Below are 230,686 nucleotides of genomic sequence, written 5' to 3'. Positions count from 1 at the left end.
ACCTCCGCGAAGTGGTATCCGGTCTCGAGAAAGATCACGGGAACCTCTGGTAGATGCCGCCGCACCATGTGCAACGCAACCATGTCTTCCGTCTGGAAACTCGAAGTCAGGCACACCGAACCCTTCGCCGCGGCCTCGGCGATCTGCGCCACCAGTTCCTCAGCAGCCAACGCTTCATACTCTGCCGTCGCTTCGATCACGCTCATACCTGCACTCCCGCTAATCGCAGAATCTCGTCTTCGTCCAATCCCTCGCCAACAACGACCGCGCCCTCGGCGAACTTCTCGGTAGCACGCACTACGTTGCCAAGCGCTTCGGCAGAAAGCTCGCGTGCCGTGATCGAAGTCACTCCGGCTATCTCGAGCGCCCGTACGACGGCAACCAACGCATCATCCGGAATCAGAACATCGTCAATCACGACAGCCCGTTGACCGCGAGCTTCCATCGCGTCGCGCACACGCTCTGCCTGCTCCGGCCGCCCCGCCACCAGCACCAAAGCCGCCCGCGAATCCTGCTCGCCCTCGCTCTCCGCCGCACCCACAATCATCGCCGCGCCTACGGTCGCGTTCGTCAACCCATCGATCAGGATCATCGAGCCCGTCGTCCTGCTCTCCGCATACGCGTCGAAGAACAAGGGAAGATTCGTCTCCAGCTCCACCTCGGCGATCTCATTCATTGCCAGGTGATCGGCCTCCGCGTGCACCAGCGAACCCACATCCACGCGATATCGAATTGCCTTCACGGTCGCTCGCACCGTCCGTGTCGTGTGCTTGGCAACATAGGTCCGCCCCACCACCAGCGGTTCCTCATGCATCCAAACCACCATCGCACGCAACCGCCGCGTAATCTGCGGCAGACTCTGCTGACCGTCCGTCCCGGCGGCAACCAGCATCTCGCCGCGGCTAAGGTCAATCTCGTCTTCCAGCTCCACCGTCACGCTCTGAGGATAGGCTACCGCGGGGAGATCTCCATCCCAGGTGACAATTCGACGCACCGCTGTCTCCCGTCGTGAAGGCAGTGCCATCACACGATCTCCGGCGCGCAGCACACCACGAGCCACCTGCCCCGCAAAGCCGCGAAAGTTCGCATCCGGTCGTTGAACGAGTTGCACGGGGAACCGCAGCGGTCCGTCGTTGTCTCCAACGGCAAGCGGAACCGTCTCCAGAAACTCCAGCAGCGTCGGCCCGTCATACCACCGCATCGCCGTGCTTGGAGCCACCACGTTATCGCCCTCAAGCGCACTCACCGGAATTACCGTTACGCTCTTCAGACCCAGTTGCGATGCAAACTCCACAAACTCTGCTCGGATCGCGTTAAACGTCTCTTCCGCGTATCCCACCAGGTCCATCTTGTTCACGGCTGCAACCACATGCGGGATGCCCAGAAGCGATGCGATATAGGTATGTCTACGCGACTGCGGAAGCAGCTTGCCCTCGCGCAGATAGGCCTTCGCATCGATCAGCACCACCGCCACATCTGCGGTCGAGGCGCCCGTAGCCATGTTGCGCGTGTACTGCTCGTGTCCCGGCGTGTCGGCGATAATGAACTTCCGTCGCGACGTCGAAAAGTACCGGTAAGCCACGTCGATCGTGATGCCCTGCTCGCGCTCCGCCTTCAACCCGTCCGTCAGCAACGAAAGATCCACATGACCGTTCGCTGCCCGATTCACGCGGCTCTTCTTCACCGCTGCAAGCTGGTCTTCGTAAACACTCTTGGTGTCGTGGAGCAGCCGGCCGATCAGCGTGCTTTTGCCGTCGTCCACACTTCCCGCAGTCGTAAATCGCAGCATCTCCTGCCCCAGATGCGCCTCAAGAAACTCTTCAAATCCAGCCGTCGTAATCGCACTCATCAGAAGTAGCCCTCCCGCTTCTTCACTTCCATCGACCCTTCTTCGTCGTGGTCGATCGCGCGATTCTCGCGCTCACTTCTCCTGAAGGTCAGCAGCTCTTCAATAATCTTCGGCAGTGTGTCCGCTTCGCTCCGCATAGCGCCCGTGCATGGCAGGCAGCCCAGCGAGCGCATTCGGACCTTCTCGTTTCGCACCTCTTCGCCCGGTAGCAGCTTCATTCCATCGCGGTACAGAGTCATCTGCCCGCCTCGCACAATCAGCGGTCTTTCCTGGGCAAAGTACAGCGGCACAATCGGAATCTTCTCGGCATACAGGTAGAGCCAGATATCCAGCTCGGTCCAGTTCGACAGCGGAAACACCCTTATGCTCTCGCCCTTCCGCAATCGCGAGTTGTACATACTCCAAAGCTCTGGCCGCTGATTCTTCGGATCCCACTGTCCTGCCGCATCGCGGAAGCTGTACACCCGCTCCTTTGCGCGGCTCTTCTCTTCGTCGCGCCTCGCACCGCCAAACGCTGCATCGAACCCGCCCTCTGCCAGCGCATCCAGCAGGCTCCGCGTCTTCAACAGACCGCAGCAGTTCTGCGTTCCCAGCGTGTAAGGATTCGCCCCCGCCGCAATCGCCTCCTCGTTCCTGTGAACGATCAGCTCTGCCCCGATCTCCTTCGCATAAGCATCACGAAAGGCAATCATCTCGGGAAACTTATAGCTCGTATCCACATGCAGCAACGGAAACGGAATCTTGCCCGGATAGAAAGCCTTCTGCGCCAGCCGCAGCATCACGCTCGAATCCTTGCCGATCGAGTACAGCATCACCGGCCGAGCAAACTCCGCCACCGCCTCGCGTAAAATTGCGATGCTCTCGGCTTCGAGCGCCTGCAGGTGATTCAGCTTCGCTGGCAGAAGAGCGGTGTCCGGGTCAAGAGCAATGGTCTGGGTCATAAAGGGAGATCACCTTTCGAATCGCTCCAGAGGAAGAGCACCTGGGAATTCGATCTTGAAAATCAAGGACGTCGATCAATCTGGTCGACAGCAGTTCGTTGTAGGAGGAGAGTGACGGCGGTTGTGTCTACCGACAACAGCGCGCGCACGGACACGGGAGCATCCGGCAACAACAACAGGCGCGCTGAACAGACTTAACCATCCTCATCAGTATAGAAGCCTCACCGACCCCCCGCAACCTACCCAGAAAGTCTGGTAGACTAAATCAGTCGGAAACAGCGCTCCAGCAGGAGAGTCCACGGCGATCCCGAACTTCGCCCGGCCCTTGAGCATCGCGGAACGCACCCTTCTCCGGCCAATCATCGCAGCACAGAGTCGGGGCGTAGCGCAGCCTGGTAGCGCACCTGCTTCGGGAGCAGGGGGTCGGAGGTTCGAATCCTCTCGCCCCGACCATTTAGAAATCGAACAACTTACGGGGATGTCTCTCTTGCGGAAAATTCTAAGGCAGGGGGTCAGCCAGTGCAAGGAATTCAGGCCCACGATGACTCACAAAGTTGTTACGTCATGCCCACGAACTCCGCCGAATTCGACCATGCGTAAAACAATTCTTGGCTGTCTGGATCACGAAACCATGTCTCCCGCCACGTCTTACCAAGGTTCCATTCCCAGCTCACTTTCGTCCCAACAAACATCTGCCTTGTAGTGGGGTGAATCTGCGTCGAGGCGGATGGCCGACCATGCTGGTCTCTCGCGCGCAATACGACGCCCTTGGCATCAGGTACAACAACTTTTCCGTCAGGGTCGGAATAAAGAGTGACGTCTGTCCGAACGACCTCATATGAGCTGCGGTGAATTGACCGTAGCATGGTTAGCAGGACCAAACCCTGACTAAGAGCTTCGGTGGTCAACGCTGGATCTGCGTCAGTGTGGACGATCATGGTTCTTATCGTCATAAATTTGTCGAGAGATTCGGCCAGTGCGGCGGGCATAAGCTCCCTTTCTCGCAGCAACTTTAGGCCCTGTTGAGGAGATGTATAACTAGAAAGCAATCCCGAACTCGCAACAATTTCTTTTATCTCTCGTTCGATATAGACCGAAGTAAGGAGCACGCCTGCTTCTGGGGAAACGACCGCCCTCTCTCTGATTCGAGCCACTGGATCGTCTTCAATCTGTGGTTCACGCAGCTGCTTATGTTCCTTGGATGTAACGCTTGTTTGAATACTAAGAACTTGCGATTGCGCTTCCGAGCTGGTTTCGCGCAGTTCAGCGAGTTCCAGTTTTATCCCCAAGACATCCGCGCCTCTGACTCGATTCAATGCACCGGGCAGAACACCAAGCAAGGTTCTTAACTCCGACCTAAACGTCAGCGTCAGATAAAAGATTAGAGCGGGCCACGCAAACAGAGCTACAGCCTTAGTTATTTCGATCATCAGACCTACGTTCATTCCACAAATCCTATCAGCGGTTAGTCAGCCTCCTAACGATGCGCTAGTACACCGGACGCGATATGCGGATGCTGCGTAAGCTCCGCTTATGCATCTGCTCGGGTCGGTTGATGGCTATGACTCCCGGCTCGTTCTGGAACAGTGACGTGATGGTGTCTCGATGGAAAACCCCTCATCGCGGCGACTTCATCGCAGGTAAATGCCATCTTGTTTATAGTACGTCCCGTTATCTCGTCCACTTAGCCCATCCACGTAAACATATTTATATCAATAGTTTAGATGACGCATAGGGGGTATTGTGTTCTAAGCCTCTGCGCCCCAAACTGGACCATATTTTTTGGCGTTTATAAATGTTCGCCCCATCTACAACGTGAGCACTATCGACCGCAAAGATATGCGTGAAGCGCTTTAGAAGCAAAGCACACGGACACGCTGCAAAAGCACTTCGAGAAATCACTGAGGAAGATGAACCGATAAGCGAACACAAAGCGAACAAACGCTAAACGAATTTATGTCGCCTATTTTCAATAAGATGACCCATTCTAGTGCATTTAATAGAGGGACTTTTTATGACAATCGATGCAATTGATGAGTTAGTAGCGCGATCCAAACCGCACCACGAACTAGCAAGATTCCACCGCTTCCACCGGGAACATCCCGAAGTGCTCGACTTCCTCGTGTCGGAGATCCGGCTCCGCATCGAGCGAGGCTTTGGTGCGTTCTCGTTCGCTAGCTTGTGGCATTACTCGCGGTGGAAGTTGGAGATGAAGTCCGGCCCTACTACCACGTACCTTATGAACGATCACGCTACCCCCTACTATGCGAGGGCCATTCTAATTCTGCACCCGGAGTTTAACGGGCGAGCTGAATTGCGAACGGCGACACCCGACAGAGTCTTCGGCACCGAACTTGAACCACTGCCGAAGAAGCGACAGAAGGGCTATGCAAGGCGGCTCCGATGGGCCGATGGTACGCCAATTGAGCTTGGGTGGAGGCCCACACAACCGCATGTTGTCGCGTACGCCCCGGCTACCAGGGCCGACATCCATCCGAGGGAGATTGTGTAATGGGGACTCTAAGGTGGACAGATGGCCACGGGAAAGAAGTGAGCCGTCAAACAAATCTCACAATCAATATTGAGGACTTCAAAGGCACGCCCGGCTATCCGTGGCTCGTTATCGCGGCTAACCGGCACCTCTCCGTCGATGTCTTGGAGATGTGGCTTAGGGTAGAGGGCGAGAACTACGAGCGAAGCCGAAGTTGGATAGCTCGGCGTCGTTGGATGTTTGAGGACCCGAACAACGTCAACAAGCCGGGGAGCAAACCGAATGCGGACGGCAAAGACGCCCGTGCAATCGCGATCATGCGTGAGAACCCGAAAATGTCGGTCCGAGCATTAGCTCGACTGCTGTCTAAGAGCGGAATTAGGCGGGGAAAGGATTGGGTCTTGAGGCATCGGTGCGACTAGGTCGCGGCATGTCTGATGACCACCCATATAAAGAGATACAGAGATACCGGACACCACCCACGCCCCCAACCCCCGTCCCCCCCAGTCCGACTCCCTTGAGGGTCGTCTGACAGGGTGGACAGGGATCGGGATTTGGAATTTATATAAACGATGGGTAACGATGATTAATTAGTGACTTGCTATGGAACGCCCCAATTTTGTGGAAACAGTCAGGGCGTCCCTGTGTTATGGTTCCGCTGTGACTTGGATTACTTGCGCTTGTAGGTTTCCGTCTCAGTCGTCTTCGGGTGGCTCTTCGCGTACGTCTCGGTCACGAACTTTCCGGACACTGCGCTGCGGTTTACTTCGATTTTCTTGCTCATAAACTATTGCTCCTGTGATTAGGGTTAGTGTGAGTGAGGTCTCCTCGGCGGGGTTACAGCCCCGCTGGGGAGCGATAGCCTTGACGCATCTTGCTGCAAACTATCGCCTTTTCTTCGATAGTCAATGGTGAGGATATACAACTTTCGCGGTATGTCAAGCATAAGGCACAACATCTTGTGTAAATCGAGTGCCTAATGGACAGCTATTGGGTGCTGTGCGCAGACGTCGGCAGGTCCGCCCGGGTGGTGGGGGGTGGGTCAAATCTTGAGGGACATCCCCTTAAAAGAGCGCCGCAATTCCCAAATTTACATACACAAGAATATATTCGATAAACCAACAGCTGTTGCCTAAGTTCAATGAATCGTTCTAATTTTCGCTAATTATTCGTATACGGGAGTTTGTGAGCGGCGGAGGGCTTTTAAGGGGAGGTCCCCAAGATTTCGACCCGCCCTCCCAAGCTTAATCAGGCAGGATTCGAAAGTCATTCATACCGCTGAAGATACTAAAGGTATGTTTTAGCAGCGTTTCTCCAGTCCGGGACTCGATCACCTTTACAGTAATCGTGACATTTCCATCAAATGTGTACACCTTTTCTTTGAGAGCCGGTAAAACTCGGCTGCGCTCGATGGCGGCCTGACGTTGCGGCGTTCGTTCGTTCTCAAATAAATGCCAATGAAGAGCGGGCATTGTCCCAATAAGAATCCCTTTCTCAGCCTCAATGGCGACATTCACATTGCATAATTTTTCTTCCATCCAATAAGCTTTCGATATGTGGGCTTCAACCTGCCCGTTTCCACTAGAAAATTCAATTGACGCATAGACAAACTCAGCGACAGCGCCCTTTTCACCGTGGTCTGCCGCTTGGTTTTTCAAATAGAGAACGATTGCGCTAGCTCCCAGAGAATCAATATCCCACCTGCCAAAAGGACTGTAGCTTACTCCCATTTTTTGGACACGCGAACACCGCAGTTTTGGACGCGGGCGGTTTTGTTCCGCCGTCGAATTTGTTGTTTCTTTGCGCTCTCCCACTATTGCGTGTTCCGTTTGATTGTTAAATACGGGAGCAAAAGTCAGTGCCCCTATTGAGGGTGAGGCCGAAGAAAGCGTAGCTGTAGGTGGCTCATGATAGACACCAAATAGTCGCTGCACAAACGGCCACTGCATCGCAGCGAATAAGCAGGAAACGCCAGCCATCACGTAGAACGCCGCAGCTAGACGCGGGTGCAGATTACCCCATGTTGGATTGGTCTGCAGATATAACCCGATTGCAATGCTAATAATCGTACCGGCAGACCCGCTGATTTTTCTTTGGGCGCTTTCTTGCATGGACCCATTTTCAGCTGGTTGTCTCTGACCGTAAAGTGATTGATTCAGTTCGCGATGGATACTCCCGTAAAGGGCGGTTAGCGGTCACAGTACGGACCGCTAACCGCCCTTGGCTATACCCCAGCTACGGTTTTGAAAGCAGGCTCACCCGCTCGTGTACGGCCTGAAGATCGGTCGTAACGAGATTGGCGTACATTCGAGTCATATCGAGGCTGCTGTGACCGAGGACTTTTGCAGATGGAATACGGAGCCACCGCGACGAAGGTAGTTCACCGCGAACGTATGCCGGAACGCATGGAGGGTTCGAACAGGCGGGATAACCCCTTGTCGCTCGCAGTGGATCTTTATGTCTCGAAGCATGTCCCTGCGACCTAACGGCGTATGCATTCGGCTGGCGAATAGCGGATGGTCCGGCGAGTGGTTCGACTCTTTGCAGTACAGGAACAACGCCCGCCGCAGTTCGAAGCTAAAGGGGACGACACGCTGCTTTCGCCCTTTGCCGTCGAGCGTCACTAACAGATTGTCGAAGTCGATGTCTCGCACTCTCACGCCAAGGGCTTCACTAATCCTCGCGCCGGTGTCCAGGAGGAATAGCGCGAGCAGATGTGTGCGTCGTTGATACTTCCCTTTCGGCTTCGCCGCGACGAGCCGTTTAATTTGCGCCTCGGAGAACGTGGGAAGCACCTCTTGCGGCTCTTTCAGCTCTTGTATTCGTGGGTGTTCGCATCCCGATCCGCATTTGCGCTTCGTCCCACTGTTCCAATGCATATAAGAGTTGATTGCCCTAATCGCTACGTTGCAGCCCGTGGCCTTGCGGCCTCGCTCACGCATCTTGATTACGGTTTCGATGAGTTGCTCTTGCGAGGGCGACTCGCAGGGCAACAAACAAAGGCTCTCGCGATACCACTGTATGGTTGCGGACGAGACATTGTGAAGGTATTGACGTTCACGCAGGAATTGCTCAAAACGTGGTTCCATGTTTCCTCACTCAGGGATGCAAAGTGAGAGACAAACCATGTAAGTCGTTATTAATTAGCAACTTGAAGTCTTTCCTGCTTCGGGAGCAGGGGGTCGGAGGTTCGAATCCTCTCGCCCCGACCATTTAGAAATCGAACAACTTACGAGCGAACTCGCAAATCCGCGGTTCAGGCATGACGCAGGAATCGCCGAATGGATATCATCCGGCTGGAACCGCGCATTTGACCACCGTCGCTCTTGAACTGGCTTCGAGCCGTCCCGTCGAGCGCCCCGCCCCTAATAAGATGCATGCATCACAATTGCCCTCCCAAACATCTACTGAGTAACCCACACCATGGGTTCAAAGGGGGCACCTATGGCCACCTTGCCCACTGCCGTTCAGACTCGCCGCACCATCCCACCGAGCATCCACTCCTCCTGTGAATTCGTTCAGGTCCTCATGAAGCTGCAACGGGCCGCGAATCTGATTACCTCCACGCTCGACCTCGATGCCCTGCTCGATCGCGTCGTCAATGACATCTCCTCCTCCATTGGAAATGTGGAGGTTGCGGTATGGCTCCGTGCAGGCGATACAGACGATATGGTTTTGCAGGGAGTGCGCGGCTGCACAAAGCACAAGAAAGGTCAGCGGCTGCAAATTGGGCGACAGGGAATGGTCGGCCACGTCGCAGCCACGGGCAAGATGTACTATGCGCGTGACGTCCGCCAGGACCCTTACTATATCGCCTGCGAGCCCGCCACCCGCTCTGAAGTCAGCATTCCCCTGAAGGCCGCCGGTATGGTCATCGGCGTCTTGTCCGTCGACCATCGCCAGATCGACGCGTTCTCCGATGACCAACTCACGGTGCTTCAGGCGCTTGCTGGCCACATCGCCATAGCCATTGAGAACGCCCGGCTCTTCCGGGTGGAGCGCCTTCAGCGCGAACGCATGCAGCAGGAGTCCGACGAGGCCCGCGCCATCCAGCAAGCGCTCTTTCTGAAGCCCGTGCCGCTCATCCCAGGCTTCGCCTTTGAGACAGCCTGGCATCCTGCGGGAGCTGTTGCAGGCGACTGGTTCGACTTCATCGATCTCGGGGATCAACGCTACGGTATCGCCCTGGCGGATGTCTCAGGAAAGGGTATGTCCGCCGCCCTCCTCATGTCCGCGACCCGGGCCATCCTGCGCTCGATCGCGCCTCTCTACTCCTCGCCGGAGAAGACCCTCGAACACCTCAACCGGACACTCATGGAAGATTTTCCAGCAGGAAAGTTCGTCACCATGGTCTACGGCGTGCTCGATGCCGGTTCTCGCGAGCTTACGCTGGCCAGCGCCGGACATCTTCGTCCCCTGCTCATCAATCATGATTGTTCGTTTCTGGAATTGGATACCGGCCTGCCGCTTGGCCTCGGAGTGTCCTCGTACCCACAGTGCATCCTTACGCTCAACCCCGGCACCCAACTGCTGCTTTATACCGACGGCATCACGGAAGCCATGGATAAAACAGAGGAAGAGTACGGTCCGGCTCGCCTCATCGAGCACTTTCTGCGGCCCGAGGCCTGCGTCGACGGCCTTATCGCGGAAGTTCAGCGCTTCGGCGCTGGATCGGATCGAACCGACGATGCAACAGCCGTCCTCATCCGCAGCCGCTAAACAGCAGACGAAAATAAGATCTCCCAATGCACGGGGGGACCGCTAACAACCGGAAGCGGTCATAGCTGAATCGTGAGCTAAACTTCTTTTTAACTTCCGTAGCGGTACTATCCTTGACAGGATGCCGGAAGCCGCCCAATCCACGTCTGAGACCTTCACCCTCTCCGGCGCCGTCCACGTCCTGCTCCAATTCGACGTCTGCGAAGAGATCCGCCTCGACCGCCTCCGAGATCTCCTCAGCGCACCCACCGTTCAGCAACCCGCTCTCAAACATCCCGCCCCCGGCTACGTCCGTTACAAACGCCCCCCGGTCGTCGAGCCCACCGAGCCTTTTCTCCTCGATACCGGCGAGCGTCTCCTTGGCGAAATCAAGTACTACGACTATGGAGTCGTTAGCGTCGTCCTCCAGCTTCCCTTCTCCGGCCCATGGGAGACCCTCATCGCCCTCGCCGGTCGCTGGGCATGGGAGATTGACTTCGCCGCCCACGCCTCGCAAATCGTTCGCCTGCGCCTCCAGGCCGCCGCCCCCGCGCTTATCAAGCCCTACGCCGACTGGCTCTCCGAGGACTACCTCATCGTCCACGTCCGCCACATCACCGGTTCCCCCGCCGCCGCCGATCTCATCGCCGCCCACGGCTCCCGCATCGCACAGGTCGTTCGCGGAGACACCCTCCCGCTCTCTACCCAGGAGTGCCACGAGGTCCTCCAGTCCAGCATCTCCTACTACCCGACCGATCTCACCGTCATCGGATGGAACGCCGCCTTCCTCTACGACACTCCAGCCGGCGCCGAAGCCGCCATCCAGTTGCTCGAATATGCCAACTCCCAGCTCCTCGAATTCCGCCACTACGACGAGCTTCTCACCCAGGTTCTCGATACCGTCTACGATTCCTTCGAGCAGCCCTCCAACGTCTTCACGCGCTGGCGCCGCGCCGGTTCAGCGAATCGTCTCCACACCGTTCTCCTCGAGGTCATGGAGCTCACCGAACACGCCGACAACGCCATCAAGTTCCTCAGCGACATGTTCGCCGCGCGTCTTTACCGCCTGGCCGCAGCCAAGGTCGGCGTTCCCGACTACAAAGACCTCGTCAAGCAGAAGATAAACACCGCCGAAGACCTCTATCGCTTCATGGTCGATCAGTTCAACCAGAGCCGCGCCTTCTTCCTCGAGTCCGCCGTCGTCATCATCCTCGTCATCGAGCTCATCTACCTCTTCCGCGGCAAAGGCCTCTAAAAGTTCAGATAGACCGGATTCCCCAGCACCAGCAGTCGCCCATTCTCTCCACGAACATTCACGCGAACCCAATGCCGCTCGCCATCCGAAGGCTCATCGAACTCCCGCGTCTCCCGTGCATTCTTCGCCACCTCGCCAAGCGGCTTCACCACACCATCTCGAACCACCTCGGCATGTGCTCCGGCAAGATTCAGCATCGTCAGAACAAAGTGCACATTCGTTCCGCTGGAAGCCTTCAGCGCATCTCCCATCACCGCGCTCTGAGATCCCGCTGTCGCCGTAAACTCGATCGCGCCATCCCCTGATCCCTGCAGATCGACGAATACATGGCCTGCGCGGATTCCTTCAAGCACCGCTCGCTCTGAAAGATTCGCAGCGTACACCACCGTCGTTGGCTTCCCTATCGCCGACTGATAGGACGCGTTATGATTGTCGCTTCCGCCAATCGCAGTCACCCGAAATCCATCGTTCAGACGCTTCTGCCAGAACGGAACTCCCGACTGCGGTCCATCCATCGACCCGCCATTGATCGCCTCAATCACATGCACGCGGCTGAAGTCCGTATCCTTCACCGACCAGCCGCAGCCCATGCATGCTGCACCCGTAGGCGATCCCGGATGATTGATCGAGAGCAGCGCGTGCTTCTTCTCCACATCGTTCAGCAGATCGTTGAACGTTGGAACATACTTGCTCTTCAGCCGGAAGTCGATAAACTCCGTCGTGCCGAAAACATTCGCGTGTCCATCGAAGGTCGTAATCTCTCGCCCCGGAATCAGTAACATCTTGTCGAAGTAAGGAGCCAGCTCCCGCATCGCGTCAAAGTGCGAGACTGTGTTGTGATCCGTGATCGCGATAAAGTCCAGCCCTCGCGCGCGTGCCGCTTCCACTGTCTTGAACAACGGACAAGGCACCTTCTTCCCTGCCTCACTCACGCAGCTTCCGTCGCTGTGAGCGTCATGCAGGTGCAGGTCGCCACGAAACCATCCCGGACCTTCGCGCACCGGCTCCGGAACAGATGCCGCGCCAAACCCCGACGCTCCAATCGTCTCTCCCTCACGCCCGAAGTACACGTTCGCCACGTACTCGGACTGCACCCCGTCTGGCATGCTCGGCACGCCAAGCAGCAGCTTCCAGACTCCTGGCCTCACCGGCCCCGGCAGATACGAAGGCGTCGCATCCGACTCCGAGACCGTGAACGCGCTCTTGTTTCCTCCGCTCCATCCGCGAAACCTCTCGTTGTCCAGCAGCCCCAGGTCGATCGTCGCCTTCTTCTCGTGACCGGTATAGTGGAACTCCACACTCACCCGCATAACGCCTGCAGGCACCGTGAACGGAACCTCGACATAGGTCTCACGCTGCGCCTCAGTAATCGTCCCCTTCAACACCAGATCAGGCTTTCTCTCCTGCGCAGCAGCTTCTACCCACCCCATTGCCACCACCGCAAACACCCAGAGACAGACAACTGACCTTCGCGAAAGCCATCGACTCACCGTATCCTCCATCGCTTGCGCGGCCACAAAACTCCGCTGCGCAGCAGCACCATTAAACACAATCAACGTAATCCTGAAATCAACAAAGTCAGACAATACGCGTGGAGACCGGATGATCCCCTACTTTGCCAAGAACCCCGCTCACGGCATGGAGGACGGTTGGGGGCAGTTGAAGAAACTCTCGAGAGGGCCCGGGATAAGCCGCGCCTCTCTCTTCGATCCAATTCATGTCTTCAAAAACTTCAACAGCGCTCTGAAATAGTTCTGCTGGTCGTCATACATCGCAAAGTGACTTCCCGTCTCGGAGTTCCACGACGTCCCTTTCGGCATCAGCGTTGCCATCCTGCGCATATCCTCAGGATCCATCTCGTCGTACCGAGCGCCCATGGTTAGGGCACGCACTTTAATCTTCGGAAGATCTGCCCAGCGGTCCCATCCCTTGAGCACCCCGGTCACTTCGAACTCACTTCGCCCCTGCATCGCGTTATAGACATGCTGGTTCAGGCCATCGAAACTTCGCAGAACCGGATCGGGCCAGGGGTCCAATCGGCAGATAAAAACTTTATAGAGCTTCTCAATGAGAAGCTTCTGATAGGCAGGGTCTTCCGTAGTTCCGGCCTTCTCATACCGTTCCAACTCCATTCGAACCGCTTCAGGCAATTCTGCCCGAATCTTCGACACGTGCCTCAGATAGGAATCACAGCTCGCAGCCATATTCGAGATCACAATGCCCTTCAGGTGCTGCTGATACTTCAGTGCATACTCAATCGCCAGAATGCCTCCCCAGGAATGGCCCAGCACATAGAACTGGTCCAGCCCCAGCCCTTTCCGCACCGCCTCTACTTCGTCTGTGTATCTTTCAACAGTCCACAACTTCGGATCGTTCGGCTTGTCGGAATTGGTAGAGTCAAGCTGGTCGTAGTAATAGAACTCGATATCGTTCTGCGGCAGGAAGTCTTCGAAGCACTCGAAGTAGCGATGATCTGCGCCCGGACCTCCATGCAGCAACAACACCTTCGTGCTTCCGTTCCCAACTTTTTTCGTCCAGACCCAGTGGCCGCCGCCAATCTCAATACGCCGGGACCCGCCAACATGCACCATGTTGGCAGCAGGCATCTTCAACTCTTGCGCCGCCGGTGTAGCGGACACCTGCGTGGCAGCAGCAGCCGTTGCGGCCATAGCACTCAAGGAGAGAAAACTTCTTCTTTTCATCCTTTCAATCGTAATTCCTGCGAACAGCAACAATGTCTCCAGATTGTCGCTACAGACCCGACTGGACGGAGACAAACGCGCTGCAGTTTCGTTACCGAACTCGCTCCGCTACGTGCATTTCGTTCTTGGCACGCCCCCTCCATTTACGTCTCAGGCATATCACGTGGTAAACATGTTGACGGCCCGGAGCATTCCCTGCTCTTCGCAGTAGAACAAGGATTCGCATGATACGGTTCTTCCTCACCGCCGCCCTTTGCAACGTGCTCGCCGCTGGGCCGGCGCTCTGCCTCGCTCAATCCAGCTCTCAACGCGATCGTCCTCAGGAGGGTGGCCAGCCTCCCGCCTCGGGCGGCGTCAACACCGGCGGAGCGCACTCGGCAGTCTACGATCAGCAGCATCGCCCCATCACGGCCGGTGGCTTTGTCAAGAACGGCCCCGTCGTCTTCGAGGACATCACCGCGAAATCTGGCCTCGCTACGTGGACCCACACCATGGGAACACACGAGAAGCGATTCATTCTCGAGGCCAATGGCTCCGGCGTCGCCCTCATCGACTACGACAACGACGGCTGGCTCGACATCTATCTGGTCAACGGCTCTACCTACGATGCGCTCGACGGGAAAGCCCCCGCGCCTATGGCCGCACTCTTCCACAACAATCACGATGGAACTTTCACCAACGTCGCCAGCGAAGCCGGGGTAACGAACCAGCGCTGGGGATTCGGTGCAGCCATCGCCGACTACGACAACGACGGCTGGCCCGACATCTACGTCTCCAATTTCGGCAAGAATCGTCTCTACCACAACAACCACAATGGAACCTTTACCGACGTCGCAGAAAAAGCCGGCGTAACTCTCGGCAACTGGTCAACGGGAGCCACCTGGGGCGACTACGACGGCGACGGCAAGCTTGACCTCTTCGTCCCGGGCTACATTCACTACGAGGTCGCCACCGCGCCCGCGCCCGACAAAAAAGATACCTCCAACAGCTTTTGCCAGTTTCGCGGCGAAGACGTCATGTGCGGCCCACGCGGACTCAAGGGCGAATCGGACCATCTCTTTCACAACAATGGAGATGGCACCTTCACCGACGTCAGCGACAAAGCCGGCGTTGCCGACAAGAGTGCCTATTACGGGCTCGCCTCCGTCTTCGTCGACATCAACAACGATGGCAAGGTCGACCTTCTCGTCGCCGACGATTCCACCCCAAACTATCTTTATCTCAATAAAGGCGATGGCACCTTCGAAGATGTAAGCTACGCCTCCGGCTACGCCCTCAACGAAAGCGGCCGCGAAACCGCATCCATGGGAATCGCGATAGGAGACTATCGGAATACCGGTCTCGTCGATCTCTACAACACCACCTTCTCCGACGACTACAATCCGCTCTACCGCAACGACGGCAACGCCAACTTTACCGACATCAGCTATCAGCTCGGCCTCGCTGAACCGACGATTCCCTTCCTCGGCTGGGGAGATGCATTCCTCGATTTCGACAATGACGGATGGAAGGACCTGATCCTCGCCAACGGTCATGTCTATCCGATCGTCGATCGCATGCCCTGGGGAACAACCTACGCACAACGTCCGTTGCTCTTCCGCAACCTCGAGGGCAAAAAGTTTGAACTTGTTCCCGCTGTAGAAGGCTCGGGGCTTGCGCGTGTCGTCGCAGGGCACGGACTCGCCGTGGGCGATCTGTTCAACGATGGAAAACTCGACGCAGTCATCAACGTGATCGACTCACATCCGCTGCTGCTTCATAACGTCTCCCCGGATAAGCATCATTGGATCGAATTGAAACTGGTCGGTGGAGCGAAGAGTCCGCGCGATGCCGTCGGGGCCACCGTTTATCTCGCTGCAGACGGGAAAAAGCAGCGCGGCGATATCATCTCCGGCGGCAGCTATGCCTCCACCCACGATCCTCGCCTCCACTTTGGACTGGGAAATGCCACCGCGATTGACTCCATCGAGGTCCACTGGCCCAGCGGAACGGTGGAAAAATTCCCCCAGATCAAACCAGATCAGATCGTCACCCTGACCGAGGGCAAAGGCGCGCAACCTTAACCCCGCCTCAACCTTTTGATGGATAGCCAACTCCCTCTCCGGTTGAATAGAATCGGCGGGCGATGAAACTCAGTTTTATGTCCCGGCGAGTCGGGCGAGTCCTGATCGGGGCTCTTACAGGCGCGAGCGCGGTGTGCTTCCTCATCGGTGCGCGCACCCCCACGGCGTATGCCAATAACGATCCCGCCCAGCCCTCGCAGCGAAAAATCTACTCGCAATCCGTCACCGAAAATTACAACTACCGCTTCGGTGCGGATCATCCCTTCCTTCCATCGCTGGCCGCGACCGATACCGGCGAGTTCATCAACCCCAAAGCCTTCCCCACCGCCAAATACTGCGGGCACTGCCATCAGGAGGCCCACGCCGAGTGGCGCCAGTCAGCCCACGCAAACTCTTTTCGCACCCCCTGGTACACGCGCAATGTAAACCTGCTGACCGAGGAGAAGGGCGTTGAATTCACACGCCACTGTGAGGGGTGCCACAATCCGACCGCACTGACCTCCGGCGCGTTGACGAAGGGCTCCCCCGTCAACCGGAAGTTCGACGAAGATGGCGTCACCTGCTCGGTCTGTCACGCCATTCAAAAGGTCGATACCCGCGGCACCGGAAGCTACGTCCTCGCGCAACCTGCCGTAATGGTCGATGAACAGGGCACTCCCATCTACGGCGAAGTCTCTGACAAACAGATTCTCACTCATCTCGACCTTCATTCGAAGGCCGTGATGAAGGATTTCTACCGCACCAGCGAGTACTGTTCCGCCTGCCACAAAGCCGCCCTGCCGAAGCAGCTCAACGACTACAAATGGCAACGCGCCATCTTCCTCTACGATGAGTGGCAGCAGTCCAGCTTCGCCAAACAGTCGCCGCTCCCCTTCTACACCAAGGACGCCGTCTCCAACTGCCAGACCTGCCACATGCCGCGCGAAGAGCTCACACTCTCCGATTCGGGAGCCAAGGATGGCAAGCTCGCCAGCCACCGCTGGTTAGGCGCGAACACCATCATGTCGAAGTTCTACAACTACGACGTGCAGATGGAAAAGACCGTAGCCTTCCTGCGCAATAACGTCTTCAACATCGACCTTTTTGGCCTCGAGAAGAACGGCGGCGCCATGACAGCACCTGTAGGCACCGAACCCATCTCCATCGCGGCAGGCGACACCGTCACCGTCTCCGTCATCATCCAGAACAAGGGCATCGCCCACAGTCACGTTCCGGAGCAACGCGACATGTATGAGAGCTGGGTCGAATTCGAGGCCAAAGATTCCTCGGGACGCATCCTCTCTCACTCCGGCGGTCTTGAAGCCAATGGCGATCTCGATCCCCGCGCCCACAGCTTCACCAATCGCCTGATCAACGCGAAGGGCGAGATCAATGCTCTCCACCAGGTCTGGGACAATCGCGTCGTCGCCTACAACAACACCATCGCCTCCGGGCGCTCCCAGATCGTGCGCTATCAGTTCCGTATCCCCCCGAATGCCAAAAGCCCCATCTCCGTCACGGCACGCGTAAACTACCGGCGCTTCGATCAGCACTTCATGGACTTCGCCATGCAGACGCAGCACTATCCCCAGCCAATCGTGGACATGGCCTCTCGCACCCGCACCTTCCAGTTGGGCGCAAATCCAGCCACGCCGCCGGATCCTGCGGATAACCCCCTGTGGATGCGCTGGAACAACTACGGCATCGCCATGCTCGACGCGCAACAGTATGCCGAGAGCGTGCGCGCCTTCGAGCAGGTGGCGAAGCTGCGACCGGACTACACCGACGCATACACCAACATCGCCATCGCCAGCTTCCAGTGGCAGCGTTACGACGATTCGCGCACCAACCTGGACAAAGCCCTGAAACTCAGCCCGCACAACGCTCGCGCGCTTTATTACCTCGCCCTCGTCGAGCGCAACCAGGGCAACCTGGACTCCGCTATCTCCGATCTTCGTGAGGTGATCACCCAGTTTCCGCGCTCACGCGACGCTCACCGCGAGCTCGGCTTCTCTCTCTACCAGCAACACAAATACGATGAGGCCCGCGCAGAGTACGAGACGCTCCAGACCATCGACCCCGACGATCTCGCAGCGCACTACATCCTCTCCATCGTCTATCGTCGCCTCGGCATGACCGAGAAAGCCTCCTACGAATCCGCAATGTTCGCCGACCAGAAGGACGATCCTACCGCCAGCACCTATGCGCTCGAGTTTCTGCGCCGTCACACCGACGTCGCCAACGAGACCGTCCCCTGGCATACTCATTCCGATCTCACGCCTGAATCTTCGCAACCGAAGCAAGGGGGAATGGCGGCCCAATGAATCCTCATCCTCTGCCTCTGCTCCTTCTCCTCTGCACCCCCGCCGCCTTCTGCCAACAGGACCCACCCGCCACCAATTCCACGAAGGCGACCAGTGACCCCCGTCTCCGCGGCGCCCTGGCCTTTACTGACAATGGCTGTCCTCAGTGCCACACCATCCGTCATCAAGGTGGCACCAAGGGCCCGGATCTCTCCGACGTCGGGCGTCGCCTCAATTCGGAACAGATTCGCACTCAGATACTCAAGGGTGGTAAGCAGATGCCCTCCTTCGCTCAGGTTATCCAAACCGCGGAAGCCGACGATCTGGTCGCCTATCTACACTCATTGCGTGAAGACGAGAAATCGGAGAAGAAGCAATAACAGCAGAAATCAGAAGACCCTGGCAGACAAACGCACTACCATGCATTCAGTCCTACACATGAGGTCTTCTCTCCATTGCGCACTTCCACGGCTGCACCTTTTGTTGCTGGTAGCCGTTTCGGTTCACCTGTCTGCACAATCTCCATCAAATTTCAGTCATCAATCCTGGACTACCGAAAGCGGTCTACCGCAGAACAGCGTCCACGCAATCTTTCAATCGAGAGATGGCTACTTATGGATAGCCACCGAATCCGGCATCGCACGCTTCAACAGTATCGATTTCAAAATCTTCCAGCACGAAACTGTCCCTGCCATTACAAGCGACGACATCTCCTGCTTCGCCCAGGGAGCGGACAACGACGAAGTCTGGATCGGAACCGCCGACGGTGTATTGCGCTACAACCACGGCTCGTTCCAGCACTACACCCAGGGCCTTCCATCTCCCAACGTTCTCTCCCTGGCCTCCAGAAACGGATCGACCTATGCCCTTACCGGCGGCGGGCTCGCGCGTTTCGACGGCAGCGGCTTCTCTCAAATTCCCACACCCTCTATCCCCACTGCGATCTCTTTCTCCGGTGACACCCTTCTGATCGCGACCCAATCCGGTCTCCTGCAATATCGCGGAACCACGGTTACACATTCCTATCAGCAGCTCATGCCTTCGAGCCAGGCCATTCGCGCCTTCGGCTACATGCCTGACCACACTTTCTGGCAACGCACCGCAAACGACCTCTCTTTTACAGCGAATGGCAACCCTCGGACGATTGGCCCTCAGGCGCTCAACCATTCCCGGGTAGAATCTTTCCTTCCTGGCGCTCGCGGCGGTTTCTGGATCGGGACCAGCAAAGGCCTCTATCATCTCGACACGCCCCTCTCGTCCCCGCTTCTTCAAAGCGATCTCGGCACAGACAGCATTCTTTCGTTGCGGGAAGATGCGGAGGGGGATCTGTGGATAGGCACCGAGACCAGTGGTCTCCACGTCCTGCGTCATCGCAACTTTCGTTCGCTCCCCGGTCTGAACGCCCGAATGGTCACCGCTCTTACTCAAACCGGCGACGGAGCTATGTGGATCGGTTCCAATGGCGACGGCCTCGATCGCTGGCTTGCCGGAGCCATACATTCTCTTTCCAGCCGCGATGGCCTTCTCAGTGACATCGTTCTCTCCCTCGCGCCCGGTCCCGGCGAAGACCTCTGGGTAGGCACCCCCGATGGACTCAACCATGTTCAGGGAGATCGCATCCGATCCTTCACCTCCGCCGATGGCTTGCCCGATGACTTCATTCGCTCTCTGCTTCTCGACAATGACGGAACTCTCTGGATCGGTACACGCCGCGGCCTCGCACATCTGGACGGACAAAGGATCACCACCCTCACCCATGCGGACGGTCTCGGCAGCGATCTTATCGGCGCACTGGTACGCCCCTCCGGATCCAGCGATCTATGGATCGCTACGCTCAACGGCTTGTCGTTACTTAACAATGGCACGATCAAAACCTTCACTACGAAAGATGGTCTCTCCGGAGACATCATCACGGCTCTGTATCCGGACACCCAGGGCAATCTCTGGATAGGAACGCGCGGAAACGGCCTCACCGTTCGGACCGCGAATGGCCGCTTTATCGCCTTTCGTCGCGACGATCTTCCGAATACGGTGGATTCCATCCTTGGAGATAACTTCGGCTCGCTCTGGCTCGGCTCAGCCCACGGAGTGTTTCGTGCGAAGCTCTTCGAGCTTATCGCCTGCGCCTCGGCTTCAAGCTGCACGCTGCACATCAACCACTATGGAACCCCGGATGGCATGCCCACAGAAGAAGTCTCCGCGATTGGCCATCCCTCCGCATGGAAAGCGGCCGAAGGATCCCTCTGGTTTGCGACCAGAAAAGGAGTCGCGATCATCGATCCTTCGCATCTGTTTCTCAACCGTGTCGCTCCCCCGGTTGTAATCGAGCGTTTCACGGTCGACGACGCGGAGCGATCCGGCGGCGCGAGCATTCCCCCGGGCCACAGTCGACTGGCCTTCGAATACATCGGCCTCAGCTTCGTTGCTCCCTCCCGCGTCCGTTATCGCTATCGGCTTGAAGGATTCGATAAACAATGGACTGAGGCGGGCTCGCGCCGCACCGCCTTCTACACCAACCTGCCTGCCGGAAAGTATCGTTTCCTGGTTCAGGCGGCAAACAACGACGGTCTCTGGAACGAACGTGGCGCAGAGCTCTCCTTTTCGATTCGCCCCCCGTTCTATCGCACGCCATGGTTCCTTCTTTTAGCCATCGCACTTCTGGCTGGACTTATCGTTCTGATATACCGTCTCCGTCTCCGTCGCGTCCGTTCGCAGTTCACCGCCGTGCTCGCAGAGCGAACCCGCGTCGCCCGCGAGATTCACGACACACTCGCCCAGAGCTTCGTTGGCGTATCTGTCCAGCTCGAGCTCACCACCCAGCTTCTTGCCCACCAGCAGAACGAGGCCGCTCGCAAGCAACTTGACCAAACCCGCGCGTACGTTCGCGAGGGCATCGCAGAAGCCCGACGCAGCATCTGGGACCTGCGCGCTGCAACCGCGCAAAATACACTGCCCACGCGTCTCTCCCAACTTGCCGAATCGTTTGAATCCAAGAGTCTCAAGCTTCCTATCCAGATCGGGGGAACCTATCGACCGCTCGATCCAGCCATGGAAAACGAGATCCTGCGCATCGCTCAGGAGGCTCTCACCAACGTCAGCCGGCACGCACAAGCCACCTCGGTTACCGTAAGCCTCAACTACGAACCAGATAGACTCACTCTTGTTATCGTCGACAACGGCCTTGGCTTCTCTCCTCAGGACGCAGAGAGGTTTTCCGCACATGGGCACTTTGGCCTGCAGGGAATGCGCGAGCGTGCTCAGCATATCGGAGCGCAGCTCGCCGTGATCAGTTGCCCAGGCGAGGGAACACAGATCAAGCTAACTCTTTCGCTCGATAATCAGAAAGGGGGATCCGCACATGTCTAAACCAATCCGCATTCTTGTCGTCGACGACCATCACGTCGTTCGCCAGGGCCTGGTTGCGCTTCTCAACATCATGCCCGAGATTGAGGTGGTAGGTCAGGCCGCCGATGGCGCTGAAGCCATCAATCTCCACCGCGCTTTGAACCCCGATATCACTCTCATGGATCTGCAGCTCCCCGGCATCTCCGGCGTCGAAGCCATTCGGCGCATTCGCAACGAAGATCCCGCCGCACGATTCATCGTGCTCACTACCTTCGACGGCGACGAAGATATCTACCGCGCTCTTGAGGCCGGCGCTCGAGCCTACCTTCTCAAGGGCATGACCGTCGACGAACTCGCCTCGGCCATCAAGGCCGTACACGCCGGAAAGACGCGCATCTCCCCCGCCATAGCGGAAAAGCTTGCCGGCAGAATGAGCGGACAGACACTCACGGCGCGGGAACTGAACGTTCTGGAACGCATCGTCGCGGGCCGCTCCAACAAGGAGATCGCCTCCGATCTCAATATCTCCGAAGCCACCGTGAAGACCCACATCAACAGCCTGCTTGGAAAGCTCGGCGTCGGCGATCGTACTCATGCCGCCACCGTCGCCATCCAGCGCGGCATCGTTCACCTCAGATAACTCAGGCAATCATCATGCGCCCACACAAACTCTTCGCCTCTCTGCTCGGACTCTCGATTACGTTGTCATCTCCGCTCTGCGCGCAGTCCAAATCCTCATGGCGCGCCGCTACCACGGGAGAGCTAACCGCCGCCCTTCCCGCACGCGCGCCCGTCGAGAGAGAGCGGATCGAAACCGAGATGCGCACGGCCTCGGGAATCATCGATACACACGGAAGACTGATTGCAGGAGTTGTACTCATTACGGCGGGATACTCAGCCGAGGGCAAGTATTCGCACTATCTCCTCGTGCAGGCCCCCATCTCTTTCGAGAACGTGGCTCTATCACCAGGTTCTTACGTCATCGGATGGACTCGCAAGGAAGACTCGCTCTCCGTAGCCTTCTACGATGCGGCCACAGGAGTGAAGCGCGGCACTGCATCCGCTCATCACCTCGAAATCGGTTCCCGCGTCGAAAGCTTCCGTCTCTGGCCGCCCGCCGATCACACCTTCCTGCAGATCGGCCGCTTCGCTATCCCGTACACCCTTCAGGAATAAAACCTGGTCAATTTCCGGACGCGGGTTTCTGTTCAGTGGCTGTCTGTCCCTTGCGAATCTCCTCGCCCAGCAGAATTGCCTCGGCGATCTCGAGCATCGACTTTCTACGCTGGCGGCTCTCGCGCTGCATCATCCGATAGGCTTCCTCTTCTCCCACCCGCATATCGCGCTGTAAAATTCCCTTCGCCCGTTCTACCGCCTTGCGAGCCTCCAGCCTCCCGGCCAGTTGCGCATTCTCATTCTCCAACCGCGCTCGCTCCACCTCAGCTCCCACCAGGTAGCCAATCGTCGACAACAGGCGGACCTCATTGGTCGTGTGCTGATACGAAAGCCGATGCTGAAGATTGATGACACCCACAACCTTACTCGCGCACAGAATCGGCGTGGACAACATCGCTTCGAAGCGATCTTCCGGAAGATTTTTGAAAGGCTTGAAGCGAGGATCTTCGGACGCATTCGACGCCAGCGCCACCGGTTCGCGATGCTCGGCCACCCATCCCGTAATGCCCTGCCCCATCTTGATGCCCAGATGATCGACCACATCCGCGTGCGGATTCTTCGAAGCCCGCAGCGTCAGCTTCTCCCCCTCCAGCACATAGATAAAACACGAGTCGCAGGGAATCACCGTCGTGACAAAATCAACGATCCGCCCCAACACCTTGTGGAACGAGTCGGCAGAAGCGATGCGGCTCGTAATCTCATGAAGAAAATCGATCGGGGCGATCGCATGATTATCCAGACGAGACTCTGCCGGCTGGGTCACGCCATTTGCTGCCTGCGGAATAGCGACCAGAAGTCCCGCCTCCCGCGTCGCCAGGCTGCGAGCCCCATTGTTCTTCTTCTCCTCCACCAGCTTGCCGGCCAATTGCGCCGCCTCGTTCACCAGGAACCCCATCTTTGGATGCGAAGGCTCAAAATCCGGTGTAATCCCATACTGATGAAGAGCCTCGGTCGTCGTCGGCCCGATGGAAGCGATGACCACGGATCGAAGTCCCGTTCGCAGCTCATCGGCCGATTCCATCTGCGCAGCCACCTGGAACAGGTGAATCACCTGCACAGACGTGGTGAACAACACAACATCCACGCCACCGCTCGCCACACTCAGAACAGCTTCGCGCAGGGGGCGTAGATCCTCAGGCAGCGCCCACTGATACACCGGAACCTTGGTCACAGATGCGCTCTTTTCAGCCAGCGTCTCCAGCAGCTCGGGGTTCGAAGTGCCGTATTCCTGCACGGCAACCCGGAATCCCGTCAGCGCTTCTCCAAACTCTTCCTCGAGCGCGGCGACCATCTCGTGCCATGTATTGGGCTCGGGAGCGACGACCGCAATCGGAATCCCAAACTCCTTTAGAGCTGCAACTGGCTTCGGTCCACGTGCGGCGACGCGGGTCTTCTTCAGCGCCTTCAGAAACGTCTCGCGCTTGCCCGCCTCCTCCACAATATTCACCAGGAATCGCATACCCACGCCGGTAAGGAAGATCACAAGGTCAAAATCCCCGGCAATCAGCCTGTCGGCAAAATCCAGCGCCAGCCGGTTCGACTCCAGGGACACCTCGCGCATCGCCGGGACCACAAACGGCTCCCCCCCGTACGTCCGAATCAGCTTCGTCATCTCACTCGACCGTCGCGACTCGAGTGAGAGAATCCTCAATCCATCAAAGCTTGCAGGTGCCATCACGAACTCCCAAAAGCCACGAAAGCGGCGGGTTGCATTACTACAAGGTAAATTTCGGCTTAAGCACGGGTTCTGTTGCTCATCATTTTACAGAGAGCTTACAAATCGGCCAGCGCTTTCTCGCTGCACCCGTCCCTATCGGCGTAAATCGGCGCAGAAACGTTCTCCCGTCCCTTCCGGGCCTGCATCGCCTACCTGGCAGCTGCCGCTTTTTCTCCAGGCACCACACCTTCAGCTGCCGCCAACGGTTTCGACCGCATCAGCAGGCTTGTTTGGTCATTCAAAGCATCGCTCGCTGTCACGCTGTCGAAAAGATGCAGAAAGCGGGCAATCAGGCCTGTCCACCCGGTCTGATGACTCGCCCCGATCCCGGCGCCGTTGTCGCCGTGAAAGTATTCATAAAACAACAGGTAGTTCTTCCAGTGCGGATCGCTCTGAAACTTCTCCGTATCCCCATACACCGGCCTCTTTCCCTCTTCATTCACGCGGAAAGTGTTTGCCAGCCGTTCGCCGATCTCGTGGGCCACCTCGAAGAGATTCTTCTCCACCCCCGAGCCCGTCGGACACTCCACCTTGAAGGAGTCGCCGTAGTACTGGAACATCAGCAGGAGCGCTCGGATCAGCAGACCATTCACCGGCATCCAGATCGGTCCACGCCAGTTGGAGTTCCCTCCAAACAGTCTCGTCGTCGACTCAGCCGGCTCATACTGCACCGTATGCCGTGTGCCCTGTACATCAAAGACATAGGGATGATCCAAATGCTCCCGCGAGATCGAGCGAATCCCGTTTGGTGCCAGAAACTGCTCTTCGTCCAGCATCCGTTCCAACACTCGCTTCAGGTTGTCGCGGTTCAGGACCGACAACATCAACCTGCCATACTCCCCGGGAACGCCCGGCTCGTGCAGATTCGCCGCCAGCTCCGGTCTCCGCTCGAAGAAGTTCTTCACTCGCTCCATCAGCCTGGGATACTTCCGCACCAGTTCTGACGGCAGAATCGAGACCGCCACCAGGGGCAGCAGTCCCACCATCGACTTCATCCGTAGTCTGCAGCCCGTCCCATCCGGCATATAGAGCACGTCATAGAAAAATGCGTCCTCATGGTCCCATAGCTCGTTTGCGCTATCCCCCTGCGGATTCATCGCCCCCGAAATCCACAGGAAGTGCTCCAGAAACTTCACCGCGACGTCTTCATAGCTCTCGTCTACAGAGGCCAATTCCAGAGCGATAGTCAACATGTTCTGCGAAAACATCGCCATCCATGCCGTTCCATCCGCCTGCTCCAGGTAACCCCCATCAGGAAGCGTAGCGCTCCTGTCGAAGACGCCGATATTGTCCAGTCCCAGGAAACCACCCTCAAAGATATTGTGCCCGGAGCGATCTTTCCGATTCACCCACCAGGTAAAGTTCAGCAGCAGCTTCCTAAAGCTGCTCTTCAAAAACTCAACGTCGCCCTCTCCCCCACGCAGGCTCATCTCCGTCAGGTACACATACATCACGGCCCACGCGTGCACCGGAGGGTTCACGTCGCCAAAGTTCCACTCATAAGCCGGAAGCTGTCCATTGGGATGAAGATAGGTCTCGCTCACCATCAGTTCCAACTGCTCTTTGGCGAATTCCACATCTACCATCGCTAATGCCACCGTATGAAACGCCAGATCCCACGCCGCGTACCACGGGTACTCCCACTTGTCCGGCATCGAGATAATGTCCGCGTTCAGCATGTGGAACCATGGGGCATTTCTCATCGTCAGCCTGCGGCCCGGCCCCGTCGGGCTGTATCCATGCTCGCGAAGCCAGAGGTCGAGATCGAAGTAGTAAAACTGCTTCGACCACAGCATCCCCGCCAGAGCCTGTCGAATAATCATCTGATCGCCCGACTCGCACGATGGAGGACACACCGCCTTATAAAATTCGTCCGCCTCCTCGATTCTCTCCGTAAATGCTCCATCGAACCCGGCACCGAAAGGAGCCACCATCTCCGCACTCCGTGACAGCCGCAACTTCACAACCATCTCACCGCCGGCCGGAACCTCCATCTCGTACAACGCGGCGGCCTTCGTTCCGGTCTGCTCAGGATTCACCGCATCCTTTACGCCATGAATCAGATATTCATGGAAAGCATCCTTCACAAACGGGGTTGAATTCACCGCCCCCGATAATCGCTTCTGGTTCGACTCGTTCTCCGTGAACAACAGCTCCGGAGCCCCTTCGCAATGCAGAAAGTACTCTCCCAGCCGGCCATAGCTGGCCCCAACGACCCTGCCGCTCCTTGCCTGGATCTGTGGCCTCGGCTGATCCTTTCCCTGCCACCACGTATTGCGAAACCATAACGTCGGCAAAAGGTGCAGCGTGGCTGCTTTCTTGCCACGATTCACCGCTGTAATCCTTATCAGAATCTCGTCCGCGTCAGCCTTCGCATATTCGACAAACACATCGAAGTAGCGGTCCTCCTCGAAGATCCCCGTGTCGAGCAGCTCATACTCACGCTCGAACTTCGTCCGCTTCGCATTCGTCGCTACCAGATCGTCGTAAGGAAACGCCTCCTGCGGATACTTGTACAGATACTTCATGTACGAATGCGTCGGCGTCGAATCCAGGTAGAAGTAGTACTCCTTCACATCCTCCCCATGATTCCCCTCGGAGTTCGTCAGCCCGAACAGCCGCTCCTTCAGAATCGGATCTTTTCCGTTCCACAATGCCAGCGCGAAGCACAGGTGCTGGTGATCGTCCGAGATCCCCGCGATCCCGTCCTCTCCCCACTTGTAGGCTCTCGATCGTGCCTGGTCGTGCGTGAAGTAGTTCCACGCATCCCCATTGGGGGAGTAGTCCTCACGCACCGTTCCCCATTGACGCTCGCTCAGGTAGGGCCCCCACAGCTTCCACGCCTTAGTCCCGCTCTTCGCTTCCTGTAGACGAACCTGTTCCACGCCAGCCATCCGTCACCTCATCGAACGCACTTTGACCCGAAAACAAATACCTACAGACACTAGGGCCGTCCCATTCAGCCGTCAACCGCCTCGAACCCAACAGCCCATACTGCTCGAAAAATTAATCTCCGTCTCCCAACCACCCCAATCCTTCCCACCCTTCCTCTCCAGGTAAACCGCGTACAATCACATCCGACGCTACATACGAGGTTTCAGTGATCGATACTCCCGTGCTACTCGTTATTGTCATCGTTGTCCTTTACCTCATCAGCTCCATCAAGATCCTCAAGGAGTACGAGCGCGGCGTAATCTTCCGCCTTGGCCGCATCTCTCCCTCCAAGGGCCCCGGCGTCATCCTCGTCTTTCGACCCCTCGATCAGATCGTTCGTGTCTCCCTCCGTCAGGAGGCGATGGAGGTCCCCCCGCAGGACATCATCACCCGCGACAACGTCACCCTCAAGGTCAACGCCGTCATCACCCTCCGCGTCATCGACCCCACCAAGGCCGTCATCGAGGTCGCCAACTACATCTACCAGACCAGCCAGTTCTCCCAGACCACCCTCCGCTCCGTCCTCGGCGAGGTCGACCTCGACGAGCTCCTCGCCCACCGCGACCGTCTCAACCAGCGCATCCAGACCATCCTCGACGGCCACACCGCCCCCTTCGGAGTCAAAGTCGTCTCCGTCGAGGTCAAGCAGGTCGACATGCCCGAATCCATGCTCCGCGCCATGGCCAAGCAGGCCGAAGCCGAGCGCGAGCGCCGCGCCAAAATCATCCACGCCGAGGGCGAATTCAATGCCGCCCAGAAGCTCGTCGACGCCGCTGCACTCATGGCCACTCAACCCATGACCCTGCAACTCCGCTATCTTCAAACCCTTACCGAGATAGGTGTCGAGAAGAATACGACCATCGTTTTTCCGCTTCCCATGGAGCTGATGAACCTGTTGAATAAAACAGTCCAGACCGCGGACGCTGCGAAGACTTCCTTCGGGCATCAGGGCGGGCCCGGCGTCCCGCAGGCTCCTGTCCCACCGCCCACGAGAACCTCGCCAGCCGAACCCATCGAGTAGGCGCCCTCACGACGGCTCCTGCCCAACTGAAGGATCCGACCGTGAACTCCTCCCGCTACCTCGAAGACGACGACCTCGACACCGCCTCCACCGCCCGCGAGATCTCCCTCAGTCCCTCCACGATCCTCGGCATCTTCTTCCTGCTCGCCATCCTCTGCGCCGTCTTCTTCGGCTTCGGCTACAGCATGGGCCACCGCTCCGCAACCGCTACAGCCACCTCCGCCGATAACACCGAAGCCTCCCCTCTCAAGACCACCGGCGACTCGAAGCCCGCCCCAGGCCAGGCCAATGAATCTGCCGATCTCACCCCCGCGGACGCCGCCGCCGCTGAAGCTCCCGAACCCGAAAAGGCTGATGCCACCTCTTCAGCCAGCACTCCCGAAGCCCCGGCGCCACGGCCCCATCTTGAGCGTGCTGCGGTAGCTCCCCCCACTCCAGCCCCGCAGCTGAAGCCCGCTGTCGTGGTCAAGGCTCCGGCTGCGGCAGCAACAGCGCCCGTACTCCGCCCAGCTACCGCCGGCGCCCCGGCGCTCGTCCAGATCGCGGCCGTCTCCCATCAGGAAGACGCCGAAATTCTCGTCAACGCCCTCAAGCGGCGTGGCTACACCGTAGCCGTCCGTCACGAGCCCCAGGACAAGCTCCTCCACATCCAGCTGGGCCCCTTCCCCACCCGCAAGGACGCGGACGCCATGCGCGTTCGTCTCACCGCCGACGGCTACAACGCCATCGTCAAATAGACCAACTCGTCCCAAATCATTGGGGCTAGCAGAAAATTCAATTGAAGTATCGCGGATCGCGCCTATACTGTCTCCGCCACGGAGACCCACACCCATGCGCTCTGCATCCGCGATGCTCCTCGCCTCAGTCCTCCTTGCACCTCTCCTTGCAGCCCAGAATCCTCCGCCGCATAACAATAACGTCTATGTGCTCCGCGACGGTGGAACCACCGGGAGGATGGAGAGCATCACCATCCCGCCCATAGTCGGCGCCCCCTTCAGCCTCACCCTCATCACCGAATGGTCCCGCTCTCTCTCAGGCAGCGGAACCATGACCCTCACCAACCAGCGCCCCATCATGCGCGACGGCAAGGGACGAATCTACCAGGAGCGCTGGTTCCTCGTACCCAAGGGAGGCACCCAGAAATCCGAGGTGGAGATCGTCCAGATCATGGACCCTGTCCAGCACACCTGGTACAACTGCGCCGTTCGGTCGAAGATCTGTGAGCTGCTCAACTTCAACATGCGCACCGATACGGTCTACAAGCCCTCCATGGGCGTCTCCGGACCTCTTCCCGATGGAAAGGGCTATCGTCAGCACGAGGAGCTTGGAACCAGCAACACCAGCGGCGAAGACGTCACCGGCTACCGCGACATCCTCACCCTCAATCCCGGCGTCATGGGCAACGATCAACCCCTCGTCAGCACCCGCGAGTTCTGGTACTCCTCCCACCTCGGCATCAACCTCATCTCCAAGGTGGATAGTCCAACAAGCGGCAAACAGGTCTTCACCGTCGACAGACTCACCACCTCCGAACCCGATCCAAAGTTCTTCGAGATTCCCGAGGGTTACAGAATCGTCGACCACCGCAAACCGGAAAGCAGCGGCTCTAACTAGTCTGTCCATCTCCGCAACAAAGCCACACCTGCACTCGAAAGATGAACTAACCTTGGCCTCTCTGCGCAATGCTTCTTTGAGCATCACGATTCCCGCCTTTCTCTCGTGCCTTCTTTTCTCCACCGGTTGCGTCCATCGAACGCCCGTCTCCGGCGAGACCTACACACTCGAGAAAAACTCCGGATACTCCCTGCTCGTGCCCTCCCTGTCCACGCAGGCCAGCGATCAGGACTTCCAGACCAGCACCCTCACCCTGCCAGACAGCGCGCCAACAAACGATGCCCCTGCCCAACACTGCGTCATCGGCGGCTCTATCTTCTCCCTCGCCCCCGACAGCACAGGCAAGCCAAACCAATGGGCCGTCAAAGGACTCAGCCCGCTAGGCTGGCAGAAGCGCGCAGGCGATCTCGACGTTCACGCCGAGTGGAACCGTTTCCTTGGCGACCTTCTGGAGCTTGAGCGCCTATCCTGCTTCCCCCGCAACCAGAGCTTCTACACCCTGCGCCGGGCGATCGCTGAAAGAATTCCCCTGCCGGCAAACGAAGCCGCCTTCTTCGCCTACTCCTTCGGTGGACGTGGATTCGTCGACCTCGCGCCCGGAATGCAGATCAAGATCGAACGGCCCTTGATTCAAGACGCGACTCCGACCACTCGCGCAAGCTACAAAGGCTCTCTCGAGGCCGACTATCGCGTCATCTCGCCCTCTACCACCGGGGTCGAGCTTCTTCTCTCCCACACCTCAAATCGGCGAGCCGGGCAGTCGCTCGGAGCAGACGGAGACCTCCCCTTCGAGCTCTCGGGCCGTTTCGCGTCCAGGCCCCTGCTCAGGATTTTCCTGCAATCCATCGGCGACGGCAAAGCGCAACCGACCGCCATCCTCCTCGGAGCCAGCAGCGTTCACGATCTCGACGAAACGACCCACAGGATCGAAGAAAACGGACGCACCAGCTGTCCGCCCAGCTCATTTCCCACCTTCGAGTGCATCTCCTTCGGAACCGAGACCGCCGTAAGCCTGCTCTCTTCCGTCAGGATCAACGGCAAGACAGAGCTTCGCCCCTTCGGTACAACCATGGGATACCTGATTGACGTAGCCTCCTCAGGCGCTGGCCGCAGCAACATCGCCGCACTGACCCAGACACTCCAGACAGCCTCGTTGAGTCGGCCCCTGGCAGGAGGAGGTTACGCAGAGGTGACGTTCCCGAAGACCATCGACTCCGTGAGCCAGATCGTCCTGCTTCCCGGCGACCATCTCGCCTGGAAACACTGATCCTTGCGGACTCGTGGTTCACTCATATCCCGTCCATTCGTCCAAATCGTATTCCCATCTGGACGAATGGACGGGGTCAGGTCAGGTGAGCCACTTTGCTACTTGTCCGCGGGCCGCTTAGTTTTGAAGGGAGAGCAGAAACATTCGGGAGGGAACATCGTAAGGGTCAGGAAGGTGAATTTGGAGGGTAGGGATCAGCTATCGGTAGCAAGTCTTTCCCATAACTACACCCTTTGTACTTCCAGAAACAACTGTAGTTGAATGCAGTGTACTTCTTCCAATCCTCTAGCAGTGATTTAGATCTAGGCGAGATGGCAACTCGAAAGGCATCAATAGCGATTTTCCCATTCTTGTCATACCATATCTCCCACCCTTTGCTAACTGGTGGTTCTACAAAATCGGTAGGTTTTTCATGGGACATTTCTTGAAGTTCGTGTTGGTTTTCTTTCGGCCATTTGAACTGGCTTTCTGTTTGAGAAACATACACTCTAGGAGGGCCAAGAAAAGTTTTATAAGGACCTACTCCAATGCTATATTCAACAGCTTTATCTGTGACGATAGAGTCCTTCACTGTAAAGGCAATCGCAAAGGTTCCACCCTTGCCCCTGTACCATTGAGGTAGTAGAGCGTTATCGGTAAATTTGTACCATTGACATTCTGCGTGAGTGCACTTAGCAAATGGCGCTTCCTGTGCTCCTATCTTCTTTGCAAATTTCTGAGCATCATCAAATGTAGAATGATTTAGTTGAAGATCCTTGAGTTCATACAGTAAGTATCGAGCATGAAGTGACGGATACAACAAGGTAGCCCAACAAACAAGAAATCCGATGATTGGCAGTGGAACTAACCAGAAGAATATTCGCTTAGACAACATTTCCTAAACCCTCTCTCGAGGAAAAGCTACCTTTTCTAATTTTTGTTGACTACCACTATCTACAAGAATTAGGAACGCTTGCTAAAGTATCACTGTTTTAGTTTGGAACTGAGTCCCACATGCGATCCGGACAGTCGCTTGGAGCGGACGGAGACCTCCCCTTCGAGCTATCGCGCCATTTCGCGTCCAGTCCCTGCTGAGGCTCTTCCTGCAATCCCTCGGCGACGGCAAAGCGCAGCCGACCGCCATCGTCCTCGGAGCGAGCAGCGTTCACGATGCGGACTCGTGGTTCAATCGAGCGGCTTCATCTCCTCCGGAAGCGCCGCCGCAATCTCTTCCCGAACCGCCCGCAGAAGATCCTCCCGCGTCTCAAAATCCTTCGGCTCAATCACTGGCAGCAAACGAACCCGCGCTACTCCCGGCGTAATTGCAGCACTTCCCTTCCGCATCATCTTCTCGGTTCCGGAGACAGCCACGGGAACCACCGGGGCCAGCGTCTCCATCGCCAGGAAGAATGGTCCCTTTTTGAACGTCGATAGATGCCCATCCTTCGACCGGGTGCCCTCCGGGAAGACCAGAATGTTCAAACCATCCCCGAGCGCCTTGCCAGCGGCAACCACGCTCGCCTGCGCGGCGTCCCGCTTCCCTCCCCGCTCCACAGGAACGAAGTCCCCCATCCGCATCGCGCGCCCCAGGATTGGGATACTCATCAACTCCTTCTTCAGCAGCACCGAACACTGTCCCGGAAGCACGGGGAGCACGACCGGAGGATCAAGATTCGACACGTGATTGCACATGTAGATACAAGGTCTTCCCGCCGGGACATTTTCAAGTCCCGAGACCTCGATCCGGATTCCCGCTGCACGAACCCCGGCGTTGGCAATCCACATGGCAATTCGATACAGCCGTTTGACGTTACCCACCAGGAACGAATAAGGAATCCCGATAATCCCAGCCGGAACTCCAAGGGTCAGATAGACAAGTAACAACTTCAAAGTCGCAAACATTCCACTTCGCAGAATATCCCACCCACTTTGGACTGACGATTCGTTCTTCCTCCCACTCTTGACACTGTCAAGTCCCAATCTCACCTAAATCATTCAAAATAAGGAGATTATCCAGTGCCGATTAGTTCTGTCCGCTTTTCTATAATTGAAACAGGATCGAACGAAAGGCTCCAGAGTGATCGAGCTTGTCGCTGGCGTCACACACATAAGCCGTTTAGATTCAATATTTTAGTAGATAAAGCATCTGGAATCAATATTCTACAAACACGGCCCCAGGATAAACCTAACATAATCAATATTTTAGAAGAAATGGGTGGGGAGGGTGTTCAACTGAATCGGACCGCTACCCTGCCTGCGACCGCAGCTTCCGTGATCGCCCGAGGAAGCTTCTGATAGATCCCCCCGAAGCCGCCGTTGGAAAGAATCACAACAACGTCCCCGCTCCGCAGCTCCGGAGTCAGCGCAACAACGATCGCGTCCGCATCCTGGTGCACCGCGGCTGGGATACCGCGCTCCAGCAGCCCTTGAACCACACGTTCTGGGTCGAGCCTCTCGGCCACGGGAATGTTCTCGGACTTGAAGACCCCGGCCAACGCCACCCGGTCAGCCAGAGCGAGGCTGTCGATCAACGCACTCTCAAAGACGTTCCGGCGCAACGTGTTCGATCGCGGCTCCAGCACGGCGATCAGCCTCTGGCCCGGACGACTCTCCCGCAGCGCCCGCAGCGTCTCGCGGATCGCCGTCGGGTGATGTGCGAAGTCATCGATGATCGTTACGCCTTCCGCAACCGCCTTGACCTCAAGCCTGCGCTTCACGCTGTGAAACGTTCGCAGCGCCTCGACGATCGCATCGACCGGAACTCCCTGTCCGGAGGCCAGCGCGGCGGCCGCGGTAGCATTCAGAGCATTGTGCTCGCCGGCCATCGGCAAAGACAACTCCGCGAACTTCTCGCCGGCGCGCCACAGCGTCCACCGCGTCACCGGTCCATCATGACCGAGATCGGAGAGCCGCCAGTAAGAGCCTTCCTCGAAACCATAGCGCTCCACCGTACAGAACGCCTTCGCCACGCACTCGCTGACGTTCTCGCTGGCATCGTAGGCCACCACGCGGCCGCGGCGAGGAACAAGGTTTACAAACCGCTTGAAGGCCGTCTTCACCGCATCGAGATCGGAATAGATATCCGCGTGATCGAACTCCACATGGGTCAGAATCGCAGCGTCCGGGAAGTAATGAAGAAACTTCGGCCCCTTGTCGAAGAAAGCCGTGTCGTACTCGTCACCCTCGAGGATGAAGGGCCTGGTCGGGCGGACCATGAAGCTTGTGCCGAAGTTCTCCGGCACCCCGCCGATCAGGAACGAAGGCGCAAACTTCGGATCGCGTCCCGAGGCGGTCTCGTAGATCCACGCCAGCATGCTCGTCGTCGTTGTCTTCCCGTGTGTTCCCGCTACAACGAGGGACTCGCGGCCTTTTAGAAACTCGTCATGCAGGATCGACGCCATCGAGCAGAATGGAATCCCCTCGTCCATGACGCGCTCCAGCTCTACATTCCCGCGCGAGATCGCATTACCCACTATCACAAGATCCGGCCGGCGGTCGAGGTTCCGCTCAGCATAAGGCTCGTGCACGGTTATGCCAAGCTCTCGCAGCAGATCGCTCATCGGCGGGTAAGCCGCCGCATCCGAGCCGGTCACCTCGTGACCCTGCTGCTTCAGCATTCCGGCAAGCGAAGCCATCGCTGTGCCGCAGATTCCTATGAGGTAGATATGTTTCTGCATTGCGCCAAAGAGAAGACTAACCCGAAACCGCAGCCTCGAGAAAGGTCAATCTCGGATTCTTCCCATCCGTCAGATCGAGCTGCACCTGAACTCCCAGCGGAAGTGTCCGGTTCGCTCCATCCACATGGCCGCAACGCAACCCGATCGCGACCGGTCCCTGAAATCCCCGTAAACCGTGCAGGATTGCGCGTTCCAGCAGATCCTGCTCCTCCAGGTCAGCGCACTGTGTCATATCGCCGAAGACAATTCCACGAACATCCTCGAGCCTGCCTGAATAGCGAAGATGCAGCAGCATTCTGTCCCACTGGTAGGGCTTCGTTCCGATATCTTCAAGAAAAAGCACGCTTCCCGTCAGCCTGGGAGCAAACGGGGTTCCTAGCCCAGCTGCCAGAATCGAGATACAGCCGCCAAGGAGACGGCCGTCCGCCACTCCGGGCTGAAGCACACGTAAACCGTCTTCAGAATCCAGCGACCATCCGCTCGCGCCCTCGAACGTATTGCGCCAACTAGCTGGATCGACCCCTCCTTCGCGCGCAAAATCCGCAGCGACCATGGGACCATAGAAGCTTGTCAGGTTTGCCTCATTCTGCAACCAGCAATGCAAGGAACTGTGGTCGCTGTATCCGATGAAAGCCTTGGGATTGGAGCGAATCAGATCCGCATTCAGATGCGGGAGAAGCTCGGCCGATCCCCATCCGCCCCGCGTACAGATGATTCCGTCCACGCTGTCATCGGCAAACGCCGCATGGATATCCTCCAGCCGCTCGGCCCAAGTTCCCGCGTAGTACAACGGACCTCCACCGAAGGCGTATTTGCCAAGCCTGGTCCGATAGCCTGCTGCTTCCAGCTCTGCAATGCCGCGCTCGACCAACTCCCGTTTCGGGGTACTCGCCGGTGAGATTACTGCGAGAGTCGCTCCAGAGCGCAGAGCGCGCGGCTTGATAAACGTCTGCTCAAACACACTCACAGGCCTGCAACCTCACCGCGGCAGATAATCTCGGCAGGACCGGTCAACCGCATAATCTGGTCGTTGGCCAGCCAGACGGTGCGCTGGGCACCACCTTCGGCAACGGCTTTCAATTCACGATCCACTCCACGCAGCGCCATCGCAGCCGCGGAGGAGGCGCAGGTGCCCGTTCCGGACGAGGTCGTCGGCCCACAGCCGCGCTCAAAGATGCGAAATGCAATCTCACCCTTCGACAGAACCTTTACAAACTCCACATTGGTTCCGTGCGGAAACAATGGACTCACGCTGATCTGCCCTCCCAGAGCCTGCCAGGAGAGTCCATGAGAACCGAAGTCCTCGGAATCGACAAAGATCACGAAATGAGGATTTCCCACATTGACCATCGCTCCAGCAACGTTGCCGATGCCGGGAAGCTCGATCGTACGCTCCATCACGCGCGGAACTCCCATCTCGCTTTCGATCAGATACAGCGGATCGGCGTCCTCGACGACGTGGCAGCTTCTCGGCCCACCGTGCGTTCCGAGCACCACTTCATCGAGCCCCTCGGAACTGGCTAGCCACGCGGCCACACAACGGGTTCCGTTACCGGATAACTCGGCCTCGCTTCCATCGGCATTGAACAGCCGCAGAAAGAACTCTCCGTTCGACCTGCGCTCCAGAAACTCGATACCGTCAGCGCCGATGCTGGTGTTGCGGCTGCATAGCTTTCGCGCCAGCGCAGCATGTTGCCGCATCGCGACCGTCTCTTCAAGAATCAGAAAATCGTTACCGCACGCATGCGCTTTTACAAAGGGGATCATTTGCTCTTATTCTTCCTCAACTTCGTTGAAGACGACAACCTGATTGGTCTCAAAAATTCGAAGACCGATATACGCGCGCGCAGGATTGGCCGGTGGTACACAACACAACTAACTCCGTCAGGCCCTGTGGATGTGCAGCGACCGCAGCAGAGACCGGGTCACCCGCAATCGCAACCACATAGGCGGCATGCTTCGCGGGATCCGCCAGGGCAGCCTTCCAGCTGTCATAGTCCGTCTCGCTCAAGGTCTGCTTCAACGGGATACCAGCGCGTTGCAACGCACCGACGTGGTCGGAGTTGTACATCAGGATCGGTACACCGGATGGGAATGTCTTCAACTCGTTCGCAATCGCCTGCTCGAATGCGATGCGTGTCGTGGAATTCACCATCGCTTCCTTAAGGACTAGCGGAACTCGATACATCATTGCAACCGCATTGATTGCGATGAGCAGCAACGCAACGGGCGGCATCAAGCGCACCAGCAAGGGCTGCGAAGCTGCCCAGCGCTGCTGCAGCCATCCCAGAGCCACGCAGGCGAAGATGGCGAATGCGGGCAGCATCTCCATTCCATATCGCGAGTTGTAGTACGAATGCGGGAACAGCGGAGGGATAAAGATCGGAATTGACCCATACGAGATGGAATAGATGTAGAAGGGGAGCGGGATCCAGAGGAGTGTAGAGATCAGGTCCAGCCGGCGTCGGACCACGATGAAGAGACCAGCCAACACCAGCGCTAGAACGGCAAAACCTGTCTGCCATGCCGCGGCATCCAGTTGCGACGTTCGCAGATAGAGCACTGCAGCCCACACCGGATTGTGCCATCCCGGATGAGGAGAGCCCGAGGTTGCAGTTCGGCGCTCGATCGCTAAGGCCGAGTATGGTCCCCGCATAAAGTCCAGCGGATCGTGAAAGAAATGCTGGTTATAAGCAAGCCACGCAACGGGGCCGGCAATCGAAAGAAAAGTAAAAATGGCAAAGCATACAGTGACACGAGGCCGAACTCTTTCCGCACGAAAGAGCTTCCACGCCACGACACTCCACACCGCCGCACCGAAGATCCAGCCATCGTATCGGGTGAGGACGGCTGCAAGAATCAGCACGCCGAGACCGATCAGCCGGCCATTCACTGCAGTCACCCGGGCATCTCGGATGGCGGCTAGGCACTCCATCGCCAGCAAGGTCGTCCAGATAACGATCGCCAGAAACAGCGGCTCCGTCATCGCCGTGGTCGACAAGTACAGAAGATTGGGATTGAGAGCATAGAAGGCGGTCGCCACCAAAGCCCATTGCGGCGCTACCATCCGTCTCGCCAGCCGATACAAACCAGCGGCACTCAGCACATACGACAACAACGACGGCCATGCCCCGGCAAGCCCGTTCTGCCACCACTCCATCTTCTGGACGAACGGAAGCATCAGCAGATGCGGCAGCGGGAGCCACACTCCTCCAAGCTGGATCAGCCCTGGATTTCGCGTGTCGAAAATTCGGCGAGCGATGCCCAGGTGAGCCACCGCATCGCCATAGAGCAGAAGATAGTTGCGGCCCATGCAAACGATCAGGGCGATAAACGCAAACGCTACCGCAGCGATGGCGACCGGCATGGTCTCTTCGCGCTTGGCAGGACGCACCTCGAAGCTCAGCGCCGCTGGGCGTTCTGCCGTTTGTCCGCGAAGATTCCGCTTACGAGCTCGAGTACTCAAGGTGCGAGATCTCCTTGAACAGCTTGAATCGCTCGTCGATCTCCTCGCGGGTTACATCCTGCAGGCGCTCCGTTCCAAAGCGCTCTACCGCGAAGGATCCCATGACGCCGCCGTAGAACATCGCCGCGCGGAAGACCGCCGGCGTCAGTTCCGGCTGCGAAGCGAGATATCCATAAAACCCTCCGGCGAAGGAATCGCCAGCACCGGTCGGATCGACGACCTCAGCGAGTGGAAGCGCAGGCGCACGGAAGGGATGGACTGCCCTGATTCCAGAACCAAACGAGCGGTCGCCGAAAAAGGCTGTGGCTCCATATTCGCCATGCTTGACGATCAACGTCTTCGGGCCCATCGTCAGCACCTTGTTCGCCGCAACGACGAGATTCCGATCTCCAGCCAGCATGCGCACTTCGCCGTCGTTGATCAGCAACACATCCAGTTCGCGCAATACCTTTGCCAGGTTCGCTGCATGGTCTGCGATCCAGTAATTCATCGTGTCGCCGCAGACCATCCGCACGTTCGACATCTGGCTACGGACGCGGCCCTGGAGCACCGGATCGATGTTCGCTAGAAACAGGTACTCGCTGTCTTTGTAGGACTCGGGAATCTTCGGCTCGAACGTTTGAAAAACATTCAGATCCGTTCCCAGGGTCTGGGCCTCGTTCAGATTGTTCACGTACGATCCGGTCCAGTGAAAGCTCAGACCATCCGCGTGCTCGATGCCGCGCGTATCAATGCCGCGCCGTGTGAATACAGCCTCATGCTCTTCGGTAAAGTCTTTGCCAACGACCGCGATCACACGAACATCGGTGAAATAGCTGGCAGCAAGGGCGAAGTGGGTCGCAGCACCTCCGAGGCAGTTCTCTACCGAGCCACTGGGAGTCTGAATGCTGTCAAACGCGACCGAACCTACGACAAGTATGGACATTAATCCTCTTTCTCAACCAAGGTGAAACAAAGTGTGCACATGTTCCCTACAGATATTTATCCAGCAGCAGCGCCAGCTTCTGCCGTGTCTCAGCAGGAATCGCTTTGCGATCCGTCAGAATCGCATACTTGAGCGCATTGCCACATGCGCAGGCCTTCTCCGTCGGCATCGCCGCAATCGCTACGCGAACAACTTTCTCGGCGTTCGACGAATTCTGATGCATGACGGCGACGATCTGATCGACGGTCACATCATCGTGGCCCTCGCGCCAGCAATCGTAATCGGTGACCATCGCCATGGTCGCATAGCAGATCTCCGCCTCGCGAGCCAGCTTGGCCTCCTGCAGGTTCGTCATTCCGATCACATCGGCCCCCCAGCTGCGATAGAGGTTCGATTCCGCACGAGTCGAAAACTGCGGTCCCTCCATGCACACATAGGTCCCGCCGCTTTTCCCTACAACGCCGACCGTGTCGCACGCCTTCTGAAAGGTAGAAGAAATCGTGGCACAAACCGGATCGCCGAAGGCGACATGCGCGACAATGCCCTCACCGAAGAAGGTCGACTCGCGCGCAAAGGTGCGGTCGATAAATTGGTCCGGCATCACGAAATCCGTAGGCTTGTGCTCTTCCTTGAGCGAGCCCACCGCTGAAACCGAAAGAATTCGCTCCACTCCGAGCATCTTCATCGCGTAGATATTGGCGCGAAAGTTCAACTCGGTGGGCAGCAGGCGATGTCCACGTCCATGTCGAGCGAGAAACGCCACCTTGCGCCCTTCCAGTTCTCCCAGAACGAAGGCATCCGACGGATCGCCGAACGGAGTCGTCACCCTCTCTTCACGAACATCCGTCAGACCCGGCATAGCGTATAGTCCGCTGCCGCCAATGATTCCAATCTCAGCCTTCTTCAATTACCGTCTCCTGTGTCAGTGCGCGGGCTTGAATTGAGAGTGCCCTTCGGAAGTATACCGGTCGAAGAGGGCTGGCTTCACTACGCCGTACGATCCCAGCAGACGCGACAGCGAGAGCGCAGGCTCATTACTCACTCCCTGGGCCAGGCGCACAGGCCCGTTCGCCTGCACATCCGCAATGCTGTCCCGAAGCTTGCGTGCCAGCGCCAAGTCGAATCCCTCGCTTACGAAGACGCTGGAGTCGGAGATCGAGAGCAGGACATCGCCCTCGCTGGTCGAATAGACCTGCTCCCCGTCTCCAACTTCGTCCTTCTGCCGCCGAACCACGTTCGAGTACTTCCTCGCAATCTGTGCGCTGTAGATTCGCAGAAACGTGCTCGCTGAATCGGTATTTTTCCAGCGCGAGTAGTACAGCAGACCGAGCGAAGCCGTCGTCTCCTTCTCCGCTGGCGTCGCGGCCTTTCGCTGCGCCGCATAATAGATGCCGCCGTTCCACGCGGGTGTGAGGCCTTCGGAGAGCTCGCGGCCGCCGAAAAGCTCCGCCAGGATTCGCACATCCAGCTCACCTATCACCCCCAGGTCATACGGCTCCCATGCGGCGTCCAGCAGAGGATGAATATCCGGCATCCGCAGGACTGGTACCGGAGTATGAGCCATGTATTGATCCGGATGCAGAATCTCGGAGCTGGACGAGGGAGGATTTGCGAGCACACCGGCGAAGGCTGCGTCCCTGCCGCCCTTCACCAGCACGGCATGCTCGAAGTTCAGCCCATCGCTATAAGGAAACAGAAGCGACTCCTGCAGCAGGAGAGGGGCTCGCGCCAGCACAGGTGAGCCGGTTGTGTCGCTCACCAAGCCCTTCAGCCGGGACATCATCTCCGCCGGGGCATCCGCCAGCGTTTTGCCGGAAGGTTGCAGCGTGTAGTCGATAAACGTTGCCATCGCCTGGCCCTCGGCAATCGCCTCACGAGCGGTATCTGCCTCGTCGACCTGTAGATGACGATTGTCGTCCTGCACAGTGCGGGAGACGCCTTCGAGGCTCACATCCGACCACTTCGTCAGGTCTACCTTCTGGTCCTGCAAGGCATGTGTCAGCTCATGGGCCAACACAGGTTTCTGCTCGTCCGGCTCAATCCAATCCAACAGATTCACCGTCTTGGTTTTGTTGTCATAGAAGCCCGCAATCTGCTCCGTCAGCAGCGAAAGCAGGAACGGCCGCAGATGGAAGTCGCGATCCAGCAGCCCGAACTTCTTCAGCACCAGCTCCGATCGCTGCATCCTTCGCGTGCTCTCGTCTTCATCGAACTTCTTCTTCAGGTACTTGTTGACTTCTTCGCGAGAGATCAGTTTGCGCTTTACGCTGTGTTGAACTGGAAGCCCCGTATCTGAGCTGACGAACTTCAAAATCTGATCGACCGAGCGAAACAGCTCCTTCGCCTGCTCTTTCGTCATGGGAGCGGGTGGTTTGTCAGCCTCCCCGTTGTTCTGCGCTGGTACCTGAGACCAGCCGGCCACCGTGCAGCCCGCCAGCAAAACAGCGCCTGCCACCCACCGCTCTATTCTCCCCACCCTCGTCACATCCATCCTTCGCTGCAAACCCTGCCTCTCCATCCGACCGCTATAATCAAGTGTACGCAGAGTTCGCTCGCGTCGTCGTCCGATGAAGCTTATGACACCGGCAGCCACCTCCAACCCGCCTTCAGCTGTTCCCCCCGGCGTCCCGGCCTCCGGCTCCCATCCGCAGCTCAATGCCCTCTTGTCCGGGGTAGGCATCACCCCCCTCGAAAAGACGGGTTGGATTCGCGTTACGGGATCAGATCGCGTTCGCTGGCTCAACGGCATGGCCACCAACTCCGTTCAGGATTTAGCGGTAGGCTCCGGAGCCTACAACTTCTTCCTCAATGCCCAGGGCAGGATTCAGGGCGATGGCAATATCTTTGCCTCGTCTGACGCCCTTCTCATCGAAACCAGCCGCCCGCAGACCGCAACCCTGATACCCTACCTCGACCACTACATCATCATGGATGACGTTGAACTCGCCGACATCAGCGACTCACGCTACGGTTTGAGCGTCATCGGTCCTGAAGCTCCATCGCTGCTCGCCAAACTCGGCCTGCCTGCGGAGGCACTGAAGGAGTTCGAGACACGCGAGGAATTGTGGAACTCCGCACCCGTAATGATCCTTCGCGCCCATAGCCCTCTCGTTCCGCGCTACGAGCTCTGGGCGGAACGAGCTGATACGGTCGAGGCCGTTCGAAAGGCCCTCGAAGATCTGGGCGCAACGGCCTGCGATCTCACTACGCTCGACTGGCTTCGCATTCTGGAAGGAACGCCTCTCTTCGGCACCGACATTCGCGACCGCGATCTCCCACAGGAGACGAATCAAGCTCGCGCCATGCACTTCAACAAAGGCTGCTATCTCGGCCAGGAGATCGTCGAGCGCATCCGCTCCCGCGGCAGCGTTCACCGCACGTTCACCGCCTTTGTCCTGGAGGGTACTCTCCCTGAATCCAGCGCGCCTGTGGAATCGGGAGGAAAACAGGTCGGCGAGCTCACCAGCGCCGCGGCTATCCCCATCTCCGGCAGCCATGGATCCAGCCTTCAACTTGCTCTCGGCTACGTCCGCCGCGAGGCGCTCGATCGCAACGATCGCCTGCAATTCCCGGGCGGAATCGCCCATCCCATCTCATCCCCTTTTTTCGCGACGGCGACCGAGTTGCCGTCCCCCGCACCTGATTCTTCAAAGAGAGACTAATCATGTCCGAACAAAATAAGCCCTTCGTCGTCACGGATCGCCGGAAGTTCAACCTTGATGGGGAGCTTCGCCCTGATGCGGACCCCTCGCCGGAGACCGACGAGCGCGAGACGGCTCAGACAGCGGAGCCCGTAGAGGTCCAGTCCAGCGTAGCCAAAGCCGCCACCGACGCGACGTCCGAGGACGAGTTGCGGGACGACGACCTCCTGCCTGGGCCGACCCCTGAACAGATCGAGCAGTCCCGCGCCGCCTACGAGGCCACCTCCGAGCGTCTCGATACCGCCATCCGTGCCGCAAATCCCGGCGCCGATCATCCGCCGGCGATGAACTTCGAGACGCTCGTGCAATCCATCTACATGACGACCATCGTTCAGCTCGGCGGTGCAACCCCTGAAGGCCAGCAGCCCCAGGTCGACCTGATGGGCGCGCGTCAGAGCATCGATATGCTCGGCATTCTCGCCGAAAAGACAAAGGGGAACCTCACGCCCTCGGAGCAACGCCTTCTCGAAAGCGCGCTCTTTGAGGTGCGCATGGGATTCCTCGAGATCACGCAGGCACTGGCCCGTTCCGCAGCAGCCAAGAGCGGCCCGAACCCCACTCCCAGAAAGCCGAGCATCGTCCGTTAACGAATGGAGGCGACACTCACCTTCCTCGGTACCGGCACGTCAATGGGCGTCCCGACGCTGGGGTGCGACTGCGCCGTTTGCGTCTCTGCGGTTTCGCCTGACGGCGATGCCCGTAACCGGCGTACGCGGCCATCGCTGCGCCTCGCGTACAACCATCATCTCGTTCTTGTCGATACCGGTCCGGACTTTCACGCCCAGGCAATTCGCGAAAACATCCGCCACGCCGATGCTGTGCTCTACACCCATGGCCACGCCGATCACATCCTTGGCTTCGACGATCTGCGCCCCCTCAGTTTTCAGCTTCCCGGCGGCCTTCCTCTTTACGCCGACGACGAGACTGCGAGCACTATCGAGCGCATCTTCGATTACACGTTCCGCTCCAAAGATCGCTATCCCACCAGTGCTCGGGTCCAAATCCATCGCATCGATGAAGCTCCTGGCGCGGGCTTCGATCTCTTCGGCGCCTGCTTTCAGAGAATTCCCGTCACTCACGGAATCGAGACCATCACTGGCTATCGCTTCGGCTCCGCCGCCTATCTCACCGATATGAGCGACATCCCAGCCGAAAGCATCCCCCTCCTGCAGAACCTAGACATCCTCATCCTCGATGCACTACGCCGTCAGCCACACCCCAGCCACTCTCATCTTGAGCGTTCCCTCGCCTTTGTCGAGCAGCTGAAGCCGCGCCGGGCGTTTTTCACCCACATCAGCCACGACCTCGAGCACGCTGCGACAGAGGCTGAGCTCCCGTCCCATGTCCGTCTCGCCTACGATGGTCTTAAACTCACCTTCGAGATCGCCTGATGCCGAGTATGACCATGAGACGCATGCAGATCTTCCGTTCTCTTTCTGAACTTCCAGCTTCCTTCCGCCCCACCGTTGCCACGATCGGCAACTTCGATGGAGTTCATCGCGGTCACCAGTGGGTCATCCATGAGGTCATCGCCCGCGCCCGCGCGCTTGGTGCCCGATCGCTCGCCATTACCTTCGACCCACATCCCGCCCACGTGCTTCGGCCCGAGACCGGACTGCCCCTCATTACTCCTCTCTCACAAAAACTCGAGCTCATCTCCGCCACCGGCATCGATGCCACGCTCGTTCTTCCCTTTACGAGGGAGCTGTCCCACACCAGTGCCCGAGCCTTCGCGACGGATGTTCTCAAGGAACGACTTTCCGTCATCGAGCTGCACGAAGGAGAGAACTTTCGTTTCGGCTACCGTGCCGAAGCCGGGGTCGAATCGCTCGAAGCCCTCGGACACGAACTCGGCTTCCGTGTCTCCATCTACTCGCCTCGCGCGCTGCGCGGAAATGCTGTCTCCTCCAGCCGCATCCGTCAGCTCATCGCTGCAGGCAACGTGAGCCACGCGCGCGCTCTTCTCGGCCGACCTTTTTCCATCACCAGCACGCCAGCCCCGGGCCGTGGCTACGGCACTCGCTACACCGTTCCCACGATCAACCTTGCTCCCTACCCGCAGCTCATTCCTGCCGTAGGCGTCTACATCACGACCCTTACCGTCGCCGGCGAGCGATTCAATGCCGTCACCAACGTCGGCAATCGTCCTACCTTTGGAGAAGACTCCTTCACCATCGAGTCTCACCTGCTCAACTTCCACCCCATCGAATTGACGGAGCAGACGCCTTTACAACTCGCCTTCCTCAAACGTCTGCGCGACGAAATCCGCTGGCCCTCTCCCGAGGCCCTGCGCGAACAGATTGGACGCGATGTACACAAGGCCCAGCGCTACTTCAGCCTGTGTCAGGCCTTGGCAACATAGACGGAAAAAAATCACCGCATGAAGGCGGCGTCAGTGCGGCGAGGAGCCTCCGGCAGTCTCACGATCACCCTCATCGTCAGATACCTTGGACTCAACCGGCTTCATCTGTGCCGCCGGCTTGTTCACTGCAACATTCAATGTCTTCTTCGGAGCTCCCTCGGCGGGAAATACCTCGTTGGGCTTATTCGCAATCTCGGCACGCATAAAGTCCATCCAGATTGGAAGTGCCGCTCGCGCACCGGTCTCCTTCTCTCCAAGCGACTGCCGATTGTCGTATCCAATCCAGGTGCCGCACGTCACCGATGGCGAAAACCCGATGAACCACGCATCGGTGTAGTTGTTCGTCGTACCGGTTTTTCCTCCCAGGGGATGATTCAATTGCGAGGCCCTGGCTCCGGTTCCCATATGGACAACCGCCTGCAGCAGCTCCATCATCGTCCGCGCCGTCTCCACCGAAATCACCTCGCGTACATCCGTCGGCTTCTCGTCAAGCGGAAGGCCGTCGGCTTGCGTGACCTTGCGGATGTAATGCGGTGCAATGCGGATCCCATCGTTCGGAAAGACGCTGAAAGCTCCAACCTGCTCGTAGAGCGTGATGTCGGCGGAGCCAAGCGCTACCGGCAGAAACGGTGGAATCTCGCTCGTGATTCCGAAGCGGTGTGCCGTCTCGATCACCTTGCGGATACCCGCGTGCGATGCCAGCTTCAATGCAGGTATGTTTCGTGATTCCGCAAACGCATACAGCAACGACATCGGCCCCTTGTAATTGCCTTCGTAGTTACGAGGCGTATAGGGCCCGTTGGGGGTGGGGAACGTCGTTGGTCCGTCGACGATAATGTCCGTTGGCTTAGCGCCGGCTTCGATCGCGGTCGTGTACACGTAAGGCTTGAACGACGAGCCAACCTGGCGCTTCGCCTGGGTAGCGCGATTGAACTGGGACAACGCGAAATCGCGTCCCCCAACCATTGCTACAACCTCTCCGCTCGCGTTGTCTACTGCCATCAGTGCTGCCTGCGCGCCAGAATCCTGCTGGAGTGACGCCTTCCAGGTTCCCCCCAATCCTGGCCCCTCGATCTTCAGATAAACCAGGTCGCCGTTGCGGAGAAAACTGTCGGCCTCCGCATATGTCGTCCACTGCCAGTCCTCGGGAGTCATGATGGCAATCTGCGTGCCCAGCTTTACCGTCACCCGTCTGGGTTCAACCGCAGTCACCACACCGTGGATATACGTATCCTTGGTGATCGGCTGGGTCGAGTCCGGGTGCTTGTAACTCTCTACATCCTGCCCGGAGAGCACGACGTTCGGTAGATTTCCCTTCCATCCCTCACGCCGTTCGTAGGCTGCAGCTCCGTCCAGAACCGCTTTATTCGCGACCGCCTGCGCGTCAAGGTCAAGTGTGGTGTACACCCGTAACCCTGCTCCGTGGACCTCTTCGACGCCGTACTCCTTCTCGAGCTGTCGCCTTACCTCTTCTACAAAGTAGGGTGCCACACTGTTTGCTGGCGGCTCGACGTGCAGGCCCAACGGAGCCGCCCTGGCCTTCTCCTCCTGCTCCCGAGTTATCATGCCGTCCTGCATCATCTCGTTCAGCACGAGGTTGCGCCGTCTCAGAGCACGCTCCGGGTAGCGCACGGGCGAGTAGTACTCCGGGCCCTTGGGCAGGCCAGCCAGCATGGCCGCTTCCGGCAGGGTCAGATCCCGCACATGTTTGTTGAAGTAATACTCCGAACCCGCTTCGAAGCCATAGGTTCCACGCCCGAGGTAAATCTGGTTGGCATACAGCTCGAAGATCTGGTTCTTCGTGAATCTCCTCTCGATCTGCATCGAAAGGATGACCTCCTGGAACTTTCGGCCATAGGTCTTCTCGCTCGACAGGAAGAGGTTTCGGGCCAGTTGCATCGTAAGCGTCGACGCCCCCTGCGCCTTGCCCTGCGAGTGAAGATCCCGGTAGGCCGCGCCCAACGCCCGCACAAGATTCACGCCCCAGTTCCGCTCGAAGCTCTTGTCCTCGATCGAAAGGATCGCCTCTTTCAACACCGGCGGAAACTCAGAATATGGCACCGCGACTCGCCGTTCCAGCGCGAAAGATCCAAACGGACGGCCATGCACATCCAGCAGCTCCGTCGTCGTATTTGGTCTGTATCGGGTGAGGTCGTTCACCTCTGGCAGGTCAATCGAGTAGACCAGCATCAGCCCACACATCGCACCGAAGACGGCGGAGAGTCCCAGAAGAACGTAGAAGGTGACAAGGCGGGCTCGTCTGCGGCTCGGATACTCAGGCCACCGGAAAAGCCTATGCCATGGCTCCGGGGACGTAACCTTCGCGACCTCATCTTCGCGTCTGAATAAGCTCGGCACTGCCCTTCACCATAGCATGATCGACACGCGGGGCCGAGAACCCAGGTTCGAAGACAGAGATCGAATCGCCACAACTTTCAGTCGGAAAAAGCCTCAGGCCGCTTTGCTCTTGAGCAGGTCCAGTGCCTTATTTAACTGCTCGTCTATCGACACACTGGGTTTCTTCGTCTCAGGCTGCGGCGATTCCGGTGTTGCTGCATCCTCATCTACAGGCGCATTGTCGTCGATATTGGAAGCAACCATCACCCCGGGCGTTACGCCCTCATCCTCGAGTTTCTTACCCGAAGGCGACCCATACTTTGCCACCGACAGGATCAGAGCAGCACCGTCCGGCAACTCGAAGGTCTTCTGCTGCGATCCCTCGCCAAATGTCTTCTCGCCAACCAGGTCGGCCCGCTTGTTATCCATCAAGGCTGCCGCAACAATCTCTGCCGGACCGGCCGTTCCACGGTTTATGAGCACCACCACAGGCGAGGTCGTGTTGATTGCCTTCGACGATTCGGCGGTGAATGTCTGCTTCTCTACCTTCTGGCCTTCGAGCGTAGCGATGGTTCCCGTCTTCAACAGGAAATTCGCCATCCGCATTGCCTCAACATTGTCGCCCGCAGCGACATCGCGCAGATCCAGAAGAATCTTCTTGTTGCCTGCCTTCTGCATCGACTTCAACCTGCTCTCCACCTGCTGGACGTGTTCATGATCCAACACACCCGGCTTCAGGTAGAGAATCGAGGAGTTCTCGTACATCGTCTCACCCACAGGTGGCATATTCGTCACCACGCGTGTCATGGTTATCTTCTCCGGGGCAGCCTTTCGCGGACGAACAACGGAGATTGCCAATTCGCTTCCCGGCGCTCCCTCCATCATCATCCGGATCATCGCCACCGACATATCGCGGGTGTCCTGTGTCCCGATCGCCTCGATAATATCTCCGTCACTCAGGTTCGCTTTGTCGGCCGGGCTTCCTGGAACGATCGAAACGACCGTCGCATATCCCCACCGTTTGGAGACATTGATTCCCACCTGGGCCTTGCCGCCCTTATCTGCCTTGAAGGTCTTGTAATCCTCTGGCGTAAGGTAGCTCGAGTCCGAATCGAGCGACTCCAGCAACCCGCGCAAAGCGCCGTTCGTTACCGTGGGAATGTTCGGCTCTTCCACGTAGTCCGTCTGAATATGCCGCAGCACTTCGCTGTACACGTTGATCTGGCGATAAGCACCGTCCTGATCCTCGGTTGCCGCGCTCACGCCGCTCGAGTTCATGCCCAGGAACACGGTCAGAACCAGGACCACCGAAACAGAAAGCAGAAGGATCTTCGAAATCTTCGGCATAGATAGAAAACTCTCCGGGCGATGAGGATCACCCATCAGGCGTTAGACGAAACACACTAATGAAATGATACTCTCGTATGGAGATTCCGCGATATAGGTCAGGAACTTCTTGGTGGCGGTGGACAGAATCGAACTGTCGACCTACGGGTTATGAGTCCGTCGCTCTAACCATCTGAGCTACACCGCCGATGCATGAAGACCGCGCCCACCAAAATCATCGCAACTCGAGGAGAATCGCCGCGGCACAGCCAGGTTCCATCATACTTGATTCCACCCAGGCTGGAAAGTCCAGCCAGGACCATCCCTTACGGGTCGTCGGGGTCATCCCTGCCCGCCTCGCCTCCACGCGCCTGCCGCGCAAGATCCTGCGCTCCATCGCTGGCCGGCCTATGCTCGCGTGGGTCTGGGATGCCGCTCGCGCCTGCCCCCAGCTCGACGATCTTCTCGTCGCTACCGATTCCGAAGAGATCGCAGAGCTCTGCCGCGAGAACCACTGGCCATGTCAGCTCACCTCGCCCACCCTGCCCAGCGGAACCGACCGCGTCCATGCCATCTCCCAGGTTGTGGACGCCGATATCTACGTCAACATCCAGGGCGACGAGCCCCTTCTCAAACCCGAGCACCTCACCGCCCTGCTGCAGCCCTTCGTCAAACCTCAGGTCGAGGTCTCTACTCTCAAGGTCCTCTGCACGCCCGAGAACATTCACAACCCCAATGCCGTCAAGGTAGTCACCGCCGCAGACGGCCGCGCGCTTTACTTCTCCCGAGCCACCATCCCCTACAATCGCGACGGCAACCCCGCCCAGTACTGGAAGCACATCGGCCTCTATGCCTATCGCAGGGCTGCACTGCAGCGCTTCCCTGCGCTGCCAGCCAGTACGCTCGAACACACAGAGCGCCTCGAGCAGCTGCGATTCCTCGAAAACGGAGTCAGCCTCTATGTTGAGCCAACTCCGTTCGACACGATCGGTGTCGATACCGAAGAAGATCTTCGCCTGGTGGAGTCCCTGCTGTCGCGCTAGCGCTTCTCTGCACCAAAACGCAGCTCCAGGCCATGATCGTGCGCAGTTGCAGCAACTCCCTCCAGCGACCGCACCACCCAGTCCGCGTCGTGTAGCTGCGCCAGCGTGTGCGTTCCAATCACGCCTAACACTTGAGATCCAGCCGCCTTGCCCGCCCCCACGCCAGACGGTGCATCCTCCACCACAACACACTCCTCCGCCCGGCAACCCAGCAGCGCTGCGCCACGACGATAAGGCTCTGGGTCGGGTTTCCCCCGCTCCACATCGTCGGCGCTGATAATCCGTTCAGGAGCAGGCAGACCAGCGACTTCGAGCCGTCCCAGCATCAGCCGCCGTGTCGCCGACGTTACGATCGCCCATCGCTCTGGCGGAAGACTCTCCAGCAACTCCTTGGCTCCTGGAAGCACCCTCAGGTCCGAGGTGTCTGCGATCTCCAGGTCTTCAATCTCGCGAAGGCCTTCCAGCGGATCGATATCCGGCCGAAGACTCCGGATGATATCGATCGCTCGCATCCCATGTGGAACTTCGTAGGTCTCAGCATTCGGCACATCGTACCTCTTCGCCCAGATCCTCCAGCACCGCACCACGGAACCGATCGAGCTCACCAACACCCCATCCATATCGAAGAGCAGGCCCCTCGTCTCCACACGAACTGCTTCGCTCAAACTCCAGCTCCCTTCAGCACAAACGATTGCGCAGCTTCAAGCACCTTTGCCACCGACTCCGTAGAGCAGCTCTCGCAGTACACGCGAAGCAGAGGCTCCGTGCCCGATGTCCGCAGCAGCAGCCACGTCTCCGCAGCCTTGGGTTTGCCTGCACACTCTGAGTTCTCGAGGAAAAACTTGATTCCATCGAGCGTCTCCATGCGCAGCACCTTCATCCCGGCCAGCTCCGTGAGGCCGCCCTTCGCCCGCGCAATCGCCGACTGTTTGATCTCTTCATCAATGAGCATGTCCACCCGGCCATACTCGTGCACGCCGAACTCCGCCTGCAGCATCGCTACCAGCTCACCCAGCGTCTTCTTCTCATCGGCCATCACGTTAGCCAGCAGCAGGGAGTTCAATAGACCATCGCGCTCCGGAAGATGCCGGCTGATTCCTACACCGCCCGATTCTTCGCCGCCAATCAGAATCTCTTTTTCGAGCATAAGGTCTACGACATACTTGAACCCGATCCCATGCTCGTTCAGCGCGCGGCCATACTTCGCGGCGATGCGATCGATCATCTTCGTTGTGTTGAAGGCACGCGTCACCTCGCCCGGCCACTTCTTGCGCTCCAGCAGCCACCACAGCAGGATGGAAAAAATCCGGTGCGCATCAACCACGTTGCCATGCTCATCGACAGCGCCGATGCGGTCCGCATCGCCATCCGTAATCAACCCCGCATCGCACTTCTCCGCGACCACCGCAGCCTGTGTAGCCTTGATATGCGGCAGAATCGGCTCCGGGTTGATTCCCGGAAACGCAGGGTTGATCTCGTTGCGGATCTCGACAAACGGAATCCCCGCCCGGGAGAAGATCCCCGCGATAACGCCGCGTCCCGCGCCGTACATCACATCAATCAGGAACTTGTATCCACTTGCCTCGATCGCCTTCAGGTCGACAAACTTTTCCAGCGCCGCAAGATAGTCTGGCCCAAAGTCAACCTCTTCGATGGGCGCGGGCTTCCCGTCCTGCGGAACCGGCTCCAGGAGATAGCTCTCGATCGACGCCATGATCGAAGGCTTTCCCGACCCGCCATAGCTCGCCTTGTACTTCACGCCGTTCCACTCCGCGGGATTATGGCTCGACGTGATCATGACCCCGCCCGCAGCCTTTCTCTCCCGTACAGCAAAGGACAAGGCTGGCGTCGCGGTAATCCCGCTTGCCATCTGCACAGGAACTCCGGCCTTCGCGAGCACCTCGGCCACCACCCTGGCAAACGATCGAGAGCCGAACCTTGTGTCCCACCCGATGCAGACACCGGCCTTCGCGTTCTCCTGTTCGAGGACATAGTTCGCAATCGCTGCTGCGGCTACACGAACATTGGCATAGGTAAAATCATCGGCGATCACACCGCGCCAGCCATCCGTTCCAAACTTCACAACTGTTTTTGTCTCTGTCATAGAAATCCGTTACGACGAGCTCCTGATTCCAAAACATCGTAAATTCGTCTTCGCAACTTTCCCATTGGAACGCGCAGTGACGCTATGCCTGCCGTTCCTGGTCGTAGCCACTACACCAGATCCTCGCGCCCGGCCTGCTTCAGTTCGGCCACCACCTTGCCGACATCCTGCGAACGCTCGCGTGTCGTGATCAGCAGTGCATCCTCGGTCTCGACCACCACCAGATCGTTCACGCCAACAAGCGCAACCGCCTTGCCGGGAGCGTAGATGTAGTTACCATGGGAATCGATGTCGATGCAGGCCTGGTTCGTCTTGTCGAAGATATTCTTCTTTGCCAGATCTTCCGGACCGCAATCCGCCACATGCTCATGCAGTGCGGACCAGCATCCAAGATCGTTCCAGCAGAAATCTCCAGGGAGGCAGTAGATCTCCGAGGCCTCTTCGCCTTTGGCCGACCTGGGTTCCAGGACCGCATAGTCGATCGAGATGTTCTCGCACAGTGGGTAAACCTCTGCAAAAACCTGTTCAAACTCCGGCTTCCCATAAGCCGCTGCGATCTTCTCCATCTGCACCGCAATCGATGGGCTATGTTCCCGAATCGCGCCCACCAGTGTCTTTACGCTCCACAGAAACATGCCGCTGTTCCATGCATAGTTTCCCGACACCACGAACGCCTCAGCCAGCGCCTTGTGCGGCTTCTCCGTAAATCTCTTTACCCTGCGCACGTCGATACCGTTGACCTTCTCGACGACATTTCCGTACTCAATGTACCCATATCCCGTCTCGGCCTTCGTAGCGGAAACCCCAAGGACGACAATCTTCTCGCCGCTCGATGCCAGCTTCACGCCGGCTTTTACAATCTCCGCAAACCTCTTTCCGTCTTTCACGACATGATCCGACGGGAAGATGCCAAGGACCGTCTCCGGTTCGGTCCTCTCCAGCAGAAAGGCCGCAAGCGCACACGCCGGTGCGGTATTCCTTGCCGCGGGCTCACTCAAGATATGCTCACAAACGACAGCGGGAAGCTGATGGACGATCTCCTCTTTCAGCAGATCGTTCGTAATCACCCACACGTCGCCCGCTGACGCGACAGGCAGCAGACGATCGACGGTCTGCTGGATCATCGTCCGCTCACCATCGAGAGCAAGCACCTGCTTGGCATGCGACCGACGACTTCGCGGCCAAAACCGAGTTCCGCTTCCACCTGCAAGAATCACCGGAGCAAATCGAATCTCCGCTTCCTCAGCCCGATCGCCAGCAAGACCCATTCTTTCCTCATTTCAATGGAAAGGACCGCACGGGATTCTCCCGATGCGGCCCTTCTCCTGAAACTACCCTTTACCCCAGCGACGCAAAGTACTCCCGCATGCGCTTCACACCCTCATCCACGACATCATGCGAAACCGCATAGGACAAACGGATGTGCTCCTTCGTCCCGAACGCTTCGCCCGGAACCACAACAACGTGCGCCTCGCTCAGCAGCTTCGCCGCAAGATCGGTAGCCGACGTCGCCCCGCCCTTGCCCAGGAAGTTCCTCACATTCGGGTACACATAGAACGCGCCCTCGGGAACCGTACACGTCAGCCCCGGGATCGTCTTGAAGCCCTCCAGGACGCGGTCGCGCAGCTTGATGTAGTCGGCGCGCATCTCCGCCACGCACTCCTGCGATCCGCTCACCGCGGCGATCGATGCCCGCTGCACCATGCTGGCCGTGTTCGATGTGCTCTGCGACTGCAGCTTGCTCATCGCGGCGATAATCGCCTTGGGCCCAAGAGCAAAACCTGCGCGCCATCCCGTCATCGCGTAGGTCTTCGACAGCGAACCCAGAACGACCACGTGCTCCTTGCAGTCCTTGAAGCTGCCACCGCTGACGATGTTGCCCGTAAAGTTCAGGTAGACGTAGCACTCATCCAGCAGAACGAAGATATCGCGCTGATGCGCCAGCCGGACGATCGCCTCCAGGTCCTCTGGCGAAACCACCGCTCCCGACGGGTTCGACGGGGTGTTCAGAATAATCGCCTTGGTCTTCGGCGTAATCGCCGCCTCGATCATCTTGGCGGTCAGGCGGAAGTTCTCCGCCTCGTTGGTCTCGACGGGAACCACCACGCCGCCCGCGTACTGAATGATGTCCTTGAATGAAACCCAGTACGGTACCGGAAGAATCACCTCATCGCCATGATCGACCAGCACCTGGATCGCATTGAACAGCGCCAGCTTTCCGCCCGTTGTGAAGACGCACTCCTCCGGCGTGTAGGCCGAACCAAAATCGGCAGTGTGCCGGTCGACGATCGCCTTTCGGATCTCCGGAATTCCAGCGACGTTCGTATAACGCGTAAAGTTCTTTTCGATCGCATCGATCGCAGCATCTTTAATGTGCCGCGGAGTCGAAAAGTGCGGTTCGCCCGCGCCAAAATCCGCCAGGTTCACACCCTCGGACTTCAACTTCAGGGCCGCCGCGGTAATCGCCATGGTTGCCGAAACTTCGATGCGGCCGATGCGGTCCGCAAAGATCTTGGTTGCCGTCGCTGTACTCATGCCTCTAGTGTGGCAGATTTGCTCACCGAGATAAAGCAGGGAGAACGGAATGAGGCTTAGCAGCAGGTCCTGGTTTGATTCTGTTACGATTGCCGCCGAAGCAAACAGCACCTGAATCGCTTCGCCACGACGGCTATAGCCGACGTCGGCCGTTCGCTCCGTTTCACATTCCAAAAGAAAGAGTTAGGTGGGACATGATTCGTCTTGCATTCTCCGTGCACAAAAGCTCCTTTTATCGCATTGCAATTGCCTCTCTTGCCTGCAGCATTCCCCTCGCCTCGCACGCGCAGCAACCCCTAAAGACTCTCCTGGTAGGCGTCGATCATCGCACCGTAACCTCCTTGAACGGAGACTGGCACTACCTCGTGGACCAGCCGCCAGCGAGGGGACTCTACACCCTGGAAGGCAAGGTTCGGGACAACGGCTACGGCCTGAATACTCACCCGAACATCAGCAGCGGCCCCCACAACGAAGAGTACGACTTCGCAACCGCACCGACGATGAAGATTCCGGGAGACTGGAACACCCAGGACCCCACCTTGTTTCGCTACGAGGGCGTCGTCTGGTTTCAGCGGGACTTCGACTTTCAGCCAAAGCCCGGCACGCGAACCTTTCTCCACATCGGCGCAGCGAACTATAAGTCATTCGTCTGGGTGAACCAGAAACGTATCTGCGATCACGAGGGCGGATTCACCCCTTTCGATTGCGAGGTTACCGCCGCCCTCAAACCGGGCAGTAATTTTGTCGTCATCGCGGTGGATTCAACCCGCCACATCGACGACATTCCCGGCATCGGCATCGACTGGTTCAACTACGGGGGACTCCATCGTGACGTCTCGCTGGTGACGGTGCCCACGCAGTTTATAGATGACTACGACGTCCACCTCCGGCACGACACCACATTCTCGCCCGCAGCGGCGGATACCCTCACCGGATACGTCCATGTCGAAGGCGCTCCTGCGGGAACCGCCGTCACCGTCAGGGTGAGCGAAGCTGGCGTCGATACTACGGCAAAGACCGACGCCAACGGCCGCGCAGCCTTCGAAGTAAAAGCCAGTCACCTCAGCCTTTGGTCGCCCGAGACACCCAAGCTCTACAAGGTGCAGCTCTCCTCGGGGCAGGACTCGCTGACCGACGACATCGGTTTTCGCGATATCCGCGTCGATGGCACTCGAATCCTTTTGAACGGCAAGTCCGTCTTTCTGCAGGGCGCCAACATGCACGCCGAAGCCCCCTACCGCACGGGCCGCGTGAACAACGATGAAGATGTGAAGAATATCTTCGGCTTCCTGAAAGATCTCAACGCCAACTTCGTGCGGCTGTGCCACTATCCTCACGACGAGCGCATGGAACGGATGGCCGATCGCGAAGGCGTCATGATCTGGTCGGAGATCCCTATCTGGCAACGCATCTCCTACGACAAGCCCGAGGTCTATGCCAAAGCGGTCAACATGCTCAACGAGATGATCCGGCGCGACCGCAACAAGGCGTCCGTGATCCTCTGGTCGGTATCGAACGAGACGCCTAACAACCCGACACGCACAAAGTTCCTGACGGATCTTGCGAACGAAGCGCGGCGGCTTGACGCCACCCGCCCCATCACATCGGCCCTCATCGGACCCCATCCGAAGGGCAACCAGATGGTTCAGGATGATCCCCTGACCAACGCGCTCGATGTAATCGGCCAGAACGAGTACATCGGCTGGTACGAAGGCCGCCCCGAGGATGCGGACACGATGACGTGGACCTTCCCGCAAAAGCCCGTTCTGTTCTCAGAGTTCGGCGCCGAAGCAAAATTTGGCGTCCACGGCGGCAAGAACGAACGCTGGGCCGAGGAGCAGCAGGTCAACGTCTACGAACATCAGTTCGTCATGATCAACAAGATCCCACAGGTACGCGGTCTGATTCCCTGGGTTCTGATGGACTTCCGCTCACCCGTCCGCAACATCCCGAAGCTGCAGGACGGCTTCAACCGCAAGGGCCTCATCTCCGAAGATGGCAAGCAAAAGCAAGCCTTCCTCCTCTTCCAGAAGACCTACAAGGATCGCTCCGTGGGCAAGGCCGAATAGCTGCGCAGCAAGCAACACAAAGAGGAGCAGCCCAAAGGCTGCTCCTCTTTGTTTGACCGGATATTTTGCTCTTCTAGAACAGCACCTTGATTCCCAGCTGCAACTGCCGCGGGGGGAAGGAGGAGGAGATTGTACCGAAGTTAGCGTTAGTGGTCGTCAGGTTGAGGCCGTTGAAGTTCGTCCGGTTGAGGACATTGAAGGCGTCTGCCTGAAACTTGACGCGAACACGTTCCGTGATCGGAAAGAACTTCGACAGAGTAGCGTCGGTCTGCGCCAGTCCTGGTGCCTGTATGGCGGCGTAGGGAGCATTGCCATAGTTGGCGCCCGTAGGAACAGTAAACGGATTCGGGCAACCCGACCTCGCCGCACCGCAGATGTAGCCGTTGATCCCGGCGTGGTTATTGGCAAGGATCTTGGCTCCTGGAGTGTAGTTCGGACGAACGTTACCCACGCCCAGGGCAGAGACGGCCTGGACATTGGTATAGGGTCCGCTCTGGAGACGGGCAACTCCGCTTAGCTGCCATCCTCCGATCGTCTGACGTACAACGAAGTTATGCCCATTGAACGCCGGTCCCTGAATGACGAATGTGGCGACAAAGGCGTGCCGACGATCGTTCGAGAGAGAACCGTAGTTGTAGCCGAGATTGCTCCAGTTCTCAAGCGTCGCGTTGTTGCCATTTGAGTCGCCTAGAGCTTTCGAGAAAGTATAGGCGAGGGTGGTCGTGACAACGCCTGCACGCTTCGATGCAAAGATCTGAAGCGAGTTGTAGTTGAGGTTGGAGGCGAACCGGTTCATGGCAATGGAAGTAAAGCCCTTGTAGGGATTGGAGTAGTTGGTGTTGGTGATTCCGGCCACTCTGTTCGCAGCGACAACTCCCAGGTTGGGGAAGTTGATATTTGGGGCGGTTCCGGCCAGCTGGCGGTGTGCCACATTGCCTACATAGTTGATTTCCAGTAGCACGTTGCGTGTCACCTGGCGCTGCACGCCGAGGCTGTACTGGTACGTATAAGGGTTGTGTGCAAGGGGGTCTATAGCGTTGATGCCTCCCTGCGTAGTTGCAGCAGCGGCTCCACTGTTCAAGGTTGCGAGATTCCCGAAGTCCAGGTTGGTGTTAGACAGGAACGGCGCAATGTTGAGTTGGCTGAAGATCAAATTGCCCTGGGCACGATAGAAGAACATACCGATACCTCCGCGAATGACAGTCTTTTCATCCGCAGAGTAGGCGAACCCGAAACGAGGCCCGAATGCGCCGTGCATGTTGTAGAAGCCACGGGGTGCACCAGCAGGAATGAGAGGAAAGAGAGCTGTGTTGACGTTGGGTACGCGAATCTGCTGGTCAGCAGGAACTCCATCACCCGCACGCACAAGTCCGGCATAGGGGTTTCCACCCTTTGTCGTGTCGATTCTGCCATTGGGCAGAAGCGTAACTGGAGTCGAAGCCGCGTAGACGGCTGGATCGAAGTTCGAGATGTTATTGCCCTGCGTATACCAGGGGAAGATACCCTGCCAGCGAAGTCCTAACTCAAGGCTGAGTCTCCGGGTGGCTTTCCACGAGTCCTGTGCAAAGGCCTCAGGCTGAGTGAAGCGGAAGTGCCCCATTGGGTCTGCACTGGCCTCGGAGTAGCTGTTGAAGTTTCCGAGGAAAGAATCGGCAAGGGGATAGCAGGTCGTGTTGGCATTGGAAGCTCTGCCACCAGTGCAGGTGGCAGGCTGGAAGTTCGCGGTGCCGGTGTAGTTGGCACGACCGTTCTGGTCAACACGGTCACGGATGACGACAGCGCCAGCCTTGATGGTGTGATTGCCCTTGACCCAGGTGATGGTATCGGCCACCTGAATATCCGTTGAAGGTGACAGCAAGGCAAAATTAGGACCCTGCATGCCAGCGTATCCGGTGATGTTGACCTGCGGAATGCCGTTGGGATACGTGCCAACGTTCGGATAAATCTTCGCATACTCGAAGCCAAAGGTCTCACGCTTCCAGTTGTCGCCTGTAGGCGGGATGCGCTGCGCAGCCCAGCTGGCATTCACCTGGGCCTGATTGATGAAATTGGAGCTGACGGCCCAGGTGTACGAGAGCAGGTAGCTCTGTCCGGGACGGTTACGGATCGTCGGCGTCGTATTCAGGATACCGGCGTTTGAGAAGGTGCCAAATGGATCGGTAAGCGTGTTCTGATCGTGGATCCAACGACCATAGAGGGAGTGATGCTGATTGATGACCCAGTCGATGCGGATCAGATCCTGATGAAAGTTCAGGGGGTTCGGCGGAGCCAGAGTAAGGTTGTTGCTGGGAATGCCACCATCACGGAAGCTGAGACCCGCAGCGGAGATAGTCTTGTAGACATTGGCGATAGCACGACCGTCCGGAGTGATGAGCGATGAGACGTTGTTGTTCGGAACAGGCGTCGCGGTTCCCGGATAGTAGAGCTGATTCGGGCTGAAGGTCTGACCCGCAGCGGGTGTGCAAACGCCGCTGGGGTTAAATCCCGTTGTGCAGATGGCGGAAAAGTCTCCGTTCAACATCGCGGTGGTCGGCACAGTAAAGTTGGCGGCAGTTAGCTGCTGGCGAAGACGCTTCCACTCTTCACCGACGAAGAAGAACAGCTTGTCCTTGATGATGGGTCCGCCGACAAAAAACCCGAAGTCGTTGAAGATCAGCTGGGTCTTCTGTTTGGCAATGTAGTTCGTGGCATCAAGGTAGTTGTTGCGGAGGATCTCAAACGCCCCACCGTGAAATGCGTTGGTGCCGGACTTGGTGACGATGTTGAACGACGGGCCCGAGGTACGACCGAACTCCGCCGAAGCATTGGAGGTGTCGATCTTCACTTCCTGGATGAAATCAGGACCCACATTGTTCATCAGAGAGCCATTGGAACCGGCCACCTGGTTATACGCGCCATCAACGGTCAAGTTGCCCGTATCGGATCGGTTGCCATTGATCGTCTGGTTGGTCGAAGCCAGCGAGGTCGTCACCGCAAAGATGTCGGGATTCGTCACCACCGCACCCGGAACCAGGGTTAGAAGCTGCGTATAGTTGCGACCGTTCAAGGCAAGATTCTCAACCTGCTTGGAGTCGATCACGCGAGCCACTTCACCTGAGGTCGTATTCAGTGACTCGATCGCTCCACCCTGAACCTCGACCGTCTCGGTAGCCTGCCCCACGGGAAGCGTGAAATTCGATGTCACCTTCGCGTCCGCGCTGATGGAAACATCGGACTGTTTCGCTGTCTGAAACCCGGCCTTCGTTACGGAGATCGAGTAAACGCCAATCGGCAGGTTCGTCGCGATGAAGTTTCCGTCCTGATCGGAATTGACGGTACGCTTCGCCTGCGTATTCATCGAGGTGATGGTGACCGCCGCATCGGGAACGGACGCGCCTGTCGGATCGACAATCGTCCCCGAGATCTGCCCGAAGCTGCTCTGCGCGTGTGCCGGCAGACTAGAGAAAGCGAGCCCAACCGCAAGCAGTAGAATGCTCCAAATTTTGCAAAATCTGTATTGCATCTCTCAACCTCCCAAAGTTATCGAACCATTTGCATCTCATAAGAGCTGCCTTGTACCGGCAGTCCCCTTGAAGCTCTCTTGCCTTCCCCCGGTCGCAACAGCTACCGGGCTTCGCAAAGATGATTTTGATTGCGAGCGCCATTAACTCGTCTTAAGAGCACCCTTGTCAAGCGGTTCTCTGTTTGCGATTGAGGTACGAAATTCCAGAATTGTTACGTTTTAGTCATTCCGCTCCTATCGAAAGACACACCATGCCATCCGAAAGATCGACTTCTCCTTCCGCACAATGGGGGATGCCCTCCGGGCGTTACGCCGTATCTCGTGACTCACCGTTCGTTGTGGTCTTGAATCGATCTGAAGTATGGTGGCAATGTTCGCAACAGGGATGGATTCCACTTTGACCACCTCGCACGAAAACGCTTCCTCCTCGAGACGTCACTTCCTCAAAGGCGCTCTTGCCGTTGGCGCTGCCTCCGCTGTCCCGGCTTCCGCCTCCGCGGCCCAGGCGGCCCCAGTCGTTCCCGCTGACCGCCATTACTGGATCGACGTCGTGCGTCGCGTCTCTCATCCCGTCCTCGAGGCTGTCAGCAAGGCGCAGCTTCGCGCAACCATGCCGGTTGAAGCCGCTCGAGGTCTCCAGCAGGACCGCGGCAAATCCACTCACCTCGAGGCATTTGGACGGCTCCTCAGCGGCCTCGCCCCCTGGCTCGAGAGCACCGTCGAAGACAAATCCGAAGCTGCGCTGCAGGCAAGTTATCGCGAATGGGCCCGCGCCGGCCTGCGCAACGGTACCGATCCAGCCTCGCCCGACTATATGAACTTCGGAATGACTCCTCAATCCGTCGTCGACGCCGCATTTCTGGTCCTGGGCATCCTCCGCGCGCCAAAGCAGCTCTGGGAGCCTCTCGACCGCACTACCCGTGCCAATCTCGTCAAAGCCCTGCAGGCTACCCGCCAGGTCCTGCCCGGCCAATCCAACTGGCTCCTCTTCTCCGCCATGGTCGAAGCGGGCCTATGCTTCATGGGTGAGTGGTGGGACGCCCTCCGCGTCGACTACGCCATCCAGATGCACAAGGAATGGTTCGTCGGCGATGGAACCTATGGCGACGGCGCACACTTCCATTGGGACTACTACAACAGCTTCGTCATTCAACCCATGCTCCTGCAGATACTTGAAACCGTCCCTGCCAAATCCGCCATGTGGAGCGCCTTCAAACCCGTCGTGCTCGAGCGCGCACGTCGCTACGCCGCCATCCAGGAGAGAATGATCAGCCCCGAGGCCACCTTTCCCGCCATTGGCCGATCCCTCACCTACCGATTCGGCGCCTTCCACCTTCTCAGCGACATCAGCCTCCGCAGGCAGCTGCCGGACGCCGTCTCTCCTGAACAGGTTCGCTGTGCCCTCACTGCGGTCATGCGCCGCATGATCGAACGGCCCGGAACCTTCGACGCGAAGGGCTGGCTTACCATCGGCTTCTCCGGCCATCAGCCTGCGATGGGCGAGACCTACATCTCCACCGGAAGCCTGTACCTCTGCGCCGCCGCATGGCTGCCCCTCGGCCTCCCCTCAAGCGACGTCTTCTGGTCAGGACCGGCAAAGCCTTGGACCGAGGCAAAGATATGGGGCGGCGAAGACGTCCCTGCCGATCACGCATCTTCCGCATAAGAATCCATTCCTTCTGCCCGGTATCATGTCGCCGATGAGGAAATTCAGGTTCTTCGCATCCATTCCACTCCTGCTGGCCCTCCGCGCCGCCCCGCAGGATGCAGCTCACGCAAACTGGCCCAACATCGGAGCCTCTCCCGGTAACTCCCACTACTCCACGCTCCAGCAGATCAACCGCTCCAACGTCTCGCGGCTCAAGGTCGCATGGACCTTCCAGACCAACGAATCCGGCGGCCTCGAAACCACGCCGATCGTCGTGGACGGCATCCTCTACGCCTACACGCCCAGCCAGAAGGTCATCGCCCTCGACGCCGCCACCGGCAACCTGCGCTGGAAGTTCGACGCCGGCGTCAAAGCCACCGGCCCCAATCGCGGCATCACTCTCTGGAGCGGAGGGAGATCCGGCAACGACAAACGTCTCCTCGCAGGAATCGCAAACTTTCTCTATGCCCTCGACCCTGCCACCGGCAGACCCATCCCCACCTTTGGGCACGATGGCCGCATCGACCTGCGCGAAGGCCTTGGACGCGACCCTCAACTCCAGTCCATTGCCCTCACGACTCCCGGCGTGCTCTACAAAGACCTCATCATCGTCGGGGGCCGCACTCCCGAAACCCTGCCCGCCCCGCCCGGCGATATCCGCGCCTTCGACGTCCACACCGGCGCGCTCCGCTGGTCCTTCCACACCATCCCTCATCCCGGAGAACCCGGCTACGAGACCTGGCCCCCTGACGCCTGGAAGACTGCAGGCTCCGCCAACAACTGGGCCGGAATGGCGGTCGACGCCGAGCGGGGCATCGTCTATGTCCCCACCGGCTCCGCCGTGCCCGACTTCTACGGAGTCTCCCGCCTCGGCGATAACCTCTACGCCAACACGCTCCTCGCGCTCGATGCCGCCACCGGCAAACGCCTCTGGCACTTCCAGGGAGTCCATCACGATCTCTGGGACCGCGACTTCCCCGCCGCCCCTATCCTCGTCTCCATCAAACGCGGCGGTAAGCTCGTCCCCGCCATCGCCCAGACCACCAAGCAGGGCACGCTCTACCTCTTCGACCGCACTACCGGCAAGTCACTCTTCCCCATCGAAGAACGTCCAGCTCTCACCAGCCCCACGCCCGGCGAGATCGCCGCAAAGACCCAGCCCTACCCGCTCCAGCCCGAACCCTTCGCCCCCCAGGCCGTCACCGAGGACACCCTCACCCAGCGCACACCCGAGGCACACGCCTGGGCCGTGAACCGCCTTCGCGAGATGCGCAACGACGGCCAGTTCGTTCCTCTCAGCGTCGGCAAAGACACTCTCGTCACCCCCAGCTTCGAGGGTGGCGCCGAGTGGGGAGGTCCCGCCCTCGATCCCCAAACCGGCATCCTCTACATCAACGCCAACAACTACGCCTCCATGGGAGCCCTCGCAGTCCACACCGGCGACTCGCCCGGACGCGCAACCTATCTCTCCCAGTGCAGCGTCTGCCACGGCGACCACCGCCAGGGCTCGGCTCCGGCCTTCCCTTCGCTGCTCGGCATCACCCAGCGCCTCACCTCCGCCGAGATCACCGCCGCCATCCACGACGGCCGCGGACGCATGCCAGCCATCCCCCTTCAGGGCAAGCCCCTCACCGAGCTCCTCACCTACCTCGCCACCCCGACCGACCCTCCCCCCACCCCAGAGGAACAGTCCGCCACCGCACCACCCGCCGGGTCCAAAACCCACGACTCCGCCGCGCAATACACCATGACTGGCTATCGTCGCTTCAACGACCCCGACGGCTATCCCGCCACCGCCACGCCATGGGGAACCCTCAACGCTCTCGACCTGGTCACCGGAATATATCTATGGAAGATTCCCCTCGGCCAATATCCCGAGCTCGCCGCCCAGGGCCTTCCCGACACCGGAAGCGAGAACTACGGAGGTCCCACCGTCACCGCCGGCGGCCTGCTCTTCATCGCGGCTACCAACTTCGACCACAAGATCCGCGCCTTCGACAAGACCACCGGCAAACTGCTCTGGGAAGCCACCCTCCCCTTCGCCGGCAACGCCACGCCCATCACCTATCAGGTCAACGGCCGCCAGTATCTCGTCATCGCCGCCGGAGGCTCCAGCCTGAACCCACGCGGCGCCATCGGAGGAGTCTATGTCGCCTTCGCGCTACCCGAGTGAGCAGGACAATGCTTCCTCATGCGTGTTGACGGAAGCAGGGAAAGCCGCAGACCTGCGCATTCGGGAATCTGTCATAGCCTTCCATCTCCATGTCATCGATAGCGAACGCCATCCTCATCGCCCTGCAACCTTAGCCTTCAGCCGCTCCACTACAAGAGGAGGCACCAGCGACGAAACATCGCCCCCCAGCTCAAATACGCCCTTGATCAGCCGCGAACTCACATACGTGTACTTCTCTGCCGGCATCATGAACAGTGTCTCCAGCTCCGGGTCCAGCTTGCGATTCATCATCGCCATCTGAAACTCGTACTCGTAGTCGGAGATCGCCCGGATCCCCCGCAGCACCGCCTTCGCCCCCTGCTGCCTGCAAAAATCCACCAGCAGCCCATCAAAGGTCGCCACCGAGACATTCCCCACACCCCGGGTCGTCTCCGTAATCATCTCCACCCGCTCCGAAACCGTGAACAGGGGGGTATCCTTCTCCGAGTTGCGCAGAATCGCCACCACCAGGTGGTCCACAATCTTCGCCCCTCGCGCGATCAGGTCGAGGTGGCCGTTCGTCAGCGGGTCGAACGTGCCCGGATAGATAGCCTTTACCGTATGCATTCCAAAGCAGCATATCCTGTCCCGGCGAAAAATATCTGGTCTGGATGTAGTCCTTACCCGCCAGGTCCCGTCTGTTCTGGTATCCAGGCGAAAGCGTCTTCGCTCCAGCCTGCGGTCAACGCATGTCCACCAAAGCTCTAGCCACGGACCTCGTCTCCGAAGCCTCCCAGGCCGCCGTCCTCTCCACGCCCTTCGACGACCTCGCCGCCGTCATCGAAATCCATCGCCCCCGCGTCTTCCGCTTCCTCCTCGCTTCGCTCCGCGATGCCGATCTCGCCGAGACCTTCACCCAGGAGACCTTTCTCCGCGCCTGGAACTCCCGCTCCACCTTCCGCGGCGACTGCTCCATCGCCACCTGGCTCACCCGCATCGCCCTCAACCTCGTCCGCGATCACACCCGGACCGATCGCTTCCGCTTCTGGCGCCGCGTCTCCGCCCAGACCATCGATCCAGCCGACATCGCCGCCTTCCTCCCCCACCCCGACTCCCCCGCCGAGTCCCGCCTCATCGCTACCGAGCAGGTCGCCATCCTCTGGCAGACCGTCTCTACCCTCTCTTCCCGCCAGCGCACCATCTTCCTCCTCCGCTTCGTCGAGGAGATGGAGCTGTCCGAGATCGTCTCCGTCACCGGCATCCCCCTCAGCACCGTCAAAAGCCATCTCTATCGTGCGCTGACCCGCATCCGTGAACGCCACGCAGAACTCTCAAGGAAACCCCGATGAGCCTCCATACCCAGATGAGCCCTCATATCCACCTGACCCATCAACAGCTCTGCGATCTCCTGATCGCTACGCCCGAGGAGACCTCGCCCCAGCTTGAGCGTCTCCGCGAACACCTTCGCGACTGCCCAGCCTGCGCCGACGAGTTCGCCTCCATCCGCCAGCCCCTTGCACGCTTCCATTCCGCCACCACGGCCTGGGCCGGCCATAACGCGGCCAGCCGTTCCTGGACGCTGCCCCCCCTTCCGGCCTCTTTCCCTTTTGCTCCCTTTCGTCGGAGAGCTGGGTGGCTTCTTGCGACCGCTGCGCTTCTTCTTGCAGCCGCAATCCCTTTTGCGATTCGCGACCATTCGTCCTCGAACCCAGCCCATCCCGTCACTGCAGCAACCTCGCAGCCATCCAATCCCATCGGGGATGAAGCCCTCCTGGAGGAGGTCAATCAGACTCTCTCCTCCTCCATCCCTTCGCCCATGCAGCCGCTCGCCGACCCCACCGCCGGCCGCTTCAACCAGACCGACTCCATCTCAAGGAAGAACTAATATGACCCGCAATCAAATCTTTGCCTCTGCCTCTCTTGCACTTCTCTGTGGCCTTCCCGCCCGCTCCCAGCAGCCGCAGCCACCCCCCCCTGCCGCACCGCCCGCCGATGTCGTAAGGACGGCGCCGCGCGCCAGGACTCGCGACTTCAACTATCGCGTCGTCGGTCCAGGGGAGCCCGGAATGCGTCCCGAACTGCGCATCGCTCCTCCCGGCATCTGGTGGAAGAATCCCGACATCGCCCAGAAGATCTCCCTCACCTCCGACCAGCAGAAGCGCATGGACGACATCTTCCAGCAGAGCCGGCTCCAGCTCATCGACCTCAAGGCCAACGTCGAAAAACAGGAGGTCATGCTCGAACCCATGCTCTCCGCCAATCCTCCCGACACCAACAAGGTTCTTTCCCAGATCGACCGCGTCGCCAGCGCCCGCGCCGAACTAGAAAAAGCCAACGCTCGCATGCTCCTCGGCATCCGCGGCGTCCTCTCCGCCGACCAGTGGACCAAGTTGCAGGCTGAGCTGCGCGACAACCAGCGCTTCATGTTCCACTTCCAAGGCAGACCCGAGGGTCCGGGCTTTGGCCCTAAGGGCCCCGGCCCCGCAACTCTCAAGGTCAACCCCGGCGGTCCGCTCAGCCTGCTCAATCTTCCTCCCCTTCCCGATCCCGGCCCGGAGGTTGGAATTGTCATCGGCGGCATACCCCAGGACGGCCCGGAGCTTGACCTCCAGATACCCTCGCCCGATGTCGATCTTGACCGTTGAGAGCCGAAACCCCATCGCCTCTTCTGCTCGACAACGAAGACTTGAAGCAGAAAAAAGAAGGCCCTCGCCGTAGCGAAGGCCTTCTTTTTAAACTTGTAGCTAGCGACTGAATCTAGGATCGCTTGCCCTTCACCACTTCGGTTGCGGCGGCCGCGCCATTCACCGGAACAGCCGGAACTTCGACCTCTCCGCTTATCGCGGAGATGCCCAGTTTCTTGCGAACCTCAGCATCGATGCGGCCAAAAACATCCTTATTTTCCTTCAGGAAGCCGCGAACATTCTCGCGTCCCTGTCCGATGCGCTCGCCAGAGTAGCTGTACCATGCGCCGCTCTTCTCGACGACGTTGTGAAGCACTGCCAGGTCCAGCACGTCACCCTCCCGCGAGATACCTTCGCCGTACAGAATGTCGAACTCGGCATCACGGAACGGAGCCGCAACCTTGTTCTTGACGATCTTGACCTTGGTGCGCGACCCGGTAATGACATCGCCCTCCTTCACCGCTCCGATGCGGCGAATGTCGATGCGAACCGAGGAGTAGAACTTCAGCGCGCGGCCTCCGGTCGTCGTCTCGGGGTTTCCGAACATCACGCCGATCTTGTCGCGGATCTGGTTGATGAAGATCAGGCAGGTTCGGGACTTCGCGACGGTTCCGGTCAGTTTCCGCAGGGCCTGGCTCATCAGTCTTGCCTGAAGTCCCATGTGCGAATCGCCCATCTCGCCGTCGAGTTCAGCCTTCGGCACCAATGCCGCCACCGAGTCGACCACAAGCACATCGATCGCTCCCGAGCGCACCAGCGCCTCCACGATCTCAAGAGCCTGCTCGCCGTAGTCCGGCTGGCTCACCAGCAGATTGTCCGTGTCTACACCCAGTTTTTTGGCATAGGCCGGGTCAAGCGCATGCTCGGCATCCACAAAGGCCGCGAGGCCACCGGCCTTCTGGGCCTCGGCGATGATCTGCAACGTGATCGTTGTTTTGCCCGACGACTCAGGGCCGAAGATCTCCACAACGCGCCCACGCGGAACGCCGCCTACTCCAAGCGCCGCATCGAACGAGATCGAACCGGTGGAGATGACCGAGATCGGGACAATCGCCTCCTTGGCTCCGAGCCTCATAATCGAGCCCTTGCCAAACTGCTTTTCAAGCTGTGAAAGCGCTGTCTCTATTGCCTTGTTGCGGTCATCTGCCACGTGATTTCTCCTCGGGATAACATCAAAACGGATTCTAGCATTTAAAGACGGAGAGGCAAATAAAAAGCGAATAGACTTGGTGTCATCTTCGATGGTCTGGGGTCAAGTTCCTGCGATGCTTATAGACTGAGCGCCAGTTTACGGTGGAAGACAGAGAGCATCATGCTTTTGAGCTGGTGTTCGAGCTCAGGGTCGTAGCGGTAGCCTTCGTCGCGCATGAAGGCATGGGCGCCGTTGACCTCGATCCACTGGTAATTGGCTTGCACTTCGTCGAGGCGCGCAAGCAGCTTGCGTCGGCCTTCGAGGGGAACGTGTGGATCCTGGCGCCCCCAGATGTGGAGCAGCTCGCCCTTGATCTCGGAGGCGCGGGCGAGCGAATCGTCCTTCTTGCCGGCGCCGAGCGTACCCGAGTGGATGTCGGTCGCGTAGAAACAGACTGCGGCGCGCACCTCGGGATTCATTGCAGCGCGAAAGGCGATATGGCCTCCGAGACAGATGCCGACCACGCCCAGCCGCCCGTTGCACTGCGGCATCGTGGCCATGTGACCGAGCAGCGAGCGCGCGTCGTCGTCGTAGGCAGACAGATCCTTCGCGTATTTGTCATAGTTGCCCTTGTCGGAGCCGGCTTGATCATAGGCGAGTACCGTGCCAGCAGGCTCAAGCTCGTGGTAGACCTCGGGCACCGCAACCAGATAGCCATGCCCCGCGAGGAACGTGGCGAAGCGGCGAATAGGGCCGGTCATCTGAAAGATCTCCGAATAAAGAATGATGCCGGGGAACTGCGCGCCTTCAACAGCGGGGTGGAAGAAATACGTCCGCATCGGGCCGTTGGCGGTGGGAATGTCCTGTACGAGGTCGTCTTTGAGGACCATGTGACTCCTTTTGCAAACTCCGTGTGCTGATAAATCAGCTTGTGATGGGTGACAGCTTATTGCGCACTAACATCCCAACGATCCATGGCTTTCTCACCTATCGTCTCAGCAGGTCCACCGGCTCGTTCACATCCTCGATCCGGAAATGGCTCGCCAGCGCCGGATGTCGGGCCTCAACCGCCTTGTACATCTCCCACGCCACGCGCCGGTAGCTGAAGTGCCCCGCGACCCCCGAGCGCAGCTCCGAGATATACAGTGCCTCCGCAAAGTCCATCTTGAACATCGCACGGCATCGCGTCCCCAGCGGAAGGCAATACTGAGCCGACTGCGCTGCCTCAGTCACTCCCGAATCCCGCAGCGCGCGATACGCCGCAAACGCCGCATCCATCGCCGCCTTGTATTCGGCCTCAAGCCCAGCCTCGGCCAAGGTTGGCTGACCGGGGCAGACCGGCTCCTCGTAGCCATGCGCATCCGTAAACGGCTGCAGCAACTGCACACAGCGCCGATGCCGGTGCATGTCGCGGAAGCCTCCTATATCCATCAGAATGTCGAAGCGGAATCCCCGTCCCGCGCTGAACGCGCGCAGCAGCTCATCATGTCTGCCACGATGCTTCGTTCCCAGCGCAATCAGCTCGTCACGCCGCTGCCCCGTCAGCGCAGCCACATTCGAACGCAACTGCCGATAGGAGTAGTGGCAATTGGAATAGAGCAGCGAGGTCGCAAGCTCAACCTCCAGCGGCTCCTCGTCATCCAGCAGATCGACCACAGGCGCAAGCTCAATCGGCTGGCTCCCCATCAACTCCGCCGCCGCTGCGGCAAGTTCCCTTCGGCTCTGATCGAGATACGGGTTCGGATTCGCGTACTTCACCAGCGTCGGCGCCGTCTTTACCTGCCGCATCAGGAACCCCTTTGCCCGCGCGCCACACTCACCGTCGACCGAGCCGATCTCCTCGCACAGCACTTCGGCGTCGCCGTGATTGACATTCCACGCGGGCTCAGTCGCCGCCTTGCGCAGCTTCTCCCCGATCTGCCTCACCTCCGCAAACGGGCTGGTCAGTAGCCGCGACACCTGCGTCTCCAACGTGCGCGCATTGACGATCTGGCCCAGCGACGTATTCGTCGCCAACGGCAAAAGGTAGCGAGCCACATCGAACGCCCGAGCCTTCAGCGTGCGCTCATACGCCTCGGCCTTCATCTCCTCCGGCCGCGAAATCGCCCCTTTCAGAGCCTCCAGCATCCCCGCCCCCACCTGCTGGTAGGCCTTGAACATCGCCTCGATCGCCGCGGTAAAGACCGGCGTCTTTTCCCCCAGCTCGGGGGTGTACCATCCCGAGCGCCGAAAATCCTGGTAGCGCGTGGACCGCTCCTGTCCATCCCATCGCTGCTCATCGACCAGCTCGATCGCCGCAAGCAGGCTCAGCCTCTCGATGGCAAACGGAATGTGCGCAAGATCGGCGATCGAGCGATGGCCATATTGAAAGTAGAAGGTGTTCAAAAACTGTTCGGCGCGCTGCGCGCTGATCTCGACCAGCGACTCCTTCATGCTCAATGCGGAGCGTGAATACTTCGCCATAGCATAAGCGAGAACCTCGGGATCCGCTCCATGGATCGCGTAGACGTCGGTTTCGCCAGGTGCCGCTGCAGGGTTAGGGGAGGAAAGATTCTTCTCGTCGCCAGACATGATGAACCTCAGAATACGTTATGGGAACCGAGCCCGTAACGCACCCCGTGCGCTCGTATAATGCGGTCTGTACGTCTTAACGGAGGTTCATGAGCACTCTCGGCAATCGCATCGCATTGGTTACAGGAGCTTCGCAGGGAATCGGGCGAGCTGTAGCCCTCGAACTGGCTCGGCGAGGAGCGCACGTCGCTCTCGCAGCAAGGAACATTGAAAAGCTGTCCGCAGTCGAAGCTGAGATTACCTCCGCCGGTGGAACCGCAAAGGCCTTTGGGCTCGACGTCGCCAGCGAGGAATCCATCAAGAGCGGCGCCAAAGCCATTATCGGACACTTCGGCAAGGTCGAGATCCTCGTCAACAATGCCGGCATCACCCGCGACATGCTCTCCTTGCGCCTGAAGCGCGCCGACTGGGACGACGTCCTCACCACCAACCTCACCGGAGCCTTCCTGCTCTCGCAGGCCGTCATGTCCTCGATGGTCAAGAACCGCTGGGGAAGGATCATCAACATCACCTCGGTCGTAGGACAGATGGGGCAGGCAGGACAGGCCAACTACGCCGCCTCGAAGGCCGGCCTCATCGGCATGACCAAGTCTCTTGCCCGCGAGCTGGCCAGCCGCACCATCACCGTTAATGCCGTTGCGCCCGGCTACATCGAAACCGCGATGACCGCCGTCCTCACCGAAGAACAGAAGAAGATGAACGCTCAGTACATCCCGCTCGGCCGCGTCGGAACCGACGCCGAGGTCGCCTACGCCGTCGCGTTTCTCGCCTCGGACGAGGCCGCCTACATCACCGGTCACACCCTCGACGTGAACGGTGGAATGCACATGGGCTGAGAGCCCCAGGATTCAAAATGCCGACCATCGCGCTCAAAGAGGCCCGCAGCGAGGAAGACATCCTCGCTGTGCGCCGCCTGATGCGGGAATACGGCGACTATCTCGCCAACAGTCCCTCCGGAGCCGCAAGCATCTGTCTCACCGGCTATGAGCAGGAGCTCCAGAACCTCCCCGAAGGCTACACTGCAATCCTTCTGGCCGAAGTCGACGGCATCCCCGCCGGGTGCGTCGCCCTCAGGGAGATCGTCCAGGATCACCGAGCCTGCGAGATGAAGCGTCTCTGGGTCGCCTCCGGCTTCCGTGGCCTCCGTCTCGGTCGGCGACTCGTCGAGCAGGCCATAGCCTGGGCCACGATTCAGGGATTTCAGTCCATCTATCTCGATACCGTGCCGGCAGCCATGCCGGAGGCAGGCCGCTTGTACGCCAGCCTCGGCTTCGTGCCCATCGAACGCTACAACCAGAATCCCCTCCCGGGTGTGGAGTTCTTCCACCGCCCCCTCGGTAACGTCCGATAACCAGAAAAAGTCTGTTGCCGAAATAGATTCCTCCAGAGCCTGGGGTTCAAGTAAAACTTCAGGTCATCGCTCCATCTCCATGCAGACGAACCTCCGCTGGTACAAGTACCGACAGGACTGAAAGATAGGGATTGACCACCGCTCCCAGGGTGTTTACTTTGTGGCTAATGGCCACCATGCAAACACTTTCTGCCGAGTTAGAAAATGAGCCCACCGAGGCTCTTTCCATTGCATTGAATATCGGGAATACGATCCGAAGCTACCGGCTCCAAAAAGGGATGTCGCAGGGCGACATCGAAAAACGGACCGGACTTCTGCGCTGCTATCTGTCGCGCGTGGAAAACGGCCACACCGTCCCTTCCCTAGAGACCTTGCAGAAGATCGCCCGCGCGCTCGACCTGCAACTGGCCGAGTTCTTTGCCGAGGAGATCGTCAGCAAGGAGATGTCGTCGCTCCACCTCAACGAGGACGAGATCCGCTTCCTCACTCAGGTGCAGCGTTATTCGGCAAACCTGGGAGAGAGTGATCGCCGGCTGCTGCTGGCGATGGTCCGAAAGTTCTCCCAGACCGCCCTCACCTAATCAAGAATCTGCTTTCGTGATCTCGGATCTGACTACGTTTGTTTACCGCAGGTTGGCGATCCAGTGGCCGAAGAGCGCGAGCATCAGCGCTGCAACCGCGAAAGTAAGTTTCTGTCGCGTCAGATAGCGTGCCCGGCCGCTGGTCATCCTCGGAACAAGGGGGACGCCCAGCGCGAGGCCCGAGAGAAACCCGCCAACGTGCGCCGAGTTGTCGATGCGGATCAGCGGCAGCACAACCGTCGCCAGCCCGATCACAAGATTGAGCCCCGCAAACTGGATCACGGAGCGGCGAAGGCGATGCAGTTCGAGGGTGGGAATGGGAAGCTTGCGATTGGAGAGCAGGACAATCAGGATTCCCGCGATCCCGAAGACGGCTCCCGAGGCTCCCGCTCCCACCGAGACGAAGTCGCGCATCACGATGTTGACCAGCAGGCTCAGAAGATTGCCCGCCACACCGGTCAGCATGTAGACCGCGATCATGCCCCACGGCCCCAGCAGCGGCTCTCCCAGCAGCCCCAGATTCCACAGGCACCACATGTTCGTGAGCAGATGGATAAGCCCCACATGCACAAAGGTGGCGCTCAGCAGCCGATACCACTGCCCATGCAGCACCAGTGCAGGCACATTGCCTCCAAAGTGAATCAGCTGTGCCGGGGTCGGCGAAGCCGGGTCGACTCCATGAAGAATCATCCACAGAAAAACGGCGCAGTTGATTCCGAGCAGAACATAGGTTCCCGGTGCTGACAGGATGCTGCGCGTGCGGCGGCGCGGAGCCGGAATATCTTCCGCGATATAAGCGCCCGGCGGATCGCCAGACGGAAGGATCTCGCCTTCAGGCTGATGTGAGGAGGACATGAGGTCGTTCCTTCAGGTTACCAAATGCCGAGCCGCGGCGAAGAGAAGCGCAATAGGAAAGGAGGGCTCGATTGGCCCTCCTTCCTTGGATTCCCGCAAAGGTCAGGCTGCCTTGGTAAAGCGGTTGCGAAGATCGGATGGGATCCGCTGCTGAACGATTTCGCCCAGGAATCCCGGAAGCGGGGTGGCGACAGCGACCAGAACCCACAGAAGCGTAGAGAGCACCAGTCCGGTGACCGCAACCGCCTCGAGCGAAATCGCCACGGCGTGCGCCTGGTAAAGGTGAAGCTCAACCTTGCCGATATGGGTGATGAGCTCAACCCGGTGGATAATCACCGCGGCAAGAAGGAAGGCAACAATCGACAGCGTGCTGACCGAGATCAGCAGAACATCGATCGTCCGAGCCACCCTCTGACGGTGTCTGCAATGGCTGCACTCGGCAAAATGTTGTTCATAGTCCGTTCGCATAGCCGGCGAAAGACCGGAGATATCGTAACGCCAGCCGGAGAGAATCGCGCCCACAACCTGATCGTTGCAGCGGGCGGAGCGATCGTGACGGCCATCTCCTGATTTTGAGGCAAATCTTTTCATCATCTTTTCAGACTTCATTCTACCGTGTTTGATAGCCGGGAGCAGCGAAAAGATTTGATCCAGAGGTAGCTGCCCCGCCAACACTGCGCTTCACTGATTGCAAAATCTCCTTTATCTACAAAGAGATCGGGGCCAGCGGAGCGGTCTGCTCCGCCAGCAAAATGCGGTTTCCAAGCAACGTCGGATGGTTCATCAGCGCCTGTTCGGCCGAAAGCCGGGCCAGCTCCGGTGCATTATTCGACTCCGACAGATGTCCCAGCACGATGTAGGCTGCCGCGCCGTCGTAGTCCCGCTCCAGAAACTCGGCCGTGGCCAGATTGGAGAGATGGCCCACGCGCGAGAGCACGCGCTGCTTGACGCTCCACGGATAAGGACCGTCCTTCAGCATCTCCAGATCGTGGTTGGACTCCAGCAGCAGAACGTCGATCCGCTTCAGCGCGGTCTTGACGTTCGGCGGCATATAGCCAAGATCGGTCGCCACCGCCATGCGGACTCCCTCCGACGCGAAGACGAAGCCGCACGGATCGGCTGCGTCGTGCGGAATGGTGAAGGGAGTGATTTCGATATCGCCGATCGAGAACTGGCTGCCCGAGCGAAAATACTCCACGGCAGGAAGATAGGTCGGGTCGGCCTTCGCGGAGGGCTTCTGCGCCGCCTCCAGCTCCTGCTCCTCCGGCTCTGCGGAGTCTGGGCTGCTCGAGGAAGACTCGACTGCCGCCGACATGCTGTCACAGAGTCCCGGCTCGGCGTCGGCAGAGACGGCTGACGCGGCATGGGCCCGTGCTTCCTTCTCCCGCTGCACATGGTCGAGCCACTGCGCATACGACATCGTCGTGCGCGGCGTCAGCATGCGAACCCAGGCGCGATGCGTCGGCTCCGTAAGGTAGACCGGAACTCCAAGCTTTCGTGCCAGGACTCCAAGCCCCGCCACGTGGTCCTGATGCTCATGCGTGATCAGGATCGCGTCGAGTGCCGCCGGATCCTCCCCCGCCAGCACCATGCGCTTCATCAGCTCGCGGCAGGAAAGTCCCGCATCCACCAGAACCCGCGTTCTTGAAGAAGAGATGACCGCGCTGTTCCCCTTGGACCCGGAAGCTAGCACCGTCATACGCATCATGGCTCTACGATACGCCCGATCGTTGTGAGTTTTCGGGCAGGGTTACTCCTTTGGTTCCGGAAATTGGGGCGACAACTCGATGCGCTCGATATCGGAGAGCAGGATCGAGTGACCGGCCGTTCCCTTCTGCGCCCACGTACCGTCAGGCCCAGGAACCACCTCGAGACAGAAGAGGTCGGGCGTCTCTCCTTCGTCGAAGACAAAGAGAATCTGCGCGAGCAAGCGGTGGCCCTGAATCGTCTCCAGGACGACCACCTTGTCGATCAGCGTCGGAAGAAGGGCGCGTTCCGCTTCGGTCACTTTTGCACAGAATGGCGCAGCGGCGCGAGAAAGTTCACCGTCGAGCGAAGAACCACCTCGTTGCGCTGGTTGTAGGCGAGCGTGCGTGTGCGCACCACGCCATAATCCGGACGGGAGTTGGAGTGGCGCACACCGACTACCTCGATCTCGGTGCGGATAGCGTCGCCAGGGCGCACCGGCTGCGTCCAACGCATCTCCTCGACGCCGGCGCCGATCATGCCGCCAAAGACTGGAACCGACTGCACCCGCAACCGCATCACGATCGCCGCCGTCAGCCATCCCGAGGCCGCCAGGCCTTTGAAGAAAGAGCCTTCGCCAGCCGCTTCATCCAGGTGGAACGGCTGGGGGTCGTACTTCTGGCCAAACTCCTTGATCTCCTCGGCCGTCACCTTCGCGCTGCCCACCGAGTTCATCTTCTGGCCGACATAAAAGTCTTCAAAGAACATCTCTTTCGGCATGGAATCTCCTGGAAGGTAGTTTACCTCCCGCAGTTTCAGTACACCGCGACTAGGTGTAGGTATAAAATCCGCGTCCGGATTTGCGACCGAGCCAGCCTGCATCCACCATGCGGATCAGCAAAGGACAGGGACGATACTTCGGGTCACCGATTCCCTGCTCCAGCACGCGCATGATATCCAGGCACACATCGAGCCCGATGAAGTCGGCCAGCGCCAAAGGCCCCATCGGATGGGCCATGCCAAGCTGAAAGATCTTGTCCACGGCTTCAGGAGTGGCCACCCCCTCCATCACCGCGAAGACGGCCTCGTTGATCATCGGCATCAGGACCCGGTTCGAGATGAAGCCCGCGGCATCGTTTACCTCGACCGGCGTCTTGCCCAGCGCTACCGCGAGCGTCTGCACCGTCTCAAAGGTCTCCTGCGACGTCTCCAGCCCGCGAATCACCTCGACCAGCTGCATCACCGGCACGGGATTGAAAAAGTGCATCCCGATCACCTGTCTCGGACGCGAGGTCTGGGCCCCTAGCTTCGTGATCGAGATCGAGCTGGTGTTGCTGGCAAGGATCACTTCCGCACGCAGGATGCGGTCGAGGTCGCGAAAGATCTCCGCCTTCACCTCCAGTCTCTCCGTCGTTGCTTCGACGGCAAAGTCGCAGCCTCCAAGCGCCTCGCGATCCAGCGCAGGGACGATGGCCGCCCGGGCCTCTTCCGCCTGCCGTTGCGTAATCTTCGCCTTCGATACCTCGCGGGCAAGATTCTTCTCGATGGTCGCTATGCCACGGTCCAGCAGATTTTGAGCAACATCGCAAAGCAGAACGCGGTAGCCCGACCGCGCAGCCACGTGGGCGATGCCATTGCCCATGGTTCCGGCACCGAGTACAGCGATCGTTTTGATCTCGTTCATAGCAATGGTTGAATGCGACCCGCAGTGTAGCAGCTTCGCGAGCTAAGTCCGCTTCAGGGACACCAGGAGCACGGTGATGTTGTCACCGCCTCCTCTCTCATTCGCCGCCTCGACGAGCTCTCTGCAGGTCGAGTGCAATACCGCCTGCGTCACGACCGGTGGAACCCGGCACAGGATCGTGGCAATCTCGTCATCGGTCAGGTCGCGCGTCAGTCCGTCTGACGCAAGCAGGTAAAGATCGCCCGGACGCGGATCGAAATCGTGAATCTCCGGCTCCACCGTTGCCTGGGAGCCCACGGCACGGGTGATGAGATTCCGCATCGGAGACTCCATCGCCTGGGCCTCCGTAATCTGCCCCGCCCGCACCTGCTCCTCCACCAGGGAGTGGTCCTCCGTAAGTCGCTCGAGATTCCGGTCGCGCCACAGATAACAGCGGCTGTCCCCGACGTGGACCAGCCACAGGGCGGCAGCATCGTCGTTCTCGCGCACCGCAGCAGCGTGCACCAGTCCCACCAGCGTAGTACCCATGCCGGTCAACTGAGGGGTGCGCTGTGCCTGCTGAAAGACGGCACGATTCGCCGCCTGGACCGCCGCACCGATCCGTGCCTCGACCTGCGCAGGCCGCGTCCCGTTTCGCCCAAGATGCGATAGAAAGGTCTCGGCCGCAAGATGGCTGGCGACCTCGCCCCCCGCTGCCCCGCCCATGCCATCGCAGACGACAAACACTCCCGACAGCGGAGAGGCCGCACACGTATCCTCATTGCCTCGCCGTATCCGGCCGCGATCCGACAACATAGCGAAGATGAGGTCCCTGGATGCCACTCGAAAAAATCTGATCCGCAGAAAACGATACACTCTGGCCGGAAGAAGGCCAAGACTACGGTAGTGTTAGGAGGAAACGAAAGGAACCGGAATGGGGAAGAGCGGTAACCGCATCCAACTGGCAGATAACCTGTTGGCGTTGCGGAAGATGAAGACTGAATCGGTGGAACTGATCTACATCGACCCGCCCTTCAACACCGGCCGCAAGCAAAACCGGCCCCAACTCCGAACCATCCGCGACGAAAACGGCGACCGCACCGGCTTCGGGGGCCGTCGTTACCGCACCGAACGGGTAACCGGTGAAGGTGCGGGAGCCGGTTACCTTGACCAGTTCGACGACTTCCTCGGCTTCCTCCGGCCGCGCATGGTGGAGGCCTACCGCATCCTCACCCCCACGGGCTCGCTCTTCTTCCACATCGACTACCGCGAGGTGCACTACTGCAAAGTCATGCTCGATGAGATCTTCAGCACCGAAGGTGCTATGTCAGGCCGCGACTGCTTCCAGAACGAGATCATCTGGGCCTACGACTACGGCGCGCGCTCCAAGAAAAAGTGGCCCGCCAAGCACGACAACATCCTCTGGTACACCAAGGACCCAAAGCGCTACACCTTCCACCTCGACGAATGCGACCGGATCCCCTACATGGCTCCCGGCCTGGTCGGCGCAGTGAAGGCCGCCCGCGGCAAGACCCCCACGGATGTCTGGTGGCACACCATCGTCTCGCCCACCGGCAAGGAGAAGACGGGCTACGCCACCCAGAAGCCCCTCGGCGTCCTCGAGCGCATCGTGAAGGTCCACACCAGTCCCGGCGAGACCGTACTCGACTTCTTCGCAGGCAGCGGAACCGCGGGTGAGGCAGCCGCCAAAAACGGCCGAAAGTTCGTGCTCGTCGACGAGAGTGCGGAGGCGGTGAAGATCATGAAGCGTCGGCTCGCAGCCTACCTGCCGAAAAAAAGTTAGGTGTTGTGCGGATCGACGGACTTGAAGCCGTAGGTCTCGTAGCGCGTGGTCAGCCTGCCGTTGGCGACGGTCACCACGGTAAAGCCCTCGGGAGTTCCCATGCGTACGCCCTGCCACCAGTTGCCGGAGACGGCTCCGCTGGTGATGTAGGGAATACCATGCCACTCCACCCGTTCGTTGATGTGCGTATGTCCCTGCAGCACGCCAAGCACGTTGTGCCCCTCGAACAGAGGCAGAACCTCATTGGCATTCGCAATTGTCAGGCCATGGTGAGCCTCCGGCTGGGTCGGCAGGGGAACATATGACGAGAAGGCCGAGACCAGCGGGATATGCACCGAGACGATCACCGGCGTTCCCTTCGGAAGCGCGGCCAGGTCCCGCGAGATCCACTGAATCTGCTCCGCGTCGATGCGGCCCTCGTAGGCCCGGTCCGAGGTCACCCCGATCGAATCCAGCACCATGAAGTGGTGCCCCTTGTGATCGAACGAGTAATACACCTTGCCGAACCGGTCCTCGAACAGCTTCTTTCCGTAAAGCGGGTCGGTCGGTGCCACACCGCTCTTGGGATAGATTCCGACGACATCGTGATTCCCGATCGTGTGATAGACCTTCATCCCCAGGTCCTGCTCGGTCTTTCCGTAGAGATCGAAGAGCGAGAGAGCGCGTTCCTTCGGGACCGCCAGCGAATCAAACACATGATCTCCGCCCTGAATGGCAAAGTCGGCCTTGATGCCACGCGCCTTCCTGAAGGCCATCTCCGTTCCCTTGGCCGCATCCAGCTCCGGCTGGATATGGGTATCGGTGACAAAGAGAAAGCTGAACGACTCGGCGGCTGGAGCGGCGAGAAGCGAAGAAGGCGCAGCAGCAGCAGCACCGGCTGCTCCGATAAGAGTGAGGAATTCGCGGCGGGTAGTCACGCGCTCATTTTAAGGCGAGTTTGTAACAGCACGAAGAACACCTTTTACGAGGAATCGATTCTGCTCCTCCGCCAAGAGGACGATAGAATTCGAAAGATGAAGTATCTGGTGGCTTTACTGGCAGTTGCAGGCATCGTCGTCTCGGCCATGGCACTCCGTGTGCACTACATGGACCCCTCCCAGGCTCCACCCTGCGCCGTCACGGAAAAATTCGACTGTGGTGCCGTAAACCATAGCCGGTTTGCGGTCTTTCCTCCGCGCACCTTCGACGAACCCGCGACCGGGGGGCATCACATTCCCATCGCAACCATCGGCATCGTCGGCTATGTGATGATTGCTGCCTTAGCTCTGGCCGGATGGTGGTGGCTGGCATTTCAGGCATCGCTCGTTGGTTTTATGTGCGCGTGTTTTTTGAGCTACCTTGAGGCCTTCATCCTCGAGAAATGGTGCATCTACTGCTTATGGTCGCAGTGCATAATCACGGTGATCCTGCTGGCGACCGGAATCACGCTTCTCCTGCGGACCATGCGTACACGGCACCTCACGCCGATGGAAAGGTAGGACTCAACCGAATGTGGCCCAGGGTACTCATGCAGCTCGTCGAACTATTACCCCACGTAAGCCGTCTCCTACCGATCGCCGACCGCTACCTCTCGTCGAAGGCCGCGGGCGAGCGAGCCAGCGAGGCTACCCTGGCCGTCATGGCCGAAGGGGTCCAGGCAGATCTCGGCCAGGTCGCCAAGGCTCATGCCAGCCTCTATCGTCAGCTTCAGGAGCAGGGAATCCAGCTCGCCGCCGTCGGCGAGGATGTCCGCCACCTCCGCACGTCGCTCGATCAGTCCGAGCGCCGCGTGGTCACTCTGGAGCAGCGGGTCCGCACGCTCAACCTCTGGATCAAAATTGGCGTCAGCCTTACCACCGTTCTGCTGCTCGTCATCCTTGGACTCCTGCTCAGAAAGTAGTGATCCCCTCTGGCAAAGCGTAAAATGACCTCATGGGAATCAGCCGCGAACAAGCCTTGGACTGCTTCAGAAGCGACGACCTGATCGGTATCGGCATGGAAGCCGATGCGATCCGCCGCCGCCTGCATCCAGAGGGCGTGGTCAGCTACATCATCGACCGCAACATCAACTACACGAACTTCTGCACCGAGTACTGCACGTTTTGTGCTTTTTATCGTCCGCTGAAGGGGAAGATGGCCTCCGAGGGCTACATCCTCGACTTCGAGACCATCTACCAGAAGATCGCCGAGACCGTCGAGATGGGCGGAACCGGCGTGCTCATGCAGGGCGGCCTGCACCCTGACCTCAAGATCGACTGGTTCGAGCGCCTCTTCCGCGGCATCAAGGAACGATTCCCCTCTATCTGGCTGCACTGCCTCTCCGCCAGCGAGATCCTCGCCATCGCCGAGTACTCCGAGCTCTCGCTCCGCGACACCATCATGCGCCTTCGCGACGCCGGTCTACAGTCGATCCCCGGCGGCGGCGCCGAGATCCTCGACGACGAGGTGCGCCACCGCATCGCGCGCCTGAAGTGCAAGACGCAGGACTGGGTAGATGTCCACCGCACTGCACACGAGCTCGGCATGCGAACCACCGCGACCATGATGTTTGGCGTCGGCGAGACCTTCGAGCAGCGCGTCAACCACTTCGAGGTCGTCCGCAAGCTGCAGGAAGAGACAGGAGGCTTCACCGCCTTCATCCCCTGGAGCTTCCAGCCCAACAACACCGCCCTCGGCGGTCGCGGATGGGACGAGGCCACCTCGGTCGAGTACCTCAAGACACTCGCCATCTCGCGTATGTATCTCGACAACATCGAGAACGTGCAATCGAGCTGGGTAACACAGGGCCTCAAAGTCCTGCAGATGGGCCTGCGCTTCGGCGGCAACGACGTCGGCTCGGTCATGCTCGAAGAAAACGTCGTGAAGGCTGCCGGAACCTCCAACTGCACCACCGAAGAGGAGTTGCGCCGCATCATCCGCGACGCAGGCTTCAAGCCCGTACAGCGCGACACGCTCTACCGGACCATGTTCCTGAACTGATTCGTACCAGGGCCAATGTGTCCGAGAGATAGTCGTGGTCATTCTGTATGACAGATAGTTGGGGTCATTCTGTACGAGAAATCGTCGGAGCATTCCACAGGAAACCCCTGGGCAGGAACCCCCTCGGCTCAATCAAAAAGTGTCATCCTTCGACTGCGCCTCTCGCAGTCTCATCGCGAGAGGCGCAGTCGAAGGATCTGCGGTTTCCCCCCCGATCCCCCGCCATCCACGCCGATAACCCGGAAGGCCGCTTCACGTAAAATCGGGTTCAATTAGAATTAAGCTTTCGCCGGAGCAGTGTCCTGTCCTTTTCGCTTCCATCCATAATCTCGACCATCGGGCTGTTCGTGGCCCCGCACGGGTTCAGCCACTATTGGAAGTCGCACTACCTCGACCAGACCTTCAAGGGACTCTACCGCTGGAACGCCTTCGACACCTGGCTGCTGATTCCCTACTTCATCGTCATGGTGATCCTGGCGTTCTACGGCATCCACCGCTACCAGCTCGTCTGGCTCTATTACAAGAACCGCAAGAACGCCGCCAAGTGGGACGAGCCGCCTGCGCGCTGGCCTGAGGGCGAGCTTCCCTTCGTCACCATTCAGCTTCCCATCTACAACGAGCAGTTCGTCATCGACCGCCTCATCGACGCCTGCTGCCGCCTGAACTATCCCCGCGACCGCTTCGAGATTCAGCTCCTCGACGACTCCACCGACGAGACCATTACCGTCGCCCAACAGATCGTCGAGCGCTACGCCACCGGCTTCGCCGGCATGGACCCGCAGCCCATCACCTACATCCATCGCACCAACCGCCACGGCTACAAGGCAGGCGCGCTCGATGCGGGACTTAAGGTAGCTCGCGGCGAGTTCGTCGCCATCTTCGACGCCGACTTCGTTCCCCCGGGCGAGTGGATCATGCAGGTCATCCATCACTTCGCCGAGCCCGAGATCGGCATGGTGCAGACCCGCTGGACGCATCTGAACCGCGACTACAGCTTCCTCACCCAGGTCGAGGCCATCATGCTCGATGGCCACTTCGTGCTCGAACACGGCGGCCGCTCCCGAGCCGGAGTCTTCTTCAACTTCAACGGCACCGCCGGCATGTGGCGCCGTGAGACCATCGGCAGCGCCGGAGGCTGGCAGCACGACACCCTCACCGAAGACACCGACCTCAGCTATCGCGCCCAGATGGTCGGCTGGCGCTTCAAATACCTGCAGGACGTCGAGTGCCCCGCCGAGCTTCCCATCGAGATGACCGCCTTCAAGACCCAGCAGGCACGCTGGGCCAAGGGACTCATCCAGACCGGAAAGAAGATCCTTCCCCGCGTCATGAAGAGCGACCAGCCCTGGCACACCAAGCTCGAGGCCTGGTATCACCTCACCGCCAACCTCAGCTATCCGCTGATGATCGTGCTCAGCGTACTCCTGATGCCCGCCATGATCATCCGCAGCTGGCAGGGTCTTCTGCAGATGCTGCTGATCGACCTTCCGCTCTTCATGGCCAGCACCATGTCCGTCTCCAGCTTCTACCTCGTCAGCCAGAAGGAGCTCTTTCCGAAAAGCTGGGGCAGAACCTTTCTGTATCTTCCCTTCCTCATGGCACTCGGCGTGGGGCTGACCATCACCAACACCAAGGCCGTCCTCGAGGCGCTGTTCGGCGTGCAGTCCGCCTTTGCCCGCACACCGAAGTATCGCGTCAACAAAAAAGGCGAAAAGAGCCAGGCAAAGAAATATCGCAAACGCCTCGGCATCATCCCCTGGATCGAGCTCGCCATCGGATGCTACTTCGCCGCCACCGTCTGGTACGCCTTCTCCACCGAGAACTACTTCACCATGCCGTTCCTCGTCCTCTTCGTCTTCGGCTACTGGTACACCGGCCTGCTCAGCCTGCTGCAGGGACGCTTCGAGCGCTTCGGCACAGCCGGGCAGGAGTTCCACGAGAAGCCGTACCCGATGGGCATCTAGTCTTCGAATCTGATCTTGGAATTTAGCTTCTAACCAAAAAGATCATCAGGGTTGCCCCTGTGCACCTGCGCCAGCAGGTCACCTCCATGAAGCTACGATCGGAATCCAGCCTCATAAAATCTAAGATTCGTGCCACGGATGTGTCATCCTGAGCGGAGCGCAGCGCAGTCGAAGGACCTGCGGTTAGAGCAATGCAGGATCGCCCGGCTTTAGGCTCAGCACAGTAACAGCAAGGAGCACCGCTCAAGATGAACGTACGACCATGGATCGCAGTAACCCTTCTTACCTTGTCCTGTAGTTCTTCGCACGCCCTCGACTCCGTCCCCAAACCCGAGTACCGCCAGCGCCGCGTTGCTCTCGCGGAGAAGATCAAAACCGGCGTGGCCATTCTCTTCGCCAACGAGGAGCCCACGCTCGAGTATCAGGACTATCGGCAGGACGAGGATTTCTACTACCTCACCGGATGGAACGAGCCCGGCGCCGCCATGGTCGTGATTCCCGCCGCCGCAGCAGCACCCGAGACTCCCGGTACCGGAGGACTCGGTGGCCGTGCCGCACAGCCCTACCGCGAGATCCTCTTCCTCCCCTCGCGCAATCCCCGCACGGAGAAATACACCGGCCCCAAGATGGACGCCGCGACGCCCGGAGCCGCCGCCACCACCGGCTTCGACGAGGTGCTGCCCATGACCGAGCTGCCCTCCGTGCTCAACAAGCTCGCCCTGGCCGACCGCACCCGCATGCGCAACGTCTGGGCCGAAAAGAACTCCGCGCAGACCAATGCCCTGCTGGGATTCGTCGCTTCCACGCTGGCCCTTCCCTCCATCGATCCGGCAGCCGACCTCTCGCAGCCTCTTACAGAGTTGCGCGCCTTCAAATCGCACGCCGAAATCGAACTGATCCGCAGGGCCTCCGACGCCTCCATCGCCGCTCAGCTCGCAGGCATGCGGGCCATCAAGCCCGGCGTTCGCGAGCGTACCGTAGCCGGCATCGAGATTGAAAAGATGATGCAGGAGGGCTGCGAGCGTCCCAGCTATCCTCCCATCGTCGGCTCCGGGCCGAACTCGACCACGCTGCACTACAGCGAAAACTTTCGCACCATGCAGTCCGGCGACCTCGTCGTCATCGACGAAGCCGGCGAGTACAGCATGTACGCCTCCGACATCACTCGCACCATGCCGGTCAACGGCCACTTCACCGCCCGTCAACGAGAGATCTATGACCTCGTCCTCGGCGCGCAGCGAGCCGCAGCAGCGGCCTTCGTCGCCGGCAAATCGAAGATCAACGACCCGGAGCACAAGCATCCCGACTCACTCGATACCGTCGCCTTCAACTACATCAACGAGCATGGCAAAGACCTCCACGGCCAGCCCCTCGGCCAGTACATGGTTCACGGCATCGGTCATCTCGTCGGCATCGACGTGCACGACCCCTGGGACTACTCGAAGCCCCTCGAGAAGGGCATGGTCTTCACCATCGAACCCGGCATCTATCTCCCCGAGGAGAACATCGGCGTTCGCATCGAAGACGTTGTCTACGTCGACGCCAACGGCAAGCTCGTCAATCTCATCGCGAACCTTCCCCATGAGGCCTCCGAGATCGAATCCGCCATGCGGAAATAAACTCCTCTACAAAATCCTCCACAAAAAACAGAAAAGCCCGGCGATAAGCCGGGCCTCTCTGTTTCCACCCACGAAACTTACCAGCGAATTCCAACCGTCACCGGGAAGTACCCTGTGCGCTTGTTGTTCTCCGGGTAGTACGACGCAACCGAATTTGTGCTCGGCTGGTTGTCCACCCAGGCATAGCGCGCTTCGGCATACAGCTTCTGGGAAGCGAAGCGGGAGAGTCGATATGTAAAGCCGACTCCTCCACTGACGCCACCCGCATTGTTCGAATAGTGATCGAAGGTCTGATTCTGCGTGAACTGGTAGCAGAAACCGAAGAAGTCGCAGTACACGCCCGTGGACGGCAGCGTGAAGTTCGTCAGCTTCCTGTAGAAGCCGCCGCCACCGATGACGTACGCTCCCATCTTGTCACCCTGGTAGTAGGTGTACATCGGGTTCAGCGTAATCGACCACATGTGCGCATTTCCATCGAGACCCGCAAAACTGACCGGGGTGCCCGTGTCATCCACCAGCCCCAGGCTGTTATAGCGAACGAACTGCCGGTCCAGGTTGCCGCCGGTAAGTCCAAACCTGTCGTAGTCGTACTGCAGCAGCACGGCAAACTTCTTGTTGAAGTTGTAGCCTCCAGCCACCTGAACCTTCCAGTTCAGATCGAGTTCCTTGCCGGATGAACCTGTCGGCAGGCCGAACCCGCCTCCAGCGGCGAACGTATATTTATTTGAACCATCCGCGTGATGCCAGCGATCGCTGTAGTTGGTACGCCGGCCATATCGCCGTCGCGGCGGAGGCTGGTCCTCGCTCGTTCCAACATTGAAGTTCTCCGCCGAAGCCGTCTCTTCCACTCCGACGCTCGAGCTGTAGCTCAGATCCGCAGGCTTCGTCAGATCGATTGGAGCCATCAGGCTCTTCTTCAGATCGACAGCCGTTCCCGCAGGTGCGGAGTTCGTCTGCGCAGATACACACAGGCTCGTCGCGGCGCTCAAAAAGGTGATAGCAGCTGCACGGGAAATCACCCTCGAGAGACGGTTCTTTTTAATTGTCAGGTACATCCTCAAGCTCCCCTAAGAAGAATTACTGATCCCGTATAACCCCAACTCGATGTGCTTGTTGTGTAGGACGCGCAAAAAGCGGTTTTGGATGACAAGCTCCTGTGGAGTTTTGTGACGAGCCCAAACTGGAAGGGGCATCCCGGCAGGAATGCCCCTCTCTAGTCTCTAGTGAATATCGAACTGTTCGGGATGGAGGCTCGGATCCGACTTCACCAGGATCGTCTTTCCAACCATCTCTTCCATCTCCTGCAGCCACTTCGTCGACGACTTCAACTGCTTCACCACATCGGGATGAACGCGCAACATCACGTCTCCGCGATCCAGGTGCCTGGACATCTTCCGCATCTCGACGTAAATGTCGTTGCACACCGTCACCGGCGACTTCACCATGCCGGTTCCCGTGCAGATGTTGCATTGCGTCGAAAGTGTCCGTTCCAGCGACTGCTTCACCCGCTTGCGTGTAATCGCCACCAGGCCAAAATCGTTGAACTGCAGAATCTTCGATGGCGCCCGATCATGCTTCAGCTCCTCTTCGAGAGCAGCCATCACACGGTTGCGGTTCTTGCGCTCATCCATGTCGATGAAGTCGATGATGATGATGCCGCCCAGGTCTCGCAGACGAATCTGGCGCACAATCTCAGGAATCGCGTCCAGGTTCGTCTTCACGATCGTATCCTCGAGCCGAGCCGTCTTTCCGACATACTTGCCCGTATTGATGTCGATCGCCACCAGCGCCTCGGTCTGGTTGATCACAATCGATCCGCCCGACTTCAGCCACACCTTCGAGCGCAGCGCCTTGTTAATCTCCTCGGTGATGCCGAACTGCTCGAACAGCGGCGTCTCCTTGGTATAAAGCTTCACGCGGCGAATCAGGCTCGGCTGAAAGCGCTGCAGGAAGCGCAGCACACGCTCATACTCGCTCTCCGAGTCCACCCAGATCGCCGAGAACGTATCCGTCACCTGGTCGCGCAGAATGCGTTCCACAAGGTTCAGATCGTGATAGATCAGCGCCGGAGACTTCGACGACTCCGACCGCTGCTTGATGTCGGCCCACAGGTTCAGCAGGAAGCGCAGGTCCGAGCGCAGCTCCTCTTCGCTCGCGCCCGAAGCCGCCGTGCGCACAATAAAGCCGCCGGCCGCATCGCCCTTCTCGCTCAGCAGAATATCCTTCAGCCTGCGACGCTCCGAGTCCGACTCGATCTTGCGCGAGACGCCCGTATGGTTCACCGTCGGCATAAACACCAGGAAGCGGCCCGGCAGAGCGATGTGCGATGTAATACGCGCACCCTTCTTTGCGATCGGCTCCTTCGCAATCTGTACCAGGATCTCCTGTCCCGGCTTCAGAAGCTCGGTAATCGCCGGCAGATCGGTCGCCTGCATCGAGCTGCGGCCCCGTCCACGGCCACCACCGCCGTTACGATCGCGATCTCCGCCATGGCCCGAATGACGTCCGCGGTCTCGGCTGCCTCCCCGGCGCTCACGGCGTCCACGGCGTCGCTCCAACTCCCGGCTCCGCTCCTGCCCTGGCGCCGCGCCGTCAGCCGCTGCGACAGGCTCACCCTCTTCGGCAAACTCATCCTGCGGCAGGTCTTCTTCCGCGTCCTCAAGGTCTTCGGAACTCGCATCCTCCGCTTCCGTGCTCTCGAAGCTGCCATCGTCGATAGCATCCTCTTCCTCAAAGTCCTCTTCGTCTTCTTCAGGACTGGGCCTTGTAATCTGATCGATGGACATCTCGCGGATCATCGTGCCGAGATCGGCTGCGCCTTCCAGCGTCTCCTCCTCGTCCAGATCGTCCAGCTCTTCGATCGACGAGGCATGAAGCATCCCCGTGTCGTAGTCCTCATCGTCGATCACCTCTTCGTCCACCTCGCCCACACCCGGCTCAAACGCCTGCTGTGCAGCCTCGGTCTCCACCGGATCGCTGACCGGCTGAGGCGAAACCATCTCGCCACTGGCATGAATCGACGTGATCTCGTGCGCGTCCGTGGCCTCCGGGACAGCAGCCTCTACGGCATTCCCACCGTCCGTAGCGTCATTCTCGCGCTCGACGGTCAGCTCCATCTGCTCAATCTCGGCATGCGGCAGCTCCGTGTGCTTCGCCGCAATCTCCTCAACCGGCGAACTCGCCTCTTCCTCTACCGGCGCGCTCTGCCGAAACTCGCTGGGAGCAACCGGATCGAACCTGTAAGAGGCCGATGCCTCGGTCGGCTCATACTCCGCCGTCTCCACCTGCTTTTCCTGTTTCTTCTCGACCGGAGCGCTTACAAGCTCCTCCTTCGGGGTCTCCTCGATAGCCTCAGGAACCTCGGCGGCCACCGCGGCCGGCTGTTCTACAGGCTTCGGTTGCTTCGAAGGCTTCGGCTGCTCCGCGGGCTTCGGCTGCGACCTGCGATGCCGCGAAAGCGATTCTCCCGGAAGAACCGATCCACCATCCCATCCCGTGGGAATTTCGTAGCCCGGCGCAGAAGGAACCGCTGCTATGGGTGCGGCCTCTTTCGTAGCTTGAGAGGCGGGCTCTCCTCCCGTCCGGTACTTCGACAGCGACTCACCCGGCAGCACAATCGGCTCGTAAGCGACGCCATCCTGCCCGGAGCTCTCCTCCGAAGCGTTGTCCAGACCATAGAACGACGTCTTCGGCGCGAATCCGCGCGGCGTCCGCCGGCCTCGATCACGATCCCGTCCGCCGCGTCCGCGCTCTTCCCGTCCACCCCTGTCCCGGCGCTGTAAGCCTTCTCTCGGCTGCTCATCTGTCTCCGCCGCGCCCTGGGGGGCGGCCTCCTGAGGCTCTTCCGCCGCTTCCATCTCCAGCAACGGCTCCTCTGGCGCACCTTCGACATCCTGCGAATCGGCATCCGTATTCGCTACATTCCCGTCGCCCGCTACATTCGCCTCGCCGCCCTGCTGCCGGCCACGTCCACGACGACGTCCACGACGCCCGCGCCACCGGCGGCTGCCATCTGCGCCCGGCGCTCCTTCTCCCACACTCTCGACCTGGCTCTCCGGGGCGCCCTCTTCAGGGGCCTCCAGGGCCTCCGGAGCATAGCTCTCCGTCGCCGTATGCTCTTCGCTTCCCTGCGAGGGTTCTGCGCTCGCCTGGCGATCCCGGTTGCCGCCACGATCCCGGCGATCCCGCCGCCCGCGTCCGCCACGGTCTCCACGCTCACGGTCTCCACGCTCCGGACGGCTCGGCTCTTCGGGCGCAGCCGTGCCCTCCAGCGTCGCCGGCTCCCGGTTTCCCCGATCGCGTCTTGCACCACCACGCTGCGCGCTTTCAGCGTCAAAGTCGGCCGTATCCCCGGCCTCCTCCATAAAGTCGGTGATGTACAGGAAGGCGTCGCGCTCCAGGCCAATGTCCACAAAGCTGGACTGCATGCCCGGTAGAACGCGCGTCACGCGGCCGTTATAAATCGACCCGGCCAGCGTGTACTCATTCTCGCGTTCGTAATAAATCTCTGAGAGGGCGTCGTCTTCGACGATGGCAAGCCGCGTCTCGTGCGGCGTGCTTGAAATATAAATTTCCTTCGACATTTCTTCTGCTCTTTTCTGCCCGGTACGGGCGGCAGACGAGGCAGAGAGAATCGAGAACCTACCTAACCAAATCGCTAGGTGCAGCTCACCGAAGAACGGACAGGAAATGGAACAAGTGCAGACTCGACTGGACGATCATAAAATGGGTAAACAACTCTGCCAGTAGCCCTTCCGCGAGATGCGGTCAGGACGGGCCCATAGAGATCGGATACACCAGGAGAACCTTCGAGCAACTGCCTGTATGCGGACTTTGTGACCAGGACAACCTCAATCTTTATGCTTTGAGGCGGGGCCGTTTGCCATCCGGATACACTCATCTTCCGTAGAACCTGTCCGGCCAACGGACCGAAGTCTCTCGCCTGGCCGGCCTTTTTTTTCAAATCTTGTTAGCCGCTCCGGCGGTCTTCGCCTGAAAAGGAACGGGATATCACTGACCCGGCATCTACAGCCTGTCAGCGTGCTGTACGTAGTATTGCACTAAATCCGTGAGAGCCGCCAGTGGCATTCCCGTTGCCGGAAAAATCCGCAAACAACTGTGGGAAAAACCCCATAACCCTCCCGTAACACGCCCGTCCCTTCCCGAATGCGTTCCCAGCGATTCCCGGCTGCCCACCCATGGGAAACCCTCCCAATCCACCCAAAAACCTGTCAACCCCAAAAGTCACCTAAACCAAACAAAACAAAAGACATCGAAGGTGCCGATCAGTTTCACTCGTTTTGCTAGACTTTTAACTAGAGAGAGAAAAGGATCGAGAATCAGAGAGAAGGATCGAGAATCCATAATCCTCCCACAAGTAACGTGTATTCAATATTTTAGGGGTTAAACCGTTTTCTTTGAATACTTTAGCGCTCTGATTTTGATTAAATAAAACAAAATAAAATACTTACGAGATAGATGTATGGGGGGTACCCTAGTTCACAAACCGTCGCATCCGGACATTCATCACGATTCCCAGCGCAAGAAACGTGAACAGGATCGAAGATCCGCCATAACTCATCAGCGGCAAGGGAATTCCCGTAACCGGCATCAGCCCCACGACCATGCCGATATTCACCGCAATCTGGAAGACGATCACCGCCACCACGCCCATGATGATGTAGGTTCCGGCAAGGTCCGCCGCTGTCTGCGCGTTCTGGATCAATCGCATCAGGATCAGAAAGTACAGCAACAGCACTCCCATCGCGCCGACGAAGCCATGCTCCTCGCAGAAGGCCGCGAAGATGAAGTCGGTATAGGGAATCGGAAGAAAATCGCCCTGGGTCTGCGTGCCTTTGTTGGCTCCCTTCCCCCAGATCCCGCCCGAACCCACCGCGATCAGCGATTGGCGGATCTGGTAGCCCGATCCCTTCGGATCGGAATCAGGATTGATGAAGGCGTTGATCCGAGCCTGCTGGTACGGCTTCAGCCGCTTGCCGCTCTTCCAGGCGACTCCGCCCACCAGCGTCAGGGCGAACACAATAACGACCATCTGCCGCAGACGGATTCCTCCCAGGAACAGCCCCGCCATCAGGATCGGCGAGTAGGTCAGTGCCGTGCCCAGGTCCGGCTGAGTCAGAACCAACGCCATGGGAACGCACACCAGGGCCGCGGCCTTGCCGATGTCCGGCCACGTCAGCTCTTTTCCGGAGAGGTTCCAGAAGTAGCGCGCCACCGCCACAATCAGCACCAGCTTCACCCACTCCGATGGCTGAAAGTGAACGCCGCCGCCCAAGTTGATCCACCGCCGCGCCCCCAGGACCTTCTGACCGGCAACCTTCACCGCGATCAGCGAAAAAATGCTGATTCCATAGGCCCAGGGAACGATGTCCAGAAGGCGATGGTAGTCAATCGCCGAAATCACAAACATCAGCAGCAGCCCGGCGGCCAGAAAGCCGATCTGCTTCTGCTCGAAGCCGTGAAACTTCGTATGCAGCGTGGCCGATTTGATCTCGAGCACGCTGATGATCGACAGCACGCTGACGAAACCGAGCAGGACCCAGTCGAAATCGCGATAAGAGGAGAGACGAACCATCTTCAGAGATTGTGCATCCAGTGTAGCCGCAGCCAGCAACTCTCCATAATCCTCGCGGCCAAGGATCGGAGCAAAGGATTAGTTGGTCGATCGGCTCCGGAAGTCTTCGGAGCAGCATCCTCGGAGTCTGCCGCGGCGGTCACCGGTGCCGGAGCGACCGCGGCGATCCGGATATTGTTGGCACGCTTCCGCTGCTTTTCCACGAAGGTGTCGATAATCCCTGACGCAAGCCTGGCGGAGTTATTGCCCCAATAGCCGTGCTCCCACAGAACTGCTACGACGATATCGGGGTTGCGTCGGGGTGTCATTCCTACAAACCAGGCGTTGGGAATGGTGTTCTTGTTCTTACTGTTCTTCTCGCGCCCGCCGACTATGTCCGCCGTACCGGTCTTGCCTGCAAAGTCGATGCCTTCCAGGCGGGCGGCGTAGGCAGTACCAATCGGCGAAGATGTCACGTTGTACATGGCGTCGGTGATGATCTGCCAGTTCTCCGTTGACAGAGGAATCGTCTTTTCGCCGGAACCGGGAAAGGTCTCATGAATCGCTTCCAATTGATCCGGAGGAACCTCATCCGGGAAGACCACATGGGGACGGCGGAGGACTCCCCCTGAGGCAATACCGGAGAGCGCCCGGGCGAGCTGGATGGGGGTTGCTGTGACAGCGCCCTGACCGATACCGACCGAGATCGTCTCTCCGGCGTACCACTTTTCATGCTGCGTCTTGAGCTTCCAGGCGGTCGAGGGCATGGTGCCCGAGACCTCGTCGGGAAGGTCGATGCCGGTCTTCTGCCCTATGCCTACAGAGGTGGCGTACCGAGCTATGGTGTCAATTCCGAGACGGTTGGCGAGCGTGTAGTAGAAGGTATCGCACGAGTAGGGGATGGCGTTGTCGATGGTCACCATGCCGTGGTTGCGGTCGCAGGAGAAGTAGTGCCCGTAGAAGGTCGCACCGTGATTGCAGGGCACGTGCATGAGCTGGGCGACGCCCTCCTGCAGGCCGGCGACGGACATGATGATCTTGAAGGTGGACCCTGGAGCCAGTTGCGCCTGGATCGCCTTATTCAGCAGCGGATGCTCGGGGTTGGTCAGAATCTCATTCCAGTAGCTCTTCGAGAGCCTTACGGAAAACTGGTTGGGATCGAAGGTCGGCCGCGAGGCCAACGCAAGAATCTCGCCGGTGTGCGGGTCCATGGCAACGATTGCGCCGTTCTTGCCTTCTATGGCCTTCTCGGCCGCTATCTGCAGGTCGAGATCGATGGTCAGCTTTAGATCTTGCCCCGGCTTCGCCATCGTCTCTCCCAGGTGCCCGATCTCCTTGCCGTGCGAGTTGACGATCACGTCGCGGCTGCCGTCCACACCGCGCAGAAGAGCGTCATAGGTCGCTTCGACTCCCGACTTCCCGACCACGTCGCCGGGCTGGTAAAAGGCGTACTTCTCCTTGTTCAGATCCTCTTCGGAGATCTCGCCGACATATCCGATCAGGTGGGCCGCAAAGCCATCGCGAGGGTAAACTCTCCGCTGTTCTTCGAGCGTCTCCAGCTCCGGCAGTTCGTTGCGATGCGCCTCGATGAAGGCCTGCTCGTCGGGAGTGATGTCCTGTTTCAGGGGGATCGGCTGGTACTTCGGTGATAACTGGAACCGCTTCAGAGCTGCCTCGATCTGTTCCACCGTGAGATGCAGTCCCGAAGCAATCTTTGGCAGGTCGGCGCTGAGATCCTTCACCTGCTCGCGAAGCAGATAACAGGAGACCGAGGGATAGTTGTCGACCAACAGCCGTCCTTCGCGGTCAAACAGCCTTCCGCGCGGCGCCATCACCGGCACCTTTCGGATACGGTTGGCCTCTGCCATGGCACGAAAGTTATCGGCGCTGACCACCTCCAGCCGCCACAGACCTATCGAAAGGATTACCAGAATGGCCGCGACCAGATACTGTGCCGCATGCAGCTTGCCAAGAGGCAGCTTTTCGGCCTTGCCCAGCGCCAGCTCGGTTTGCGGGTTCAGTTCCATATCGCTCCAGAGATGCAGAATAGACGTTTCAGCGGGTCATTCCGCTCTTTTCGTGTGGTCGAGCAGAAGAAAGACGGGGATCGCGATGACGGTGTTTGCCAGTGCACGCAGCAGCTCCTGAATCCACTCCATATGCAGCTGGGCCTGTCCCAGGAGCCTGCGGCCGATCAGGAACAGCAGCACACTGTTCAACATCGAGAACGCGAAGTTCATCACGACGCGGGTGGTCAGGTTGTCCACGTCCACCTGGATGCCGATGCTCGCGGCGATGTAGCCGATCACCGACTTCGCCATGCCGTTCACCCCGATGGGCCGACCGGTCAACGCATCCTGCACCAGCCCGATCGCCGCGCCCGTCAGCGTTCCCACCGCAGGGCTTCGCCGCGACACAGAAAAAAAGATTGCCACAATCAGGGGAAGATCGAGCATCGAAAAGCGCCAGTAGAGCTTCGACAGCAAGACCTGCAGCACAATCGCCGCCACGGGAACAAGCAGCGTGACCGCAGGCGAAAAGCTGTGCTCTTCGAGCTCTCGGCGAGATGTATAGCTAATGCTGGGCATAAAGTTTAGTTGTCCGGGTTTGCGCTCTCAGGCTTTGGCTGACGCTGCTTTGGCGCCGGCGGTGCGTCCGTCGCCGGTGGAGAATCCTCTCCCTCGCTCCGAGGCTGAGACTGCGAAATCCCCCGCTCCGGACGAGGCACCATCGGCGCGTAGCTGGGAGCCTCATGTTCGGCTCCCGGCTTCAGAGACGATGCCGGAGGCGTCGTGCCCGTGGTGTAGCGATCAGGATGCATCGTTGGCGGCGGCTTCGGCACAGCCGGGGTCGTCGGTGCAGGCTTGGCATCCGGGGAGGCGCTCTGTTCCGCCGTCTCTCCCTCGTGAATGCTCGGCAGCTTCTCGGCGATAATCTGCGCAGCGGATCTTGCCGCGGCCTCGGCCGCAGCCTCGTCGGCGGCCGCCTTCGCCGCGGCGATCTCCTTCGCCGTTGCCACTCCCTGTGCCAGATCCTTCTGGGCAACCGCCGGCAGATCGCCCTGGGTTCCAGTAATCACCAGAACCTCTTCGATCTGAAAAAGGTTGGTCGACGGCTTCACCTGGATGATGGTGTAGGGCTGATGGTCCGGGTCCGGAGCGATGGATTCGATCGTACCCACGCTCAACCCGCGCGGATACACCTGGTCTCCCCCCGAGGTGAGGACCTTCTCTCCGGTTTTAATACGAGAATCGGGGGTCAGGTTGGTGATCACAATATGCCCGACCTGGCTACCCCGCAAAATTGCCCGTATCCGGGTGGAGGCCAGCAGAACTCCCGCACCAGAGGTCGGATCATTAATCAGCAGAACCTGGGCTGTATGAGGAAAAGCCACACGAATCTTGCCTACGATTCCATCGGGCGTCATGACTGCCTGATCGACCTTCAATCCCTCCGCCGCTCCCTTGTCGAGGTACAACACACGGGATTGATCGGTTCCGCTGGTTCCGATCACTTGCGCGGCAACCGTTGAGGTTACGTAGTTTCGCTGAAAGTTCAGCATCGTCTGCAGACGATGTCCCTGCAGAGCGTCCTCGGCGAGTTGTGCCTGCTCAAGGCGCAACCGCGCGACTTCATCGTTCAGCTGGCGGTTCTGCTGCCGCGTGTCACGAAGGTCGACATAGTTCGACCAGCCATGGCGCACGTTGTAGCCGATGGAGTCAAAAAAGCGCTCAATCGGTGTCACTGCGCCGACCACCCAGCTCCGGAAGAGAGTCACCTTCTTTCCGTCTGGCGCACCCACCTCAGCCGGCCTGCGAACCTGAATGGCGAGGCCGATGGTCTGAGCCAGCAGCACAGCCACCAGAACCAGCACATTTTTGTATCGAGAGAAGAAAGACTCCATGGGTTTCCCTAATTATCCCGCGAGTGAGCCTCCCGCGGAGGTTGGCGCTTCTGATGCCTCGGGCAAGGTCTCCCGAAAATGATTTCAGAAGATCGTCGAGGCGAACTGGACCAGACCTTCGCGCCAGACGATGTAGCTGTGCGTTCCTTCCGGCTCCTCAAACCGGACCGCCTGACCTTTGCCCTGAAGCCAGGTCGCCAGCCGTCGGTTACTCTCCAGAAGCTCATCTTCCCGTCCGCAGACCATCCATACCGGACGGGCAGACTTCGTAAACGACGGTATTTCCGTATCAAAGTCCAGATTTATCAGTGCCGAGCTCTCGCCCCCGACCCAACCGAAGCGGTCAGGGTGACTGAGGCCGATGACGGTGCTTTCGAGCCCGCCCATCGATGCTCCCAGGATGGCCGTTCCAACGGCATCCTTTCTCACGTTATAGATCGACTCGACCTGAGGCATTACCTCTGTCAGGAGAGCCTTTTCAAACAGCCGTAGGTTCCTCTCCACAGCCACATGGTCGCCCCATAGGCCGTAATCGTCGGCGAACTTCCTTTCGCCATAGCCCAGCGGCATCACGACGACCATGGAACGCGCTTTGCCTTGTGCTATCAGGTTGTCGAGGATGAGGTTTGCCTGTCCGAACTGATTCCAGCTATCCGACCGGTCTCCCCACACATGCAGCAGGTACAGTACCGGATACGGTTTGGCCTTCAGATCGTAGCCTGGTGGGGTATAGACCACGAACTCACTCCGGTTGCCGGGAAGCCCCGTAACCACTTTGGATGTATAGGAATGGCTTCGTACGGCACCGGTTGGCGATCCGGCCTCCTCCCATGGTTGCGGCGGCTTTCCTGGAATCAGGAGAAGATCGTTTCCATACCGCCGTATCTGATTTTGAGGATCGTGAACCGTCCGCGCCTGCCCGTCGATCGCGAACCTGTATCCATAGATCTCGGGTCGGAGTGAGGCTGTAGTGACACTCCATACACCGTCGGCGCTCTTCTGCATGGGGAGTCGGTCAGCGCGATTCTCGAGCACCAGGTCGACGCGAGCCGCATGAGGCTCGTAGAAGCGGAAGGTGACGCTGCGGTCCGCATGGACCTCCGTGGAGCGGAAGTCCGGTGTCGCTAGCGCGGTCAGCGGCATTGCGCACCAGAGCAGGGCCGACAGTATCCCTCCGATCCTCATACAGAAGCCACCTCTGTCCTACGCGAGAAGTTTAGCCCAGAGCCTGGGACATTTGAGATCGAAGGAACGAACCTGCGGGGCCGCTCGTATAATCCCTCCACCTTGAAGATTCACGACTGAGGCCTCAGATGCTTCGTTCGCTCCTGCTCCTTCTTCTGTTTGCAACTCCCCAACCGGGCAAAAAGCAGCCCATGAAGGCGCCCAATCTCGGCGACGCTCCGGCGTATACGGCAGAGGGAGATCTCAAATTCCCCGAGAAGTACCGCGAGTGGGTCTTCCTCACCTCGGGCATCGACATGAGCTACTCCACGACAGACGATGCAACTCGCTCGGTCTTCGACAATGTCTTCGTCAACCCCAGCGCCTACCGGTCGTTTCTTGAGACAGGAACATGGCCCGACAAAACAGTTCTGGTGCTTGAAAATCGCGGCGCAGAGAAAGACATCTCCATCAACAAGCGCGGTCACACCCAATCGGCCAGCGTTATGGGACTCGAGGTTCATGTCAAGGATAAGGAGCAGGGCGGGGGCTGGACCTTCTACGGCTTCGATAACCCAGTGAGCGGCAGGCCCTTCCCCCGTACCGCGTCGTGCTACTCCTGCCATGAACAGCACGCCGCTGTGGACACCACGTTCGTGCAGTTCTATCCGACGCTGCTTGAAAAAGCAAAGGACAAGGGCACGCTTAGCGCGGAATATCTGAAGAAGTTGTCTGTTCCTGGGGATTCGAAGTAAAGAAATCAGGCTGCAGCAGCGCATAATAAGTGGAATGGCATTCCGTTCCGGTTTCGTCTCCATCATTGGCCGCCCCAACGCGGGCAAGTCCACCCTGCTCAACGCCCTGCTCGGCCAAAAGCTTGCCATAGTCACTCACAAGCCGCAGACGACGCGCACCCGCATCCACGGCGTTCTTGAGGTTCCTCTTCGAAAGAAGACTCGCACCGACGCGGGCCACCCTGCGGCACAGATCGTACTTGTGGATACACCGGGCATCCACAAGCCTGCCACACAGCTTGACCGCCGCATGATGCAGGAGGTCCACGACGCCCTCGAGGCGCGCGACCTCGTACTTTTTCTCGTCGATGTTACGCATCGTCTTCCCCGAGAGAATGACGAGACCAACCAGTCTCCCACCGCTCGACGCCGCAAACTCTCCGCCGCAGAAGATGACTTCGCGATGACGTTCGTGCGCAAACTCACCTGCCCGGTGCTTCTCGTACTCAATAAGATCGATTCCGTTGCCAAGGCCGATCTTCTGCCGCTGATTGCACACTGGAGCTCGCTGCATAATTTCGCGGCGGTGATTCCGATTTCTGCAAAAAAGAAGCAGGGTCTGGACCTTCTGCTCGATCAGACGGTCGCGCAGCTCCCCGAAGGCCAGCGTTACTTCCCCAAGCATCAGCTCACCGATCAGCCCGAGCGCTTTCTCGTCGCCGAGATCATCCGCGAGAAGATTCTTCTTCTTACAGGCGAAGAGGTGCCATACGCAACTGCGGTTGTTATCGAAAGGTACGAAGAACCTGCATCGATGAGAAAGACAAAGGATGGCAAGCTGCCCGTCACCAAAATCGCTGCGGCCATCTTTTGCGAGCGAGCCGGTCAGAAGGCCATCCTCATCGGCAAGAACGGCGAGATGCTCAAACGCATCGGCACCACGGCGCGCAAAGAGATCGAATCCTTACTGGGCACACGAGTCTTCCTTGAGCTCTTTGTGAAGGTACACGAAGACTGGCGCAGCTCTGCCAGCTTCGTCGAAGATCTCGACTGGCGCCGTCAGCTTGAAGAGATCGCGGCAAAGCAGGTGGACAAGTAGGACCTCACTCTCGCACTTGACGCTCTTAAAGTAAGCTCATATCCTCCTTCCAAATGAAGAATCGTCGCCTTTCGTTACCTCTGACGGAAGCATCCCAGGCTGGAAAGATTTCACTCTCAAAAGAGAGGGGAGAGCTGTTGCACGTGTGCCACAAGACCGATCGCCGCAGGTTTTTGAAGCTCAGCGCACAGGCTGCTGCTGCGCTCGCGCTCCAGCACGATGCCTTCGCTCAAGTGAAAACGACAGCGAACAAGTACGAACCCTTCGCTCTCGGTCTGCTCATCAAGCCTTTCCCCGATCCTGAAAAGAAGATCGCTCTCGTCCGTCAGCTCGGCATCCCTACTTGCTTTCTCTCGCTCGACGATTACATCGGCAAGTTCACCCCGGCGCTTGTGACCACGATGCGCGATGCTCTCGACAAACACCAGATCGTCGCAACTACCGTCGAGGTTGTTCGTCCCTTGCCGCTGAAGTGGAACTTCGTTGAAGGGCCATCGACCATAGGGGTTGTTCCGCGCGCCTATCGTGCGGCGCGTATCGATGCACTCAAGCAGGTCTCAGACTTCGGAAAGCAGCTGGGCATCGACCAGGTTCAGACCCACTGCGGCTTTATTCCGGAGAATCCGAAGGACGGCCTCTACGAGGAGACCGTTCAGGCCATTCGCGAGCTCACGTTGCACTGCGCCGGCAACGGGCAGAGTTTTTTGATGGAGACCGGCCAGGAGACACCGACAACCATGCTGCGCGTCATCCGGGACGTCAATCATCCCGCGCTGGGCGTGGGTCTCGATACCGCGAATCTCATCTTGTACGGCAAAGCGAACCCCGTGGATGCGGTAAAGATTCTTGGTCCCTACGCGCGCGCGATGCATGCCAAGGACGGGATGTGGCCCACGGACCCGCTCGAGTTGGGCAAAGAGGTCGTCATCGGCAAGGGCGAAGTCGACTTCGCCAAGGTCTTCAGCGGCCTTCGTGCAGCGGGCTATAAGGGCGCCGTCAGCATCGAGCGCGAGACCTCCGGACCGCAGCAGGTCGAAGACGTTCGCGAGGAAAAGATTTACCTTGAGCGCATCCTGGCTCAGCGTAAGAGCGCATAATCCCACAAGCCCGAAGGATCAGACCAAATGGATCGACGCAAGTTCATGCAGGGAGCGGCCGGCGCGTACGGCCTGATGTTTGTGAAGCCCGAGACCGCCTTCAGCTACGCTGCAAACTCCCGCGTGCGCTGGGGTCTGCTTGGATGCGGCCGGCGCGGCACCTCGGTGGCAACATCGTTCGCAAAGAATGCCGGCGTCGAGATCGTCGCCCTCGCGGACATCTTTCCCGATCAACTCGCCACGGCGAAGCAGCACTTCGATGCCGTGAATGCCTCGCTCAATCTTCCTGCCATCGACGCCCGCCGCATGTTCCGCGGCCACGAGGCATCCAAAGCGATCGCCGCGTGCTCTGACGTTGATGCCATCCAGATTTCGACACCGCCCTTCTTCCACGTCGAACACCTCGATACCGTCACGGCCGCAGGAAAACATGCCTACTGCGAGAAGCCCGTCGGCGTCGATATTCCGCAGACTCGCCGCGCGCTCGAAATTGCGCGCCGAGAAAACGGCAAGGTGAGTATGGCCGTCGGCTTCCAGATTCGCTCTGCACCGCCGTTCGTCGAGCTCGTTCGCCGCATCCATGCGGGCCAGATCGGAAAGATGGCCCAGATCGCGGCGTTCTACAATTCGCCTCCAGCGGTTATGGTCGATCGCGGCGCGCCCTCGTCGGACGAGTACCGCCTGCGCAACTGGCTGCTTTACCGCAATCTCTCCGGTGACATTCTGCTTGAGCAGAACATCCACGTCATCGATGTCTGCAATTGGGTGATGGGAACGCATCCGATCGCCGCCTATGCGAAGAGCAGCCGCAAGGTAGTGCAGAATCCCGGAAACACCTCCGACAACTACGAGGTGATCTTTACCTATCCCGAGGGGGTGGAGCTTAGTTTCTCCTCGACGCAGTTCAGCAAGAACAACTTCTTCGATGTCTCCGAGCGCTTCTTCGGCTCCGAGGGTCTCGCCGAGGCTCCTTACAGCGGCGCTCTTCAGATCCGCGGAACGCAGCCATGGGCGTGGAGTTCGAACACTGCTGCACCCACGGGCCAATTCGCCGCGAATGGAGCGTTCACAGATAATCTCGCCGAGGCTGACGCTATGAAAGATCGCGACTTCGTGCAGAGCATTGTTACCGGCAAGCTCCAGAACCAGATTGCCGCCGGAGTCGAGACTGCCCGAAGCTGCATGATGGCCCGCAAATCGGCCGAGACCGGCCGCACTGTCACATGGCAGGAGATTGAGGCAGATACCGAGGCTTATACGCTGGGTATGAATCTCGCTCAGTTCAGCTGAGCGAAATTCTCTTACTGTCCAGCCGCCATTTTGACCGAACTGAACTCTGGTCCGAGCGCAGCAATCGCGGATCGTAACGCCAGATCATTGCCCCCGAAGCCATAGTAAGTTACCTTGCCTTTGGCATCGATCAGAATTGTGAATGGGAGCCCTTCTTCCCAAAATGCTTTTCCAATCGTGCCGTCGTCGTGATAGTTGGTCCAGTTGTAGTGATGTTGCTCAAAATAACGGGCAGCACTCTCCGCCGCCATATCCTCATCGACGGAGAGCAGGACGAGCCCTTTTTCCTTCGCATCCGCGTACAAACGCGCCAACGCCGGCATTGCCTGAATACACGGTGCGCACCACGTCGCCCAAAAATCAATCAGAACTGGCTTGCCTTCGTAGGACTTCAACGAGACACCGCTCCCGTCTTTTGACAAAAACCGCACATCAGGGGCCTGTTTACCGACGAAACCGGCGATTGTACTGTCCGCAGGTGGCGAGAAATGAAAGAGTGCAGAATTCAGTTTCGGTTGAACGTCCATTACGGGATAAACCGTCGTTATCTGATCATCAACTGGAATATGGATATGGTGATCAGAGTTGATCGCGTAGCCATGTAACTGCTGCACCTGTTTTCGAAATACGAGGGCTTTTTTATCAATCCAGAAGGTGAACTCAGAATAAGGCCGCGTGGGCGCAGCACCATCACTGTCGCCGCTGAAAGCATGAACGACATAGCAAGAGAAAGTGTGATCTTCTATCTGAATCGTCTCTTCTGGAAGAAAACTGGCCCGCTTGAAGTTAGAGGCTTCGGCCTTCAAATAAGCGCGCATTCTCCAGGCACTGCTTAGCTCCATACTTCCTGCAGACACGATTCGAGGCATGGTAGGCCAGTTCTCGGGAACAGGCTCCTTTACAAACGACTTCCCTTCAATGCTTGAAATCCACTCGGTCTCGCCGTCCGATACTTGAATGTAAGAACCGTCGCCCGAATGCGTCTCGATGCGGTATTGTTTCCCCGGCCCTTTGATCGCGGTGCGATAGACGGTTCGTCGTTCATGCAAATACTCATTTTCTCTGACCGTCTCCTCTATCGCTTCCACTTGGAAGGTATCGACTGGGGCGGCATAGGTCTTCGCTACCGCCTGGAGAAGGAGGATCGGATCGGTGAACTGCTGAACGGTCTGGGTCTGCGCCTGTGCACACGTTGCGGTCACGAGAATGGAACAGAACGCAAAGGATGAGAATCGCAATGGCTCCTCCAGATTGGATCGATCGAAGTTTACTCCTTCACGTTCACTCCGAGCGCCTTCATCTTGCGATAAAGATGGCTCCGCTCCAGCCCCAAGCCTTCCGCTGCGCGGCTGATATTCCCGTGCACCTCATCGAGCTTCTTCAGGATGAACTCACGCTCGTAGGCCTCCCTCGCCTCAACCAGGCTCGAGAACTCCTCCGTCTTCGTGTTGATCTTTCCCGATTCGGTTAGCTTGGGTCCGCGATACACCAGCATGGGTATGTGTTTCTTTTCGATTCTCTGAACCTTTGGATTCAGGATCAGCACCCTCTCCACGAGATTTCGAAGCTCGCGCACATTGCCCGGCCAATGGTATTGCCTGAGAGCTGTCAGCGCTTCTTCGTTCATCTCCACGTGCGGCCTTCCGTAGCGCGGGCCGAACTCTTCCAGGAATTCCTTCACCAGCAGCGGTATGTCTTCCTTTCGATCGCGCAGCGGCGGGACGTAAAACGGAATCACATTCAGGCGGTAGAAGAGGTCTTCGCGGAAGTTGCCGCGAGCGATCTCCTCTTCGAGGTCTTTGTTGGTTGCGGCGATCACACGCACGTCGACGTGAACCGGATGCGAGGCACCCACGGGAAGAAATCTCTGTTCGTCGAGAGCCCGCAGGACCTTCGCCTGCGTCTTGAGGCTCATGTCACCCACCTCATCGAGAAACAGCGTTCCTCCATCGGCACGCTCGAAGGTTCCGCGCTTCTCCTGGGGTCCGCCGGGAACCGCGCCATGCCGGTAGCCAAATAACTCGCTCTCGATGTAATCCTCCGGGATCGCGGCGCAGTTGAGCTCGACGAAGGGGCGATCTTTACGAAGGCTTGACGCGTGCATCGCTCTTCCGATCAGCTCCTTGCCAGTACCGCTCTCGCCAAAGATGAGGACGCGCCCATTGGTTGGGGCCATCAACTGGATCTGTTGCCGCAGCGCCTTCATCGCGACGCTTTGCCCGGTCACGTTCCCTTTGACCGCCAGCTGACGGGCGAATTCTGCGTTGTCCTCGCGCATCTGCCGTGCGCGCATGGCATTGTTGACGACGATCAACGTGCGTTCAAGCGACAATGGCTTCTCAAGGAAGTCATACGCGCCAAGCTTCGTCGCCCGTACCGCGGCCTCAATGGTGCCGTGGCCGCTAATGATGACCACCTCTGGCACGGCAGCGATTTCCATCCTGCGAATCTCGCCGAGCGTCTCCAACCCGTCACGATCCGGAAGCCAGATATCCAGTAGCACCACGTCATAGTCGGCGTCGCGGACCAGTTCCAGTGCCTCGGTCGCCGTGGCACTGGTGGTCACGAGGTAACCCTCTTCGCGCAGAATTCCTTCGAGCGACTCGCGAATCTCTCCTTCGTCATCGACGATCAGAATGTGATTCAAGCGATCACTCCTCCGTTTACGTGTGCGGCTGGAGCTGATTCTGCGTCAACTTCGACGGCGGTTGCGGCTCGCAACTCGATGATGAACTTCGCCCCGGCAGGGACATTCTTCTCCGCGCGAATCGTTCCCTGATGCTCCTGAATAATCTTCGCCGCAATGGCCAGACCGAGTCCGGTACCGCGCTGCTTCGTCGAAAAATACGGTAGGAACAATCGTTCCCTCATCTCGTCCGTCAGACCGGAACCCGTATCCGCCACGGTCAGCTCTACCATTCCATTCTCCGACAGGCTCGTCGTAATCCTCAGCTCTCGCAGCAGGCTGGACTGCATCGCCTCCGCGGCGTTGTCGATCAGGTTTCCGAGGGCTCGCTTCAGCGCTTCCGGATCGGCCATCACAAGGGGAAGTCCTTTACTTATCCGCTTGATGACGGTAATCGTCTGCATCCGGCCGGCAAACATCGCCAGCGAGTTTTCAACAATCGTATTCAGATCCGCGGGCCGAGGCTGTGCGGTTGGAAACTCCGCAAGCGCCGAGAACTGGTCGACGAGCGATCGCATACTTTCCACCGAGCTCGAGATCACCTCGCTGCACCGCCGGATCACCGCTGGCGATGGGGAATCGATCTGATGAAATCGCAAGGTCTCGGCCACTCGATCGATATGCCTGCGAATCTGCTCTGCGCTGAGGCCGATAGGGGTAAGGGGATTCTTGATCTCATGCGCCACGCGGCGCGCCACCTCCTTCCAGGCCGACTGCTTTTGCGCCCGCAGCAGCTCCGTGGCGTCTTCGATCACAATGACGTATCCCCGGTGCTCACGGCGCATACGCTCCTGGCCGACCGTTGTTTCGAGAAGCGCAACCGTCGCAAGAAGGTTGCGTGGACCGCCGAATCCTTCGTTTCCTGGAACCGTCATCTCGATCTCGCTGGAGGCCGAACCCATGCGGTGGCTTCGCTTGATCAGGCGGTCCAGCACCTCGGCGACATCGAGCGGAAAGACCTCCTGCATGCCCAGGCCCAGGAATGGCCGTTGCCCGCCGGGATCAATCATCTCGCTGAGAGCCCGGTTGGTGAGAATGATTCTCCGCTCCGCATCCAGCGTCGCCACACCATTCGGAATCGTCTCGAGCATCGTCTCCAGTTCGCCCCTGCGTGCCTCGAGAGCCGCGTTGGCTGCGCTTAGTTGGATCGTCGACTCCTCGACGGCCCTGCGGCTGCCTTCAAGATCGGCGGCCATGTGATTGAAGCTCCGCACCAGCTCACCCAGTTCCTGGGTTGCGCTCTCCTTCACCCTGTGAGCGTAGTCGCCGGCGGCAATCGCGGCCATGGCATCGGCGAGTGCCTCCACGGGTTTGGTCACCTGTTTGGAGAGATGCAGCGCCAGCCAACTGGAGGAAAACAGTGCCAGACTCGTCATCATCAGGAGCAGAAGCATGTAGAGATTCCGCAGCTGCCGCCTGCTGCGGAAGAGCGCCCAATAGGTGTCGGCGGCCGTCCGGAGGCTGGTCATCGTATCCGCCATTCCATGCGGCATCGGCAGCCCCACCACCACGATCACGCCCCCTTTTGCAGTGGCTGTACCCAAGGCGTAATCCGTATCGCCTACGCTGAAGACCGGAGCATCGCTGCGCCGCGCTGCAGTGAAGATGGCGTCATCTTTCGAATCGCTTTCCACGTTCGGAGTAACGTCAGGGCTCCGGCTCTGCTGCTGCGAAGTCTTTGCCTCAGGGACCCACGACTTTACGCGCGCGGAGGCGCCATTTTCTTTCGGCATCTGAAAAGAAGCTACGAACCGCTGATCTTGATAGACGGCGACAAACCCGCTCTGGAGGGTAATCTCATGCCGTCGCAAGACCGTTTGGACGGCATTCGAGTACCGAGTTGCAGTAGAGTTATCGCCGACGTCGGGCAGCGTCGTTGCGATCGATTCTGCTTCGGCTCTCGCATTCGCCGTCGTGTATCGCGCCAGCTCGAATGCCATGTTCGTACTGGCATCGCGCATCTCGGTTACCGGCTGCGAGAACCATCGTTCCACAGCGCGGTTCAGCAGAAGATAGCTGAAGGCAAACATGAAAGAGATAGGAAGCAGGCTAACCAAAACTGCCCCCCAGAGCATCCGCGTGCGCAGCCTCGTCCCCATCACGCGGCTGCGCTGGTCCGCATAGAGCTTCAGCACATTGCGGACCAGCATCACCAGGACTGCAACGAAGAGAAGAAACGCCACGATCGAGAGACCGGTATAGATGAAGATCTGTCCCGTGGTCTCCGGATCGAGGAACCGCTTATTGAAAGCGTTCAAGGTTGCAAGAGCTGCCGACAGCACAAGCAGACAGGTTCCCAGCGCGATGCTCAGTACCTTCCGCCTGTTGTCGTTCATCGATGCCTCCGCGCCCTGGGCCGACTAAACCAGGTCTCCCACGCTCTTCCAATCCCGCTGTTGCGCCGCCGCAACCGCTTCATAGGTCAACACGCCGGCATAGGTATTGACGCCTTCCGCGATTCCATTGTCCTCCTGGATCGCCGCCGTTGCGCCCAATTTCGCCAGCTTCATGACATAGGGGAAGGTCGCATTGGTAAGCGCCAGAGTAGACGTGTTCGGTACCGCCGCCGGCATGTTGGTCACGCAATAATGCACCACGCCGTTGACTTCATACGAGGGATCGCTGTGGGTTGTCGGATGCGCTGTCTCGATGCAACCGCCCTGGTCGATTGCAACATCCACGACGACTGCCCCTTTCTTCATCTTCTCAACCATCGCCCGGGTGACAATCTTCGGCGCCGCCGCTCCGGGGATCAGTACTCCCCCGATGAGCAGATCTGCCTCAGAGACGGCACGCCCGATGTTGTAACTGTTCGAAGCCATGGTGAATACGCGGCCGTTGAAGATATCGTCCAGCTCCCGCAGCCGGTTCAGATTCAGATCGACCAGGGTAACCTTGGCACCCATTCCCAATGCTATTTTCGCTGCATTCGTCCCGACGACCCCGCCGCCGATGATGCACACGTTCGCCGGCGGAACGCCTGGAACGCCTCCCAGCAGCAGGCCGCGGCCGCCATGTTCCTTCGTCAGATACTCCGCGCCCACCTGGACACTTAACCGGCCCGCGACCTCGCTCATCGGGGTCAACAATGGCAAGGCTCCCGCACGATCACGTACGGTTTCGTAGGCAATGCCTGTAACCTTTTTATCCAGAAGCGCATCCGTCAGGTCTTTTATCGGGGCAAGGTGCAGATAGGTAAACAGCACCAGTCCCTCGCGGAAGTGCCTGTACTCCTTCTCCACAGGCTCCTTAACCTTCACCACCATGTCGGCCAGGCGCCAGACGTCGTATGCCGAGCCTACGATTTCAGCGCCCGCATCCTGATATTCATCGTCCGGCATGGCCGAGAGCGCCCCGGCATCATGCTCAACCAGAACCTTGTGACCAGCCTCTATCAGAGCCTTTGCTCCTGCCGGGGTTACACCCACACGGCTTTCATGATCCTTAACTTCCTTAGGGACACCAATAATCATGTTCGATCATTACTCCAAGTCTTAATTGTATCTATTTTGGATCCTAAGCTATTCTGGGCTTAGTATATGGGCCTCCCCAACCGTGAAGCAGTAAGCTTCCAACATACGACCTCCTCCGTTCTGCTGGACCTGATCCGCGGTCTGGCCGCAATTCTCGTCCTGATTTCTCATTGGAAGATCCTGTTCTTTGTGGATTATCCGAAGATCCTTTCTCATCGGCTGATCTTCGCTGTGCCCTACGTCCTCGCTGGTGCCGGCCATCAGGCCGTCCTCATCTTCTTCGTTCTTAGCGGATATCTCATCAGCGGCAGCATCTTTCGCTCCCTCGAGCGCGGCACCTGGCATTGGCGCACTTATCTTACCCACCGTTTCGTCCGCCTCTGGGTAGTCTTGGTTCCAGGCCTTCTACTTGGTGGCCTGTGGGATTGGATCGGGCTGTACCTTCGGCGTACCACCGCTCTCTACGCCACGGCAATTCCAAAGAACCACAATCTCGACATCGCGCAGAACCTCTCGCCTCATGTTTTCTTCGGGAACCTCGCGTTCCTCCAAACCGTTCTGGTCCCCCTCTTTGGATCGAATGGATCTCTTTGGAGTCTGGCCAATGAGTTCTGGTATTACATTCTCTTTCCTCTTCTCTGGCTGGCGCTTACGCGCAACTCCAATCACCCCGTCTCAATCCCCCGGCGAGTTCTCTACTTAGCCCTTTTTCTCGGTATCGCCTGGTTCGTCCGATCTACTCTCCTCGGACTGTTCCCGGTCTGGCTCGCGGGAGCCCTGCTGGCACGCATTTCTCCACCTTCGTTCGGTCGCCGGACAAGGGCTGTCGCCTCAGCCGTATATCTCCTTCTACTCATGGGATCTACGAAACTTCACCCTCTGTCCGGCCTTACGCAGGACTACATTCTCGGCATCGCTACCTTCGTTTTCTTCTGGATCATCCTCTCTGCCCGCACTCGGGCGACCGATTCATCCTTTACCCGCTTCTCACGGCAGATTTCGCGCTTTTCCTACACCCTCTACGTCGTTCATATTCCCGCTCTACTTTTCCTCACAGCTCTGTTCGTGGGCGACCACCTTTGGAGCCCGGCAAACATACCCCACCACGCTATCGCTCTTGCAATCCTTGCCACGGTCATTCTTTACGCATGGATCATTGCATCGCTTACTGAATTTCATACCGACCGTGTCCGGACCTGGGTAGAGGCCCACCTCTCCCTCCCAATCAAAAAGAGGCCGGACTTCCTGACCAGCGGAGATACCTCGCCCTCCGTCAAGGCATGAAGCCCTTCTCGGAATGGACGCGAGAGGCATGACGCAACCACCTAATTCTGGCCGATATCGGTGGTGGAACCACGACATCGTGAGCCTTTCCCCCAGGCGGCATCGTCTGCTCGCAGTCGGTCCATACGGCCGACAACTGCTGGTTGAGGTGTATTCCCCTGCCACAGGGCCAAAATACACCCTGCTGATCTGCGAGCCAGCCATGTCCGCTTAACCAAGGGGCTTTTGTTCCGACATTGGGTTGTATCTAGGCTTCCTGTAACCTGTTACCGTGCTGCAGTAGCTATCCCATATACTGACCGCAATGACCTCCCCCGCACGTCATTTTGCACCTATAGATTACAAATCACGTTTTCCTGCTTTGGACGGGATCCGGGCGCTGGCAATCGTGATGGTCTTCGCCCTGCACTATGGCGGGGGAACTCACGGCGGCACGGTGCTGAATCTCATCAATCAGCTGCGACTTCGTGGGTGGATGGGCGTCGACCTGTTTTTCACGCTCTCAGGCTTTCTGATTACGGGCATTCTCTTCGACACGCGCGCAGACTCCCACTACTTCACACGCTTTTTCGCACGCCGCAGTGTCCGTATCTTTCCCATCTTCTATCTTGTATTTTCTATCTTTCTGGTACTGACCCCTATCCTCCACTACCAATGGCAGGCCGGTCATTCGCTGTTTCTGATCTACCTGGGCAATTTCTCCCTGGCGGCCAATCCCGCTCTTGAGACGATCCACTCTACGACTCATCCTGCCGCGTCGGCTCATTTGATTCATTTTTGGTCTCTTTGCGTGGAAGAGCAGTTCTACCTGATCTGGCCGCTGGTGGTCTGGCTCGTCAAGGACCGTATCCGGCTCATTCGGATCGCCGCCCTTCTGTCCGCTCTCGCATTCGTGCTCCGTTTAGTGGTGGTTCAGACCGTACCGCCCGTCCATCTGGAGCCGTGGATGGTACATCAGCTTCCCTTCCGCATGGATTCCCTGCTATTTGGCGCGATCCTTGCGCTTCTGCTGCGTGGACAAAATGCAGATGAATGGCAGCGACGTTGCAAATGGGCGTTTCTATTCTCGGTCGCCATCTTCGTCGCTCTTTCCATAGCCCTGCCATCCCTCAACGCTCCCTGGCTGAACACGGCCGGATTCTCGCTGCTGGCTCTTGCATCCTCTGGCCTCATCGGCGCAACTCTGCGGCCAGCCTCTCCCGCCTTTCGCTTCTTCAACCTGAGACCCCTGAAAGTGCTGGGAAAATACAGCTACGGCTTTTATGTCTACCATTTGCTTTGGGCAGGTGGCTGGTTCGCATTCGTGGCGTTCCTCACGCCACGGCTTCACTCATCTGTTCTCGCCAATGCTCTCTCCACCATCCTCAACTTTGCTGTCACGTTCGTAGTCGCCAAGATCAGTTACGACTTCTTTGAGGTCCGTTTCCTGCGTTTCAAGCGAAACTTCGAGTACGACTCCGAACTCCGGGAGCATCGAGCCAACTTCACCGAAGAGTTGAAGGTCTGACCGGAGCCTGGCGAGATCCGAATCTCTCCCGGAATGGGACGCACCACGTCGACCAACGCACAGACGCTTGATTCTGGCCGTACAATAGCCGTAATCACCGTTCCATCAGGAAGCCACACAGCCCAAATGTCTTCGAACTCCTTTCAGACTCGTTACTCCCGCATTCACAACATGCGGTCCCTCTTCAGCCTCTTTTCCAGCGACCTAGCCATCGACCTTGGAACCGCGAATACCCTTGTTTTTGCTCACAACAAGGGCATTATCGTGAACGAACCCTCGATTATCGCCGTTAACAAGGTGACCAACGAGGTCGAAGCGGTCGGTAAGGAAGCCAAGGAGATGCTCGGCCGAACTCCTGGCAACATCGTCGCCATCAAGCCCATGAAGGACGGTGTCATCGCCGACTTCCGGCATACCGAGAAGATGCTGAACTACTTCATCCAGAAGGCACATAACCGCAAGATGATGGTGCACCCCCGCATCGTCATCGGCGTTCCTTCTGAGATCACGCAGGTGGAAAAGCGCGCGGTCATGGACTCCGCCTACAGGGCCAAGGCCTCCGAGGTGCATCTTGTCGAGCAGGCCATGGTCGCAGCAATTGGGGCCGGACTGCCTATCACCGAGCCCGGGGGCAACATGGTCGTCGACATCGGTGGCGGCACCACAGATATCGCCGTGATCTCGCTTGCGGGCATCGTCTACTCGCGCTCAGTCCGCATGGCGGGAAACCAGATGGACGAGTCCGTCATCACCTACCTCAAGCGGAAATACAACCTTCTGATTGGCGAGCGCACCGGCGAGCAGATCAAAATGCAGCTGGGCTCCGCCTATCCGCTCGACAAGCCGCTGTCGATGGAGGTGAAGGGCCGCAATCTCATTGAAGGCGTCCCCAAGACGATTACCATCGATGACTCCGAGATCCGTGAAGCGCTCTCGGAATGCATCTCCACGATCATCAATGCAATTCGTGTCGCCCTCGAGCGCACCCCACCTGAGCTCTCCGCCGACATCTCCGACCGCGGAATCGTCCTTACAGGAGGCGGCGCTCTCATCAAGAACCTCGACAAGCGCATCCGTGAAGAGACGGGCCTGCCGGTTTCGATCGCCGACGATCCTCTCGCTTCGGTCGTGCTTGGAACCGGAAAGATGCTCTCGGACTTCAACCTTCTGCGCAAGATCTCGATCGACTGATTCTGGATAAGAATGACAAGAAAGTGGCCCGGCTTTCTGCCGGGCCTCTTTCTTTTGCGGGACAAGATGAAGCTGAGTCCGCCTTTGAAACAGGCGATGCCCTGAACCCCTGCAAATTGACAACACACAGACCAAATCGCGAAAACCAAACGACCTGAGCAAGATACCGGCATGACAACTGCGCGGAAGGTGCTGCGTAGGCTTCATTTCATTGTGGTTAAGGCCTAAATCGCTGTCTACAGGGCTTTGATGTGCAACCGCAATTCCGGAGCTTCCATCATGTCGAATCCAAAGGGCCCGCGTCTCTCGCATAGAGATCGCCGACGCTCATCGCGGTCACTGTCGTTTCCGTTTGCGACCTGCGTTACATCTGTATCTCTGCTTGCCACTCTTGCCGTAGTTTTCCTTCCCGCAACAGCTTCAGGGCAGACCAGCTCCTACGTTCAGAAAAACCTCATCTCAGACGGCTCCGTTCCCGCGCAGAAGACCGATCCGACCCTCATCAACCCCTGGGGAGTCTCGATCGGACAGGAGTTCTGGATCGACACCGCCGGCACCGGTTTCTCTCTTGTCGACGACGCCAGCGGCAACAAAGCCTTCGCCGTCACCATTCCTCCGGCCAGCGCTGCCGAACCGCACGGAGTTCCCGCAGGCACCGTCTTCAACTCGGACAGCAGCGTCTTCAACATTCCCAGCAGCGGCTCCGCAAACTTCCTGTTCGGCAACCTCGATGGCAGTATCGCTGCATGGAACACCAATACGCCTCAAGCCGTCACAGTCATCAATAATTCTTCGGCGAAGGCCGTTTACACCGACATCGCCGTCGCAAAAAATACTACCGGCACATTCCTTTTCGCTGCCAACTTTGCCGCCGGCACGGTCGATGTCTTCGACAGCAGCTTTGCACCGGCGCATCTGGCCGGAAACTTCTCCGATCCCAACCTGCCTTCCGGTTTCGCCCCCTTCGGCATCCACACCCTTGGTAGCAATGTGTATGTCACTTATGCCCAGATCAACGACCAGGGACTGGAGAATGTTGGCGCCGGCCTTGGCTACGTGGATGTCTTCGACCTCAACGGCAATTTCGTAAAACGTGCCATCAGTCAGGGCAATCTCAATGCGCCCTGGGGCATGGCGATGGCACCTTCCGGCTTTGGCTCGCTAGGTGGATCCCTGCTTGTTGCCAACTTTGGTGACGGCGTCATCAATGCCTATGATCCCACCAGCTTCGCGCTGAAGGGCCAGGTCACCGACTCTACGGGCGCGCCGATTGCGAACCCCGGTCTTTGGGAGATCGTCTTCGGCGTCGGCAACACCATCGGTACTCCTGCAACCGCCGGCGATCCCAACACACTCTACTTCGCCGCTGGAATCAATAACGAGAAGGGAGGCCTCTTCGGCTCTATCTCGGTCGCGACTCCGGCCAGCGCCGGCGACTTTACCATTACGCCTTCGGCCTCAAGCCTTACCGTCACCAACGGTCAGGTTGGCAATCTCTCGGTCAGCATTGCTGGATCCGATGGCTTCAGCGGAACCGTAAGCCTCGCCTGCTCTGGCCTGCCCTCCGGCGCGGCCTGCACCTTCAACCCGCCATCGGCCAACATCTCGGGCACGACTCCTGCTATGGTGGGCGTCTCCATCGCGACGGGAGCCGCAGCCACTCCCGCACCTCCGACCGCTCCAACACCACCACCCCCGACGAACCCCTACGTTGCACATCTGCACCGGTATGGAGGGGCTGCGCTCGCCGGACTGCTTCCGCTGGGACTCTTTGGATTTGCCGGCATTCGCAAAAGATTCGGATCGCACAGAGTTCCGCTTCTCGCGGTTCTGTGCATTCTGACGATCGGTGTGATCGCAGGCTGCAACGGAGGAATGAGCGCTACGCCTGCAGCAGCAGCACCCGCTCCGCCAACCCCACCGACGACTCCTCCGCCGAGCACTCCCACCCCCCCTGCAGCCTCACAGATCACCATTACCGCAACCTCCGGCACGCTCACCCACAGCGTCTCAGTCAGCCTTACAACAAACTAGACAGCAGCTCCTGCATAGACAAGGAAACAGCCGCCGGTTCCTACCGAGCGGCTGTTCCTTGTTTCGAACGGTTTCGAAGGACTCGAATTACAAAGAGGTTATTCCGAAGATTGATCAGAGAGAGCCAGCCCAGGAGTCGTCAGGCTCACCCGAAGACGATCGACTCTACGGTCCGTTGAGGCCAGCACCTGCATACGCAACCCATCTTCTTCCACGATCTCTCCCGGAGCAGGAATCCGCCCAGCCATCTCAGAAACGAGTCCACCCAGAGTCGTGGACTCATACTGCTCCGACAGCAAAGAGCGTTCTCTCTCTTCTTCTCCGGTCTCCGTCTCCTCAGAGCTCTCTCCGTCCTCGGCCGGACGGGTCGAGGCCTTTTCAATCTGATCCGCGAACAGCTCCCGAAGCCGGGAGACCTCGAAGCTGCCGGGCACGATATAGGATCCATCCGGCTCGCGCACTGGCGCGGCATCCGGCTCCGGCTCATCATGCTCGTCGGCAATATCGCCGACGATGGCTTCGAGCAGATCTTCGATCGTAACCAGGCCAGCGACTCCTCCATACTCATCGATCACGATGCGCATGTGCTGCTTCTCGCGCTGCATCTCGCCCAGCAGCTCTGCAACCATCTTGGTCTCCGGCACGAAGGCGGCGGGCCGCTGAATCTGCGCTACTGTCCGCGTCCCCGCCTCAATATCCAGTACTTTCAGCAGATCGTGCGCAAATGCAATTCCGGTGATGTGATCGAGTGAATCGGAGTACACCGGGACCCGCGAGAACGCGTGTTCGTTGATCTCCGCGGTAAATTCCCGCAGCGTCAGCGTGCCCGGGACCGCGAAGATCTCAGGCCGCGGTGTCATCACCTCGCGCACCACTTTGTCGCCGAATTCGACCACCGAGCGTACAAGCTCACGGTCGGACTCTTCAAGAATGCCCTCTTCCTCGCCGGCTTCGAGTAGAGCCTCCATCGCCTCGGATGGCCGCTCATCCACGGCCTCGTCTTCCGGCTCAGCGAGGGCCGCAATGGAAAGCAGCAGCTGCAACACGATCGTGACCGGCAGAATGAGGTAGAAGAACACCTGCAGCAGCAGTGTGATCCGTCGGATCCAAAGGCCCCGCGTCCGCGTGAAGAGGACCTGCGGAACCAGGCGGTCAAAGACGAGGATCAGCAGGATCAGCTCCGCTATCGCGCGCGCGACCGCTCCTCCGCTGGGAATCTCGACCAGTCCACTGGTTACCTGATAAAGATGAAGTCCCCAGAACAAGGACATCGCCGCCAGCGACAACTGCCGGAGCACCGAAGCCGAAAGCGCAATGGACTCACGGCCCAGCCGCAGGCGAGGCTCGATCGTCTGCTCCCACGAATCGACGTTGTCCTGGTACTCGCGGGCCAGAAATTTACCCATCTCCGAGTAAACGCGATCGATATAGGATGCAAGCGCCAGTACGGAAAGCAGCAGCGCGAGGGCGAGGGCATAAACCACATTGATCCAGTTCATTGGCCGCGTCTCCCTGCCGCTCTCGGGGTTCGCGCAATGGACGGAGACCGCGAGACCCGTTCGATCAATGTGACCGGAAGCTTCAGCTCCCGCCTCAGCTCCGCTTCGCGCGCCGCCATCTCACCCGAATCGACCTCGTGGTCCATTCCCGCCAGATGCAGCAAACCGTGAAGCAGCAGGATGCGAACCTCCTGGCCGAGCGAGTGTCCAAAATTTTCCGCCTGCTGTGCAGCGGTGTCCAGCGAGATGGCAAGATCGCCTGCATGTTCGTCCGCGATCTCCTCCGGAGCAGGAAAACTGAGGACATCGGTCGGTTTGTTCTTGCCACGAAAGGTCCGGTTCAACCGGCGGAGTTCCTGGTCGGAGGTCAGCAGGACATCGACCTCGCCTTTCAGGCCAACTGCTTCCCGCGCACGGCGGAGAAAACGCGTAAGTCCGGATTTAGCTAGTGGCGGCGAATTGGAACCTGTACTTGGAGGCTCGATGGTGATCATCGTTTGGGGGTCGGCGCAAAATACAACGTCAGCAGGAAGCAGCGCCTGACTCTACGCGCTCCCTGCTGACGATAGTATCTCACTGCTTTACTGCGGCTTGGCTGCGTGCTTGCTTTTATCGGCCCTCATCGCCGGCTCTGAGAGGACCGATTCGCTCATCGAGAGCGGAAGCTCCTGCTGAGCGCGGCTGTAGCTGTCGTAGGCCCTCACGATCCTCTGCACCAGGTGATGACGCACAACATCGGTATCCTCGAAGTGGCAGAAGCGAATTCCTTCGACCCCATCAAGGACATGCAACGCCTCCAGCAAGCCGGACTTCTTCGGGTTGGGAAGATCGGTTTGCGTAAGATCGCCGGTGATGACCGCCTTCGAATTATTGCCAAGACGGGTGACGAACATCTTCATCTGCTCGGTCGTGGTGTTCTGCGCCTCGTCCATGATTACGAAGGCATCGTTCAGGGTTCGCCCGCGCATAAAGGCAAGCGGAGCAACCTCAATGACATTTGTCTCCAGCATCTTGTCGACCTTGGGCGGATCGACCAGATCGTAGAGCGCGTCATAAAGCGGACGGAGATACGGATCGACCTTCTCCTGCAGCGAGCCCGGCAAAAAGCCCAGCCGCTCGCCCGCCTCGACTGCCGGACGAACCAGGATGATCCTGCTCACCTTCTTGGCTAGAAGCGCCGAGACGGCCATTGCCACCGCGAGATACGTCTTTCCCGTTCCCGCAGGTCCCACGCCGAAGACCATGTCGTTCTGCTCTATCGCCTCGACGTACCGGCGCTGATTGATGGATCGAGGCTGCACCATCCGCTTTACGCCGGCGGAACGTTGCTTGCCGGAATCCATCAGTAACTTCAACGTGGCCGAAGGATCAGACACGATCATCTTGAGCATTCCACGCAGTTCGCCGTTGTGCAGGTTTACTCCTGCCTTTCGCAAAGCCTCAAAGTCCGCGAAGACGCGCTCCACCCGGGCGACACTCTCGGCATCTCCCGTTACGTGAATTGCGTCGGACCTGAGGTCCATCGTGACATGCAGCCCGTCTTCCAGCAGGCGTAGGTTTTCGTCGTGGGTTCCATAGAGGGTCTCGATACCTGGGGTGATCTCAATGGCTTGTTTGATCAATGGTGGGTCTGACCTCCGTCAGGGACAGCTAGGGTTGACTACTTTATTGGATACACAGCATGTGGGTGAGGTTGGGCCAGCGAAAACGCACAAGATGGGTGGACTGCTGAGGCGTTGCGACCGGGATGGCGAAGGTTGCCAATCGTGTGCCAGATGCGCACAGAGTAGTCCGGACCGCTTGCCTCGTCAAGATCAGTTATCAAGAGCATGAATCTACAGGAGTACGGGGATTTCAAAATCCGGACTGACAAGTCCCGAACTTTCGTTCGGAAGCCCCGGAACGCCTCAACGTCACGGAAACAGGCTTTCTTCGGGTTGACCCTGAGCCTGATCTTCTCTAAACTTAGAGATTGCAGGGATCGGTCCGGCTGTGTTTTCCGGCCAGCCTCAGGCCTGCATCCCAAATTTCCCGACAGATTCCGGGCAGAAGAGAGTTTTCAGAGAATGGCAAATCATATTTCGTCGCTGAAGCGCACACGTCAGACAGAGACCAAGACCGCAGTGAACCGCGCCAACAAGAGCAAGCTCCGTGGAAGCCTCCGCACGCTGCGCGAGGCCATTGCCAAGGGCGATGCCAAGACCCTCGGCGTGGCCTACAGCGCCACGGTCTCCGTGCTCGACAAGAGCGTCCAGAAGGGCATCCTCCACAAGAACACCGCCAGCCGTTACAAGGCCCGCCTCAACGCGCGTGTCAAGGCTGTCGTGGCTCCGAAAGCCGCCTAACCACTTGTTGTCGGCGACTGGAAATCACTGAGAAGAATCAAGAAATAGGCCAGACTGGCCTATTTCTTTTTGTCACCTGGGCCTTTCCTGAGGCGGAGCAGTGTTGTCACGGCTCTCCCCTGGAGAATAGAGAGTCGGCGGACGTCGCGGTTGCTCAGGCGAATCCCCGGCAGGTGACGTCTCCGTCCTGGCAGCACCGGTCTCCTGCTTTCGTTCCCCAGTTTCCGTGGCCGCTGGAGCCTCTGTAGCCCCCGCATCCGAAGCGAGTTCAGGCGGCTTCGCTGGCGGTCCGACCGTAGAATCCGACGCGCCTGCCTCACCGCCTTGCACCGCTGGCGAAGGCGAAGCGCTCGAAGATGGCGCATCGCCTTCATTCGAAGACGATGCAGCCGCTCCCGAGGACAACAATAACGCAGGGTCACCATCCACCGGCGGAGCCGACGCCTCGGCCATCTGCACCGCTTCCCGCTCCTTGGACGTGAGCGGAGGCAGGCTGTAGACCTCCAGCGCCTCATTCCGAACGACCGCGAGGCTCAGGCCATCCGGGGCGAGCGCAAAATTCTGGCCTGCGCGGGCGATGGGTGAGGCGTCGATGCGAAGCAGCTGGCGTCCGCTATCCGTCTGATACACCACCACAACCTGCCCATCAAACAGCTCAGGCGCAAGCGAATCGGAATCGACCAGCGAAGAGCGCGTCAGTATGCGGCTCAAGGCAAAGCGCCCGCTGCCCGGAGCATAGGAAAACATTGGGGAGATGTAGCTTTCGGTCATGTTCTGTTCCCACATCGCCTCGCCGCGCATATTGAAGGCAGCGACAATCTGCGGGGTATGGCTCAAATGGCATCCGAAAGCGATAAATTCACTGCGGCTTACCAGCATGGGCGATGGCCGACAGGTTGAATCGAAACTCGCCAGTTCCTTTACCTTTCCTCCGTAGCTTCGAAAATCAAAGCCCCAATGCTGCTGGCCCTGATCGAGGATTGCGATGTAGCCGGCGGAGTTTGCGGGAATCCGTCCCGGAACCCGGGAGCGCAGGCCCCCCCCGTGCCGCGCATCCATCTCATCGCCGCCCAGACTGACGAGGCGGAGGAAATCAATCTGGACCGGAGTCTCCTGCCCTTTTGCTTCGTCGCCTGCAACACTTTGAGGTCGCGGCGGATCCATCGTCTCGAGAATCATGAGATCCGCATCTGGAGACAACAGAACTCCCCCAATCCTCCGATCCGTTCGAAGGAACGGACGCTGGCGAAATGTATCGCCCGAAGCAAGATTGACCAGGGGAGCGAAGGTGGAAAGTGTATCGCGGATTCGCAACAGGAAGCGGCCTCGTCCGAGGTTCCAGAGATACTGGCCGTGATCATGGGTTCGCCACGAGGTCCGCGCCAATGTCCTGCCCGAGGGCACGTCCACAAGCACCGCCTCCACAACGCGATCCTGATCCGACGCCGGACACTCCGGCAACCGCTTCAACAGGCGCTTCGCGCTGTAGGTCAACAACAGGTGGTGGGGGTCGACAAAATCGACGGTGAGCATCGAGCTGCCTGCCAGCATGAACTGCGTCAGAGGCGTCTGGAAGCCGAGAGGAGCCAGCGGGATGCGCTTCGCGGGCTCCGGCCCCTTCGCAAGCCCGCAGTTCGTCACAAAAACGAGCATTACTGCGAGCAGCACACAGCTCGGTGTCTTGCGAAACCGAAGACTCGCGAGGATGATGCAAGGAACCGGCATGACAGGTAACGCGTATCCCCGAAGAAAGATTCGCTACTACTGTTTCACAGACGAGTGTCACCCGCCAATGAAAAGCGGATGCTCGCGCTTCTATAGGCCACTTCGGTGCCGATGATACAAAGGATGAAGAATCCAAAGGGAATAGTAAGGAACGGACAATGACGATACGGAGATTGACGCAGCCCCGCTTGAGAGGACAGCTGGTTTTCAGTGTGGCACTGGTCCTGCTAACCGCGGCAGCCGGAGCTCAGACCCAATCGGCAAAGACTACGGACGACAAAACCACCAAGCCTGCCGAGGTCTATAAGCCGATTCCGGGCTTCGATGCCGCATCTCTCGATCCTTCGACCGACCCCTGCTCGGACTTCTACAAGTTCGCCTGCGGCAAGTTCGCCGCCAACCATCCCATTCCCTCCGACCAGCCCGAGGTCGACCAGTTCTACGCTCTTTACAACGTCAATACCCAATCGTTGAACGGAATCCTCACCAAGGCCGCTGCCGGAGGCCCCAGCCGCACCCCCAACGAGCAGAAGATAGGCGATTACTACAAAAGCTGCATGGATACGGACGCGGTCGAAGCCACAGGCCTCGCTCCCCTGCAGCCGCTGCTGGATGAGATCAACGTAATCAACTCCATCGAGGACCTTGCTCCCCTGATCGGCAAACTACAGCGGAACGGGATCGACGTTTTCTTCAGTTATGGCGAGCAGCAGGATTTCAAAGATGCAAGCAAGCAGATCGCCTACTTCGATCAGGCAGGCCTGGGGCTTCCCGAGCGCGACTACTACCTTCGCCCCGGAGCGAAGGACGAGACCGTTCGCAAGCAGTATGTCGAGCACATCGCGAAGATGCTGACGCTGGCGGGAACGCCAGCCGAGAAGGCCAAAAAAGACGCTGATGCCCTCATGGCCTTTGAGACGACGCTGGCGAAGGCCTCCATGCCGATTACGGAGCGCCGCGATCCGGAAAAGATCTATCATCTGCAGCCGCTCGCGACCTTCACCGAGGCAGTCGACGGCCCGTCCTTTGACGAATTCCGCAAGGCGATCCACTCGCCCGAGATCACCGAGATCAACAACGCGAACCCGGAGTTCACACGGGCGATGATGACAGCGCTGAGAAACACCGACCTCGACACCCTGAAGGCGTACATGCGCTATCACCTGTTGACCGGGGCAGCCAACCGCCTGCCGAAGCGCTTCGACGACGAAAACTTCGACTTCTATGGACGGATCCTCACCGGCCAGCCTGAGCAAAGCGCCCGCTGGAAACGCTGCTCGAACGCGGTGAATGGAGCGCTGGGCGAGGCGTTAGGCCAGGTCTATGTCGAGCAGTACTTCGCCGGAGACAGCAAAGCCAAGATGCTGGAGATGGTTCATGACATCGAAAGTGCGATGGCTCGTGACATCGATCAGCTCGATTGGATGTCCGCGCCGACTAAGGTTCGGGCCAAAGAAAAGCTGCATGGAATCGCCAACAAGATCGGCTACCCGGACAAGTGGCGCGACTATACGAAGCTGGAGGTCAAGCCCGACGATGCGCTTGGCAATAAGTTCCGCGGCACGGCCTTCGAGAATGATCGTCAGCTCAACAAGATCGGGCAGCCCGTCGATCACAACGAGTGGGGCATGACGCCGCCAACCGTCAACGCCTACTACGATCCAAGCATGAACGACATCAACTTCCCTGCCGGAATCCTGCAACCAGCCTTTTATGACCAGAAGCAGGACGATGCGGTGAATTACGGCCATATCGGCGCGGTCATCGGTCATGAGCTGACTCACGGCTTCGACGACCAGGGCCGCAAGTTCGACGCCAAGGGCAACATGACCGACTGGTGGACCCCCGAAGACGCGAAGAAGTTTGAGACGCGCACCGACTGCCTTGTAAATGAGTACGGCGACTTTACCGCCGTGGACGACGTCAAGGTCAACGGCAAATTGACCCTTGGCGAAAACACCGCCGATAACGGTGGCCTCGTGCTGGCTTATCTCGCCTACCTCGATCGAGCGAAGACCAACAAGGTGGATCTGAATGCAAAGGTTAATGGCTATACGGCTCCGCAGCGCTTCTACATCGCCTATGCGCAGAACTGGTGCGAAAACGCGCGACCCGAGGTGATTCGCCAGCAGGTGCTGACCGATCCGCACTCGCCCGATCACTTCCGCGCAAACGGGGCCATCGTCAACCAACCCGGCTTTGCCTCCGCCTTCGGATGCAAAAAAGGCACACCCATGGTTCCCGTTAATAGCTGCCGCGTTTGGTAGCTGACACCGAATGACAGCAGAGGGGCGCGGCTGCGGCTGCGCCCCTCTCGTTTTGTGCGACAGTGGAGATATGCCAGTCATTCCCAAGCATCGCGCCATGGGCTTCCTCTCCTGCGCGCTGGCGAGCTCCTTCTGGGGCTGCGGCTTCTTCTTCGGCAAGATTGCTCTTGCCGAAATGTCCTTCGCCCACATGGTGCTCTACCGCTTCCTGTTCGCCATGATTGTCCTGCTGCCTCTCCTGGTAACGCATCGACCGGGCCTGAACGGCAAAGAATGGGGCACGTTGGCGCTTGCGTCCTTCCTTGGTGTCCCGGTCCAGTTCCTCATTCAGTTTTATGGCTTGTCATTGACTACGGTCTCTCACGCAGCCCTGATGGTGGGAACCATGCCGGTGATCCTGGCCGTGGGAGCCACGCTCTTCGCTCACGAACGGCTGGATGCGACCGGCTGGTTTGCGCTTGCCGGCTCGACGGCCGGAGCTGCCCTGATCGCGCTGGGACGGCATGCCAGAGGAGCGGGACAACCCTCCTTGACGGGAGATCTTCTGGTCGTCCTCTCGCTCGCCATCGCGCTCTTCTGGATCCTGCTCAACAAGCGACTGATGGATCGCCACTCCCCCATCGTTGTCACCGCGTATGGCCTGCTGCTGGGCACGTTGATGCTGCTGCTCTGGGTTCCGCTTCGCTATGGAATGCCTCCGATGGCGCACGTCTCCATGAAGGCGTGGCTCGCACTGGCGGCCAGCGGCGTGTTGTGCACGGCCACCACGACCCTGCTGTGGAACTGGGGCATGACCCAGGTTCCGGCATCGGAGGCCGGGGTTCTGCTCAACATGGAGCCACTCATGGGCAGCCTGCTCGGTGTCTTCGTACTCGGTGAGCATCTGGGCCCCACCGCGTGGATGGGAGGCTGCCTGATCTTCGTTGCAGCGATCACGTTGACGACTCGTTCCAAGGCTCACGTGCCGGAACACCAGCCGGCAGGCTGACGCTGACTTTAGCCGGGCTAAACTTTCTTTACATGCGCTTGCTCGCTCAATGGGTCGCTGCACTGCGACGTCTGCACTGGAAGAGGGGCATCCGCGCCGGAGCCGCCGTGCTGGCGGCAATGCTCGTCTGCCGTTATCTCGGCAAGCCCATGGGATGGGCCGCACTGGGTGGATTCGAGACCATCCTGGTCGATAATGGCGGGCCCTACCGAAGTCGGCTGACCACAATGCTCACCGTCCTCATCGGCGGGGCCATCACATGCATTGCCGGATCGCTCGCGGCAAATCCGCTATGGCTGGCAGTGCTGGTGACGGCCGGCTTCTGTTTCGCCATCACCTTCGCACGTGTCCTCTCCAATCCGCTCGCATCCACCTCGGTCATCATTCTGGTGCTCTACTTCGCTGGGTACGGTGGAGAGACCCACACACTTCCAGCAGCGCTTGGCAATGCACTCTCATACATCCTCGGCGGCCTGTGGGCTGCAGCACTCAGCCTCTTTCTCTGGCCTTTGGACCCCTTCCGCCCCGCTAGAAGAGGCGTAGCGGAGTGTTTTGCGATGCTCGCCGACTTTACCTCACAGGTACGGATCACTTCGCCTAACAGCGCCGAGCGACAGACCGAAAGACATCGCATGCACGAGCTGCAGCGCAGGATGCGCCTCGGCATGGAGACTGCGCGGGCGGCTATCGGGACGACCGGCGCACGCCTCACCGCTCGGACTCTGCGAGCGCGCTCCCTGACCGTGCTTCTCGAAACCGCCGACGTCCTCTTCGCGGGAACGATTCGATGGACCGAATTGCTCGAATCGACAGACGATGCCGAATCGCAACAGGCCATATCGGATGCGTTGCGCTGGCTCGCAGGTGCCGAACGTGTCATCGCCGAGGCGCTCGCACAACGGCCGGCGGATGGCGGCTCGTCGTTTGCTCCCGAAGGCTCGCATTCCATCGAACATCTTCAGAAACGCGAGGCTGCGATCCACGGGCTGGACGGGTCGAGCAATCCGTTGATCGCGCACCTCGCTCGGGATGAGCGGGATGCGCTGTTGAATGTCGAAGCGGCCTTCGAAGCACTCTGGGCACTGTGGAGCGGAGTAGAACATAACACCTCCCAGGCAGGTCCTCACCCAACAAGGCAATCGCTGCTCTCCCGCTCGGCAGAGACAATCTCCGGCACCGGATGGCGCGCCATGATCGACGCTGCCAGGGCGAACTGGACATCAGGCTCGATGATGATGCGCCACGCGCTGCGCATGTTGGTCGTCGGGGCTGCGGACGTCCTGCTGTTAAGGATGGTCCACATCAGCCACGGCGCCTGGCTGGGGATGACCTCCATCATTGTGCTGCAGCCTACGGGCTCCGGCACCGTGCGGCGGGGTGTGCAACGAGTCGTTGGCACAATCGCCGGAGGCGTGCTGGCCGCAGTCTTTGCTGCGGCCGTTCATAGCCAGGAAGGGCTGATCGTCGTGATTACAGCAACCAGCATCCTCACGCTGGCGACCTATGCGATCGACTATGCCTGGTATGCGTTTTTCCTTACGCCGACCTTTGTTCTGCTCAGCCTGCCTCACCTTCGGGACTGGCACTTCGCCGGGATTCGCATGGGTACCACTCTGCTCGGCGCGGGGGTCGCCGTGCTGGCCATGCGGCTGCTGTGGCCTGAACGGGAAAAGGTCGAACTGAAACGGTTGCTGGAGCGTGGCGCTCTGGCCGACGCCGCCTACGTTCGTGCCATGCTCAGCTTCTGGACCGCCCTCGAAAGCGCGGCTTCCGATAACGACAGGATTGCCGCCGACCGGAGTCTGCTTGCTCCGGCGCGACGGGCCTGCGGGCTGGCAATCAACGATGCCGAAGAGGCCTTGGATCGCATCATGCTGGAGCCGAATGTGCCGCTGGCTCGCGGAGAGGGCTGGGAGGAGGCACTTACGTTTGTGACCTACCTTCGCCGCATGACTCGGGCCGTAACCACGCTGGCGGCGGTCGGGCGAGGTGACCGAGATTGCCGGACACGCGCAGAAAATATCGCCGCTCGAATGGACGCGCTCGGGCGCGGGATGCAACCGCTCAAGGAGCAGGATGTCTTCACCACGATCCCAGCCATCGCCGGTGCGGCAGGCTCAGATGCGATGCCGAAATTGATGGAGACTGCGGGAGAGGAGAGCCCCGCAGAACATCAACTGCGACGTCTGGAGCGACAGGCCGGAGTGCTTGAACGGTCGGCAATTGCGCTTGCGGAGCAGAAGGGATCTCTGTCAGGAGACCAGGCTCTTCTCCGCCAGTGAGCGAGTCGTGCGGCTCCAGACTGCGGTGAGAGCGACTCCAGCGACGATCAGGCCGGCGCATAGACCGATCCATAGGCCGACCGCACCCCAATGAAGGTGGAAGCCCAGCCAGGTGCCGACAGGAAGGCCGATGATCCAATAGCCGATAATCTGGACGATAAGTCCGGCATGCGTGTTCCCCGCGCCGCGCAGAGCACCCGTGGCAGTGATCTGAAGGCCGTCGAAGAACTGAAAAGCTGCGGCCACAAAAAGCAGAGGAACAGTCGCGGCGATCACGGCCCGGTCCGGGGTGAAGGCACGGGCGATAGGGTGGGCGAACACTCCCAGGATGATTGAGAACGTGGCCATGCAGGCCGCCCCGAAAAGAATAGAAGCCCAGCCGGCCGCAGCAGCCTCGCGAGGCGCTCCGCGGCCGATGGCCTGGCCGACGCGCACGGCGGCGGCGGCCGAGATGGCGAAGGGCACCATGAAGGTGAAGCTGGCGCAGTTCAGTGCGATCTCGTGCCCGGCAAGAGGAAGAGGTCCCATGGTTCCGATGAGGAAGGTCACGGTGCCGAAGATGGCGATCTCGACGAAGATCTGTGCTCCGGCGGGGGCGCCGAGCAGGGTGAGTCGTTTGAGGCGGGAGGTCTCGATGTGGCGGAGCATGGAGCGCAGGCCGTAGTTGTGCTTGTGCTCGACGTGCCAGATCGCGGCGAGAAGGAAGAGTGCGAGATAGGTGCGCGAGAGCGAGGTCGCCAGACCTGAGCCAACGATGCCCAGCGCCGGGATTTTGATCGCTCCCCACTGATGTCCGTAGATCAAGAACCAGTTGCCGAGGACGTTGCAGAGGTTCGCGGTGACCAGGGCGAAGGCAATGGGACGGACGTGGTTGAAGGCCTGCAGGTAGCGGCGCAGGGTGAAGTAGAGGAAGAGCGTCGGCGTTCCCCAGTTGAGCGAATGGAGGAAGCTCACGGCTCCGGCGAGGACGGCTGCATTGATGGGCATTCGGACCATCAGGAGTGGGGCGAGCTCGATGAGGACGAAGAGCAAAGCTGCGAGGGCAGCGGCGAGGATGAGGCCGTGATAAAGCCAGCGGTTGGCCTCGTCGTAGCGTCCGGCACCGTGCGATTGCGAGAGGAAGGTGTCGAGCGAGAGCAGGACGCCGGCGATGCCGAAGGCCAGGGTGTTGTAGAGCACCTGGCCGAGAGCCGCCGAGGCGATATTGATCGCCGGATTCTGCATGTGGCCGACCATGATGGTGTCGACGATGCCCATCGACATCCAGCCGAGCTCGGCTGCGATGAGGGGGAGAGCGAGGACCAGCACGGGCCGGATCTGCTGGCGAATCGACGTCATGGTGCGTCCCCTCCCCTATCTTTTGCGCAAAATCTTGGAAATATGGATCTTAGCCGGGTACTTCCCTCCGGTTACGATCCATGGGCCGTCCGTCAGAGGGAGGGCTCGGGCGCTCTCCGGACGGGAAAGACAGAAAAGCCCCGGATGGCCGGGGCTTTGTCCGCTGCTTTCATTATAGCGTCGCCGAGGGACAGAATCGGCACCTGCTAAGTGCTTTTTTATTAGCTATATAAGTGACGTAGCGGCTTGACAGGGCATAGTCATGGGCGATTGGGATACGACTGCGGCGCAGTTTTTTCCTGGCGGGCCGATCTACTGCTTTTTGCCCTCGTGCTGCGCGTCGCCCTGGTACAGGATGAGGCGGTTGATGGCGTGGGTGGCGGGATCGCGGAAGAACTCAATCTCGGCGTCTACGACCTTGAGGAAGAACTTCGTTTCGGACTCGGCGAAGATTTCGAGTGCGGGCTGCTTGCCGAGTTTGCCGGTCAGATGGCCGTCTTCGAGGGCGATGACGTAGTCGATGGGGGCGTCGGTCATGCGATAGGTGCCGACGTACTGGGAGAGGATCTCAGGGGAGACGGTGATTGCCTTGCGCTCAGAGGGCAGGACAACGGGCTGGCCGAGGGCGACCTTGCCGAGGCTGGCGGCGATCTGGTCGGGTGCGCCTCCGGTGAGGTTGCCGAGGACGATGACGGTGAGTTTGTCGTCGGGGTAGAAGTTGAGCGAGGTATTGAAGCCTTCGATGCCGCCGCCGTGAGTGATGACCTTATGGCTGTCCCTGGTCCGGATGAAGATTCCGCACCCGTAGCCGTCCTTGAAGGGCGTGGTCATCTTCGTCAGAGACTCGGGCTTGAGGATCTTCCCGCCGAAGAGGCCCTGCTCCCACTTGAGAAGGTCGCCGGTGGTGGAGTAGAGAGCACCGGCGGAGAAGGGGATGGTCATGCTGATGTAGCCGTCGTGCTCGATGCCGCGCGGCGAGCGGCGATAGCCCTGGGCGCGCTGGGGCAGGATGGCGGCGTTGGAGTCGATGCCAGTGGAGGTCATCGCGAGCGGGGTGAAGATGTTCTGCTGGAGGAATTCGGCGTAGGTCTGGCCGGAGACCTTCTCGATGAGATAGCCGAGGAGGACGTAACCGGAGTTCGAGTAGGAGAATTTTGTGCCGGGCTCGAAGTCGAGGGGCTTGTCGCGGAAGCGGGCGACGAGCTCGGTGGGAGTGGTGTCCTTCCACTCGGTGGAGCGGTAGTCGGGGAAGCCAGTGAAGCTGGGAATACCGGAGGTGTGGGTGAGGACGTTGTAGATGGTGACCTTCGACCAGGCGGGGGGAGCGTCGGGCAGGTACTTACTGATGGGGTCGTCGATATTGAGTTTGCCGCGCTCGGCCAGAAGGAGAATGCTGGCCGCGGTGAACTGCTTGGTGATGGAGCCGAGGCGGAACCTGGTGTCGGGGGAGTTGGGGATGTTCCACTCGAGGTCGGCTGATCCGTAGCCCTGATCGATAAGAGCTTTGCCGTTTTTGACGACGAGGACGGTCCCCATGAAGGTCTTGTCGTCGGTGTAGGAGCGGATGATCTGCTGCATCCGCGGAAGGGGTTCTGGCGCAGGAGGCTGGGCGAACGCATTGGAGAGGGGCGCAAGGCAGAGGACAGCTACAGCGAATCGGCTGGGCATGAAGCAGTGATACGCAAAGGAAACAGAATCGGTTCGCACCAGCTGAGTTGGTGCGACTGGCTTTTTAAGCCGTGATCGCAGGAAGAGAGATTCTGAAGGTTGTGCCGCTTTTTCCGGGAAGAACGCTGCTGCGCATCCGGATGGTGCCACGATGGCGATCGATGATTCTCTTGGACAGAGCGAGGCCGAGCCCAGAGCCGCGGCCCTGCTTGGTTGTAAAGAAAGGAGTGAAGATCTTTTCGCTGTGTTCCCGGGGGATGCCGTGACCGTTATCGGAGATGATCAGCTGCACTTCTTTTCCTGACTTTTTGACGCGCAGATAGAGGATGCCTTCGGTCTGAAGAGCGTCGACGGCATTCACGATGAGATTTGAGATGACCTGCAGGATCTCGCCTCGATGGAGGGGTGCTGTTGCCTCCGCATCGAGATCTGTAATGAGGCGCACTCTTTTTGTCTGCATGGCGCGCTGGTGGATGCGGAGGGCGGCTTCCGCGACGGATACGAGCTTCACGGGCTGGTGCTTGTCCGTTGGTCGTGCGAATCCAAGTGTCTGGCTGGCGACCCGCGTGACCAGGAACATCTGCTCCTCGGCGAGACGCATGTACTCACGGACTTTGCCGGGATCGTCCGCTTCCAGCATGGTGAGGTATGCGAGGTTGGAGAGGGCTTCCAGAGGATTTCTGATCTCATGCATCACCTCGAGGGCTAGTTGACCTGCCAACGCACGCTCTTCGGACAATCTGAGTGTTTCAAAGAGCACGGATAGATCCGGCTGTATCTCGGAATTGGCCGATTGGCCCATAAGCAGTCCCTTGCTGCTGGAGAGAACGCCAGTCGACGTCGCTGCTGGAGGGGCTAACTCCGCAGACCAGTGTGTTTTGCCTGCAATCATACGATGCCGTCTCTAGGCTTTTTGTTGTGTAGTCATGACGCATAGTCGCATATAGAACATAAGGGTTCGTTATGCCACAGATTCGGCACGATCGCCGCTCAAATAACAATCCGACCGGGCGGTCATGAGGCGGTCTGTGGGCGATTCCGGATGCGAATGTCGTGACCTGCGAGATTGTTGCCGGCTTCAATTGAGAAGGCTGACTTCATCTCCGGTGCGAACGGTGCCTTCGACGAGGACTGCGGCATAGATACCTGCTTTGCCTTCGTGGGCCCGGGCGACGCGCTTAATAATGTCCGGGTTAGGTTCGGCCGTATCCGGGTCGAGAGTGATCATCTTGCAGCGAGGGTCGCGTTCGAGCACAGAGAGGATGACCTTGTCACCGATGCGGAGCGAGTGGCCTACGAACTGGTCTTCGGCAAAGCCTCCGGTTGCATCGAGGTTCAGATAGACATTTGCGCGGAAGCGGCGCTTGTCCAGGGCCACACCCAATTCATCGCCGAGGCCGTTTGCGGTCTGGGTGGAGAAAAGCGAGACGGGGCGGCAATCGGTGAGGGAGCGGTCGGAGCGCATGAGGCGAAGGTGATGGCGTTCGCGCAGCCCCTCGCCCAACAGATGAAGGAGATCCGGATCATCGATAGCGATGGAGGTTCCATCGGGTGTCTGAACATCCACCATAAGATCGTCCGGGTTGGCATAGACGGGCGTGACGCCGGGGGCGAGTGCTTCTGCCTCGTATTGATTGTCGGGCTTCATCGCACGGTCGGCGTTGCGAAACCGAGGTTGGAAGAGGAGCATGTGCTCCCGTTCGCGGCTGGTGAGATAGGGAAATCCTGCGGGGGCGCCATCGTCGTGGATGGCGTAGATGCGATCGCCATAGATGCCGGAGAAGCCCGCAAAGGCGCTCTCCAGCTGTTGGCCACGCATGCTTTTGACGGGGTAACGCCACAGGCTTTCAACCGTTCCGACGTTTTTCATAAGAGCCCCCTTTTGTGAGGAGAGATTGTAGACCTTTTTGCGGGAAGGTATTCAGCCTTGTAAGTGAGCGTCCTTTTTTATTGCGGCGTGATGATGCCTCCTACGGGAAGGCTGGTAGGAAGTGTGGCTTTCTTCTCATTGGGGCGGCGCAGGTGCATGGCCTCTGCGGTCATGTCGGTGTACTTGAGTCCGGCGCCGGTGTTGAAGAGGACGACCTTGTCGGTGGGCTTGAGCTCGCCGGTTTTGAGGAGCTGATCGTAGGCTGCGGTGGCGGCGGCGCCTTCGGGGGAGAGGAAGATGCCCTCGTGGCGGGCGTAGTCGAGGATGCTTTCGAGGATGACTTCGTCGGGGGATGCGATGGCCTTGCCGCCGGACTTCTCGAGGATGTCGAGGATAATGTAGTCGCCGTAGGGCTTGGGAACGCGGAGCCCGGCGGCGAAGGTGGCTGCGTTCTGGAAGAACTCGCTGGCAGGCTTGTGCTCGTCGAAGGCACGGGCGACAGGGGCGCAGCCGGTGGCCTGGAGGGCGTACATCCTGGGTCTCTTTCCGGTGACCCAGCCGAGGGCTTCCATCTCTTCGAAGGCCTTCCACATGCCGATGAGGCCGACGCCACCGCCGGTGGGGTAGAAGACGGCGTCGGGGTAGGTCCAGCCCAGCTGCTCGACGAGCTCGTAGCCCATGGTCTTCTTGCCCTCGACGCGAAAGGGCTCCTTCAAGGTGGAGATGTCGAACCAGACTTCGCTGGTGGGAGTGTTGGCTTCTTTCTGGGCTTTGATCTTTTCGCCTACGATGCGTGCGCAGTCGGAGATGAGGCCGTCGATCATGTTGACGTCGGCTCCGTAGACGATGCCTTCGAGGTAGTTAGCGAAGGGGACGTCCTGGGGCATGAAGATGTGGGCACTGAGGCCGGCGGCGGCGGCGTAGGCGGCGAGGGCTCCGGCGGCGTTGCCTGCGGAGGGAACGGCGAGGTGCTGGAGGCCGTAGTGCTTTGCCATGGTCACGGCGAGCGAGAGGCCGCGGGCCTTGAAGGTTCCGGTGGGATTGGCGCCTTCTTCCTTGATGTAGAGGCCGGGGTAGCGCCTGGAGTGGATCATGGGGGTCCAGCCTTCGCCGAGGGTGACGGGGGCGACGTCGGGAAGGACGTCGGCGTAGCGCCACATGCCGAGGGACGCGGGACTGGCGGCTGCCTTCGCGGCGATGTCATCGCGGCGGGCGGTGCGCTTGAGGGTGTCCATGTCGTAACGGACGTAGAGGGAGCCTGCGCAGGCGGGGCAGAGGGTTTGAGGGGTTTCGGCGGAGACGCGAGTCTTGCAGCGGGAGCACTCAAGGAAGGCGATACGGGGCATGACTTCGATGCTACAAGAAGCGGGGACCGTTACAGGAGACGGCGGACGCGATGAGAGAATGAGGCTATGAGCAAGAACAGCTGGGTGCGCATGATCGCAGTGGATATGGACGGGACGCTGCTGGGCGCGGACGGACAGGTGAGCGCGAGAAATCTGGCTGCCCTGAAGACGGCTGAGCAGGCGGGAGTTGAGGTGGTCGTCGCGACCGGGCGGAGGCACAGCTATGCCATGCGGGTGCTGCGGGGGCTGGGGCTGCGTGAGGAGAATGGGTTAATCAGCTCGAACGGCGCGGTCGTGCGGACGCTTGGAGCGCGGTTGCTGGAACGGACGCTGTTGCAGCGGTCGACGGCGGAGTGGCTGGTGGGGCACATGGGGGAGTTTCGGCGGTCGCTGCTGATTACTTTCGACCGGGTGCAGCCGGATGGCGAGGACACGCACGGGGCACTGGTGGTCGAGGAGACGGAGGAGTTGAAGGGCAGCATTGGGCGGTGGATGGCGGCGAATGAGCCTTACATCGAGCGCGTGGTTCCGATGGAGGATGCGCTGGGGCGCGAGGGTTTGATCCAGATGATGCTGTGCGGCACCATTGGGAGAATGCGGGAGGCGGAGGCCAGGCTTCTGACGGACCCGAAGGTGCTGGGCGTAGGGCTGGAGCCGCTGAGAAGAGCCGAGGTTCGGCGCGGAGCGGGAGAGGTGCGGCCCGTGGCGGAGGCGGCGCTGCATCGCACGGAGTATCCGGAGCGGGACCTGAGCATCGTGGACGTGCTGCCTGCGGGATGCAGCAAGGGACGGGCCCTGATGGATCTGGCGACGGAGCGTGGAGTCGCGAGGGAGGAGATTCTGGCGATCGGGGATAACTGGAACGACATCTCGATGCTGGAGGCGGCGGGGAGCTCGGTGTTGATGGCGAATGCTCCGGAAGACCTGAAGAAGGTGGGGGTTGCACGAGGGTGGGTGGTCGGCGGACATCACCTGGAGGATGGCGTGGCGGTGGCCGTTGAGGCAGCGTTAGCCGGGGAGCGGCACACGGCGCTCTCGGCGGCACGTTAGCAATCTTCTGACGGTGGTAGGCTTTTGGAGATGAGAATGCTGTTGAGTGCGGGCAGGCGGCGAGGAGCGTTAATCGTGCTTGCCGCGATTGTGTGTCCGCTGGCACGTGCGGCGGAGCATGTGACGCTGAAGAATGGGTTTGAGCTTGACTGTGCTCGACGGGAGATGCGTGGAGATCACATGCGACTGTATTTCACGTCTGCAGATTCCACGAATCGAGGCGCGGCAGAGGGTTCGGGCGCGAATTATATGGATGTGGCGGCAGATGCGGTGGTGCGGGTAGAGATCATCCCGGATCCACCTGTGGTTGCGGACGTTATGCCTGCTCATCGTGAACCGGCGAAGCAGCATGCCGCTGCAGCATCGGTTCTGACGCGCGAGGAGATGCATACGATGCTGGCCAATGCCGGAGGTGAGCACAACATCGATGCGGATCTTCTGGCCAGCGTGGTGAAGGCTGAGAGCGGCGGGCAAGTGAGAGCCGTCTCGCGAGTGGGTGCCCAGGGGTTGATGCAGCTGATGCCGAAGACGGCGGGAGAGCTGGGAGTCGAAGATGCGTTTCAGCCGGAGGAGAATATCGCCGGAGGAACAGCGTATCTGGACCAGTTATTGACTCGCTACAACAACAACGTGGCACTGGCGCTGGCGGCTTATAACGCCGGTCCGGCGGCGGTGGATCGGTATCATGGCGTGCCTCCGTACCGGGAGACACGGGCTTACGTGGCACGGGTGATCCGCGAGTTCAACCGCCGCAAGCGGATGGCTGGTTCGGGGCAACAGGTCGCGCAAGCGAAGTAAAAACGACGGATTATTTTAAAGCGAGGCGGGCGATCTTCCATGAAGAAACGAAGTGGAGTGCTGTGGGCTGTTCTGGTTCTCGTGCTCGCGGCGATCGTCTTCGTCTATCGCGACCGGATTCATTTCGACTGGGCAAACTTCTGGGAGCACCTCCGACACATTCATGTCGGTCATGCGATTGCGGCAATCGTCTTGATCTATGCGACGTACTGGCTACGGGCGTTCCGCTGGAGCGTGCTGGTGCGGCCGACGAAAGAGGTAAAGGCTACGGCTTTAGTTGGACCGCAGTTCATTGGGTTTACGGCGGTCGCGCTGTTTGGAAGGCTGGCCGATCTGACACGGCCCTACCTGGTAGCACGGAAGATCGGCCTTCCGCTGAGCTCGCAGATTGCGGTGTATACGCTTGAGCGGATGTTCGACCTGGGTGCGGCGGCGATGATCTTCTCGACGGCGCTGGCGTTTATGCCGAAGGATATGCCGCATCAGCAGGTCTTTATGCGGACCGGCATCGGGAGCCTGGCGATTACGTTGGCGATTGCCGTGTTTGCCGGCGTGGTGCGGGTGGCGGGCGGCGCAGTGGCCGGGTTTGCGCGAACCGTGCTGAGTCCGCTGTCGAAGCCGGTGGCCGAGAGCATAGCGGAGAAGATTGCCGGCTTCCGGGACGGTCTGAATGCGCTGAAGAGCTGGCGTGAGTTTGCCGTAGTAGCGGGAATCTCTCTTCTGATGTGGGGAATGATCGCCTCGGCGTATGTGCAGACGGCGCACGCGTTTGTGGAGACGCCGGAGCTGGGACAGCTTTCGTTTTCGCGCGCGATGCTGCTGATGGCGGCGAGCCTTGGCGGAAGCCTGCTACAACTGCCGATTGTGGGGTGGTTCACGCAGATTGCAGTGACAGCAGCGGCAATGCACACCTTCTACGGCGCGCCGATAGAAGCGGCGACGGCCTGCGGGGCTTTGCTTCTGGTGGTGACCTTCCTATGCATTATTCCTGCGGGATTGATTTGCGCTCAGCTGGAACAGGTGAGTCTGAGGAAGATTACGTCGGAGAGTGAAGAGGCGGGGAAAGAGGCTGAGGCGGTGCAGGAGTAGCCGCCGATCGCTCCTTGCGCGATTGGCCCACTTGCATGCCTCGCGTCGAATGACGGACACCCGTGATGGCTGGAAGCTCAGGCTGCTGTGGCTCTGCGAGCGAAATACTGAGATTCTTCGCTGCGCTCAGAATGACGGCAGTTCCACGTTCAGAAGGATGGCACGCCACGCGGGACTGACGGCACTCCTCGCGGGGACTGACGGCGCTTTCACGCGGAGACTGATGGCAGTTCCACGCTCAGAAGGACAGCACTTCCACGCGAGGCATGACGGCGCTTCCAATGATGCGCTGCTAGAATCGAAATAACCCAATGAAGTGTCCTTACTGCGGTTTTACCCAGGATCGAGTGGTCGATTCGCGAGAGAGCAAGGAGGCGGACTCGATCCGCCGCAGGCGCGAGTGTGAAGGCTGCAATAAGCGGTTCACCACATACGAGCGCATCGACGAAATCCCATACATGGTGGTGAAGAAGGACGGCCGCAGGGAGAAGTTCGACCGGCAGAAGATCCTGAGCGGCTTGCTGCATGCCTGCGAGAAGAGGCCGGTCTCCGCGGTGAAGCTGGAGCAGATTGTGGATGAGACGGAAGCCTACGTGGTGGATTCGCCGGAGCGTGAGCGATCGACCTCGGAGGTGGGCGAGCTGATTATGTCGCGCCTGAAGGAGATCGACACGGTTGCGTATATCCGCTTCGCCAGCGTGTACCGGGACTTCAAGGACGTAAGCGAGTTCAAGCAGGAGCTGGAGCAGCTTCTGAGCGGAAGTGGCAAAGACCAGAAAAAAAAGAGATAGAGATCTCCTGATCGAGATTTCGAGAACCACGGGAAGAGAGAGCTGAAGAGAATGGCAGTCGAGAGAACACACAAGATTACGTTGATTCCGGGCGATGGCATTGGACCGGAGGTTTCTGCCGCAACTGTAAAGATCTTAGAGGTTGCGGGAGCGGCCACGGGGGTGGGTTTTGAGTGGCACCGCTTTGCCGCTGGCGCCGAAGCCTTCGAGCAGACGCGGGAGTACATTCCGAAGGCGCTGTACGAGTCGATCGAGCAGAACCGGGTTGCGTTGAAAGGCCCGGTAACGACTCCCATCGGTGGAGGATTTTCATCGATCAATGTCACGCTGCGAAAGAAATTCGACCTGTTTGCGAACTTTCGTCCGGTGAAGAACCTACCCGGGTTGGCGACAAAGTATCCAGACATTGACCTGGTGATCGTTCGCGAGAACACCGAAGACCTGTACTCGGGGCTGGAGCACGAGATTGTGCCCGGAGTGGTGCAGTCGCTGAAGATTATTACGGACAAGGGCTCGACGCGGATTGCACAGTTCGCCTTCGACTATGCGCGCAAGCATGGACGGAAGAAGATTCATGCGATTCACAAGGCGAACATCATGAAGCTGTCCGACGGCCTGTTTCTGCGCTGCTGCCGCAGGGTGGGCGAGGGATTTCCCGAGGTCGAGTACCAGGAACACATCGTCGATAACACCTGCATGCAGCTGGTGCTGAATCCTTACCAGTACGACATTCTGCTGACCGAGAACCTGTACGGCGACATCCTGAGCGATCTGTGCAGCGCATTTGTCGGCGGCCTGGGTCTGGTGCCCGGAGCGAACCTGGGCCACGAGTGCTCGATCTTCGAGGCGGTGCATGGGTCGGCTCCCGACATCGCGGGCAAGGACATGGCGAACCCGACGGCGCTGGTGCAGTCGGCGGTGCTGATGCTGCACCACATCAACGAGCGTGCGACCGCTGAGCTGGTGCAGACGGCAATCGAGCAGGTGTATCGCGAGGGCAAGACGCTGACTCGCGACGTGGGTGGCCAGAGTGGGACCAAGGAGTTCGCGGATGCGGTGCTGGAGGCAATGGCTTCTCCCGCAGCAGTGTAGTGACGGAGGAGCGGAATGAGGGTCTTTGGCTGGACGCTGACGGTCGCGATTGCGGCAGGGCTTGCGGGATGCAAGTCGGGACGGAACGAGGCCGCGCCCGCAGAGGGCGCTAAGCCCGGCCCGGCAGCCGCGGCCGGCTCGGGCGTTCCTATCGATCCGGCGACGACGGGAACGCTGGAGGGTACGGTTCACTTTGCCGGAAGGCCTCCGGAGCGTCTGAAGATCGACATGAGCCAGGACCCGGTCTGCTCCGCTACGGGCGGCGAGAACCTCGCCGAGCAGTTCGTGGTGCACGACGGGAACCTCGCGAATGTGTATGTGTACGTCAAGAACGGGCCACCGGCTGCGATGATGACGGGGCAGGTCCTGACGGCTCCTGTGGTGCTGGATCAGAAAGGCTGCCGATATGTACCGCACGTCGTAGCGGTAATGACGGGCGGCACGGTGGAGTTCCGCAATTCCGACGGAACGATGCACAACATCCACACGATGCCGCAGAGCAATCCTGCGGTGGATGTGTCGCAAGGACCGAAGGGCGCACCGGAGAGGAAGAAGTTCGACACACCGGAGGCGATGATGCCGGTGCGATGCAACAACCACCCGTGGATGAATGCGTTCATCAACGTCTCGGCGACTCCGTTTTTTGCGGTGACGGATGCAGAGGGACACTTCGAGATCAAGGGCCTGCCACCTGGGACGTATACGTTGGCGGCCGTACACGAAAAGATGGGCGAGCAGACGATCACGATAAAAATTGCATCGAAGGAGAGTGCGAAGGCTGTGTTTACTTACTCGAGAAAATAGGGGGAGCGCGGATGGGGATGGCGGCGGTCGTGTGGCAGGAGATGGTGGGACACGGATTCAGCCTGGCGCTGGTCTCACATCGGCTTCCCTTCTGGTTTCTGGTCTTCGCGCTTTTTCTTCCGCGTGTCTCGCTGGTGGTGGCGTGGCTGCAGGGAATCCTCATTCCCTTTCATCTTTTGGGATGGATTCCGCTGATCTTTGCCATCCTTCTACCTCGCGCACTTGTGCTTTATCTGATCTACCTGGATCAAGGGCTGAGCCTGTGGTTCGTGATCCATCTGATTGTCGCGATCCTGGTTTGGCTAGGTGGTGGCCATACTTATCGGAGCCGTCGGGGCGATCTGTGAGCAAGTTGGGAGCGAGCTGGGGACGATTGAGAGTCGGGAGTGCGAGAATTTCGGCCCTCAGAACGTTGGTTTTGCGGCCATTCCGTGACGCAAGCGACATGCCGCGCTATTCTTAAAAGACTATGGAACGGCGACGGGTTGGTATTCTTGGCGCGACCGGCATGGTCGGTCAGCGATTCATTCAGCTTCTGCACAATCACCCCTGGTTTGAGATTACGTGGCTTGCGGCGAGCGACCGCAGCGCGGGCAAGACGTATGGAGAGGCCTGCAAGTGGAAGCTGGACACTGCGTTGCCAGCAACCATCGCGGCAATGAAGGTGCAGCCGAATGTGCCGGAGCTTTGCGAGGGCGAGCTGCCGAAAATCATCTTCGCCGCGCTGGATGCGGATATCGCGCGCGAACTGGAGCCGAAGTTTGCGGCGGCCGGTTGCGCGGTGATCTCGAACTCGAGCGCGTTCCGCATGGTGGCTGATGTTCCGCTGGTGGTGCCGGAGGTGAACGCGAGCCATCTGCCTCTGATCGAGGCGCAGAGCTGGCGGCGGGAGAGCGGTGGGTTTATCGTGACAAACCCTAACTGTTCGGCCATTGGGCTGGTGCTGGCGCTGAAGCCCCTGGAGGAGAGATTCGGGATCGAGAGCCTGTTCGTTTCGACGATGCAGGCGGTGAGCGGCGCGGGATATCCGGGCGTGCCTTCGCTGGACATTCTGGGCAATGTCGTTCCCTTCATCAAGAACGAAGAAGAGAAGATGCAGGAAGAGGTCGGCAAGCTGCTGGGTCATCTGAGCGGCGACAGCGTTGCCATGCTGGATGCGAAGGTGAGCGCGCACTGTAACCGCGTGGCCGTGGAAGATGGCCATACCGAGTGCGTGAGCATCAAGTTCCGCAAGAAGGCGACCCGGGAAGAGATTCTGGCAGCGTGGAGCGAGTTCGCTCCGCTGCGCGGTGAAGGTCTGCCGACGGCTCCCGAGTTCCCGGTGGAGTTTGATGCGGCTGTGGATCGTCCGCAGCCAAAGCTGGACCGGATGCGTGGCAACGGCATGGCGGCGACGGTCGGACGGCTGCGCGAGTGCTCGCTGCTGGATTGGAAGTTTGTGGTGCTGTCGCACAATACGATTCGCGGTGCTGCAGGCGCGGCGCTGTTGAACGCAGAGGTACTGGCACGGATGGGCAAGCTGGATAAGCTGGGAGTTCCTACGGGAGCAGCGCAGGGGCAGGCGGTGCTGGCTTGAGTACAGCGCGGGAACAGCTTGTAGTGATGAAGTTCGGCGGAACCTCGGTCGAAGATGCGAAGGCGATGGACCGGACGGCGGCGATCGTCGGCGGACGACGAAAGAAAGGGCTGGAAGCGATCGTCGTGGTCTCGGCGATGGCGAAGGTGACCGATCAGCTTTTGGCGGCTGCTGCAGCGGCGGGCCGTGGAGACAAGTCCGGAGCGTTAGCGATCAGCTCGCGGCTGCGGAACCGGCACATCGATACGGCGACCGAGCTGCTGGACGAACAGCGATTTCCGGCGTTGCAGACGGCGGTCCACCAGGAGTTCGACGCTCTGGACGATTTGCTGCGTGGCATTGCTGCCGTCGGGGAGCTGACCGCGAGAACGAGCGACCTGGTGGTGAGCTTCGGGGAGAGACTCTCGAGCCGCATGGTTGCTGCTGCTTTCGATCAGCGCGGTCTGAACGGAACGCACGTCGATGCACGCACCTGCATCATCACGGATGCGAACTACGGCAAGGCGGCTCCGCAGGAGGCTGCGATCGAGGCAAAGCTGACAGAGCTGGTGCTGCCGCTGATCGAAGCGGGCAAGACACCAGTGATGGGCGGCTTTATCGGGTCGACCGTCGCGGGGATTACCACGACCCTGGGACGCGGCGGCAGCGACTACACGGCTGCGCTGGTTGGCGGCGGTCTGCATGCGGGCGCGATTGAGATCTGGACGGACGTGAACGGCATCATGACGACCGATCCGCGGATCTGCCCGGACGCGCTGCGGGTGAAGTCGATCAGCTTTGAAGAGGCGGCGGAGCTTGCCTACTTCGGCGCGAAGGTGCTGCACCCGGCGACGATTCTTCCGGCGGTACAGAAGAGCATTCCGGTGTGGGTGCTGAACTCGCGCAACGCGGAGAATGAAGGTACGAAGATTACGGCGGTAGCGCCGAAGTGCAAGAGCCCCTTCAAGTGCATTGCGGCGAAGAAGAAGCTGACGATCATCGATATCGTCGCGAGTCGCATGCTGATGTCGCACGGATATCTGAAGGCTGTATTCGATGTCTTCGACAAGTACAAGTGCGTGATCGACATGGTTTCGACCAGCGAGGTGAGCATCTCGCTGAGCGTGGATTCGAACGAGCGGCTGCCGGAGATCTGCGAGGAGCTTTCGAAGATCGCCGATGTGAAGATGGAGGGCAAGAAGGCCCTGATCTGCATGGTGGGCGAGGATATTCGCGGTCACAACGGTATCGCCGCGCAGGTCTTCACCGCGGTAAGTCATGTGAATCTGCGGATGATCTCGCAGGGCGCCAGCGAGATCAACATGAGCTTCATGATCGACGAGGAGGACGTGGAGGAGGCCGTGCGCAGCCTGCACAAGTATTTCTTTGCCAATCCCGATGAGACGATCTTCGATGTAGATGCGCGGGTGCCTGCAACAAGTAGAGCTTAGGAAGGAATCGCAATGCGCGTACTGGTTTTGGGGCATGGCAAGACGGGAAAGCTGGTGGCCGAGGTGGCGGCCGAACGTGGGCACAGCGTTCATGTGCTGGATGCGAAGGAGAATCCCAACGCCTCGGCTTTGACGCCTCCATTTGTCGCCGGTTTTGATGTCGTGATCGACTTCACCGCCCCCGAGGCGGTGGTGCAGAACATGCGCGCGGTGCTGGCAACGGGCGCGAGGATGGTGGTCGGTACGACGGGGTGGTATCACAGGCTGGCGGATGCGCGTGGTTTGGTGGAGCGTAAGGAAGCCGGACTGGTTTACGGTACGAACTTCTCGGTCGGCGTGCAGGTGATGCTGCAGATGGCAAAGCGAATGGGCGAGCTGCTGAAGAACGCGGGGTACGAGTTTTCGATCGAAGAGACGCATCACGTGACGAAGCTCGACTCCCCTTCGGGAACGGCATTGACACTTGCTAACGTCGTGAAATCGGCGGCAGGCCTGGCGGAGGTTCCGATCAAAGCGCATCGAATGGGAGATGCCGCCGGCCTGCATGTGCTCCAGGCAAAGAGCGCCGCCGACAAACTGGTGCTGACCCACGAGGCGCACTCGCGGCGGGGATTTGCGGAGGGCGCGGTGCGCGCCGCCGAGTGGCTCTCAACACGCAAGGGCTGCTACGACTTCCAGGAGATCTACACGCAGATGTAGATCCACAGGCGGGCTGGACGCGTCTAACGAAGTGAGGAAACATCATGAGCGTTGCTGAGGCAGTCAAGGCTACACCGTTTAGCGAACTGACACTGGATGAGAAGCTGGACCGGCTGGCGGAGGTTGCCGTCAAGGTCGGGCTGGGATTGAAAGAGGGGCAGGAGCTGATTATGTCGGCCCCGATGGATGCTCTGCCACTGGCGCGCAAAATCACCGAACAGGCCTATAGGGCTGGCGCGAAGCTGGTGACGACGTTCTATGGCGATGATGCGAGCGCGCTGGCGCGATTCCAGCATGCGCCGGATGCGAGCTTCGACTATGCGCCGACATGGCTGCAGGACGGGATCGCAAACGGCTTCCGTAGCGGAGCGGCGCGATTGGCGATTGCGGGTGCGAATCCGGCGCTGCTGGCCAAGCAGGATCCGGCGAAGGTAGCCCGCGCCAATGTGGCGGCTTCGAAGGCCGGCAAGCCGGCGATGGAGCTGATTACACGGCACGAGATCAACTGGACGATCGTAGCCGCAGCGACACCGGACTGGGCGAAGCTGGTCTTTCCCGATGAGCCCGTGGAGACCGCGGTTGCGAAGCTGTGGGAGGCAATCTTTGCGTCCTCACGAGTGAACGTGGAAGATCCTGTCACGGAGTGGAAGCAGCACGGCGAACGCTTGAAAAAGCGCGTGGACATGCTGAACGCGAAGCGCTTCTCTGCCCTGCACTTCAAGGGCGCAGGCACCGATCTGAAGGTGGGTCTGGCCGACGATCACCTGTGGGCCGGTGGCGGGACGACGGCAGGAAACGGGATCTATTGCCAGCCCAATATTCCGACCGAGGAGTGCTTCACGACTCCGCATAAGGATCGTGTGGATGGCACGGTGCGAGCGTCGAAGCCGTTGTCGCACCAGGGCACTTTGATTGAGAACATCGCTGTGCGTTTCGAAGGCGGAAAGATCGTCGAGGCTACGGCTACGGCGGGCGAGGACGTTCTGAACCGGCTGATCTCGACCGACGAGGGCGCACGGAGACTGGGCGAGGTGGCGCTGGTGCCTCATAACTCACCGATTGCGCAGAGCGGGATCCTGTTCTGGAATACGCTGTTCGACGAGAACGCGGCCAGTCATATTGCGCTGGGACAGGCGTATTCGACGTGCCTGATTGGCGGGGAGAAGATGGACTCGGCCCAACTGGCTTCGCTGGGCGCGAACGAGAGCCTGATTCACGTCGATTGGATGATCGGATCGGCGGATATGGATGTGGACGGCATCCACGTTGACGGAACGGCTGAGCCGCTCATGCGCAAAGGTGCGTGGGTCTAGGGATCACCACGGTGGGCTCCAGAGTGACAGCTTGTAAGGCAATGCCCGGCAGAATGCGTCGGGCATTTGCTTTTTTGCCCATGCATCTGCTCGGCGCAGGCATGGCGACTTCAGTTCTTTGAGAGCATCGGCTGCAAGGGAAAATACAGGGATTCTTCGCTTCGCTCAGAATGACGGATTGCGTTCGCGGCATGGCAGATTGTTTTTTTGCTGTTTGTGCGCCTTATATTCGGTGAAAATTTAAGATTTTTTATCCGGGCAGGAAGTATTTTTGTGCACTGAGTCGATTTTCGCTGTACATTGAAACTCATCACGGAGTTGATGCGTCAGTATCCGTGAACCCCACCACATCGTAGTTTCTGCGTGAGCCGCGATGCTCCGCAGGGCAAGTTCGATTTACGATCTTGGCCTTGTCGCACGACTTCCCGTCGTTGCGTCGTCGCATTCTTTTACCCAAATCGATATATCTCGCGCTAAGCGCGTTCGGAGGAAGCCTTATGAGTTCCAGCATTCACACAGGTGTTTCGCGCAGGTCCTTTATGCGAATTCTCGGGGCAGCCTCGGCCGCGGCTACCTCGTTTCCGGCTCTTGCTGCGGTCCAGCAGGCGGCGGGCGCTCCGGCACAGGGCCCCGGCGCTAGCCGCGGCTTCGGCGGCGCTGCGGGCATGACGCGCAATCTCAATCGCGACACCGTCATCATCAGTTCCAACGAGAATCCTCTGGGACCGGCGCAGTCGGCGCTTTCGGCAATCGGCGAGACGGCACCCCTGGGAGGCCGCTACCACCAGGAAGAGACGATGAAGACGGTTGCGGTCTTCAACGATCTGTTCGGCCTGAAGCCGGGCTATGTTGCTTTGACCCCTGGATCGGGCGGTCCGCTGGACCTGGCCCTGATGTCGAACATCGGACCGGACAAGCCGCTCGTCTATGGCGACCCGAGCTACGAGCAGGGCTTCCGCGCCGCCGAGACGATGAAAGCTCCGAAGGTTCCGGTTCCGTTGAATGCTGCGTTTGCGCATGACGTAAAGGCGATGGTGAAGGCGCATCCTTCGCCTGGTGCTTACTACATCGTGAATCCCAACAATCCGACCGGAACGATTACGCCGCGTGAGGACATCCTGTGGCTGCTGGCCAACAAGCCGGCGGGTTCGGTGGTCATCGTGGACGAGGCCTATCACCACTTCTCGGAGCAGGATTCGGTGATCGACCAGGTTGCGGCGGACAAGGACATCATCGTCCTGCGGACCTTCTCGAAGATCTACGGTATGGCGGGTCTTCGGGCAGGTGTCGCGGTTGCGCGGCCCGATCTGCTGGCGAAGTTCACGACGGTTGCGGCCCCGGCCCGCAGCCTTGCCAGCATCTCGATTACGAGTTCGGCTGCTGCCCGTGCCAGCCTGCAGGATAAAGAGCTGGTTCCGCTGCGCCGTAAGATCAATGCGGATGTTCGGGCGGAGACGCTTGAGTTCCTCGAGAAGCACAACTACAAGGTGCTTCCGGGATCGCAGGCGAACTTCTTCATGATCGACGTGAAGAGGCCGGGCCGGGACTTCCAGGCAGCGATGATCAAGGAGAATATCGCGATTGGCCGTTCGTGGCCGGCGATGCCGAACTACGTTCGCGTTACGGTTGGAACCAAGCAGGAGATGGCGAAGTTCCAGACGGCGTTCGTGAAGTGCATGGACACGGCCCCGGGCACGGTGAATGGCGCGTCGCTTTTCATGCCGGAGTATCACGTTCCTTCGGAGCTGTATCGCGGCTAACGGACTGGCAGGTCGGTAACCAAAAGCACCCCGGCAATGCGCCGGGGTGCTTTGTTGTCGCGAAAGATTTGAGCGGGGGGGACTGATGCCTGATCCAAGGTCAGCTGCTACGCGGTAAACTTGCATTCATTATGGAATTGATGGGTTGTGGAACGGCGCTGGTGACTCCCTTCCGCGGGGACTCGAGCGTGGACGAGGCCGGGCTGCGCGCTCTGGTCGAATGGCAGATTGAGAGCGGCATTAGCTTCCTGGTTCCATGCGGCACGACCGGCGAGGCGGCGACGCTGAGCGAGCAGGAGTGGCTGCGGGTAGTGGAAGTTGTTGTAGAGACTGCGGCCGGGCGAGTTCCGGTCTTTGGCGGGTGCACCAACAATTCCACTCACGAGGCAGTCGCCAAGGCGAAGAAGCTGGCACAGGTGTCTGGACTTTCGGGCGTCCTGACCGCAAATCCGTACTACAACAAGCCCGGGCAAGAGGGCCAGTACCAGCACTTTCGCGCGATTGCGGAGGCTGTAGACCTTCCGGTGCTGCTGTACAACATTCCTGGGCGCACAGGCGTGAACCTGGAACCTGCTACGGTACTCCGGCTGGCGGAGCTTCCGAACGTTATCGGAATCAAAGAGTCGAGCGGGAATATTTCACAGATTACGGAACTGCTGACGACGGCCCCGCAGGGCTTCAAGGTTTTCGCCGGAGACGACTCGGTGGCTCTGCCGCTCATCGCACTCGGTGGCGCGGGGCTGGTTTCGGTGGCGTCGAATGTGATTCCTGCGGAGATGTCGGCGATGGTGCGATCGGCATTGGCAGGCGACTGGGAGAAGGCGCGGAATATCAATCGGCGCTACTTCCGATTGATGCTGGCTCACTTCTGGGAGCCAAGCCCTGCTCCGGTGAAGGCTGTGCTGAGGATGATCGGCCGCGGCGAGGATGTGTTGCGGCTGCCGATGGTGCCGGTGAGCGATGCGGGGCGGAAGCGGCTGGAGGCACTGGTTGAAGAGCTGGGGCTGCTGCATCCGGTTGCGGCGCAAGGTGATTCACGGCGCGTTTCGTAGAAGGGCGCTACGCCGTAAGAACAGACTTCAAAGAGAAAAGGTGACAGGTGAGCTTGAACGGTTCGTTGCAGGAGAGGGTTGAACATTGGTTCGCGCAGGGCGCGGAGGCGATTGGAAACAAGGACGCAGAGGCAGCATTTCTGGCGCTGCGAGGAGCGCTCGAGGCAGGTTCCCTGCGCTCGGCAGAGCCTGATGCTTCCACGCCACTCGGCTGGCGGGTGAACGCGTGGGTGAAACGCGGGATTCTGCTTGGATTCCGGCTGGGCCAGATGGTGGAGATGGGATGTCCGGACGGTTCCAGGTTCGTCGATAAGGCGACGTATCCGGCGCGACGGTTTGCGGTGGCCGATGGCGTGCGCGTTGTTCCCGGCGGATCGAGTGTGCGGAGCGGGGCATACCTGTCCAAGGGCGTTGTGGTGATGCCGCCTGCCTATGTGAATGTGGGCGCATACGTCGATGAAGGCACGATGGTGGATTCGCACGCTCTCGTAGGAAGCTGTGCGCAGATTGGCAAGCGCGTGCACCTGAGCGCGGCGGCGCAGATTGGCGGCGTGCTGGAGCCTGTGAATGCGAGCCCGGTAATCATCGAGGACGATGCTCTAGTCGGGGGGAATACAGGCGTATACGAAGGGACGATTGTTCGGAAGCGCGCGGTCATCGCCGCTGGAACCGTGCTGACGCGCGGTACGCCGGTGTACGACCTGGTGAAGGGCGAGGTTTACAAGGCGACGGCGGAGTCGCCGCTGGTGATTCCCGAGGGCGCGGTGGTTGTGCCGGGTTCGCGGACCATTAGGAACGGTAAGGGCGCGGAGTGGGGATTGAGCATCGCGGCCCCAGTCATTGTGAAGTACCGGGACGAGAAGACCGAGCTTTCGCTCGTGCTCGAAGATATTCTTCGCTGATATCCATCTAGGCGGCTGAAGAAGGCCTGGCGAAGTTCTTCACTTCGCCAGGCATTTCTTTGCGCAGATGAAATTCGTGACTTTCCGACCTGCATCTCCCTGCGGCTCAACAGCTCTCACCCTATTCGTGGCGGGAACCGAAGGTCCATCGAAGGGAACCGAAGACTGAGCGTGCGTCGCCGACAAATCCTCCTGCACCATTGGCAGCGACAAAGTATCTTGTGTCGGCAAGATTGCGAACCCCGAACGTAGCATTCCATCTCGGTACTGCATACGACAGGACCGCATCCGCGGTTGTAAACGACGGGATGAACTTCGTGTTGAGCAAGTCGCCGTACATCCGGTCACGGTTCGTCACTCCTCCGCCGATTCTGAAGCCACGGATGCCCGCGAATTTGAGATCGTACGTGGTCCAGAGGTTGAAGATATGCTGCGGCACACCGACGGGACGTTTGCCGGTCGCAGCGGGATTGGAAGGATTGTCTGTGAGAGAGGCATGCTGCCCGGTTGCGTTGGCCGTGATATTCCATCTGCGCCCCAAGAGAAGCTGAAGGTTCGCTTCCCCGCCCTGCGTCTTCTGGTCGTTGAAGACAGGTACGTCTCCCACAAGGGTGAAGACGTTGTTGCGCTTCACATCAAATCCCGCCGCCGTAAACATCAGATGGTTGTCGAGGGCGGAGACTTTGACGCCTGCCTCATACTGCAGCCCTGACTCCGGCGCCTGAACACCATTCTGCGTAGCCTCTGAGTTGAAGTTCACCAGATTGCTCCGCGCCACTCCGAAAAAGGGAGAGACGCCAGGAAGGATGCGGTAGACTGCGCCCGCATTCCAGCTGAAGGGGGAGTCGTCTCTCGTGTAAACATTCGGAGGCTCTATAAGAGCATTGCCTGACAGGATTCGACCCGGGACAAAGACCTGGGGTGCAAGCCTGGTATCCCACCAGTCCTGGCGACCACCAATGCGTACTTTCAATCGCTGGGTCACATCGATCTGGTCGGTTGCATAGAGACCGAAGTAGTTCGCGCTGAGATCGTCGAGGAAACCAGAGTGCTTTGCATCCTGAAGAAAGACGAGGCCATCGGTCGATGTCTCCGGAACAACCGGCGCAAAGATGTTCGTGATGTTATTCAGATCGGCGGTTGCACGATTCGCCGTTACACTCTGATGCTGCGCTTCAAAACCCGTCAGCAGGGTATGGCGAATCCTGCCGGTCCGGAAGATCCAAACAGGTTCCGCTTCATAGTCGAAGTCACTGAGAAGATCATGCTGTTTTCTCAGCTGTCTTCCACTGAAGACCATGCCAGTGACCGTGCCTCCATCACCGTTCCTCAGAATCCAAAGATTGCGGTACATGTAAGAGAAACGATTGGTCACGGTCAGATTAGATCTGGCTTGCCATACATCGGAGAGGGTGACCCTTGCCAGACTCTGATCGCCGACACTGAACGGCGTGGAGTACTTGGCCTCCCGTGAGACGCTTGTAATCGGCTGCCCGTTGAGATAGATCAGCCCTGCGGGGTCGGGTGTCGCCCGCAGTTCCCTCGCATCGGCGACAAAGCTGAAGAGATTCTTTCTCGAGGCCCAGCTCAGCACAGGCCGAAGCTCATAGTCCGCGCTGCCGAGCGAACGGAAGCCATCCTCGTGTTGCGCCAAACCATCGAGCTGATAGTTGAGATTATGCACAATGGTCGGCCCGGTGATGTAGCCGTTCCCGGAGAACAGACCGAATGAGCCGGACTGGAAGGTTCCGCCGTAGCTGAGCAAAGGGGATGGCACAAAGTGCACGACATCGATCGTTCCGCCCGGAGGCCCACTGCCGAACAGCGAAGAACCGGGGCCCTCGAGGACCTCGACCCGTTCGACACCATTGAGGGAGTGGGGAATTCCGTTGCGCTCGTCGCCGTCGGAGAATCCATCGTTGTAAATTCTCGCTTCGAGTCCGCGAATCTGGAAGCGGTCTCCAAAACCAAAGCCATCACTGCCACCCTGAACTACGCCGCTGGAGTTGCGAATCGCATCCTTCAGCTCGACGTCGCCCTGAGCGCTCATGAGATCGCGACCGATGATCTGGACGCTGATCGGCATGTCCTCGAGCTTCGTCTCCGTCTTGCCAACGGTTGGAATCTGCTGCAGAGACAGCTCATCGACCCGTACGGTGACGGACTGGGATGCTGATTCCATCTGCAGCCGTACATCGAGGATTTCAGGACGTCCACGCGTGATGTTGATCTCCGTCTGCTGATAGCGGGCGAACCCATCTGCTTCTACCGTCAGCGAATAGAGCGCGGGTGTTATCGACTGAAAATGATAGGAACCGGAGTCGCTGGTAACGGTGGAGATCGGCACATGGTCTTCGCTATTCATAAGCGTCACCTTCGCATGAATCACCGCAGCGCCAGAAGGATCGACCACCCGACCATCAGCCATGGCCGCTTGAGCAAAGGCGAACGAATCTCCAGAGAAGATCAAGAGAAGAGTCAAAGAGAGCGGAAAGCAAAGGAAAAATCGCATACAAATCGTCGCAAATGTTTGAGCCATAAAAGTTCCAAGGAGTTCGGTTCTTGCGAGGGCGCAAATCCGACTCATATGATCTGAATTAAATACGACTGAATCAGTCTTATATGAGTCCATAGGCTTGAATTGTTTAGGGTTTGTCACCCAAAAGTCATTCCTTCATCACTCGACAGCCTGGTATCGCATCGACTGAAGTGAAAGGCGCGGATCTAGGTGGAAAGGGTTGAATCTGGGGAACGAGAAGGTCCATCGACAATCGCTGTTTCTAAAGGGGATAGATTGCCGATGCTAAGATAGAAACTTCATGGCACAAGACAAGTTGAAGCTGATTCCGCTGGGTGGGCTGGGTGAGTTCGGAATGAACTGCATGGCCCTCCGCTGGCAGGATGACATTTTAGTCATCGACGCCGGACTGATGTTCCCCGAAGAAGAGCTGCTGGGAGTGGACATCGTTGTCCCGGATATCAGTTATCTGACGGAGAACCGCGACAAGGTTCGCGGTATCGTTCTGACTCACGGGCATGAGGATCACATCGGCGGTCTGCCGTGGATTCTCTCGGAGCTGAACGTTCCGGTCTACGGCACAGAGTTCACGCTGGCCTTCGTAGAGGGCAAGCTCGAAGAGCATAACCTGCTGGACGATGCGGAGCTGAACGAGATCATCCCAGGGCACCGACTGACGCTGGGACCATTCTCGATCATGCCGATTCGAGTGACGCACTCGCTGGTGGACTGCGTGGCGCTCGCGATTCACACGCCGGTGGGGGTCGTGCTGCACACGGGCGACTTCAAGGTGGATCTGTCGCCAACAGACGGGCAGCCATTTGATCTGCAGGCGTTTGCCGAGCTGGGCAAGCAGGGTGTTCTGGCCTTGCTGCAGGACTCCACCAACGTGGACCGCCGTGGATACACGCCAAGCGAAAAAGCTGTACGGCCACGTCTGAATGAGATCTTTGGGCAGACTAAGAAGAAGCTGTTCTTCAGCTGCTTCTCGTCGTCGATCCACAGGATTCGGCTGGCGATGGAGCTGGCAGCAGAGCATGGACGAAAGATTGCGATCATCGGGCGGTCCCTGGATAACTCGACCGAGATCGCGCAGGACCTCGGGTATCTGGAGCCTGCTCCTGGCCTGCTGATTCATCCCGGACAGATCAAGGACTTCCCCCCGGAGAAGCTGTGCATCATGATCAGCGGAACCCAGGGCGAGCCGATGAGTGCGTTGAGCCGGGCGGCGGTGAACAACCACAAGTTTGCCCGTATCGACGCGGGCGATACCGTGCTGATGAGCTCGCGCGTGATTCCCGGCAACGAGAAGTCGATCTATCGGGTGATCGACCACCTGGAGCGGCGCGACGCCACGGTGATCTACGACGACGGCACAGCGGGGCTGATCCATGTGAGCGGACACGGCAGCCAGGAAGAGCTGCGACTGATGATCAACCTCGTCCGTCCGAAGTTCTTTGTCCCGATCCATGGGGACTATCGCCATCTGAAGCGGCATGTGGAGTTGGCCTCGTCCATGGGCCTGGTCGAGAAGGCCATCCTGATGGAGGACGGCGAAGTCCTCGAGCTGGACAGAAACTCGGCGACAAAGACCGGAAACGTAACCGTAGGCAGGGTCTGCATCGATTCAGGCGGTGCTGCCTCCGATGTGGTGGAGGACCTGGTGATCCGTGACCGGAGGCACCTGAGTGAAGACGGTATCGTGCTACCGATCATCGCGATCAATAAGGGCACAGGAAGGCTTGAGAACCTGCCGGAGATCGTGATGCGCGGGATGGCGGTGCCGGAAGAGGGCCTGATCGCCGAGGCCAGACAGGTAGTTCAACGCACCCTCGACGGATCGTCGAACGAAGAGAAGGCAGACTACGGGGTCGTCAAGGAGAAGATCCGCACCGACCTGAAGCGATTTATCCAGAAGAGCATGAGCCGCCGTCCTTTGATCATGCCGGTGATCCTCGAAATCTGACCGGCCCGGATCCGTTGGGTGCGGCAAAAGAGCGTCCTACGGGACGCTCTTTCTATTTGGAGATAGGGTACCGCCCGCGGTACGGAGAGGAAGGAAACGTGGATGTGGGGCGTAATATGATCACTGGTTCCGGAGTTCCGTGGGAAAAATGCAGCAAAACGGGAATATTCCAGTGATACCCGAAGACAGCGAGCGGATGAAAACAGGGTGATTGCATGTTGAGTTTCGCATTTTGCCGCGGCCTAGCTCTGGTCTTCGCAGGAGCGATGGCAACTCCGGAGGCTGTGTCAGCTCAGCAGCACCCTACGCCTGGGCAGCAGACCAGGCCTGCCCGAGCACATTCAGCGGAAGGCAGGCCAAAGATTGGGCTGGTGCTCGAGGGCGGCGGCGCCATGGGATTCGCTCACATCGGCGTGATCGAGTGGATGGAGGACCATCACATTCCGGTCGATTACGTGGCCGGGACCAGTATGGGAGGCCTCGTGGGAGGCCTGTATGCCTCAGGGCTGGAGCCGGACGAGATCAAAAGCTTTGTGAAGGGGATTGACTGGCCTGCGGTTCTGAGCGGGCAGGTGCCCTTCCCCGCGCTGAGCTACCGGCGCAAAGAGGACAAGCTTGCGTATCCCAACCGGCTTGAGTTCGGCCTTAGACATGGCCTGGTACTGCCCAGTGCTCTGAATTCAGGAGCAGCGGTGGGATTGCTCTTCGATCGAGTGATGCTTCCTTACTGGAACCTGAAAAACTTTGACGACCTGCCGACTCCGTTCCGCTGTGTCGCCACGGAGCTAAACACGGGCGAGCCTCATGTATTCCAAGACGGATCGCTTTCTCAGGCGCTGCGAGCTACGATGTCCATCCCGGGGATGTTCGCGCCGGTTCAACATGGCAACGAGTTCTACTCTGACGGAGGCGCGGTCGACAACCTGCCCGTGGATGTCGCCCGATCGATGGGCGCCCAGGTCGTGATCTCGTCGTACCTGAATACGGGGCCGCCGACACCCGGATCCCTGGAGTCGCTTACGGGAGTCGTAGGAAGCAACCTCTCCATTATGGTTGCGAGGAATGAGATCAACAGCCTTAAAAACTCCGACATCGTTATCTCGTCGGATGTGAGCAAGATCGGAACCCTCGATTTTCAAAAGAACGAAGAGGTCATTCCACTGGGGTATAAAGCTGCGGAGCTTGAAAATGCGGAGCTCAAGAAGTATTCCCTGAACGATACCGAGTGGGCGGCCTACATGGCTGAGCGAAGGTCTCGGCGCAGAACAGAGATTCCTGTCCCGCAATTTGTCGAGGTCTATGGAGTGGGCGGCACACAGCAGAGCGATATCCACGTCCGGTTTCTGAAGTATGTCGGGAAACCTGTCGATACTGCCGCGATGGAAAAAACTATTGCGGATCTGCAGGGAACGGGACTCTACTCCACAATCAACTACAACCTGACAGAACGGGACGGTAAGGTGGGTCTTCTGATCCGCCCACGGAATAAGTCGTGGGGGCCTCCGTTCATGAATCTTGGGTTTCCGATTTTCGCGAACGACGCCAACAACGTCCAACTGGGAATCGCCGTGCGCGCGACCTTCTTCAACGTTGCCGGACCAGGTTCGGAGTTAAGACTGGACGGCACGCTGGGTCAACCTGCAAGTCTGACTGGAGAGCTGTTCAAGCCGCTCAAGGCCGGTTCGCGCACTTTTGTGTCGCCTCACGCGTATCTGTCGCGCCAGCTCAACCCATACTATGAGGGGAGTCAACAGCAGGAGCAGTACAAGGAGAATCGAAACGGACTGGGCGTAGACCTTGGCTACATCTTCAATTCGCGAACGGAGTTGCGTGTGGGCGAGGATGTTCAGTGGTTTAACACGCACCGCACCATCGGTACGGATGGGCTGCAGGAGTTCAGCCTGATCCCATTTGTCAGTCGCGTCAGGTTTCAGTACCTGGGTCAAAACGACGTGATGGTGCCTTCGGCGGGCAGCGTCGTATCGACAACTTATAACTACTTCACGAAACGGCCGAATGGTCCGGGAGGATACTCCCAGCTGACGGGACGGCTGGAGCACTTTATTCCGGTCGGATCGAAGGGTATTCTCGTCGGTCAAGTCCTGGGGGGCACCAGCTTTGGAGCCAGTAATCTGGGATTGGCCGGGCTGACACTCGGCGGCCCCCTGCGGCTGAGCGCATACGCGAGAAATGAGCTGTTGGGTACAGACTACTTCCTGGGCCAGGTTGGATATCTGCACCTGCTGGCAAGGCTCAATCCAATCTTCGCAGACGCAATCTACGCCGGCGGGTTCTACGAGATCGGCAAGATGTATGGCGGAAATGCACAGACTCCTCACACTCCGAACGACGTGGCTGCTGTTGTCGTGATCAAGACACTCATAGGTCCGGTGACAGGCGGCCTTAGTATCGGCGACAGCGATCATCGCAAGTGGCTTATCTCGGTGGGCCGGGTCTTCTAGCTTCTATTCCCAAAGCTTCCCGTGCGGCGATTTATGATGCTGTCTATGAGCGAGTTTGTAACTCTGGATGACATACGGGCGGCGAAGGAGAGGATCAGCGGCGTTGCGGTACGGACGCCACTCTATCGGGTGGAACGGGCCAGGCTTCAGCTGTCGAAGCTGCCGGAGCCTGTGTTCGATCTCTACATCAAGGCCGAGAGCGAACAGCCCATCGGCAGTTTCAAGCTGCGCGGTGCGTACAACATGGTCTCGCAGCTTTCGCCCGAGGCACGGTCGCGCGGAGTGATCACTTACTCCAGCGGCAATCACGCGCAAGGGGTCGCCTATGCAGCGAGAGCGCTGGGGGCGAAGGCCGTGATCGTGATGCCATCGAATGCTCCAGAGGTAAAGAAAGCCGCTACAAAGGCTTTGGGTGCGGAGATCGTCGAGGTTGGACCTGCCTCGTCGGAGAGGCGGATCAGGGCCGAAGAGCTTGTGGCGCAGTTCGGCTACGCGATGATTCCACCGTACGATGCCCCGGAGATTATCGCTGGCCAGGGCACCTGCGGGCTGGAGATCGTGGAGCAGCTTCCCGATGTGGACCTGGTGATCTCGCCGGTAAGCGGCGGCGGCCTTTTGAGTGGGACCGCTACGGCGGTGAAGCTCGCGGCGGAAGCGGGCCTCGCATCTCCCACCGTGAAGGTGTGGGGAGCCGAGCCGGAGCTGGCCGCAGATGCACGCGAGAGTTTTTATTCAAAGACCCTGGTGGAGTGGCCCGCCGAAAAGACGGTGCGCACCATTGGCGATGGCCTGCGGACCCAGAGTCTCGGAAGACTGAACTTCGAGCATATCCTGCGCCACGTCGACGGCATCGTGACCGTAACCGAGGAGGAGATCTTTGCGGCGATGCGCGTGATTCTGACGGCAACGAAGCTGGTTGCAGAGCCGAGCGGGGCTGTGACTCTGGCTGCGGCACTGTTTCATGCCCACCAGCTTCCTGAGGCACGCAAGGTCGCAGTGGTGCTGAGCGGAGGAAACCTCGAACCCGCGCTGCGCGAGCGCCTGGAGAGCGAGATTGCATCGACACCAACGGTATAGGTGTTGCGTCGACGATCCCGCCCTGCAAACCGGCACCGTCTGATCTAAGATGTCGGCTATGCGAAACGAATGGTTGCGTTGGATAGGTACGGGTGCCGCCATGCTGCTGATAGCGCCGGCTGCATTGCCCCAGAAGTCGAAGAACGAATCTGGCTACGACCGTGCCGCGCGCGCGACCGTGCTGCATGAAGCGAACGTTTATGTAGCCGCGGATGCGAACTCGCAGAGGCTCTCGATGGTAGCTCCAGGCCACGAAGTCGTTGTGGTGGAGCGCAGTTCACCCTGGGTGAAGGTCTTCGCGAACACCGACGTTCAGGAAGATCCTGAAGACAAGCCGGAGTTTGGGGACGACGCCGCACCGACACCATCTTCCGGATGGATTCGCGACAAAGGTGTGGTTGGACCAACAACCGCGGAGGGCGATGTGATTCTGTACGGCGCCGCCGCGAACCTTGAGGACGCAGCTACCAAGCCAAATGCTCCAAAAGACGCGGCGATGGAGGCTCACCTGTTGTATCGCCGGGTGTCTGATTATTTTCCGCAGTCGACGCTGGCACCGGAGGCAGCCTGGCGCTCGGCAGACATTCGCTGGCGACTGGAGAAGCGGGACATCAGCACCCTGCCCTCCGCCAAGGAGCAGGATGCCAACCTGCGGCCGCGAATCTTCGAGGGTGAGATGAAGAAGATCATCAAAAACTACCCGGGATCCAAGTATGCCGCGATGGCTGCGTTCGAGATGCTCGACAACAAGTTGTGCGGTGACTGGCAGGGTCTTCCCAAATGCCCGGAGATGGAAGCAGGACTCTACGAGAAGTATGCGCACCAGTTCCCGGATGGTCCGCGAACCGCAGAGGCGCTGTATAACGCCGTCTACCGCGAAGCAACTGTCGTGACCATGTACGCAGTCCAGGAAGACAGGAAAAAGGCGGACGACGCCGCTGCGAAGACCCAGTCATTCGCCGCAGAGGTGAAGGCGAAGTTCCCGCAGACAGACTTTGCAGCCCGTGCGGTGAGCATCGCCTTCAAAGTCAAACAGGGGATCGCCATCTATGGAAACGATCGCGACTGACGACGAGGAGTTGGTCCTCCGTGGGGTTGCCGCCGAAGATGCAGAAGCGGTGGCAAAGCTGAGCGGAGAGCTTGGGTACGAGACCTCGACGAGCGAGATGAAGGCACGCCTCGAAGGAATGCTTCCGCTTCCCGACCATCATCTGGTCCTTGTTGCCTGTCTCGGGAATGAAGTGGTGGGGTGGATTGAGGCGGAAGTCGTTCGACACCTGCAATCGTCTCCCCACACCCTGATTACCGGTCTGGTGGTGAAGGAGGGTGTCCGCTCGGTCGGTATCGGGAGGCGATTGTGCGCGGAGGCAGAACGATGGAGCCAGCGACGGGGAGTCTCCCTGCTCAGGGTGACGTCGAGGATGACTCGCGAGCGGGCACACCGATTCTATCTGCGGGAGGGATTCGTTCAGACAAAGACCTCCGCCGTGTTTGAAAAGGTACTCTCCACTCAGGGCGGATAGCATCTTCACAGGAACTTTCAGGCAAACATGTAGCATAAAGTTATGCCGATTTTGAAGGTCGTTGTGCTCGCCATTGTGCAGGGACTCGCAGAACTGCTGCCGGTCTCCAGCTCTGCTCACGTTGTTGTCGCCGAGAAACTGATGGGACTTGATCCATCCTCTCCCCAGATGACGCTGCTGCTGGTCATGCTGCACACGGGCACGATGTTCGCGGTGATTGCATATTTCTGGAAGCAGTGGAAGAAAACCTACTTCTCAAGCGCGGATGCGTTTAAGCGTTTTGTGGTTCGTGCTGCCTGGGCATCGGTCCTCACAGTTCTGATCGGCGGCATCCTGAAGACCGCGATCGAGAAGACGATGTTTCACGGAGCGCCCAATGCTGAGATTGAAGAGCTCTTCGGAAGGCTGGATCTGATTGCCCCCGCGCTTCTTGCTGCAGGAGTGCTGATCATCATCGCCGGACTGCGTGAACGCAAAGGCGCTCCAGCAACGCAGGTCTACGGAAACAGTGTCACCATGGGGCAGGCGGGATGGATGGGAGCTGTGCAGGGACTTTGTCTTCCCTTCCGCGGCTTCTCGCGGTCCGGTGCAACCATCTCGACCGGTATGCTGACCGGGGCCGGCAAAGACCGCGCGGAGCGATTCAGTTTCGCGCTCGCAGTCATTCTGACGCCACCCGTTGTCCTGCGCGAGGCAATGCGGCTCGTGAAGGCCTCCCACGAGGCGGCTGCCAGGGGGTTGCACATTGATCTGCAAAGCAGCGTAGCGACGAGCGTGATCGGAATGGTCCTGGCGTTCTTCGCCGGGCTGATTGCCCTGAAGTGGCTCAGCGCGTGGCTTGAGGAAGGACGCTGGTATCTGTTCGGGATCTACTGTCTGGCAGCGTCTTGCGCGGTGTTTTATCTCCACCACCTTGGATACTAGTTGCGGATACTAGTGGCCCAAAAACTCAAAGGCACGTGCGGTGTAAATTCGCACGTGCCCTCAAAGACCTGTCTGTAAGGATTACTTTGTAACCGCTGCGTCGCGGTGGCTCTTCACATAGTCATGGGAAGTAAGAATGTGAGCCTGCTGCTCCGCCAGAATCTGGCGAATCGGCAGGGGCAGATCATGTTTCAAGACATCCTCATAAGCCTCTTTCGTGGTGTCTTCGCCCTCCTCCGCAGTTGCAAGCAGGGTGTGATCTCCGCCGCCAAGCTTCGCTTTGAGATCTCCCCAGACGCGCTGAATCGTGCCGGCAGTGGTTCCCGATTCTTTTATGTCGTGAAAGCCATTTTGATGGAGAACCTCCTCCAGATCCCCACGAAAGCGGGCCCGTTTCAACGATTCCGCGAGGAAGTAACGCTTCAGGGTCTGGTCCTCAAGGTGGTCGCCTATGTCGGCGAGTCCCTTTTGCCCGTCCACAAGGGTGTTGATCACAGATAGCAGCGCGAGGTGCAACTCATTACGCTTGTCAGCGTCCGTCGGCATCGGGAGACCTCTTTTTCGAAATTTTGTTCCAGTTGAGCAGGGTCCGCCGGCTATCAGCGATTCTCCTTCGCCGGCGGCAAGCAGGAGAAATCGCGAAAATCCCGCTCCCCTGCCAACCGGATCCTAAGGGCCGCCGAAGTTCATTCGGCGGGAAGTTATAGGGATAGATGCGCGCTTTTGGCCGAGGTTTGCATCCGGATACCTGCCGGGCAGTTTTTCGATTTTGTTTCGCATTTTGGCTGATTCAGTCTGGGATAATCGAAGCTGCTCTGGTGGTTTACAGCCTCGGTGGCGAACCTGCTACGACCGGCCGGCACGAAGAGGCTCGGCTGCCGGCATGTGAGAGAGGCTGCGCAAATCCCCGATGAAGACCTTTAGACTTGTCTCGACCCCGACTCGCAATCGCCGCCTGAACGAGATTATCGGCCTGACGGTACTGGTGGCTGCCGCGCTGCTTCTGCTGGCCCTGGTAAGCTACACTCCCACTGATCGCTCCTTCAATACCGTGGGTATCTCCGTTGCAGGGCGTCCGGCGCACAACTGGACAGGGATTACGGGCGCTTACATCTCCGACGCCATGTTGCAGTCCATCGGTCTGGCAGCTTTCTTTCTTCCCCTGGTGCTTGGAAGACTCGGAATTTGCTGGATGATGTCGCGACCTGCGGGCTCGCCCGTAGCCAAGGCCGTGGGACTCGCGATGTGGATTATCTTCGGTCCGGCGGCGATCGCTCTTCTGCCTGGTCATATGCTGTGGCGCGGCGCGCTGCCGATCGAAGGAACGAGCGGGCGTCTGCTGGCCGACATGCTGGTGGCCTATCTCAACCTTCCCGGCGCTTCCATCGTCCTGGCACTGATGGTTGCGCTCTCGCTCTATCTGGCGACGACCTTCACCTTCAATACAGCTCGCGAGTGGACGACGATGCGCTTTGGGTTTGCCCAGCGACTTTGGGAGCGATGGTCGACGTGGCGAGAGAGCCGCCGCGGAGCAGATCTTCCGATGGAGCAGTACGGCAGCAAGCGTGAGCGGGCCGAGCTGCGCGCGCAGCGAGAGCGTGAACTGGTCGAACACAAAGCTCGTGAAGCCCAGGCACAAAGCAAGGAGCCAAACCCCACTCTGCTGGGCAGCCTTTTTGGATGGCTGAGCCGTCGCAGAAAGAACAGGCGAATTGAGGCTGAACAGGAGACTGGGGCTGCGGCTGCCGAATCTTCTGTGTGGCAGGCTATGCCGCGGACCATGGTCGACGCTCCTCCAGTGACACCGTTGGGTACTGCAGCGGCAGCGGCGGCTCCCTACGCTGAGGCGCTTGCGAAGGCGGCTGCACCGCTACGAGCAATCGACGACGTTTCCAACTTCGGTGACAGCGAATTCAGTCCCGAGGTTGAGCGGCACACACCACCACCCGTGACCAGCCGCGAGATGGCTCCGGCGCGCGCGCTGAAGAGGCCTGTCGACGAGATCCAGCCCGTTCCCGTGCCTGCCGATACGGCGGAGCGCGGCATCTCGTTCGGAAGACGTGCGGATGCCGACATCAAGGCAGTGGCGATCACGCCAAAGAGCGTGCGCGGGTATAAACTTCCTCCCTCTTCGCTGCTGCATCGCAGCGAAGAGCAGGCGACGGTACGCGAAGATGCCCTGCGCGAAGAAGCGCGTGTGCTTGTAGAAAAGTGCGCCGAGTTCGACGTCGATGGGCAGGTAACCCATATCAATCCCGGTCCTGTCGTGACAACCTTCGAGTTCAAGCCGGATGCCGGCGTGAAGTATTCGCGAGTCACCGGGCTGGCTGACGATCTCTGCCTCGCGATGGCCGCCGAGAGCATCCTGATCGAGCGAATGGCTGGAAAATCCACGGTCGGAATTCAGGTCCCCAACTCCGAGCGCGAGACCATCTGGCTGCGCGACGTCGTCGAATGCGAGAGCTTCGCTCAATCCAAGTCGCGGCTTGCGATCGCTCTTGGCAAGGACATCAATGGTCGCATCGTCACTGGAGACCTTGCGGCCATGCCGCACGTTCTGATCGCCGGTTCAACAGGTTCAGGTAAATCGGTCGCCATCAACGCGATGATCATGAGCGTTCTGTTCAAATCCACACCCGAACAAGTGCGCATGATCCTTGTCGACCCGAAGCGGGTTGAACTCGGCATGTATGAGGGAATTCCGCACCTCTTCACTCCCATCATTACCGAGGCCAAGCTTGCAGCCAACGCGCTGCGCAATGCGGTGCGCGAGATGGAGCGCCGACTGAAGCTGCTGGCGGCGAATCACGTTCGCAATATCGATCAGTTCAATAAGCTCTTCGACAGCGGCAGTGGGCATCTCTTCGAGGACGTGAATCAGGAACCGCTGCCTTACATCATGATCATCATCGACGAGCTTGCCGACCTGATGATGCTTGACAGGGCCAACGTCGAAGAAGCGATCACGCGGCTCGCACAGATGGCGCGTGCTGTGGGAATTCACCTGGTACTGGCGACGCAGCGCCCTTCCGTCGACGTGATTACCGGTCTCATCAAGGCCAACGTGCCTACGCGCATGAGCTTCCGTCTGGCGACGAAGGTAGACTCGCGCACGATTATCGATTCCAACGGCGCTGAGAGCCTTCTTGGCCGCGGCGACATGCTCTATCTGCCACCGGGCACAAGCCGCGTACAGCGCGTGCATGCACCTTTCGTTACCGAAAAAGAGATCTCAGCCGTCACCGAATTCTGGAAGGCCCAGGGCCAGGCCGAGTACGTGGAAGGATTCCTCGAAGGTCCGAAAGACGAGTCCGGGAAGGACATCGACGGCAGCTCCGATGGCGAAGCCGACGATCCGATGTACGACGATGCGGTCCGGCTCGTCTTTGAATTCGGCAAGGCATCGACCTCCCTGCTGCAGCGCAGGCTGCGCATCGGCTACGGTCGCGCCGCGCACCTGGTCGACATGATGTACAACGATGGCCTGGTGGGTCCTGCCGACGGATCGAAGCCGCGCGAACTGTTGAAGTCGCCGAACTGGATGAAAGAGGTCGATGCGGCGATGCGGTAGAAAAACCTGCGCCGCAAAGGTCACTGCGGCAGATGCCGAGAAGAACGAATCGCGACAACGCCGAGAATGCAGACGACAGCGAGGAAGGCTACCCAGACCAGCTCCGGATGGCGCTCGGTCGCAGCCCGCGTGTCGGGACGCTCCCTATAGACAGGATTTTTCTGCTCTGGGCCTAGACGCGCCTGGGGTGTCTGATTGGTAAGTACAGCAGTGCGGGCAAAGTCATAGTCAGGCGAAGAGAGCGATGGATCCCCGTAGAAGAGCGTGAGCGAGTCAGTCGATGAGGCGTTGAAACAGAGGCGGCGCTGGCGCATCTCGAGCCGGACTGCAGCGATGGGAAGCGGCTGATCGTCGCCATTGTTGATCGCGACTTCGACCTCGGCTGCACTCTGAAGATTGGAGCCAAGGGTAGCGGGGATACTGAGGCGCTGCTGATGGATCTCCCGGCCGGCCTGGGTGAGACGAACGCGAAAGATGTTGCCGGCAAGGGCCTCGCCTGCGGAAGCTGGCGTGCCGGAGGCATGATCGCTGATCGAGGCATTGCGGCTGAAGTTCCCCTTGAACTCGGGCGCGAGAACAAAGGTTACGCGCTCTACGGGAACACGCACGGGCAAGGTGAAGCGGGCGATGGTCTGGCGTCCGCGTTGGGTGATGGTCTGGGTTTCTGCGGCGACCGAGAAGACCGTCTGGGCATCGCGACTGGGTGGAACAGAGGCCCCACGCACCATCCCGACCAGGGGCGAAATACTGCGAGAGCCGGGCGCAGGCGAGACATCCAGCTGAATGTGCAGATACGGAAAGGTGGACTCCTGCAGAGGCAGCGTGGTGCTGCGGGAGAGATGTTGCGATGTGAGGTCGAAGAGGGTGAGTTCACCAAGCCGGATTCCTGCGGGATCACCGGGGTGCTCTATGCCTGTCACGGTTGCGGTCACAATATAATCAACTCCCGCAAGATCGAGCACGACCTCCGTGTAGGGGCGATGGGGCATCGCCAGATCGAAGCTGAGGACGCGGCCATGCAGACCCAGGTTCAGAACGCGGGCAGGCTCCGGGTCTGGCTGGACCGGCTCGCTGAGAGTAACAGCGTAAGGAATCTCCTGCACCTGCGCGGTCTGTGGATACAGCCGCAGGTCTTTGAGAGCCGCGGAAGAATGAGCGAAGGTCGCCGCATCGAGCACGGCGCAATTCTGCCCGACGGCAGCAGGAACAATTGCCCGCTGATAGCGGAAGTATTGGCGCTCAGCCTGGGGCGGTGTCGCGGCACCCGCCGCAGCGCACCAGAGCAGCAGAAAAATCAGGGAGAGCCGCTTCACGATTCGTGCCCTGAGGAAGTCTCCGGTCCGTGCGCCACTCCGGAATCGCGCAGGGCAAGCCAGTCCTTCTGGTAGGCGAAACTTACGGTCATCAGAAGAGCGCCCAGGCCGAGGAAGCTGACAACGCGATAACCCTGGCTGAGGTTGCGCATGTCATAGAGAAAGGTCTTGCCGATAGTGAAGACAAGGAGGATAAGCGCCTGCCAGCGTATGAACGCCGTGCGACGCCAAAAGCCGGCCGCAAGCAGAACGGCTCCATAGGCCATGAGAAATGCGGAGACGGCAAGAGCCCGACGCAGCTCGGAGTCGGAGTTTGCCGCGGTCACGGGCCACAGCGATTGGATCTCCCGGACGCCGGTCAAAATAGCGAGAAGGTTGATGACGATGATGGACCCGCCAGAGAGATGCGCCCAGAGAAGAGTCGTCTCATCCGCGACAGCGATGCGGAGTGCAACCGCGGCGACAACCGAAAGCATAACCAGCCCCATCAGGGCCATACCGAAGTCTGCATTGAGAAACGGCGAGTGCGGCGAGGGACCATACCGTGACGTTACGACCTCACGCAGCCCAAGAAGAACCGCGACAAGATTCACCGCGATCAGAGAGAGGAAGGCAAACTGCGACCACGCCGGAAAGGCGACCCGATCGATGCGTCTGGTTCGGAGGGCGAGCCATGCTGTGGCCGCGAATGCCGCTGCAGCCACCAGGGCGGTTGCGAGGTTGTGATTGAAGAGGGGCAGGGTCTGGCCGGCATCGAACCAGAAAGGCACAGCCAACAGACCACCTAGACCGAGGACGAGCGACCCGGCAGAGAGCCAGCGCAGAACACTGGCCGCACCGGAAGAACGCGAAGAACTACCCTCAGCGTCAGCCGGCAACGATGCCACTCGTGCGGACACCCAGAGCAGAGCGACTCCCTCGACGAGCCACGCGATGGTGATCCAGTGACCACTGGCCTTGAGAGGAATCGCGATTGTAAGAAAGACGACCGCGAGAGAAAGATGCATTGCTGCGGGAACCGAACCTTGCGGCAGCCGCGCCATCAGCAGGTACGTCGCAGCGAGGATGAGCATCAGCCAGGGAAGAAACCAGTGGCGTCCGGAGGCCTGCATAAGCGAATACAGCGCGAGCGAGATGAAGGCTGCATTGCCGAGCGGGAGAAGAATCTCCGGAAAAAAACGGCTGAGCGAGCGGAAGAGGCCAGAATGTGGCTCGGATTCCGGAGTCCTCGAACCAAGGGGAACGAAGGCGAAGACCAGAAAGAACAGACCCGCGAAGACGGTGGTCACTGCAAACGCCGGCTCCTCATAAAATCTCGCGTACCATGCGATGAAATAGAGGACCGTTGCCGGAAAGGCTCCAAGCAGCAGACGCTGCCAGGGCTTGATTCGCACCAGCGCGACCGTCGCCATGTCGATCGCTAACAGGTAAGTGAAGAGAAATGCTTCATGGTTTCCGCCTGTTGACAGCAGAAGTGGAGTGGCGAGCCCTCCGGCAAGCGCATACGCGGCAAGCAGCTCGGCGTCCTGCGCCCATGCCATGTAGGCGTTCCATGCCGTGATCAGAATCATGCCGCCCAGGCACGCCTCTGAAGGCATCACGTGGTAAAGCTGGTAAGCCGCCCAGAGGGTGAGATAGAGAACTCCTGAACCTATCGCCTTGAGCGAATACGAGAAGGTAGAAAAGCCCTTGCGTCGAAAGCGCTCTGACCAGACGATGACACCTGCTCCCGCGACCAGGCCGATAAGGATTCGCCCGACTTCTCCGATCCATTGTTTGTCGATTGCAAGCTTCAGAAACCATGTCACGCCAATCATCAGGGCGATGATGCCTACTCGATTGAAGACCTGCGCGCCGAGGCGATTCTCGAGCGAAGAGGAGGAACGGGGAACCGCCGGAGCCTCTACTGGAGCGACCCGGGAAGGCCGCGACTGCATGGGAGGAGAGGGTATCGGTGGAGGCGGCGATGCTATTGGAGAAGAAGGAACTCCTGTTGCGGACGACCGCATCGTGGCCAGCTCCCGTTCGAGGGCTTCCACCCGTGCAGTCAGCAGGCGCAGCTCGGATGCGCCTGAAACATCATCGGCGCGACTCTGCGGCGCTTGCGGAAGATCCTCCGGACCCATAAAAATACTGTACCGCCTGCGCCCATGGAGTGGCATGGAAAACTGGCACTTGATACTCTTCCCCCATGGCCGATCGCCGACCTCGCAGAGTTCTCGTGGTGGATGACGACTCCATGAGCCGCGAGCTACTCCTGTTGCTGCTGACGAGAGAAGGTTACGAGGTGGAGCTGGCCAAATCCGGCGAGACGGCTTTGCAGATACTGAGTGATTACAGTCGCGTTCGGCCCGAGGCAGTACTTGCGGACCTGCAGATGCCGGGACTCTCAGGAACATCGTTCGCGGCCAAGGTGCGTGCGCTCTATGGTGACTCGCCTCGCATGATCGCCATCAGTGGAAGCGAAGCTCGAGGAGAGAAGCTGGTTGGATTCGACGGTTTTCTGCGAAAACCTTTCACGATAGCCGCTTTGAACCGGCTGCTCGCCAGTGAGGCCATCGTTAGAAGCGAGGCCCCGGAGACATCGACAGGTTCCGTAATTCTCAATTCAAAGACGTACGAGATACTTGCAGCTTCCATGGATCGAGAGAAGCTGTTAACGCTTTATGCGATTTGTGCCGATGACTCCAGAACACGAATTGTGGCGATGCGGAACGCCGCCCATCGAGGGGATGATCAGGAATATCGGAGGCAGGCGCACGCAATGAAAGGAAGTTGCGGTATGGTAGGTGCGGTGGAGATACAGGCCATCGCGGAATCGATCGAGACCAATGGCCTGAATTCTGACACCATAGATATGATCGACAAATTGCTGCTGGCCTGCGATCGACTCGTGGATGTATTGGGCGAACGCAAAATCTACGCAGGAGAGCAGGTCGTCGATCAGAGGAAGAGGGGAAGTCGCGTATGAATGAGCCCGGAAAGAAGTCCGCCGCCAGATCCACTGCAATCGCGCCGGTCCGCATCGTCATAGCCGACGATCATCCAGTGGTTCGATTCGGCGTGAGAAACATGCTCGAGAACGAGCCGGGATTCGAGATTGTAGGCGAAGCCGGTGATGGTGACGTCGCCATCACCGAAACCCTGGAGCTTGAGCCGGATGTTCTTCTACTCGATGTCCAGATGCCTCGATTGCCTGGCCTGGAGGCCTTGCGAGCCATCATGGATCGATCGCCAAGGGTAAAGATCATTCTGCTGACCAGCACGATCTCCACCCAGCAGATTATTGAGGCCCTGCAGATTGGAGCGCGCGGAATCATCCTGAAGGATTCAGTCGCCGGCGACCTGTCCAAGGCAATGCGGGCTGTGCTCGCCGGAGATTACTGGATCGGCGGTGAACGCGTAGTGAATCTTCTCGCGGCTCTCAATGACTTGATGAGGCAGGCTGCAGCCGTCTCCGAGAAAAAGACATACGGTCTTACTCCGCGGGAGCTTGAAGTAGTTACCTGCATCGTCGAGGGCTGCAGCAATAAGGATGTCGCGAATCAATTCACGATCAGCGAGGAGACGGTAAAGCGCCATCTTTCGAACATCTTCGATAAGACCGGCGTCTCCACACGCCTGGAGCTGGCCCTCTTCGCAATCGCACACAAGCTCGTCTCGCTGGACTCATAGAGGCCGGGCAAGGCAACTCGCGCCGGCCTTCAGTAAGATGAATACATGAGCGAGCAGCCTGCCCCCTCGGAAGCGATAGCAGATCTGGCCGTCATCGGTGCAGGTCCCACCGGCATGGCCTGCGCCATTGAGGCGCAGCGAGCGGGATTCACCGTTCTGCTCATCGACAAGGGTTGTCTCTGCAACTCCCTGTTTCACTATCCGTCGAACATGACCTTCTTCACGACTCCGGAGCTTCTGGAGATAGGGGATATCCCCTTCCCCAGTCCCAATCAGAAACCCGGACGTGATGAGGCTTTGGAGTATTACCGCAAGGTAGCTGAGCATTACGAGCTCGATGTCCGACAATACGAGACCGTCGAGCGCGTCACCGGCAGCGATGGAGATTTCTCCATCCATACCGTGGACCGTTTTGGCAGACCCATCAGTCATCGCGCCCGAAAGCTGGTAATTGCGACCGGATACTACGATCTACCCAACTATCTGAATATCCCGGGCGAGGAGCTGAGCAAGGTCTCCCACTACTACAACGACCCACATCCCTATTACGGGCTTGATGTCGTCGTCATCGGCGGCAAAAACTCCGCAGCCATCGCGGCCCTCGACCTGTGGCGACACGGCGCCAGGGTAACCCTCGTGCATCGCGGCCCGGAGCTGCATCGCCACGTCAAATACTGGATTCTTCCCGATATCAACAATCGAATCAAGAACGGCGAAATCGCGGGCTACTTTTCCAGCATCGTCATCCGCATTACCGAAGACGACGTTACCCTCGCAACTCCGGACGGCGAACGCATCCTTCCGAATCAGTTCGTCTTCGCCCTGACCGGCTACCAACCGGACTTCAAATTTCTTGAGGCTCTCGGCGTGCGGCTGGATGAGGCGAACGACCGCTGCCCTGCCTGCGATCCGGATACGCTCGAAAGCAATGTCCCGGGAATCTACCTCGCCGGCGTGGTGATCGCGGGCGAGCGCACAAACGAAATCTTCATCGAAAACGGCCGCTTTCACGGAAAGCAGATCGCAACGGACCTGCTGGCAAGGAACATCTCGGCTGCCGCCTTCGACTAGGCTCTCGGACAGGTCAGCCGATGACTCTGCGCAAAAATCCCCGGATTCCAAGCCACGTCAACAGGATCAGGAAGACAACCAGCATGCCGAGAATCAGGGCGGGATGCATGTGGGGAAGCGTAGGCGTCACCGCGGAGCGCAGACCTTCGCTCATGTAGACGATGGGATTAATCAGGACACCGATCTGCAGCCAGCGAATGTGGCTGAGCGCTGTCCAGGGATAGTAGACACACCCCAGAAAGGTAATGGGCATTACGACCACACCGAAGATAAGACCGATCTGCTTCGGTTCCACAGTTGTGCCGATCGCCAGCCCAAGCGCACCCGAAGTAATGGAAGCGAGCACCAGGATGGCGATCAGGTAGGGCCAGTTGTTGACGTGCGCGACAACCGGAGTGGAAGGAATGTAGTACGCGAGCGGAAACACAACCGCCGCGGCAATGATGCTCTGCATCGCCGAGAAGAGGATCTTTTCGATGGCAACCGCAGCGACAGGCAACGGACACATCACGCGATCGTCGATCTCGCGCGTGATGCCGAACTCTTGCGCGAGCGGAAGCGCGACCGCCGCGATTCCGCTGAACATGATGGCTACAGCCATCAGTCCGGGCAGCAGCACCGTACTGAAGTTCGTGCCCATGGCCGCCGCCGTGGGATTCATCGCGGCCCCATCGCTCATGTGCGGCATGATGAAGGTAAAGACGAACAGAAACAGCATCGGGTTCATGCAGACGCGGATAACGAAGGGAAAGATCTCCCGTCGCAGGACATGCAGGTCGCGCAGAAACAGGCCCATGAAGGCGCGAGCGTACTGCATCTTGATGGAGCCGCCGGCCGTGGAGGGAGCATGGGTGTCGATCGTGGCAAGTTCAGTCATAGAAATCTCGGCATTACTCGCGAAGCTCCCGGCCCGTCAGGCGGATGAAGACCGTCTCGAGGCTGGGTTCGGTGATGGTCAAATCGCGCAGGCCGTAGGGATTTGCGGCGTGAACGACATCCGACAAAAGACCCTCCGTTCCACCTGCGAAGACACGCAACCCCTTTTGCGTGGTCTCCACACTGGCGACTCCGGGCTGGCGCTCGAGCTTCTCGAGTAACTGGGGGACGCCTTGCAGATTGCGGAGGTCCAGTTCATAGATGCGCTGCGCACCGACTGAATTTTTCAGAGCCGAGGGCGTGTCTTCTACAAGGATTCTGCCGTGATCGATAATTGCGACCCGATCGCAGAGTTCGTCAGCCTCTTCCATGTAGTGCGTCGTCAAAACCACGGTGATTCCCTCTTCCCGAAGGTTCCGTACCGCCTCCCACATGGCGATGCGGCTCTGTGGATCCAGCCCCGCGCTGGGCTCATCGAGAAAGAGAACCTTCGGATGATGCGCAATCGCACGCGCAATCTGGACTCTCTGGGCCAGGCCACCTGAGAGCTGCGCCGGATACGCCTGCGCCCGTTCGGTCAGGTGAAACTGTTCCAGCAGCCTGTCGGTCCGCTTCTTCGCATCGGCACTCGAAAACCCGAAATAGAGGCAATGAAAGTAAATATTCTCGTATACCGTACATGCGCGGTCCAGCGTGTTGTACTGGGGGACCACACCGATACACCGCCTCGCCTGCGACGGCGACTTGACCACGTCAATGCCTGCAATCCGAACACGGCCGGCAGTCGGCAAGGCACGTGTCGTGCAAATGCTGATGGTCGTGGTCTTACCCGCACCATTCGGTCCAAGAAATCCGTAAAGCGCGCCCGGGCGCACCGAAAGATCGATGCCATCGACGGCAACCACACGCTGCTTGCCGTCGTAAACCTTCCTCAGGCCTTCGATCTCAACGATCACGGTGGTCCCTCCCTAAATGCGCGATTCTTCAGAGTACATGATAATGAAGGCTCGATTGCGGTGGCCCGGAACGTCTCCGTTCGCCCGCTCGAAATACTACAGAACACATAACTTTTGACGTTCCAAGCATACGGATTGCTGTGCGGTTATTGCAAAGCTCGCCGGGGTTTTCCTCTCCACGGCGTAGAATGACTTCATGTCGCGTGGATGGGAGAGCAAATCCGTGGAAGAACAGCAAGCACAGGCCGCCACCCCGAAGCCGGACACGCAGGAAACCGGCACCGATGCCGCCGAGCGCAAGCGTCGCCTCCAGGCGCTCGAGATGCAGCGTGAGCGCATCCTCTCGGAGCGGACCTCGAGCCCACATCGTCGTTCAGCCCTGGCTTATGCGCTGGCCGACATCGAGGAGAAGCTGGCCGAGCTGGGCTGGACCGTGCATATGTAGCCGCCGCATGCGCTGACTCCGCCGGTGTGATCTGGCGGGAACTAGCGCCGAGCGGCAGCTCCGGGTTAACTGTGTCGATGAAACACGACGGAGTTGGCTTGGTCGATCGTCGTCATGACTACCGTGTGAATATTGACGTGTGCTGGACGCGAAGCCGCCCATACGATCGCATCCGCGATGTCCTCCGGCTTGAGCGGTGTGATGTTCTGATAGATCTTCGCCGCGCGCTCAGTGTCTCCCCGGAAGCGGATTTCGCTGAATTCCGTCTCTACCATCCCGGGATCGATCGAGGTCACGCGGACCGCCGTTCCCATCAGATCGATCTTCAATCCTTCGCTGATCGACTTCTCCGCAGCCTTTGTTGCGCAATAAACGGCTCCATTGGCATAGGTAATGTAGCCGGCGGTGGACCCCATGTTGATTACATGGCCGCGGCCCCGCTCCACCATTCCGGGCACAACCGCGCGAGTCACATACAACAGCCCCTTGATATTGGTGTCGATCATCTCTTCCCAGTTCTGGGGATCGTCCTCGTACACCTTCGTCAGGCCACGGCTGAGGCCGGCATTATTGACCAGCACATCGATTCCGCTCCACTCGGATGGAAGGCCCGTCAGAGCGGCTTCGACATCGGCTCGCTTCGTAACGTCCAGAGCAAAACTTCGGACCGCTGCGGCACCCGCCTCGCTTAGTTCCCTTTCAAGGTCCTTCAACCGATCCACGCGCCGGGCGCAGACTGCCACCCGCGATCCTTCTCGTGCAAATGCCAGCGCCGTTGCCCGCCCAATGCCGGAGCTCGCTCCCGTTACCAGTACCGTCTTTCCGCTCAGATATCCCATAGCACTCTTATAAACAAAAGCTGGAGGGCCGTGTGAGACTCTCCAGCTTTTTGTGAATTCCAACCAATCTATTCCGGAGGATTGGAGGTTCCCCGAGTCGGTGTCTCGGGCGCAGGAGCAGGAGCAGGCGCAGGAGCGGCGTCTGCATCCGGCCCTTTCTGCTGCACCCCAATTGCATCGCCTGAGACGACCAGTTGCACCCTCCGGTTCAGCGCGCGGCCCTGTGCGGTGTTGTTGTCGGCCACCGGCTTGGCCATGCCGTATCCGGTCGCAACAATATTGTCCACCTGGACGCCCTCGGTCATAAGAAAGTCGCGGACGGCTCCGGCACGGTTTTCTGATAGCTTCTGGTTGAACTCCGGACTGCCGGTGCTGTCGGTGTATCCCTCCACCTGAAGCTTCAGGCCAGGATATGCCTGAAGAATCCCCGAAACCTTCGCCAGACTGATCTGCGTCGCAGGCTTCAACGTGTACTTCCCAGTGTCGAAGAGAACGTCCGACATGTTCACGATCAGTCCGCGTGCGGTCTCGCTGGTCGCCAGGACGCTGTTGAGCTGAGCACGCAGACGCTCACGCGCTTGCCGGGCGCTGTCGGCGCTCTTGGTCGCCTCCGCAGCCTGGGCCTGGGCCTGGGCCGCAGTGGCTTCGGCGCGGGCGCGTTCCGCATCAGCCTGCGCCTGCGCGGCTCTCGCGCGTTCCGCATCGAGCGCCGATTGCTGCGCCTCAAGCTGGGCCTGCTGACGAGCCACCTCCTCATTGTGCTGGCGCTCGGCAGCCTGTCGACGAAGGGTTACCAACCGCGCGTCCTCGGCCCGCTGCACTGCTTGACGGGCGTACGTGATCCCCATCTTGGTGTCAGGTTTTTTCCCGGTCAGAATATCGGTGGCGTTCCTCAGGTCAAGCGTCGTCTCCTTATAAATGTCCGCGGCGTATTTTTCCGCGCCCGCCTGCTGCGCGATCCGAAGCGCATTGTTCGCCTCATACAACTCGAGCGGCATCTTTTCGTCGCGCGTAATTGGATCGAGGACCGACTTGGCGCCTGCAGTCTCGGCATAAGTGCCTCGGGGCAGCAACACGTAATGGGCGTTCACCTTTTCCAATACGCCTGTCGTCCGATCCTCAATAATGTGATTCTCGAGCACGACCAGATCGCTCGGCTGTGTCACTGAAAAGTAAGGCTCGGCCGTGACGATCAGTCCAAACGACTGCAGCGCCGTCGTCACGGTGATGTTATTTTTTGTCCCTGCCGGAAGCACCTCGCCCAGATTGTTCGGTCTCCCGTCCGGCGTGATGGCCCACAGCACATACGTCAGATACTCCCGGCCGAAGCCGTTGGCGGGAGTCAGTCCTTCGAATCGAGCTTCGATCGTGATGCCTCCGCGCTCGCTCGTTACCTTGGCATCCCCCTTGGCCAGGGGAAGCAGCGGAGTCCCTTTAAACGCGATCCGGGTGGAGCCGCTGCGGTGCAGATAATTCACCGCGTCCAGATCGCGTTGCACAACCTTGACTCGATAAAGATAGACCCCTTCGGACTCCTTGGTGATCTTGTTGTCGTCCGGGGGCGTCTGTTGCGCCATCGGGTTCGGTTCCTGGGCCGTCAGCCTGGCCGCAACCAACGGCGAAAATCCAACCATGGCAAGCACAAATGCGCCAACTACTGCTCGACGCTTCATCTTCAGCATTCACGTTCTCCTTCGTCCCTAGGCATAGGCACACATTTGAGCGCGAAGAACTTCGCATTCGCCGCGATCTGCCCCTTCTATGGTGCGATGCCCCGGCGGGAGAAAAAGTAGTCTCGCGGAAACCAGACGGAGCTTAGGGAAGGATGGTTCCATCAGGGCGCTTACCCAAAGAAAAAGGAGCGAATCCTCTGCCAAACGGGCAGAGGATTCGCTCCCTCGGTTCCGGTCATGCCGAGTGGGTGTTGGTTCGCTGGACGAAATGATACGGAGGCCAGGGGCCGGATAGCTGCATCTGGCATTCTTTCATCTGCTGCATCGCCGAGGTGTATTTGTTCTGGTAGCGCTCGATGGTCTTGTTATCGATCAGGTGAGCGATATCGAGAAGCATCTTGCCCGACTCCATTCGCCTGCAGGTGATCTCCTCTGCCAGCGGAAGGAACATGCGATGCATCTGGACCGACAGAGCCCGTGCCCGCGACTGACGCTCGCGCTGCCGACTGGCGCTCTCTCGAAGACTCGTCAGGTACTGCTGGCCGACCGTCATGTCGCGAAGCGTATTGCCTGGGCACGTATCGTCGACCAGGACCTTCAAATGCATCTCGGCCTTGCCGCGAAGACGCTCGACATTGGCAAGGAAGTGACGCTGGTTGGAGCGGACCGAGCGCCGCAGAGCGTCGTCGTCCTGAAAGGTGGTTCCGAAACGGAAAGGCAGGACCGTGGAGTGCTTGAAGCAGTCAGCAATGACGCGAGCGTGGTCTTTCTGGGACTGTTGGTCCATCCGCGCGCTGTCTTCCGCGTTGTGCTCGGAGACAATTACCGCAAGATCGCTGGCTGGAAAGAGAAACGTCTGGTTACCGAACAGACCCGTGACTCCGGTAAGCGGCATCGGACGACGATGCCGGCAAAGTTCCGGAAAGGCCTGTCTTTCTGCAATGCAATAAGCGTACCATGCCATCGTTTTTACCTTCCCATGGCGCAGGCAGGGCTTAAGCTGCCCTGTCAGGCAGTTGATGATGCAATTCACACTGAAACGAAAGATTTGGACATCTCTTCTGCGACACTTTCGCCTTCTGCACACATGAGCGAGAAGCGCACTGTGCCGAAGCCGAAACGGATACTAAGCCGATTGAATGACGATTGGCAAGATATTTTTGCCTAAAAAAATGCAACGAAAGCAGAGCACGGGCATCCCCCCCTTCTGCTTTCGTCAGGTTTCGTTCTGCTGTCTTTCACGCTTCAAAAAGAGATCCTCGCCAGACACGAGGCTGCCCGCGAAATTTCCGCCACTTACAGCCAACCCGGAATGCAAAAAGCGTGTCCAACCCCCTGTCACCCGGACGTAAATCTTTACACAGCAAGGCAAAGCGGAATCAATGACCGTAAATCTGAAGTCTCGTCTCATTCTGTCTCAGCAAAGAGGGCGGTGCTGGCTTCGCAACCTCGCGATGGTTAGCCTTCTGGCCATCGGCATTCCCTCGGTTATGCGCGCACAGGATAAGCCAGCCGCTTCAGCGCCCGATGTCATCATCTTTAAAAACGGCGACCAGCTGACCGGAAAATTCGAGCACAGCATCGGCGACGAAATCGTCTTCCAGAGCGACGCCGTAGGTGAGATCACCGTCTCCCTGGACAAGGTCAAGGAGCTGCGCTCCAGCAGCAACTTCGTTATCCTGAAGAAAGACGAAAAGGTCACCCGCACCCCGAAGCAGCCAGAGAGCCTCGCCGTGGAAGACGGTGCAGTGAAGACAACGGCTCCCAGTGGAACGACCGAGACCATTGCCGGCAAGGATGTCGGCTACATCGTCGATGGCGGGACCTACAACAAGGAGCTGAACGGCAATCCCGGCTTCTTCCGCGGGTGGAATGGATCGGTGACGGGCGGCGCGACCGTGCTGCAGTCCACCACCTATGGGCAGAATTACACAGCCGCGCTCGCGCTCGTTCGTGCGATCCCTTCGGTTGCCTATCTTCCGCCGCGTACCCGAACCACCTTCAACCTGCTGGAGACCTATGGCAAGCTGACCCAGCCGGTCGTTCCCAATCCCACCGGCCTGGCCGCCGCGGAAGCGAAGACCAGCATCTTTCACACGGACTTTGAGCACGACAAGTACTTCACCCCGCGTTTCTACATGCTGGGTGGCCTGTCGTACGATCACAACTTCGCCCAGGGCCTGAACTTTCAGCAGATCTACGGTGTGGGCGTCGGTTACACCGTCTTTCAAACCGCCGTACACCAGTTCGATGTGAAGACAGATATCCACTATCAGCAGCAGAAGTTCATCCAGCCCGTCCAGCCCGCTCCCCCTGCGCCACTGCTTCCGCTGACTCCCGACCAGAACCTGATTGGCTCCACATTCGGGGAAGCCTACAAGCGCACGCTTCCAGGTAAGATCCTGCTTACCCACAGCGGCACGTACATCCAGTCGTGGAACAACACGAACGCCTGGTCTGCGATCGGTGTCCTCGGTCTGGCGCTTCCGGTCTATCACCACTTCAGCCTGAGCGTGAACCTTCTGGACAACTACCTGAACAATCCGGCCTTCGGCTTCAACAAAAACAGTCTCCAGTTCGTCACGGGTGTGACCTACTCTTTCCACTAGACTCTGAGTGAAAGAAAGAGAAACGCGGTCCGGAGGAACTTCTGACCGCGTTTCGTCGTTTAAGACAGTCTTTATCGGCCTTGCAGGATGCGTTCTACCGGATCTGGAATCTCCTTGTCGGCGTTTTTCAGCAGAAGACTGACCTGCCACATCTGCGTATCGGAGAGAACGTGCTTGAAGGCGGGCATGCCCGTCAGCCGGATTCCGTTCGCGACTCTCCAGTACGTCTCGCCAGGTTCATCGTCGCTGACACCGACGACGCCTTTGCTCCCATGCTTCTTCCAGAGCGGGGGAGCGGAGGGATACATGTACTTCGCATACCCCACATCGTGCCCCGGTGTCCCATGGCAGGCTGCGCACTGTGCCCGATACACTCTGGCTCCGCCTTCGAAGACGTCCTCGCTGATGCCGAAGGGAGGGTCTTTCTTCTCGCTGTCGATGCGGTTGTGCAGGGGAATCCCGACCAGTTGCTTCTCGAGCGGAAAGGTCGCATCGCTCACGGCAACCGGCAGCTTTCCGAAGTACAGATAGGCGTAGCCCCCGGCAGCGACAGCGGCAACCCCCAGAACAAATCCCAGAAGCAGCTTGCCGAAACCTCCGCCACTACTTTTTTTCGCCATAATCAAAACCTTTCCGGAGTAATTCGCGATGGAAAATTCGTTGTCTCCGCCCTACGGATGCTGCGGATGTTCTAATAAGAGTTGGCCCGCGGTCGAGTTCCGGCCCTCGCGCCCCAAGTTCCACCTTAGCAAGAGCCCAGCTAGTGCAGGAGTAATCGTTGATGTTCGGTTTCAGGTTCAGTGTGAAGTGTGCGGCAGCCGCGCTGGCTGCCTTGTTCGTTGTCAGCGGATCCACTCCCCTTCAGGCCCAGTTTTCGCGCAGGCGAGAGACCAATGCCAATCGTAGAGCGCGCATCGAGCGCACCATTCAGGACACCTACTCCCACAAGTGGGAGGTAGGCGGCGGTGGAGGCTATCTTCGCTTCCGCTCCGGCGAAGATCTCCAGAGGAACAACGAGGTTACCTTCTGGATGTCCGGAACCCGCTTCATGAATCCGAAGTTTGGCATCATCGGCGATGTTCGCGGCGCCTTCGGCAACGCCAAGGTCGGCAATACCCAATTCAACATCCAGAATCCGCAGATCTCTCAGTACACCTTTATGGGCGGCCCTCTCTATCGCTTTTACCTCAGGGAGAAGATGTCGGCGAGCGTCTTTGGCACGGCAGGCGCGGGAATCGGCAAGTTCGACAGCGGATCGAAGGGAATCCCGGCCGAAGATCTCGGGTTATGGCCTTCCCAGACCCGCGCGGTCTTCTCGGCGGGCGTGAACCTGGACTACAACTTCTATCCGAACCTGGCCATGCGAATCACTCCAACGTACCTGGGCTCGACCTGGGGCGGGACCATCCAGAACAACCTGGGCGTGAATCTCGGTATCGTCTATCGATTCGGCCGCATCAAGTAGCGCTTTTCTCGGAACCAGTGACCGAACCTCGCCGTCAGGAGATTCTGGCGTGAGGTTCGGTCATGTTTTTGGGATCGAGGATCTCGGCGATCTGTTCTTCGCTGAGCAGCTTCTTCTCCCGCGCCAGATCGACGATCGAGCGGCCTGAAGCGACGGACTCCTTCACCAATTCGGCTGCCTTGCGATAGCCGATGTAGGGGTTGAGCGCGGTTGCGAGGGCGATGGTGCTGGAGGCGTAGAAGGCATTGCGCTCCCGGTTCGCCGTGATCCCGCGGATGCAGTGCACCTCCAGTTCGCGCAGCGTGTTGGTCAGAATCGTGATCGACTGCAGGGTTGCATGCGCCATCGCAGGCATCATCACGTTCAGCTCGAGCTGCCCGGCCTGGACCGCCATCGCGGTCGCGGTGTCGTTGCCGATCACCTGGAAGGCGACCATCGCGGTCAGCTCCGCCAGCACGGGGTTCACCTTGCCGGGCATGATGCTGGAACCGGGCTGCAGGCTGGGCAGGAGGATCTCGTTAAAACCGGTGTTCGGGCCTGAGGAGAGCAGACGCAGGTCGTTCGAGATTCGGATCATCTCGAGCGCGAGCGTGCGCAGCGCGCCTGAGACCTCGGCCATGGGGGCACAGGACTGCATCGCATAGCGGAGGTCGTAGGCGGGGTGCAGTTCGAGCCTGGCGATGCGGGCCAACTTGGCAACGGCCTTCTCGCGGTATTGCGGATGAGTGTTGAGGCCGGTTCCGACGGCCGAGCCTCCCAGACCCAGCGAGTGCAGCGTAACGGCGTTGCGCCGGATGGAAGCTGAGGCTTCGCGGACGGCTACGGCGTAGGCGGCGAACTCCTGGCCGAGAGTGATTGGAACAGCATCCTGCATGTGCGTACGGCCAGCCTTGAGGATGTCCTTGAACTCGTCGGCCTTCGCCGCAAAACTCCCGGCAAGCCCTTCCAGCACCGAATACAGCTCTTCGAGAGCCAGCAGCGCACTCAGCCGCATGGCCGTGGGAAAGACATCGTTGGTCGATTGCCCATAGTTCACATGGTCATTCGGATGAACCTTTTTGTAGCTGCCAAGCTCCTCGCCGAAGATCTGGTTCGCGCGGTTGGCCAGCACCTCATTGGTGTTCATGTGCAGGCTCACGCCCGCTCCCGCCTGAAAGACATCGACGACGAAGTGATCGTGGTGCTTTCCGTCGAGAACCTCCTGCGCGGCCTGGGCGATGGCGCTTCCCTGCTCGGGGGTGATCAGGCCGAGCTCGGCGTTGGCCTCGGCTGCGGCGAACTTGATCATTGCGAGGGCGCGGATGAGGAAGTGATTGGCCTTGAGGCCGCTGATGGGGAAGTTGGCGACGGCGCGGGTAGTCTGGGCACCGTAGAGGGCTTCGGCGGGGACTTCGACTGCACCTAAGGAATCGTTTTCGGTACGGATATCGGACATCTGCGTTCCTCTCACCAATTAGATGCGGTCGTTCTGAGACTGGGATGAGACAACGGTGCGTAAGACATCCTAGAATTGAGCGCATCGAAGATTCGAAGCGCTCAAGGAACAGTTGCATTCATGGCCACGATCAAGCAATCCGATTTCATTCAGTCTGTCGCTGACGCGCTTCAGTACATCAGCTACTACCACCCTGAGGACTTCATCACCAACCTTACGCGCGCCTATGAGCTGGAGCAGTCTCCGGCGGCCAAGGATGCGATGGCGCAGATCCTGATCAACTCGCGCATGTGCGCCGAGGGGCATCGGCCGGTCTGCCAGGATACGGGCATCGTTACCGCCTTTGTGAAGGTCGGGATGGAGGCTCGCTGGGACAACGACGGCAAGCCGCTGATGACCGTCCAGCAGATGGTCGATGAGGGCGTGCGCCGCGCTTACAACCATCCGGACAACAAGCTGCGGGCGAGCATTCTGGCCGATCCGGCGTTCTCGCGCAAGAACACTGGTGACAATACGCCAGCGGTGGTCTCGGTGGAGATGGTCGAGGGCGGCGATGTGGACGTGACGGTCGCGGCCAAGGGCGGCGGTTCGGAGGCCAAGAGCAAATTCGTGATGCTGAATCCGTCGGATTCTATCGTCGACTGGGTGGTGAAGACGGTGCCGACGATGGGTGCGGGCTGGTGTCCGCCGGGGATGCTGGGAATCGGCATTGGCGGAACGGCGGAGAAGGCGATGGTGATGGCGAAGGAGTCCCTGATGGACCCGATCGACATGCAGGAGCTGATTGCTCGGGGGCCGAAGAACAAGATCGAGGAGCTGCGGATCGAGCTTTACAACAAGATCAACCAGCTGGGCATCGGCGCGCAGGGACTGGGCGGCCTGACGACGGTCCTCGACATCAAGATCATGGACTATCCGACGCACGCGGCGAACCTGCCGGTGGCGATGATTCCAAACTGCGCGGCGACGCGACATGCGCATGTTCATCTGGACGGCTCGGGGCCGGTGGCGCTCGATCCTCCGTCGCTCGATGTATGGCCGGAGCTGACCTATGACACCTCGAAGGCGCGGCGGGTGAATCTCGATACCGTCACGCACGACGAGGTGAAGACGTGGAAGCCGGGCGAGGTGCTGCTGCTGAACGGCAAGCTGTTGACGGGTCGCGACGCGGCCCATAAGCGCATGACCGATATGTTGAACCGTAGCGAGAAGCTTCCCGTCGACTTCAAGAACCGGTTCATCTACTACGTTGGGCCGGTCGATGCGGTGCGTGACGAGGCAGTCGGACCTGCGGGACCGACGACGGCTACGCGCATGGACAAGTTCACACGGCAGATGCTGGCGGAGACCGGGCTGCTGGGCATGATCGGCAAGGCCGAGCGTGGACCGGTCGCGATCGATGCCATCAAGGAGCACGAAGCCGTGTACCTGATGGCGGTCGGTGGCGCGGCATATCTGGTCTCGAAGGCCATTCGCAGCTCGAAGCTGCTGGGCTTCGGCGACCTGGGCATGGAGGCGATCTACGAGTTCGAGGTCGTCGATATGCCGGTGACCGTTGCCGTGGACTCAAAGGGCGTGAGCGTTCACCAGACCGGACCGGCGGAGTGGAAGGCCCGGATCGCAGGCGGGCTGGGCGGGGTTCCGATTCTTCAGTAGAGGGCCCCTACCCCCCTGTTTTTATAAAGTTCTTGTTTTCATTAAGTTACGCGATTCAAACAGGGTAAAATATTGTAAATAAAGGGCTTAATTGCTAAAATCTTGATTCTAAAGGGAATGGCTCACGGATCGAATCCGTGAGCCATTTTTGATTCCGCTTACAGGATAGCAGGAGAGGAGAAACTAATCGGCAAATTTATCTTGCTGATTTTATTAGGCTTGCTGTTCTTTCCGCTTGACAGGTTTCCTGGTTTTGGACTCGGCAGGCATCCTGCAAAAATACTGAGATTCTTCGCTTCGCTCAGAATGACGGTTTGGAAGGTGTTTCGGCTGTGGGAGGAGGAACGCAGATCCCTCCACTCCGCTTCGCTCCGGTCGGGATGACAACTCATGGGTGACACCGCATTGGTCGGGATGACAACTCATGGGTGACACGCATTGGTCGGGATGACAACTCATGGGTGGCACCGTACTGGTTGGGATGACATCTCACGGGGGATGAGACCTCACTTTGGTAGCTCACTTCTGCGCCTTCCCTCTCTTCTTCTTTCTTCATACTTCTCTTCCTAGTGGACCTTGCCGGCGGCGTTCTCCAGGACGACGTTGGAGAGGATGGCGGTGTCGAGGGTGGCGGGCAGGTGAGAGGTGAAGCCGATGCCTACGTAAAAGGGACCGTCGAAGTGAAGCTGGATGGGTGGGCCGAACTGGTGGAGGGGTTCGCCTTCAAGCGAGATGTAGAGGGCGATCTGGTCGCCGCGCTTTTCGACGCCGATGCGTTTGGGCAGAATGTCGACGCGGGCTGAGGGGTTGGGGCTGGAGGGCAGGCCGACGGCGGCGAGACGGTACTCGTAGTCGCGGAAGTTCGCTCCCCGGGTGGGACGGACGGCGAGGTGGACCATGCCTGTGCCGTGCTCGCCGGCCATGGCTTCAGGGGAGTCGTCGTCGAGGTTCTGGCGGATGACGAGGACGGCCTTGCGGTCGTTGTAGCCCTTGGGGTCGGGGAAGGTGACGTCGGCAGCGAGCGAGACGTCGCCGGAGACTTTCTTCCAGAGAAAACGGAACTCGTCGCGGGAGTACCAGATGTTATAGCCGGCGGAGTGGATGGTGTACTGCTTCGTCGCGGGGTCATAGCTGGCGAAGCCGGGAACTACGGCGGCGCCGATGTCGGACTGGCCCTGGAAGAGGCCGATGGGGGTGTTGAAGTTGCGGCTGGGGCGGTGGAAGTCGGCTGGAGGTGGGACCTGTTTATGGGTGGGGGAGCCGGGCTGGGCCCAGTCGGGGACTTCGGGGGTTTGGGCGTGGAGGGTTGTTGCTAAAAGTGCGAGGGTGAAGAGGATTTTCATGGCAGGAGAACTTTAGCAAAGTTGCTGTTCCCCATTTGGTTTGAGGTTTTCAGTAACCCGCGAATCCAGTCCTGCGATCGGCAGGTTTTGGTTCGCGCTTTTGCGCGAATCGCCCACTCATGCGATAAGGCCGCATGAATGGGGCACCCGGCACCTGGACGAACCTTCAAAATTCAATCGCTAGAAAGAGAAGGACAACGGATCTTTAGACTCCGAAGGAGAGCGGAAACCGCGCCAGTTCCTCCGTCGTCGAATCGTTTGGAACAGAGCAGCCTGGCATCGCGATGTATTTGGTTCCCGCAGCTGCTCGTGCCGCCTCCCACTGCGAACGCATCTCTTCGGTCGTCAGTCTTCGGAAATCGATCTCATCCACACCAGCAGCGATGACCTGTGAGTACACCTTGCGAGCTTCGGCTATCGGGATGCCGCTTTCCTTCACGGAATACTGAAGCACCGGAGCATTGAAATCCGTGAACTGTCCCAGATATTTGCGATCGAGGTTGTGCAGATGCAGGATCGTCAATTTCGTCCCTGCAAGCGCATCGAGCACACGCTTGTCATAGGGACGGCTGTAGCGGTTGTAGTCGTCTATTGATCCATAGTTCGATGCAGTATTGAAGAGGCTGACCAAAGCACCGGAGGCTCCAATCTCTCGCGAACGATGGATGTGGTTGATGGTCGACTGCGTGATGGCTTCGAGAGCAGCATTCCATTCATCGGGGTGCTGTCGCTGGAACTCCGCGATCGCAGGAATGACCTTCTTCTCACCCTCTGCCTGACTGAGTTTGGCGAACTGAGGCTGAGACTGAAACATGATCATGGCGGTCATGTACGGTCCGTAGAGAGTGTCTATAAAGTAGGCGTCGCCCCTGAGCCCGTCACGCACCAGCTTCAGTGTCTCCAGCTGTTTGGGGTAGGGAGAATCGACCGACTTCAGTTCGTACCAGTTGCCTGTTTTCGAGTTGGGGTAGGCGAAGTCGTTCATCACTTTGACTATGTCGGTCTTGTAGGCGCGATGAAAGGAGAGGTGGTCTGCAGCCTCGAGGGCCGCTGTGGGCCGATTGTAGTGGTGATAGAAGGTAAACGGGGGACGGTCGAGCTTCTCTCCGGCGAGCGCACGGTCTACTCGCTCTTTATGCGAGACGGTCGGATCTCCTGCACTCTTTGCAAAAATTGGTCGAGTAAGAGCGTGTCCTGCAAGAGCTACAGAGAAGGTTAAGAATCTGCGACGATTCATCGGGAATCTCCTGGCGTTTCTTAAACCTTCCTGGGGTTAGCTGATGCGCGAAGGATGCTCGGGTGACGGCTGGCTGGGTTTGGCTTTGCGGCTGAGGACGAAGCTGCGGCGTTTGCGCTTGGTCTCAGAGGCGTGATCGATCTTCTTCCAGAAGCCTACGAAGTAGTCGACCGCGGAGATGATGGAGACGATGGTCATCCAGTAGATAGCCGTGAGAGCGATGAAGCGGACGGCGATGACGAAGCCGCCGTGGAAGTTGGGGAACCAGAGCCAGTAGTCCCAGCGGTGGGCGAGGATGGCGGCTACGACGGAGACGATCTGGATGACGGTCTTGAGCTTGCCGATCTCGGAGGCCTCGATGGTGAAGCCCTCGGTGGCGGCGATGGAACGCAGGCCGGAGACGAGGAACTCGCGGCCGATGACGAGGACGGCGATCCAGGGCGGGACGATGCGCGGGTTGTAGGCCACCAGGACGATGTAGGCGGCGGAGACCAGGAGCTTGTCGGCGAGCGGGTCGAGGAGCATGCCCATGGTGGTGATCTGGCCACGTTTGCGGGCGAGGTAGCCGTCGACCCCGTCGGTGATGGATGCGAGGATGAAGACGATGGAGGCGATGATCTCCTGCTCGCCGCCGCGCAGGCCGGTGTGGCCATGACCGTGGAGGGGAAAGGCGGGCGAGAGAATCCAGATGAGCAGCGGGATGGCTGCGATCCGGCTCATCGTGATGGAGTTAGGGAGATTCATCGCACGGTCTTCTAGAGCGCACTTGCGGACTCGCGCGCCGGGAGGTCGATGACATCAATTCTGCCACAGCAGGGAGGGAGCCTGCGTGGCAGGAATGTGACTGAAGCCGGTAGATTTTCGCAGCTATGGATTTTTTGCGGCCGCCTTTTCTGCTGCGGCGAGGGCTTTGCGGAACTCGGCGACGGCGGGAACGGAGTGGGAGCGAAGACCGTCGGGGGAGACGTATCTCCAGGCAGGAGGAGCGTCGAGGGGCTTGGGGACGCTGCCGTTGTAGACGGCGAAGAAGTCATCCTGGCCACCGATCTCGGTTTGGGGGGTGGGGACCGACTGGGGAAAGCGGGAGCCGGGAAGGGTGGCAGAATCGGGAGATTGGGATGGGGGCCCCTGACGGCCACCGATCTGGGTGGCGCTGTCGGAGCTGTTGATGCCACCGATGCGGTCGTTCTGGCGCGGGTCGGGTATGGTTTCGCTGACCAGGCGATGGTGTCCGCGGCGGATAACGATGATGAGGTCTGCGGGTTGACCGGCGAGGGCTGGCTCGAGTCTTCCCCAGCTGAGGAGGGCGGCCTCGACGTCTCTTCGGGCGATCTGGTTGGCGTTGGGATCGTCGTCGATGGAGAAGCCGGCGTTGGGATCGATGACGACGGAGACGGTGCGGGCGGTGAGGACATAAGGCGGAAGGATGTCCTTCTTTCCCTTGGCGAATCCGAGGGCGCCGACGAGGACGATGATGGCCGAGAGGACCGTGGAGCGTGCGCGCATTCCCGCCTCCTTTGTGTTGCGCAGGAATTCTACTCCGGCGGCTGTTCGTTGGGTTTGGGATGCCGATAAGAGACTCGACTGACCGAAGAACTCTATGTCGATCCGCAAGCTGGCTGTAAAGATGATGATGCTCTGCCTGGTTTCGTCTCCCGCGGGAGCGGTGACGAAGGTTCCGAGCACGGTTGCGCTGGAGGTGACGACTCCGCTGACGGTGTTTTATGGGGAGGCGATCGACGGGCTGGCGCAGGTGACGACGAGCGACGGGTCGGTGGCGACGGGAACGGTGACCTTCTATGACGGGACCACGAGCTTCTGTACGTTGACGCTGGCCAATGGAGTGAGTTGCGCGGAGAGCGCGACGAAGGGCTTCGGGGCAGGAACGCATGTGTTTACGGCGGTCTACTCGGGCGATGCGACGCACGCGGGAGCGACGTCGAATGCGGTGACCGTGACGGTGAAGCAGGATACAACGACGACGGCGCTTGCGAGCTCGGCGAACCCGGTGGCGGTTGGCGGCGGAGCGGTTTATGCCGCAACGGTTGCCGGGGCGCACGGGCCTGTGAGCGGGATGGTGACATTTCTGGATGGAACGGTTGCGATGGGCTCGACGACGCTGAACGGGAGCGGGACGGCGGCGCTTTCGGTGCTGATGCTGGTGGCGGGAGACCATGCGGTGACGGCTGTGTATGCGGGGGATGGGAACTCGCTGGGGTCGACGAGTGCGGTGCTGCACGAGACGGTGCAAGGCACGCTGGCGGCGACGACGACTACGCTGGCGGCGAGTGCGAATCCTGTGATTGCGGGCGCGAGTGTGACCTTGACGGCGAAGGTGGCGGGTTCGGGGAAGGCTGTTCCGTCGGGGAAGGTGTCGTTTGTCGACGGCGGAGCGGTGTTGGGGTCGGCGGTGGTGAGTGCAGGAGCGGCGGCGTGGAGCACGTCGGGGCTGAGTGTGGGGAGCCACAGCATCGTTGCCCAGTATGCGGGGGATGGGACGACGGCGGGGAGTGTATCGGCGGCGCTGACGGTGGTAGTGAATCAGCAGCAGGCGGGACAGGGACCTCCGGCGGGATTGACGATCGACGCCGGCACAATCACGGTGGCCGCAGGAGATACGGTGAGCGTTCCGGTGTTGGTGAATGGGGGATCGGGAGCGGCGAAGGCGGTGAGCTTGAGCTGCAGCGGTCTGCCGGAGGAGGCTTCGTGCTCCTATGTTTCGGGCAGCTCGGGTGCGGCGGCGGGCGCAGGCACGGCCACGCTAAGGATTGTTACGTCGGCCCCGCGGGATTGTGGGGCGTCGACGCCCTATGGGGCTCCGGCGAAGAGTGCGCTGCTGCCGGTGGCTGGATTGCTGCTGTTGCTGGTTCCGGGGCGGCGGCGGGCGGTTAGGGGATTGCTGACTGTAGTCTGCACGGTGCTGGCGATGGGAGCGATGACGGGGTGCGGGACGGGAAATTGTACGGACCTGGGGACTCGTCCGGGGACTTACACGATTACAGTGACGGGGAATATGGGTGGCACGCAGGTTTCGCAGAAGGTGAAGCTGGTGGTTACGCCTTGACCTCAGCGGCTGAAGTTGTGTCCTAAGGCAAGGCGGTTCGAGCTTCGCTCGAATGGCCCACTCATGCGATGAAACTGCATGAATGGGGCACCCGGCACCCGGCTAAAGCTTCCGTAACACGGAGAGGGCTTCGGCGCTATGGGAAGATACAGGGATTCTTCGCTTCGCTCAGAATGACGATTTTGGGGCTTGATGGCGGGACTTCAGTGTGGGCTTTGAAGGCGTGACTTTCGGAGTGGGGCTGATGGCGGGACCTTCGGTTCCATTCACTTCTCTCCCTTGGGCAGCCGCCTTTCCCGGCTGCCCTTTGGTGCGTGAGAATCTTCGGTCAGGCGTAAATGCCTCGTTGGCGCGTGGTGTAGGCTACGCGGTCGATAGCCAGCATGTAGGCCGCGATGCGGTTGTTGACGTTGTGGTTCTGGGCGTAGGTGATGACGTCGCGGAAGCTCTCGGTCATGATGTGGTCGAGGCGCTGGTTCACCTCGGCCTCGGTCCAGAAGTAGCCCATGCGGTCCTGGACCCACTCGAAGTAGCTGGTGGTGACGCCACCGGCGTTCGCGAGGATGTCGGGGATGATGAAGACTTTTTTATCCGCCAAGATGTCGTCGGCGATGGGAGTGGTGGGGCCGTTGGCACCTTCGCAGAGAATTTTGCAGCGGAGCTTGTCGGCGTTCTTGCTGGTGATGACGTTTTCAGTGGCCGCGGGGATGAGGATCTCGCATGCGTAGGTGAGGAGCTCGTCCTTGTCGGCGGCCTCGGCTCCGGCGAAGCCGACGATGGTGCGGGCGCGCTTACGGTGCTCGAGGAGGGCGTGGATGTCGATGCCGTCGGGATTGTAGAGACCGCCGTCGTATTCGGCGATGCCGATGATGGTGTAGCCCTTATCGGCTAGCAGGCGGGCGGCGTTGGAGCCGACGTTGCCGAAACCCTGAACGATGACGCGGCACCCTTCGACGGGCATGTTGAGGGTCTTGAGGGCTTCGTCGCAGACAACGGAGAGGCCGCGGCCGGTGGCGGCGGTACGACCGCGGGAGCCGCCGAGGTTGACGGGCTTGCCGGTGACGACGGCGTTGACGGTCTGGCGCATGTGCATGGAATAGGTGTCCATGATCCAGGCCATGGTCTGCTCGTCGGTGCCCATGTCGGGGGCAGGAACGTCTTTTTCAGGCCCGAGGAACTCGATGAGCTCGGCGGTGTAGCGGCGGGTGATGCGCTCGAGCTCACCCTGGGAGAGCTTTTTGGGATCGCAGATGACTCCGCCCTTGGCTCCGCCGAAGGGGATGTTGACGACGGCGCACTTCCAGGTCATCCAGGAGGCGAGGGCGCGGACCTCGTCGAGGGAGACGTCGGGGGAGTAGCGGATGCCACCCTTGCCGGGGCCACGGGCGACGGAGTGCTGGACGCGGTAGCCGGTGAAGACCTCGACGGAGCCGTCATCCATGCTGACGGGGATGTGGACGATGATCTCGCGGGAGGGCTGGCTGAGGACCTTCCATAGACCCTTGTCGAGGTTGAGTTTTTTGGCAGCGAATTCGAACCGAGCGGCCTGGGCTTCCCAGGGGTTGGTCTCCTGCTCGAGGGTGAGGGTTTGCATGGTTGTTTCCTTGTGAAAGGTTCGTGGTATCAGCGATTCTCCGGCCATCGTTTTGCTCCCCCGGTAACTCCGGGACGAAAGCAAGGATACGCTTTGGCCAGACCGGTCGGTGGCCAAACCTGCTGAGTATAGGACGTGCCGACGGGGGTTTCAATGCACCGAAAGCGGGTGGCGTATCACGTCCGCCATGGACCCGGCAAGCCGGGGAGGTGGAGCGATGCACGGGTATGATGGAGGCAATCATGCCTGTATCCGCCACAAATTCCCTTCCCTTGGAGCGCGATTTTCTGCGGCTTTGCCGCTCACATACGCTGGTCCCGGTCTACAGGACCGTGGCCGCCGACCTGGAGACGCCGGTTTCGGCGTTTTTGAGGATCGCGGCAGAGGAGCCGGAGGCGTTTCTGCTGGAGTCAGTGGAAGGCGGCGAACATGTGGGCCGATATACCTTTATCGGGATCGAGCCATACAAGAAGATGGTCGCTCGCGGTAACGAGATTACGATTCGCGAAGGACGGAGCGAGCGCCGGTTTACCGGAGATGTCTTCGAGGAATTAAAGAAGGCGCTGAGCGGTCACAAGCCGGCGAGGCTTTCGGGGCTGCCTCCGTTTACGGCAGGGGCAGTAGGATTCTTTGCCTATGACGTCGTACGCCAGATTGAGAAGCTGCCGGCGAAAGCGAAGGATGAGCTGGGGGTTCCGGATGCCTGCCTTATGTTCTTCGATCAGGTGCTGGTCTTCGACCATGTGAAGAAGGAGATTCACCTGATCGTCACCACCGACCTGGCGCGAGAGAAGAGCGCAGGAGCCTATGGCCGCGCGGTGCGTCGGCTGAACCGGCTGGAGAAGAGGCTGATGGGCTCTCTACCTGCGTTCAAAAAGAAGAAGCCTGCGGGCAAGCTGAAGCTGACGGCGAGGACTTCAAAGGCGACGTTCCTGAAAGCCGTCGAGAAGACGAAGGAGTACATTGCGGCGGGAGATGTGTTTCAGTGCGTGCTGTCGCAGCGGTTCGACTGCGAGCCGGGAGTGGACGCCTTTGAGATCTATCGGGCGCTGCGCATTGTGAATCCTTCGCCGTATATGTACTTTCTGCGGTTCGGGCTGGAAGAGGGACTGAAGAAGAAGGCTTCGACAAAGAAGCCTGTAGCTCACCATATCGTGGGCTCATCGCCGGAGCTGCTGGTGCGGGTGCATGGGCGCGAGGTGGAGTACAGGCCGATTGCGGGAACGCGGCACCGGAGCGCGGATGAGGTGGAGGATCGCAGGATCGAGGCGGAGCTGCGGAACGATGAGAAGGAGCGCGCAGAGCACATCATGCTGGTGGATCTGGGGCGCAACGACGTGGGTCGCGTGAGCGAGTTCGGATCGGTGAAGGTGAAGGACCTGATGTTCGTGGAGCGGTACAGCCATGTGATGCACCTGGTGAGCGCGCTGGAAGGGCAATTGCGCGAGGATCTGGCTCCGATTGACGCGTTTCGTGCGTGCTTCCCTGCCGGCACGCTGAGCGGAGCGCCTAAAGTGCGGGCGATGGAGATTATCGAGGAGATGGAGCCGGCGCGGCGCGGGGTATATGGCGGAAGCATTCTGTATGCGGACTTCAGCGGCAATCTGGATTCGTGCATCGCGATCCGCACGCTGTATATGGACGGACCGCGTGGGTACATTCAGGCGGGTGCGGGGATTGTGGCGGATTCGGTTCCGGTGAAGGAGTTCGAGGAGTGCGGGAATAAGGCGCAGGCTGTGGTTAGGGCGATTGAGAGGGCGCGGGGATGAGGGATGAGGGATGGGGCATCCAGCTTTGAAGGGCGCGGAAATTAGTCGCCATACAATGGTTCGGTCGGCCTAAACGGATCTTCGCCGTCAGGCCGGGAGATAAAACCGCAGATCCCTCCGCTACGCTTCGCTCCGGTCGGGATGACACTTTCTTCTCCCACACAGGACACTTTTTGTTCTGGCAAATAGAAGATGAGTGTCGACTGGACTGACGCCAGGCGATGCGCGGGATGAGGTCTCGAGTTTTGCAGTCAGGCGAGGTTGCGGGATGAGTCCTCGAGTTTTGCCGGGGTGCTGCTGGCATCTGCTTCTTTGGAGCTGTGGAGGACCCAGAGGACTCCACCGACGACCTGTGCGGCAGAGATGATTCGCGTGAGATTGGGATGTTCTTCAAGCGATTGCATGAGGTTTTGCCAGGGCTGGGGGCCATAGTGCCAGGCCTGGGCTCCGCGGCGAGGATGGAGCATTCCCATGACGCCGTCTCCGATGATGGCCATGGCAGTGAAGTGTTTCCAGCGGCTGAAGTCGAATTGCATGAACGTTCTCTCCAAGTGCTAAGAGTGACTGCGGTACCGGGCGCGTTGCCCACTCAAAGAACTTTGGCAGCAGGAGCCTCGGTTCACCGCAGGTCCTTCGACTCGCTGCACTCGCTCAGGATGACACTTTTGGAGACCACCTTGAAGAAGGTGCTTTTCCCCGAGTGTATGGGCCGGTCCCCGGCGGCGTAGAATCATAGAGCCATGGTCTTCGTTCTCGATAACTACGATTCGTTTACCTACAACCTTGTGCAGTACATGGGCGAGCTGGGCGCCGAGATGGTGGTCAGGCGGAATGATGAGCTGACCCCGGAAGAGGTGGAGGCGCTTAAGCCGGACCACATCCTGATCTCGCCGGGACCATGCACGCCGCAGGACGCAGGCATCAGCGTGGAGCTGATCCGTCATTTTGCCAGGCTGGAGCAGAAGGTTCCGATTCTTGGCGTATGTCTCGGTCACCAAGCGATTGGGGCGGCGTTTGGGGGCGAGGTGGTGCGGGCTCCGAAGCTGATGCACGGCAAGACGAGCGAGGTAGACCATGATGGCAGGACTATCTTCGCGGGGATTCCTTCACGGATGACCTGCACGCGGTATCACTCGCTGATTGTCAGTCCGAAGGGGCTGCCGTCGGAGCTGGAGGTTTCGGCGCGGACGACCGATCCGGTGACAGGCGAGGAGACGATTATGGGGTTGCGACATCGCGAGCTTCCGATCGAAGGCGTGCAGTTTCATCCCGAGAGCGTGCTGACCTCGCACGGCAAAGAGATTATCGCGAACTTTCTGAAGATGTAGGCTTAACCGCGAAGCGGTTTAGGCAAATGCAAAATACTGAGATTCTTCGCTGCGCTCAGAATGACGACCATCGTGAATCGCTCAGAATGACGACCTTCATCTGAAATGACGACCTTTCTCCTCCAATAACGACCTTTCTTCTGGAATGACGACCTTCTCCTGCAATACGGCCCGGATCCGCAGAACAGCCTTGGCTGCGATGTGCTGCGTGGCGGCATTGATAGCAAGTGCTCGGGCAGTGGCGCAGCAGCAGCCGATCGGGTCGGTCGGGGTGGCGGATGCTACAGTCGCGGGTGCGCTGGAGGTTTCGAATGGACGCGCGTTGCTGGTGGGGGCTTCGACCGTCACAGCCCGGGATCACACGGCAGAGGTGGCGCTGCAGCGAGGCGGGGTGGTGCGGGTGTGCTCGACGAGCGGACTGCATGTGACTGCGGGCAAGGGCGCGGTAGACGCTCCTCTGATGCTGGCGCTCGATCGCGGTGCGATTGAGATGGCGGCGCGGGTGACGTCGAGCGACGTGGTGATGACGCCGGACCTGCGATTCACGATGAAGTCGGAGGGACTCCTGGATCTGCGGCTCCGCGTGGCGCGCAATGGCGATACCTGTGTGGAGAATCGCGGTGCTGCTGCGCCTGTGCTGAATGTGGCCGACCAGTTTGGCGAGTCGAGCTATGAGGTGAAGCCGGGGCAGCATGTGCTGTTCGAACATGGAAGCCTGAAAGAGGTCGTGGACAACGAGAGCGAGCCGTGCGGCTGCCCGGCAGCTCCGGTGATCTCGGTGGCTGACGCAGGAGTGAATGGAGCTACGGTAGCTGCACCGGGAAGTGCTGTGGCGGCGAAGGTGGCAACAGACGAGCATCCGTTTCCAGCGGCACAGAGCGCGGGACTGGCCCCGGTGAGCGGACCTCCGCAGGCGCCTGCGGGCGAGGTGCATGCACAGGTTGCGACGACGCTGAGCTATGGTGAGGGTGCGCCGGGGGTGCCGGAGGGCGGTTCCGGTTCGAGTGCAAACGCGAGCGCGGAGGCGACGAACCCGGCAGTGCCTTCGAACGGCGCGCCTGCAGCATCTTCGAGTGAGAGCACTGCGGTTGCGGGAAGAGCGGAGGCTGCGCCTCCACCGCCTGCACCTCCACCTGCCGATGTGTTTCATTCGATCGGCAGGTTCTTCAAGCGGCTGTTCGGAGGCGGTTGAGCCCAGTTTCGAAAGGCCGCTGCGATACAATCAATAGAGGTTCGGGTGATCGGACGCCAGGCTGGCGCCTCCGCCGGACAAACTCTCAAACAAGCAGAAGTTCAGCCAAGATCAGGGGTTTTTCAATGTCGATTCCCGCAACGCAGATGCGCCCGGGCATGATTATCAAGTTCAAGGACGACCTTCACCTGGTGTTTTCGGTGGAGCACCGGACACCGGGCAATCTCCGCGCCTTTATCCAGGCCAAGCTACGGAATATTCGCACCGGCGCAATGTTCGTGGAGCGATTCCGTTCGCCTGACCCGATCGATCGCGTGGTGGTCGACGAAGTGAAGATGGAGTTCCTGTACAACGACGGGGACGATTACTACTTCATGGACATGGAGACGTTCGAGCAGACACACCTGAAGCGCGAGACGCTGGGCGATGCCGTGGACTACCTGCTGCCTAACCTGACGATTGCCGTCAGCTTCCACGACAGCAAAGCCGTGGGTATCGAACTGCCGGGCGTGGTGGAGATGACGGTGGTAGAGACGGAGCCGGGTATCAAGTCGGCGACGGCTTCCTCCGTGACGAAGCCAGCCAAGCTCGAGACGGGCCTGGTGGTGCAGGTTCCCCCGTTCATCAACGAGGGCGAGAAGATTCGGGTGGATACGGCGGAAGGCGCCTACATGAGCCGCGCGTAATCGTCGGGAGATGCGCAGGAGGCAGAGCGGATGGCTCTGCCTCTTTGCTTTGAGATGTGCTGCTTGCGCGTGCTGGAACGCTCTGCGAAACTGAAAGCTCCATGGTGCGCTATTACCTTGTAAAAGGCCGGGTGCAAGGCGTTGGGTATCGGTGGTTCGTCCATCGCGAGGCCGCTGAGCTTGGCCTGCGCGGATGGGTTCGTAATACCGATGCCGGGGATGTCGAGGTAGTGGCTTCCGGGGAAGCGGGGCTTCTGGCGGAGTTGAAGGCAGCACTACGGAAGGGATCACGCGGGAGCCGGGTAGACGCGGTGATGGAGCAGGACCTGGCTGACGAAGAAGACGCGAAGCTGGGACCGTTTGAGATTGAAGGAGCCTGGTAGGAGAAGAATGCAGAATTCGAATCTGATCAATTGCGAGCCGTTGAAGTCGCTTGTACGTACAGTCCCGGACTTCCCCAAGCCGGGAATTCTGTTCTATGACATTACAACCCTGCTGAAGGACAAGACCGGATTCGCGCAGCTGATCGATGCGTTTGCGGCGTATTACATCGGCAAGGATATCGACCTGGTGCTGGGGATCGAGGCGCGCGGGTTTATCTTTGGCCCGGCGCTGGCGTACCGGTTGAACGCAGGGTTTGTTCCCGTGCGGAAGCCGAAGAAACTGCCCGCGAAGACGGCGCGCGTGAGCTACGACCTGGAATACGGCACGGATTCACTGGAGATTCACCTGGACGCGATCCAACCGGGCGAGCGCGTGGTGATCGTCGACGATCTGCTGGCGACCGGAGGAACGATGCAGGCAACAGTGCAACTGGTGCGGCAGATGGGTGGCGTGATTGCAGGGCTGGGATTTGCCGTGGAGCTGGACTTCCTGAAGGGGCGAGCGAAGTTTCCGGAGTACGACGTGCTCAGCCTGCTGCACTACGACGAATAAAAGCGACAACGAGTAAAACTGAAGAGATAACAGAACGGAGATCGGTCTCCGTTTTGTTGCAAGTGTGTTTCCGATGCGTCTTTGGCGTGATTGACGCATCCATAGAGATGGGTATCCTTCCCACGAACTGGAGAAAAGTAATGATTGCAACAAATGGTTATGCTGTACAGTCGGCGACGACGTCGCTTGCTCCCTTTGGCTATGAACATCGGCAGCCAGGTGAGAACGACGTCCTGATCGACGTGCAGTTCTGCGGTATCTGTCACTCTGACATTCACCAGGCACGAAATGAGTGGGGCAACTCCCTGTACCCGATGGTTCCCGGACACGAAGTGATCGGAACCGTGGCCAGTGTGGGCTCGAAGGTCACGAAGTTCAAGGCCGGCGATCTGGTCGGCGTGGGCTGCATGGTGGACTCCTGCGGCCAATGCACGTCGTGCAAGGACAGCGAGCAGCAGTACTGCGAACGCGGCGAGACGGTGTTCACGTACAACTCGCGCGGCAAGGACGGCAAGCTCACGTTTGGCGGCTATGGCAACCACGTCGTCGTCGACGAGGGATTTGTGCTGTCGATCCCGAAGAACCTCGACGCTGCGGCTTCGGCTCCTCTGCTGTGCGCCGGCATCACGACCTACTCCCCGTTGAAGCACTGGAATGTGGGACCGGGCAAGAAGGTCGGTATCGTGGGCCTGGGAGGACTGGGTCACATGGGCCTGAAGTTCTCGCACGCCTTCGGAGCGAAGACGGTGCTGTTCACCACTTCGGCCTCGAAGATCGAAGACGCAAAGAAGCTGGGCGCCGATGAGGTGATCCTCACGAAGGAAGAGGGATGGGCGGCCAAGCATGCGGGCAGCTTCGACTTCATCCTGGACTGCGTCTCGGCAGATCACGATGTGAACACGTACCTTTCGCTGCTGAAGCGGGATGGCACGCTGTGCCTGGTGGGTGCGCCGGAAAATCCGTTAGCGGTCACCGCTTTTGCGGTTCTCGGAAGGAAGAACTTCTCGGGCTCGATGATCGGCGGGATCCGCGAGACCCAGGAGATGCTGGACTTCTGCGGCAAGCACAACATCGTCTCGGATATCGAGATGACGAGCTTCGGAAAGGTGAACGAAGCCTGGGAGCGTGTGTTGAAGAGCGACGTGAAGTACCGGTTCGTTCTGGACCTGAAGACGCTGTAAGCACCAAGTAACTACGGTATTTTATCGGGCTCGGAGACGCGGAGACGCTCTTCGGGCCCGATGTAGTTTTTGCGGTGGAACCAGTCTTCCATACTGCTTTCCAGGCGATCGATCGGGACGCGATACCCGGCTTCGAGCAGGCCATCCGCGACAGGAAGCGTGTCGTCGAAGATGGCGTCGTTGGTGAAGTTCCGCATGGCGAAGCTGTCGATCCAGCGGATGGGGCATGGATTCGCTGCGCCGGTGGAGTCGATGCGTTCGATCCTGAGCCTGCGGGCGAACATGGCTGGACCTCGGCTTCAAGCGAAGAGGGTGAACAGGGGAGAGTCGACCGGGACAGTCTCGATGGGTCCAGAGAGCCTTCCGGTTCCCTGATCGCGGCGAAAGACGGTGATGCAGGCGGAGTCCTGGTTGCCGCAGAGAATCCAGTTGAAGGTGAGATCGAAGGTGAAGTGACGCGGAGTTCTGCCTCCACTGGGAAGACGCTGGATCTCCTTGAGCTCGCCCTTGTCGGCGATGGAGAAGACGACGAGGGTATCTTCGCCGCGGTTGCTGGCGTAGAGGAAGTTGCCGTCGGGGGAGATCATGACTTCGGCAGCGGTGTTCTTGTCGGCGGGAAATCCGGGGGCGATGGTCTTGACGGTGGTGTTGGTGTTGATCAGAAGGCCCTGCGGATGGGCGACGGAGTGCGTTGTGGTCCAGAGGAGATGGTCGAGAGTGGAGTCGAGTTCGTTGATCAGGTAGATCCAGCGGCCATTGGGATGGAAGGCGATGTGACGCGGGCCGGACCCGGGACGAAGGCCGGTCAGGAGTGGAGTGGCAGGCGTAAGCCGGGCGGTTCCTGCATCGATCTGGAAGACGGTGAGAGCATCGTTGCCGAGATCGTTGACGATGAGGAAACGGTCGTCGGGAGAGACGAAGACGGAATGCGGGTGCGGACCCTCCTGGCGCAAGGGAACGGGACCATCATGACCGAACTTCGGGTCTTTGTAATTGAAGGTATCGACCGGCTGCGAGAGGGTTCCATCCGGCTGGATGAGATAGGAGGCGACGGTTCCGCCGACGTAGTTGGCGACGAAGGCAGAGTGGCCGGTGGAGTCGACCGAGATGTAGGCCGGACCGGCGCCCGCGGAGGTGACCTTGCCCTTTTGCGTCAGGGTGCCGGTCTTCGGGTCGAGATCGAAGGTAGTGACAGTGGCCGATGGATCAGGGATGGCGTTGACGGCATAGAGGGAACGGCGGCCGTCTCGCAAGGGCGAAAGGGCGAGATACGAGGGCCGAAGCGTCTCGGCCGCGAGAATGGGAACGCTGAGCTGGCCATTCGCACTATTGAAGGTGGCGTGATAGATGCCCTTGCTTACGCCCCTCGCCGTGTCGGCACCGATATAGACGCGAGTGGGGCCAGGAGGAAGGGGTTTCTTTCTGCGAAAAGGCGACTGGAACTGCTGAGCCGAGGCCGCATAGGCCGGAAAGAGCAGAAAGAACCGGCGTCGCGTAATCATGGCAACTACGCTGGCTCTCCGGGAAGATGGATTCCCATCTCATCTTCAGCCCGAATGTCTTCGTTGATGACGGGAAGGCTGGGAAGATTGGTGGTGTGTCCGACCTCGTGGACGACCTTATCGGCGTGCTCGAGAACCTCGTCGACGGTCATGGTGTACATCTCCCGGCCATTGTCATAGCCGGACTCGATGGCCTGCTTGAGGTAGCGACCGGCGATCTGTGCGGCGAGATAGTCGGTGATGACGTAACCGGTGCGCTCCTTGTGCTCCACCCAGGCGAGATTGGGAAGGGCGATCCAGACGGGGCGCTGGTTGACCGCGAAGCGAATATCCGTGGCGTCGGCGTGGCGCGTGGCGATGGCGACGATGGTTCCCTTCCACTGGCAATGGAGTTGTTCGCCCGTCCAGCGATCGGTCACTTTGAAGTCTTCATACATGATTGGTTCTAGATTAGTTCACGGCTCGGCGGGGGGCAAGGTCGGGACGGAGGCGCAGGCTCCCATAGAGATGGGCGTGGCTTCCTTTTCTTTGTGGGGTTGGAGAGGACGAGGCGGTGAATCTCTTTAGAATCACTAATCCCTCCGCAGAAAACTCCCTGGAAAAGTGTTTGACAAGAGAAAGCGATCCGACGGCAGCGACGAATGCTATCCCTTTTCGCAGGAGAGCTTGCGGCACAGAGAGAAATACTGGGATTCTTCGCCTGCGGCTCAGAATGACGGACTTTGCTTCCATTTGGTGACGGCCCTGCTTCCCTGGGTGACGGACCCTGCTCCAATGACGGGCCCCTTTGCTTCCATGGGTGACGCAGGGGTGGGAGCTATGCTCCCAGCTCGGCGCGGATGGCATTGGCGATGGTGTCGGCGTGGTGGCGCATGACGGGTTCGGATTCGGCCTCGATCATGACCCGGGCGAGAGCTTCGGTTCCGGAGTAGCGGATGACGACGCGACCGGAGTCGGCGAGCTCGGCCTCTGCGGCTGCAATGGCTGCGGCGACGGTGGGGATGGCATCCAGAGGCTTTTTCTCACGCACCTTGACGTTGACGATGACCTGGGGAAAGACCTTGAGGTCCGCGACGAGCTCGGAGAGGGATTTGCCGCTGCGGTGGACGATGTCGAGCAGAAGGAGCGCGGTGAGGAGACCATCGCCGGTGGTGGAACGGCCGGAGAAGATGATGTGACCGGACTGCTCCCCGCCGAGCGCGGCGTTGGTGGAGAGCATCTGTTCGAGCACGTACTTGTCGCCGACTGCGGCGCGCAGCATCTGAATGCCGCTGCGCTTGAGGGCGGCTTCGAGTCCCATGTTCGACATGGTCGTGGCGACGACGGTGGAGTTGGTGAGGAGGCCGCGGGCCTGGAGGTCGCGGGCGGCGAGCAGGAGGACGGCGTCGCCATTGACGACGTTGCCGTGCTCGTCGGCGAAGAGGGCGCGATCGGCGTCGCCGTCGAAGGTGATGCCGAGGGAGGCTTTCTGGTGGCGAACGTGAGCGGCGACGATCTCCGGGTGGAGGGCACCGCAGTCTTCGTTGATATTGCGGCCATCGGGAGAGGCGTGAGTGATGATGACTTCACCGCCGCCAAGCTGGGCGAAGAGCTCGGGTGCAACCGCAGAGGCGGCTCCATTGGCGCAGTCGATGACGATGCGGCGGTTGTCGAGCGAGAGGCCTTGCACGGCGGCGAGCAGAAAGCGGATGTAGTCGACGCGGTCAGCCTCGTTGACTGCGGGGGTCGCCGCCTGGGGCGTCGCGACAGATGCGGGAGCGGCGAGGCGGTTGAAGATCTCTTCTTCGATGGCGAGCTCGGTGGCATCCGGAAGCTTGTAGCCGTCGGGGCCAAAGACCTTGATGCCATTGTCCTCCCAGGGGTTGTGGGAAGCGGAGATCACGATTCCGGCGGCGAAGCCATGGGTGTGAGTGAGGTGTGCGATGGCGGGAGTGGTGATGACGCCTGCGCTTTCGACGGTGGCTCCACCGGAGACGAGGCCGGCAGTAAGTTGCGACGCGATGGCGGGCCCGGACTCACGGGTATCCATGCCGAGCAGGACGCGGGGCGGCGGGGATATCGCTGACAGCGTATGCGCCAGGGCAAGGCCGATGGCATGCACGGTGGGAGGATCGAGGGGATACTGTCCTGCGACGGATCGGATGCCGTCTGTTCCAAAAAGCTTCTTCATGAGCTGCTGTTCTCCGTTGAATTGGATGCCGTGACCCGGGCTGAAAGAGTTCCTGAGGCAAGACGCGCACGGATGGTCTGACCCGGTGCGGTTTCGGCTGTGGACCGTAGCAGCGTGCCATTCTCAGCGTAAACGAGGGCGTAGCCGCGAGCCAGAACGCGAAGAGGCGAGAGTGCCTGGAGGCGAGCGGTGGCGGCATGGAGTCGAGCGCGACGGCGAGAGATGGCGTCGGATGCCGCTCGATCCAAGCGGCTGGTGGCGCGATCGACCCGACGGTGCGAGGCTGCGAGGCGAAGGCCGACATCCTGACGGCGCAGCCGGTCGTTGAGAAAGCGGAGCCGGTCGGCACGGAGGCGCAGATGCCGCGAGGAGGCACGTTCGAGGCGAAGAGAGAGCTCGTCGATACGCTGTCCGCGCCGGTTGATCGAGTCGGAGAGGCGGCGGAGAACCGTGTGAGCCGAAAGGCGAGCGTAGCGCTGGCGTGCCTCGAGAAGCTGGAGGCGAATGGCTCGGCGCACGCGAAGGGAGAGGGAGTCGACGCGCTCTTCGATGCGGTGCTGAGCGGAGGTTATGAGCTCGGCGGCGGCAGACGGTGTTGGAGCGCGGAGATCGGCGACAAAGTCGGCGATGGTGAAGTCGGTTTCGTGGCCGATGGCCGAGACGACGGGGAGTTCGGATGCGGCGATGATGCGGGCGAGCGCCTCATTGTTGAAGCAGGCGAGGTCTTCGATGGACCCTCCGCCGCGAGCGATGACGATGAGGTCGACGAGCGAAGCGTTTTGGTTGAACCAGCGGATTCCGGCGGCGACCGAACCGGGGCTGGAGGCACCCTGCATGACCGCCGGGTAGACGAGGAGGTTGAGCCGGGCATGGCGGCGGCGAACTACAGTGACGATGTCGCGGATGACTGCTCCTGCCGGAGAGGTGACGATGCCTACGCAGTGGGGAAAGGCGGGAAGAGGGCGCTTGCGCGAGGCGTCGAAGAGGCCTTCGGCGAGGAGACGTGCCTTGAGCTGCTCGAAGGCGAGCTGAAGAGAGCCCGCGCCGCGTGGCTCCATCGTCTCGGCGATGAGCTGAAGCTGGCCCCGGGACTCGTAGACAGAGATGCGTCCGCGGACGAGTACGGCGAGGCCGTCCGCGGGACGGAAGCGAAGGAGCTGCGCCTGGCGGCGGAAGAGGACGACGGGAAGCTGGGCATCGGCATCTTTGAGGGTGAAGTAGATATGGCCCGAGGGAGCAGGGCGGCAGTTGGAGATTTCACCTTCAACCCAGATGTCGGTATGGGTGGTCTCGATCTGCTGACGGATGGTGCCGACGAGTTTGGCCACCGTCCAGATGCGGCGCTCGGGGAGTGTGGGGCGGGGAGAGATTGCGGGGGTAGCCGGTTGGGTGCTTGGAACCTCGCGGGCGGGAGATTCGCCTGAGCCGAAAAGGAGGCTACTCTGAGTTCCCGGAGCCGAGTCAGGAGTGGGTTGGGTATGAGGAGCGCGCAGCTTTTGCCGCCCGGCGCGAAGGCTGGCGAGGGTGGGCGGATTTTGCTCCTGACTTGACATACAAGGCTGAGTCTAGCAGCCGGAATGGGTTGAGGTCAGCGCTGTGAATCCGGAGAAAATGGCCCTGGAGGAGAAAAAACCACTTGGCCGGGGTAAGAATCTACTATTTGCGGAAGTGGCTGATTAGCCAGAAAAGAAGACTCAAAATCACACTGATCAGGATGGAACTTGCCAGCGGGAAAGACACGCCCCAGCCACGGCCCTTCCAGGAAAAATCGCCCGGCAGCCGGCCCAAAGGTATGTTCATTCGCGCGAACACAATAACGATGGCGCCTACCACGATGAGCAGCAGGCCCAGGCCAATGAGGATGCGTCCGAGATCAGACATGGACCCGGCTCAGCGCCAGCATGGCACTGGCTTCACGGAGAAGATCGGTGGGCGGGCAGGGCTTGGCGAGGACTCCTACGGGAGGGGCGAATCGGTCCATGCATTCTCGGATTCCATGAAGACTGGCGTAGCAATCGGTCAAAACGAGGATGCGGCAGGAAGGAAATTCCTGGGTGATGGCATGGACCAGAGAGATTCCGTCATGACCGGCCCCGAGGCTCTCCTCATGATCTGGGATGGAGACGCCGCATACAAGTAGATCGGGATGAAAGTTCCAGATGGACGCGAGCGCCTGCTCGACCGAATAAGTAGTGTGGGTTTTGAAGCCGCTTCTTTGGAAGATGAGGCTGAGTGTATCTGCAACAAGACGATTGCTGTCTACAATCAACACGCGATGTAGAGGACTTTCCATTTGGCTCGATCTAGACATTATGAGGAGGTAAGAGCATTTTGTATACCAGACCTTCCAAACTGGCGATGAAAAGTGCGAGACCCAGAAAAAAGAAACCGGGAGCGGTGGGCGGGGCGTCGAATGAGCGAGGATCAGCCGCCCTGCTAAGGTAAAGCAGAGACTCAGACGGACCGACGGAGAGGAAATTCCACGTTGCATGTTCTTGCACTGATCGCCGGGTCCCTATGCTGCGCCGCAGTCTTTCTGGACGCATTTCAGACGATTATTCTTCCGCGGCGAGCGATTGGGCGATTCCGGATTACACGGATGTTTCTGATTGCGACCTGGCAGCCGTGGAAGGCCTTCGGGGAACGAACGAGCTCGGCGAAGACCCGGGAGCAGATTTACAGCATTTATGGTCCTCTTTCGCTGATCCTGCTGCTTCTTCTCTGGGCGATGCTTCTGATCCTGGGATTCGGTCTCTTCTATTTTGCGCTGGGTACACCCTTTACCGACGTGATGGGCGTGCAGAGCGCATCCGGACTTTCGAAGTTCCGCACGTCGATGTATGTAAGCGGCACGACCCTGTTCACCCTGGGGCTGGGGGATGTCGTACCGCACAGTCTCGGGGCGAGGACGCTGATTATCTTCGAGTCCGGCGTGGGGCTGGGTTTCGTCGCCCTGGTGATCGGCTACCTTCCGGTGCTGTATCAGTCGTTTTCCCGGCGCGAAGTGAGCATTGCACTGCTGGACGCCCGGGCAGGGTCTCCTCCGACTGCGGCAGAGCTGTTGCGGCGACACGGCTTCGAGGGAGCCGAGGAGGCCTTGATCGACCTGCTGGAAGAGTGGGAACGATGGTCGGCGGAGATCCTGGAGTCCCATATCTCCTATCCGATTCTGTGCTACTACAGGTCGCAGCACGATAACCAGAGCTGGTTGTCGGCACTGGTCTCGATTCTGGATACGTGCGCCCTTTTGATCTCGGTGCTTGAGGGCCCGGCCTCGCGGCAGGCGCAGTTGACCTTTGTGATGGCCCGGCACGCATTAATCGATCTAGGGAACGTATTCCACATCCAGGAGCAGAAGGTTTGGCTAGATCAGGCAGGACGAGAGCGGCTACCGCAGGAAGATTTCGAGCGGCTTTGCACTGTGCTGGGAGAGGTAAGGCTGCGGCTGTGCGGAGACAATGCGTCGGCGGACCGGCTGCACACGATCCGGGCACTGTACGAACCTCACGCGGGCGCGCTGTCGGACTATCTCAGGATGCCACTGCCGGCGTGGGTTCCCATCGTTAAGGAGAAGGACCAGTGGCGCTTGTTGTCGAAACTGCGTTCAGAAGCCGAGGCGGGAAGGGCAGGAGGGCCGATCGCTGGCCGCGCCGCCGCCGCCTTTCTGCACGACGAGCACGACCACTGACCGAGAGATGCTACTGGGCGACCGGAGCAGCGCCGGCGGGAGAAGGATTGAGCTTCTGGGCGGCGATCATACCGGCAGGGCCTTTGGCATCCTTGTCCTTGAGCTGAGCGTAGATCTTCTTCGCCATCTCTGGTTTGTTCTCGGTCTCGTAGAGATCTGCGAGCTGAAGCTGAGCCGTTCCCGCAGGAACCGACGAACTGGGATGCGCGGTGAGGTCGTTGTAGACCTCAATGGCCTGCGCGTCGCGGCCTGTCTGCCGATAGAGCTGTGCGAGAGCCAGTTTCGCAAGGGAGGACAGATCGCCGTTCCAGCCGCCTGCAACCTGTTTCAGGGTGCTTTCGGCCTGCGCAGGCTGGCCGGCTTCGATGTACGTAAGGCCAGCGAAGTAACGGGCAAGCTTTCCGCTGGCGGTCATGCCATAGTTGTCAGCGACCTTGAGGAAGAGTTGATTGGCGGCCCTGGCGCGCTCAGCGGCCGAAGGAAAGGTCTTCACGCCGGGAGGAACCTGTTGTCCGGGAGCAGCAAGGGGCGACTGGTAGGATTGCAGCGCTTCGCCGAAGGCAGTTGCGGCCTGTTCACTGCGGTGGTTGAAGATGAAGGCACCGATAGCGAGAACAACGATGAGGACACCAACAATAGAGCCGACGAGGATGAGGGTGCGGCGGTTGTCGGTAGCCCATTCGATGCCGTGCTGGGCGGTGTCGACGAACTGGTCGTGCTTGAGAGCTTGGCGAGTCTGCTGGTCCACGGATTCGGATCTTCCTTTTTTGGCTGCTGCAGAGAATGTCCACACGGGAGCGAGCGCTCCAACGCGAAGTTCCAGTTTACCAGCCGAGGAGGGTTATCTCCCATTTGGATACGTCTGGGGAAGATATTTTGCTAAAAAGACGATTCGGTGTGGGAAACTTACTTTCCGGCTGCACCTCGTTCTCGACATTCAGGCGTCGATTTTGCGTCCAAGTATTTTATGTGAACACTTTCGTACACTGCTGTGCTAGACCAAATGACTGAAAGGGAGGAAGAAAGCGCCGACGCAACTTAGGCGCAATCAATTCATCTATGCCAAACCCGCCAGTCCAGAGTGAGGTCGTGAACCGGCAGATCAGCAGGCTTTCGGGCCTTCGATTTCAATGGCTCTTGTTTCCCAAAGAGCTGGAGAACCGCTTCGAAACAGAGACGGGAGACCGCAGGTCGAGGCGACTGTGGCTCGAGGGGCTGATTGCGATCATTCTGTTCGATCTGTTTCTGATTGCCGATTTTTACGGGTCGCCGCAACAGTTCCGCAAGGCGTTCGTTGTACGGCTGCTGGTGGTAACGCCGATCTGCCTGCTGGTGAACGCGAGCATGTTGCGACGGCCGGAGAAGGTCTTTCGCGAGTCGAGTATCGCAATAGCGGCTTGCCTGGCGGGGATTACGCAACTGTACCTGGAATCCAATCGGAACCGCGTGGCATCGGCGTACGTGCAGATGGCGGTGGTCGCGGTCATTCTGTTCACCAATATCGTGATGCGGCTGAGGCTTCCTTATGCGGTGGCAACCTCGGTCGTGATGCTGGGCGGAGATGGGATCTTTCTGTGGCGGGACCATATGCTGGGGCCGAACGACAAGATCTTCGGTCTTGGGCTTGCGATCGGCGCAACTGCCATCACGCTGGTCGCGAACTATAGCTCCTGCCGGGAGGAGAGGCTGAATTATCTTCTTCATCTTCGCGGGGAACTGCTGGTAGCCGATCTGAACCGGCTGAATGCGCAGCTGCTCCGGAGATCGGAGAGCGACGCTTTGACGGGACTCGCAAACCGGCATTCCTTCGATACGCAGTACGTCGAACTCTGGAAGAGATCGATGGTATCCGGGACACCGCTGTCCGTCATCATCGTGGATGTCGATCACTTCAAGCAGTTGAATGACCGCTATGGACACCTTTACGGCGACGAGGTCCTGAAGCGGATCGGTTCCCTGCTGCAGCAGGCACTTCGCGTAAAGGACGATTACGCGGCACGATTTGGCGGCGAAGAGTTCATGATCCTGCTGCCGGCGACGCCTGAGACCGCAGGCCTCCAGGTGGCGGAACGCCTGCGTAAGATGGTCGAGCTGGCCGGCTTTCCGGCACTCGATCCGTCGCAGCGACCGTACGACATGAGTATTCGAGCCACCGTAAGTTGCGGCGTCGCAACCGCCTACCCGACGGTACACGACACGCCGGAGCAACTCTTGGAGGCAGCCGACAGAGCGCTCTACCAAGCGAAAGCCGAGGGGCGCAACCGGGTTTGCAGCGCTCCCAAAAATGCACGCGCGCGCGTCCGTAGCGCCAGCGCTACTTAATATCGCGCCAGTTTGTCCCGATACCGATCTCGGCGACGATAGGGACGGAGAACTCGGCGACGTGCTCCATCTCGTGCTTCACCAATGCCTCCACCTCTCTGGCTTCGTCTGGAACGACGTCGAAGAGAAGCTCGTCATGGACCTGGAGGGTCATGCGTGAGCGCAGCTTGCGACGGATGATTTCGGCGTCGATGCGAAGCATGGCGAGCTTAATGAGATCGGCCGCGGTGCCTTGAAGGGGTGTATTGACGGCGGTTCGTTCGGCGAAGCCGCGCATGTTCGGATTGCGGGATTGAATGTCGGGGATGGGACGGGCGCGCCCGAAGCAGGTGCGAACTGCCTGCTCGCGGCGCACTGTGGCGAGTGTTTCTTCGATGAAACGTTGCACACCCTTGTAGCGCTCGAAGTAGGTTTCGATATATTGCCTGGCGGTCTTCTGATCGATGCCCAGCTGGGCGGCCAGACCAAAAGGAGAGATGCCGTAGACGATGCCGAAGTTGACGGCTTTGGCACGGTTGCGCGTCTCCTTGTCCATGGTGGCGGCATCGACGCCAAAGACCTCGGAGGCGGTGAGGGTGTGGATGTCCTTACCCGTGCGGTAGGCATCGAGCAGCAGGGGGTCCTGCGAGAAGTGAGCCATCAGGCGCAGCTCGATCTGCGAGTAGTCGGCTGACATGAGGACATTGCCTTTGGCGGCGATGAAGGCGGCGCGAATCTCGCGACCTACAGAAGTACGGATGGGAATGTTCTGCAGGTTCGGGTTCGTCGAAGAGAGGCGACCCGTGGCGGTGCCGACCTGGTTGAAGGTGGTATGGATACGGCCTTCGGAGTCCGCCAGAATGGGAAGCGCGTCGAGATATGTGCCTTTGAGTTTCTGAAGCTGGCGATGCTCGATGACGAGCGCGGCGATGGGATGGCTTTCTGCGAGTTCTTCGAGGACATCCTGCGCGGTGGAGACGACCTTACCCTTGCCGTACTTCATGGGCTTGGGCAGAAGCATCTTGTTGAAGAGAACGTCACCGAGTTGTTTCGGTGAGTTGATGTTGAAGCGGTGACCGGAGTCGGTATAGATACGCTCGGCGAGGTTGTCGATCTCGACGGCGAGGCGCGTGGACATCTCACGCAGGAACTCGGGATCGATGCGGACGCCGGTCTGCTCCATGCGAAGAAGGACGGGGACCAGGGGAAGATCGATGGTGTCGTAGACGTGTTGGAGCGGAGAGACGGCGCCGACTGTTTGCGACGCGGTCTTTGCGGAAGGCGCAAAGAGCATTTCTGGGGTGACGGCTCCGCCGAGAGCGGGATCGTCGGCGGGGATGTTGTGTTCGGTGGGCGTGTAATCGGCGATTTGCCTGCCGAGCGCGGTGGCCAGGCGGACGACGGCGGCGGCGGCCTCCGGAAGGCGTTTGGGGTCGTTGGGATTCTCTTTTGTCGGTTGGTGAACGAGAGCGCGGCTGGTACTGCGCGCGGCGATGTCGGGAAGCGTGTGCGAGCCGTGCGTTGGGTTGATGAGATAGCTCAGCAACATGACGTCGTTGCGTATGCCTTCAGGCTGGACGTTGTGTGGCTCCAGAGCGCGGAGGACGGCCTTGAGGTCGTGGACGTCTTTAGGAAGCGAAGCATCGGAAAGCGCCTCCTTGATCCCCGGCTGATCGAGGGAGACTTCGATGGCGAACTGATCGTTGACGGCCAGGCCGAGACGGGAGGCGGGATCTTCAATGGGCCTGGCAACCGGGAGTTCAGCTGCCGGTGTGGGTGGGTCGACGCCAAAGAGGGACATGTTCTCGGCGGGAGGAGGCTCGGCCTCGGCACCGTCTTCGGAGGGTTCGGCTGCGACCTCTTCGGCGATGGCCTGCGCGTCCTTGAAGATGGCAATGGCAAGTCCGTTGGGAAGCCTGGTCAGAGGATTGATTGCCCGCGCTTCCTCGACGAGATGCCTGATCTGAACTTCGGTTGGTTTGAGCTCGTAGGTGATGACGGTGTTGTCCGGGGCGGGCGCGAGTTCTTTGAGGAGCGTGGTGAACTCGAGCTCGGAGAAGAGATCGCGGCAGGCGGCGAGATCGGGTGCCTGCGTGCGCATCGCATCGAGGGTGTATTCGATGGGGACGCTGGTGTGAATGGTGACGAGCTCTTTGGAGAGGAGGATGTTTTCGCGGTTGTTGGCGAGGGATTCGCGGTAGGTCTTGCGCTTGATGGCGTCTGGGGTGGCGGTTGCGGCGTCGATTGCGGCCTCTACGGTGCCGAACTGCTGGATCAGTTCGACGGAGCCTTTGTCGCCGATGCCGGGGGCGCCGGGGATGTTGTCGATGGAATCGCCGCGCAGGGCCATGACATCGATGACGCGCTCGGGCTGCACACCGAGAGCAGCTTCTACACCTGCTGGATCCAGGATGAGGTTGTCTTTGGTGGGATTGAGGATGGACACATCGTCGTTGACGAGCTGCATCATGTCCTTATCCGACGACACGACGTAAACGTGATGGCCGAGGGCGGCAAGCTTGCAGGAGAGGGTGCCGATGACGTCATCGGCCTCGAAGCCTTCGTAGTAGAGGATGGGAATGCGGAAAGCCTCGAGTGCGCGGCGGATGTACGGCTGCTGCTGGATGAGGTCGGGCGGAGTCTCGGTTCGGTTCGCTTTATAGCCGCCGTATTCGATGATCTCGAATTGTTGAGTCTTGATGTTGAATTTTTTGACGTCCTTGAGCTGCGCGGCCATCTCGTTGCGATGCACGGGGGCTCCGACGTCGTAGACGGCTGCGAGGTACTCAGGCTGGAAGTCTTTGCGCAGCTTGTTAATCATGTTGACGAAGACGTAGGTCGCCGCAGTAGGAATGCCGGTGCGCGTGGACATGGGCCGCGAACGCTGCATTGCGTGATAGGCGCGGAAGATGAAAGCCATCGAGTCGAGAAGGTAGATGGGTGGCTTCGTTGCTTTTGTCGCGGTGGGTTTCGATTCGGTGGGCGTCTTTGCCATAGCCTTTTGATGGTAGCGCGTTCAGGCAGCAATCTAAGGACAGTGCACACTACTCAAGAAAACAGGCTAGTCAATTGAATAAATTAGCCGCTACAGTAAAGGCATGAAAAACTCGACGGGATTATCTTTGTTTTTTGCCTTGGTGTTGGGAGTGGGTGTAATACAGGCGTCGGCAGCTACAGGCTGTACAGCCGAAAAGAAGGATACTACGTGCGACTGGGGATCGTTTCGCAAGGAGTTGGCTTCCGCACATGTAGTAAGAGCGGAATACGGCAACATGGATCGCGCCGCGGGATCTCAACTAAAAGAGCTCGCGAAGGAGCTAGGCAAATCCGTGGCGACCAAAGATGAACCAGCAGACTTGACCTTTAAAGTGCAGTCCGCGAGTTTCGCCGGTATCGACATTGGGCCAGCAGACGAAGAGATTCTACAACTACTTGTTTACTCTGGCGGCAGCAGCAGCCAATTGGTTTGGGTAGAGACATACCGTGGACAAAAGGACCGGTCTTGGCCCGCGAATGTTCACGCGGCTATCCAACAGTTTCGCGAGCGGGTGACGAAACAGTAGAAAGCATCACAGGATCAACATGCAATCGCCGTACGAAAAGAAGCGGTAGCGCTCGCGGACCGCGTGACTGTAGGCAGCAAAGACCGATTCCCTTCCCGCAAAGGCGCTGACCAGCATGAGCAGGGTGGATTGCGGAAGGTGGAAGTTGGTGAGCAGGCCGCTGACAACGCGGAATTGGTATCCGGGGCTGATGAAGATGCTGGTCTCGCCGGAGTGCGGATGGAGGCGCAGACCGGCGTGCGGCTCGAAGGCATCGGTGGAGGCGATGTGAGCACAGTGCTCGAGCGTACGCGTCGTGGTGGTTCCGGCGGCGATGATGCGGCGCTTCTCGCGAAGGGCGGCGTTGATTGCATCCGCGGTAGATGGCGGAAGGGTGTAGTGCTCGGCGTGGAGGCGGATGTCTTCGACGTTTTCGGCACGAACAGGCTGAAAAGTGCCGAGGCCAACATGGAGCGTGAGGGTTTCGGTCTGGACACCACGGGCGCGAAGTTGATCGAGGATCTCGGGAGTGAAGTGGAGACCAGCGGTGGGGGCGGCGGCGGACCCGGGTTCGTGCGAGAAGACTGTCTGGTAGCGGTCGCGATCTTCCGGAGTGTCGCTGCGATGGATGTAGGGGGGCAGCGGCATGTGGCCGATGCGGTCGAGGATGGCGCGGAACTCGGGAGTGGGAGCGAAGCGCAGCGTGCGCTCTCCGAAGTCGGCGGCGGCGATGACTTCGGCTTCGAGGAGCGGGGTGGGGGCTGGATTCTCGGATGTGGGGGAGGCGGCGAAGTGCAGGCGCTCCCCGGGTTGCACTTTGCGGCCGGGACGCACGAGCGCGGTCCATTCATGCTGGCTTAGTTGCTGCGTGAGCAGGACCTCGATGCGGCCGGTAGGGTCGGGTGAGCCGGCCTGTGTCTGCGGGCCGCGTGCGCGTGTGGCGTAGAGGCGCGCGGGGATGACGCGGCTGTCGTTGAGGATGAGCAGGTCACCCGGTTGAAGCAGCTCTGGAAGATTGCGGAAGAAGTTGTCGCGGTATTCCCCTGCCCGGCGGTCGAGGACGAGCATGCGGCTGGAACCGCGGACGGGTGGAGGCGACTGCGCGATCAGCTCTTCAGGGAGGTCGAAATGGAAGTCCGATACACGCACTATCTTTGATTTTAGTGCGGCGACCCAGGTTAGCGGGTGTGTGCGGAAACCTGCGGTTGCGGCGAGCCGGATTCAGCGATTCGGACGGCACGATCGAGCGCGGCCTGCACGGCTTCTCTTTCAGCGGGAGCAGGCGCCGACCAGCCCACAGTGACGCGAGAGAACGGCTTGGGAATCAGGAAACGGTCCCAGGAACGGAGCATCCAGGCGCGATGAGGGTGAAGATAGATCGCTCCCACGGGTGCGTTGACGATCTGGGCTAGTTGCGTGACGCCGGGCTTGGCCACCTGCGACGGTCCCCTGGGACCATCCGTGGTGACTGCGCAGTAGTTTCCTGCGAGGTAGGCCCGCTGCAGGTTGCGCAGGCCTACAACTCCGTCGCGTGAGCTGGAACCCCGGACGGCCACAAAGCCAAGCCGTTCGATCGTGCGGGCGATCAGCTCTCCGTCGAAACTCTGGCTGATGAGGATGTGAATCCCGCCATTGCGAAAACGCCACGCGCAGGCCAGCAGACAGCGGTGCCAGAGCGCGTAGATGAGCGGTGGAGGCGTGTGGTAGGCCGGCTCGGCGCCCGGTTCGCTGACGTCATCGTAGCGAAGCGTAATTCCAAGCAGGCAGATGATCATGTAGGCCAGAGGAGGAGCGACGGCCAGCACAAGGCGTTGCTTGAATGTGTATTTCGAGGGCACTGGAGTGAGTTTACCGCCACGACCTCGGGGTGAGGTCGTGGCCGTGAGACTAACTGTATTTTAGCCAGCGCATGATCTCAGGCAGGCTGGGGCGCTTGCCATACATCAGAATGCCGACGCGGTAGATGCGGCTGGCGACCCACAGGATGGCATAGATCGTCACGATCATCAGGACGATGGAGAGCGCGATCTCCCAGGCCGGAGGCGTGGCCAGAGAGATTCGCAGATACATGATGAGCGGGGTGCAGAACGGTATCAGCGAAATGATCCGCGCAATCGGACCACTGGGATTGCTGATCACCGGGGCAAGCGCGAACATGCACCCTGCGAGCGGCATGACGAGAATCATGTTGAGCTGCTGAAGCTCCTGCTCGGAGTTGACCATTGCTCCGAGCGCCGCGGCGATGGAGGAGTAGAGCAGGTAGCCGAGCAGGAAGTACACGACGAAGAAGATGATCTGCATCGCGCTGAGCGAGACGTGAGCGTTGCCGCCCGCGATAGCGCCGATCCACGAGCCGCTGGTGAGCAGGATCGCCGTAAGCAGCCAGACCGCAACCTGCGTGAGGCCGACCGAGCCAACTCCGATGACCTTGCCGGCCATCATCTCCTCAGGCTTGATGGTTGCCAGAAGCACCTCGAAGACGCGCGAAGTCTTTTCTTCGATGATGGATCGGGCTACGTTCATTCCATAGAGCAGAATAACCATGTACATCAGGAAGAAAAGAACATAGATGGCAACGAAGCTCGATGTGGTGTCGGCATTTTTTCCGGCTTGCGTGGTGTCGACCTTGACTGGCTCCATCAGAGAGTCGACATCGCGCGCGACCAAACCGTCGTGAGAGAGGCGCTCGCGCATCAGGACCGTGCGCAATGCGCTGGTGATCGTGCTCTTCGTGCTGATGTCTGCCGTCGAACGCGGGGTGTAGGCAAAACTTGGGCGAGCATTCGGATCGGATGCCGGGGTGATCCAGAGATAGCCGTCGATCTGTTTGTCAGCGAGCATGGAGTCGAGCGATGCCTTGGTTGCGCTGTTGCCGGGCGAGATGACATCGACCGTCATCTCGCTGTCTTTGCCGTGTTCGAGTTCTTTCTGGAGGTCGGTCGCCAGCTGCTGATCGGGAGAGACGATCGTAATGTGCGAGGTCGACTTGGTCTTGCTGCTGGCGATGATGGAGCCGACGATGCCTCCCCCCATGAGGAGGGGGATCATCAAAGTAGAGATGAGAAAGGCCTTGGTGCGAACTCGCTCCAGGTACTCGCGCTTGGCGATGAGCCATACATTATGCATCGACGCGGTCTCCTACGCTTTCAATGAATATCTCTTCAAGGGTGGGCTCCATCACTTCGAAACGCGAGATGCGAGCCCGTGAGACGGCCTCGGCGAGCAGAGGCTGCGCGTCGGCGCCGTCACGGAGCTTGATCTCGGCTATGCCGTTGTAGTTCTTCGCATCCTCGACGGAGGGGTGATTCAGGAAAGAGGCATCCCCCTCGAAGACCATCTGGACGCGGTTCTTCGGGTAGCGCGATTTGATCTCCTGCATCGGACCGGAGAGGACGAGATGGCCGCGATGGATAAGGCAGATGCTATCGCAGAGTTTTTCGACCTGATCCATGCGATGGGTGGAGAAGAGGATGGTGCGGCCCTGCCGGTGGAGATCGAGCAGCGTGTCCTGCAGCAGGCTGGCGTTGACGGGATCGAGGCCGCTGAAGGGCTCGTCCATAATGATGAGCTCAGGCTCGTGTAACAGCGCCGCAATGAACTGAATCTTCTGCTGCATGCCCTTGGAGAGCTCTTCGGTCTTCTTGGGGATGGCCTCGGTAATCTCCATTCGCTCGCACCAGGCATGGGCGCGCTTGCTAGCAGTGACGACATCAAGGCCATGCAACTGACCGAGGAAGACAAGCTGGTCGATCACCTTCATCTTCTTGTAGAGACCACGTTCCTCGGGCAGATAGCCAACGCGATGCAGGTTTTTGCGATCGAAGGGCTGGTCGAAGAGAGAAACAGAACCGGAATCCGGCACAGTCATCCCGATCATCATGCGGATCGAGGAGGTTTTGCCGGACCCGTTCGGCCCCAACAGACCAAACATGCTTCCCTGCTCGATGCGGAAGCTAAGACTGTCAACGGCGATTTTGGTGTCGTAGGCTTTACGGACCTTCTGGAGTTCAACTATGGCCATGGAATTCCGTGTATTGAAGTATGGCCAGTTTAGCAGGAGCCTTACGGGCACGTTCACCGGCGCAGCCCAGAAGGATGCTTGGTAGCATCGATCTTGTGCTGGAACTTTCGACTCCTATCAAATATGTGAAACGGGTGGGGGAGCGTGTCGCCGCGGCTCTGTCCAAACGCGGGGTCGAAACCGTGGAAGACCTGCTGTACCACCTTCCTTTCCGCTATGAAGACCGTTTGAACCCGGTTCCGATCCGCAACTTGAAGCCTGGCATGATGGCCTCAATCGTGGGCGAAGTCCGTGGCTCGGCCTTGCTGCGCACGCGCTCGATGCCCATCTTCGAGATGACGGTTGGGCAGGGTCTGGACACGGTGAAGTGCATGTGGTTCCACGGCAGTTACCTGAAGGATAAGTTTCACGCGGGACAGATGATCGCGATTTACGGCAAGCTCGAGAGCTCGCGATCGAGCGTCGGGAAGTTCAAGATGATTCAGCCTCAATTCGAGATTCTGCCTGGGGCGGATTCGCCGGAGGCAGAGTTCGTCTCGCTGGAGGTTGGGCGGATCGTTCCCGTCTATGAATTTTTAGGTGGGACGACGGCCTGGGGCGCGAAGCTGACCTCGCGCTGGCTGCGGCGCGTGGTCTGGTCCCTGCTGGAGGAGCTGAGAGAGGAATGCAGCCGGGGCACGGAGACCTTGCCGGCGGGACTGCTGGAACGCCTCCGCCTGCCGGGAAGGTTCGAGGCTCTCCGATCGGTCCACTTTCCCGAGGCGGGAACGCCGGTCACGGAGTTGATGTCGGCTAGGACTCCAGGACATCGGCGGCTGATCTTCGAAGAGCTGTTCTATCTCGAGCTTGGACTGGAGCTGAAACGCCGCCGGCTGCGAGATCGTGAAGGAACGGCCTTCGTGACCGACGAAAGAGTTCGCAAGGCGCTGAAGCAGGTTCTTCCCTTCCATCCCACGGCAGCGCAGAAGCGCGTGCTGGGAGAGATTGCGGCAGATATGCGCAGGACGCAGCCGATGCGAAGACTTCTGCAGGGCGATGTGGGTTCAGGCAAGACGATTGTCGCCATGCAGGCCGCGCTGATTGCCATTGAGAACGGCTGCCAGGCGGCGTTGATGGCACCCACGGAGATTCTGGCCACGCAACATTATCTTTCCGCGCGCAAGCTGCTGAAAGATGCTACCTCGCCGCGCACGGGAAGACCGTATCGCGTGACGTTGTTGACGGGGTCACTGGATGAAGCAGCGAAACGCGAGGCGAGAAGCAGAATCTATCGTGGGGAGACGGAGCTGGCGATCGGAACCCATGCGTTGATCGAAGAGAAGGTCGACTTCGACAACCTAGGCCTGGTCATTGTGGACGAACAGCACCGTTTCGGCGTGCAACAACGCTTTCAGCTGATGAAGAAGCCGGGGCCGGACGGACGGTCGGCAGAGCCGGATGTGCTGGTGATGACGGCCACGCCGATTCCGAGAACGCTTGCCCTGACACTCTATGGAGACCTTGAGACCAGCGTAATCGACGAGCTTCCGCCAGGACGAACCCCCATTGTCACGCGACGAACGACCGAGGAGCGCGCTGAGGACGTCTGGAGATTTGTCCGCAAGCAGGTCGCGGCCGGACAGCAGGCCTACATCGTGTACCCGGTGATCGAGGGTGCCAAGGATGATCAGCCGGAGCTGGACTTCGCCCACGATGAGGCGAACGAAGAGGCAGAGAAAAAGGGTTCGGATAGCACGGCGTCTTTGCGTTCCTCTTCCCGCCGGGATATGTCGAAGGCCAGCAAGCCGAAGAAGAACGCAAAGACAGAAAAACTCTTTGCCCCAAAGAAAGCGCTGCGCGCAGCCACCGATATGTATGAGGAGCTTCGCACGGGCGCACTCGCAGGATTGCGGCTGGCCCTGCTGCATGGACGGCTGAGTGCCGACGACAAAGAGGTTGTCATGAGGCGTTTTCAGCGCGGAGAGATCGACGTGCTGATCGCGACGACGGTCATCGAAGTCGGCGTCGATGTTCCCAATGCATCGGTGATGGTGATCGAGCATGCTGAGCGCTTTGGCCTTGCGCAGATGCACCAATTGCGAGGACGAGTGGGTCGCGGCTCAACGAAGAGCTACTGCATCCTGATGACCGGCGGCAAGGCGAGTGAGCAGGCGGAGGCCAGACTGGACGCGATGGTTGCAACCCAGAATGGCTTCGAGTTGGCGGAGCTGGATCTGGAGCAGCGCGGCCCTGGCGAGTTTTTCGGAACCCGCCAGGCAGGAATGCCTGAGTTCCGCGTGGCGAACCTTCTGCGCGACCGTACGGTGCTGGAGGTGGCCAAAGCTGAGGCGGCACGGTTCGTTGAAAAACCCGATCCGGCGATGACGAAGGATGAGAAGGACGCGGTATGGGCGAGGCTGAAGCAACAGTGGCAGCGTCGCTATGGATTGGTCGAGGCGTAGGGCAAGAACCAGGCCGGGAAGAGACAAGGATGGTGGGCTGTTTTGGTCACACCATCGTCTGCGGTCTCCGTCGTGCCGACCTGGTCCTTTAGATCTTCAGGATGCAATCGCGGGATCGAAGGCGACCCGTGGCGTGATGTGCGATCTCTTCGGGCCACGTTTGCGAGCGACGAGAATGCGAATACGCTCAATCATCTCGGCGGGCGAACTGGCGCCTTTAGGGAGAAATACATCGGCACAGCAGGCACGGTCGGAAGAGCCGGTAGTGCCAGAGACAATCATGGCGGGTAATGCGGGTTGCAGTTGCTTTGCACGACGTACAAGCTCGTTGCCATCCATCTGAGGCATGTTGAGGTCACTGAGCAGAAGGTCGAGAGAACCGGGAATCGACTGCTCGACAACCTCGAGAGCGTGCTGGGGGGAGAGCGCTGGGATAACGCGGTATCCGCGGGTCTCCAGCAGGAAGGTTCGGACGGAGAGCGTTTGTTCGTTGTCGTCTACGCAGAGAATCGTCTTCTTCGGTCGCAAGGTCAGTCTCACTTCTTCCGGTGGGCAGCCGTAATGGCGCTCCGGCGGATGGGCCAGGCGAGCGGATCGGCTGGTTTGCGTCCGCTCGCCCGGATGGTTCGGGCGTTCCCCGCGGGTCCGGCCCGGACGATTCGGGCGCGTGACTGGCTGTCCGCTCCGGAGCGGAGCAGACAAGAGAGGCAAAGCTCTCCTGTCCACTCCGATGCTGGAGCAGTGCCAACGTCCGACACGTTCAGGCCGGACCGCAGGGTGAGAGAGATACTCGGACCAGCGCAGGTTGCCCCGCGAGAGTTCTTCGAACGCAACGGATCGGTCTGCGTAGATGCCTTATGTGCGGAGCCAGGTAAAGGCGGCTCGCAATCGGCCGTAGTTGCAGGCGGCGATGGTGCGCTTGGAAGACTCGCGACTGTGCGGCAGTCGAGCGTCTCTCAACTCAGGTTGTCAGTAGTACAGGCGAAAGACTCATCAGCGATGCGCTCGCACGTTGCATGCAAGAACAATCGTTAACGCTTGCCAAGAGTATGAAGAGACAACGCGCAGCGCAAGGGCGAAGCTAGAGCGAAAAGAGAAAAGATTAGAACTTGCACATCCACCGTGGAGTGAATTAGCGCGCATTCATTGATGATTCACAAAGGCTGCCTGTTGAAATCGCGTGCATCACGGCAGGAAAAAGCGTCCCGTTGCAACAGGAATGGTGCGACCTCCGACGAACACGTCAGAGACTTTGTCGCCCACAATCTTCGCCGAGACGTGGAGCCGGCTGGGACGATGCATCTCGATTCCCTGTTCGAAGAGAATGGTCTCGCCGCTGGCCGCAAGACCGTTTCTCACGAGCCATGCAATTGCAGGGCCAGCCGCAGATCCTGTGGCGGGATCTTCTCCGTTGTAGAACTTCATGCGTGCATGCCAGTCGGCACCGCTGCCGCCATCTGCGCGAGTAAGAAAGTAAAAGAACTTTGCATGGTGCTTGTCCAGATAACTCTGTACAGACGCCGTCTGAGGAACGGCGAGCCTGTGCGCGGCGTCGAGCGAACGAAGAGGAACGATGCAGAAGGAGTTCCCTGTCGTGACGGTCTGAATGGGAAGACTGGAATCGATGTCGTCCAGGGGGAGACCGAGCGTCTTCGCTACCTCACCATGGTCCTGCGGAGGTCCGAAGACGGGATCGTTCTGACGCATGGTGCCGAAGACCCCTTGCTCTCCCTGTTGCGGAGGCGCGAAGCGAACGGGGATGGTACCGACCGCCAGATCAAGAGCAATCGTTTCCGCTCCACGCAGGGCAGGATGATTCCAGTAAAGCCAGCTTGCAGTCCCGAGGGTCGGATGCCCTGCGAAGGGAAGCTCCTCGTCGGTGGTGAAGATACGAACCTGCACCCCTCGTTCGCGCTCGATCTCAGGCGAACGAGGAAAGACAAACGTGGTCTCCGAGAGATTGGTCTCGCGCGCCAGCGCCAGCATCTCGGCCTCTGTCAGCCCACGTGCATCGCTGAAGATCGCCAATTGATTTCCCTCAAGGGGCCGTTCGGCAAAGACGTCCACGAGCGCGTAATCGAAGGCCACATGTGCGGTGGAAGGGGGTGGCGGCAGAGTTGACATGGCAGACTCCCGAGTCTATGGTTTTGGTTAGACCGCAATCAGGCCAACCTGCTTGATGCTAGCTGAGCTAGCCGCGGTACGAAATCTTTTGACGCGCGATGACGATGACGCCCAACACGATCCCGATGTGCTGTCGCTGTAGCCCGGTGAGGGTGTGGATGAGCGAATCGGAGTAAACGTCTTCGAGTAGCACAGAGACCCACCCAAGCCGCCGCGGCCCGGGTGGGTTTTCTGTCTGGGCCTAGTAGAAAATTTGAACGTGGGTTGGATCCCCGAAAGGTAGAAAGAACATGTCACTGCGTATCAACGATGTAGCTCCGGACTTTACTGCGGAAACGACACACGGCACGATCCAGTTTCACGAGTGGATTGGTGATAATTGGGCCGTCCTGTTCTCGCACCCGAAGGACTTTACGCCGGTCTGCACCACAGAGCTGGGAGCCGTGGGCTCGCTCGAGAGCCAGTTTGCGGCTCGTGGCGCCAAGGTGATCGGCCTGAGCGTGGATCCAGTCGAGAATCATGGCAAGTGGGCCAAGGACATCGAAGAGGTGACCGGCTCGCCTGTGAACTTTCCGGTTATCGGCGACACCGATCTGAAGGTCGCCAAGCTGTATGACATGTTGCCGGGCGATGCAGGAGACAGCTGCGAGGGCCGCACACCTGCCGACAACGCGACCGTACGGATGGTCTTCGTGGTTGGTCCGGATAAGCGGATCAAGCTGACAATGGCTTATCCGATGACAACCGGCCGCAACTTCGACGAGATCATCCGGGTATTGGACTCCATGCAGTTGACCTCCAAGCACAAGGTGGCTACTCCGGCAGATTGGAAGCAAGGCGACGACGTCATCATCACGGGAGCGGTTTCGAACGAAGAAGCCGACAAGATCTTCCCGGGTTATAAGACCGTCAAGCCCTATCTCCGCACGACGACTCAGCCTAAGTAATGTAATCTGTAGTGCATCGCACTCCGTTATGCGTCCTGCATAGCGGAGTGAAGGGCACCGATGGCGAAGTGGCTAACGCGCTGGTCTGCAAAACCAGTATTCGTGGGTTCAATTCCCACTCGGTGCTCCAAAAAATCGCGAACTCTCCCCCCTTACCTCCAGCGACACCTTCCACAAGTTACCTCTAGCTAACCTGAACCCGCCGCGGGCGACTTAGACGATGTCGCCCATCAAGGGATCGGTATTGCTGGATCGACCTGTCTCCAAGCGACCTGCAAAATGCGATTCGACTTTGAGCCGACATGCTTTAACTGTGAAGTCATACCCCGTGCTGCTTCGAGAGATCCAGCCGACTTTCCTGTATCTCGGAAGGCGTACTTAGAAGGGGCCGGTCGGCATAGTGAACGTAAGCGACCCAGAATATTCTATGATCTAGTTATCGTGTCCTACACAATTGCAGCCTTCTATCGATTCGTTTCCTTACCTTCCCCGGACGCTCTGTGCGAAGAACTACGGACGACGTTCAACGAGAGCGATCTGCGTGGCACGATGCTGATTGCTGACGAAGGTGTGAACGGCACCATGGCAGGTTCGCGTTCGACGATCGCGAACCTTTTGACGGTACTCGAAGAAAAAGTGGGATTAGATAGGGCGGAGGTCAAGTTCTCCTTCTCGGACGAACTGCCTTTCAAGCGACTGAAGTTTCGGATCAAGCCTGAGATCATTACCTTTCGTCGAGCGAAGGTTGATCCGATGCGGCCCGGGAAATACGTGCAGCCGCAGAATTGGAATGCACTGATTACAAATCCCGAAGTCCTGCTGCTCGACACGCGAAACGTCTATGAGTCCGAACTCGGTACTTTCGACGGAGCAATTACTCCCGGCATCGAAATATTTTCCGACTTCGCCACCTACGTGCGCGAGAATCTTGATCCTACGAAACACCGTAAAGTCGCGATGTTCTGCACAGGCGGCATACGCTGTGAGAAAGCTTCAGCCTTCATGCTGCAGGAAGGTTTTGAAGAGGTCTATCACCTGAAGGGCGGAATTTTGAGATACCTCGAAGAAATGCCGGAGCAAGCCAGTAAGTGGCGGGGCGGCTGTTATGTCTTCGACGATCGAACTTCGGTCGGACATACGGATTTTGAAGGCGAATAACGTACCCAGAAGATCACGTTTTTCGCTCGCGTAATTCGTTCGCCCACCCAAACACAACATTACTGTTCTTTGAGCCGCTCGATCAATTTGAGCGGATGAATGGGCTTCGCGAGTATGTCAAACTCGAAGCCCTGTCTCTGCCCTTCGAGCAGAATGTGGGAGATGCCAGCCTGTCCGGAGAACAGCAGAACTTTCGCGGCTGGATGCATCTTCCGGATTGCAATCGCAAGTTGGACCCCATTCAAACGGGGCATCAAGACATCGGAAAGCAGATAATCCGGTCGAAACCAGGTCGCTGTTTCCAGAGCCGTCCATCCATCATACGTAGCGACAGCATGGAAACCGGCCATCTGGAGAATCTCGGCCAGGGTATCGGCAATGCGTCTTTCATCATCCACAACCAGAACCTTGGGAAGGGCAGTCGACTGCCTCATCGGATTGCTTGAAAACTCGTCTGCGAATGAAAAAGAACCGAAGGGCGTTTCAACCATGGGTCTGGATCCTGAACACAGTTATCATTCCGGGTTCGTGCCGAAGCCAGGAGTAGCAACGAAAGGAATAAAGATCGTAACACTTGTACCGCTATTGCCTTTGTCAATACCGCTGGCAACGGAGATCTGGCCCCCTCGCTTTTCAATCAACTGCTTAGCAACCCATAGGCCTATACCCGTTCCGAGATCGCCTTTGGTAGTGAAGAATGGCTCAAAGATTTTTTCCAGATACTCCTGTCTGATTCCCGTTCCGCTGTCGCGAATCACAATCTGAGCTCCATCGCCAACGGCGCCTCTAAGATTGCGGATAGAAATCTTCAGCGAGCCTCCATGACGCATTGCGTCCACGGCATTGGCGATGATGTTGGAGAAGACCTGGAGCATCTCTCCCCTGCTCACCAGGACCTTCTGCAGATCATTGAAACGGGTATCCACCGTAATTCCGGAAGCAATCAGTTTCGAGTTGTAGACCGTAAGAACGTTTTCGACAAGATCGTGGAGATAGACCTCGACCGGTGAGCCCGTGTCGCGGTAGAAGCCCAATGTCTGGCGCGCAATGTGAGAGACCCGTTCCAGTTCCTCTTCCGCTGTAAGCAGGTACTGCACCGCTTTCGCATCCGCGGCGCTATGCTGTCGCGCCAAGAAGATCAGGTTCATCACCGATTCGAGTGGATTGTTGATCTCGTGAGCGATCGTGGCGGCCATGCGACCCGTCGCTGCGAGTTTTTCGGATTGAATCAACAGGCGCTCAATTCGCCTGCGATCTGAGATGTCGCGCGCAATCTTCGAAGCACCCAATACGTTTCCAGCATTGTCTCTTATCGGAGAGATCGTCACCGAAACCTCGATCCTCTCCCCATTTTTCCTTCTGCGGGTGGTCTCGTAATGATCGATGCGCTCCCCGGCTCGCAGCCGTCGCAGGATTTCATGCTCTTCATACTGCAATTCAGTAGGAATGAGTTTCAGGATAGACGTGCCCAGCATCTCCTCCGCCGTATAGCCGAACATACGGTAAGCCCCTTCATTCCAGCTGGTAATGATCCCGTTAAGATCTTTGCTGAGGATGGCGTCGTCTGCGGAATCGACAATAGCGGCAAGCCGGGATCTGATCTCGTCATCTCTGGGACGGCTCGAGATGTCGTATGCGATCCTCGCGGCCCCAATACCGCGGCCACCCTCATCCTTTACCGGGTAGGTTGTCACCGCTACCGGGACCTTGTCGCCATTCTTCGTCAGCCAGGCAGTTTCATAAGGAGCGATCGTCTGATCGGTCTTCAGCTTATGAAGAAGTTCATCCTCTTCGTGGTGAAGCTCGGGAGGAATGAGCTGAAGGATGGATTGACCAACCACTTCATCGGCCTGATAACCAAATGCATGCGCCGCCGAACGATTCCAGCTGACGATCTTTCCTGTCAGATCATTGCTGATGATCGGGTCGTGGGACGAATCGACGAGTGCAGCAAAGTACGAACGTGTATTGGGGACGATACTGCGTAGGTCTTGGGAAAGGCTAGGCGAGGGCTTGTTGGCTCCATACTCCAAGGCGATAACTCCATATCTAAGGCTAAGGACAAGCACAGCACCCGTATCAGGAAGTTACGATGCAAACCGATTCCATCGAGTTGTTGTCACCTCATCTTCCATGGAGGCTCTGAACGTGATATCGCAGCCCGATCCATCAGCTTTCCGGGCTCGAACACATTTCCGTTATCGGCAGGCGCAAAACAACTCTGTCCTTTTGCCCACATCCATACTTCTATGGGCCACCGGAACTGTCACGTTTCTTCACTCCTGCGAAATGCAATGCGCGAGGCAGAAGAGGCGTTCTACGAAGCAATACGTTTGGCTGATTGTAACCTCGAAACCCTTCGCCAAAACCTTTCCAATGCTGAGACGGCATGGCTTACCGTGCCTACACTTGTTTTCTGTGCCGTAAAGACCATCCAGGTGTTTTAGACGACTCCAATCCTCCTGGAGCCGAGGTGAGGAAGGCGGCATGGTCAATGACAGAGTATGCTCCGAATGCAACGAGTTGGATCGGCGCTTGCGAAACGCAATTAGCGAAAGCGATTCAGCAAAGAATTCGATGTTCGATTCCCGCATCCCCCTCTCTCAACGCCGGCTTCGCCTGGAAGAGACTTGGCGTTCGACGCAACTGGCTCGGGCAGCTGTCGCGTTGCACAGGAAAAGGTGTGGCCATTCCCATCCCCCCTGAAAAGTGCCTGACCTTTCCTTTCAGGCAGTTCTTGGAGAGCGCCTGTTCGAAACAAATCTTTGAACGGTGCGGGTGTGGACAGCACAACCCAACGGCACGAATGCACATCGCCGCCTCCCCCTTCGCGTATCAGGATCTCGCCCACGTTATTTCAGACGCGCACATCTCGCGCTCCAATGGGTAGAATGATTCGCAACGCGATCGCATGAAATCCCTAAAAGGGCCTCAAATGATGGACCGCTCTCACTCTGTCAGTCTGCGCCGTCACCAGACAGTCACTCTGTCTCTGCTCTTTCTGGCAGGCGTGGTTAACTTTCTCGATCGCTCGTCCCTGTCCATCGCCAACACTACAGTCCGCGCGGAGATGCACCTGAGCGGCACGCAGATGGGCTGGCTGTTGTCTGCTTTTTCCCTCGCTTATGGCATCGCCCAGCTTCCCCTCATCGGGCTTCTGGATCGCGTCGGCACCCGTTCCATTCTGGGTGGAGGCCTCATTCTCTGGTCCGCCGCACAAGCCCTCACAGGCATCGTTCCAGGGTTCGCAACCTTCCTCGTGCTGCGCGTTCTCCTCGGCATCGGTGAGGCCCCTTTTTATCCATCGGGAATCCGAAGCACGCGGGAATGGTTCAGTTCCGCGACCCGAGGACGCGCCACAGCCATCATGAGTTCGTCGCAGACCATCGGCCTTGCCATCGCTCCCCCCATCCTCACCTGGATTATGCTGAGCGTCGGGTGGCGAGCCATGTTTATTCTGCTTGGCGTCTTCGGCCTGATTGTTGCCGTGGCGTGGATTGCGTTTCACCGCGCCCGCCGCGACACGATCTTCGCCGAACCTGAGCCCCCGCCTGTCGTTCTCGAATCCGCATGGAAGACATTAATCCGCCAGCGCGCCGTCTGGGGCATGATGCTGGGTTGGGGAGGCGTCAACTATACCGTCTGGCTTTATCTGGCGTGGCTCCCTGGGTATCTTCAGGATCAGCGCCATCTGTCGCTGGCGAGAACCGGCTGGGTCGCCGCATTACCGTTCCTCTTTGGCGCGCTCGGAATGCTCTCCAGTGGCGTGATCTCGGATCGGCTGGCGCGAACTGGATGGCCTCTCACCACGGTGCACCGGCGCAATATAGTGTGCGGCATGGTCGCTTCTGCAGGGTGTACCTTTGTGGTCGCGTACAGTCAATCCACCATGCAGGCAGTCGCAGGCATCAGCATGGCCCTGTTTTTTATCCATTTTGCCGGGACGTCCGGTTGGGGGTACGTTCAGGCCATCAGCCCGCTTCGCTATGTAGCTTCACTCGGTGCATTGCAGAACTTCGCCAGCTTCATGATCGCGTCGGCTGCGCCTGTACTCACGGGCTGGCTGCTCGATCGCACTCACTCCTTCACCATCGCTCTCGGGATCTGCAGTGCAGTGACGTTGCTTGGAGCCCTGAGCTATGCAACTCTTGCAGGTCCGGAAGGCATGCATCTCGAGCAGGAGTCTCCCGCCAGCGTGGTCTAACAGCTGCTATGGCCGCGACGCGGTCGCTCGGTTTATTCCGTGCTGTCAGTCTGGATGACCGATAGTTTTTGTGCCTCGTTCAGGTCGATCGTAAAAGACCGTGTCTTCCCGTCATCTTCTTCCGAGATGACTTTCAAATATCGATCGGGCGCAATGCCCGCACAATCAAGGGACGCCTTGAGGTCACCCTTGCTCTTGAACCTGCGGACTACTCCTCGGAAGCCTACTATCTCGCCAACAATCGAGCAGGAGACTACATAAGGGTTTGGCCCCTCGTCGCAGCACCGAAGGTTGAGAAGAAATGTGGGCATGAATTCAGTATGGTCGTTCACGTTCCCGCCCCCTTTGCCTATTGGATGCTTCCGACGAGCAGGCAAGACTGCAAGCGCCGGAATGTTTCCAGCGATACCGGGCCGCTACTTTGGCTATCCTTCAGTTCTGAAGGATTTTGAACGCTTCTTCAGGCTTCTGCATAGACCCTGAGGAAAAGACACCCTTCACCGTTCTCCACGACTTGCCGATCCGATCCGAGGCAAAGAACAGCCCCCCGGCCGTGATCGGGCCAAGAACACGATGGTGCCCCACCGCTGCGAGCCCCATGGAAGCAATGCAACCGCATTGAGCGCAATCCGGTTCGCCCCCGAACTGGCAAGGTGTGATCTTCGTTTTCAGGTCAGCGGAGATCGTGTGCGTTGTCCGCGCAAAGATACAATCGTCAGGGTTCTTCGGAGGGGAGAGAATCTCACGAATGAGACCCTCTGCCATATCGAGGACTGGATAGAGAGGGCGCAGTCTCATCAGTTCTTTAGCCACCAGGACGCGCTGATCGGGTGTCAGGATCTCCGGGCCGGTCGCTCCCACCTGCGGAGTAAACAGGCTGAACCAGATCTTATGGATCTCCGGTCGTGCGCTCCAGAAGCGAAGAAATTCCTCCAGGTATCCCGGACGAGAAGCAATGTTACCGGTGATGGTCGAGTGGATCGTAATCTTCGCCCCTGCAATATTCTTCAGGATGCGATCGTAGGTAGCGGGTTTGCGTCTCTCATCGTGCTCGGGTTGAAGCCCATCGATCGAGACGACAATGTTGAGATGCTCGAACCGCCTCCACTCCACAGGGATAACCCGGAAAGCACTCGTGACGACCTGCGTATGCACGCCACGCGCCTCCAGCTTCGGCAGCAGCATCTCCAATTCGCGGTAACGGACCAGCGGGTCGCCGCCAACCAGGGAAACGTGAAGGGGCTTCTCTCGATCAACGATTGCTAGAATCTTTTGTACCAGCTCTTCGCCCCTGAAATCGGAGAGCTGACGCAGTTCGGTTTCGCCACCCAAATGGGCCGCATCAAACGCATAGCAACCGGGGCAGCGAAGAGGACATTCCTTGGTGATTTCGATCGAAAGGGACGGTTTATGGCCGGCCAGGATTCCTACCCACGCTTGCAGTACCTCGGCAGTTTTCATCGAACCCCCACTCAGTCTACTTCAGATGTCACTTTCTGCTCGTCTGTTCGATTTGAGGGGAGAAATATGTTGGAATGGACGGAAGACAGGAGTTGCCCTTGATCGCGAATGGATACACAACGGAAATCGAGCTTCGACGCGACCTTGTCAAATTCGGCAAATGGCTCTATCGACTTGGATTTATGCCGGGGAGCTCCGGCAACCTCTCGGTGCGAGTCAACTCCGAATGCATCCTCGCAACGCCTACCGGATGCAGTAAATATCTGTTAAAGGCCGAGGATATGGTCCTCGTAGATCTGCAGGGGCAACAGCTCTCCGGATCGAGGAAGGTGACCAGTGAAATTGGCATTCACCTCGCCGCCTACCACTCCCGTCCAGATGTGAATGCGGTGGTCCATGCACATCCCCCGCTCGCAACTGGATTTGCCTGCGCCGGTCGAGCTCTCGACGAACCTCTCTGCGCCGAAGCCATCATGATGCTCGGCCCGGTTCCTCTCGCTCCCTACGCCACGACCGGCACCAACGAACTTGCGAGGACTCTTGCTTCGCTCATTCCGGGCCACTCCGCCATTCTGATGGCCAATCATGGCGCGATGACGTACGGAGACAGCCTTCTCGATGCCTTTCTCAAGATGGAGACCGTGGAGCATTTTGCCCACATCTGCCTCGTCGCGCATCAGCTCGGCTCTGCCTGCCCTCTCGAAGAGCCGGCGATTGAACAGCTGCTCGAAGCCCGAACGAAGTATCTCAACAACGCACGCTAATCATTCACATGGCTATAGTCGCGCGAATCCTGCTCATCCTTGCGGGTCGTCGCCTCGACCGCAGCTCGGTGACGTAAAACAGCTGCATTCAAATGCGCCTGCATCGCCGCTCGCGCCTGTTCGGATTCATTCGTCATTACTGCCTGCAAAATCGCCTTGTGCTCTTTCACCGATAAAGGCATGGCTTGCGGCAGCTGAAGCACCTTTGCGACTCCTCGCTCCAGTTGCCCACGGATAACAGAGACCAGGTCGAGGATGAGCTTATTATTCGACGCTCTCGCCAGGCTCAGGTGAAACTCCAGGTCCAGAGCCGCGAATCGCTTCGCGTCTCCGACCGATTCCTCCATCCTGGCTACCAGGTCCTGCAGCTTCTTCAGATCTGCTCCGTGCGCGTTGCGGGCGGCGCTGGCAGCCGTCACCCCTTCTAACGCAACACGAACCTCCATCAGATCCTCAATATCGTGCTGCTCCGTGCTCATCCGCCAATGCAATACGGTCTCCATAAATTTGGAGCCGTCCATCGCGACGGAGGTTCCCTCCCCCGGCCGTGCCGAAAGCACACCCATAATCGACAGGCAGCGAAGCGCCTCCCGCAGCGACGAGCGACTGGCGGCAAACTTCACGCACAGGTCCCGTTCCGAAGGCAGGCGCTGGCCCGCCTTAAGATCCCCATTTGAAATCAAGGAGATAATCTGCTGCACAATATCATCGCTTATAGAGCTCTTGCGAATTGGCCGCACTTTCAGGCGCATAATATCTTTCCGTTGCCTCTTCAGGCGCATCGAAGCAAACCTTCTTCACAATACATCATCGAGCCAAACCTTCTCCTGATGCCAGATTCTACCTTGACATTGGTATGACAATATGACAATCTTTTGGTTAAATTAGCCCTCAAATCCTTACTTCCTCTCGATACGGTGCCTGAGGGCGACTCACTTTAAAGGAGAACTCGCGGTGGCAGATGTAGGTTTTTTAGGTCTTGGAATCATGGGTGCGCCGATGGCCGCGCATCTCGTCGCCGCGGGTCACAACGTCACGGTCTGGTCTCACAATCTTGAAAAAGCTGCGCGCTTCGCCAGGGAACACGGCTGCACTCTCGCCCAAACCCCGGCCGAGGTTGCACGGAGAAGCCACACCAGCTTTCTGTGCGTAGGCGATACTGCAATGTCGCGCGAGGTCATTCTCGGCGAACAGGGGCTCATCCACGGTGCAGCCCGGGGAAGCCTGATTGCGGATTGCAGCACAATCTCCCCCCTCGCCAGCAAAGAGATCGGAGCACAACTGGCGGCAAAGGGGATCCGCTTTCTCGATGCTCCCTGCACAGGATCCAAGCCCGGAGCGGAGGCCGGAACCCTCTCCTTCATGATCGGAGGCGATCGCGCTGCGTTCGACGAGACCCGGCCTCTGTTCGAGACCATGGGCAAGGCGCTCTATTACTGCGGTGAGCAGGGCATGGGACTTCACGCCAAGGTGACCCAGAATCTCGTTCTCGGAAATATCCTGCAGGCCTTCAACGAAGGTCTTGTGCTGAGCACCAAAGGTGGAGTCGATCCCAGAGTCATGATCGAGATCCTCAATAACACGGGGGCACGCTCGGGCTACGTTGCGTCCAAGGCGGATTCTGTTCTGAAGGGCGATTTTTCAACCACCTTCTCCGTGCGTTGGATGGAAAAGGATCTCGGGCTGGCAGTCGAGGTAGCGTCAGAGCTTGGCGTTCCGCTCTTCACCACCTCCGCCTCGCAGCAGCAGCTCCGCACCGCGATCGCCATGGGTTTTGGCGAAGACGACATCAGCGGCTCGATCCGCGTTCTTGAGGACATCGCATCCTGCCAGGTACGAAGCACGCAGGACACGACTCCCGTATAAGCCACAAAAAAGCAAAACAGCAGTATTTGTCTCTCCCATTGTCTGATCTGAAAAACAGTTACTCAATGAAGGAGGTTGCTATGTACCGGAAATTCTTCCCTGCTGTCCTTATAGCCATCATGCTGGTTGCGTGTGTGGCCTCTCCCGGCCTGTACGCTCAAAGTACGACAGCATCGCTGCTGGGTGTTGTACGCGATCCAAGCGGCTCCGTAATTCCCGGTGCGGGCGTGACCGCCACCAACACCCAGACATCGTTCGCTCGCTCGATGCAGACCGACGGTGAAGGCAACTATCTGTTTACGAACCTTCCCATCGGGCCCTATCAGTTGAAGGTCACGATGTCCGGCTTCGAATCCTTCTCCCAGACAGGAATCACACTCGTTGTTAACCAGAATGCACGCGTCGACGTCGGCCTCGTTCTCGGGTCCACCTCTCAAACCGTGCAGGTAGATGCTCAGGCCTCCGGGGTCGATACGCACTCGGCCACCATGGGCGAGCTGGTGAGCCGTGAACGAATCCAGGAGCTTCCCCTCAACGGACGAAATGCGCTCACCCTCGCAGCCGTTGTGCCCGGCGTCACCAACATCATCAATCCGCCCACCGTGCAGACGCAGAGCCGCGCGGGCGCGGGCATCACCGTCGCCGGTGGTCGCGACACTCAAAATGAGTTCCGCTTCGACGGCACGTCGTGGAAGAACATCACGCAGAACACCTCCCTGAATCTTCCCAATCCGGATGCCCTCCAGGAGTTTCAGATCTTCACCAGCAGCCCCAGCGCCGAGTACGGACGCAACTCCGGCGGAATCTTTATCGCGGTCACCCGCTCGGGAACCAACAAGTTCCACGGCTCCGCATTTGACTACTTCCGCAATACCGTTTTGAATGCGCGCAACTACTTCACGCGGTATCCAACGCGAAAGCCCTCACTCATACAGAATCAGTTTGGCGGAACCTTCGGCGGCCCGATTCTGCACGACAAGCTCTTCGTCTTCGGCTCCTACCAGGGCACACGGATTCGCCAGTCGCAGATTCTCTCTCCCGCGTTTATTCCAACCGCGGCACAGCGCAATGGCTTCTTCGGGGCTTCTACAGTACTCAAAGATCCCATACACGGCGGCGTCTATCCAGGTGGGCAGGTTAACCCCGCCGACTTCGATCCGGTGGCGCTCAACATGATGAACCAGTTCATCCCAACCTCTCCAACCGGGGCTGGTGTAGTGCAACTGGTCTCCAGCCCCACGAATGACAATCAATATGTCGTCCGCGGTGACTACAACCTCACCTCCAAGGACTTCTTCTTCATCCGGTACTTCCGGGATAACGGAACCCTCACCAGCCAGGCCGGCACCATCTCGCCTTATGCACCGAGCGATACCAGCCTGAACCTGCAGAACTGGGCCTCCCAGGTGACCCACACGTTCAGCCCATCTCTGCTCAACGAGTTCCGTCTCGGAGTCAGCCGCATCGATTCGAACGTAACGCAGAAAGACAATCGGCAACTCTCCGACTTCGGCGCCACCTTTCCCGGAGTCGTCACCCCGCAGCTCCCAAACATGAATATCAGCGGCTTCGTTAACCTGAATACGACAGACCTTTTCAACGAGCACGACAACATCTACCAGTTAGGCGACACCATTCGTTGGACTCGTGGAAAGCACTCGATCAGCATCGGTGGAGAGATGGAGCGTCTCGAGCTGTACAACTTCGGCTCCTCAGGAAACAACGGAACCTTTACCTTCGATGGAACCCAGACCGGCAACGCGTTTGCCGACTTCCTGATCGGACGCCCAGTGCGCCTGCTCCAGGCCAGCCCTTATCACCGCAATGCGAAGACGTGGGATGGATACATCTTTGCGCAGGATGACTTCCGCGTCACCAACCGCCTTACTCTTAACGTCGGCATCCGATATTCCATCTTCCAGCCCTTTGGCATCACGGGAAACCGCACCAATACATTTCGTGCGGGTCAGAAGAGCGTTGTAAATCCAGGTGCACCAGTGGGCATGGTCTTCCCCGGCGATCCCGGAGTTCAGAACGGCCTTGTCCCCACGGACTACAACAACGTCGCACCACGGGTGGGCCTCGCGTTTGACCCCAGGGGAGACGGGCGTATGAGCATTCGTCTGGCCTATGGCGTCTTCTTTGAAGACCTGCGCTCCGACGTCTTTACTTATGCAGCAGTCAACCAGCCCTTCGTCATCTCGAATACGGTGAACACGCCAAAGAGCCTGAAGGATCCATACGCCGGAACCGTTGACCCCTTCCCCTACGTCTACTCACCGGCGACCGCCAAATTTACCTTTCCGATGAGTCTCTTTACGGTGCCTACGCCCACGTTGAATGCTCCTTATGTTCACAACTTCAGCGCCTCCATTCAGCAGCAGCTTCCCGGCGGCATGCAGTTCAACATAGGCTACGTGGGCAAACTGGAGCATGGCCTGATCCGCATGCTGCAGGCAAATCCAGCGGTATACACGGGCCCCTCCTCCACTCTCGCCAATACAGACTCCCGTCGGCCTCTTCTTCCCGGCGTCTATGGCAGTCTCCGTCAGCTATGCACCTGCTCTAATGCCACCTATCATTCGCTGCAGGCATCGCTCTCCAAGCGCTACAACAACGGCTTGACGTTCATGACTGCCTATACCTTTGGAAAGCTGCTCGACGCCTACTCTGCAACCAACCTTGGACAGACTCCACAAAACCCGGCGAATCCGGGCGGCGACCGCGGCCGTTCCGACTTCGATCGCCGGCATGTCTTCGCAGGCTCCATCGTGTACCAGATTCCTTTCTACAAAGATGCGAACCCGGTCCTGCGCTCCGTCTTCTCAAACTGGGCGGTCAACAGCCTCATCCAGCTCTCGAGCGGTAATCCCTTTACCGTGATCACTGGCCGTGATGCCTCGCTTACCGGAGTCAACTTCGATCGGCCCAACATAATCGGGACTCCCTACCGCGCGTCGTATCTCAACAAGACTGACAAGATCTCGCGCTACTTCAATACCTCCGCATTCACCGCTAACCTGCCGGGCGCCTACGGCAACGCCGGCCGGAACATCCTTAGCGGCCCCGGTCTCGCGAACGTAAATCTCTCTCTCGTGCGAAGCATCCCCATCACCGAACATCTCGGGATGGTGCAGTTCCGCGCGGAGTTCTTCAATGCCTTGAACCACGCAAACTTCGGTCAGCCCGACGGCAACCTTAACAACGCATCCACATCCTTTGGCAAAATCACCACCGCAAGCGATCCGCGCATTATGCAGTTTGCCCTGCGTTATCAGTTCTAATGGAATGGTTGGGCGGCTCTCCGGCTGAGAGACGCCCAGCCGAAATTCTGATTCATTCACTCTTGTAAAAAACCTTTTCGGAGTAACGTCATGATGACTCGCAGAGACTTCCTACAGACGACCACCGCTGCCGCCGCCTTCGCCATGACCGCACCGGGGGGTGCCGCACCCCTGGCCTCAGCCGACTCCGAGTGGTTCGACCGTCCCATGCGCTGGGCGCAGCTCAACCTCACCGAAGACGACCCCGCAAAGATGGATCGCGCGTTCTGGCTCGACTATTTCAGACGCATCCACGCCGACGGCGCCTGCCTGTCTGCCGGCGGCGTAGTCGCCTTCTATCCCACGAAGATCAAGTACCACCATCGCAGCAAATGGCTCGACGGGAACGAGAGCTTCTATGCCGACATGCTGGATGGCTGCCGTAAACAGAACATCGTCGTGCTCGCGCGCACAGATCCGCATGCCACCTACCAGGACGTCTACGAGGCGCATCCGGACTGGATCGCCGTCGATGCGAACGGCAAGAAGCGTCCGCACCCTGATTATCCGAGCATGTGGCTCACCTGCACCCTCGGACCGTACAACTTCGACTTCATGACCGACGTCACCCGCGAGATCGTCGAGATGTACAACGTCGGCGGTATCTTCTCCAATCGCTGGACCGGCAACGGCATGTGCTACTGCGAACACTGCGTTCGCAACTTCCGTGAGGCGTATCACGAAGACCTTCCACGGAACCACGATCCGCGAAACCCGGTCTACCGCAATTACCTCATGTGGGAGCAGGCCCGCCGCTTCGAGTTGTGGAACCTCTGGGATACCGAGATTCGCAAAGTCCGTCCTGACGCTCGCTACATCGCAAACTCCGGCGGCGGCGCTCTAAGCGGACTCGACATGAAAAAGGTCGGGGAGATGTCACCAACGCTCTTCGCAGACCGCCAGTGCCGTGAACGCGTCATGGTTCCCTGGGCCAACGGCAAGAACGGCAAAGAGTATCGCTCGACGCTAGGTAACAAGGCGATCGGCGGCATCTTCAACGTCGGCATCGTCTCTCCTTACCGCTGGCTCAACTCCACAAAGAGCCCGGCCGAAACCCGCATCTGGGTCCAGGATGGAGTAGCGAATGGCCTTCGCCCGTGGTTCAACATGGTCTCCGGCCAGCTACATGACCGCCGCGGCCTCAAGGTCATCGAAGATCTCTACGTCTGGCACCACAAGAATGAGCGCTACCTGCGCAACACAGCTCCTATTGCACGGGTTGGCATGGTGTATTCGCAGCAGACGGCGGAGTTTTACGCGGGCCCAGCCGACGCACGCCGCCTCGTCGAAGACCCTCAGCTCGGCTTCTACCAGGCGCTCGTCGAAGCACGCATTCCATTCGAGATGGTGCACGACCACACGCTCACCCCGGCGAACATCGACCGCTTCAAGACTCTTATTCTCCCGAATATCGCCGCGCTCTCCGACGAGCAATGCCAGCAGCTGCGCGACTTCGTCCAGCGCGGCGGAAGCATCGTCGCCACGCATGAGACCTCACTCTGCGATGAGCAGGGCAATCTACGCAAGGACTTCGGACTTGCCGATCTCTTCTGCGCATCCTTCGTCTCGCGCGTCAATACAAAGACCGCGCTGCAAAACACCTATCTCTATCCTCAAAAGCAGAACCCGCTCTACGCGACTCTGCTGCGCGGCATGGAAGACGCCGACACGCTCATCGGAGGAACGTGGCAGCTGAACGTCAAGCCCCATGCTGGGGGAGCGCAACAACCCCTGTCACGAATTCCCGAGGTAGCCAACCTTCCTATGGAGAAGACCTTCTGGACCGTAGAGAAGACGGACATGCCCGATGTCTTCATGAACCAGGTCGGGTCAGGCCGCGTCGTCTACTTCCCATGGGATATCGACCGCGTCTATTGGGATGTCATGGCGCATGACCACCAACGCCTGCTGCTGAATGCGATCGAGTGGGCCACCAACGAGCCATCTCCTTTGCGAGTCACTGGCCAGGGCATGTTCGATGCGACGGTCTGGACCCAGAAGAACTCCATGACCGTTCATCTCGTGAACTTCACCAACCCCATGGCCATGCGTCCTCAGATGCACGAGCTCATCGCCTCTCCGCCCCAGGCGGTCGAGGTGGACATCCCCAAAGGAAAGCATGTCGTTCGCGTCCATACCTTGATGCAAGAAGGCCCCATGCCGCACACGCTTACCGGCAATACGCTCAAGTTCCGCGTTCCATCGGTTCTGGACTACGAAGTCATCGCAATCGACTTCGCATAAGATCGGTATAAGGAAAACGGAAATGCGACGACCATCCTTACCCGCAGTAGCCATTGGCCTCATCCCTTTCATCGGCATGTGTCTCACGGTGCCTTGGTGGGACCGCGTCACACCCATGATCTTCGGCCTGCCATTTAACCTCTTCTGGCTCGTTCTGTGGATTATTCTGACCAGCGGATGTATGGCCCTGGCGAACCGCGTTGAAGAGCGCGGCCGAAAGAAAGGTACAACTACCGTATGACGCCCAGCATTACGGCCATGAGCGTCATCTTCTTCATCGTCCTCGTGGGAAGTGTCGTCGGCTTCCGTGCAGGAGCCGGCCGCAAGATGAACCTCGAGGAATGGTCCATCGCCGGCCGCAGCTTTGGCCTGCTCTTTATGTGGCTGCTGATGGCCGGCGAGATCTACACCACCTTCGCCTTTCTCGGCGCCAGCGGATGGGCTTACTCTCGCGGTGGCCCGGCGCTGTACATCATGGCCTACATCACGCTGGGCTATGTCGTGTCGTTCTACATCCTTCCTTACATCTGGGAACTGGGCCGCCGCCACGGCCTGCAGACGCAATCCGACTTCTTCGAGAAGCGATACCGCAGCAAGGGCCTCGCACTTCTCGTATCTCTCGTCGGCGTCCTCTTCGTCATTCCATATCTGCAGATTCAACTGACGGGCCTCGGCATCATCGTTCAGGTCGCCAGCTTCGACCAGATTCCGCGCAGCGCATCCATGCTCATCGCTGTCACCATCGTGGCGCTCTTCGTCTACTTTGGCGGTATGCGTGCCGTTGCCTGGGTTAGCGTCATCAAGGACTTCCTGATGATTCTTGCGGCCCTCTCCATCGGCATCTACGTCCCGATACACTACTTCGGCGGCGTCGGCCCGCTCTTCCACACACTCGCCGCAACCCATCCCACCCATCTGGTCATGCCCGGCGCAACCAAAACGATGGGACACGCATGGTTCATCTCCACCGTAATCCTCAGCGCATGCGGCTTCTACATGTGGCCGCATACATTCGGTGCAGCCTTCACGGCCAGGAGTGGCCAGATTCTTCGCCGCAACGCGATCGTCACGCCGCTCTATACCCTCAGCCTCGTCTTCATCCTTATTGCCGGCTTCGCAGCCCTGCTCATCGTTCCCGGCCTGACCAATGGCGACATGTCGCTGTTGATGCTCGCGCGTAAAACCTTCCCTGCGTGGTTTCTCGGCGTCATCGGCGGAGCAGGCGCGCTGACCGCAATGGTGCCAGCCGCCATCATTCTCCTTACCGCTTCTACGCTCTTTGCCAAAAACGTCTTCCGGCCCCTCTTCTCCCCAGATATGTCAGAGGACCGCATCGCACGCCTCGCAAAGGTCACGGTCCTCGTGCTCGCCCTCACCAGCTTCGGCCTCGCACTGCACAGCTCCAGTACACTCGTCGCACTTCTTCTCCTCGGCTACGCCGGAGTCACCCAGTTCTTTCCCGGTGTTGTCCTCGGCCTCTTCTGGCCCCGCGTCACTGCGATAGGCGCCACCAGCGGACTCGTGGCAGGCCTGGCAGCGGTCGCCCTCCTCATGCTCTCGCATCGAGATCCCTTCCACGGGTTCAACGCCGGATTTCTCGCACTCATTTTCAACTTCGCCGTCACGACAGCCGTCAGCCTTGCAACACCCGCTCAGTCCAATCCCATGCCGCTCCTCGATGAGGAGCAGATCACAACCCCCGTACGCTGAGCTGCTGACTCAAAGCTCAGCGTAGCGGTCGTGCATTGCCCCGACTTCTCAGGGCAATCAGCGGCA

General features: G+C 59.2%; 192 protein-coding genes and 3 tRNA genes (1 of these 195 running past the window's edge). 97 read left to right on the top strand and 98 right to left on the bottom strand.

Translation table 11 applies throughout. The features are described from left to right. The 3 genes in view from BDD14_RS20420 to cysD are tightly spaced (each overlapping or abutting the next) and all read right to left on the bottom strand, a layout consistent with a single transcriptional unit that may run on beyond the window. Nucleotides 1-206, bottom strand: partial view of a phosphoadenylyl-sulfate reductase gene (locus BDD14_RS20420; RefSeq protein WP_130420718.1) — the beginning only. Its footprint begins 490 nt before the window's first position; 206 of the gene's 696 nt are visible here — the first part of the coding sequence; its start codon is at nt 204-206; the stop codon falls past the left edge of the window. After that, nucleotides 203-1,849 (bottom strand): sulfate adenylyltransferase subunit CysN, encoded by a 1,647-nt coding sequence (gene cysN, locus BDD14_RS20415; protein ID WP_130420716.1) that lies wholly within the window; start codon nt 1,847-1,849, stop codon nt 203-205. Before cysN ends, BDD14_RS20420 begins: the two co-directional genes overlap by 4 nt. Then, nucleotides 1,849-2,790: a sulfate adenylyltransferase subunit CysD gene (gene cysD, locus BDD14_RS20410; RefSeq protein WP_130420714.1), complete on the bottom strand. Its 942-nt coding sequence runs from the start codon at nt 2,788-2,790 to the stop codon at nt 1,849-1,851. Before cysD ends, cysN begins: the two co-directional genes overlap by 1 nt. A 376-nt stretch (nt 2,791-3,166) precedes the next feature. On the opposite strand from cysD, the gene BDD14_RS20405 reads away from it, so the two are divergent. Beyond that, nucleotides 3,167-3,243, top strand: a tRNA-Pro gene (locus BDD14_RS20405). A 104-nt stretch (nt 3,244-3,347) separates the two neighbouring features. Here the strand turns inward: BDD14_RS20405 and BDD14_RS20400 are convergent. After that, complete coding sequence (locus tag BDD14_RS20400; RefSeq protein ID WP_130420712.1) at nt 3,348-4,235, bottom strand: hypothetical protein; 888 nt, start codon at nt 4,233-4,235, stop codon at nt 3,348-3,350. A 569-nt stretch (nt 4,236-4,804) separates the two neighbouring features. On the opposite strand from BDD14_RS20400, the gene BDD14_RS20395 reads away from it, so the two are divergent. Continuing rightward, nucleotides 4,805-5,302 (top strand): hypothetical protein, encoded by a 498-nt coding sequence (locus BDD14_RS20395; protein ID WP_130420710.1) that lies wholly within the window; start codon nt 4,805-4,807, stop codon nt 5,300-5,302. Beyond that, the gene (locus BDD14_RS20390; protein WP_130420708.1) at nt 5,302-5,703 is read left to right on the top strand and encodes a hypothetical protein; all 402 of its coding nucleotides are present in this window, start codon (nt 5,302-5,304) and stop codon (nt 5,701-5,703) included. Before BDD14_RS20395 ends, BDD14_RS20390 begins: the two co-directional genes overlap by 1 nt. 822 nt (nt 5,704-6,525) lie before the next feature. Here the strand turns inward: BDD14_RS20390 and BDD14_RS20385 are convergent. Then, nucleotides 6,526-7,392 (bottom strand): hypothetical protein, encoded by an 867-nt coding sequence (locus BDD14_RS20385; RefSeq protein ID WP_130420706.1) that lies wholly within the window; start codon nt 7,390-7,392, stop codon nt 6,526-6,528. Between the two features lie 201 nt (nt 7,393-7,593). Then, complete coding sequence (locus BDD14_RS20380; RefSeq protein ID WP_130420704.1) at nt 7,594-8,370, bottom strand: tyrosine-type recombinase/integrase; 777 nt, start codon at nt 8,368-8,370, stop codon at nt 7,594-7,596. Nucleotides 8,371-8,725: 355 nt separating this feature from the next. On the opposite strand from BDD14_RS20380, the gene BDD14_RS20375 reads away from it, so the two are divergent. Both BDD14_RS20375 and BDD14_RS20370 read left to right on the top strand, forming a co-directional pair. Next, nucleotides 8,726-10,000, top strand: a complete 1,275-nt coding sequence (locus BDD14_RS20375) for a GAF domain-containing SpoIIE family protein phosphatase (RefSeq protein WP_165420177.1) — start codon at nt 8,726-8,728, stop codon at nt 9,998-10,000. A gap of 121 nt (nt 10,001-10,121) precedes the next feature. Further along, complete coding sequence (locus BDD14_RS20370; RefSeq protein ID WP_130420700.1) at nt 10,122-11,234, top strand: hypothetical protein; 1,113 nt, start codon at nt 10,122-10,124, stop codon at nt 11,232-11,234. On the opposite strand, the gene BDD14_RS20365 is transcribed toward BDD14_RS20370, so the two are convergent. Further along, nucleotides 11,231-12,724: a CehA/McbA family metallohydrolase gene (locus BDD14_RS20365; protein ID WP_242618087.1), complete on the bottom strand. Its 1,494-nt coding sequence runs from the start codon at nt 12,722-12,724 to the stop codon at nt 11,231-11,233. The two genes, BDD14_RS20370 and BDD14_RS20365, sit on opposite strands and share 4 nt — an antisense overlap. 225 nt (nt 12,725-12,949) lie before the next feature. Further along, a complete protein-coding gene (locus tag BDD14_RS20360; protein ID WP_130420698.1) occupies nt 12,950-13,936 on the bottom strand; it encodes a proline iminopeptidase-family hydrolase in 987 nt (328 codons plus the stop codon). A gap of 224 nt (nt 13,937-14,160) precedes the next feature. Between BDD14_RS20360 and BDD14_RS20355 the strand changes: the two genes are divergently transcribed. The 6 genes from BDD14_RS20355 (at nt 14,161) to BDD14_RS20330 (ending at nt 22,802) form a co-directional block, all read left to right on the top strand. Next, nucleotides 14,161-15,999: a CRTAC1 family protein gene (locus tag BDD14_RS20355; protein ID WP_130420696.1), complete on the top strand. Its 1,839-nt coding sequence runs from the start codon at nt 14,161-14,163 to the stop codon at nt 15,997-15,999. 77 nt (nt 16,000-16,076) lie between these two features. Further along, the gene (locus BDD14_RS20350; protein ID WP_130420694.1) at nt 16,077-18,302 is read left to right on the top strand and encodes a tetratricopeptide repeat protein; all 2,226 of its coding nucleotides are present in this window, start codon (nt 16,077-16,079) and stop codon (nt 18,300-18,302) included. Next, the gene (locus tag BDD14_RS20345) at nt 18,299-18,661 is read left to right on the top strand and encodes a c-type cytochrome (protein ID WP_130420692.1); all 363 of its coding nucleotides are present in this window, start codon (nt 18,299-18,301) and stop codon (nt 18,659-18,661) included. The genes BDD14_RS20350 and BDD14_RS20345 overlap by 4 nt, the downstream gene beginning before the upstream one ends. 58 nt (nt 18,662-18,719) lie before the next feature. Further along, nucleotides 18,720-21,647 (top strand): sensor histidine kinase, encoded by a 2,928-nt coding sequence (locus BDD14_RS20340; protein ID WP_165420176.1) that lies wholly within the window; start codon nt 18,720-18,722, stop codon nt 21,645-21,647. Further along, on the top strand, nt 21,640-22,266 hold the full coding sequence (locus tag BDD14_RS20335) for a response regulator (RefSeq protein ID WP_130420688.1): 627 nt from the start codon (nt 21,640-21,642) through the stop codon (nt 22,264-22,266). Before BDD14_RS20340 ends, BDD14_RS20335 begins: the two co-directional genes overlap by 8 nt. Nucleotides 22,267-22,280: 14 nt before the next feature. Continuing rightward, the gene (locus BDD14_RS20330; protein ID WP_130420686.1) at nt 22,281-22,802 is read left to right on the top strand and encodes a hypothetical protein; all 522 of its coding nucleotides are present in this window, start codon (nt 22,281-22,283) and stop codon (nt 22,800-22,802) included. A 7-nt stretch (nt 22,803-22,809) separates the two neighbouring features. Here the strand turns inward: BDD14_RS20330 and BDD14_RS20325 are convergent, their stop codons facing one another. Together BDD14_RS20325 and BDD14_RS20320 are read right to left on the bottom strand one after the other, a co-directional pair. Next, a complete protein-coding gene (locus BDD14_RS20325; RefSeq protein ID WP_130420684.1) occupies nt 22,810-24,477 on the bottom strand; it encodes a uroporphyrinogen-III synthase in 1,668 nt (555 codons plus the stop codon). Nucleotides 24,478-24,668: 191 nt separating this feature from the next. Next, on the bottom strand, nt 24,669-27,413 hold the full coding sequence (locus tag BDD14_RS20320) for an MGH1-like glycoside hydrolase domain-containing protein (RefSeq protein WP_130420682.1): 2,745 nt from the start codon (nt 27,411-27,413) through the stop codon (nt 24,669-24,671). 206 nt (nt 27,414-27,619) lie between these two features. Between BDD14_RS20320 and BDD14_RS20315 the strand changes: the two genes are divergently transcribed. The 4 genes from BDD14_RS20315 (at nt 27,620) to BDD14_RS20300 (ending at nt 31,355) form a co-directional block, all read left to right on the top strand. After that, complete coding sequence (locus BDD14_RS20315; RefSeq protein WP_130420680.1) at nt 27,620-28,474, top strand: slipin family protein; 855 nt, start codon at nt 27,620-27,622, stop codon at nt 28,472-28,474. Nucleotides 28,475-28,515: 41 nt separating this feature from the next. Further along, complete coding sequence (locus tag BDD14_RS20310; RefSeq protein ID WP_130420678.1) at nt 28,516-29,211, top strand: SPOR domain-containing protein; 696 nt, start codon at nt 28,516-28,518, stop codon at nt 29,209-29,211. Between the two features lie 94 nt (nt 29,212-29,305). Further along, on the top strand, nt 29,306-30,088 hold the full coding sequence (locus tag BDD14_RS20305) for a hypothetical protein (RefSeq protein ID WP_130420676.1): 783 nt from the start codon (nt 29,306-29,308) through the stop codon (nt 30,086-30,088). 52 nt (nt 30,089-30,140) lie between these two features. After that, nucleotides 30,141-31,355 carry a hypothetical protein gene (locus BDD14_RS20300; RefSeq protein ID WP_130420674.1) on the top strand — a complete coding sequence of 405 codons (1,215 nt, stop codon included), beginning with the start codon at nt 30,141-30,143 and terminating at the stop codon, nt 31,353-31,355. A gap of 166 nt (nt 31,356-31,521) precedes the next feature. Here BDD14_RS20300 and BDD14_RS20295 read toward each other — a convergent pair whose 3' ends face one another. The 10 genes from BDD14_RS20295 to BDD14_RS20255 all read right to left on the bottom strand — a co-directional run bounded on the left by BDD14_RS20295 (nt 31,522) and on the right by BDD14_RS20255 (nt 41,857). Next, on the bottom strand, nt 31,522-32,229 hold the full coding sequence (locus tag BDD14_RS20295) for a hypothetical protein (RefSeq protein ID WP_130420672.1): 708 nt from the start codon (nt 32,227-32,229) through the stop codon (nt 31,522-31,524). Between the two features lie 97 nt (nt 32,230-32,326). Continuing rightward, nucleotides 32,327-32,503, bottom strand: coding sequence for a hypothetical protein (locus BDD14_RS31970; protein WP_165420175.1), 177 nt, complete (start codon nt 32,501-32,503; stop codon nt 32,327-32,329). Between the two features lie 16 nt (nt 32,504-32,519). After that, complete coding sequence (locus tag BDD14_RS20290; RefSeq protein WP_242618086.1) at nt 32,520-33,224, bottom strand: lysophospholipid acyltransferase family protein; 705 nt, start codon at nt 33,222-33,224, stop codon at nt 32,520-32,522. Nucleotides 33,225-33,562: 338 nt separating this feature from the next. Then, nucleotides 33,563-35,011, bottom strand: a complete 1,449-nt coding sequence (gene mpl / locus BDD14_RS20285) for a UDP-N-acetylmuramate:L-alanyl-gamma-D-glutamyl-meso-diaminopimelate ligase (protein WP_130420668.1) — start codon at nt 35,009-35,011, stop codon at nt 33,563-33,565. A gap of 16 nt (nt 35,012-35,027) precedes the next feature. Then, on the bottom strand, nt 35,028-35,978 hold the full coding sequence (locus BDD14_RS20280) for a S66 peptidase family protein (protein ID WP_242618085.1): 951 nt from the start codon (nt 35,976-35,978) through the stop codon (nt 35,028-35,030). Then, on the bottom strand, nt 35,975-36,778 hold the full coding sequence (dapF, locus tag BDD14_RS20275; protein WP_130420666.1) for a diaminopimelate epimerase: 804 nt from the start codon (nt 36,776-36,778) through the stop codon (nt 35,975-35,977). Before dapF ends, BDD14_RS20280 begins: the two co-directional genes overlap by 4 nt. A 49-nt stretch (nt 36,779-36,827) precedes the next feature. Then, nucleotides 36,828-38,477, bottom strand: coding sequence for an ArnT family glycosyltransferase (locus BDD14_RS20270; protein WP_242618084.1), 1,650 nt, complete (start codon nt 38,475-38,477; stop codon nt 36,828-36,830). Next, nucleotides 38,458-39,402 carry a PfkB family carbohydrate kinase gene (locus BDD14_RS20265; protein WP_130420664.1) on the bottom strand — a complete coding sequence of 315 codons (945 nt, stop codon included), beginning with the start codon at nt 39,400-39,402 and terminating at the stop codon, nt 38,458-38,460. Before BDD14_RS20265 ends, BDD14_RS20270 begins: the two co-directional genes overlap by 20 nt. 46 nt (nt 39,403-39,448) lie before the next feature. After that, nucleotides 39,449-40,309, bottom strand: a complete 861-nt coding sequence (gene mtnP / locus BDD14_RS20260) for an S-methyl-5'-thioadenosine phosphorylase (protein WP_130420662.1) — start codon at nt 40,307-40,309, stop codon at nt 39,449-39,451. Between the two features lie 15 nt (nt 40,310-40,324). Beyond that, a complete protein-coding gene (locus BDD14_RS20255; protein WP_207231782.1) occupies nt 40,325-41,857 on the bottom strand; it encodes a hypothetical protein in 1,533 nt (510 codons plus the stop codon). A gap of 121 nt (nt 41,858-41,978) precedes the next feature. On the opposite strand from BDD14_RS20255, the gene ygfZ reads away from it, so the two are divergent. From ygfZ to ribF, 4 genes are read left to right on the top strand one after another with little or no spacing between them, the layout of a single operon-like run. Further along, nucleotides 41,979-43,064 carry a CAF17-like 4Fe-4S cluster assembly/insertion protein YgfZ gene (ygfZ, locus tag BDD14_RS20250; RefSeq protein WP_130420660.1) on the top strand — a complete coding sequence of 362 codons (1,086 nt, stop codon included), beginning with the start codon at nt 41,979-41,981 and terminating at the stop codon, nt 43,062-43,064. 2 nt (nt 43,065-43,066) lie between these two features. Beyond that, nucleotides 43,067-43,690, top strand: coding sequence for a DUF1844 domain-containing protein (locus tag BDD14_RS20245; protein WP_130420658.1), 624 nt, complete (start codon nt 43,067-43,069; stop codon nt 43,688-43,690). Nucleotides 43,691-43,693: 3 nt separating this feature from the next. After that, the gene (locus BDD14_RS20240) at nt 43,694-44,494 is read left to right on the top strand and encodes an MBL fold metallo-hydrolase (protein WP_130420656.1); all 801 of its coding nucleotides are present in this window, start codon (nt 43,694-43,696) and stop codon (nt 44,492-44,494) included. 23 nt (nt 44,495-44,517) lie between these two features. Beyond that, on the top strand, nt 44,518-45,465 hold the full coding sequence (gene ribF / locus BDD14_RS20235; protein WP_130423415.1) for a riboflavin biosynthesis protein RibF: 948 nt from the start codon (nt 44,518-44,520) through the stop codon (nt 45,463-45,465). A gap of 30 nt (nt 45,466-45,495) precedes the next feature. On the opposite strand, the gene BDD14_RS20230 is transcribed toward ribF, so the two are convergent. From BDD14_RS20230 to BDD14_RS20220, 3 genes are all read right to left on the bottom strand, one after another. Then, nucleotides 45,496-47,823, bottom strand: a complete 2,328-nt coding sequence (locus BDD14_RS20230; RefSeq protein ID WP_242618083.1) for a penicillin-binding protein 1A — start codon at nt 47,821-47,823, stop codon at nt 45,496-45,498. A 93-nt stretch (nt 47,824-47,916) separates the two neighbouring features. Continuing rightward, nucleotides 47,917-49,149, bottom strand: coding sequence for a S41 family peptidase (locus BDD14_RS20225; RefSeq protein ID WP_130420654.1), 1,233 nt, complete (start codon nt 49,147-49,149; stop codon nt 47,917-47,919). Nucleotides 49,150-49,259: 110 nt separating this feature from the next. Then, nucleotides 49,260-49,336: transfer RNA gene (locus tag BDD14_RS20220), tRNA-Met, on the bottom strand. A gap of 1 nt (nt 49,337) precedes the next feature. Here BDD14_RS20220 and kdsB point away from each other — a divergent pair. Beyond that, a complete protein-coding gene (gene kdsB, locus BDD14_RS20215; RefSeq protein WP_130420652.1) occupies nt 49,338-50,171 on the top strand; it encodes a 3-deoxy-manno-octulosonate cytidylyltransferase in 834 nt (277 codons plus the stop codon). Here the strand turns inward: kdsB and BDD14_RS20210 are convergent. The 4 genes from BDD14_RS20210 to BDD14_RS20195 form a co-directional block, all read right to left on the bottom strand. Further along, nucleotides 50,168-50,836 carry an HAD family hydrolase gene (locus BDD14_RS20210; protein ID WP_130420650.1) on the bottom strand — a complete coding sequence of 223 codons (669 nt, stop codon included), beginning with the start codon at nt 50,834-50,836 and terminating at the stop codon, nt 50,168-50,170. The two genes, kdsB and BDD14_RS20210, sit on opposite strands and share 4 nt — an antisense overlap. Next, a complete protein-coding gene (locus BDD14_RS20205; RefSeq protein WP_130420648.1) occupies nt 50,833-52,275 on the bottom strand; it encodes a phosphoglucomutase/phosphomannomutase family protein in 1,443 nt (480 codons plus the stop codon). Before BDD14_RS20205 ends, BDD14_RS20210 begins: the two co-directional genes overlap by 4 nt. A 110-nt stretch (nt 52,276-52,385) precedes the next feature. Continuing rightward, nucleotides 52,386-53,543 carry a mannose-1-phosphate guanylyltransferase gene (locus BDD14_RS20200; RefSeq protein ID WP_130420646.1) on the bottom strand — a complete coding sequence of 386 codons (1,158 nt, stop codon included), beginning with the start codon at nt 53,541-53,543 and terminating at the stop codon, nt 52,386-52,388. A gap of 70 nt (nt 53,544-53,613) precedes the next feature. Continuing rightward, a complete protein-coding gene (locus tag BDD14_RS20195; RefSeq protein ID WP_130423411.1) occupies nt 53,614-54,810 on the bottom strand; it encodes a pyridoxal phosphate-dependent aminotransferase in 1,197 nt (398 codons plus the stop codon). Between the two features lie 194 nt (nt 54,811-55,004). On the opposite strand from BDD14_RS20195, the gene BDD14_RS20190 reads away from it, so the two are divergent. Next, nucleotides 55,005-56,879 carry a glycoside hydrolase family 2 protein gene (locus BDD14_RS20190; RefSeq protein WP_130420644.1) on the top strand — a complete coding sequence of 625 codons (1,875 nt, stop codon included), beginning with the start codon at nt 55,005-55,007 and terminating at the stop codon, nt 56,877-56,879. Between the two features lie 73 nt (nt 56,880-56,952). Here BDD14_RS20190 and BDD14_RS20185 read toward each other — a convergent pair whose 3' ends face one another. Further along, entirely contained in the window at nt 56,953-60,381 is a 3,429-nt protein-coding gene (locus tag BDD14_RS20185; RefSeq protein ID WP_130420642.1) for a TonB-dependent receptor, read from the bottom strand. 397 nt (nt 60,382-60,778) lie between these two features. Between BDD14_RS20185 and BDD14_RS20180 the strand changes: the two genes are divergently transcribed. Continuing rightward, complete coding sequence (locus BDD14_RS20180) at nt 60,779-62,047, top strand: DUF2264 domain-containing protein (protein ID WP_242618082.1); 1,269 nt, start codon at nt 60,779-60,781, stop codon at nt 62,045-62,047. A gap of 34 nt (nt 62,048-62,081) precedes the next feature. Then, nucleotides 62,082-64,202 (top strand): outer membrane protein assembly factor BamB family protein, encoded by a 2,121-nt coding sequence (locus tag BDD14_RS20175; protein ID WP_278045494.1) that lies wholly within the window; start codon nt 62,082-62,084, stop codon nt 64,200-64,202. Between the two features lie 114 nt (nt 64,203-64,316). On the opposite strand, the gene coaD is transcribed toward BDD14_RS20175, so the two are convergent. Continuing rightward, nucleotides 64,317-64,808, bottom strand: a complete 492-nt coding sequence (gene coaD, locus BDD14_RS20170; RefSeq protein ID WP_130420638.1) for a pantetheine-phosphate adenylyltransferase — start codon at nt 64,806-64,808, stop codon at nt 64,317-64,319. 122 nt (nt 64,809-64,930) lie between these two features. On the opposite strand from coaD, the gene BDD14_RS20165 reads away from it, so the two are divergent. From BDD14_RS20165 to BDD14_RS20160, 3 genes are read left to right on the top strand one after another with little or no spacing between them, the layout of a single operon-like run. Further along, nucleotides 64,931-65,530, top strand: coding sequence for an RNA polymerase sigma factor (locus BDD14_RS20165; protein ID WP_130420636.1), 600 nt, complete (start codon nt 64,931-64,933; stop codon nt 65,528-65,530). Beyond that, nucleotides 65,527-66,066 (top strand): anti-sigma factor, encoded by a 540-nt coding sequence (locus BDD14_RS31965; RefSeq protein ID WP_165420174.1) that lies wholly within the window; start codon nt 65,527-65,529, stop codon nt 66,064-66,066. The genes BDD14_RS20165 and BDD14_RS31965 overlap by 4 nt, the downstream gene beginning before the upstream one ends. 1 nt (nt 66,067) lies before the next feature. Next, the gene (locus BDD14_RS20160) at nt 66,068-66,826 is read left to right on the top strand and encodes a Spy/CpxP family protein refolding chaperone (protein ID WP_165420173.1); all 759 of its coding nucleotides are present in this window, start codon (nt 66,068-66,070) and stop codon (nt 66,824-66,826) included. A gap of 112 nt (nt 66,827-66,938) precedes the next feature. Here the strand turns inward: BDD14_RS20160 and recA are convergent, their stop codons facing one another. The 3 genes from recA to BDD14_RS20145 form a co-directional block, all read right to left on the bottom strand. Next, nucleotides 66,939-68,015, bottom strand: a complete 1,077-nt coding sequence (gene recA / locus BDD14_RS20155; RefSeq protein WP_130420632.1) for a recombinase RecA — start codon at nt 68,013-68,015, stop codon at nt 66,939-66,941. A 119-nt stretch (nt 68,016-68,134) separates the two neighbouring features. Next, nucleotides 68,135-68,887: a dienelactone hydrolase family protein gene (locus BDD14_RS20150; protein ID WP_130420630.1), complete on the bottom strand. Its 753-nt coding sequence runs from the start codon at nt 68,885-68,887 to the stop codon at nt 68,135-68,137. A gap of 97 nt (nt 68,888-68,984) precedes the next feature. Further along, nucleotides 68,985-70,568, bottom strand: a complete 1,584-nt coding sequence (locus BDD14_RS20145; protein WP_130420628.1) for an FAD-dependent thymidylate synthase — start codon at nt 70,566-70,568, stop codon at nt 68,985-68,987. An 89-nt stretch (nt 70,569-70,657) separates the two neighbouring features. Between BDD14_RS20145 and fabG the strand changes: the two genes are divergently transcribed. The 3 genes from fabG to BDD14_RS20130 all read left to right on the top strand — a co-directional run bounded on the left by fabG (nt 70,658) and on the right by BDD14_RS20130 (nt 72,500). Continuing rightward, the gene (fabG, locus tag BDD14_RS20140) at nt 70,658-71,404 is read left to right on the top strand and encodes a 3-oxoacyl-[acyl-carrier-protein] reductase (RefSeq protein WP_130420626.1); all 747 of its coding nucleotides are present in this window, start codon (nt 70,658-70,660) and stop codon (nt 71,402-71,404) included. Between the two features lie 17 nt (nt 71,405-71,421). Then, the gene (locus BDD14_RS20135) at nt 71,422-71,919 is read left to right on the top strand and encodes a GNAT family N-acetyltransferase (RefSeq protein WP_130420624.1); all 498 of its coding nucleotides are present in this window, start codon (nt 71,422-71,424) and stop codon (nt 71,917-71,919) included. 131 nt (nt 71,920-72,050) lie between these two features. Beyond that, nucleotides 72,051-72,500, top strand: coding sequence for a helix-turn-helix domain-containing protein (locus BDD14_RS20130; RefSeq protein WP_341273315.1), 450 nt, complete (start codon nt 72,051-72,053; stop codon nt 72,498-72,500). A 42-nt stretch (nt 72,501-72,542) separates the two neighbouring features. Here BDD14_RS20130 and BDD14_RS20125 read toward each other — a convergent pair whose 3' ends face one another. The 7 genes from BDD14_RS20125 to BDD14_RS20095 form a co-directional block, all read right to left on the bottom strand. Next, nucleotides 72,543-73,355, bottom strand: coding sequence for a rhomboid family intramembrane serine protease (locus tag BDD14_RS20125; protein WP_130420622.1), 813 nt, complete (start codon nt 73,353-73,355; stop codon nt 72,543-72,545). Nucleotides 73,356-73,457: 102 nt separating this feature from the next. After that, the gene (locus tag BDD14_RS20120) at nt 73,458-73,949 is read right to left on the bottom strand and encodes a hypothetical protein (RefSeq protein ID WP_242618081.1); all 492 of its coding nucleotides are present in this window, start codon (nt 73,947-73,949) and stop codon (nt 73,458-73,460) included. Between the two features lie 112 nt (nt 73,950-74,061). Next, nucleotides 74,062-75,063, bottom strand: coding sequence for an MBL fold metallo-hydrolase (locus BDD14_RS20115; RefSeq protein ID WP_130420620.1), 1,002 nt, complete (start codon nt 75,061-75,063; stop codon nt 74,062-74,064). Between the two features lie 42 nt (nt 75,064-75,105). Beyond that, entirely contained in the window at nt 75,106-75,363 is a 258-nt protein-coding gene (locus tag BDD14_RS20110; protein ID WP_130420618.1) for a hypothetical protein, read from the bottom strand. Further along, the gene (locus BDD14_RS20105) at nt 75,360-75,821 is read right to left on the bottom strand and encodes a MaoC family dehydratase (protein WP_130420616.1); all 462 of its coding nucleotides are present in this window, start codon (nt 75,819-75,821) and stop codon (nt 75,360-75,362) included. The genes BDD14_RS20110 and BDD14_RS20105 overlap by 4 nt, the downstream gene beginning before the upstream one ends. 49 nt (nt 75,822-75,870) lie before the next feature. Next, nucleotides 75,871-76,725, bottom strand: a complete 855-nt coding sequence (locus tag BDD14_RS20100; RefSeq protein ID WP_130420608.1) for a 3-hydroxybutyryl-CoA dehydrogenase — start codon at nt 76,723-76,725, stop codon at nt 75,871-75,873. 42 nt (nt 76,726-76,767) lie between these two features. After that, nucleotides 76,768-77,547 carry a Stp1/IreP family PP2C-type Ser/Thr phosphatase gene (locus tag BDD14_RS20095; RefSeq protein ID WP_130420606.1) on the bottom strand — a complete coding sequence of 260 codons (780 nt, stop codon included), beginning with the start codon at nt 77,545-77,547 and terminating at the stop codon, nt 76,768-76,770. Nucleotides 77,548-77,638: 91 nt separating this feature from the next. On the opposite strand from BDD14_RS20095, the gene BDD14_RS20090 reads away from it, so the two are divergent. Next, nucleotides 77,639-78,508, top strand: coding sequence for a DNA-methyltransferase (locus BDD14_RS20090; RefSeq protein WP_130420604.1), 870 nt, complete (start codon nt 77,639-77,641; stop codon nt 78,506-78,508). Here BDD14_RS20090 and BDD14_RS20085 read toward each other — a convergent pair. Further along, on the bottom strand, nt 78,505-79,425 hold the full coding sequence (locus BDD14_RS20085; RefSeq protein ID WP_130420602.1) for a metallophosphoesterase family protein: 921 nt from the start codon (nt 79,423-79,425) through the stop codon (nt 78,505-78,507). The genes BDD14_RS20090 and BDD14_RS20085 overlap by 4 nt on opposite strands. A 96-nt stretch (nt 79,426-79,521) precedes the next feature. Between BDD14_RS20085 and BDD14_RS20080 the strand changes: the two genes are divergently transcribed. The 5 genes from BDD14_RS20080 (at nt 79,522) to BDD14_RS20060 (ending at nt 85,049) form a co-directional block, all read left to right on the top strand. Then, a complete protein-coding gene (locus BDD14_RS20080) occupies nt 79,522-79,986 on the top strand; it encodes a vitamin K epoxide reductase family protein (RefSeq protein ID WP_130420600.1) in 465 nt (154 codons plus the stop codon). Between the two features lie 11 nt (nt 79,987-79,997). Then, on the top strand, nt 79,998-80,387 hold the full coding sequence (locus BDD14_RS20075; protein ID WP_130420598.1) for a hypothetical protein: 390 nt from the start codon (nt 79,998-80,000) through the stop codon (nt 80,385-80,387). A gap of 32 nt (nt 80,388-80,419) precedes the next feature. Then, complete coding sequence (gene mqnC / locus BDD14_RS20070) at nt 80,420-81,466, top strand: cyclic dehypoxanthinyl futalosine synthase (RefSeq protein ID WP_130420596.1); 1,047 nt, start codon at nt 80,420-80,422, stop codon at nt 81,464-81,466. Nucleotides 81,467-81,813: 347 nt separating this feature from the next. Next, a complete protein-coding gene (locus BDD14_RS20065) occupies nt 81,814-83,430 on the top strand; it encodes a cellulose synthase family protein (protein ID WP_242618080.1) in 1,617 nt (538 codons plus the stop codon). Nucleotides 83,431-83,678: 248 nt separating this feature from the next. Next, nucleotides 83,679-85,049 (top strand): aminopeptidase P family protein, encoded by a 1,371-nt coding sequence (locus tag BDD14_RS20060; RefSeq protein ID WP_130420592.1) that lies wholly within the window; start codon nt 83,679-83,681, stop codon nt 85,047-85,049. A gap of 77 nt (nt 85,050-85,126) precedes the next feature. On the opposite strand, the gene BDD14_RS20055 is transcribed toward BDD14_RS20060, so the two are convergent. The 7 genes from BDD14_RS20055 to BDD14_RS20025 all read right to left on the bottom strand — a co-directional run bounded on the left by BDD14_RS20055 (nt 85,127) and on the right by BDD14_RS20025 (nt 96,712). Continuing rightward, complete coding sequence (locus tag BDD14_RS20055; RefSeq protein WP_130420590.1) at nt 85,127-86,104, bottom strand: outer membrane beta-barrel protein; 978 nt, start codon at nt 86,102-86,104, stop codon at nt 85,127-85,129. Between the two features lie 165 nt (nt 86,105-86,269). Next, entirely contained in the window at nt 86,270-89,632 is a 3,363-nt protein-coding gene (locus tag BDD14_RS20050) for an Rne/Rng family ribonuclease (protein WP_130420588.1), read from the bottom strand. A 911-nt stretch (nt 89,633-90,543) separates the two neighbouring features. Further along, on the bottom strand, nt 90,544-91,644 hold the full coding sequence (rodA, locus tag BDD14_RS20045; RefSeq protein WP_130423402.1) for a rod shape-determining protein RodA: 1,101 nt from the start codon (nt 91,642-91,644) through the stop codon (nt 90,544-90,546). A 2-nt stretch (nt 91,645-91,646) separates the two neighbouring features. Continuing rightward, nucleotides 91,647-93,650 carry a penicillin-binding protein 2 gene (gene mrdA / locus BDD14_RS20040; RefSeq protein ID WP_130420586.1) on the bottom strand — a complete coding sequence of 668 codons (2,004 nt, stop codon included), beginning with the start codon at nt 93,648-93,650 and terminating at the stop codon, nt 91,647-91,649. 36 nt (nt 93,651-93,686) lie between these two features. Further along, the gene (mreD, locus tag BDD14_RS20035; RefSeq protein ID WP_130420584.1) at nt 93,687-94,211 is read right to left on the bottom strand and encodes a rod shape-determining protein MreD; all 525 of its coding nucleotides are present in this window, start codon (nt 94,209-94,211) and stop codon (nt 93,687-93,689) included. A 5-nt stretch (nt 94,212-94,216) separates the two neighbouring features. Then, a complete protein-coding gene (gene mreC, locus BDD14_RS20030; protein ID WP_130420582.1) occupies nt 94,217-95,527 on the bottom strand; it encodes a rod shape-determining protein MreC in 1,311 nt (436 codons plus the stop codon). 84 nt (nt 95,528-95,611) lie between these two features. Beyond that, on the bottom strand, nt 95,612-96,712 hold the full coding sequence (locus BDD14_RS20025) for an alpha/beta hydrolase-fold protein (protein WP_242618079.1): 1,101 nt from the start codon (nt 96,710-96,712) through the stop codon (nt 95,612-95,614). 128 nt (nt 96,713-96,840) lie between these two features. On the opposite strand from BDD14_RS20025, the gene BDD14_RS20020 reads away from it, so the two are divergent. The 4 genes from BDD14_RS20020 (at nt 96,841) to BDD14_RS20005 (ending at nt 100,911) form a co-directional block, all read left to right on the top strand. After that, complete coding sequence (locus tag BDD14_RS20020; RefSeq protein WP_130420580.1) at nt 96,841-97,446, top strand: cytochrome P460 family protein; 606 nt, start codon at nt 96,841-96,843, stop codon at nt 97,444-97,446. A 34-nt stretch (nt 97,447-97,480) separates the two neighbouring features. Then, on the top strand, nt 97,481-98,524 hold the full coding sequence (era, locus tag BDD14_RS20015; protein WP_165420172.1) for a GTPase Era: 1,044 nt from the start codon (nt 97,481-97,483) through the stop codon (nt 98,522-98,524). A gap of 143 nt (nt 98,525-98,667) precedes the next feature. After that, the gene (locus tag BDD14_RS20010) at nt 98,668-99,621 is read left to right on the top strand and encodes a sugar phosphate isomerase/epimerase family protein (protein ID WP_242618078.1); all 954 of its coding nucleotides are present in this window, start codon (nt 98,668-98,670) and stop codon (nt 99,619-99,621) included. A 27-nt stretch (nt 99,622-99,648) separates the two neighbouring features. After that, a complete protein-coding gene (locus tag BDD14_RS20005) occupies nt 99,649-100,911 on the top strand; it encodes a Gfo/Idh/MocA family protein (protein ID WP_130420574.1) in 1,263 nt (420 codons plus the stop codon). An 11-nt stretch (nt 100,912-100,922) separates the two neighbouring features. On the opposite strand, the gene BDD14_RS20000 is transcribed toward BDD14_RS20005, so the two are convergent. The 4 genes from BDD14_RS20000 to ald are packed head-to-tail and all read right to left on the bottom strand — an operon-like array spanning nt 100,923 to nt 107,070. Continuing rightward, the gene (locus BDD14_RS20000; RefSeq protein WP_130420572.1) at nt 100,923-102,149 is read right to left on the bottom strand and encodes a TlpA family protein disulfide reductase; all 1,227 of its coding nucleotides are present in this window, start codon (nt 102,147-102,149) and stop codon (nt 100,923-100,925) included. 29 nt (nt 102,150-102,178) lie between these two features. Beyond that, nucleotides 102,179-103,558, bottom strand: coding sequence for a sigma-54-dependent transcriptional regulator (locus BDD14_RS19995; protein ID WP_130420570.1), 1,380 nt, complete (start codon nt 103,556-103,558; stop codon nt 102,179-102,181). Beyond that, nucleotides 103,555-105,933 (bottom strand): sensor histidine kinase, encoded by a 2,379-nt coding sequence (locus tag BDD14_RS19990; RefSeq protein WP_130420568.1) that lies wholly within the window; start codon nt 105,931-105,933, stop codon nt 103,555-103,557. The genes BDD14_RS19995 and BDD14_RS19990 overlap by 4 nt, the downstream gene beginning before the upstream one ends. A gap of 24 nt (nt 105,934-105,957) precedes the next feature. Then, nucleotides 105,958-107,070, bottom strand: coding sequence for an alanine dehydrogenase (ald, locus tag BDD14_RS19985; protein WP_130420566.1), 1,113 nt, complete (start codon nt 107,068-107,070; stop codon nt 105,958-105,960). A 66-nt stretch (nt 107,071-107,136) separates the two neighbouring features. Here ald and BDD14_RS19980 point away from each other — a divergent pair, with 66 nt between their 5' ends. The 4 genes from BDD14_RS19980 (at nt 107,137) to BDD14_RS19965 (ending at nt 113,086) form a co-directional block, all read left to right on the top strand. Further along, entirely contained in the window at nt 107,137-108,354 is a 1,218-nt protein-coding gene (locus BDD14_RS19980; protein ID WP_130420564.1) for an acyltransferase family protein, read from the top strand. Nucleotides 108,355-108,715: 361 nt separating this feature from the next. Continuing rightward, entirely contained in the window at nt 108,716-109,861 is a 1,146-nt protein-coding gene (locus tag BDD14_RS19975) for an acyltransferase family protein (RefSeq protein WP_165420171.1), read from the top strand. 126 nt (nt 109,862-109,987) lie between these two features. After that, the gene (locus tag BDD14_RS19970) at nt 109,988-111,052 is read left to right on the top strand and encodes a rod shape-determining protein (protein WP_130420560.1); all 1,065 of its coding nucleotides are present in this window, start codon (nt 109,988-109,990) and stop codon (nt 111,050-111,052) included. A gap of 279 nt (nt 111,053-111,331) precedes the next feature. Next, on the top strand, nt 111,332-113,086 hold the full coding sequence (locus tag BDD14_RS19965; RefSeq protein WP_130420558.1) for a TIGR03118 family protein: 1,755 nt from the start codon (nt 111,332-111,334) through the stop codon (nt 113,084-113,086). Nucleotides 113,087-113,184: 98 nt separating this feature from the next. Here BDD14_RS19965 and BDD14_RS19960 read toward each other — a convergent pair whose 3' ends face one another. The 3 genes from BDD14_RS19960 to BDD14_RS19950 all read right to left on the bottom strand — a co-directional run bounded on the left by BDD14_RS19960 (nt 113,185) and on the right by BDD14_RS19950 (nt 116,207). Beyond that, nucleotides 113,185-114,585: a hemolysin family protein gene (locus BDD14_RS19960; protein WP_130420556.1), complete on the bottom strand. Its 1,401-nt coding sequence runs from the start codon at nt 114,583-114,585 to the stop codon at nt 113,185-113,187. Continuing rightward, the gene (ybeY, locus tag BDD14_RS19955; RefSeq protein WP_130420554.1) at nt 114,582-115,079 is read right to left on the bottom strand and encodes an rRNA maturation RNase YbeY; all 498 of its coding nucleotides are present in this window, start codon (nt 115,077-115,079) and stop codon (nt 114,582-114,584) included. Before ybeY ends, BDD14_RS19960 begins: the two co-directional genes overlap by 4 nt. Nucleotides 115,080-115,166: 87 nt before the next feature. Continuing rightward, nucleotides 115,167-116,207, bottom strand: a complete 1,041-nt coding sequence (locus tag BDD14_RS19950; protein ID WP_130420552.1) for a PhoH family protein — start codon at nt 116,205-116,207, stop codon at nt 115,167-115,169. Nucleotides 116,208-116,651: 444 nt separating this feature from the next. Here BDD14_RS19950 and rpsT point away from each other — a divergent pair, with 444 nt between their 5' ends. Then, nucleotides 116,652-116,930 carry a 30S ribosomal protein S20 gene (gene rpsT / locus BDD14_RS19945; RefSeq protein ID WP_130420550.1) on the top strand — a complete coding sequence of 93 codons (279 nt, stop codon included), beginning with the start codon at nt 116,652-116,654 and terminating at the stop codon, nt 116,928-116,930. A gap of 72 nt (nt 116,931-117,002) precedes the next feature. Here rpsT and BDD14_RS19940 read toward each other — a convergent pair whose 3' ends face one another. Then, the gene (locus BDD14_RS19940; protein WP_130420548.1) at nt 117,003-118,655 is read right to left on the bottom strand and encodes a hypothetical protein; all 1,653 of its coding nucleotides are present in this window, start codon (nt 118,653-118,655) and stop codon (nt 117,003-117,005) included. A 158-nt stretch (nt 118,656-118,813) separates the two neighbouring features. Between BDD14_RS19940 and BDD14_RS19935 the strand changes: the two genes are divergently transcribed. The 3 genes from BDD14_RS19935 to BDD14_RS19925 all read left to right on the top strand — a co-directional run bounded on the left by BDD14_RS19935 (nt 118,814) and on the right by BDD14_RS19925 (nt 124,192). Beyond that, nucleotides 118,814-120,922 (top strand): M13 family metallopeptidase, encoded by a 2,109-nt coding sequence (locus BDD14_RS19935; protein WP_130420546.1) that lies wholly within the window; start codon nt 118,814-118,816, stop codon nt 120,920-120,922. A 70-nt stretch (nt 120,923-120,992) separates the two neighbouring features. Then, on the top strand, nt 120,993-121,910 hold the full coding sequence (locus tag BDD14_RS19930; RefSeq protein ID WP_130420544.1) for a DMT family transporter: 918 nt from the start codon (nt 120,993-120,995) through the stop codon (nt 121,908-121,910). A gap of 32 nt (nt 121,911-121,942) precedes the next feature. Then, complete coding sequence (locus tag BDD14_RS19925) at nt 121,943-124,192, top strand: FUSC family protein (protein ID WP_130420542.1); 2,250 nt, start codon at nt 121,943-121,945, stop codon at nt 124,190-124,192. Here BDD14_RS19925 and BDD14_RS19920 read toward each other — a convergent pair. From BDD14_RS19920 to BDD14_RS19900, 5 genes are all read right to left on the bottom strand, one after another. After that, nucleotides 124,163-125,530, bottom strand: coding sequence for an MATE family efflux transporter (locus BDD14_RS19920; protein ID WP_130420540.1), 1,368 nt, complete (start codon nt 125,528-125,530; stop codon nt 124,163-124,165). The genes BDD14_RS19925 and BDD14_RS19920 overlap by 30 nt on opposite strands. A gap of 312 nt (nt 125,531-125,842) precedes the next feature. Beyond that, a complete protein-coding gene (locus tag BDD14_RS19915; RefSeq protein WP_130420538.1) occupies nt 125,843-127,198 on the bottom strand; it encodes a serine hydrolase in 1,356 nt (451 codons plus the stop codon). A gap of 64 nt (nt 127,199-127,262) precedes the next feature. Continuing rightward, on the bottom strand, nt 127,263-128,090 hold the full coding sequence (locus BDD14_RS19910; RefSeq protein WP_242618077.1) for a sensor histidine kinase: 828 nt from the start codon (nt 128,088-128,090) through the stop codon (nt 127,263-127,265). 186 nt (nt 128,091-128,276) lie between these two features. Beyond that, nucleotides 128,277-129,068, bottom strand: a complete 792-nt coding sequence (locus BDD14_RS19905; RefSeq protein WP_130420536.1) for an MOSC domain-containing protein — start codon at nt 129,066-129,068, stop codon at nt 128,277-128,279. Nucleotides 129,069-129,145: 77 nt separating this feature from the next. Continuing rightward, the gene (locus BDD14_RS19900; protein ID WP_130420534.1) at nt 129,146-130,414 is read right to left on the bottom strand and encodes a threonine synthase; all 1,269 of its coding nucleotides are present in this window, start codon (nt 130,412-130,414) and stop codon (nt 129,146-129,148) included. Between the two features lie 66 nt (nt 130,415-130,480). Here BDD14_RS19900 and BDD14_RS19895 point away from each other — a divergent pair, with 66 nt between their 5' ends. From BDD14_RS19895 to BDD14_RS19830, 14 genes are all read left to right on the top strand, one after another. Then, complete coding sequence (locus tag BDD14_RS19895) at nt 130,481-131,464, top strand: HAD-IIB family hydrolase (protein ID WP_130420532.1); 984 nt, start codon at nt 130,481-130,483, stop codon at nt 131,462-131,464. Between the two features lie 36 nt (nt 131,465-131,500). Then, a complete protein-coding gene (locus BDD14_RS19890; protein WP_130420530.1) occupies nt 131,501-132,262 on the top strand; it encodes a lytic transglycosylase domain-containing protein in 762 nt (253 codons plus the stop codon). Nucleotides 132,263-132,301: 39 nt separating this feature from the next. Then, nucleotides 132,302-133,351 carry a lysylphosphatidylglycerol synthase transmembrane domain-containing protein gene (locus tag BDD14_RS19885; RefSeq protein ID WP_130420528.1) on the top strand — a complete coding sequence of 350 codons (1,050 nt, stop codon included), beginning with the start codon at nt 132,302-132,304 and terminating at the stop codon, nt 133,349-133,351. A gap of 311 nt (nt 133,352-133,662) precedes the next feature. After that, nucleotides 133,663-134,142: a transcriptional regulator NrdR gene (gene nrdR, locus BDD14_RS19880; protein ID WP_130420526.1), complete on the top strand. Its 480-nt coding sequence runs from the start codon at nt 133,663-133,665 to the stop codon at nt 134,140-134,142. A 51-nt stretch (nt 134,143-134,193) separates the two neighbouring features. After that, complete coding sequence (locus BDD14_RS19875) at nt 134,194-135,234, top strand: isocitrate/isopropylmalate dehydrogenase family protein (protein WP_130420524.1); 1,041 nt, start codon at nt 134,194-134,196, stop codon at nt 135,232-135,234. A gap of 15 nt (nt 135,235-135,249) precedes the next feature. Then, nucleotides 135,250-136,038: a carboxypeptidase regulatory-like domain-containing protein gene (locus BDD14_RS19870; RefSeq protein ID WP_130420522.1), complete on the top strand. Its 789-nt coding sequence runs from the start codon at nt 135,250-135,252 to the stop codon at nt 136,036-136,038. A gap of 11 nt (nt 136,039-136,049) precedes the next feature. Continuing rightward, nucleotides 136,050-136,385: a hypothetical protein gene (locus tag BDD14_RS19865; protein WP_242618076.1), complete on the top strand. Its 336-nt coding sequence runs from the start codon at nt 136,050-136,052 to the stop codon at nt 136,383-136,385. 122 nt (nt 136,386-136,507) lie between these two features. Then, on the top strand, nt 136,508-137,614 hold the full coding sequence (gene asd, locus BDD14_RS19860) for an aspartate-semialdehyde dehydrogenase (protein WP_130420520.1): 1,107 nt from the start codon (nt 136,508-136,510) through the stop codon (nt 137,612-137,614). Nucleotides 137,615-137,640: 26 nt separating this feature from the next. After that, nucleotides 137,641-139,044, top strand: a complete 1,404-nt coding sequence (gene lysC, locus BDD14_RS19855) for a lysine-sensitive aspartokinase 3 (protein WP_130423394.1) — start codon at nt 137,641-137,643, stop codon at nt 139,042-139,044. A 12-nt stretch (nt 139,045-139,056) separates the two neighbouring features. Beyond that, the gene (gene dapB / locus BDD14_RS19850) at nt 139,057-139,743 is read left to right on the top strand and encodes a 4-hydroxy-tetrahydrodipicolinate reductase (RefSeq protein WP_130420518.1); all 687 of its coding nucleotides are present in this window, start codon (nt 139,057-139,059) and stop codon (nt 139,741-139,743) included. A gap of 44 nt (nt 139,744-139,787) precedes the next feature. Next, complete coding sequence (locus BDD14_RS19845) at nt 139,788-141,056, top strand: aminopeptidase (RefSeq protein ID WP_130420516.1); 1,269 nt, start codon at nt 139,788-139,790, stop codon at nt 141,054-141,056. Nucleotides 141,057-141,553: 497 nt separating this feature from the next. After that, nucleotides 141,554-142,816 (top strand): pyridoxal phosphate-dependent aminotransferase, encoded by a 1,263-nt coding sequence (locus BDD14_RS19840; RefSeq protein ID WP_130420514.1) that lies wholly within the window; start codon nt 141,554-141,556, stop codon nt 142,814-142,816. A gap of 131 nt (nt 142,817-142,947) precedes the next feature. Then, nucleotides 142,948-143,868: a 4-hydroxy-tetrahydrodipicolinate synthase gene (gene dapA / locus BDD14_RS19835; RefSeq protein WP_130420512.1), complete on the top strand. Its 921-nt coding sequence runs from the start codon at nt 142,948-142,950 to the stop codon at nt 143,866-143,868. 47 nt (nt 143,869-143,915) lie between these two features. Continuing rightward, nucleotides 143,916-144,770 carry a 2,3,4,5-tetrahydropyridine-2,6-dicarboxylate N-succinyltransferase gene (locus tag BDD14_RS19830; protein ID WP_130420510.1) on the top strand — a complete coding sequence of 285 codons (855 nt, stop codon included), beginning with the start codon at nt 143,916-143,918 and terminating at the stop codon, nt 144,768-144,770. A gap of 121 nt (nt 144,771-144,891) precedes the next feature. On the opposite strand, the gene BDD14_RS19825 is transcribed toward BDD14_RS19830, so the two are convergent. Next, the gene (locus BDD14_RS19825; protein WP_242618075.1) at nt 144,892-147,198 is read right to left on the bottom strand and encodes a TonB-dependent receptor; all 2,307 of its coding nucleotides are present in this window, start codon (nt 147,196-147,198) and stop codon (nt 144,892-144,894) included. 391 nt (nt 147,199-147,589) lie between these two features. Between BDD14_RS19825 and BDD14_RS19820 the strand changes: the two genes are divergently transcribed. From BDD14_RS19820 to BDD14_RS19795, 6 genes are all read left to right on the top strand, one after another. Then, entirely contained in the window at nt 147,590-149,254 is a 1,665-nt protein-coding gene (locus BDD14_RS19820; RefSeq protein WP_130420506.1) for a ribonuclease J, read from the top strand. 266 nt (nt 149,255-149,520) lie between these two features. Continuing rightward, a complete protein-coding gene (locus BDD14_RS19815) occupies nt 149,521-151,716 on the top strand; it encodes a patatin-like phospholipase family protein (RefSeq protein WP_165420170.1) in 2,196 nt (731 codons plus the stop codon). Between the two features lie 45 nt (nt 151,717-151,761). Continuing rightward, nucleotides 151,762-152,793 carry a threonine ammonia-lyase gene (locus BDD14_RS19810; RefSeq protein ID WP_130420502.1) on the top strand — a complete coding sequence of 344 codons (1,032 nt, stop codon included), beginning with the start codon at nt 151,762-151,764 and terminating at the stop codon, nt 152,791-152,793. A 58-nt stretch (nt 152,794-152,851) separates the two neighbouring features. Beyond that, nucleotides 152,852-153,862, top strand: a complete 1,011-nt coding sequence (locus tag BDD14_RS19805; protein WP_130420500.1) for a hypothetical protein — start codon at nt 152,852-152,854, stop codon at nt 153,860-153,862. Then, nucleotides 153,843-154,316 carry a GNAT family N-acetyltransferase gene (locus tag BDD14_RS19800; protein ID WP_130420498.1) on the top strand — a complete coding sequence of 158 codons (474 nt, stop codon included), beginning with the start codon at nt 153,843-153,845 and terminating at the stop codon, nt 154,314-154,316. The genes BDD14_RS19805 and BDD14_RS19800 overlap by 20 nt, the downstream gene beginning before the upstream one ends. Before the next feature lie 42 nt (nt 154,317-154,358). Then, nucleotides 154,359-155,240, top strand: coding sequence for an undecaprenyl-diphosphate phosphatase (locus tag BDD14_RS19795; RefSeq protein ID WP_130420496.1), 882 nt, complete (start codon nt 154,359-154,361; stop codon nt 155,238-155,240). An 81-nt stretch (nt 155,241-155,321) separates the two neighbouring features. Here the strand turns inward: BDD14_RS19795 and BDD14_RS19790 are convergent, their stop codons facing one another. Then, nucleotides 155,322-155,786 (bottom strand): PA2169 family four-helix-bundle protein, encoded by a 465-nt coding sequence (locus tag BDD14_RS19790; RefSeq protein ID WP_130420494.1) that lies wholly within the window; start codon nt 155,784-155,786, stop codon nt 155,322-155,324. Between the two features lie 364 nt (nt 155,787-156,150). Here BDD14_RS19790 and BDD14_RS19785 point away from each other — a divergent pair, with 364 nt between their 5' ends. Beyond that, nucleotides 156,151-158,811: a DNA translocase FtsK gene (locus BDD14_RS19785; RefSeq protein ID WP_130420492.1), complete on the top strand. Its 2,661-nt coding sequence runs from the start codon at nt 156,151-156,153 to the stop codon at nt 158,809-158,811. Nucleotides 158,812-158,831: 20 nt separating this feature from the next. Here the strand turns inward: BDD14_RS19785 and BDD14_RS19780 are convergent, their stop codons facing one another. Together BDD14_RS19780 and BDD14_RS19775 are read right to left on the bottom strand one after the other, a co-directional pair. Further along, nucleotides 158,832-160,124 carry a hypothetical protein gene (locus BDD14_RS19780; RefSeq protein WP_130420490.1) on the bottom strand — a complete coding sequence of 431 codons (1,293 nt, stop codon included), beginning with the start codon at nt 160,122-160,124 and terminating at the stop codon, nt 158,832-158,834. Beyond that, nucleotides 160,121-162,250, bottom strand: coding sequence for a DUF2339 domain-containing protein (locus BDD14_RS19775; protein ID WP_165420169.1), 2,130 nt, complete (start codon nt 162,248-162,250; stop codon nt 160,121-160,123). The genes BDD14_RS19780 and BDD14_RS19775 overlap by 4 nt, the downstream gene beginning before the upstream one ends. Before the next feature lie 65 nt (nt 162,251-162,315). On the opposite strand from BDD14_RS19775, the gene BDD14_RS19770 reads away from it, so the two are divergent. Genes BDD14_RS19770 through BDD14_RS19760 form a run of 3 tightly spaced genes read left to right on the top strand, consistent with a single transcriptional unit; the run spans nt 162,316 to nt 164,870 of the window. Further along, nucleotides 162,316-163,095, top strand: a complete 780-nt coding sequence (locus BDD14_RS19770) for a response regulator (RefSeq protein WP_130420486.1) — start codon at nt 162,316-162,318, stop codon at nt 163,093-163,095. Beyond that, entirely contained in the window at nt 163,092-163,799 is a 708-nt protein-coding gene (locus tag BDD14_RS19765) for a response regulator (RefSeq protein ID WP_130420484.1), read from the top strand. The genes BDD14_RS19770 and BDD14_RS19765 overlap by 4 nt, the downstream gene beginning before the upstream one ends. A gap of 45 nt (nt 163,800-163,844) precedes the next feature. Continuing rightward, nucleotides 163,845-164,870, top strand: coding sequence for a YpdA family putative bacillithiol disulfide reductase (locus BDD14_RS19760; RefSeq protein WP_130420482.1), 1,026 nt, complete (start codon nt 163,845-163,847; stop codon nt 164,868-164,870). 13 nt (nt 164,871-164,883) lie between these two features. Here the strand turns inward: BDD14_RS19760 and BDD14_RS19755 are convergent, their stop codons facing one another. Beyond that, nucleotides 164,884-165,747, bottom strand: coding sequence for an ABC transporter permease (locus BDD14_RS19755; protein WP_130420480.1), 864 nt, complete (start codon nt 165,745-165,747; stop codon nt 164,884-164,886). 13 nt (nt 165,748-165,760) lie between these two features. Next, entirely contained in the window at nt 165,761-166,702 is a 942-nt protein-coding gene (locus tag BDD14_RS19750) for an ABC transporter ATP-binding protein (RefSeq protein ID WP_130420478.1), read from the bottom strand. Nucleotides 166,703-166,898: 196 nt separating this feature from the next. Between BDD14_RS19750 and BDD14_RS19745 the strand changes: the two genes are divergently transcribed. Beyond that, complete coding sequence (locus BDD14_RS19745; RefSeq protein WP_242618074.1) at nt 166,899-167,147, top strand: hypothetical protein; 249 nt, start codon at nt 166,899-166,901, stop codon at nt 167,145-167,147. A 65-nt stretch (nt 167,148-167,212) separates the two neighbouring features. Here BDD14_RS19745 and BDD14_RS19740 read toward each other — a convergent pair whose 3' ends face one another. The 3 genes from BDD14_RS19740 to BDD14_RS19730 all read right to left on the bottom strand — a co-directional run bounded on the left by BDD14_RS19740 (nt 167,213) and on the right by BDD14_RS19730 (nt 170,623). Further along, nucleotides 167,213-167,986, bottom strand: a complete 774-nt coding sequence (locus BDD14_RS19740; protein ID WP_130420476.1) for an SDR family NAD(P)-dependent oxidoreductase — start codon at nt 167,984-167,986, stop codon at nt 167,213-167,215. Between the two features lie 68 nt (nt 167,987-168,054). Next, nucleotides 168,055-169,668 carry an OmpA family protein gene (locus BDD14_RS19735; RefSeq protein WP_130420474.1) on the bottom strand — a complete coding sequence of 538 codons (1,614 nt, stop codon included), beginning with the start codon at nt 169,666-169,668 and terminating at the stop codon, nt 168,055-168,057. A gap of 226 nt (nt 169,669-169,894) precedes the next feature. Continuing rightward, nucleotides 169,895-170,623, bottom strand: coding sequence for a GvpL/GvpF family gas vesicle protein (locus tag BDD14_RS19730; RefSeq protein ID WP_130420472.1), 729 nt, complete (start codon nt 170,621-170,623; stop codon nt 169,895-169,897). Between the two features lie 418 nt (nt 170,624-171,041). Here BDD14_RS19730 and BDD14_RS19725 point away from each other — a divergent pair, with 418 nt between their 5' ends. Further along, a complete protein-coding gene (locus BDD14_RS19725; protein WP_242618073.1) occupies nt 171,042-172,268 on the top strand; it encodes a DUF481 domain-containing protein in 1,227 nt (408 codons plus the stop codon). A gap of 71 nt (nt 172,269-172,339) precedes the next feature. Here the strand turns inward: BDD14_RS19725 and BDD14_RS19720 are convergent, their stop codons facing one another. Further along, complete coding sequence (locus tag BDD14_RS19720; protein ID WP_130420470.1) at nt 172,340-172,888, bottom strand: c-type cytochrome; 549 nt, start codon at nt 172,886-172,888, stop codon at nt 172,340-172,342. A 161-nt stretch (nt 172,889-173,049) separates the two neighbouring features. On the opposite strand from BDD14_RS19720, the gene BDD14_RS19715 reads away from it, so the two are divergent. Then, nucleotides 173,050-173,733 (top strand): outer membrane protein, encoded by a 684-nt coding sequence (locus BDD14_RS19715; protein ID WP_130420468.1) that lies wholly within the window; start codon nt 173,050-173,052, stop codon nt 173,731-173,733. A 34-nt stretch (nt 173,734-173,767) separates the two neighbouring features. On the opposite strand, the gene BDD14_RS19710 is transcribed toward BDD14_RS19715, so the two are convergent. Continuing rightward, nucleotides 173,768-175,168 carry an aspartate ammonia-lyase gene (locus BDD14_RS19710; RefSeq protein ID WP_130420466.1) on the bottom strand — a complete coding sequence of 467 codons (1,401 nt, stop codon included), beginning with the start codon at nt 175,166-175,168 and terminating at the stop codon, nt 173,768-173,770. 120 nt (nt 175,169-175,288) lie between these two features. Between BDD14_RS19710 and BDD14_RS19705 the strand changes: the two genes are divergently transcribed. Continuing rightward, the gene (locus BDD14_RS19705; protein ID WP_130423388.1) at nt 175,289-176,824 is read left to right on the top strand and encodes a fumarate hydratase; all 1,536 of its coding nucleotides are present in this window, start codon (nt 175,289-175,291) and stop codon (nt 176,822-176,824) included. Nucleotides 176,825-177,390: 566 nt separating this feature from the next. Here the strand turns inward: BDD14_RS19705 and BDD14_RS19700 are convergent. The 4 genes from BDD14_RS19700 to BDD14_RS19685 form a co-directional block, all read right to left on the bottom strand. Continuing rightward, complete coding sequence (locus BDD14_RS19700; protein WP_130420464.1) at nt 177,391-178,167, bottom strand: biopolymer transporter Tol; 777 nt, start codon at nt 178,165-178,167, stop codon at nt 177,391-177,393. 205 nt (nt 178,168-178,372) lie between these two features. Further along, nucleotides 178,373-179,404, bottom strand: coding sequence for a uroporphyrinogen decarboxylase family protein (locus BDD14_RS19695; RefSeq protein WP_130420462.1), 1,032 nt, complete (start codon nt 179,402-179,404; stop codon nt 178,373-178,375). A 36-nt stretch (nt 179,405-179,440) separates the two neighbouring features. Beyond that, entirely contained in the window at nt 179,441-180,148 is a 708-nt protein-coding gene (gene pgsA / locus BDD14_RS19690) for a CDP-diacylglycerol--glycerol-3-phosphate 3-phosphatidyltransferase (protein WP_130420460.1), read from the bottom strand. Between the two features lie 123 nt (nt 180,149-180,271). Further along, nucleotides 180,272-180,910: a hypothetical protein gene (locus tag BDD14_RS19685; protein ID WP_130420458.1), complete on the bottom strand. Its 639-nt coding sequence runs from the start codon at nt 180,908-180,910 to the stop codon at nt 180,272-180,274. Nucleotides 180,911-181,004: 94 nt separating this feature from the next. On the opposite strand from BDD14_RS19685, the gene BDD14_RS19680 reads away from it, so the two are divergent. Next, a complete protein-coding gene (locus tag BDD14_RS19680) occupies nt 181,005-182,468 on the top strand; it encodes an Ig-like domain-containing protein (protein ID WP_130420456.1) in 1,464 nt (487 codons plus the stop codon). A 328-nt stretch (nt 182,469-182,796) separates the two neighbouring features. Here BDD14_RS19680 and BDD14_RS19675 read toward each other — a convergent pair whose 3' ends face one another. Next, nucleotides 182,797-184,110, bottom strand: a complete 1,314-nt coding sequence (locus tag BDD14_RS19675) for a Glu/Leu/Phe/Val family dehydrogenase (RefSeq protein ID WP_130420454.1) — start codon at nt 184,108-184,110, stop codon at nt 182,797-182,799. A 194-nt stretch (nt 184,111-184,304) separates the two neighbouring features. Here BDD14_RS19675 and trpE point away from each other — a divergent pair, with 194 nt between their 5' ends. Next, nucleotides 184,305-185,831 carry an anthranilate synthase component I gene (trpE, locus tag BDD14_RS19670; protein WP_130420452.1) on the top strand — a complete coding sequence of 509 codons (1,527 nt, stop codon included), beginning with the start codon at nt 184,305-184,307 and terminating at the stop codon, nt 185,829-185,831. Nucleotides 185,832-186,082: 251 nt separating this feature from the next. Here the strand turns inward: trpE and BDD14_RS19665 are convergent, their stop codons facing one another. Next, nucleotides 186,083-186,367: a hypothetical protein gene (locus BDD14_RS19665; RefSeq protein WP_207231781.1), complete on the bottom strand. Its 285-nt coding sequence runs from the start codon at nt 186,365-186,367 to the stop codon at nt 186,083-186,085. A gap of 204 nt (nt 186,368-186,571) precedes the next feature. Here BDD14_RS19665 and BDD14_RS19660 point away from each other — a divergent pair, with 204 nt between their 5' ends. The 6 genes from BDD14_RS19660 (at nt 186,572) to BDD14_RS19635 (ending at nt 191,154) form a co-directional block, all read left to right on the top strand. Further along, entirely contained in the window at nt 186,572-187,159 is a 588-nt protein-coding gene (locus tag BDD14_RS19660) for an anthranilate synthase component II (protein WP_130420450.1), read from the top strand. 208 nt (nt 187,160-187,367) lie between these two features. Next, a complete protein-coding gene (locus BDD14_RS19655) occupies nt 187,368-188,351 on the top strand; it encodes a nuclease (RefSeq protein WP_165420168.1) in 984 nt (327 codons plus the stop codon). 125 nt (nt 188,352-188,476) lie between these two features. After that, nucleotides 188,477-189,037 (top strand): elongation factor P, encoded by a 561-nt coding sequence (gene efp / locus BDD14_RS19650; protein WP_130420446.1) that lies wholly within the window; start codon nt 188,477-188,479, stop codon nt 189,035-189,037. A 101-nt stretch (nt 189,038-189,138) separates the two neighbouring features. Next, nucleotides 189,139-189,420: an acylphosphatase gene (locus tag BDD14_RS19645; RefSeq protein WP_130420444.1), complete on the top strand. Its 282-nt coding sequence runs from the start codon at nt 189,139-189,141 to the stop codon at nt 189,418-189,420. Between the two features lie 7 nt (nt 189,421-189,427). Beyond that, the gene (locus BDD14_RS19640; RefSeq protein ID WP_130420442.1) at nt 189,428-189,973 is read left to right on the top strand and encodes an adenine phosphoribosyltransferase; all 546 of its coding nucleotides are present in this window, start codon (nt 189,428-189,430) and stop codon (nt 189,971-189,973) included. Between the two features lie 140 nt (nt 189,974-190,113). Beyond that, a complete protein-coding gene (locus BDD14_RS19635) occupies nt 190,114-191,154 on the top strand; it encodes an NAD(P)-dependent alcohol dehydrogenase (protein ID WP_130420440.1) in 1,041 nt (346 codons plus the stop codon). Between the two features lie 11 nt (nt 191,155-191,165). Here BDD14_RS19635 and BDD14_RS19630 read toward each other — a convergent pair whose 3' ends face one another. The 7 genes from BDD14_RS19630 to BDD14_RS19600 form a co-directional block, all read right to left on the bottom strand. Further along, nucleotides 191,166-191,438 (bottom strand): hypothetical protein, encoded by a 273-nt coding sequence (locus BDD14_RS19630; protein WP_130420439.1) that lies wholly within the window; start codon nt 191,436-191,438, stop codon nt 191,166-191,168. 15 nt (nt 191,439-191,453) lie between these two features. Continuing rightward, complete coding sequence (locus tag BDD14_RS19625; protein WP_130420437.1) at nt 191,454-192,656, bottom strand: lactonase family protein; 1,203 nt, start codon at nt 192,654-192,656, stop codon at nt 191,454-191,456. Between the two features lie 5 nt (nt 192,657-192,661). Further along, nucleotides 192,662-193,093: a hypothetical protein gene (locus BDD14_RS19620; protein WP_130420435.1), complete on the bottom strand. Its 432-nt coding sequence runs from the start codon at nt 193,091-193,093 to the stop codon at nt 192,662-192,664. 380 nt (nt 193,094-193,473) lie between these two features. Then, the gene (glmM, locus tag BDD14_RS19615) at nt 193,474-194,826 is read right to left on the bottom strand and encodes a phosphoglucosamine mutase (RefSeq protein ID WP_130420433.1); all 1,353 of its coding nucleotides are present in this window, start codon (nt 194,824-194,826) and stop codon (nt 193,474-193,476) included. Continuing rightward, the gene (xseA, locus tag BDD14_RS19610; RefSeq protein WP_130420431.1) at nt 194,823-196,379 is read right to left on the bottom strand and encodes an exodeoxyribonuclease VII large subunit; all 1,557 of its coding nucleotides are present in this window, start codon (nt 196,377-196,379) and stop codon (nt 194,823-194,825) included. The genes glmM and xseA overlap by 4 nt, the downstream gene beginning before the upstream one ends. A gap of 103 nt (nt 196,380-196,482) precedes the next feature. Further along, nucleotides 196,483-196,707: a DUF2905 domain-containing protein gene (locus tag BDD14_RS19605; RefSeq protein WP_130420429.1), complete on the bottom strand. Its 225-nt coding sequence runs from the start codon at nt 196,705-196,707 to the stop codon at nt 196,483-196,485. Further along, nucleotides 196,700-197,119, bottom strand: a complete 420-nt coding sequence (locus BDD14_RS19600) for a response regulator (RefSeq protein WP_130420427.1) — start codon at nt 197,117-197,119, stop codon at nt 196,700-196,702. Before BDD14_RS19600 ends, BDD14_RS19605 begins: the two co-directional genes overlap by 8 nt. Before the next feature lie 192 nt (nt 197,120-197,311). Here BDD14_RS19600 and BDD14_RS19595 point away from each other — a divergent pair, with 192 nt between their 5' ends. Next, nucleotides 197,312-198,514 carry a potassium channel family protein gene (locus tag BDD14_RS19595; RefSeq protein ID WP_130420425.1) on the top strand — a complete coding sequence of 401 codons (1,203 nt, stop codon included), beginning with the start codon at nt 197,312-197,314 and terminating at the stop codon, nt 198,512-198,514. A gap of 10 nt (nt 198,515-198,524) precedes the next feature. Here BDD14_RS19595 and BDD14_RS19590 read toward each other — a convergent pair whose 3' ends face one another. Then, entirely contained in the window at nt 198,525-199,262 is a 738-nt protein-coding gene (locus tag BDD14_RS19590) for a tetratricopeptide repeat protein (protein WP_130420423.1), read from the bottom strand. A gap of 311 nt (nt 199,263-199,573) precedes the next feature. On the opposite strand from BDD14_RS19590, the gene BDD14_RS19585 reads away from it, so the two are divergent. Beyond that, nucleotides 199,574-200,836: a GGDEF domain-containing protein gene (locus BDD14_RS19585; protein WP_130420421.1), complete on the top strand. Its 1,263-nt coding sequence runs from the start codon at nt 199,574-199,576 to the stop codon at nt 200,834-200,836. Here the strand turns inward: BDD14_RS19585 and polA are convergent. After that, complete coding sequence (gene polA, locus BDD14_RS19580; RefSeq protein ID WP_130420419.1) at nt 200,829-203,810, bottom strand: DNA polymerase I; 2,982 nt, start codon at nt 203,808-203,810, stop codon at nt 200,829-200,831. The two genes, BDD14_RS19585 and polA, sit on opposite strands and share 8 nt — an antisense overlap. 103 nt (nt 203,811-203,913) lie before the next feature. Here polA and BDD14_RS19575 point away from each other — a divergent pair, with 103 nt between their 5' ends. Then, complete coding sequence (locus tag BDD14_RS19575) at nt 203,914-204,378, top strand: hypothetical protein (RefSeq protein WP_130420417.1); 465 nt, start codon at nt 203,914-203,916, stop codon at nt 204,376-204,378. Between the two features lie 6 nt (nt 204,379-204,384). Here the strand turns inward: BDD14_RS19575 and queA are convergent, their stop codons facing one another. Genes queA through BDD14_RS19555 form a run of 4 tightly spaced genes read right to left on the bottom strand, consistent with a single transcriptional unit; the run spans nt 204,385 to nt 208,378 of the window. Further along, nucleotides 204,385-205,506: a tRNA preQ1(34) S-adenosylmethionine ribosyltransferase-isomerase QueA gene (gene queA / locus BDD14_RS19570; protein WP_130420415.1), complete on the bottom strand. Its 1,122-nt coding sequence runs from the start codon at nt 205,504-205,506 to the stop codon at nt 204,385-204,387. Between the two features lie 29 nt (nt 205,507-205,535). Beyond that, on the bottom strand, nt 205,536-206,195 hold the full coding sequence (locus BDD14_RS19565; RefSeq protein WP_130420413.1) for a lysophospholipid acyltransferase family protein: 660 nt from the start codon (nt 206,193-206,195) through the stop codon (nt 205,536-205,538). Between the two features lie 49 nt (nt 206,196-206,244). Continuing rightward, entirely contained in the window at nt 206,245-207,483 is a 1,239-nt protein-coding gene (locus BDD14_RS19560) for an ABC transporter permease (RefSeq protein ID WP_130420411.1), read from the bottom strand. Further along, nucleotides 207,476-208,378, bottom strand: a complete 903-nt coding sequence (locus tag BDD14_RS19555; RefSeq protein WP_130420409.1) for an ABC transporter ATP-binding protein — start codon at nt 208,376-208,378, stop codon at nt 207,476-207,478. Before BDD14_RS19555 ends, BDD14_RS19560 begins: the two co-directional genes overlap by 8 nt. Before the next feature lie 74 nt (nt 208,379-208,452). Here BDD14_RS19555 and recG point away from each other — a divergent pair, with 74 nt between their 5' ends. Then, nucleotides 208,453-210,819 carry an ATP-dependent DNA helicase RecG gene (gene recG / locus BDD14_RS19550; protein WP_130420407.1) on the top strand — a complete coding sequence of 789 codons (2,367 nt, stop codon included), beginning with the start codon at nt 208,453-208,455 and terminating at the stop codon, nt 210,817-210,819. A 96-nt stretch (nt 210,820-210,915) separates the two neighbouring features. Here recG and BDD14_RS19545 read toward each other — a convergent pair whose 3' ends face one another. The 4 genes from BDD14_RS19545 to BDD14_RS33780 all read right to left on the bottom strand — a co-directional run bounded on the left by BDD14_RS19545 (nt 210,916) and on the right by BDD14_RS33780 (nt 213,136). Then, nucleotides 210,916-211,347 (bottom strand): response regulator, encoded by a 432-nt coding sequence (locus tag BDD14_RS19545; protein ID WP_130420405.1) that lies wholly within the window; start codon nt 211,345-211,347, stop codon nt 210,916-210,918. A gap of 8 nt (nt 211,348-211,355) precedes the next feature. Continuing rightward, on the bottom strand, nt 211,356-211,652 hold the full coding sequence (locus tag BDD14_RS19540; protein WP_130420403.1) for a hypothetical protein: 297 nt from the start codon (nt 211,650-211,652) through the stop codon (nt 211,356-211,358). Nucleotides 211,653-212,004: 352 nt separating this feature from the next. Further along, the gene (locus BDD14_RS19535) at nt 212,005-212,943 is read right to left on the bottom strand and encodes a PhzF family phenazine biosynthesis protein (protein WP_130420401.1); all 939 of its coding nucleotides are present in this window, start codon (nt 212,941-212,943) and stop codon (nt 212,005-212,007) included. Between the two features lie 67 nt (nt 212,944-213,010). Continuing rightward, on the bottom strand, nt 213,011-213,136 hold the full coding sequence (locus tag BDD14_RS33780; protein ID WP_278045493.1) for a hypothetical protein: 126 nt from the start codon (nt 213,134-213,136) through the stop codon (nt 213,011-213,013). A 97-nt stretch (nt 213,137-213,233) separates the two neighbouring features. Here BDD14_RS33780 and BDD14_RS19530 point away from each other — a divergent pair, with 97 nt between their 5' ends. The 3 genes from BDD14_RS19530 (at nt 213,234) to trhO (ending at nt 215,048) form a co-directional block, all read left to right on the top strand. Next, the gene (locus BDD14_RS19530; RefSeq protein ID WP_130420399.1) at nt 213,234-213,890 is read left to right on the top strand and encodes a peroxiredoxin; all 657 of its coding nucleotides are present in this window, start codon (nt 213,234-213,236) and stop codon (nt 213,888-213,890) included. A 54-nt stretch (nt 213,891-213,944) separates the two neighbouring features. Then, nucleotides 213,945-214,020 (top strand) — tRNA-Cys (locus BDD14_RS19525). A gap of 311 nt (nt 214,021-214,331) precedes the next feature. Beyond that, the gene (gene trhO / locus BDD14_RS19520; RefSeq protein WP_130420397.1) at nt 214,332-215,048 is read left to right on the top strand and encodes an oxygen-dependent tRNA uridine(34) hydroxylase TrhO; all 717 of its coding nucleotides are present in this window, start codon (nt 214,332-214,334) and stop codon (nt 215,046-215,048) included. 59 nt (nt 215,049-215,107) lie between these two features. Here the strand turns inward: trhO and BDD14_RS19515 are convergent, their stop codons facing one another. Next, nucleotides 215,108-215,539: a response regulator gene (locus BDD14_RS19515; protein WP_130420395.1), complete on the bottom strand. Its 432-nt coding sequence runs from the start codon at nt 215,537-215,539 to the stop codon at nt 215,108-215,110. Between the two features lie 24 nt (nt 215,540-215,563). After that, on the bottom strand, nt 215,564-217,081 hold the full coding sequence (locus BDD14_RS19510; RefSeq protein ID WP_242618072.1) for a PAS domain S-box protein: 1,518 nt from the start codon (nt 217,079-217,081) through the stop codon (nt 215,564-215,566). A gap of 878 nt (nt 217,082-217,959) precedes the next feature. Between BDD14_RS19510 and BDD14_RS19505 the strand changes: the two genes are divergently transcribed. Beyond that, nucleotides 217,960-219,252 (top strand): MFS transporter, encoded by a 1,293-nt coding sequence (locus BDD14_RS19505; protein ID WP_130420393.1) that lies wholly within the window; start codon nt 217,960-217,962, stop codon nt 219,250-219,252. Between the two features lie 432 nt (nt 219,253-219,684). On the opposite strand, the gene BDD14_RS19500 is transcribed toward BDD14_RS19505, so the two are convergent. Beyond that, complete coding sequence (locus BDD14_RS19500; protein ID WP_130420391.1) at nt 219,685-220,713, bottom strand: radical SAM protein; 1,029 nt, start codon at nt 220,711-220,713, stop codon at nt 219,685-219,687. 74 nt (nt 220,714-220,787) lie between these two features. Here BDD14_RS19500 and BDD14_RS19495 point away from each other — a divergent pair, with 74 nt between their 5' ends. After that, nucleotides 220,788-221,477 carry a class II aldolase/adducin family protein gene (locus BDD14_RS19495; RefSeq protein WP_130420389.1) on the top strand — a complete coding sequence of 230 codons (690 nt, stop codon included), beginning with the start codon at nt 220,788-220,790 and terminating at the stop codon, nt 221,475-221,477. Here BDD14_RS19495 and BDD14_RS19490 read toward each other — a convergent pair. Next, entirely contained in the window at nt 221,474-222,229 is a 756-nt protein-coding gene (locus BDD14_RS19490) for a FadR/GntR family transcriptional regulator (protein WP_242618071.1), read from the bottom strand. The genes BDD14_RS19495 and BDD14_RS19490 overlap by 4 nt on opposite strands. Nucleotides 222,230-222,431: 202 nt before the next feature. On the opposite strand from BDD14_RS19490, the gene BDD14_RS19485 reads away from it, so the two are divergent. From BDD14_RS19485 to BDD14_RS19465, 5 genes are all read left to right on the top strand, one after another. Continuing rightward, nucleotides 222,432-223,343, top strand: a complete 912-nt coding sequence (locus BDD14_RS19485) for an NAD(P)-dependent oxidoreductase (protein WP_130420385.1) — start codon at nt 222,432-222,434, stop codon at nt 223,341-223,343. Between the two features lie 80 nt (nt 223,344-223,423). Beyond that, on the top strand, nt 223,424-226,627 hold the full coding sequence (locus BDD14_RS19480; RefSeq protein WP_165420167.1) for a TonB-dependent receptor: 3,204 nt from the start codon (nt 223,424-223,426) through the stop codon (nt 226,625-226,627). Nucleotides 226,628-226,717: 90 nt separating this feature from the next. Next, nucleotides 226,718-228,910: an alpha-amylase family protein gene (locus tag BDD14_RS19475; protein WP_130420381.1), complete on the top strand. Its 2,193-nt coding sequence runs from the start codon at nt 226,718-226,720 to the stop codon at nt 228,908-228,910. Between the two features lie 22 nt (nt 228,911-228,932). Further along, complete coding sequence (locus tag BDD14_RS19470) at nt 228,933-229,151, top strand: DUF3311 domain-containing protein (protein WP_130420379.1); 219 nt, start codon at nt 228,933-228,935, stop codon at nt 229,149-229,151. Further along, nucleotides 229,148-230,620: a sodium:solute symporter family protein gene (locus tag BDD14_RS19465; protein WP_130420377.1), complete on the top strand. Its 1,473-nt coding sequence runs from the start codon at nt 229,148-229,150 to the stop codon at nt 230,618-230,620. The genes BDD14_RS19470 and BDD14_RS19465 overlap by 4 nt, the downstream gene beginning before the upstream one ends. Nucleotides 230,621-230,686 lie beyond the last annotated feature (66 nt).

Source organism: Edaphobacter modestus (assembly GCF_004217555.1).
Classification (GTDB): domain Bacteria; phylum Acidobacteriota; class Terriglobia; order Terriglobales; family Acidobacteriaceae; genus Edaphobacter; species Edaphobacter modestus.
The sequence above is the reverse complement of the archived record's forward strand: the minus strand, read 5'-3'. Positions and strand labels throughout refer to the sequence as shown.

Excerpts from the sequence above, each read along its gene's own strand:
- cysN (WP_130420716.1), bottom strand. The coding sequence starts at position 1,849 with ATGAGTGCGATTACGACGGCTGGATTTGAAGAGTTTCTTGAGGCGCAT.
- cysD (WP_130420714.1), bottom strand. The coding sequence starts at position 2,790 with ATGACCCAGACCATTGCTCTTGACCCGGACACCGCTCTTCTGCCAGCG.
- BDD14_RS20400 (WP_130420712.1), bottom strand. The coding sequence starts at position 4,235 with ATGAACGTAGGTCTGATGATCGAAATAACTAAGGCTGTAGCTCTGTTT.
- BDD14_RS20395 (WP_130420710.1), top strand. The coding sequence starts at position 4,805 with ATGACAATCGATGCAATTGATGAGTTAGTAGCGCGATCCAAACCGCAC.
- BDD14_RS20390 (WP_130420708.1), top strand. The coding sequence starts at position 5,302 with ATGGGGACTCTAAGGTGGACAGATGGCCACGGGAAAGAAGTGAGCCGT.
- BDD14_RS20385 (WP_130420706.1), bottom strand. The coding sequence starts at position 7,392 with ATGCAAGAAAGCGCCCAAAGAAAAATCAGCGGGTCTGCCGGTACGATT.
- BDD14_RS20380 (WP_130420704.1), bottom strand. The coding sequence starts at position 8,370 with ATGGAACCACGTTTTGAGCAATTCCTGCGTGAACGTCAATACCTTCAC.
- BDD14_RS20375 (WP_165420177.1), top strand. The coding sequence starts at position 8,726 with ATGGCCACCTTGCCCACTGCCGTTCAGACTCGCCGCACCATCCCACCG.
- BDD14_RS20370 (WP_130420700.1), top strand. The coding sequence starts at position 10,122 with ATGCCGGAAGCCGCCCAATCCACGTCTGAGACCTTCACCCTCTCCGGC.
- BDD14_RS20360 (WP_130420698.1), bottom strand. The coding sequence starts at position 13,936 with ATGAAAAGAAGAAGTTTTCTCTCCTTGAGTGCTATGGCCGCAACGGCT.
- BDD14_RS20355 (WP_130420696.1), top strand. The coding sequence starts at position 14,161 with ATGATACGGTTCTTCCTCACCGCCGCCCTTTGCAACGTGCTCGCCGCT.
- BDD14_RS20350 (WP_130420694.1), top strand. The coding sequence starts at position 16,077 with ATGTCCCGGCGAGTCGGGCGAGTCCTGATCGGGGCTCTTACAGGCGCG.
- BDD14_RS20345 (WP_130420692.1), top strand. The coding sequence starts at position 18,299 with ATGAATCCTCATCCTCTGCCTCTGCTCCTTCTCCTCTGCACCCCCGCC.
- BDD14_RS20340 (WP_165420176.1), top strand. The coding sequence starts at position 18,720 with ATGAGGTCTTCTCTCCATTGCGCACTTCCACGGCTGCACCTTTTGTTG.
- BDD14_RS20335 (WP_130420688.1), top strand. The coding sequence starts at position 21,640 with ATGTCTAAACCAATCCGCATTCTTGTCGTCGACGACCATCACGTCGTT.
- BDD14_RS20330 (WP_130420686.1), top strand. The coding sequence starts at position 22,281 with ATGCGCCCACACAAACTCTTCGCCTCTCTGCTCGGACTCTCGATTACG.
- BDD14_RS20325 (WP_130420684.1), bottom strand. The coding sequence starts at position 24,477 with ATGGCACCTGCAAGCTTTGATGGATTGAGGATTCTCTCACTCGAGTCG.
- BDD14_RS20320 (WP_130420682.1), bottom strand. The coding sequence starts at position 27,413 with ATGGCTGGCGTGGAACAGGTTCGTCTACAGGAAGCGAAGAGCGGGACT.
- BDD14_RS20305 (WP_130420676.1), top strand. The coding sequence starts at position 29,306 with ATGCGCTCTGCATCCGCGATGCTCCTCGCCTCAGTCCTCCTTGCACCT.
- BDD14_RS20295 (WP_130420672.1), bottom strand. The coding sequence starts at position 32,229 with ATGTTGTCTAAGCGAATATTCTTCTGGTTAGTTCCACTGCCAATCATC.
- mpl (WP_130420668.1), bottom strand. The coding sequence starts at position 35,011 with ATGCAGAAACATATCTACCTCATAGGAATCTGCGGCACAGCGATGGCT.
- dapF (WP_130420666.1), bottom strand. The coding sequence starts at position 36,778 with ATGATCCCCTTTGTAAAAGCGCATGCGTGCGGTAACGATTTTCTGATT.
- BDD14_RS20265 (WP_130420664.1), bottom strand. The coding sequence starts at position 39,402 with ATGTCCATACTTGTCGTAGGTTCGGTCGCGTTTGACAGCATTCAGACT.
- ygfZ (WP_130420660.1), top strand. The coding sequence starts at position 41,979 with ATGACACCGGCAGCCACCTCCAACCCGCCTTCAGCTGTTCCCCCCGGC.
- BDD14_RS20245 (WP_130420658.1), top strand. The coding sequence starts at position 43,067 with ATGTCCGAACAAAATAAGCCCTTCGTCGTCACGGATCGCCGGAAGTTC.
- BDD14_RS20240 (WP_130420656.1), top strand. The coding sequence starts at position 43,694 with ATGGAGGCGACACTCACCTTCCTCGGTACCGGCACGTCAATGGGCGTC.
- ribF (WP_130423415.1), top strand. The coding sequence starts at position 44,518 with ATGCAGATCTTCCGTTCTCTTTCTGAACTTCCAGCTTCCTTCCGCCCC.
- BDD14_RS20225 (WP_130420654.1), bottom strand. The coding sequence starts at position 49,149 with ATGCCGAAGATTTCGAAGATCCTTCTGCTTTCTGTTTCGGTGGTCCTG.
- kdsB (WP_130420652.1), top strand. The coding sequence starts at position 49,338 with ATGCATGAAGACCGCGCCCACCAAAATCATCGCAACTCGAGGAGAATC.
- BDD14_RS20205 (WP_130420648.1), bottom strand. The coding sequence starts at position 52,275 with ATGACAGAGACAAAAACAGTTGTGAAGTTTGGAACGGATGGCTGGCGC.
- BDD14_RS20200 (WP_130420646.1), bottom strand. The coding sequence starts at position 53,543 with ATGGGTCTTGCTGGCGATCGGGCTGAGGAAGCGGAGATTCGATTTGCT.
- BDD14_RS20195 (WP_130423411.1), bottom strand. The coding sequence starts at position 54,810 with ATGAGTACAGCGACGGCAACCAAGATCTTTGCGGACCGCATCGGCCGC.
- BDD14_RS20190 (WP_130420644.1), top strand. The coding sequence starts at position 55,005 with ATGATTCGTCTTGCATTCTCCGTGCACAAAAGCTCCTTTTATCGCATT.
- BDD14_RS20185 (WP_130420642.1), bottom strand. The coding sequence starts at position 60,381 with ATGCAATACAGATTTTGCAAAATTTGGAGCATTCTACTGCTTGCGGTT.
- BDD14_RS20175 (WP_278045494.1), top strand. The coding sequence starts at position 62,082 with ATGAGGAAATTCAGGTTCTTCGCATCCATTCCACTCCTGCTGGCCCTC.
- coaD (WP_130420638.1), bottom strand. The coding sequence starts at position 64,808 with ATGCATACGGTAAAGGCTATCTATCCGGGCACGTTCGACCCGCTGACG.
- BDD14_RS20165 (WP_130420636.1), top strand. The coding sequence starts at position 64,931 with ATGTCCACCAAAGCTCTAGCCACGGACCTCGTCTCCGAAGCCTCCCAG.
- BDD14_RS31965 (WP_165420174.1), top strand. The coding sequence starts at position 65,527 with ATGAGCCTCCATACCCAGATGAGCCCTCATATCCACCTGACCCATCAA.
- BDD14_RS20160 (WP_165420173.1), top strand. The coding sequence starts at position 66,068 with ATGACCCGCAATCAAATCTTTGCCTCTGCCTCTCTTGCACTTCTCTGT.
- BDD14_RS20150 (WP_130420630.1), bottom strand. The coding sequence starts at position 68,887 with ATGGTCCTCAAAGACGACCTCGTACAGGACATTCCCACCGCCAACGGC.
- BDD14_RS20145 (WP_130420628.1), bottom strand. The coding sequence starts at position 70,568 with ATGTCTGGCGACGAGAAGAATCTTTCCTCCCCTAACCCTGCAGCGGCA.
- fabG (WP_130420626.1), top strand. The coding sequence starts at position 70,658 with ATGAGCACTCTCGGCAATCGCATCGCATTGGTTACAGGAGCTTCGCAG.
- BDD14_RS20135 (WP_130420624.1), top strand. The coding sequence starts at position 71,422 with ATGCCGACCATCGCGCTCAAAGAGGCCCGCAGCGAGGAAGACATCCTC.
- BDD14_RS20125 (WP_130420622.1), bottom strand. The coding sequence starts at position 73,355 with ATGTCCTCCTCACATCAGCCTGAAGGCGAGATCCTTCCGTCTGGCGAT.
- BDD14_RS20120 (WP_242618081.1), bottom strand. The coding sequence starts at position 73,949 with ATGATGAAAAGATTTGCCTCAAAATCAGGAGATGGCCGTCACGATCGC.
- BDD14_RS20115 (WP_130420620.1), bottom strand. The coding sequence starts at position 75,063 with ATGATGCGTATGACGGTGCTAGCTTCCGGGTCCAAGGGGAACAGCGCG.
- BDD14_RS20105 (WP_130420616.1), bottom strand. The coding sequence starts at position 75,821 with ATGCCGAAAGAGATGTTCTTTGAAGACTTTTATGTCGGCCAGAAGATG.
- BDD14_RS20100 (WP_130420608.1), bottom strand. The coding sequence starts at position 76,725 with ATGAACGAGATCAAAACGATCGCTGTACTCGGTGCCGGAACCATGGGC.
- BDD14_RS20090 (WP_130420604.1), top strand. The coding sequence starts at position 77,639 with ATGGGGAAGAGCGGTAACCGCATCCAACTGGCAGATAACCTGTTGGCG.
- BDD14_RS20080 (WP_130420600.1), top strand. The coding sequence starts at position 79,522 with ATGAAGTATCTGGTGGCTTTACTGGCAGTTGCAGGCATCGTCGTCTCG.
- BDD14_RS20075 (WP_130420598.1), top strand. The coding sequence starts at position 79,998 with ATGTGGCCCAGGGTACTCATGCAGCTCGTCGAACTATTACCCCACGTA.
- mqnC (WP_130420596.1), top strand. The coding sequence starts at position 80,420 with ATGGGAATCAGCCGCGAACAAGCCTTGGACTGCTTCAGAAGCGACGAC.
- BDD14_RS20060 (WP_130420592.1), top strand. The coding sequence starts at position 83,679 with ATGAACGTACGACCATGGATCGCAGTAACCCTTCTTACCTTGTCCTGT.
- BDD14_RS20055 (WP_130420590.1), bottom strand. The coding sequence starts at position 86,104 with ATGTACCTGACAATTAAAAAGAACCGTCTCTCGAGGGTGATTTCCCGT.
- BDD14_RS20050 (WP_130420588.1), bottom strand. The coding sequence starts at position 89,632 with ATGTCGAAGGAAATTTATATTTCAAGCACGCCGCACGAGACGCGGCTT.
- rodA (WP_130423402.1), bottom strand. The coding sequence starts at position 91,644 with ATGGTTCGTCTCTCCTCTTATCGCGATTTCGACTGGGTCCTGCTCGGT.
- mrdA (WP_130420586.1), bottom strand. The coding sequence starts at position 93,650 with ATGGAACTGAACCCGCAAACCGAGCTGGCGCTGGGCAAGGCCGAAAAG.
- mreD (WP_130420584.1), bottom strand. The coding sequence starts at position 94,211 with ATGCCCAGCATTAGCTATACATCTCGCCGAGAGCTCGAAGAGCACAGC.
- mreC (WP_130420582.1), bottom strand. The coding sequence starts at position 95,527 with ATGGAGTCTTTCTTCTCTCGATACAAAAATGTGCTGGTTCTGGTGGCT.
- BDD14_RS20025 (WP_242618079.1), bottom strand. The coding sequence starts at position 96,712 with ATGAGGATCGGAGGGATACTGTCGGCCCTGCTCTGGTGCGCAATGCCG.
- BDD14_RS20020 (WP_130420580.1), top strand. The coding sequence starts at position 96,841 with ATGCTTCGTTCGCTCCTGCTCCTTCTTCTGTTTGCAACTCCCCAACCG.
- era (WP_165420172.1), top strand. The coding sequence starts at position 97,481 with ATGGCATTCCGTTCCGGTTTCGTCTCCATCATTGGCCGCCCCAACGCG.
- BDD14_RS20005 (WP_130420574.1), top strand. The coding sequence starts at position 99,649 with ATGGATCGACGCAAGTTCATGCAGGGAGCGGCCGGCGCGTACGGCCTG.
- BDD14_RS19990 (WP_130420568.1), bottom strand. The coding sequence starts at position 105,933 with ATGAACGACAACAGGCGGAAGGTACTGAGCATCGCGCTGGGAACCTGT.
- ald (WP_130420566.1), bottom strand. The coding sequence starts at position 107,070 with ATGATTATTGGTGTCCCTAAGGAAGTTAAGGATCATGAAAGCCGTGTG.
- BDD14_RS19980 (WP_130420564.1), top strand. The coding sequence starts at position 107,137 with ATGGGCCTCCCCAACCGTGAAGCAGTAAGCTTCCAACATACGACCTCC.
- BDD14_RS19970 (WP_130420560.1), top strand. The coding sequence starts at position 109,988 with ATGTCTTCGAACTCCTTTCAGACTCGTTACTCCCGCATTCACAACATG.
- BDD14_RS19965 (WP_130420558.1), top strand. The coding sequence starts at position 111,332 with ATGTCGAATCCAAAGGGCCCGCGTCTCTCGCATAGAGATCGCCGACGC.
- BDD14_RS19960 (WP_130420556.1), bottom strand. The coding sequence starts at position 114,585 with ATGAACTGGATCAATGTGGTTTATGCCCTCGCCCTCGCGCTGCTGCTT.
- ybeY (WP_130420554.1), bottom strand. The coding sequence starts at position 115,079 with ATGATCACCATCGAGCCTCCAAGTACAGGTTCCAATTCGCCGCCACTA.
- rpsT (WP_130420550.1), top strand. The coding sequence starts at position 116,652 with ATGGCAAATCATATTTCGTCGCTGAAGCGCACACGTCAGACAGAGACC.
- BDD14_RS19940 (WP_130420548.1), bottom strand. The coding sequence starts at position 118,655 with ATGCCGGTTCCTTGCATCATCCTCGCGAGTCTTCGGTTTCGCAAGACA.
- BDD14_RS19935 (WP_130420546.1), top strand. The coding sequence starts at position 118,814 with ATGACGATACGGAGATTGACGCAGCCCCGCTTGAGAGGACAGCTGGTT.
- BDD14_RS19930 (WP_130420544.1), top strand. The coding sequence starts at position 120,993 with ATGCCAGTCATTCCCAAGCATCGCGCCATGGGCTTCCTCTCCTGCGCG.
- BDD14_RS19925 (WP_130420542.1), top strand. The coding sequence starts at position 121,943 with ATGCGCTTGCTCGCTCAATGGGTCGCTGCACTGCGACGTCTGCACTGG.
- BDD14_RS19920 (WP_130420540.1), bottom strand. The coding sequence starts at position 125,530 with ATGACGTCGATTCGCCAGCAGATCCGGCCCGTGCTGGTCCTCGCTCTC.
- BDD14_RS19915 (WP_130420538.1), bottom strand. The coding sequence starts at position 127,198 with ATGCCCAGCCGATTCGCTGTAGCTGTCCTCTGCCTTGCGCCCCTCTCC.
- BDD14_RS19910 (WP_242618077.1), bottom strand. The coding sequence starts at position 128,090 with ATGATTGCAGGCAAAACACACTGGTCTGCGGAGTTAGCCCCTCCAGCA.
- BDD14_RS19905 (WP_130420536.1), bottom strand. The coding sequence starts at position 129,068 with ATGAAAAACGTCGGAACGGTTGAAAGCCTGTGGCGTTACCCCGTCAAA.
- BDD14_RS19900 (WP_130420534.1), bottom strand. The coding sequence starts at position 130,414 with ATGCCCCGTATCGCCTTCCTTGAGTGCTCCCGCTGCAAGACTCGCGTC.
- BDD14_RS19895 (WP_130420532.1), top strand. The coding sequence starts at position 130,481 with ATGAGCAAGAACAGCTGGGTGCGCATGATCGCAGTGGATATGGACGGG.
- BDD14_RS19890 (WP_130420530.1), top strand. The coding sequence starts at position 131,501 with ATGCTGTTGAGTGCGGGCAGGCGGCGAGGAGCGTTAATCGTGCTTGCC.
- BDD14_RS19885 (WP_130420528.1), top strand. The coding sequence starts at position 132,302 with ATGAAGAAACGAAGTGGAGTGCTGTGGGCTGTTCTGGTTCTCGTGCTC.
- nrdR (WP_130420526.1), top strand. The coding sequence starts at position 133,663 with ATGAAGTGTCCTTACTGCGGTTTTACCCAGGATCGAGTGGTCGATTCG.
- BDD14_RS19875 (WP_130420524.1), top strand. The coding sequence starts at position 134,194 with ATGGCAGTCGAGAGAACACACAAGATTACGTTGATTCCGGGCGATGGC.
- BDD14_RS19870 (WP_130420522.1), top strand. The coding sequence starts at position 135,250 with ATGAGGGTCTTTGGCTGGACGCTGACGGTCGCGATTGCGGCAGGGCTT.
- BDD14_RS19865 (WP_242618076.1), top strand. The coding sequence starts at position 136,050 with ATGGGGATGGCGGCGGTCGTGTGGCAGGAGATGGTGGGACACGGATTC.
- asd (WP_130420520.1), top strand. The coding sequence starts at position 136,508 with ATGGAACGGCGACGGGTTGGTATTCTTGGCGCGACCGGCATGGTCGGT.
- lysC (WP_130423394.1), top strand. The coding sequence starts at position 137,641 with ATGAAGTTCGGCGGAACCTCGGTCGAAGATGCGAAGGCGATGGACCGG.
- dapB (WP_130420518.1), top strand. The coding sequence starts at position 139,057 with ATGCGCGTACTGGTTTTGGGGCATGGCAAGACGGGAAAGCTGGTGGCC.
- BDD14_RS19845 (WP_130420516.1), top strand. The coding sequence starts at position 139,788 with ATGAGCGTTGCTGAGGCAGTCAAGGCTACACCGTTTAGCGAACTGACA.
- BDD14_RS19840 (WP_130420514.1), top strand. The coding sequence starts at position 141,554 with ATGAGTTCCAGCATTCACACAGGTGTTTCGCGCAGGTCCTTTATGCGA.
- dapA (WP_130420512.1), top strand. The coding sequence starts at position 142,948 with ATGGAATTGATGGGTTGTGGAACGGCGCTGGTGACTCCCTTCCGCGGG.
- BDD14_RS19825 (WP_242618075.1), bottom strand. The coding sequence starts at position 147,198 with ATGGCTGATGGTCGGGTGGTCGATCCTTCTGGCGCTGCGGTGATTCAT.
- BDD14_RS19820 (WP_130420506.1), top strand. The coding sequence starts at position 147,590 with ATGGCACAAGACAAGTTGAAGCTGATTCCGCTGGGTGGGCTGGGTGAG.
- BDD14_RS19815 (WP_165420170.1), top strand. The coding sequence starts at position 149,521 with ATGGCAACTCCGGAGGCTGTGTCAGCTCAGCAGCACCCTACGCCTGGG.
- BDD14_RS19810 (WP_130420502.1), top strand. The coding sequence starts at position 151,762 with ATGAGCGAGTTTGTAACTCTGGATGACATACGGGCGGCGAAGGAGAGG.
- BDD14_RS19805 (WP_130420500.1), top strand. The coding sequence starts at position 152,852 with ATGCGAAACGAATGGTTGCGTTGGATAGGTACGGGTGCCGCCATGCTG.
- BDD14_RS19800 (WP_130420498.1), top strand. The coding sequence starts at position 153,843 with ATGGAAACGATCGCGACTGACGACGAGGAGTTGGTCCTCCGTGGGGTT.
- BDD14_RS19795 (WP_130420496.1), top strand. The coding sequence starts at position 154,359 with ATGCCGATTTTGAAGGTCGTTGTGCTCGCCATTGTGCAGGGACTCGCA.
- BDD14_RS19790 (WP_130420494.1), bottom strand. The coding sequence starts at position 155,786 with ATGCCGACGGACGCTGACAAGCGTAATGAGTTGCACCTCGCGCTGCTA.
- BDD14_RS19785 (WP_130420492.1), top strand. The coding sequence starts at position 156,151 with ATGAAGACCTTTAGACTTGTCTCGACCCCGACTCGCAATCGCCGCCTG.
- BDD14_RS19775 (WP_165420169.1), bottom strand. The coding sequence starts at position 162,250 with ATGGGTCCGGAGGATCTTCCGCAAGCGCCGCAGAGTCGCGCCGATGAT.
- BDD14_RS19770 (WP_130420486.1), top strand. The coding sequence starts at position 162,316 with ATGGCCGATCGCCGACCTCGCAGAGTTCTCGTGGTGGATGACGACTCC.
- BDD14_RS19765 (WP_130420484.1), top strand. The coding sequence starts at position 163,092 with ATGAATGAGCCCGGAAAGAAGTCCGCCGCCAGATCCACTGCAATCGCG.
- BDD14_RS19760 (WP_130420482.1), top strand. The coding sequence starts at position 163,845 with ATGAGCGAGCAGCCTGCCCCCTCGGAAGCGATAGCAGATCTGGCCGTC.
- BDD14_RS19755 (WP_130420480.1), bottom strand. The coding sequence starts at position 165,747 with ATGACTGAACTTGCCACGATCGACACCCATGCTCCCTCCACGGCCGGC.
- BDD14_RS19745 (WP_242618074.1), top strand. The coding sequence starts at position 166,899 with ATGTCGCGTGGATGGGAGAGCAAATCCGTGGAAGAACAGCAAGCACAG.
- BDD14_RS19740 (WP_130420476.1), bottom strand. The coding sequence starts at position 167,986 with ATGGGATATCTGAGCGGAAAGACGGTACTGGTAACGGGAGCGAGCTCC.
- BDD14_RS19735 (WP_130420474.1), bottom strand. The coding sequence starts at position 169,668 with ATGCTGAAGATGAAGCGTCGAGCAGTAGTTGGCGCATTTGTGCTTGCC.
- BDD14_RS19730 (WP_130420472.1), bottom strand. The coding sequence starts at position 170,623 with ATGGCATGGTACGCTTATTGCATTGCAGAAAGACAGGCCTTTCCGGAA.
- BDD14_RS19725 (WP_242618073.1), top strand. The coding sequence starts at position 171,042 with ATGACCGTAAATCTGAAGTCTCGTCTCATTCTGTCTCAGCAAAGAGGG.
- BDD14_RS19720 (WP_130420470.1), bottom strand. The coding sequence starts at position 172,888 with ATGGCGAAAAAAAGTAGTGGCGGAGGTTTCGGCAAGCTGCTTCTGGGA.
- BDD14_RS19715 (WP_130420468.1), top strand. The coding sequence starts at position 173,050 with ATGTTCGGTTTCAGGTTCAGTGTGAAGTGTGCGGCAGCCGCGCTGGCT.
- BDD14_RS19710 (WP_130420466.1), bottom strand. The coding sequence starts at position 175,168 with ATGTCCGATATCCGTACCGAAAACGATTCCTTAGGTGCAGTCGAAGTC.
- BDD14_RS19705 (WP_130423388.1), top strand. The coding sequence starts at position 175,289 with ATGGCCACGATCAAGCAATCCGATTTCATTCAGTCTGTCGCTGACGCG.
- BDD14_RS19700 (WP_130420464.1), bottom strand. The coding sequence starts at position 178,167 with ATGAAAATCCTCTTCACCCTCGCACTTTTAGCAACAACCCTCCACGCC.
- BDD14_RS19695 (WP_130420462.1), bottom strand. The coding sequence starts at position 179,404 with ATGAATCGTCGCAGATTCTTAACCTTCTCTGTAGCTCTTGCAGGACAC.
- pgsA (WP_130420460.1), bottom strand. The coding sequence starts at position 180,148 with ATGAATCTCCCTAACTCCATCACGATGAGCCGGATCGCAGCCATCCCG.
- BDD14_RS19685 (WP_130420458.1), bottom strand. The coding sequence starts at position 180,910 with ATGCGCGCACGCTCCACGGTCCTCTCGGCCATCATCGTCCTCGTCGGC.
- BDD14_RS19680 (WP_130420456.1), top strand. The coding sequence starts at position 181,005 with ATGTCGATCCGCAAGCTGGCTGTAAAGATGATGATGCTCTGCCTGGTT.
- BDD14_RS19675 (WP_130420454.1), bottom strand. The coding sequence starts at position 184,110 with ATGGCCGGAGAATCGCTGATACCACGAACCTTTCACAAGGAAACAACC.
- trpE (WP_130420452.1), top strand. The coding sequence starts at position 184,305 with ATGCCTGTATCCGCCACAAATTCCCTTCCCTTGGAGCGCGATTTTCTG.
- BDD14_RS19665 (WP_207231781.1), bottom strand. The coding sequence starts at position 186,367 with ATGCAATTCGACTTCAGCCGCTGGAAACACTTCACTGCCATGGCCATC.
- BDD14_RS19660 (WP_130420450.1), top strand. The coding sequence starts at position 186,572 with ATGGTCTTCGTTCTCGATAACTACGATTCGTTTACCTACAACCTTGTG.
- efp (WP_130420446.1), top strand. The coding sequence starts at position 188,477 with ATGTCGATTCCCGCAACGCAGATGCGCCCGGGCATGATTATCAAGTTC.
- BDD14_RS19645 (WP_130420444.1), top strand. The coding sequence starts at position 189,139 with ATGGTGCGCTATTACCTTGTAAAAGGCCGGGTGCAAGGCGTTGGGTAT.
- BDD14_RS19640 (WP_130420442.1), top strand. The coding sequence starts at position 189,428 with ATGCAGAATTCGAATCTGATCAATTGCGAGCCGTTGAAGTCGCTTGTA.
- BDD14_RS19635 (WP_130420440.1), top strand. The coding sequence starts at position 190,114 with ATGATTGCAACAAATGGTTATGCTGTACAGTCGGCGACGACGTCGCTT.
- BDD14_RS19630 (WP_130420439.1), bottom strand. The coding sequence starts at position 191,438 with ATGTTCGCCCGCAGGCTCAGGATCGAACGCATCGACTCCACCGGCGCA.
- BDD14_RS19625 (WP_130420437.1), bottom strand. The coding sequence starts at position 192,656 with ATGATTACGCGACGCCGGTTCTTTCTGCTCTTTCCGGCCTATGCGGCC.
- BDD14_RS19620 (WP_130420435.1), bottom strand. The coding sequence starts at position 193,093 with ATGTATGAAGACTTCAAAGTGACCGATCGCTGGACGGGCGAACAACTC.
- glmM (WP_130420433.1), bottom strand. The coding sequence starts at position 194,826 with ATGAAGAAGCTTTTTGGAACAGACGGCATCCGATCCGTCGCAGGACAG.
- xseA (WP_130420431.1), bottom strand. The coding sequence starts at position 196,379 with ATGTCAAGTCAGGAGCAAAATCCGCCCACCCTCGCCAGCCTTCGCGCC.
- BDD14_RS19605 (WP_130420429.1), bottom strand. The coding sequence starts at position 196,707 with ATGTCTGATCTCGGACGCATCCTCATTGGCCTGGGCCTGCTGCTCATC.
- BDD14_RS19600 (WP_130420427.1), bottom strand. The coding sequence starts at position 197,119 with ATGGAAAGTCCTCTACATCGCGTGTTGATTGTAGACAGCAATCGTCTT.
- BDD14_RS19585 (WP_130420421.1), top strand. The coding sequence starts at position 199,574 with ATGCCAAACCCGCCAGTCCAGAGTGAGGTCGTGAACCGGCAGATCAGC.
- polA (WP_130420419.1), bottom strand. The coding sequence starts at position 203,810 with ATGGCAAAGACGCCCACCGAATCGAAACCCACCGCGACAAAAGCAACG.
- BDD14_RS19575 (WP_130420417.1), top strand. The coding sequence starts at position 203,914 with ATGAAAAACTCGACGGGATTATCTTTGTTTTTTGCCTTGGTGTTGGGA.
- BDD14_RS19560 (WP_130420411.1), bottom strand. The coding sequence starts at position 207,483 with ATGCATAATGTATGGCTCATCGCCAAGCGCGAGTACCTGGAGCGAGTT.
- BDD14_RS19555 (WP_130420409.1), bottom strand. The coding sequence starts at position 208,378 with ATGGCCATAGTTGAACTCCAGAAGGTCCGTAAAGCCTACGACACCAAA.
- recG (WP_130420407.1), top strand. The coding sequence starts at position 208,453 with ATGCTTGGTAGCATCGATCTTGTGCTGGAACTTTCGACTCCTATCAAA.
- BDD14_RS19535 (WP_130420401.1), bottom strand. The coding sequence starts at position 212,943 with ATGTCAACTCTGCCGCCACCCCCTTCCACCGCACATGTGGCCTTCGAT.
- BDD14_RS19530 (WP_130420399.1), top strand. The coding sequence starts at position 213,234 with ATGTCACTGCGTATCAACGATGTAGCTCCGGACTTTACTGCGGAAACG.
- BDD14_RS19515 (WP_130420395.1), bottom strand. The coding sequence starts at position 215,539 with ATGGTTGAAACGCCCTTCGGTTCTTTTTCATTCGCAGACGAGTTTTCA.
- BDD14_RS19505 (WP_130420393.1), top strand. The coding sequence starts at position 217,960 with ATGAAATCCCTAAAAGGGCCTCAAATGATGGACCGCTCTCACTCTGTC.
- BDD14_RS19500 (WP_130420391.1), bottom strand. The coding sequence starts at position 220,713 with ATGAAAACTGCCGAGGTACTGCAAGCGTGGGTAGGAATCCTGGCCGGC.
- BDD14_RS19495 (WP_130420389.1), top strand. The coding sequence starts at position 220,788 with ATGGACGGAAGACAGGAGTTGCCCTTGATCGCGAATGGATACACAACG.
- BDD14_RS19490 (WP_242618071.1), bottom strand. The coding sequence starts at position 222,229 with ATGCGCCTGAAAGTGCGGCCAATTCGCAAGAGCTCTATAAGCGATGAT.
- BDD14_RS19480 (WP_165420167.1), top strand. The coding sequence starts at position 223,424 with ATGTACCGGAAATTCTTCCCTGCTGTCCTTATAGCCATCATGCTGGTT.
- BDD14_RS19475 (WP_130420381.1), top strand. The coding sequence starts at position 226,718 with ATGATGACTCGCAGAGACTTCCTACAGACGACCACCGCTGCCGCCGCC.
- BDD14_RS19470 (WP_130420379.1), top strand. The coding sequence starts at position 228,933 with ATGCGACGACCATCCTTACCCGCAGTAGCCATTGGCCTCATCCCTTTC.
- BDD14_RS19465 (WP_130420377.1), top strand. The coding sequence starts at position 229,148 with ATGACGCCCAGCATTACGGCCATGAGCGTCATCTTCTTCATCGTCCTC.